The organism is Streptomyces sp. NPDC046203, from assembly GCF_040646255.1.
Classification (GTDB): domain Bacteria; phylum Actinomycetota; class Actinomycetes; order Streptomycetales; family Streptomycetaceae; genus Streptomyces.
On sequence record NZ_JBEYZX010000005.1, the window covers coordinates 1 to 230686 of the forward strand.

The window sequence follows — 230686 nt, forward strand, 5'->3', positions numbered from 1 at the left end:
GGCCCAGGCCCGGGCGGTCGCCGCGGGCGACCTCGCCGCCGTCACCGCCCTCGCCGAGCAGTGCCTGCTCGCCGGGCTGACCGGCGCCCTGCCCGCGGTCCTGCGCGCCCTCGCGGACCGCGCCGCGCTCGACGCCGACGTCTCCCATCTCGCGCAGGCCCTGCCCGCGCTCGCCCGTTCCCTGCGGTACGGGGATGTACGCGCCACCGACACGACGGCGCTCGCCGAGGTCGCGGCCGGGCTCGCCGAACGGATCTGCGTCGGCCTGCCGCCCGCCTGCGTGGGCCTCGACGCGGACGCCGCCGCCGAGATGCGCGGCCGTCTCGACGCCGTCCACGCGGCGATTGCCCTGCTCCCGCCGGAACGGGTGGGAGGAGAAGGACAGGGCTCGGCGGAGCCGGACGGCACCGACGACGGCAGCGGCACCGACGCCCCAGACACCCCCGGCACCCCCGACGGCATCGCCGGGCGGTGGGCCGGGGTGCTGGGGCGGCTGGCCGTACGGGAGCGGGTGCCCGGGACGGTGCGCGGGCGGGCCGCTCGGCTGCTGCTCGACGAGGGCCGGCTCGCCGACGACGAGGCCGCCCGGCTGATGGGCCTCGCCCTCTCGCCCGCCGCGCCGCCCGCCGACGCCGCCGCCTGGATCGAGGGCTTCGCCGGCGGCGCCTCGGGCGGTGGGCTGCTGCTCGTCCACGACGAGCGGCTGCTCGCTCTGGTCGACGGCTGGCTGAGCGGGGTGCCGGACGACGCGTTCACCGGGGTGCTGCCGTTGCTGCGGCGTACGTTCGCCTCCTTCGAGCCGGGCGTACGGCGCACCCTCGGCGAACTCGCCGCCCGCGGCCCCTCGGGATCGGGCCGGGCCACCCGCCCGGCCGCCGGCCCGCCCGGCTTCGCCACCACGCTCGACGAGCGCCGCGCCGACGCCGTACTGCCCCTGCTCCATCTCATCCTTCACCGCACCACGGCCGTCCCCGGCGCCCCCAGCACCCTCGTCACCCCCGGCACGGAGGTCTCCCCATGAGCGCGACCACGCCCGGCGACCCGCACGCCTCGCACGACGAACGCGACCCGCGCGACCCGCACGACGAGCGGCTGCGCCGCTGGCGGCTGGTTCTCGGCGGTGGCCCGGCCGACGGCACCGGCCGTGCCCTGACCGGCACCGACGCGGCCATGGACGGCGCGCTGTCCGCCCTCTACGACAGGAAGAACGACAAGGACGACAAGGCGCCGCGCGGCGGCCAGGGCCGGCACGGTGGGCTCGGCGGATCCGCGCCCTCCGTCGCCCGCTGGCTCGGCGACATCCGTACGTACTTCCCCGGCTCCGTCGTCCAGGTCATGCAGCGCGACGCGATCGACCGGCTCGGACTGGCCACGCTGCTCCTGGAGCCGGAGATGCTGGCGGCGGTCGAGCCCGACGTCCATCTCGTCGGCACCCTGCTGTCCCTCAACAAGGCCATGCCACAGACGACCAAGGAGACCGCGCGGACCGTCGTCCGCAAGGTCGTCGACGACCTGGAGGCGCGGCTCGCGACCCGGACCCGGGCCACCCTCACCGGCGCGCTCGACCGTTCGGCCCGGATCAGCCGGCCCCGGCACCGCGACATCGACTGGGACCGGACCATCCGCGCCAACCTGGCCCACTACCTCCCCGAGCACCGCACGATCGTCCCCGAGCGGCTGGTCGGCTACGGGCGGGCCTCGCGCGCGGTGAAGAAGGAGGTCGTGCTCTGCGTCGACCAGTCCGGTTCGATGGCGCCCTCCCTCGTCTACTCGGCCGTCTTCGGCGCGGTCCTCGCCTCGATGCGGGCGCTCGCCACCCGGCTCGTCGTCTTCGACACCGCCGTCGTCGACCTCACCGAGCGGCTCGACGACCCCGTCGACCTGCTCTTCGGCACCCGGCTCGGCGGCGGTACGGACATCAACCGCGCGCTCGCCTACTGCCAGTCGCGGATCACCCGCCCCGCCGACACCGTCGTCGTCCTCATCAGTGATCTGTACGAGGGCGGCATCCGGAACGAGATGCTGAAGCGGGTCGCGGCGATGAAGGCGTCGGGGGTGGAGTTCGTGGCCCTGCTCGCGCTGTCCGACGAGGGCGCGCCCGCCTACGACCGGGAGCACGCCGCCGCTCTCGCCGCGCTCGGCGTCCCCGCCTTCGCCTGTACTCCCGATCTCTTCCCCGAGGTGATGGCGGCGGCCCTGGAGAAGCGCCCGCTGCCGATACCGGAGACCTGACGACCTGAGGACCTGAAGGGCCTGAGGATCTGCGTACCCGAAGAGCTGACGGATCCGGGCGGCGGACGACGGCCGCCGTACGGATTTCGTCGCCCGAACCGCCACCCGGACGGCCGCCACCGGCCGACTGAGGTCCATATCACACCCGCCCCCACCTGGCCCGTCGTCCGCCGCCCGGCGTGCCGCGAGCCGCCCGAACCCCGTTCCCCGCCTGCCACGATGGGCTCGCGCGACCCCGTCCCCGATGCCGCGGACGACCCCGTCCCACCTACGGTCTGTGATCGTTATCACCGCTCGGCCGACAGCTGCGATTTAGGGTCGCAGGTCCTGCGGAGATAACCTGCGAGACGGGCATGCCGCGTCCACGGTCACCGTGCACGCCTCCCTAGTGACAGCGCAGTCACGTTGCCCTCCGCGGCACGCCCACGCAGACAACGAACCGCGATCATCTAGAAAAGGGACGCGCGTGGACCTGTTCGAGTACCAGGCGAGGGACCTCTTCGCCAAGCACGGTGTACCGGTGCTGGCCGGTGAAGTCATCGACACGCCTGAGGCGGCGCGCGAGGCCACCGAGCGACTGGGCGGCAAGTCGGTCGTCAAGGCGCAGGTGAAGGTCGGTGGCCGCGGCAAGGCCGGCGGCGTCAAGCTGGCCGCCACCCCGGACGAGGCCGTCGCCCGCGCGACGGACATCCTGGGCATGGACATCAAGGGCCACACGGTCCACAAGGTGATGATCGCGGAGACCGCTCCGGAGATCCTCGAGGAGTACTACGTCTCGTACCTCCTCGACCGCACCAACCGCACCTTCCTCGCCATGGCCTCCGTCGCCGGTGGCATGGACATCGAGGAGGTCGCCGCGACGACCCCCGAGAAGCTCGCGAAGGTTCCGGTCGACGCCAACAAGGGTGTCGACATCGAGACCGCCCGCGCCATCGTCGCCCAGGCCAAGTTCCCGGCCGAGGTCGCCGAGAAGGTCGCCGAGGTCATGGTGACCCTGTGGAAGACCTTCGTCGCCGAGGACGCGCTCCTCGTCGAGGTCAACCCGCTGGCGAAGGTCGCCTCCGGCGACGTCATCGCGCTCGACGGCAAGGTCTCCCTGGACGACAACGCGGACTTCCGCCACGCCGACCACGAGGCCCTGGCCGACAAGGCCGCCGCCAACCCGCTCGAGGCCGCCGCCAAGGAGAAGGGCCTCAACTACGTCAAGCTCGACGGCGAGGTCGGCATCATCGGCAACGGCGCGGGCCTGGTCATGTCGACCCTGGACGTCGTCGCGTACGCCGGTGAGAACCACAGCGGCGTGAAGCCGGCCAACTTCCTCGACATCGGTGGCGGCGCCTCCGCCGAGGTCATGGCGAACGGCCTGGAGATCATCCTGGGCGACCCGGACGTCAAGTCCGTGTTCGTCAACGTCTTCGGTGGCATCACCGCTTGTGACGAGGTCGCCAACGGCATCGTCCAGGCCCTCCAGCTCCTCGCCGACAAGGGCGAAGAGGTCACCAAGCCGCTGGTCGTGCGCCTCGACGGCAACAACGCGGAGCTGGGTCGCAAGATCCTGTCCGACGCCAACCACCCGCTCGTGCAGCGTGTGGACACCATGGACGGCGCGGCCGACAAGGCCGCCGAGCTCGCGGCTGCGAAGTAAGGGACGAGGACTAAACAGCCATGGCTATCTTCCTCAACAAGGACAGCAAGGTCATCGTCCAGGGCATGACCGGTGCCACGGGCATGAAGCACACCAAGCTCATGCTGGGTGACGGCACGAACATCGTCGGTGGCGTGAACCCGCGCAAGGCCGGCACGTCCGTCGACTTCGACGGCACCGAGATCCCGGTCTTCGGCACCGTCGCCGAGGCGATGGAGAAGACGGGCGCCAACGTCTCCGTCCTCTTCGTCCCGCCGGCCTTCTCCAAGGCCGCCGTGGTCGAGGCCATCGACGCCGAGATCCCGCTCGCCGTGGTCATCACCGAGGGCATCGCCGTCCACGACTCCGCCGCGTTCTACGCGTACGCCGTGGAGAAGGGCAACAAGACCCGCATCATCGGCCCGAACTGCCCCGGTCTCATCACCCCGGGCCAGTCCAACGCCGGCATCATCCCGGGCGACATCACGAAGCCGGGCCGCATCGGCCTGGTCTCGAAGTCCGGCACGCTGACGTACCAGATGATGTACGAGCTGCGTGACCTCGGCTTCTCCTCCTGCGTCGGCATCGGTGGCGACCCGGTCATCGGCACCACGCACATCGACGCCCTGGCGGCCTTCGAGGCCGACCCGGACACCGACCTGATCGTCATGATCGGTGAGATCGGCGGCGACGCCGAGGAGCGTGCGGCCGACTTCATCAAGGCCAACGTCACCAAGCCGGTCGTCGGTTACGTCGCGGGCTTCACCGCCCCCGAGGGCAAGACCATGGGCCACGCCGGCGCCATCGTCTCCGGCTCCTCCGGCACCGCCGCCGCGAAGCAGGAGGCCCTCGAGGCCGCCGGTGTCAAGGTCGGCAAGACCCCGACCGAGACCGCCAAGCTGGCGCGCGAGATCCTCGCCGGCTGACACGGCGGGCGTATCGCTTGACGTGAGTGGGCCCCGCCCCCTCCCGGGAAACCGGGCGGGGGCGGGGCCCTTTCGTCTGTTCATGCGTTTGTGTGACGGGTGGCTGTACGAGCCGTCCGGCGGCGCGCCCGCCCGCCTCCTCGGTGCGGCCTGCTCCGCGCGGCCTATTCGGCCCGGGGGATCAGCCGTTCGGGGCCCGGGTACGGGGCGTGGCGCAGTTTGTCGCGGAGCTGCTTGTCCTCGGGGCGCAGCTTCGGCGGGCCGCCGAGGGCCGGGACGCCGCCGACGGCCTCGCCCGGTGCGATCGCCGGGATGTAGTGGTCCGGGGCGGTCGCGGCGGTGAAGGCGGTGACGGCGATCAGCGACACGGTCACCCCGAACACCAGTCGGGTGGTCCGCCGGGCCCCCCGCTCGCTGAGGCCGCGCACGGAGCGCGCGGCGGGCAGCCCGGCGGCCGGTGCGGCCGGTGCGGCCGGTGCGTCCGGGGTCTCCGTCGCCTCGGGCGCGGCGGGGGTGCCGTCCGGTACTGCTCCGGCTTCCTCGCCTGTTGCCGTGCCCGGTCCTGTTCCAGTTGCCGATCCCGCCTCTGATCCCGTCTCCGCTCCGGCTTCCTTGTCCGGTCCCTTGTCCGGTCCCTTGTCCGGTCCCTTGTCCGAGGGGCCCTTCGCCGGCTCGTCCGGTGGTGCCGGTACGTCCGGCGCTGCCGGGACGTCCGCGACCAGGGCGGCGAGCCACTGGTGCAGGGCCTCGGGGTCGGCGAGTCCGGGGATCCGCCAGCCGATGACGGTACGGGCGTGCAGCAGCCGGTTCCCGGCGGCGGGGGTGCTCGCCTCGGTCTCGGCGGCCGCGTCCGGCAGGTCCAGGCCGAGGCCGTCGTAGAGCAGGAGGGTGCGGCGGTACGAGGGCGGCAGCGCCTGGAGCGCCACGAGGAACTCGCGCAGGGCGGGATCGGCGGGCGGGGTGTCAGGGCGCCGGTGGCGGAGCCGGAAGCGGTGCCAGGGCGACAGCGCGTGGTCGTGGGCCGCCGCGCGGACCCAGCCCACCGGGTCGCGGTCGCAGGCGACCTCGGGCCAGTACCGCCAGGCGTGCCGGAAGGCGTGCGCGACGGCCTCGCGGGCGAGCCGGCGGCGCGCGGTGAGGAGGTACGTCTGGTGGAGGAGCCCCGGGGAAGCGTGCGCGTAGAGCGCGTCGAAAGCCTCCTGCGGGGTCGGGCCGGACGGCGCCTGGGCCGAGGCGGGGACGGGTTCTTCCAGGGCGCCTGATGCCGGTGCCGGTGTCGGCTCTGGACCGGACTCCGCTTCTGATCCCGGATCAGGCTCGGGCTCGGGCTCGGGCTCCGATGCCGCTCCCGCTCCCGTTCCCGCTCCCGCATTCGTTTCCGGTTTCAGCCGCTCCTTGGGGGCCTTCGCGGCTGCGGGGTTCGCCTCCGGGGGCTCCGTGACCGAGGGCGCGACAGGTTCCTCGTACACGCCGAGCAGCCGCGCGTACGCCTCCCGCCGCTGCCGCCCCTTGGGGGACGCCCGGCCGGCCTCCCAGGCCCTGACGGTGGCCCGGGTGACGCCGAGGGTCCGGGCGACCTGCTCCTCGCTCAGCGTCAGCGCTTCGCGGAGCCGGCGCCGCTCCTTGGGGGAGGGGAGCACGACGGGCGGCGGGGTCGGGTTCATCGGCTCTACCTTCCGCGGGTGCGGCCCTGGGCAGAAAAGTACATAAGCGTATTTTGGGCGACACCCCATCCATTCGCCTGTTACGCGGGCAAAACAGCGTGTCGCTGGCAGCATGATCAGCGTGACCCACCTGACCGCCCCGCGCCCGTCCCCCGTTCCGCCCCCGGCGCCCGACGTCCCGGTCCAGGGCCGCAGGTCCCCGGCCCTGGCGACCGCGTTCGTGCGCGGCGCGGTCGCGGCCGGACTCGGCGTCGGGGCGCTCGCCGTCCTCGTGACCGTCGTCTGGATCTCGTCCCCGTACCCCGACGGCGGGGCCGACAGCGCGTTGCAGACCGCCGCCGGACTGTGGCTGCTGGCGCACGGCGCCGACCTGATCCGTACCGGCACGGTCTCCGGCGTACCCGCGCCGCTCGGCGTCACCCCGATGCTGCTCTGCGTCCTGCCGCTGTGGCTCGCGCACCGGGCCGCCCGGGACACCCTCGACCCCGCCGACACCCGGCCCGTGCCCTCGCCGGCCGGCGCCGTCTGTGCCGTCACCGGGGGATATCTGCTGGTCGCGGCGGTGGTCGTGATCTACACGGAGGCCGGGGCGTTCCCCGCCGACCTCGCGAGCGCGGGCTGCTGGACCCCCGTCACGGTCTTCGCCGCCGCCTGCGCGGGCGCCTGGACGGCGCACGGCCGTCCGCTGCCCGGGCAGGGCGCCCCGGTCGCCGCCGTACGCGCCGCCGGGTACGCTCTCGCCGCTCTGCTCGGCGCGGGCGCCCTGCTCGTCGTGGGGTCGCTGCTGTGGCACGTGGGGGACGTCCAGGTGTCCCTCGGCGGTCTCGCGGGGGAGTGGTCGGGCCGGCTGACCGTCACCCTGCTCGCGCTCACGCTGCTGCCGAACGCCGTGGTGTGGGGCGTGGCCTACGGCCTCGGCCCCGGGTTCGCCCTCGGCACCGGGGCGCTCGTCGGCCCCCTCGGCCCGCTCGGGCACACCGCCGCCCCGGCCGCGCCGGACTTCCCGCTGCTCGCCGCGGTGCCCGGCCCGGGGCCGGCCGGCTGGCCGCAGTGGGCCACCGCCGCCGTCCCGGTGTGCGCGGCCCTCGTCCTCGGCCACCGGGTGGGCCGGTCCGCGCACGACTGGCCGGCCCGCCGGGCGGCCCTCGCCGCCCTCGGCGCGGCCGGGGCCGTAGGACTGACCGTCACTCTGCTCACGGCGTTCGCGGGCGGCCCGCTCGGCTCGGGCCGGCTCGCCGCCTTCGGGCCGGTGTGGTGGCAGACCGGGCCGGCGGCCCTGGCGTGGTGCGCGCTGCTCGGGGTGCCGGCGGCGCTGGTGGTACGGGCCTGGGGCCGCTGGTCCACCCGCCGCGCGGCCCGACGGGAGTCGGAGCCCCCGGCGCAGGGCGTTGTACCGTCCGCCGAGGCGACGCCGTCGGGGGCGGAAACGGAGACGGAGACGGGGACGGAGGGGCGGGGCGTACGGGCCTGGAGGTGGGTGTCGGTACGGCTGGGGCAGGTCGGGCGTCGCGGTGCGAAGCCCGCCGGGGACGCGACCGCGCCCCCGCACGGTTCCGGATCCGCCCATGGTTCCGGCACCGCACCGGCGCCGGAACCGTCCGCCGCCGCCGATGCGCCCGGGGCCGCCAAGGCCGCCGGTGCCGGGGCTTTGGCGGGCGCCCTGGCCCGGCTCGACGCGCTCGACGCGCTGGAGGCCCTGGACGACGACGCGGACGAGGACGGCTACGGTGTCATGCCCGCCGCCTGGGAGCCCGAGCCCCCGAAGCCGCTCTGAGAACGTCCGGTCCACCTGTCCCAGGCCCTACCAGTGGCGCCAGACCTCCGCCGGGGCGATGCCCCGGGAGGTTCCCGCCACGGAGTCGCCGGCGCGCTGAGCACCCGGCTCGATCGCGAAGGTCTCGACGTACAGGTCGCCTCCCGGGCTGGACCGAAGCCCCGTGTCGTGCTCGGTCGCGTACGACTCCATGTCCTGGAGCAGCTCCGACGGAACACGGCCGATCAGGCGGATGCCCTCATGGGTGACCTGGGGCCGCGGAGTCCGTCGACCAGGACGCAGGTCGGACCGGCTCCTTCGATGAAGGAGCACTTCACCGCCGGTCGGGTCCGGCGGGGGCTCGGGCTCGGCTGGCGGAACTCGACGCGCCGCTCAGCGCGGCCCGTCGAGTGCCAGGGACCCAGGGCGCGCTGCTCCGCGGTGAAGCCGTGCTCCGCCATGACGGCGACGGCGTCGGCCAGCTCCATGCCGAAGTCCAGAGGTCCGATCTTCCGCTGCGGGGTGTATCCCCACTGATCCCGCTCGGTGTCCTGGACGATCGCCCAGTGGTCAGTGGTCAGTGGTCAGTGGTCAGTGGTCAGTGGCCAGTGGTCAGTGATCACGGCCCATGATCACTGACGCGGGCTCCGTGGTGCGGTCCGGGCCTGGGGAGCGAAGAGCGGGAAACGGGCCCCGAGCCCGCTACTCGCGCACCCCGAAGGTGTCCTGCAGCGGCTTCGGCAGCAGGTCGTTGCAGGCCAGGCGGCTCTGCTGGGTCAGGGCGTCGTCCCGGCACTGGTAGAAGTCGCGGTAGGCGATGTGCACCGCGAAGCTGCTCGCGACGATCATCAGGGCCACCGACGAGGCCACCAGACCGCTGATCGCCGCCGCCTGCTTCGAGCGGGTGGCCGCGCCCATCGCGGCGGTCTGCGCCGGCGACAGCGGGCCCTCCGGCGTCTTCGGGCGGGTGCGCAGCGCGCTGATCGCCCAGTAGGCGCCGAGCGCGCCGAGCAGCAGGGCGACCTCCTGGAAGAAGAACGAGAAGAAGAACGCCCACATGCCGGAGAGCACCGCGTAGCGGGCCCGCCGCTGCGCCGGGTCCGTCGGGTCCCAGCGGAGTCCCGGACCCTGGCCGCCCTCCGTGCCGCCGGGGCCGCCCCCCGGACCGCCGAGGCCGCCGCCGGGACCGCCGCCGGGTCCGCCCGGTCCGCCGGCCGGGCCACCGGGGCCGCTCTGCCGTTCGGGCCGGCGGCCGAAGGCGTCCGAGGACCGGCCGGGCTGACTGCTGCTCCAGCCCGGACCGGCCGGCGCACCGCCCCCGGAATCCCCAGGCGCCCCGGGCGTCCCGGATCCCCCGGACGCCGTCCCGGATCCCCCGGGCTCACCGGTCTCCGCGGAACCCCTGGCGCCCTCGGCTCCCGAAGGGACCCGGGGCTGCCACGGCTGGTCCGGCCGGCCCTCGGGCGGCGGAGCGAACGGGTTGCTGTCGTTCGTGGACTGGCGATCCGGCATCTGCTGGACGTCTTCCCTCTGTCGTCTGTCGGCGGTCGTACGCGCGCTCGCGCCGACCCGCATGTCGTGCCCGCACGGGCGCGAGAACGCTGTCGTACCCGGCCGCGGCCCTCGCGCCGAACCCTTGTGCTGCCCCGCCGCGGCCGGGCCTGGCGGCCCTTCGGACCCTGACGCTACCTCCCGGTCATCCCCCCGTCCCGTGGGGGCCGTCCCGAGTGCCGGTATCGTTGCCCGCGGTCGCGCTCTTCGTAGGGTTCCCCGTATCGGGGGATGCGATTCATTCGTACGACCGTACAAACACCATGGAAAGAGTGACCTCAGTGGCTGCCGCCCGCCTCGTCGTCCTGGTCTCCGGCTCCGGCACGAACCTCCAGGCCCTGCTCGACGCGATCGCCGCCGACCCCGAGGGCTACGGCGCGCAGATCGTCGCGGGCGGCGCCCCCCGCGACGGCATCGCCGGTCTGGAACGGGCCGAGCGGGCCGGGATCCCCACCTTCGTCCGCCGGGTCAAGGACTTCGGCACCCGCGAGGCGTGGGACCGGGCGCTCACCGAGGTCACCGCCGGATACGAGCCGGACCTGGTCGTCTCGGCCGGATTCATGAAGATCGTCGGCAAGGAGTTCCTGGCCCGCTTCGGCGGCCGGGTCGTCAACACCCACCCGGCACTCCTGCCCAGTTTTCCCGGTGCCCACGGCGTGCGCGACGCACTCGCCTACGGGGCCAAGGTCACCGGATGCACCGTCCACTTCGTCGACGACGGCGTCGACACCGGCCCGATCATCGCCCAGGGCGTGGTCGAGGTCCGGGACGAGGACGATGAGGCCGCGCTCCACGAGCGCATCAAGGACGTCGAGCGCTCGCTGCTCGTCGAGGTCGTGGGGCGTCTCGCCCGCCACGGCTACAGCATTGAGGGACGAAAGGTTCATGTCGGTGAACACGGACACCGTTAAGCCCATCCGCCGCGCGCTCGTCAGCGTCTACGACAAGACGGGGCTCGAAGAGCTGGCGCGCGGTCTGCACGAGGCCGGGGTCGAGCTGGTCTCCACCGGCTCCACCGCGTCGAGGATCGCGGCGGCCGGCGTCCCGGTCACCAAGGTCGAGGAACTCACCGGGTTCCCCGAGTGCCTCGACGGCCGCGTGAAGACGCTCCACCCGCGCGTCCACGCCGGCATCCTCGCCGACCTGCGTCTGGAGTCGCACCGCGCGCAGCTCGCCGAGCTGGGCGTCGAGCCCTTCGACCTGGTCGTCGTGAACCTCTACCCGTTCCGCGAGACCGTCGCCTCCGGCGCCACCCCGGACGAGTGCGTCGAGCAGATCGACATCGGCGGCCCGTCGATGGTGCGCGCCGCGGCGAAGAACCACCCGTCCGTGGCCATCGTCACCAGCCCGGAGCGGTACGCCGACGTGCTCGCCGCCGTCCAGGCCGGCGGCTTCGACCTGACCGCCCGCAAGCGGCTCGCGGCCGAGGCGTTCCAGCACACCGCCGCGTACGACGTGGCCGTGGCGAGTTGGTTCGCCGACGACTACGCCGCCGACGGCGAGAGCGGCTTCCCCGACTTCCTCGGCGCCACCTACAGCCGCAAGAACGTGCTGCGCTACGGCGAGAACCCGCACCAGGGCGCCGCGCTCTACGTCGACGGCACCGGCGGCCTCGCGGAGGCCGAGCAGCTGCACGGCAAGGAGATGTCGTACAACAACTACACGGACACCGACGCCGCGCGCCGGGCCGCGTACGACCACACCGAGCCGTGCGTCGCGATCATCAAGCACGCCAACCCGTGCGGCATCGCGATCGGCGCCGACGTCGCCGAGGCCCACCGCAAGGCGCACGCCTGCGACCCGCTGTCCGCGTTCGGCGGCGTCATCGCCGTCAACCGCCCGGTCTCGGTCGCGATGGCCGAGCAGGTCGCGGAGATCTTCACCGAGGTCATCGTCGCCCCCGGCTACGAGGACGGCGCCGTCGAGGTCCTGGCCAAGAAGAAGAACATCCGCGTCCTGCGCGCCGAGGGCGCTCCGGCGAACCCGGTCGAGGTCAAGCCCGTCGACGGCGGCGCCCTCCTCCAGGTCACCGACCGCCTCCAGGCCGACGGCGACGACCCGGCGCACTGGACCCTCGCCACCGGCGACGCCCTGTCCGAGGCCGAGCTGGCCGAGCTGGCGTTCGCCTGGAAGGCCTGCCGCGCGGTCAAGTCCAACGCGATCCTGCTCGCCAAGGACGGCGCCTCCGTCGGCGTCGGCATGGGCCAGGTCAACCGGGTCGACTCGGCCAAGCTGGCCGTCGAGCGGGCGGGCGAGGAGCGGGCCCGGGGCGCGTACGCGGCCTCGGACGCGTTCTTCCCGTTCCCGGACGGCCTGGAGATCCTGACCGCCGCGGGCGTGAAGGCGGTCGTCCAGCCGGGCGGGTCGGTGCGCGACGAGCTGGTGGTCGAGGCGGCGAAGAAGGCGGGCGTGACGATGTACTTCACGGGGACGCGGCACTTCTTCCACTGACACTGACGCTCACGCTGATGCTGACGCTGTCGGGAGATTGACGGACGGTGGTCGGCGGCCCTGGGGTCGTCGGCCACCTGCCGGCGTCCGGCAGGCCGGTGGGCGGGGCTTGGGTGCCCCGCGCCGCCGGGTCGGTACTGCCAGGTCCGCACCGCCGACCCCACGGGGGTGGGTCGGTGGTGCGGTGGTACGGCGGTACGGCGGGCCCGACAGCTCGAAGGCCCGGCGGCTCGGCGGTTCGCGGGTGGCGGCCGGAGCGGAACCGAGCCCCGCGCGTAGGCCCGCGCGAAGGCCGGCGAGCGGCGCCGGACGAACCCATGCCGTCGACGATTCCGCCGGTCGGGTGACCTCTGTTCTAATGGGTTGCTCTTTTCGTCGGCGGCTGGTTCCTGGGGGCGCGGTGTTGGATGTGCAGAACGGTTCCGCGGCGGAGCCCTCCGCTCCCGAGACCGAGGGGGACAGCGGACCGTCGCGGATACTCGCGCCCGCGCCGCGTCTTCCGTACGCGCTGATAGCCGGCGTTCTCGGCGGCCTTTACTTCCTCTACTCCTGGGTGCAGTACGCGCGTTTCCGTTCGCCGTCCTGGGATCTCGGGATCTTCGAGCAGTCCGTTCGGGCATATGCCGAACTGCGGGCCCCGATCGTCGACATCAAGGGACCCGGATTTCTCATACTCGGGGACCACTTCAGTCCGGTGACCGCGCTGCTGGCGCCGGCGTACTGGGTGTGGTCCTCTCCGCTCGTCCTTCTTCTCGCGCAGGCCGCGCTCTTCGCCGCCTCCGCCGCGATCGTCGGCCGCACCACCCAGCAGGTGCTCGGCAGCCGGGCCGCCGGGATCGCGCTCACCGTCGCGTACGGGCTGTCCTGGGGACTCCAGGAAGCCGTCAAGTCCGACTTCCACGAGATCGCCTTCGCCGTCCCGCTGCTCGCCCTGACCTGCCGGGCCCTGCTCCTCGGCCGCTGGAACGCCGCCGTGCTGTGGGCCGCGCCGCTCGTCCTCGTCAAGGAGGACATGGGGCTGACCGTCGCCATGGTCGGCGCGGTCCTCTTCCTCAAGGGACAGAAGCGCCTCGGCGGCATGCTCGCCGCGTTCGGCGTCACCTTCTTCGCGCTGACGGTGCTGGTCCTCATCCCGGCCGCGAGCCAGGCCGGCCAGTACGACTACTGGGCGAAGATCGACAAGACCGGCGAGGGCGCGGACCTGTCGCCGCTCGACTCCCTCCTCGGCGCGTTCGGCCACGGCGAGAAGTGGGAGATGCTCTTCTTCCTCGCCGGCATCACCGGCTTCCTGTGCCTGCGTTCGCCGCTCGCGCTGCTCGTCCTGCCGACGCTCGGCTGGCGCTTCCTCTCCCAGGACCCCAACCACTGGGGCATGCTCTGGCACTACAGCGCCCTCCTCATGCCCGTGGTCTTCCTCGCCCTGGTCGACGCGATCCGCTCGGTGCGCACCTCGCCGCGCCCGTGGCTGGTGGCGTACGGGAGGGTCGCGGTCCCCGTCGTCACGGCGGTCGCGCTGGTGCACACCCTGGACATGCCGCTGCGCGAACTGCTGCGCGCCGACACGTACCGGACGGACGCCCGCACCCTCGACGCGCGGCGCGCGGTCGCGGCGGTGCCGGAGGGCGCGAGTGTGGAGACGAACGTGACGCTCATGGCCCATCTGACCCGGGATCACACCGTCTACTGGGTCGGCGGCGCGTCGAACGTCAGCCCCGACTACCTCGCCCTCGACCTGGCCTCCGGCTGGTCCCAGCCGGTGAGCGACCCGGTGGGCCTGGCCGGGCAGCTGCACCCGGGGGCGCGATACGCGGTGTCGGCGCAGGCGGGGCAGTTCGTGGTGATGAAGCGGCAGTGAGGGCGATCGGACGGCGGTGAGGGCGTCGGGCCGGGCCCGTTCACCTGTGTACGGCCCGGCCCGACGCCCCCGTACAACGGCCGAGGGCCGCCCGGCGGTGTGCGCCGGGCGGCCCTCGATACGCTCCGCGTGAAGCGGAACGTTACTTCTTACTTCTTGATGACGACCGTGCCGGCGGCGCGGTCGTGCCAGCCCTGGGTCTTGCCCGTGCTGTCGAAGAACGGCGACAGGTAGACGAGGAGCTCGCCGATACCGCAGACGATCGCGCCGACCATGGGGATGATCCAGCGGATGAAGCCGCCGCCGAGACCCGGCTTGCCGCCCGTGGTCTCCTTGACGACCCGCAGGCCGAGCGCCATCTTGCCGAGCGTGGCGCCGACGAACGCGATCATCAGCCACTCGTAGAGCATGGTGGCGATGAACAGCAGGAAGATCACGCCGAAGAAGGCGGCGACCACGCCACCCGCGGCGGCGGCCGAGTCGTTCACGCAGGACTGGTAGGCGGCGGAGCCGTAGGTCTCGCCCGAGCAGTCGTCGATGGTCGAGCTGGCGCCCACGACACCGGCCAGGCCGATGGCCGCGAGGATGTAGTAGACGACGCCGATGGCGATGCCGTCGATCAGGCGCGCGCCGAGACGCGCTCCCATCGAGGCGACCTGGACGGTGCCGAGACCGTGCAGGGATATGTAGCCGTTGTTTGCCTGGACCGTGCCCGGGGCCTGCGGGTAGCCGTAACCGGGCTGACCCGGCTGCTGGCCGGGCTGCTGCGGGTAGCCGTAACCCGGCTGACCCGGCTGCTGACCGGGCTGCTGCGGGTAGCCGTAGCCGGGCTGCTGGCCGGGCTGACCGCCCTGAGGCTGCTGGCCGTAGGGGTTGTTCGGGTCGCCGAAGCTCATCGAGTCTCTTCCTCCGTTACGTACTGCGGGGACGACGCGGTCCGAGCACGGAGGAATATGCGCCACGTGTTTCACGAAAAATGAGTGGTTTTGCCCCCCGGCACTGCCCGCGGCACTGCGCGGATCATCGTCCTCACAGTGGCGACTTTTTGTCCAGTCGATACGCGCCGGTACGCACCGGAGTTGTATAAGTGCAACCTAAAGGTTTCCCGAACGGATCCCGGGCGGGTCTTGGGCGGATCCCGGGCGGGCCGTGGCGCGGATCTCCGGGCGGATCTCTGGGTGGATCCCGGGGAAGGCGCCGTTCCCGGACCGAATTGGAATCCGGCGGGGGTCATCCGGGAGGATGGCGGCATGAGCGCCCAGATTCTCGACGGCAAGGCCACCGCAGCCGCGATCAAGTCCGATCTGACCGCCCGAGTGGCGACCCTCAAGGAGCGGGGCGTGACGCCCGGTCTCGGCACGATCCTGGTCGGCGACGACCCCGGCAGCCGTAAGTACGTGGCCGGAAAGCACCGTGACTGCGCCGAGGTCGGCATCGCCTCGATCCAGCGGGAACTGCCGGCCACCGCCACGCAGGAGGAGATCGAGTCCGCCGTACGGGAACTCAACGAGGACCCGACCTGCACCGGTTACATCGTGCAGCTGCCGCTGCCCAAGGGCATCGACGAGAACCGCATCCTGGAGCTCATGGACCCGGCCAAGGACGCCGACGGTCTGCACCCGACCAACCTCGGCCGGCTCGTCCTCGGCGAGCCCGCCCCGCTGCCGTGCACCCCGAACGGCATCATCACGCTGCTGCGCCGCCACGGCGTGGAGATCGCCGGCGCGGAGGTCGTGGTCGTCGGCCGCGGTGTCACCATCGGGCGCCCGATGCCGCTGCTGCTGACCCGCCGTTCCGAGAACGCCACCGTGACCCAGTGCCACACCGGCACCCGGGACCTGTCGGCGCACCTGCGGCGCGCGGACATCATCGTCGCGGCGGCCGGGGTGCCGCACCTGATCAAGCCGGAGGACGTGAAGCCGGGCGCGGCCGTGCTCGATGTCGGTGTCTCGCGCAACGACGAGGGCAAGATCGTCGGCGATGTGCACCCGGGCGTCGCCGAGGTCGCCGGCTGGCTGTCCCCGAACCCGGGCGGTGTCGGTCCGATGACCCGCGCCCAGCTCCTGGTCAACGTCGTCGAGGCCGCGGAGCGCGCGGCCGGGATCCGCTGACCGTGTCCGCCGCCGACGGCCGGGCCGCCGTGCCCGGACAGCCCGAAGGTCAGCGGGCCGATCTCGACGCGACCGCTTCGGAGACGGTCGTGGAGACGGCTCCGGAGACGGCCGTGGAGGCGAGTGCCGGGACGGCTTTGGACGCACCGGCCGCTTCCGCCGCCCCGGCCGCCCCGGTCGGCCCGGTCGGCCAGGCCGACGGAGCCGACGCGAGCGATACGGGCGAGGGTGAGAGCGACACCGACGACGCCGAGTCCGGCGACGCCGACACGCCCCGCCGCCACCCCCGCGCGACGCTCACCACCGGCACCGTCCCGCCCGAGGGCGGCGGTCGCGCGGCCCCCGGCGGCGCGCCCGCGCCCGCCCGGCAGTGGCCGCTGCTCACCGTGCTCGGGATGGCCGCGCTCGGTCTGCTCGTCGTCGGGACCGACCTGTTCCCGCAGGCGTTCCGGGTCGGCGGGCTGCTCATCGGGGCCGCGCTCCTGACGGGTGCGGTGCTCCGGCGGAGTCTGCCGTCGGTCGGGATGCTCGCGGTGCGCTCGCGGTTCACCGACATGATCACGTACGGCGTGATGGGCGCCATGATCGTCTTCCTGACGCTGATGGCGCAGCCCCAGCCCTGGCTGCGGATCCCGTTCCTGGAGGACGTCCTCCATCTGACGGTGACCTGACGCCCCGACGCCCCGACGCCCCGACGCCCCGACACCCCGAGGCCCTGACGGCGACCTGACACCGTCGGCCCCGACCGTACGAAGACACGTGCGGCACGAAGACATGCGCGGCGCCCGTCCTCTCCCCCGTGGGAGGACGGGCGCCGCTGCGTTCCAGGGTCATGTACGTGCCAATGGGCGTTCAAGATCCGGCGGGCCGTTGTGGCACGGAGGTGACGGAGGTGACCATTCCGCTACGTTGCGTCAGAATCGCGGCGCGGGAGCGGTCCGGGAGGTCCACGGACTGGGTGCGGGACGGGTACGGGAGTGGCGCGGCCGGGTGCATCCGGGGCGGCAGTGAGCCGTGACACAAGGGGTTGGGGGTGCGGAAGGTTCCGGGTCCGATAGCCTGATCGCCGGATATCTCTTCACGTCGAGACATCGATCGATCACAGATCACGAGGAGACATCCAGCATCAGGGGCAGGGAAACCCCACCGCCAGCTGTCTTACGGAGATCGCCATGACCCGCACTCCCGTGAATGTCACCGTGACCGGCGCGGCCGGCCAGATCGGCTACGCGCTGCTGTTCCGCATCGCCTCCGGCCACCTGCTCGGCGCGGACGTGCCGGTCAAGCTGCGCCTCCTCGAGATCCCGCAGGGCGTCAAGGCCGCCGAGGGCACCGCCATGGAGCTCGACGACTGCGCCTTCCCGCTGCTCAAGGGCATCGACATCTTCGACGACCCGAACAAGGGCTTCGAGGGCGCCAACGTCGCGCTGCTCGTCGGCGCCCGCCCGCGCACCAAGGGTATGGAGCGCGGCGACCTGCTCGCCGCCAACGGCGGCATCTTCAAGCCGCAGGGCAAGGCCATCAACGACAACGCCGCGGACGACATCAAGGTCCTCGTCGTCGGCAACCCGGCCAACACCAACGCCCTGATCGCCCAGGCCGCCGCCCCGGACGTGCCGGCCGAGCGCTTCACCGCGATGACCCGTCTGGACCACAACCGCGCGCTGACGCAGCTGGCCCAGAAGACCGGCTCCTCCGTCGAGGACATCAAGCGCCTCACCATCTGGGGCAACCACTCCGCGACGCAGTACCCGGACATCTTCCACGCGGAGATCGCCGGCAAGAACGCCGCCGAGGCCGTGAACGACGAGGCCTGGCTCGCCGACACCTTTATCCCGACCGTCGCCAAGCGCGGCGCCGCGATCATCGAGGCCCGTGGCGCGTCCTCCGCCGCCTCCGCCGCCAACGCCGCCATCGACCACGTCCACACGTGGGTCAACGGCACGGCCGCCGGCGACTGGACCTCCATGGGTATCCCGTCGGACGGTTCCTACGGCGTCCCGGAGGGTCTCATCTCCTCCTTCCCGGTCGTCTGCAAGGACGGCTCCTACGAGATCGTCCAGGGTCTGGACATCAACGAGTTCTCCCGCGCCCGCATCGACGCCTCCGTCCAGGAGCTGTCGGAGGAGCGCGACGCGGTCCGCGAGCTCGGCCTCATCTGAGTCCGAGTCGAACCGGAGTCCGAACCTGAGTCGCGCTTCCCGCGACACATCTCCGCGCACGGCGCCCCCGGCCACTGGGCCGGGGGCGCCGTGCGTTCTATGCTGTCCCCCCGCACAGCCGACGCGTCGTCGACTCGGCCAACTCGGCTCCCCACACGGGTAGTTCACTTGTTCGGGGGAACATTGGCACAGCCGCCCTTGCCTCAGCAGTCAGGACCACCGCCCGAGCCGCCACCCGGCACACCGCCCGGCACCCCACCCTCGCCGCCACCGCCCGCACCCACGCCTGCCGCCGCGCCCACGCCGGCCGCATCCACACCCGCCGCGCCGCCACCGGCCACGCCCGCACCCGCCGCGCCCACGCCCGTCGTACCCGCGCAGGGCGCGCCGCCCCGGGGTACGCCACCGCCCGGCGTCCCGTCCGACGACCTTCCGCGCGCGGATCCCGCAGCCAGCGAGGCCACCCGGCTGCTGTGCGCTGGCACGTACCTCGACGAGGGCTTCCGCGACGCCGTCATCGACGAGCTGTACGTCCACGAGGAGCGCGTCGCCGCGCCCTCCCTCGGTTTCGACGCCGCCCGCGTCCTCGCCCACGCCCTGCGCGCCCGCCGGATCGAACTCGGCTGGTCCGCCGCGATCCTCGGGGTCTGGGTCGTCTCCTACGCCGTCACCGGCGGCCTCGTCCTGCTCCTCGTCGTCCCCGTCCTGCTGCTGGCCCTCGCGCGCAAGGTCCGCGGCAAGGCCGTCCCGGCGCCGCTGCAACGCACCATCCCCGCCTTCCTGTTGCGGCTCTACGCGATCCTGCTCTACGCCACCGCCGTCCTCGTCTACCTGGGGCTCGCCTTCGGTGTGGCGCGCCACGCGGTGGAGTTCTTCGGGAACGTGCTGCAAGCCCTCATGAGCCCCCTGGCCGCCTTCGAGGGCGTGGCCCCCGCCGCCGTGACGAGCCCGCTCTACGTGCTGTACTACGCGGGCGTGTTCCAGGCCCTGTGCTCCTTCGCCGTCCTGCCGCTGGTCGCGGCGGCGGCCGCGTTCCAGCGGGGGCAGTTCGCCCGCGCGCTCGCCGGAGAGCTGTCCCGGACCCGCTTCCCCGATCTGCGCGGCGACCCCGCCGAGCACGCGCTGGGATTCCGCTTCCGTCGGCTGCGGGACCGGATCCGGACCGAACAGCACTCCCGGCTGGTTCTCTACCGCTCCGAAAACCCGTTCTGCGGCGCCGGAACGCCCTACGAGACCTGGTCGCTCTCCGTCGAGCTGCGCCCGCGCGAGGATCTCGACGGCCGTGCGCCGGAACGCCTCGACAACACCGCGATCATGCGGCACATCGTTCCGCTTCTGGAGGCGCTGCGTGTCCCGTCGCTGCACGGCGACGTCGTCCGCGACCGGCTGCGCGAGCTGGAGATCGACGAGGTCGTCTTCCTGCCGGTGGACGGGCTGCCGAGCCGCGCGGCCGCGCCGTACACCCCCGAGGGGTTCGAGCGGCACCGCGCCGGGGCGATCGAGGAGGGCGGCGAGACCCGCCGGCACTTCCTGCGGATCAGGGTCGGCGGCTGGGGCGAGGAGATCGTCACCACCGTCTTCGTCCGCGTCCACACCCAGGGCGGCATGCTGATGCTGGAGGTGGCCCCGCACGTACTGCGCCCGGTCGCCTCGCTCTACCGGAACGCCGACCGGATCGCCCACCGTCACCGCAACAACCACCAGGGCGGCAAGGCGGTCTGGGCCATCGGGCAGACCTCGCAGTTCACCGGGCAGGCCCTGGTCACCGTCTGGCGGGCGCTGAAGAACCTGGGCACGCTCAGCGTCGGCGGATACGCGCGGGCCCTGCCCGAGGGGCCGCTCCGCTCCCTGCGGGAAATGGCCTCCGACCCGACCGCGTCCCTGTTCCAGGAGATGGACGTCAGCCGATACTTGAAGAGCATCCAGGATCGGGTGGCGAACGGCGTGACCGTGGCGCTGCGCCAAGCCGGTTACGAGACGGCCGAGTTCGAGCAGAAGATCGTACAGGTCGGCGAGGGTGGCGTGTTCATCGAAGGAACGAAGGGGAACGTCACCATCGGCGACCACAATACGGTCGGCACCACGACCGCCGACACGACGAAGCCGGCGGCGAAGACGAAGACCAGGACCAAGGGCCCCGGAGGCGACCGTGGTTGAGCGCGACACACCCGCTGCGGGGCGCATCGAGATCAGAGGGGTCACCGGCAATGTCACCGTCGGCGACCACAATCACGTCGAGTACACCGTGCACGGCCCCGGAGTCGAGCGCGACCCGGGGCAGGAGGAACTGCTCGCGGCCATCAGGGAGTTGCGCGCCGACCTGGGCCGGCTCGCCGACCCGGGACGGATGGCCGCGCTCGACGGCGAACTCGCCGGTGCCGAGGGCGAGATCGAGGAATCGGGTGCCGCGGGCCCGGGCCGGCTGACCCGGCTGCGCCAGGCGCTCGCCGACGCCGGCGCGCTGACCGCCCTGTTCGCCTCGGCGGCGGCCGTGGGCGAGTCCGTCACCGCACTGCTCGGAGGCTGAGATGGTCGAGCGCGGAGGCGGGACGGCCGGGTCGGGCAGGTCAGGCGGGTCGGGCGCCTGGTGGAACGACGAGTCGCAGAGCTGGGAGACGGGCTCGGCCGCACCCGGCTCCGGCTCCGGCACCGGTTTCGGCAGCGGTACCGGTGTCGGCGCTGGCTCCGGCTCCGGACCGCTGCCGGAGCTGCCGCCCGTCGCCGGATTCGTCCCCCGGCCCCTGCCCGGCACCGGGCAGGGCGCGGCGGAGGGGTTCGGTCCGGTGGTTCCGCTTCCGCCGCTGCCGGCGTTCCCGCCCGCGTACCCCCCGATGGATCCGGCGCCGGGGGGCGCGGGTCCGGGCGGTGCCACCGGTCCCTCGCGCCATGTACTCGTCACCGCCGTCGCGGCGGCCGTACTGGTCGCGGGCGGGCTCGGCGGCTGGCTGCTGTGGGGGAGGGACGGCGGTGACGGCGGCGGTACGGCGCAGGGGCCGCCCGCCGGGCCGGGGACGAGCACCTCGGTGTCCGACGCGCCGTCCGCTTCCGCTTCCGATTCCCCGGCCGGCCCGGCGAGCCCGTCCGACCCGGCCGCGGACCCCGCCTCCCCGTCGCCCTCGCCTGTCGAGGACGTCCCACCGAGCGGCTTCACGATGGTCGAGGACGAGTCGGGCTTCCGCCTCGCCGTCCCCGCCGGCTGGACCCGGACCGTCACCGGAGGGAGCGTCTTCTACGTCGCCCCCGGCGGCTCCTCCCTGATCCAGATCTACGACACCGGCGAGTCCGGACTGACCCCGTACGAGGCGCTGCGGAAGACTTCGCAGAGCCTCTCGGTCAACACCCGCTACGAGGAGATCAGTCTGGAGAAGAAGGGCGGTGGGGACACGGCCGAGCTGGTGTACGCGTACGACCGGGACGAGGGCCGCCGCCAGGTCGTCGCGCGCGCCTTCGCGACCGACAGCGGCAAGCCCCGCATCATGCTCGTCGCGGGGCCGAAGAGCGAGTGGCCCAGGCAGCAGGAGACCCTCATCACGGCCCTCACGTACTACCGGCCCACTCCCTGACCCCGGCCTCGTCCACGTCCGCGTTCCCCGGGGTGCCCCGCTACACCGCGTCCGTACCCGCGTCCGTACCCGCGCCCGCGTCCGCCGCCAGTTCCCGGGCCAGTTCCCCGAGGCCGGTCAGGGCGCGGTGCAGCAGGATCGGGCCGAAGGTGATCCGGGTCGCGCCCAGCCGCCCCAGCTCGGCGAACGACGGACCGCCGGGCACCGCGAGGGCGTTGAGCGGCCCCTCGACCCCCGCCGCGCGCAGCCGGGGCAGATCGCCGGCCGGGGCCTCGATCGGGTAGACGCAGTCCGCGCCCGCCGCCGTGTACAGCCGCGCGCGGGCGGCGGCGTCGGCGACGGTGCCGCCGTGGAGGTACGTGTCCACGCGCGCGTTGATCACGAGGGCCGGGCCGGCCGCCTCCCGTACCGCCGCGAGCCAGTCGGCCTGCTCGCGCGGATCGCGCAGCACCCGCCCGGGGGCGGTGTCCTCCAGGTTCACCCCGACCGCGCCGGTGCGCAGGACCCGTTCGACCAGCTCCTTCGCCGGCAGGCCGTACCCGGCCTCGACATCGGCCGAGACCGGTACGGACACAGCGCGGGCGATCCGTGCCACCGCCGCGAACATCTCGGCCGCGGGCGTCCGCCCGTCCTCGTGGCCCAGCGACGCCGCGACCCCCGCGCTCGGCGTCGCCATGGCCGGGAAGCCGGCCTCCTCGAAGACACGCGCCGAGGCCGCGTCCCATGGTCCCGGGAGGACCAGCGGGCGGTCGGCGGGCCGCCCGTGGTGCAGGGCCCGGAGCACCGCCGCCCCGGTCGCGTTGTCCGTACCGCCGGAACTGTCTGGGCCGGCCGTGCTGTTCGGGCTCACCGCTTGGCCCCGCCGGGGTGGTAGTGGCCCGGCACCATGCGGGACGTCACGGCGATCCGGTTCCACGCGTTGATGGCGGTGATCGCGCCGATGACATGCGCCAGTTCGGTGTCGTCGAAGTGCCGGGCGGCCTCCTCGTACACCGCGTCGGGCACGAATCCGTCGGTGAGGACGGTGACGGCCTCGGTCAGCGCGAGGGCGGCCAGTTCGCGTGCGGTGTAGAAGTGCCGCGACTCGCGCCAGGCGGACAACTGGACGAGGCGTTCCACGCTCTGGCCGGCCGCCAGCGCGTCCTTGGAGTGCTTGTCCACGCAGAAGGCGCAGTGGTTGATCTGTGAGGCGCGCAGTTTGATCAGGTCGTACAGGGCGGGGTCGACGTGCTCCGACGCGGCCGCTTCCAGGCTCCGCATGGCCTGGTAGAAGCCGGGGTGCAGCTTGATGAACGCGAGCCGGGCCGGCTCCTCCGGTGCGTACCCGGCCTGTTCGGCCCCCTGGGCCTCGCGGGCCTCCTGGGACTCCGGGGATCCCTGGACTCCCTGGGCCTTACGGGCTCCTTGGGCTTCGTCGGCCCCGTGGGAGGAGTGTGGTGCGGTGGTCGTCATGCCGACCACCGTAGGGTGCGGAAGGCACCCCGGTATGGTCCATTTCCATGGCAAACGAGTGGGCCACTTTCGGCGCCGACCTCCATCTCGACCTCACCGGGCGCGGCCGGCGCAAGGCGCTCATGGACGCGCTCCGGGAGGCGGTGCGCAGTGGCCGGCTGACGGCCGGCACCCGGCTGCCGTCCTCACGTTCCCTCGCCGCCGATCTGGGCATGGCCCGCAACACCGTCGCCGACTCCTACGCCGAACTCACCGCCGAGGGCTGGCTCACCGCCCGGCAGGGCTCCGGGACCCGGGTGGCCCCGCGCTCCGAACCGCGCCCGGGGCCGAGGGCGGATCCGCCTCCCCGGGCCGCCGGTTACCCCCGCCCTCGGCCGCCCCTGCGGCCCGCGCCCGGCACACCCCTCTACGACCTCCAGGCCGGCCGTCCCGACGTCGCCTCCTTCCCGCGCGCCGACTGGCTCAAGGCCGCCCGCAAGGCGCTGACCGCCGCGCCCAACGACGCTTTCGGGTACGGCGATCCGCGCGGCCGGATCGAACTGCGCACCGCGCTCGCCGAGTACCTGGCCCGGGCCCGGGGCGTGCACGCGGACCCGGACCGGATCGTCGTCTGCTCGGGGTTCGTGCACGGACTCCAGCTGGTGGGGCGGGTGTTGCGGGATCGCGGGGTACGGGCGGTGGGCGTCGAGTCGTTCGGTCTGCGCGTCCACCGGGACCTGCTGGCCCGCCAGGGCCTGCGCACCCCGGCTCTCGGTCTCGACGAACAGGGCACCCGTACCGAGGAATTGGGCCAGATGGGCGGAGTCGGCGCGGTCCTGATGACCCCGGCGCACCAATTCCCGCTCGGCGGCGCGCTCGCCCCGGCGCGGCGGGCGGCGGCGGTCGACTGGGCGCGGGCCGCAGGCGGGCTGATCCTGGAGGACGACTACGACGGGGAGTTCCGGTACGACCGGCAGACCGTCGGAGCCCTCCAGGGGCTCGACCCCGAGCGGGTCGTCTACTTCGGCACCGCCAGCAAGTCCCTCGCGCCGGGCCTGCGGCTCGCCTGGATGATGCTCCCCGGCGATCTGGCCGGCGAAGTGGCGGCGGCGAAGGGGGAGATCGACTGGGTGTCCGCCGCGACCGATCAGCTCACGTTCGCGGAGTTCCTCGCCTCGGGCGCGTATGACCGTCATGTCCGGGCCATGCGGCTGCGCTACCGGCGACCGCCGCGACCAACTGGTCGCGGCGGTCGCCGCGCACGCGCCCGCCCTGCGCGTGAGCGGCATCGCGGCCGGGCTCCATGTCGTCCTCGAACTCCCGCCGGGCACCGAGGAGTCCACCCTGCGTGCCGCCGCCGACCAGGGTCTCGCCCTGCTCGGCGTCGACCGCTTCCGGCACCCGGACGCGGCCCCGCTGCCCGACGGGATCGTCGTCGGCTACGGCACCCCGCCGGACAGCGCCTGGTCGGGCGCGCTGGAGACGCTGTGCCGGGTGCTGCCGTGAGGGCGGGGCGAGGGCGGGGTGAGGGCGGAGGCGGGGCTTCAGGGATCGGGACGGCGGGAGGCCCGGGAGGCCCGGGCGTCGGGAGCGTCAGGACGCCGTGAGCAGCCGCCCGGTCAGATAGGCCAGGATCTCGTCCCTGGCCCGCACCGTGGGGTGGCCCGCCTCGTCGACGAGGTGCGCGGTGACGACGCTGTGCGGGCTGTCGACCACCTCGGCGAAGAACGGCGACGGCGCCGGGTTCGCCGCACTGCCCGGCAGCACCCGCCCGTCGAAGGCGTCGCCGAGCAGCGCCCGGTAGGCGGCGAACCGCTGCCCCGTGCACCAGCGGTCGCCCTCGAAGCGGTACGAGAGGACGGTGAGGCCACTGCGCGCGGCCCGCTCGCGCAGGGCCCGCGCGTCCTCCGCGCCGAGTTCCAGCCCGCCGGGATCGTCCAGCGGCAGCGACGGATGGTTGACGACGGAGGCGACGACCGCCGGATCGAGGGCCATGGTGAGCGCGAAGTTGCCGGTGAAGCACAGCCCGATCGCCCCGACCCCCGGTCCGCCGCACTCGGTGTGCGCCTGCCGGGCGAGCCCGCGCAGCCAGGACGCCACGGGGCTGCTGCCGCCGCCCCCGAAGGCGCGGAACTCGGCGCTGACGCAGGCCCGTCGGATGACCTCCCTGCCGCCCTCGGCGGTGGGCCACGCGCCGTCCTTCCCGAAGAGGGACGGCACGTACACGGTGAAGCCCGCGTCCCGTACCCACCGCGCGAGGCGCAGTACGTCCGGGCTGATGCCGGGCATCTCCGGCATCACGACGACGGCCGGCCCGGCGCCCGCCACGTACACCTTCTTCACCACCCCGTCGATGTCGACGAGACGGCGGGTGAAGTCGTCGATCGGGTCGTCCAGGGGGTGGGGGCCGGGGTCTGGGCCGGGGCCGGCTCGGGAAGCGGAGGCGGGACCGGAAGGGGACGGGGAAGGAGAGGGCGGGACCGTGCGGGAAACGGGCTTCGGGTCGGTGTTCATGGGGACCAGCGTGGACCGGTGCCGCCGGGCCGCAGGAGAGGCCGGACCGCCAGGCTCAGGGGTAATCTCGCCACACCGTGGGGGCGGGCGGGGTGCGGGCCACGGGCAGGGGTACAGGGGGAGACGCCATGGAAGAGCGGCCGTGGACCGGGGCGGAGAACACCGGGGGTGCCGGGGACGCCGGAGGGGTCGACCGAGCCGACCGAGCCGACCGAACCGAGCCCGGCACGGGAACGGACGCCCTGCGGATCGGGGTCCTGGCCTATCCGGGCTGCTTCGCCTCCGAGGTCTTCGGCGTGCCCGACCTGCTCACGATGGCCGCGCACATCGCCGGCCCCGACGCCCCCGGCTACCGGGTCACGGTCCTCTCGCCCCGCCGCCGCGTTCTCGCCTCGGGGGACACGGCCCTGGACGTGACCCCGCTGCGCCCCAACATCGACATCCTCGTCGTCCCGGGCTTCGCGCTCCGGACGGGCCTAGGGCGTGTTTCGAAAGTCCCTCCTGGCCCGCGACCCCTGGCACGCCCGCTCGCTGCGTTGTCGGAGTCATCCAAGTACGCCCAGTACGAGGATGATCCTCCGCCTTGCGATCGCACGCACCAGACGCCGCAGGCCCCGCCCTCCGGGCGGACGGAGCTACTTTCGAAACACGCCCTAGACCTGGACGAACGGCTCGCCTCCCTCGCCCCCGAGACGGCCGCCATCCGGGCATATGCCGAAGCGGGCACGGCGGTGGTCGGCATATGCGTCGGCGCCTTTCTGCTCGCCGAGGCCGGACTGCTGCGCCACCGCCGTGCCACCACGGCCTGGCTGTTCGCCGACGAACTGGCCCGCCGCTGCCCGGAGGCCGACGTCCGCGCCGAGGAACTCGTCGTCACCGACGCCGGGGTGACGACGACCGCAGCCTTCAGCGCCATGTACGACTTCGCGCTCGACCTGATCCGGCGGCACAGCGGCGCCCGGGTGGCCCGTACGACCGCCCGGGTCGCGCTCGTCGACGACGCGCGCGACTCCCAGACCCCGTACGTCGATCCCGGGCTGCTGCCCCGGCCCGGCAACGCGTTCGCGCAGCGGGTCATGCGCCGGCTCGACCAGGATCTCGCCGCCCGGTACGACCTCGCGGCGCTGGCCGCCGCCTTCGGGGTGAGCACCCGGACCCTGCTCCGGCGCTTCGCGGACGAGACCGGGCACAGCCCGCTCGCCCATCTCCAGGCCGCGCGGGTCCGCCGCGCCCGTCACCTCCTGGAGACCACCGACCGCACCGTCGCGGCCGTCGCGGCGGCGGTCGGCTACCGCGACCCGGGCACCTTCGCCGCCCTCTTCGCCCGGCACACCGGCCGCCGCCCCGCCGCGTACCGTGCGGCCTTCCGGCGTACGGACCTCCCACATACGGCTCTCCGGGGGAGCATGGACCCGCGCTGAGCGCCCGTCACCCCGCCGGCGGGACCGGGACCCGGACCGTCCGCCCCGGGCATGGGCGGCGGTTCGCCCCCGGCCTACACTGTGCGCTCGCGACCACGCGACGGGGAGGGGGCGGAACATCATGCGCAGACTGAGGTCCAGCGCGGTGGTACTCGGCGGGGTGGGCATGCTCGCCGCGACACTCACGGCATGCGGCTCGGAGCCCGACCAGCGGTGCGTCGACCCCGTGACGTACAAGGAACTCCCCGACTACAAGTGCCACGACGGCAAGGGCAGCAGCTCCAGCGGCTCAAGCAGCAGCGGCCGCTACTACTACGGCGGCTCGGTCCGAGGCGGCTCGGTCAGTGGCGGCGGTTTCGACAAGTCGTCCGTATCCAGGGGCGGTTTCGGCGGTCACTCCTCCTCGTCCGGCGGCTGACCTCGCATGCGGCGCCACACCATCGAGCCCCGCCCCGACTGGCAGCGCACGGTCGAGGAGCAGGGCCTGATCTACCCCCTGACCCGCCACCCCGACGGCTCCCTGCGCCCCTACTGGGACGAGAGCGCCTACTACTCCTTCAGCCTGCCCGAGGTGGAGGCGCTGGAGGAGGTCGTCGAGGAACTGCACGCCATGTGCCTGGGCGCGGCGGCGCACATCGTCGAGCAGGACCGTTTCGCCGACCTCGGCATCACCGACCCCAGGGTTGTCGCCCGGGTCGCCGAGTCCTGGCGCCGCAGGGCCGAACTGCCCACCCTCTACGGTCGGTTCGACCTCTGTTACGACGGTACGGGCCCGGCCAAGATGCTGGAGTACAACGCCGACACCCCCACCTCCCTGGTGGAGGCCGCGAGCCCGCAGTGGTTTTGGATGGAGGAGCGGTTCCCCGGCGCCGACCAGTGGAACTCCCTCCACGAACGGCTCGTCGACGCCTGGCGCCGCCAGGCCCATCTGCTGCCGCCCGGCAGCCCCGTCCACTTCGCCCACTCCGACGCCGACGAACTCGGCGAGGACCTGATGACCGTGGCGTACCTGCGCGAGACCGCCCAGCAGGCCGGCCTCCACACCGAGGCGCTGTCGGTCGAGCGGATCGGCTGGGACCGGATCAGCGGACGGTTCGTCGACGAACGGCTCCGCTACATCCGCGCCTGCTTCAAGCTCTACCCGTGGGAATGGCTGACCACGGACACCTTCGGCCCGCACGTCCTCGACACCCTCGACAACGGCGGCGGCACCGGCAGCACCTGCTGGATCGAACCGGCGTGGAAGATGCTGCTCTCCAACAAGGCGCTCCTCGCGATCCTCTGGGAGCTGCACCCCGGCCACCCGAACCTGCTCCCCGCCTACCTCGACGGCCCGCGCGAACTCGCCACGACGACGGGATGGGCGGCGAAGCCGCTGCTCGGCCGCGAGGGCGAGGGCGTCACCCTGCACGAGCCGGAGCCGGAGCCGGAGCGGGAGCCGGAGCCGGCCCCGGGGCCGGGCGGCGTCCCGCCCGTACGCACCGAACCCTGCTGCTACCAGGCGCTGTCCCCGCTGCCCGACTTCGACGGCAACCGGGTCGTGCTCGGCGCGTGGACCGTCGGCGACGAGGCGGCGGGGCTCGGCATCCGGGAGTCGTCGGGACCGATCACGGACGGGTACGCGCGCTTCATCCCGCACGTCATCCTCTGAGCCGTACGGGGCGTACCGGCCGTACGGGGAGGGGGTGCGGGCCGCCCCCCTCCCCGTACCCCGGTCAGCCGTCCTCGGAGAGCACCGCCCGCAGCTGTTCGAGCCCCCAGTCCAGGTCCTCCTTGGAGATCACCAGCGGCGGCGCGATCCGGATCGTCGACCCGTGCGTGTCCTTCACCAGCACGCCCCGCTCCATCAGCCGCTCCGAGATCTCCCGGCCGGTGCCGTGCGACGGCGCGATGTCGATCCCCGCCCACAGCCCGCGCCCGCGCACCGCCTCCACGGTCCCGGCGCCCAGCAGCGTCGCCAGCTCCGCGTGCAGATGCTCGCCCAGCTCCGTCGCCCGCTGCTGGTACTCGCCCGTCCGCAGCATCGCGACCACCTCCAGGCCCACCGCGCAGGCCAGCGGATTGCCGCCGAACGTCGACCCGTGCTCGCCGGGCCGGAACACCCCGAGCACGTCGCGGTCCGCGACCACCGCCGACACCGGCACCACCCCGCCGCCCAGCGCCTTGCCCAGGATGTACACGTCCGGCACCACACCCTCGTGCTCGCACGCGAACGTCCGCCCCGTACGGCCCAGACCCGACTGGATCTCGTCCGCCATGAACAGCACGTTCCGCCGGGCGGTGAGCTCCCGCACCCCGCGCAGATACCCGTCCGGCGGCACCAGCACCCCGGCCTCGCCCTGGATCGGCTCGATCAGCACGGCGACCGTGTTCTCCGTGACCGCCGTCTCCATCGCGGTCAGGTCCCCGTACGGCACGATCTCGAAGCCCGGCGTGTACGGACCGTAGTGGTCACGGGCCTCGTGGTCCGTCGAGAAGCTGACGATCGTCGTCGTCCGGCCGTGGAAGTTGTTGGCCGCCACCACGATCTTCGCGTGCCCGTCCGGCACGCCCTTCACCTCGTACCCCCACTTGCGGGCGGTCTTCACGGCGGTCTCCACCGCCTCCGCGCCCGTGTTCATGGGCAGCACCATCTCCTTGCCGCACAGCTCGGCGAGCTGCCCGCAGAACTCCGCGAACCGGTCGTGCTGGAACGCGCGCGACGTCAGCGTCACCCGCTCCAGCTGCGCCTTCGCCGCGTCGAGCAGCCGGCGATTGCCGTGCCCGAAGTTGAGCGCCGAGTACCCGGCGAGCATGTCGAGGAACCGGCGCCCCTCGACATCGGTCATCCAGGCGCCCTCGGCGGAGGCGACGACCACGGGCAGGGGGTGGTAGTTGTGCGCGCTGTGCGCGTCGGCGGCGGCGAGCTCGTCTTGCGTCCTCGACACGGGGTCTCCGTTCGTCGTGAAGCCAGGGGCGGGTTGTGGCACCCCGTTCTTATCGTCGCTCGGTCGCGGGACGAAGAAACCTGGGCGTCGCGTCGCGGGGGAGATCCGGGGGCGGTGGGTACGGGGGACCCGGGTCCGTACGCTTCCGTGCGCGTCGGCCCGGGGGTCGCTTCCGGGCCCGCTCCCGCGCCCGCTCCCACCCCCGATCCCGCCCCCGCTCCCGCGTCCGGAGGCGGGGTGCGTACCTGAGACAATGAGAGGCATGGCCTCTGAACGTCTCCGTGTGCTCTCCGGAATCCAGCCCACCGCAGGCTCGTTCCACCTCGGCAACTACCTCGGTGCGGTACGTCAGTGGGTCGCGCTGCAGGAGTCCCACGACGCCTTCTACATGGTGGTGGACCTGCACGCGATCACGGTTCCGCAGGACCCCGCCGAGCTGCGCGCCAATACCCGGCTCGCCACCGCCCAGCTGCTCGCCGCCGGCGTCGACCCGGACCGCTGCACCCTCTTCGTCCAGAGCCACGTGGCCGAGCACGCCCAGCTGGCCTGGGTCATGAACTGCCTCACCGGCTTCGGCGAGGCCTCCCGCATGACCCAGTTCAAGGACAAGTCCGCCCGGCACGGCGCCGACCGCACCACCGTCGGTCTGTTCACGTACCCGGTCCTCCAGGTCGCGGACATCCTGCTCTACCAGGCGAACCAGGTCCCGGTCGGCGAGGACCAGCGCCAGCACATCGAGCTGACGCGCGACATCGCCGAGCGCTTCAACACGCGCTTCGGCGACACCTTCACGATCCCCGAGGCGTACATCCTCAAGGAGACCGCGAAGATCTACGACCTGCAGGACCCGACGATCAAGATGAGCAAGTCGGCCTCCAGCCCCAAGGGTCTGATCAACCTGCTCGACGACCCGAAGGCCACCGCGAAGAAGGTCAAGAGCGCGGTCACCGACACCGACACGGTGATCCGTTACGACCCGGTGGAGAAGGCCGGCGTCTCCAACCTGCTCACCATCATGTCCGTGCTCACCGACACGTCGATCGCCGACCTGGAGAAGAGCTACGAGGGCAAGATGTACGGCGCCCTGAAGACCGACCTGGCCGAGGTCATGGTGGACTTCGTCACGCCGTTCCGGACCCGTACCCAGGAATACCTGGACGACCCGGAGACGTTGGACAAGATCCTGGCCAAGGGCGCGGAGAAGGCGCGGACCGTCGCCGCCGAGACCCTGGCGCGGACGTACGACGAGATCGGCTTCCTGCCCGCCCGCCACTGAGCGGCGGACCGGTAACGGGCCGGGCCCCGGCGAGACGGGTCCCGGCCCGTCGGCGGTGCCCGGCGCGTCACCGGCGGCCTGGAGTCCAAGGACCCTGGCCAGGAGGGCGGTGCAGGACGCACACTGGCGACTGACCGCACCGCCCGGATCCGGACCCGCCGGATCCGATCCGATCCGATCCGTCGGCCGTGCCGCCCGATCGCCTCACCCGATCGCACCGCCCGGACCCGAACCGTCCGCAGGCGGACGAGGGACGGCGGACAATGGACGGCGGAAGGCGCGACGACGCGACGATACGGCGACGCGGCGGCGCGACGGCGGACGACGTACGACGGACTACCGAGGAGCGAGGAGAACGACGTGGGGACCGTAACGCTCGGCGTTTCGATCGCGGTCCCGGAGCCTCACGGCAGCCTGCTCCAGGAGCGGCGCGCGGGCTTCGGGGATCCCGCCGCGTACGGCATTCCCACCCACGTCACCCTGCTCCCGCCCACCGAGGTGGACACCGGCCTGCTGCCCGCGATCGAGGCGCACCTGGGCGGCGTCGCGGCGCTCAGCGACCCGTTCGGCATGCGCCTGGAGGGCACCGGCACGTTCCGTCCGGTGTCCCCGGTCGTCTATGTGCGGCTCGCGGAAGGGGCCGGCGACTGCGACCTGCTCCAGCAGCGGATCCGGGACGAGGCCGGGCCCGTGCCGCGCGAGCTGCAGTTCCCGTACCACCCGCACGTCACCGTCGCCCACGCCATCGCCGAGGAGGCGATGGACCGCGCCTTCGCGGAACTGTCCGGGTACGAGGCGGCGTGGACCTGCCGTTCCTTCGCGCTGTACGAGCAGGGCGCGGACGCGGTGTGGCGGAAGCTGTACGACTACGAGTTCGGCAGCGGGCGCGCGATCACCGCCGTCCCGGCGCAGGGCGGCAGCCCGGTCGACGCGCCCCGCACGATGTGCTGATCATGGTGCGGCCGGTCCCGTGAGTACGGCCGGCTGATCATCGGGGCATATGCCGTTCCAGGCCGTTCCTTCTCAGCTATCCCGCCGTCACACCGGCAGGCGTCGGAACAGCGGGCGTGGCATATGCCGTACCGCCGTCATCACGGCCCGCAGCGCTCCCGGCACCCACACCATCTCCGAGCGGCGCCGCAGACCCAGCTCGATCGCCGTCGCGACCGCCTCCGGGGTGGTCGCCAGCACGGTGTCCGCCGAGTCGTGCCCCGTGTCCCCAGCGCCCCCTGATTCCCCCGGCCGCCCTGCTCCGGCCGCTGCGTGCGGTGTACGGACGGCTCCAGGGCGTACGACCATCACGTGCACGCCCGTGCCGTACAGCGCGTCCCCCAGGCCCTGCGCGAAGGCGTCCAGGCCGGCCTTGGAGGAGCCGTAGATGAAGTCGGCCCGCCGGGCCCGCTCGCCGGCCACCGACGACAGCACCACCAGCGCGCCGTGCCCCTGCGCCTGGAGCGCCTGCGCGCAGACCAGGCCGGCCGAGACGGCGCCCGTGTAGTTGGTCTGCGCGACCCGGACGGCGGCGAGCGGGTCGGACTCGTCGCGCGCCTGGTCGCCGGGGATGCCGAAGGCCAGCAGCACCATGTCGATGTCACCCTCGGTGAAGACCTTGCCGAGCCGTTCCGCGTGGGACTCGGGGTCCAGGGCGTCGAAGGACACGGTGTGGACGTCGGCGCCGAGCGCGCGCAGCGAGTCGGCGGCGTCGGTGAGGGCGGGGGAGGGGCGGCCGGCCAGCCACACCGTACGGGTGCGGCGGGCGATCAGCCGGCGGGCGGTGGCCAGACCGATCGCGGAGGTGCCGCCGAGGACGAGCAGGGACTGGGGTGCGCCGAAGGCGTCCTTCATGGCGTTCACGCTCCTGGCGGATGGCCGCCGAAGAGACGGACGGCCGAAGACGGACGGGGGAGGCAGGTGGGTGGAGGTCGGAGGCAGCGGAGGTCGGAGGCAGGGGGCGGTGATCAGGGCCGGGGGCGGGCTCAGAGGCCGAGACGGCGGGCGAGGTCGGAGACGAAGACCGCGCCCGGGTCGAGCGCGGCGCGCAAGTCGCGGAAGGCGCCGAGCCCCGGATACATCGACTCCACGAGGTCGGGACGCAGCCGTGCGTCCTCCGAGAGCCGGACCCGGCCGCCGGCCGCCGCGATCTCCTCGTCCAGCGTGTCGAGGAAGCAGCCGAGACCGGGGGAGGACGCGGGGAGGTCGACGGCGAGCGTCCAGCCGGGCAGGGGGAACGACAGCAGGCCGGGCCCGGTCTCGCCGAACCGTTTCAGTACGCCCGGGGACCTCGCGCAGCCGCGCGCCGCGATCCGCCCCACCACCCGGCGCAGCGTCTCCTCCTGGCCGTACCCGACGGCGAACTCGTACCGCACGAAGCCGCCCCGCCTGACGTGCGGGAAGCCGTCGCGGGGGTGGAGGAACGCGGTGAGCGACCGGAACCGGCCCGTCGCCCCTGCCGACCCGTCCGACCCCGCGCGCGTAGCGCGAGCACGGACATCGTCGATCAGAGTGGCGACGCTCAGCCCTGGCAGCCCTGGCAGCCCTGGCAGCCCTGGCAGTCCCGGCAGTCCCAGCAGCCCTTCGGGTCCCTGCCGAAGGGTGGCGAGCGGCGTGCGGCGGGCGCGCGCGGGCAGGGCCTCGCGCGGAGTGTGGTCGGCCCGGGCGAGGACGGCGCGGCCGGTCGCCGCCCCGCGCGCGAGGAGGTCGACCCGGGCGGCGGTGTAACGGTGCCCGGGGCCGGGGGCGGTGAACCGGGCCAGCAGGTCGTCGAAGCCGCCGGCACGCTCGGTGGCCACGGTCACCAGGGCCGTCTCGACGGGCAGCAGCCGCAGCGTGACGGAGAGGATCACACCGGTCAGGCCCAGGCCACCGGCGGTGGCGTCGAAGAGCGGCATGCCGGGGACGACCGTGTGCGTCTGCCCGTCGGCGGTGAGCAGGTCGAAGGAGACGACGTGCCGGGAGAAGGTGCCGGAGTCGGGGTGGTTCGCACCGTGGACGTCGGCGGCGACGGCGCCGCCGACCGTGACATGGCGGGTGGCGGGAGCTACCGGCACACACCAGCCGAGCGGCAGCACCGCCCGCGCCAGCCGGTACAGGCCGGTGCCCGCGTCGCAGACGACGACCCCGGCGACCGCGTCGACGGCGCGGATCCGGGCGAGCCGGGTCAGATCGAGGACCGTGCCGCCGGCGTTCTGGGCGGCGTCCCCGTGGGCGCGGCCGAGACCGCGGGCGATCGCCCCGCGCGTGCCGTGGCCGTACGACAGGACGGCCGAGGCGGTCTCCTCGTACGTCCGGGGGCGGAGCACGTAGGCGAGGCTGGGGGCGGTGCGGCCCCGCCCGATGAGGATCTCGAAGTCGGCGTCGGGGCCGGGGCCGGTGCCATCCCCCGGGGCGCTGTCCGCAGCACCGTCCTGGGAGCCGTCCACGAGCGGGACCGGGACCGGAACGGGAACGGACGCGACGGGAACAGGGACGGGAACAGGGACGGACGCGGGGACGGGTGTGAGCGCGGGCGCGACGGCGGTCTCGGCTGCCATGGGGGTGACCGTATAGCCGGGAGTGTCGCTTATGCGGTGATTGGCGGGCGGTTCGTCGAAATGGGTGATGAAACGAAGGTCGGGAAAGCGGCCCGCCGCGCCCGACACCCCGCGTCCCAGCCCCCCGTCGGCCGACACGGCGTCAGAACCGGGCACGCCCCGGGCAGTCGTACGCCATCTGCGATTCTGGGAGGCCCGGATGCCGGTGCTCCGGATCCCGTCCCCGAGGAAGAGACGCGTACGCGATGGACTGGCTGACCAAGCTCCCCGTCGTCGGCCCCTGGGTCGTACGGCTGATGCGGACCCATGCGTGGCGCGCGTACGAACGCCTCGACGCCGTCCACTGGAGCCGGCTCGCCGCCGCCATCACCTTCCTCAGCTTCCTGGCCCTCTTCCCCTTGATCACGGTCGGGGCCGCCGTCGGGGCCGCGCTGCTGAGCCCGGAGGGGCTGGCCTCGATCGAGAAGAAGATCACCGATCAGGTGCCGGGCATCTCCGAACAGCTCGACATCGCCGGACTCGTCGCCAACGCGGGCGCGGTCGGCCTCGTCGCCGGTGGTGTGCTGCTTTTCATGGGCATCGGCTGGATCGGGTCCATGCGCGACTGTCTGCGGGCCGTCTGGGAACTCGACGGGGTCGACGAGGGCAATCCGTTCGTCCGCAAGGGCAAGGACGCGATCGTGCTGCTCGGCCTCGGCGGCGTGCTGCTCGGCTCGCTCGCCGCGTCCTGGCTCGGCGCCACCGCCGTCGGCTGGACCGCCGGCCGGCTCGGGATCTCGCACCGCGGCGCGGGCGGGCTGCTCCTCGAAGGGGCCGCGATCCTGGTGGCGATAATCGCCGACTTCCTGATCCTGACGTACGTCCTGACCCTGCTGCCCGGCGTCGAGCCGAGGCGCCGCGACCTGGTCGTCGCGGCGCTGATCGGCTCGGTCGGCTTCGAGCTCCTGAAGCTGCTGCTCGGCGGCTATATGAAGGGCGTCGCGGCGAAGTCCATGTACGGGGCCTTCGGCGTGCCCGTCGCCCTGCTGCTGTGGATCAACTTCATGGCGAAACTGCTGCTGTTCTGCGCCGCCTGGACGGCGACCGGGGGCGACAGGGCGGCGCGGTCCGCCGTCAGGGATTCACGTCCTCGTCGGCCGGAGGAGCCGTCCGGGAGGACTGAGACGAACGAGCGGAACGGGAAGAGCGCGAATCGGCCGGGGGACCGGCCGGGGAAGCGGCCCGGGAACGCCGGGCCTGACTCGCCGCCGGCCACCGCCGGTTGACCAGGAACGCGCCGCCCGCGATCAGCACGAGCGCACCGCCCACCACGCCCAGCGCGATGCCGGCGCCCCCGCCCGAATCCTCGGCGGCGGCCGCGGCGGCCTGCTGCGCCGCCGTGCCGCCCGTCCCGTTCGAGGACGCTCCCTTGCCCGTGCCCTCCTTCACCACGGCCGACGCCGGCGGCACCAGCTCGCCGACCGGCGTCACCTTCCCGTAGGCCGCGAAGCCCCAGTCGAGCAGCCGCGCGGCCTCCTTGTAGACGGCGTGGCTCTCCTTCGACGACGGGTTCATGACGGTGACGAGCAGCTTCCGCCCGTCGCGCTCCGCGACGCCCGTGAAGGTCGCCCCCGCGTGCGTGGTGTTGCCGTTCTTCACCCCGGCGATGCCCGGGTACGGTGCCACGTCGAGGTCACCGGTCAGCAGCCGGTTGGTGTTCTGGATCTCGAAGGTCGCGCGCTTCTTCTCGCCCTTCTTCTGCTCGCCCGGGAACTGTGTGCGGGCGGTGGCGGCGTACTTGCGGAAGTCGGGCTTCTGCATGCCGCTGCGGGCGATGAGGGTCAGGTCGTACGCGGAGGACAGCTGGCCGCTCTGGTCGTAGCCGTCCGGCGACTTGACCGTGGTGTCCAGAGCCTGGAGTTCGACGGCGTGTGCCTGCATCTGCTGGACGGTCTGGTCCACCCCGCCGTTCATGGCGGACAGCACGTGCACGGCGTCGTTCCCGGAGCGCAGGAAGACCCCCAGCCACAGGTCCTGGACGCTGTAGGTCTGGTTCTCCTTGATGCCGACCAGGCTGGAGCCCTCGCCCACGCCGGCCAGGTCGGCCAGGGTGACGGTGTGGTTCTCCGTCGGGGCGAACTTCGGCAGCAGCGTGTCCGCGAACAGCATCTTCAGGGTCGACGCGGGGGCCAGCCGCCAGTGCGCGTTGTTGGCGGCGAGCACCTGACCGCTCTCGGCGTCCGCCACGATCCACGACCGCCCGCTCACGTCCTTGGGCAGCACCGGCGCACCCGGCAGCAACTGCACCTGGGCGCCGGGGCGGGACAGCACCTCGCCGCCCACCTTCGACATCATCGCGGGGGGCTTCGGCTGCTCCGGTCCCTTGTCCTTGCCGTCCGCGTACGCGGGGGTAGCGGCGAGGAAGGGGAGGAGGGAGGCGGCGACACCGACCGTCAATGCGACCTTCGCGGTCATCTTCGATACCAGCACGATCGAGAACGTACATCTCCGGAACGCCGATCCCGACCACGCGGCCCGGTTCGTCCAGGCTCGTCCACTCGTATCCCTGGTGGCTGATGTCGCGCGCATCCCGATTCCTGCCGTCGTCGGTGAAGAAGGCGGCAGGCCGGGGCGGCCGTCCGCACATACAAGGACGACAATCAGCCCGCCCGGGATCCGGGTCGGGCGCGGTGAACGGGTGAATTCGGCCAGGCGGCCCGGGGCGGTGGTGCGGGCCGGTGCCAGGGGGCGGTGGTACGGGCCGGTGCCAGGGGGCGGCGGTACGGCCCGATGCCACGGCCCGGTGTCAGGGCAGGGGCCCGGCGTCGCGGGTGTCACTTCCAGGCGGACCCTGCCGCAAGATCGCCCCGGCCTCGTTCGATACTGGCAGGGCACGGCCACCCCACTCCGAAGGACACCTCATGAAGCTCAGCCGCCGCGTCTCCTGGTTCCTGCTCGCGTTCGGCGTCTGGTCCTGGGTGATCTGGGTGACCTTCGCGAAGAACTTGTGGAAGGACGGGAGCGGCCTCGCCTTCGACGACGCGGGCGACCCGACCGCGTACTTCTGGGTCCACCTGCTGCTCGCGATCACGTCCTTCATCCTCGGAACGGCCATCGGCGTCATCGGCCTCCGGGGCGTCCGGGCGAGCAAAAAGTAAGGTCCCCGCCTGTGTGTCACAGGACACAGGGACCCGGTACGACCTGAACTCCCCAGTGCGGGGCCGTACCGGGTCGGACCGGTCCGGTGGAGACCATCACGAAGCCACCGGACCGGGGCTCTGGTGCCCCGCCCACTCCCCGGCTCGGACAAAGCGAGGAATGGGCGGGGCGGGGCCGACTCGACAGGAGAGACCCACCTCGCGCCGAGCCGGAGTCCGGTCAGGTGTCGAGCCGGCGTACGACCGCCACGTCCGTCCACTCGCGGGCGAAGGCGGTGTGCGTGGCGTTCAGGCCCGTGTGGGTCATGATCGCGTCGCTGGCGGCGTCGAAGTCGGTGGAGGGTGCCAACGTCCATCCGCACCCGGGCGTCAGGCAGTGGGCCGCCATGGTCGCTTCGCTCTCCGAAGCCGCCGCGATCGTGTGCGCGGCGAACTGGAACACCGTCGTCATGTTCCCTCGGCCTTCCTCTCGGCTGCCGCAGCCTGTGTGACGGCGATGCGGACGCCCAGCGCGCAGATCTGCCCACTCCGACACACCGGGCACCACTCGGCGTGACATCGCTCGGCCCGCGCGAGTATCCGAAGGTCTACCGGCCGTGGGTCGTCGGACAGCTCGACAAACAGCCGCCCAGAGGCAGGGGCACTCACGAACGGGCCTCCCGCCTGGGGCACGCCACATGTCGGTAGACGTGCGCGGGTACCCCGGACTGACGCTCGATGTCGAATCGCTGCGCCCGCTGGCTGGGAGTAAAGCTCAAGCCGCAGTCGGGACAGCTGCTCCCCAGGGGCGCGACCGTTTCGTGGCTCTGTCCAGTCAAGTGCCCTGCCCTCTCTTGCGTAGTGCGTCGATGATCTGGCCGACCCGGCGAGCCAACTAGTGGCATACCTAGGGGCATTCGCTGTTCGAATCGCCCTATCTGTCGGTCAAGTGGCACCCCTGGAGGCAAGATGGCGGCATGACGATCGGGGTGCTGATCACGGATCTCCGCAAGACTCGCGGATGGAGCCAGGGCCGACTAGCGTCGGAAATCAACGCTGCCTTCGGCACCAACCTTGATCGGGAGTACGTCAGTCGTTGGGAGCGTTCCAAGGTGGTGCCGGGGCCCTTCTACCTCCGGTGCCTGTCGGCCGTCCTGGACGTGCCCCTAGCCGTTCTAGAGGGTGAAGTGAAGCGTCGTACGTTCCTGACCGATGCCGCCGGGGCAGTGATAGCGCCCGCAGTCGCCTCGGATCTGCTCAGCCTGGGGTTCGCGGCCCGGCTTCAAGGTGGCCCGTCTGTGGATGCGTGGGAGGCGAAGCTGGCCACCTACGGCACGGAGTACATGAGTCTTGGCGCTGCCGACATCCAACGGCGCGTGAGTGGCGAACTCGTTGTAGTGCAGCAGCAGTTGGAGAATCCGCGGCTCTGGTCGGCGGCCTCCCGGCTCATGACCCTGTACGCGAAGACGTTCCCGGGTTCGGACGGGGCGAAGGCCGTGCACTGGTACCGGATGGCAGCGCAGGCAGCGGACGAGTCCGGCGACGACGACGCGCGGGTCTGGGTCCGGGGTCGGGCCGCCATCGCGCTGGGGTACGAGGGGGCGTCCCTCGGCGTCGCTGACGTTCTGGCCGATCAAGCGATGGCGATCAGCGACCGGCCGTCCCTCGGGCTGTTGAACGCCATCTTCGGTAAAGCGCACGCGGCAGCCATCCGGGGCGACGCCGACACGGCGCGCAGGCTCATGGACGACGGGCGGCGGGTGTTCGACCGGGCCGGATCGTACGAGCAGACCAGTGACTACGCGGTGCCGTGGTGGCGGCTCAACGTGTTCGTCTCGCTGCTCGCCGCCAGGCTCGGGGACGAGTCCGCGGCGGTAGCCGCACAGGACGCGGCAAACAAGGAGCTACCCGCCGAACTTCCCCGCTTCGCAACGCATCTGGAGATGCACCGGGGCCTTATGCTCGCCCGTTCCGGGGACGTGCGCGGCGGAGTCGCCTACGCCCGATCGGCGCTCGATGCACTGCCGTCCGAGAAGCACTCGCTGACACTGCGGCTTCTCATGGAGGAAGTCGAGCAGGTCGGCGCGGGAGCCCTCCGGGACTAGGAAGCGGAGGAGCCCACACCACGGCCCTCCCCGGAGGCACCATGTGCCGGGAGTCCTTCGGGGTGCGCGGGACGTTCCCTGCCCGTATCGGACCGCCCCGCCGGAGCCGGGCGGCGGGGTCTCGCCCCCGCCGCCCGGCGCTGCCACGGCAGGGGGCGGCCATGGTGTCGTCGACGGAAGAACGCAGAGGGGTGGGCGGAACGTGATCGTGATGTTCCTGCTGGTACTGGTCGTGGTGCTGGGACTGCTGGGGGCGGTCCACTGGTACGTGTGGCGGCGCCTGGTGCGCGATCTGACGCGGCCCCGTACCGCCGCCCGCCGGGCGGGCACCGCCGTCCTGATCGCGCTGCCCCTGACCTCCCTCGGGGCGCTGGTCTCCGGGCGCGGCGGCGCGCCGTTCGTCGTGGAGCAGATCTTCGCCTGGCCCGGGTTCCTGTGGCTCGCGCTGCTGCTGTACGTGACACTCGCGCTGGCGGTCACCGAACCGCTGCGACCCCTGCTGCGCCGCGCCCTCGCCCGTAAGGCCGCCGGGGGAGCCGAGGGAGCCGAGGGAGCCGGAGAGGCGGTGGCCCCGGCCCTCGTCCCGGCCGCTGCCCCCGCTGCCACCGCCCCGTCCGCCACCGCCCCCACCGCCCGGACCGCCACCGGCCCGGCCGCGGAACCGGCCCCCGAGCCGCCGGCCCCTGAAGTAACGGCCCCCGAGCCGACAGCCACCACGGAACCGGCCCCCGACACCCCCGCCCTCTCCCGCCGCCTCTTCGTCAACCGGCTCGTCACCACCTCCGCCGTCGCCGTCGCCGCCGGGACCGTCGGCTACGGGACGTACGGCGTGCTGCGCGGCCCGCGCGTGAAGCGGGTGACGGTGCCGCTGGCGAAGCTGCCGCGCGCCGCGCACGGCTACCGGATCGCCGTCGTCTCGGACATCCACCTCGGCCCGATCCTGGGCCGGGCCCACACCCAGCGGATCGTCGACACGATCAACGCCACCCAGCCCGACCTCGTCGCCGTCGTCGGCGACCTGGTCGACGGCTCCGTGGCCGATCTCGGCCCCGCCGCCGAACCGCTCGCCCGGCTGACTGCCCGCGACGGCACGTACTTCGTGACCGGCAACCACGAGTACTTCTCGGGCGCCGACGCCTGGGTCGATCACGTCCGCGAACTGGGTCTGCGTCCGCTGCGCAACGCGCGCGTGGAGATCGGCGCCGGATTCGACCTCGCCGGCGTGGACGACGTCGCGGGCAAGAGCCAGGGCCAGGGGCCCGACTTCGACAAGGCGCTCGGCGACCGCGACCCGGCCCGTACGGCCGTCCTCCTCGCGCACCAGCCGATCGTCATCGACGACGCCGTCCGCCACGGCGTCGATCTCCAGCTCTCCGGCCACACCCACGGCGGCCAGCTGTGGCCCGGCAACCTGATCGCCGAACTCGCCAACCCGACCGTCGCCGGGCTCGAACGCTACGGCGACACCCAGCTGTACGTGTCGCGCGGCGCCGGGGCCTGGGGCCCGCCCGTGCGGGTCGGCGCGCCGTCGGACATCACGGTCGTCGAGCTGGCTTCCCGGCAGGCGTGAGGAAACCCCCGCAACGGGGCGTCGTACCGCGATACCCCCGTACGGGGCGGTCCCAAATGGGCCGCCCCGTACGGCTGAAGACGGAATATGCCCGCCGGATACGTGCCGCTCAGTCCGCTGAAATCCCCTATCCCTGGACATATGCGCGCCCAAAGAGAATTGACTCTTCCACTTGTGAAAACCGTGTGATGAGATGACGCCACCGCGGCAGGGGCAAGGCAGGGGCAGGGAGCCGTCGCGGCAGCGGGGTGGGTACGACAAAAGGAAACACGTCTCATGCGGTCGACGGTCCGTCTGCGCGTCTTGATCACTTGTGGAGTCCTGGTGGCCGCCGGGGTCGGCGGCTGGCAGCTGCTGCCCTCCGACGAGGTTCGGGCCGACCCGATCGCCATCGGCACGACGGACGAGGTCACCGCGCTCGACCCGGCCGGCGCCTACGACGTCGGCTCCTGGGCCATGTACAGCAACATCTACCAGTCGCTGCTGACCTTCAAGCCGGGCATCCCGACCCCGGTGCCGGACGCCGCCGAGTCCTGCCGGTTCAACGGCACGGGGCTCACCACGTACGAGTGCACGCTCCGCGACGACCTCACCTTCTCCAACGGCCGGAAGGTCACCGGCGAGGACGTCCGCTTCTCCTTCGAGCGGATCCTCGCCATCAAGTCGGACGTCGGTCCCTCGTCGCTCTTCCCGACGCTCAAGAGCGTCGTCTCCGAGGGCCGGAAGGTCACGTTCCACCTCCGGGGCCGGGACGCCACCTTCCCGCTGAAGCTCGCCACCGGCGCCGGCTCGATCGTCGACCACAGCACCTACCCGGCCAAGTCGCTGCGCACGGGCGGGACGGTGGACGGCTCAGGGCCGTACCTCCTGAAGGAGTACCACCCCGGCCGGACGGCCACGCTCGAACCGAACCCCCACTACCGGGGCGCCGTCACCCGCGCCGGCCACCCGGTCGAGGTGAAGTACTTCAAGGAGTCCGCCGAGCTCGCCGCCGCCTGGAAGGCCGGCCAAGTCGACGTGACGCACCGGCAGATGCCGCCGGACTTCCTCAACAAGCTGGGCGACGAGACGCAGTCGGGCACTCGCGTCACCGAGGCGGCCAGCGCCGAGACGCGCAATCTCTACTTCAACGTGCGCTCCGGCTCGGTCATGACGGAGAAGGCCGTACGGCAGGCCATCGCCGCGCTCGTCGACCGCCCGGCCATCGCGACCGGCCCGTACAAGGGGACCGTCGAGCCGCTGTACTCGATCATCCCGCAGGGCTTCAACGGTCACAGCACCGCGTTCTACGACACCGACCCCGAGCCCGACGTCGCCAAGGCGACCCGGCTGCTGCGCGAGGCCGGCATCACCACGCCCGTGCGCTTCACCCTCGGCCACCGCAAGGACGCCACCTACGCCGCCGAGGCCGCCGAGCTGAAGAAGCAGCTGGAGGAGAGCGGGCTGTTCGAGGTCGAGGTGAAGCCGGTGGTGTGGACGGAGTTCCAGAAGGAGTACGCGAAGGGGGCGTTCGACGCGTACACGGTCGGCTGGCTTCCCGACTTCCCCGACTCCGACAACTTCGCGGGCCCGCTCGTCGGCACCGACAACACCATGCACAACGGGTACTCCAGCGCGACGATCGACTCGCTCGTCGCCGAGACCCAGCAGTACAGCGACCGGCAGGAGGCCACAGCCCACTTCAAGGCCTTCCAGACCGAGGTCGCCAAGGACGTACCGCTGGTGCCGCTGTGGCAGAAGAAGGACTTCGTGCTGTCCACGGAGGCCGTCGCGGGCTCGCAGTACCTGACCGACGGCACGGGCATCTGGCGCCTGTGGGAACTCGGCTGGATCTAGACCCGGACGATTCCCCGGTTCCGGTTCCGGTGCCGGTGCCGGTCCCGGTGCCTCCGCCCCGTACGGCCCGCCTTCCCCGGCGGCCGTGCGGGGCGTTCTCCGTTACTCGACCCCTCCTTGGCGACTACTTGGCGATTGCTCGGCGGCTGCTCGGCGACTACTTGTCCACGGTGCTGCGGACCTTCGGAATGACGAACTCCTCCATCAGCGACACGGCGTCCCGGACCAGGGGGCGGACCACCTTGAACCGGGACAGGCGCACGACGCGGGCGACCATGGGCGTGCACTTGTGGATGAAGGCGCGGGTGCGTTCGGTGTCCTCGGAGCGGTCGAACACCCAGTACAGGACGACGCCCATGAGGAAGAGCCACAGGAGGTCCGGCAGGAGCTCGGCCAGCTCCGCGTCCAGCTTCCGGCCCACGTCCGAGCCCTTGAGCACGTCGCGGTAGATCTGGACCGCTTCGGCGCGGGCCGGGTGGGACTCGTCCGAGAACGGGTTCAGCGGGCTCTCCGGGTCCGCCGCCGTGCTGAAGAACTGGCCCGCGAACTGGTGGTACGGCCGCGCGCAGTCCACCCAGGCCGCGGTGGCGATCTCCAGGCGCTCCCCGAAGTCCTTGACCCCGTGCAGGCGTTCGCTCGACACCTGCGCGTGTACGTGGCTCATGCCGTCGTAGAAGCCGGTGATCAGGGACGCCTTCGAGTCGAAGTAGTAGTAGGCGTTCCCTACCGAGACCCCGGCATCTTTCGCGATGGCCCGCATGGTCGTCTTCTCGTAGCCGCGCTCCTGGAAGAGCCGCATGGCGGTCTCCAGGATGAGCGCCCGGGTCTGCTCGCTCTTCGGCGCCTTGGCGGCGGGCTTGGCGTCCGGCGCGGCCTCCCGCCCGGTTGCCGGTTCGGCGCCCGGCGTCGTGCCGTGCCGGTCGTCCTTCTTAGCCCTCGCGTCGTTCACGGGATGGAGCCTAGTCGGCCCGCGAGCGGCGCCCCGCACCGTCCTCCGGTCAGGGGAGTCGAGGGCGGGGCCGCGTCGCGGGGCCGGATCGCGGGGCCTCAGGCCTGGGCCGTCGGCGGGGTGAACGGGTGCGGCTGTCCCGGTCCGCCGGCGGCCGGCGGCAGGAACGGGCCCGGCATCCCGGGGAGACCGCCGGGCAGCGGTGCCTGGCCGGGCGGCGTCGTGCCCCGGCGGCGCATCTTGTTGAGGACGTAGAAGTTGCCGAGGTGCATCACGCCGAGGACGAGCAGGACGACACCGAGCTTGACCGACAGCGCCTCCAGGATCCCCCGGACGTCGAAGACGCCGTGGTCCTCGCTCAGGTAGAGGGCGACGAAGCCGAGGTTGACGAGGTAGAAGCCGACGACGAGCAGATGGTTCACGGCGTCGGCGAGCTTCTCGTTCCCGCTCAGGACGTCGGAGAGGAAGACCCGGCCGTTGCGGCTGAGGGTACGGGCGACCCAGACGGTGAGCCCGACGCTGACGAGCAGATAGGCGATGTAGGTGACGACGGTGAGGTCCATGCCCCACGCTCCCTTGAACGTGTTCAAAGCTGACGGGAGTGACTGTAGACCTCTCCTTGAACGCGTTCAAGTCGGGATGTCGGGCCATCAGGAAACCGCTGGTCGCTGGAAGTTCGGACCCATAGGGTCAGGCGCATGACACTTGCTTACGACGTGGCCGGCGACGGCCCCTCCACCGTCCTGCTGATCCACTCCGGCGTCTGTGACCGGCGCATGTGGGACGGGCAGTTCCACGCCCTCGCCGAGGCCGGGCACCGGGTGGTGCGATGCGACCTACGGGGGTTCGGCGAGACGCCGATCGACGCGCCCCACGTCCACGCCGACGACCTGCGCGAGCTGCTCGACCACCTCGGCATCGAGCGCGCCGCCCTCGTCGGCTCCTCCTTCGGCGGCAAGGTGGCCCTGGAGTTCGCCGTACGACACCCCGGCCGCACCACCGCCCTCGCGCTGCTCTGCTCCGCCGCCCACGAGCACGAACCCAGCGCGCGGCTACGGGAGTTCAACGCGCGCGAGTGGGAGCTGCTCGTCGACGGCGACATCGCCGCCGCGGCCGAGCTCAACGTCGACCTCTGGCTCGGCCCGGACGCCGATGCCGCCGCCCGTGACCTGGTGCGGCGGATGCAGACCCGCGTCTTCGAACTCACGCTGCCCGCGCCCGACGAGTTCGACTCCGTCGACGTCGAGGTCACCGACAAGGACCTTGCCGCGCTCGACCTCCCCGTCCTCGTCGCCACCGGCGCCAAGGACGTCCCCGACTTCACCGCGATCGGCGACCGTTACGCGGCCCTCATCCCCGCCGCCCGCCGCGTCACCCTCGACTGGGCCGGCCACCTGCCCGCGCTGGAGCGGCCGGAGGAGACGGCCCGCCTGCTCCGCGACTTCCTCGCCGCCTGACCCTCGCCGCCTACCCTCGTACCGGCCTCACCCCCCGGCAGCCTCGTCCGCTCCACCCGTTCGGCCCTTCGCGAGCAGGCGGGCCGGCCGGGCCACCCGGTCCGGTCCCTGGTTCGCCCCCCGGCTCGGTCACCCGGCCGCGTTGCCGAAACCCGCCGCAGACGTGACGATCGGCCCATGGCACCGATCGGGGAACCGACCGGGACACCGCGCGCGGACGCACCGGACTGGACCGACGGTCACGTCGCCCGCTGGCAGGCCGTACTGCCCGAGCTCGACCCGGTCGTCGAGGGCGCGGTCACCCGGATGAAGAAGCTGTCCGTCCACCTCCGCCGGGTGCGCGAGCAGTCCCTGCTCGACTTCGGGCTGGAACGCCACGAGTTCGACACCCTCCACAGGCTCGCCGGGCGCGGCGGCACCGCCGCCCCCTCCGACCTCGCCCAGGACCTCGATCTCGCTCCCGCCTCGGTCGCCGGCCGCCTCGACGCCCTGGAGAAACGCGGCTTCGTCCGCCGTACCCCGGCCGCCGCCGACCGCCACCGCGTGGTCGTCGAACTCACCCGGGCCGGCCGCGCGACCTGGCTCGGCGCGCGGGACGTCCTCGGCCACGAGGAGTACCGCCTGCTGGGCGTCCTCAGCCCCGAGGAACGAGCCACCCTCAACGACCTGCTCCGCCGCGTCATGGCCGCCGCCGAGAGCGGCACCGGCACCCTCGACCCCTGGCACGGCTGACGGCGCCGCTGGGCCCCCAGCCCCGCCGCCACGGTCCCCCTCACCTCCCGCCCCCGGACATGCGGAAGGCCCCGCATCCCTCCCGGGAAACGGGGCCTTCCGTCAACAGCCGAACAGCCGAACAGCGAAACCGCCGAACAGCGTGAAAGATCAGAAGCGACGCGTGATCAGCGCGCGCTTGACTTCCTGGATCGCCTTCGTGACCTCGATGCCACGCGGGCAGGCGTCCGTGCAGTTGAACGTCGTGCGGCAGCGCCACACGCCGTCCTTGTCGTTCAGGATCTCCAGGCGCTGCTCGCCCGCCTCGTCACGCGAGTCGAAGATGAAGCGGTGCGCGTTGACGATCGCGGCCGGACCGAAGTACTGGCCGTCGTTCCAGAAGACCGGGCAGGACGACGTGCACGCGGCGCACAGGATGCACTTGGTGGTGTCGTCGAAGCGCTCGCGGTCCTCGGCGGACTGCAGACGCTCGCGCGTCGGCTCGTTGCCCTTGGTGATGAGGAACGGCATGACGTCGCGGTACGCCTGGAAGAAGGGCTCCATGTCGACCACGAGGTCCTTGAGCACCGTGAGGCCCTTGATGGGCTCGACGGTGATCGGCTTCTCGGGGTTGAGGTCCTTGATCAGCGTCTTGCAGGCGAGCCTGTTCTTGCCGTTGATCCGCATCGCGTCCGAGCCGCAGATGCCGTGGGCGCAGGAGCGCCGGAAGGTGAGCGTGCCGTCCAGGTCCCACTTGATCTTGTGGAGACCGTCGAGCACGCGCTCCTTCGGGTCCAGGTCGATCTGGAAGTCCTCCCAGACCGCCGCGTCCGACACCTCGGGGTTGAAGCGGCGGATGCGGAAGGTGACCGTGATGTAGGGGGACGCGGCGGCGTCCTTCTCCACCTTGTCCAGTACGGGAGTAGCCATCAGTACTTACGCTCCATCGGCTGGTAGCGGGTCTGGACGACCGGCTTGTAGTCGAGACGGACGGTCTCGGCGCCGTCGTCGCCGACCTCGCGGTACGCCATGGTGTGGCGCATGAAGTTGACGTCGTCGCGGTTCGGGTAGTCCTCGCGGTAGTGACCGCCGCGGGACTCCTTGCGCGCCAGGGCCGAGACGGCCATGACCTCGGCCAGCTCGAGCAGGTTGCCCAGCTCGATGGCCTCCAGGAGGTCGGTGTTGAAGCGCTTGCCCTTGTCCTGGATGGACACGTTCTTGTAGCGCTCGCGCAGCTCCGCGACCTTGTCGACGGCGGCCTTGATGGTCTGCTCGGTACGGAACACCATCACGTTGGCGTCCATCGTCTCCTGCAGCTCGCGGCGCAGCTCGGCGACCCGCTCGGTGCCGGTGGAGTTGCGCAGGTTCTCGATCTGCGCGACGACCATGGACTCCGGGTTCTCCGGCAGCTCGACGTAGTCGGCCTTGTGGGAGTACTCGGCGGCGGCGATGCCCGCGCGACGGCCGAAGACGTTGATGTCGAGCAGCGAGTTGGTGCCGAGGCGGTTGGCGCCGTGCACCGACACGCAGGCCACCTCGCCGGCCGCGTACAGACCCGGGACGACGGTGGTGTTGTCCGCCAGGACCTCACCCTCGACGTTGGTCGGGATGCCGCCCATGGCGTAGTGCGCGGTGGGCTGGATCGGGATCGGGTCCGTGTACGGCTCGATGCCGAGGTACGTACGGGCGAACTCGGTGATGTCCGGGAGCTTGGCGTCGAGCTGCTCCGGCGGGAGGTGCGTCAGGTCCAGGTAGACGTGGTCGCCCTCGGGACCGCAGCCGCGGCCCTCGCGGATCTCCGTGTAGATGGAGCGGGAGACGACGTCACGGGACGCGAGGTCCTTCATGACCGGCGCGTACTTCTCCATGAAGCGCTCGCCGTCCTTGTTGCGCAGGATGCCGCCCTCACCGCGGGCGCCCTCCGTGAGCAGGATGCCCATGCGCCAGATGCCCGTCGGGTGGAACTGGAAGAACTCCATGTCCTCCAGCGGCAGACCACGGCGGTAGCAGGCGGCCTGGCCGTCACCGGTCAGGGTGTGCGCGTTGGACGTCACCTTGAAGAACTTGCCGGTGCCGCCGGACGCGTAGACCACGGACTTCGCCTGGAAGACGTGGATCTCGCCGGTGGCCAGCTCGTAGGCGACGACACCGGCCGACGTACGGACGCCGTCGACCTCGGTGATCAGCTGGTCCAGGACGTAGAACTCGTTGAAGAACTCCACGCCCTCCTTGACGCAGTTCTGGTACAGCGTCTGGAGGATCATGTGACCGGTGCGGTCGGCGGCGTAGCACGCACGGCGGACCGGGGCCTCGCCGTGGTTGCGGGAGTGACCGCCGAAGCGGCGCTGGTCGATCTCGCCCGCGGGGGTCCGGTTGAACGGCAGACCCATCTTCTCGAGGTCGAGAACGGCGTCGATGGCCTCCTTCGCGAGGATCTCGGCGGCGTCCTGGTCGACCAGGTAGTCACCACCCTTGATCGTGTCGAAGGTGTGCCACTCCCAGTTGTCCTCCTCCACGTTCGCCAGCGCGGCGGCCATGCCGCCCTGCGCGGCGCCCGTGTGGGAGCGGGTGGGGTAGAGCTTCGTCAGCACGGCGGTGCGGCTGCGCTTCGTCGCCTCGATGGCGGCGCGCATGCCGGCGCCGCCGGCGCCGACGATGACGGTGTCGTACTTGTGGAACTTCATGACGTGGATTACCTCAGCCCCGTGCCTAGCGGATGTTCGGGTCGAAGGTGAAGATCACCAGCGTGCCCAGAAGGATGGTGAACACCGTGGCGGTGTACAGCAGGCCCTTGAGCCACAGACGCGTGTTGGCACGCTCCGCGTAGTCGTTGACGACGGTACGGAGGCCGTTGGCGCCGTGCAGCATCGCCAGCCACAGCATCAGCAGGTCCCAGACCTGCCAGAACGGGGACGCCCAGCGGCCGGCCACGAAGGCGAAGCCGATCTTGGAGACGCCGCCGTCCAGGAAGAGCTGGATCAGCAGGTGGCCGAGGACGAGGACGACGAGGACCACGCCGGAGAGGCGCATGAAGAGCCACGCGGCCATCTCGAAGTTGCCGCGGGTGGCACGCGGGGTCTTGCCCGTGCGCTTGCGGGGGGCCTCGATGAACGGCGCCGGGTTGTCGACGTCGTAACGCACGCCGCCCTCGACGGGGCCGATCGCGGTGGAGGTCTCAGTGGACATGTCTGGCGTCAGCTCCCGAACAGTTCACGTGCGGCGTGGCCGAGGACGGGGTACAGCGAGCCCGCCATCAGCACGACCCAGATGCCCACGACGGTCCAGAGCATCTGCTTCTGGTAGCGCGGGCCCTTGGACCAGAAGTCCACGGCGATGACGCGAAGGCCGTTGAGCGCGTGGAAAAGGATGGCGGCGACAAGGCCGTACTCGAGGAGTGCGACGATCGGCGTCTTGTAGGTCGCCACGACGTTGTCGTAGGCCTCGGGAGAGACGCGGACGAGAGCGGTGTCCAGCACGTGGACGAACAGGAAGAAGAAGATGAGGACGCCGGTGACTCGATGAGCCACCCAGGACCACATTCCTTCCCGGCCGCGGTACAGCGTTCCAGCCGGCACGGAAAAACCCTCCGGGAGCGGGGATCGGGGCCGGCCGGCTTTCTGTCGGTCTGGCCCGGCCGGGTACGGTCCACCGGCCCCGGTCATCGTAGCGACGACTTGTCGGTTCGCTCGCGCGGGGTCCATAGGTGTGATCAAACAGGCACGTTCGGCCTATCGTCACACCCCTATTCGCCACATTCCGGGCGAACAGGGCCCGCATAAATCGAACACTTGATCCGAGCGCGGGCGAGTCGCCGCAGTTCATCGGCGGCGACGACCCGTTCCTCCTCCTTTTCGTTGCCGAGACGTGACCGGATGGCCGCCAGGATCCGGTCCAGCCGTTCGGCCGGGGCCACTGTGTCCAGGCTGATCACGAAGGCGTGGCCGAACCGGCCCTGGTACGCGGCGAGGCCGGCGTCCAGCGCGGTGCGGGCCGCGGGCGGCGCGTCCGGGGGCGCCGGGGTGGCGGTCTCGTGGGCGAGGGCCGCGTCCAGCTCGGGGCCCGACAGGTCGTATCCGGCCTCGTCAGCGGCGGCGAGGAGGGAGTCGACGGTCGGGTACGGGCGGTGCGCGCTCACTCGTTCAGCCCAGCGGTGACTGCCGCAGCAGCCGAACAGCAGGGTCGTGGCGGCGGTGGGCGGGGCCGCGTTGAAGCGGGCGAGGCCGCGCAGATGCCGCCCGGCGCCGGGCTCGGCGGACACGGCGGACACGGCGGCGGGCCCCAGGATCCGGCAGGGGGCGGAGAGGGTGGCGGAGCCGGAGGGGCCGGAGGGGCCGGAAGGGCCGGAGGATCCGGCGGTGTGGCCTGCGGTGCGGGCGGGGGTGTGGCTGGTCAGGGGGACTCCGGGAGCGAGGGCGGCTGGGGCGTGGCACCCGGGCGGGTGCGGTCACGTCCCTCACGGTCCCACCCGTACGGCGGACCCGCGGCCCTGCCTTTTCGTGGGCGCGGCCCCGTGGGCGCGTCCCCGCGCGCGTGGCGGCGGGAAGAGGGCGGGGCGGGCGCGGGTTCACGGGTACGCGCGCGTGGCGCGGGTACGAGTGCGGGCGACGAGGTGGGCCGGTGACGCGTGGACGAGGTGCGGGCCCGTACGCGCGGGAGCGCGGGACGGGCGTGCGAGGTGCGTGGCGTGCGGGACATGCGGGAAGCGCGAGAAGGGGGGATGGTGCGAAGGAAGTGAAAAGGGTGGTGGCCGAGGTGTGGGTGTGACGTCACGCTATCGGCGGGACGGGGGAGGCGTCCGACGGATGCGCGAATTTCATCAAGACGAGTGGGTTTCGCCGCCTCGGTAGACCGAAAGGCCGAGAAGATGCGGTTTCGCGCCGTGAGGGAGGATTCCGGGTGATGCGGTACTCCATACGAGAGCCCCGTCGGGGCCCCGTACTGATGGCGGCGGCGGTGGCACTGGCCACCCTGACCGCCTGTTCCAACGGCTCCTCCGCCGGGCCGCCGCCCACCGGCACCGGTGCGGCCCCCGCGACCGGGGCGCCCACCGCGACGGCCCCGGCGAACCCGAGCCCGAGCCCGACCCCCACGCCGACCCCGACCCGGACGTATCCGCTGTCCACGGCGCCCCAGGTCATCCCCGCCGTCGGCCGCCACGAGGCCGCCCGCGGCCCCGGCTGGAAACCCGGCCCCGGCACCGGTGTGGTCGTCGCCGCCAAGGACGAGGCGGCCCTGGCCGACGAGGCCCGGCTGATAGCGGGCGAACTGGCCATCCCGTACCGGGGCACCGCCGCCGCCCGCCCCGGTGACGTCAGCCTCGCGCTCGGCGGCTCCGGCGGCGCCGAGTCGTACACCCTGGCCGTCTCGGGCGGTGGCGTCCGGATCACCGGACCCGGCGAGGCCGGTGTCTTCTACGGCACCCGAACTCTCAAACAGTCCGTCAGGTCCACCGGCGCGATACCCGAGGGCACGGTCACCGACGCGCCCGCCAAGCCCCAGCGCGGACTGATGGTCGACATCGCCCGCAAGTACTTCAGCGCCGGCTGGATCGAGGCCCGGCTGCGCGAGATGGCCGACCTCAAGCTCAACCAGCTGGGTCTGCACTTCTCCGACGACCAGGGCTTCCGGATCGCCTCGGACAGCCACCCCGAGATCGTCTCCGCCCAGCACCTGAGCAAGGCGGAGGTACGGCGGATCGTCGCCCTGGCGAACAGCCTGCACATCCAGGTCGTCCCCGAGATCGACTCGCCCGGACACCTCGGCGCGGTCATCGCGGCCCACCCCGACCTCCAGCTGGTCAGCGCGGGCGGCAAGGCGCCGCGCGGGGCCGTGGACATCTCCAAGCCCGCCTCGGCGAAGATCGTCGACGAGCTGCTGCGCGAGTACATGGGGCTGTTCCCCGGCTCGTACTGGCATCTGGGCGGCGACGAGTACGTGGCCCTGATGGTGAGCAACCCCGAGGCCACCTATCCGCAGCTGGCCCGCGCCGCGGTCGCCCGCTTCGGCGCCGGCGCCCGGGTCAAGGACCTCACCACCGGCTGGCTCAACGACCGCGCGGCCACCGTCCGCCCGTCCGGCCGCGCCCTGCGCGCCTGGAACGACGGCTTCTTCACCGGGGGCGTCGTCGCGGCGGACAAGGACCTCCAGGTCGCGTACTGGACCGGCAAGGAGATCGGCGCCCGGACTCCGACGTCGTATCTGAGCGAGGGCCGGACGATGCTCAACTACAACGACGAGTACCTCTATTACGTACTCGGTCAGCCGAACACCTTTGTCTACCCCACCGGCCGCCGGATCTACGAGGAGTGGACCCCGCTCGTCCTGCGCGGCACCACCCCGGTCCCGGCCCGCTACGACCCGCAGATCCTCGGCGGCAGCTTCGCCGTCTGGTGCGACCTGGCCGGCTCGCAGACCGAGGCCCAGGTGGCGGACGGGATCCGGATGCCGGTGACGGCGACGGCGCAGAAGCTGTGGGACGCGCGGAAGCCGACGGCGAGCTGGCAGGAGTTCACGGGGCTGGCGGCGCGGGTGCGGTAGCGCCGGAGGTACGGGCGGGGGCGGCCGGGCCGGCGGGGCGGGCGGGGCGGGCGGCCGTCTGGCGGATATATGTAGACGGAAATGGTCCGTTTGGCGTACGTTCCGTCATCTGCGGCGGCCGGACGGCCGCGCCGGCGCTTCTGGGGAGGGGCGCCGTGAATCCCTGGGGGGATCCGTTTCCATGCTCATGCTTCGCGATCCGAACGGGCTTGCCCGTGCGCTCGTCGTCCTGCTCGCGGCGAACATCGCCGTGGACTTTCCGCTCGCCACGATCGACCTCTACACCCTGAGCCTCGACTACACGGTGGCCGGGGCCCCCGACGGTCCGTCCGAGGCGGCCGCCGAGATCGGCCTGATGCTTCCGGTCTACGGCCTGGCCATCCTGCTGTACCTGGCGACCATCGTCGTGTTCATCGTCTGGTTCCACCGGGCGCGGCAGAACGCCGGGGTGTGGGCCCCGGATCTGCAGAGCCGGGGCGCCGGCTGGGCGATCGGCGGCTGGTTCGTGCCGTTCGTCTGGTTCTGGATCCCGCGCGGGATCGCCGGCGACATCTGGCGTTCCAGCCGTCCGGATCCGTACGCCGCCGACCGCTCCGGTGAACTGACGGTCGTCAACGTCTGGTGGGGGCTGTGGGTCGCGGGCAACCTCGTGGCCCGGCTCTCCGGTCGGCTGGAGGACCGGGCGGAGACGGTCGACGAAGCGCTGACGGCGACGTGGTGGTCCCTCGCGGGCACCGGACTCGAGATCGGCGCCGCCGTTTTCGCGATTCTCTTCGTGCGTCGGGTGACCTCTATGCAGAACGCGAAGGCCAATGGCATGATTCCGGCCGCGTAGCGACGAAAACACGCCATCAGGCGTCGTGGGGAACGCTGCGTCCGCATCGGTGGCGAGGAGGCGTCGATGACGTCCGCGACGAGCACGGTCACGAGCACGGCGACGAGCACGAGCACGAGCATGGGTACGGCCGCGGCCGCGGGTCTGCCGGAACTGATCGGCCGGGCCGACGCGCGCGGGCTCGCCGCCGCCGGGCTCGCCTGTCTGGACCGGTGTCTGCCGCTGCTCGCGTCCGCCGACCGGGCCACCGAGGTGCTGCGGCCGGTATGGGCCGCCGTCGCGCGCGGGGACGGCGCGGCCTGGGGGACGGCCCTCGCCAAGGTGCGGGCCGAACTGGGTGACGGTACGGCTGGGACGGCCGGCGCGCTGGTGCACGGGATGCTGGCCGGGGCGCCCGCCGACTGGGCCGAGGGCCCGCTGCGGACGTGGGCCGGGGAATGCTCGGGCGCCGCGCTCGCCGTACACGAGCACTACGACGCGAAGCCGGGCATCGGCCTGCTCCGCGCGGGTGAACTCCGGCGCCAGCAGGCCGTCCTGGAGTCGGCGGCGCACGGACCGACCGGTCTGCGCCGGGCGCGCGAACTGTCCGCCGAGGGTGGCCGGGTGCTGCGCGCGGTCGTCGCGCGCCGGGCGCGCACGGCGTGAACCAGGGGGCGTGAGCGGTACGGGTACGAGGCGCGCGCCCGTACCCGTACCGCCCCCGCACACGTACCCGTCCCCGGCCCGCCGGGTCGTACGGTCGGTCAGGACTCCGCCGGCGGTTCCTCGGTCAGGAGGTCGGCGACGGCCTCGGCGATCTGCTGCTCGGCCCGCGCCTTGTCGAGGCCGAGGTCCGCGAGCGGACCCTTGCCGTCCTCGAACTCCATCAGCGCGAGCAGGAGGTGCTCGGTGCCGACGTAGTTGTGGCCGAGGCGCAGGGCCTCGCGGAAGGTGAGTTCCAGGACCTTCTTGGCGTCCGCGTCGTAGGGGATGAGCGCGGGCACCTCCTCGGCGGCGGCCGGGAGGTGCGGGGTGACCGCCTCGCGGATCCGTTCCGGGGTGACGCCCTGGGAGCCGGCCCAGTGGAGCGCGAGCCCCTCCGGCTCGGCGAGCAGGCCGAGCGCGAGGTGGGCGGGGGTCATCTTGTCGTTGCGGGCGGCGGTGGCCTCGTTCTGGGCGGCCATCACGACGTTGCGGGCGCGGGGCGTGAAGCGGCTGAACCCGGCGTTCGGATCCATCTTCGCCGCGTCGCCGGCCGTGTCGTCCTTGGGGACGAACCGCTTCTGGACGGCCTGCCGGGTGACGCCCATGCTCTTGCCGATGTCGCTCCAGGACGCCCCGGCGCGGCGGGCCTGGTCGACGAAGTGCCCGATGAGGTGGTCGGCGATCTCGCCGAGGTGGTCGGCCGCGATGACGGCGTCGGACAGCTGGTCCAGGGCGTCGCCCGGGTGCGTCTTCTTGATCGCGTCGATCAGGTCGTCCAGGCGCACGGGGCGGCTCATGCCGAGTGGATTCGTCATGAGTGCAACCCTAGGTTGACAGCCGAGAGGCGTCAACCGATGGTTGACATGTCGGGGGTGGGGCCGCAGGGCCGGCTTGAGGCCACGGGGGAGGAGACCTCAAGCCGGCCGGGGGGTGCCGCCGGGCGGCGGGGGTGACGGCCCGGCGGCACGGGTCAGGCGGTGACGGTCACCGCCGGCTGGGGGTGGCGGGCGAGTTCCGCGGCCGTCGCGCGGTCGAAGCCGCGGTGGTCGTAGAGCCGGGCGACCACGAGACCGACGAGGAACGCCACGACCGCGTAGGCGCCCATGACCAGCCACGCCCGCGAGAGGTTCGGGCCGAGTCCGTCGAAGAAGAGCAGGGAGCGGACGCCCTCCGCGACGTGCCGGGCCGGGAGGAAGTCGCCCACCGCCGCCGCGAAGCCCGGCTGGGCCTGGACGGGGATCGTTCCGCCGGAGAGCGGGATGCCGACCAGGGTCACCATCAGCAGGGCGACGATCTGGCCCGCCATGCCGAAGACCGCGAACAGCGCCAGCGTCAGCAGGGTGACCGCCGCGCAGCTCAGACCGGCGAACAGCCACAGCTGCGCGGGCCGGTCGGGCTCGACGTCCAGGCCCCACAGGGCGACGGCGATCACCGCGCTGCCGGCCGCGAAACCGGTCACCGCGCCGATGCCCGCCTTCGCCACGAACGTCGACGTACGGGCGATCCGGACGACGGGCCGCACACTGCGGCGCGGGCCCATCTCCAGCGGGGAGTACCCGAGGGAGGCGTCGACCGTCATGGTGAGGAGGACCGCGGGCAGCAGTCCGGCCAGCAGCAGGGCGATCGTCAGATACAGCGTCATCGCGCCGCCGGCCGTGGCACCGGACGTCGGCAGCCCGGGCTTGGTCGCCGTACGGACCGGGTCCTGGAGCAGGAGGAGACGGTCGGCGCCGAGCCGGGTGGCGCCGGCGCGGGCGATGAGTTGCGCGCCCAGTGCCTCGGACGCCTGGCCGGCGGTCTGGCGGGCGGCCTTCTCCGCCATCGAGGAGGCCACGCTTCCGGCGCCCTCGTTGGTGAGGACCGTCATCGTGGGCCGCTCGGGGCGGGCGCCGGGGGTGGCGAGCGACAGCGACTTCCGGGTGAAGTCCGGCGGGATGACGAGTGCGCCGGACGCCTCGCCGCGTTCGAGCAGTCCGCGGGCGGCGGGCAGCGAGTCGACGAGCGTCCAGGCGATCCGGCCGTCCTCCCGCGCGGCCGCCTGGATGCGGGCGGCGAGGTCGGTGCCGAGCCGGACGGTGGAGCCGCCCGCGCCCGCGCCCGCGCCCGTGCCCGCGCCCGCGCCCGCGCCCGTGCCCGCACCCGCGCCCGCACCGGCGCCTTCGTCCGCGTTGACGAGGACGAGGGGGAGGTCGCGCAGGTGCGCCTGCGGATCGGCCGCCGGGCCGATGTAGGCCAGGGTGATCAGCGACGCCAGCAGGCCGCCGACGATCACCGCCATCCAGGCACGGGGTTGTCTCCACAGGGTCGTTGCCCGCACGGGGGCCGCCTTTCGGTGTTCGGGAGGGGAGTGGGGCGGGGCCAGTTCAGGCCGCGACGGTCAGCCGTTCGCGCAGCCCGAGGGGGCTGAGTCGCGCGGCGGGCAGCAGCCCGCGTTCCCGCAGGAGGGGAAGGCTCTCGACGGAGAAGCGGAGGAGTGCCTCGGGTCCGTCGGGGAAGCGGAGGAACAGTCCGTCGCTACGGGTATGGGCGCGGGTACGGGCGAGCGCGGCCGCGACCTGGTCGGTGACCGTTTCGCCGGGGGCCGGGGTGCCGGGGGCCGGGGTGAGGACGTCGAGCGACAGCCCGGGGCCGGTGACGGTGTGACCGGCGGCCGAGGAGGTCAGGACGACCGGGCGCGGGCCGCGCCAGGACGGTCCGTGCCAGGACGGGCCGGCGGAGCCTTCCCGGAGGAGACAGCCCGCCCGGCCCTCGCTCATGGCGTCGAGGGACGCCAGTTCCCGGGCGGTTCCCTCCGGCAGGGGCCGGGTGGCGGGAAGCTCCGCGACGAGCCCGATGCGGTAGGTGCGCGGGGCGAGGCCCGCGAGCACGACGACGGGTTCGAGGGCCGGTTCGGAGAGCGCGGCGCGGGACTCGACGACGAGCGCGTCGATTCCGGCCCGCTCCGCGGTGCGGGCCGCTTCCACGAGGAGACGCGGCCACGGCACGCAGTCGCGGCGGGGGCGTACGGCGGGCAGGGCGGCGAAGAGCAGGGGGCCGCGGGGCGTCCTCGGCTCAGACATGGGTGGCTCCCGTGGGGATGGCGTGGGGACGCAGGCCGAGGTTCTCGCGCAGCGTCGGGTGCTCGTAGTCGTTGGGGAACAGGCCGCGCCGCCACAGCTCGGGGATCACGTGGTCGACGAAGTCGACCAGCGGGCCCGGGAGGGAGGGGAAGGAGAGGGTGAAGCCGTCGCAGGCCCGCTGTTCGAACCACTGCTCCATGTGGTCGGCGATCTGCGCGGGGGTGCCGGCGAGGACGTCGTCGGTGCGCAGTGCGGCGGCCTGGTGGGCGTCGCTCACCACGAGGGGGGTGAGTTCCGTCCAGATCAGCAGGTCCTCGGGGAGCCGGCCGTGGGTCGCGGCCCGCGTCTTGGTCTCCGCGTACCAGGACCGGGCCTGCTCCAGGGGGCGCCGGGCGGCCAGGACCACATCGGCGTGGCGGGCGGCCAGGGCGCGTTCGGCGGGGGTGCCGGCGGCGAGGAAGAGGACGGGGCGGCCCTGCGGGAGCGGCGGCGGCGCGTCGGGCGCGCCCTGGTTCCCGGCGCTCCAGAGGCGCTCGATCTCGGCGAGGAGTTCGGCCGCGCGGGCGCGGCGCGGTTCGTCGTCACTGCTCCCGGCCTCGTCGTCAGCCCCGGCCCCGTACAGCTCCGGCTGCCAGCCGCTCCGGCCCGAGGACAGCACGTCGAGGGAGGCGAGCCGGTGGGCGATCGCTCCGGCGTGGCCGCCGAGCGCGGGGGCCGTCGCGACGAGGCCGATCCCGTCGGCGGCGCCAGCGAAGCCCGCGAGCAGGGTGGCGGCCTCGAACACGGGTCCGGGTGCGATGTCCCCCGGGCCGGGCGGCGCGGCGAGCAGCCGCGGGACGAGCAGGGCGTCCAGCCGTCCCCGTTCCAGCTCCATCACCAGGAACTCGTGGAACGGATAGCCGTGCGGGTCGGGTGGCGCGGGCAGCAGTGGCAGCCCCGGGACCCGTTCCTCTCCTCCGTGCAGCCGTACTCCGAGGGACAGCCGCCTGGTGGCTCTGTTGGACATGCTTCTCTCTTCTGCCTTCTGCCTGGCTGGTTCTGTGGTCTGGCCTGGGGGTCAGCCCCGCGGGTCAGCGCGATCCGAGGAACCGGACCACGCGTTCCAGGCGGGCGATGTCCTTGGCGCCCCGGGCGTACGTCGAGACGGCGAGCGGCGCGGCGAACCGGCGGCGGGTCACGGCGTGCGCCACGGCGAACTCCTTGAGTCCGTCGGCTCCGTGGATGCGGCCGTGGCCCGAGGCGCCGACTCCGCCGAACGGCAGCGACGGCACTCCGGGGAAGGCCATCACGTCGTTGACGCTGACCATCCCGGAGCGGAGGGAGCGGGCCAGGGCGGTGGCGCCGCGGCGGGCGAAGAGGGACGCGCCGAGCCCGAACTCCGAGGCGTTGGCGCGGCGTACGCCTTCCCGGGCGTCGCGGACCCGGTTGACGATCAGGACGGGGCCGAAGGTCTCCTCGCGCAGGGCGGCGGAGTCCTCCGGGACGTCGGCGAGGACGATGGGGCCGAGTACGTACGGCGGGCTGATGGACTCGGGGCCGCCGACGAGGGCGCGGCCGCCTCGGGCGAGGGCGTCGTCGACGTGCCGGCGGATGATGTCGAGCTGCCCCGGCATGGTGATGGGGCCGAAGTCCTCGCGGGCGCGGATCTGCCCGGCCCGTTCGGTCAGCCGGGTCTCGAAGCGTTCGTGGACGGCGTCGGCGACGTAGACGCGTTCGATGCCGGTGCAGGACTGGCCCGCGTTGGCGCAGCCGCCCCACAGGGCGGCCTCGACGGCGGCGTCGACATCGGCGTCCTCGGCGACGACGAGGGCGTCCTTCCCGCCGAGTTCGAGGAGCACCGGGGTGAGCCTCGGGGCGCAGGCGGCGAGGATGCGGGAGCCGGTGGCCCGGGATCCGGTGAAGGCGATCTTGTCCACCCCGGAGTCGCACAGCGCGGCGCCGGTGGGGCCTGCCCCGGTGACGAGCTGGAGGACCGGGTGTTCGGGAACGGCCTCGGCGAAGGTGTCGACGAGCCACTTCCCGCAGGCCGGGGTGTACTCGCTGGGCTTGAAGACGACGGCGTTGCCGGCGGCCAGGGCGTAGGCGACGGAGCCCATGGGGGTGAACACCGGGTAGTTCCAGGGCCCGATGACGCCGATCACCCCGTACGGCTTGTACTCGAGGGTGCTGGCCTGGTTGAACATGAGCGGTCCGGACGGCATCGACCTGCGGCGCAGCACCCGGTGGGCGTGCCGGGCCGCCCAGTCGACGTGGGTGAGGGTGACGGAGAGCTCGATGACGGCGTCGGCCCGTACCTTGCCGTTCTCCCTGCGGAGCAGGTCGATGATCTCCGCGCGGCGGCGGGTCATGATCCGCTTCCAGGTCAGCAGCCGGGTGCGGCGGCCGTCGTGGCCGAGCCCGTCCCACCAGGCGGCGGCCTCGCGGGCGCGGGCGACCTTGGCCCGTACGGCTGCCTCGTCCTCGGCGGGGAAGGTCGCCACAGGCTCCGCGTTCACCGGGTCGAGGGACGTGAACTGTGCCTGCGCCCGGTCGGCGCGAGCGGTGGTCATGAGGTCTCCTTCACGGCGAGGCGCGACGCGGGCACGGCGGGGCGTGCCGCGGGCCGGGCCGTGGTCGCTGCTGCGGCGGTGTGGGCGAGGGAGGCGACGAGGCGGGGGACGGTGTCGTCCTGCCAGGGGAAGAAGTGGCCGCCGGGCAGGGTGCGCATTCCTTCCCAGCGTGCGGCGAACGCCGCCCAGGCGGCGACGGCGTGCGGGGGATAGCGCCCGTCGTCCTGCCCGCTCAGCGCGGTGACGGGAACGCCGGCCGGCAGGGGGTCGGCGGGGGAGGGGTCCGGGAAGGACGCGAGGAGACGGAGGTCGGCGCGCATGGTGCGCAGGACGAGTGCGCGCAGCGCGGGCGCGTCCAGGACTTCCGGCGGGGTCGCGCCCAGTTCCCGTACGTGGTGGAGAAGGGCGTCCGGGTCCTCGGCGAGGGCCCGTTGGACGGAGCGGTCGACGAGGTGCGCGGGGGACATGCCGCTGAGCACGAGCGCCGCGGGAGTGACGTCGTACGCGAGCAGGGAGCGGCACAGTTCGTGGGCGAGCAGGGCGCCCATGCTGTGTCCGAACAGGACGAGCGGGGGGCCGGGTTGTGCCGCGAGCGGGGTCAGGGCGTCGAGGATCCCGGTGAGGCCGGCGGCGGGGGATTCGGGCAACCGCCGTCCGTGGCCGGGGAGTTCGACCGCGTGGAGTTCGGCGCCGGGCGGCATCGCGGTGGCCCAGGTCCGGTAGCGGGTGGCGCCCCCGCCGGCGTAGGGCAGGCACAGCACGCGGACGGTGGCCGTGCCCTCGGGGCGGGGCGGGGTCCATTCCTGGATCCAGGCGGTCACGGCGTCTCCCGTGGCGGGGAGAAGACGTCGGGCCGGGCGTCCGACAGGAGCGCGTAGCCGCGTTCCACGATGCGGGTGAACGCGGTCGGGTCGCTGATCGACATGTCGTGCGAGCCGGGGACGTGGAACAGCCTCGCGTATCCGCCGGTGGAGCGGACGGCGTCGACGAACTTCCTTTCCTGGGAGCGGAAGAGCCGGTCGCCGCGGCCGTTGACGAACAGGACGGGCAGCCGGGTGCGGGCCGCCACGTCGAGGAAGTCGTGGCGCGTGAGGTCTTCGACGGCCTCGGCGAAGGCGTGCATCGAGAGGCCGCCGGCCATGACGGCCTCGTAACTCTCGGCGGGCAGAGCCTTCTTGAGCGCCCGTTCGTTCAGGCGGGCGGCGCGAGCCGGGCCGAGTGCCCGGATCGCCCGTGCGGCGGTGCGGTAGATCCGGCCGACGAAGCGGTCGGGCCGGGCGGTCGACCCCTGCACCAGGAGCGCGGCGGCGCGGCCCGGGTGGGCGGCGCCGTAGGCGAGGGCGACGTATCCGCCGAGGGAGGCGCCCACCACCAGGGGCGGGCGGCCGGTGGCCAGCGCCGCCTCCTCCACGGCGAGTTCGACCCTGGCGACCGCCTCCGCCAAGGAGAAGGGCCGGTCGCGCTGGGTACCGTGGCCCGGGAGGTCGGGGGCCGTGACCCGGAAGCGCGGGGTCAGCCGGCGGGCGTGCGGGTCCCACATGCGGGCGGAGACCCGGATGCCGTGCACGAGGACCAGGGGGATGCCCGTGTCCGGTCCGGCGGTCCAGATGCCCGGCCGGCCGGCGGCGGGTGCCAGCCCCGGTCTCCGGGCGCCGGGTCGCTCAGCACGCATGTAGATCCCCCTGGTCGGTGCGATGGTGGCGCCACGGAGAGGTTCCGACGGCACCGAGGGCACGGAAGGTTCCGTGGGCATGGAAGGTCCGTGGGCACGGGAAGGTGCCGAAGGTGCCGAAGTAAACGCAACGTTGCGTTGCAAATCTAGGAGGTTCGGCGCGTAAATGCAACGCTACGTTGCGTTGGACTAGGCTGAATCTCCCCTGAACAAAGGTGGTATCCCGTGACACGGAAGCAAGAAGGCGGCAGCGGCGGCCCGCGGCGCAAGGCCGAGATCTTCGAGGCCACGCTGGACATGCTGGGCAGCCTGGGCTACGACTCCCTGACCATCGAGGGGGTGGCCCAGCGCTCCGGAGTGAACAAGACGACCATCTACCGGTGGTGGGCGTCGAAGTCGGAGCTGCTGCGCGACGCCCTGCTGCATTCCCCCGTGCTGCGGTTCGAGATCGCCGACACCGGCAGTCTCCGCGGCGATCTGACCGACCTCGCCGAGCGGTTGCAGGATCTGCTGGACGACGAGCCCCGGCGGACCGTGGTGGAGGCGGCGCTGGTCGGCGCGGTGCGCCATCAGGCGATGCGCGAGCTGGTGATCTCGTTCCTCGACGACCGCTTCGGACGGCACCAGCCGGCCTTCGAACGCGCGGTGGCGCGCGGCGATCTGCCGCCCGACGCCGATCCGGCGCCGATCGTGGACGCCATGGCCGGCGCCCTGTGGATGCGTGTCCTCGTCCGCCGGGGCGACGTGGCCGACACCTACACCCGCGACCTCGTCGACATGCTGATGGACGGGGTCACGCGGGCCGCGAAGCGTTCCGCCGCACCTGCTCGGTGACCCCGCGCAGGTGTGCCAGGACCTCGATGTACGAGCGGGTCGCCGAGACCTCGTAGTACGGCAGCCCCTGCTGGGCGCAGTACGCCATGGTCAGCGGCCGGCACTTGCGCAGGTTCGCGCGCGGCATCGTCGGGAAGACGTGGTGCTCGATCTGGTAGTTGAGCCCGCCGTAGAAGAAGTCGTGGAGCAGTGAGCCGCGGATGTTGCGCGAGGTGAGGACCTGGCGGCTCAGCCAGTCGGGTTCCGCCTCGCCGTCCCGTACCGGCATCCCCTTGTGGTTCGGGGCGAAGACGCAGCCGAGGTACACCCCGAACAGACCCTGGTGCACGGCGATGAACGCCACCGCGAGGAGCGGGCCGAGCAGGGAGAAGACCACCACCGCGTAGACCACGGCGTGGACCGCGAGCAGGAACGTCTCGGTGCGCGGGTTGCGGACGACGCCGCGCCGGATGGCGATCACCGATCCGACGCGCAGGCCGATGCCCTCCAGGTTCAGCAACGGGAAGAACAGCGGCGCCTGGTGGCGGATCACGAAGGCGCGCAGCGCGGAGACGCCCTCGGCCTGCCGGGGCGCGAAGGCCACGAGGCGGCGCAGGATGTCCGGGTCGTGGTCCAGGTGGTTGGGGTGGTTGTGGTGGCGGGTGTGGTGGTTCATCCACCAGCCGTAGCTGAAGCCCAGCAGGAGGTTGCCGTGGGTGAGGCCGAGCACGGTCATCGCCCGCCGGCTGCGGGTGACCTGGCCGTGGCCCACGTCGTGCCCCAGGTAGGCGGTCTGCCCGTACGCGAAGGCGAGTAGAACGGCGGTGGCCAGCTGCCACCAGGAGTCGCCGAGCCGCCAGAAGAGAGCCCAAGCCCCCACCACCAGCGCGGTGTTGGTCAGGAACTTGACGGTGTAGTAGCCGGTGCGGGGTTTGAGCAGACCCGCCTCGCGCACCGCCGCTTGGAGGGGGGCGAAGGAGACCGGGGCCGGGGCCTGGGCCGTCGTCATGGCTGTCGCCTTTCTGGGAGGTCATCGCTCCACGGCGCGCTTGAGCCGTAGGAGGGTGGTGCGCATGCCGGCGCGGTTGAGGTCGGCGCGGCGCCGCGCGGGCGTTCCGGTGAAGAGGAGGCCGAGCAGCTCGGTGACACGGGCACCGCGGCCCGTGCGGAGGTCCGTCCAGGACTCCGTGACCCGGACTCCGCCGTCCTCGGGCGTGAACCGGTAGCTCCAGCGGGCCACCGGGAGGCCGAAAGTGCTCACATCGAACGTGAATCGTTCGGGAGCCTCGGCGCATGTGACGCGGCACCAAGTGAACCAGATGAACGGCCCCTTGCGGTTGATTCCGACGAAATTCCGGCCGGTCTCGGCGCGTCCGCGCGGGCCGAGGACCAGCCTGCACTCGGGGCTGTACTTCCCCATGGAACGCACGTCGGCAACGGCCTCGTACACCGCTGTCCGCGAGGAATTCACGAAGATGTCCACTTCGGTACTCATCTGGCGTCGCATCGTTCTCCTCGGGCGTAAGGGTGCGGAACACCCAGGAGTATGGGACCCGGAGGGGAGGTGGTGACAAGGGGTCGCCGGGGCGAAAAGTTTCGGCTGCCGGCGGGATTCTCGGCCCCTCGGACAGAAGCAAGCCCGCCTGCTGGGTTTCTCTTGACGATCACGAGCGGCAGCCCTACCTTAGAACGAGTCGAGCCGTTCTGAGTGAGGGGGGGAACCCTTGCGAGCTGCTGCTTGACACCGCAGCGCACACAACCGCCCGCCTCCCGGCCGCCCGTGCACACGCATCGGCGAACGACGGCGTGCGCGAGCATTCCAGGGGGGAAGCATGACCAAGGCCGCATCCGCGATGGCCGGTGCACTCTGCGACATCGCGTCTACTCTTCAGCTCGTCCGGTATTCCCGGGAACGCTGATGACCCTGCTCCGCGATACATTCACGGAGCCGCAACACCCGATCACCGCCACCTCCCACGACACCTCTCGCGTGTCGGACGAATGGGAGCTGACAACCATGTCCGGACTTCTCGGCATGGTCATTCGGGAAGTTGAACTCCGCATTCCACCCGCAAGCACCTTCATTTCACTTTCCCATCCATCAGAGGGATGAATGGTGGGCGCCTCCGATCCGTGCGTTTTCTTTATGAGAGCGCGTGCGGAAAAGGCCGCCGACCTTTCCCTTTAGTTTCCCGACGCCGCGAGACCCGGCTTTGCCCGGCAGAATCCCGCGTACCCCGCCGGCAAGGCCCGGATCGGGCGTACGGATGACGGCCCTCCCGCCCGTCCGTCCGTACCAGGACCGAGTTCCACCCGCGGGCCGGCACCGCTTTTGCCGCCCGCTCCCGCTCCCGCTTCCGCTGCCCCGACCGCGACTCCGCGCCGACGACGTCGTCCGCTCGGCCCCTCGCCACCTGCCCGGACCACTGTCCGCGGCGGTCCGCGTGGCGCATCGGCACACCCGACCACCGAGCGCAAGCAGCACGTACTCCCGCACGCAGCACGTACTCCCGCACGCAGCACGTACTCCGCACGCAGCAAGTACCCCAGGGGGAACCCACCATGACGGGTCCGGCGATATCACCGGCCACGACAGCCCAGCTCAAGCTCCACACCCACCAGCAGCTCTTTCCTGACGACGCCTCCTTCAACCTCAGCCGGCTGTACCGCATCACCGGCGACGTCGACCTGGAGCGGCTGCGCGCGGCGCTGGGCCGCCTCGCCCGCGGCATCCACGCCCTCAACGTGACCTTCGAGTCCACCGGCGGCACCGTGCACGCCGTGCCCCGCACCCCGGAGACGGACCTCGACGTCCTGGTGCCGCTGACCGTGCTGCCCGGCAACGCCGAGCGGACGATCGCCGGGCTGATCGCGGAGCAGAGCGACACCCCGATCCCGCCCGGTGAGCGGCAGTACGCCTTCCACCTGTACCGGGACGACGAGGCCGCCTACGCCACGGTCCTCTTCTCCCACCTGGTCAACGACGGCTACAGCTACTTCAACTTCGTCGCGGAGCTGGAGCGCCTCTACGCCGACCCCGAGGCGGACCTCCCGGCGTCCGTCGAGGACAGCCCGGCCTCCTTCGGCGCCGCCGCGCCGCCGAGCGCGGACGCACTGGAGTTCTTCCGTAGCCGTCTCGGCCACCTCACCACCCTGGGCGACGACCGCCTCCAGGGCCGCCGCACCGCCTCCGGCGCCCGGCTCGGCGAGGAGCGCAGCCTCGAACTCGACGCGGAACTGGGCGAGTCGATCCGCCGGCGGACGAAGGAGCTCGGCTGCACGCCGTTCGCGTTCTTCCTCGCCGCCTACCTCGTCACGTACGCACGGGTCACCGGCGGCCGCGAGCTGGTCACCGGCATCCCGCTGGCCAACCGCCGCGGACTGCGCCAGCGGCAGGCGTACGGCTACTTCGTCAACACGCTCCCGCTCGCGGTGGACCTCACGGAGCACGGCTCCTTTGAGGAGCTGTGCCGGGCCGTGCAGTCGACGACCGTCGGCATGCTGCGCCACCAGGGCTTCGACCTGGGCGCGCACGCCCGTGAGGTGAGCACCGGGCTCGCGGGGGGCCTGCTCTCCACCGACAACACCTTCACCTATTACAAGGAGCCGCTGTTCTTCCGGCTGGACGGCGCCACCGTCGAGTCCCTTCCGCTCCCGCGCCGCCAGGTGAAGTACCCGCTCTCGATGAACGTCGAGGACTTCGGGACCGCCTTCGTCATCAACGCCGAGTGCGGCGACGAGCAGTGGCTCACCGATCCGCTGGGGGTGATGCGGCACGTCCTGACCGTGGTGGCCGAGGACCCCAAGCGGCGGATCGAGGAGATCCCCGCGCTGTCCGCCGAGGCCGAGCGCGAGCTGTTCGCCCTGGTCAACCCGGACGCCGGCGGCGAGCCCTTCGAGGTGCCGCCGTCCCTGGCCGCCTGGTTCGAGCGGACCGCGCGGGAGCACCCGGAGCGGGTCGCCGTCCGCGACCGCGACGAGGAGCTGACGTACGCCCAACTGGCCGAGCGGGCGGCCCGGATCGCCGCCCGGCTCTCGGCCGCCACCGACAGCAGCCATGTCGGCATCGCCATGCGGCGCGGCACCGATCTGATCGCCGTCATCCTCGGCACGCTCATGGCGCGCAAGGTCTACGTCCCGCTCGACCCCAACTCCCCGGCGTCGCGCATCGATTCGATCCTGCAGAGCTTCCCGGGCGGGCTGCCGATCGCGGTGGACGCGGAGTACTGGCCCTCGTCCGGCGCGCGCTTCCTGCCGGCGGAGTCGCTGCTCGCGCCGGCCGGGCCCGACGAGACCGACGAGAACGGCGCCGGACCGGTGCCGCAGGACGACCCGGACGCCTGCGCGTACGTCATCTTCACCTCCGGTTCCACCGGCCGCCCCAAGGGCGTCCAGGTCACCCACCGCAATGTGATGCGGCTGATGCGCTCCAGCGAGGGCCACTTCGGATTCGGCCCCGAGGACACCTGGAGCCTGTTCCACTCGTACGCCTTCGACTTCTCCGTCTGGGAGATCTTCGGCGCGCTCCTGTACGGCGGCCGGCTGGCGATCGTCCCGGAGGACTGCGCCAAGTCCCCCGACCAGTTCCGGGAGTTCCTGGTCCGCGAGCAGGTCACCGTGCTCAACCAGACGCCCTCCGCGTTCGGTCAGCTGACGAAGGTGCTCGAACCGGGCGACGACGAGCGCCTCGCCGTCCGCACCGTGGTCTTCGGCGGCGAGGCCCTGCGCTTCGCCTCGCTGAACGCCTGGTACGAAGTGATGGGCGAGCGGGCCCTGTTGGTGAACATGTACGGCATCACCGAGACGACCGTCCATGTCACCCACCACGCGATCACCCCCGAAAGCGCCCGTACGGAGACCCTCTCGGCGATCGGCCGCCCGCTGCCGGACCTCACGGTCACGGTCGTCGACACCGACGGCCTCGTCTGCCCGCCGGGAGTCCCCGGCGAACTGATCGTCGGCGGCGCCGGTGTCTCGCTCGGCTACCTCGGTCAGTCGGAGCTGACGGCGGAGCGCTTCCCCGTCCTCGGCGGCAGGACCCTCTACCGCAGCGGCGACCTCGGCGTGGTGCGGCCCGACGGCACGCTCGTACACCTCGGCCGGATCGACAAGCAGGTCCAACTGCGCGGCTTCCGCATCGAGATCGGCGAGATCGAGACGGCTCTGCTCACGGTCCCCGGCGTCCGCGAGTGCACCGTCCGGCTCGACGAGCGCGACCCGGAACACCCCCGGCTCGTCGCCTTCGCGGCCGGCGCGGACCTGCCGGAGACCGGCGAGATCCGGCGGGCCCTTCGGGACCGGCTGCCCTCGTACATGGTGCCCGCGCAGTTCGTCCGCTCCGCCGCCCTCCCGCTGACCCTCAACGGGAAGATCGACGACGCGGCGCTGCCCTGGCCGGCGGTGGCCGGGGCCGCCCCGGAGCAGGGCGCGACCGGTGCGCCCGCCGAGACCGCCGAGACCGGCGAGACCGGCGAGGCCGGCGACGGCACCGAGGCGACCGTCCGCGCCGTGTGGGGCCAGGTGCTCCCCGGGATCGAGATCGGCCCCGACGACAACTTCTTCGACATCGGCGGCTCGTCCATGCACGTGGTCCAGGTCCACCGACTGCTCCAGGAACACCTGGCCGTGCCCGACCTGGAAATGATCGAGCTCTACACCCACACCACGGTGCGCCGGCTCGCCGCGCACGTCGACGCCGTACGAGGAGACAGCCGATGACCCCGACCACCACGCCCGATGCGATGGGCAATGCCGTGGCCATCGTCGGGATGGCGGGACGCTTCCCCGGCGCGGCGACGACGGACGAGCTGTGGCAGGGCCTGCTCGACGGCGTCGAGTCCGTCCGCACCTTCTCCGCCGAGGAGATGGCCGAGGCGGGCGTCTCCCCGGAGCGGATCGCCTCTCCCGGCCGGGTCCCGCGGGGCGCGGACCTCGCGGACGCGGACCTCTTCGACGCCGGCTTCTTCGGCGTCACCCAGCGCGACGCCCGGCTGATGGACCCCCAGCAGCGGGTCTTCCTGACCTGCGCCTGGCAGGCCCTGGAGGACGCGGGCCTGGCCGCGCACGCCCCGGGCGGCCCGGTGGGCGTCTTCGCCAGCACCAGCATGAGCACCTACCTGCTGGCCAATGTGCTGCGCTCGGCCGAATACGCGGACGCCGCCCTGACGTACCCGGTGCTGCTCGGCAACGACAAGGACTTCCTGGCCACCCGCGTCTCGTACAAGCTCGACCTGCGCGGCCCCAGCATGACCGTGCAGAGCGCCTGCTCCAGCTCGCTGACCGCCGTCCACCTGGCCTGCCAGGCGCTGGCGCGCGGCGAGGTGCGGGCCGCGCTCGCGGGCGGCGTCAGCATCACCTTCCCGCAGACCTCGGGGTACGAGTACCAGGAGGGCGGGATCCTCTCCCGCGACGGCCACTGCCGGGTCTTCGACGCCGCCTCCGCCGGCACGATCAAGGGCAACGGCTGCGGTGTCGTCGTCCTCAAGCGGCTCGACGACGCGCTGGCGGACGGGGACCGCGTCTACGCGGTCATCCGGGGCACGGCCGTCAACAACGACGGCTCGGACAAGATCGGCTTCACCGCGCCCGGCCCGCAGGGCCAGCGCGCGGTCGTCAAGGCGGCCGTCGAGGCCTCGGGCGTCCCCGCCGCGCACGTCGGGTACGTCGAGACCCACGGCACCGGGACCGTCGTCGGCGACCCGCTGGAGCTGCAGGCGCTCAGCGCCGCCTACCAGGAGGCCGGCGGCCCGGCCCCCGACTGCGCGATCGGCAGCCTCAAGGCCAATGTGGGGCACCTCGACGCGGCGGCCGGCGTGACCGGCCTGATCAAGGCGGCGCTCGCGCTCTTCCACCAGAAGGTGCCGCGCCAGATCAACTACGACACCCCCAACCCGCATCTGCGGCTCGCCGACCGGCCCTACACGGTGCCCACCGAGACCGTGGAGCACACGCCGGCCGCTCCGCTGCGGGCGGCGGCGGTCAGCTCCTTCGGCCTCGGCGGCACGAACGCGCACGCCGTGCTCGCGGCCCCGCCCGTACGGCCGGAGCCGCCCGCCGGGCGGCCCGGGACCCCCTACCCGGTCGTGCTCTCCGCGCGGGACGCCGAGGCGCTGGCCGAGCAGGCCCGCGCGCTGCGCGCCCTCCTGGACCAGCCCGAACCGCCGGCCGTCCGGGACCTCGCGTACACGCTGTTCACCGGCCGGACCCTGCTGCCCGTACGGCACGTGTTCACCGCGGCCACCCACGACGAGCTGCGCGCGGGACTCGACGCGCTGCTCGCCGGGGCGCCGGCGAACTCCGCGCTGCCCGAGGCTGGTTGGGCCCACGGCCCGGCCCTCAAGACCTCCTTGCCGGGTTACCCCTTCCGGCAGGAGCGCCACTGGATCGAGCCCACCCCCGGGGCCGGTACGGTGGCCGCGACCCCCGCCGACACCCCCGCGGCGGGGGCCGCGCAGACCTCCATCGGTGCCGCCGGCGCCACCGCCGCCGTAGCGCCGGACACGGCCGACGACGACGTCCTGGAGCGCGTGATCGAGCTGCTCGAACAGGGCCTGGGCATGGACCAGATCGCCCCGGACGACGACTTCTACGAGCTCGGCGGGGACTCCCTGCTCGCCGTGGAGATGGTCACCGCCCTGCGGAGCATCTTCGAAATCGAGCTGGACGTCGACGAGTTCGCCCGGCTGCGCACCCCGGACGAGATGGCCGCCCAGATCCGCGCGGCACGCTCCGGCACCGCGGCCGAGCGCAGCGGGATCACGCCGGTCCGCGACGGCGAGGGCACGCCCGTGTACCTGGTCCCGCCGGCGGGCGGCACCAACTTCCTGTACTTCCGGCTGGCCGACCAGATGGCGCCGGGCGCACCGCTGCGCGCGCTGTCCTTCCCCTCGGACCCGGCCCTGCGGCCCGGCACGCTGCGCGACCTGGCGGCGCTCTACGTCGAGTGGATCCGCCGCGAGCAGCCGCAGGGACCGTACCGCCTGGGCGGCTACTCGTTCGGCGGAAACGTGGTCTTCGAGATGGCGCTCCAGCTCCAGCGGAGCGGCGAGACGGTCGAGCAACTGGTCATGCTCGACGCCCATGTGCCCGAGACCTACGTGGCCGGACACCTGGACGAGGAGGAGTTCCAAGCGGTCTTCCCCGTCCTGTTCGAGGCGGCGGCGGTGCGCGGCGTGGACCCGAAGATGCTGCGGGAACAGGGCTTCCTCGACGTATGGCAGCACAACCACGACCTGCTCAAGGGCTACTACCCGGACCGCCGGTTCGCAGGGGACCTCGTCCTGCTGCAGGCGGAGGAGCCGGAGGGGGACGCGCTGCTCGACGCCCTGCGCATGAACCCGCGTGACAAGTCCGTGTGGGGCGCCCACATCACCGGCCACCTGCTGGTGGACAAGGTTCCGGGCGACCACTTCTCGATGTTCGACGAGGGCGACCGGATCGCCCGTCTCGGGGCCGCCCTCGGCGCGGCCCTCGCCCCATGCGACCAGGAAGGCTGACCGCGATGCTGAGTTACGGCTCCTACGTGGACGGGCAGGACCGGCCGGGCACCCAGTGGGTGTACACCGTGCGCGCCTCCGCCATGCTGCGTGACTTCTTCGGTTCCGTGCGAACCAAACGCGCTCTGGAGAGCGGGCAGCTCGCTCCCGAGGACGCTCCCGAGTACGTGATCGGACGCTCGGCCGTCGCCGATCCGCACGAGGTGGAGGCGGCGCTCCAGTCGGCCTCGCGGGCCGCCGACGAGTGGTCGGCCGCCCCGCTCGCCACCCGGCTTCGGCTGGTCGAGGTGTTCCACGAGCTGGTGCGCGAGAAGCACGACGAGATCGTCGACCTGATGATCGCGGAGGGGCACCCCTCGGCGCTCGCCCGCTGGGAGGCCTCCGGCATCCTCGCCAACACCGCACCGGAGACCCGCGAGTTCCTCGCGAGCCAGATGGCGCACCGGGTCGACACGGTGCAGCGGGAGCTGACGGTACGCCGGGTCGCCGACGGAGTGGTCTGCCTGAACCCGCCGCAGAACGCGACGATCGCCAACGTCCTGCTGGGCATCTGGGCGCTCGCGGCCGGCAACGCGCTGGTGGTCCGTGCCCCGAAGAGCGCGCCGCTCGGCGTGATGCACATCCTGCGCGAGCTGATCGCGCCGGCCCTGGAGGCCGTCGGCGCGCCCGCCGCGGCGCTCTCGGTGCTCTGCTCGGACGCGCCCGCCACCATGCGGGCCTGGCTGGAGAGCCCGCTCGTCGACGACGTCATGTACTTCGGCGGCAGCCGGCAGGGCATCGAGTTCGGCGCCCAGTGCGTGGCCGCCGGCAAGAAGCCCGTCCTCGAACTCGCCGGCAACGACATCTGCGTGGTCTGGCACGACGCGGACCTCGACCTGGCCGCCGAGGCGCTCACCGAGGCGTTCTACGGCTCCGGGCAGATCTGCATGGTGCCCAACGTCGCGGTGGTCCACCCGGACGTCGCGGACGAGCTGCTGGCGAAGGTGACCGCGCGGGCCGCGGCGATCCGGCCGGGCTACCCCGAGGAGCCGGGGACGCTGCTCTCGCCCGTACTGCGCACCGACCTGTTCAAGGCCGTGCTGGACCAGGCGCTCGAAGGCGGCGCCGAACTGGTCTGCGGCGGACGGAGGTTGGCCGTCTCGGGCGAGGTGGACGAGGTCGGCGGGCTGTTCCTGGAGCCCACCGTCGTCCGCGTCGACGGGCTCAAGCAGGCCCGGGACCTGGAGGCCGTACGCCACGAGACCTTCTTCCCGCTGCTGCCGGTCGTCGTCCCCGCGCCGGAGGAGACCGAAGGACTCCTCGAAACGGTGATCGACTTCGTCAACACCAACGAGTACGGGCTGCGCAACTCGCTGTGGACCGGCGACCGGGCGGTCGTCGACCGCTACGTGGCCCGGGTGCGCGGCGGCGGACTGCTCAAGGTGAACGACTCGCACATCGGTTTCCTCCCCGTCCTGCCCACCCACGGCGGCACCGGCCTGACCGGCGGCCCCGGCGGCGAGGGCAACTACCCCGTCCTGCGCACCTCCCACCTCCAGGGCGTCAGCGTGGCGTACGGCGTGCGCCCCACCGAGGCCGTGTTCGCGGACCTCGACAAGAAGGAGGCATCGGTCTGATGCGCGCGATGAACGACGCCCGCGAGGCGTGCGAGACGTACCTGCCGGGGCTGGCCGAGGAGCTCGGGAACGTCCCCCTGGCGACCCTCGAAGCGCCGGGCGGGCCGGGCCTCACCGCCTTCCGCAAGTGCGGCGGGCCGGGGCTGCTCATTCCGCAGGCGTACGGGGGCGGGGGCGCGAGCGCCCTGGACGCCGTACGGGTCGGGCGGGCGCTGGGGGCGATCTCCCCGTCGCTCGGAGTCGCGGCCGCGATGCACAACTTCTCGGTGGCCAGCCTGGTCGCCCTGGTCGCCTCGGAGGACGCGAGCGGCCTGGAGTGGATGCTGATCGAGGCCATCGCCCGGGACCGGCTGCTGGTCGCGTCCGGGTTCGCCGAGGGCCGTACCGGCGCCGGCATCCTGGACTCGTCCGTCACGGCCGTGCCCGCCGAGGGCGGCGGCTTCCTGGTCAACGGCGTCAAGAAGCCGTGCAGCCTGACCCACTCGATGGACCTGCTGACCGCCGGCGTGGCGCTGCCCGCCGCCGACGGCCAGGGCGGCAGCGAGCTGGGTGTGGCGCTGGTGCCGGCTCAGTCCCCGGGCATCACCCGCAAGCCGTTCTGGAGCGCCCCCTTCCTCGCCGGCGCGGAGAGCGACGAGGTCCGGCTGGAGGACGTGCACGTCCCGGACGAGCTGATGCTGCGCACGCAGACCGAGCTGGGCTCGGGCCTGGACACGCTCCAGACGGTCGGCTTCGTCTGGTTCGAGCTGCTGGTCACCGCGGCGTACACCGGCGCGGTGGGCCGGCTCGCCGAGGCGGCGGTGGCCGGCGGGCGCGGCAGCGTCACCGACCGGGCCGCCCTGGTCACCGGGATGGAGGCGGCCTCGGGGCTGGCCGAGAACGTCGCCCGGCAGGTCGACACGGGCCCGGTGGGCAACGACGAGCTGGCCGCGTCCCTCAACGCGCGCTTCGCCGTGCAGGACCTGCTGGTGGACGTCGCGGACCGGGCGGCGGAGACCCTCGGCGGGCTGGCGTTCGCCACCTCGCCCGACATCGGCGGCCTGCTGGCCGTCAGCCGGGCGCTGGCCTTCCACCCGCCGTCGCGTACGGCCTCCGCGCAGGCGCTGCTCGACCACTGCGCCGGCGAGCCCCTGCGGGTCCGGTGAACGGCGTGAGCGCGGCCCCGGACGCCCCTCCCACGGGGCAGAGCGTGGCCGCGGATGCCCACCCCACGGGGCAGAGCGTGGCCCCGCCCGCCCACCTCACCGGGCAGAGCGTGGCCGCCGGGTACAAGGCGCACCTGAGCCGGGGGCGCGGCAAGCTCGGCGAGATGTTCGGCGGCCACGTCGAGGTCTCCTCGGCCGGCTGCCGGATCCGTACGGCCGGCGGCGAGGACTTCCTCAACGCCGGCGGGTACGGCGTCTTCCTCACCGGCGCCTGCCACCCCCGGGTGGTCGCCGCGGTCGAGCGGCAGATCCGTACGCTGCCGCTGGCCACCCGGCTGCTGCTGGAGCCGTCGGCCGCGCGGGCCGCGGCAGCGCTCACCGGGGTCTGCCCGGACGGCCTGGAGCGGGTGCACTTCTCCGGCTCGGGCGCGGAGGCGGTGGAGGCGGCGCTGAAGATGGCCCGCAGCCTCGGCCACCGCCGGGTGATCGCGACCCGCGGCGGCTACCACGGCAAGACCCTCGGCGCGCTGTCGGTGACCGGGAAGCCGCTGTACCAGGACCCGTTCCGGCCGCTGCTGCCGCTGGTCTCCCACGTGCCGTTCGGCGACGTGGCCGCGCTGGCGGCGGAGCTCGGATCCGACGGCTCGGACGCCGCGGTCATCCTGGAACCGGTGCAGGGCGAGGCGGGCGTCGTCATCCCGCCGGACGGCTACCTCAAGGAGGTGGCGGACCTGTGCCGGGCGACCGGGGCCCTGTTCGTCCTCGACGAGATCCAGACCGGGATGGGCCGGCTCGGCGCCTGGTGGGGCGCGGACCGCGAGGCGGTCTCGCCCGACATCCTGCTGGCCGGCAAGTCGCTCAGCGGCGGGGTGATCCCGGTGGCGGCGACGATCGCCACGGAGAAGGCCTTCGCGCTCTTCGACCGTGACCCGTTCATCCACACCTCGACGTTCTCCGCGGCGCCGGTCGCCATGGCCGCCGCCGAGGCGGCGATCGAGGTGATCCGGGACGAGGGCCTGACCGACCGGGCGGCCCGGCTGGGCGAGGAACTCCTCGCCCGGCTGCGCGCCTCCGTCACCGAGCACTGCGCGCACCTGGTCCGCGAGGTCCGGGGCGTGGGGCTGCTCATCGGCGTGGAGTTCCACGACGCCGGCGCCGCCGGGGAGTTCCTGCTGGAACTGCTGGACCGCCACATCATCGTGAACCACTCGCTCAACGCACACACGGTCGTCCGCTTCACCCCGCCGGCGGTGCTCGGCGACGGGGAACTGGACGAGCTGTCCGAGGCGGTCCACGCGGCCGCACAGGCGCTCGGCGCGCGCTTTCCGCGGACCGGCACCGGCACCGGCGATACGAACAAGGAGCAGCTGACATGAGAGCGGTAGAGCTGGAACACCGCGGCGCGGGTGTCGACGCGCGGACGGCGTACGGGCTGGTGCGCGACTTCGGGCGCTATCCCGAACTCGTCGACATCGTGCGCAAGGTGGAGGTGCACCCGGCGGACGCCGACGGGGCGGTCGTCAGCGACTGGGAGGTGGACTTCCGCAACGGAGTCCTGTCCTGGTCCGAGGAGGACGTCTTCGACGACGGGGAGATGCTGATCTCCTTCCGCCAGACCGCGGGCGACTTCGAGGTGTTCGACGGCCAGTGGCAGGTGACCCCCGCGGGGCCGGACGGCGCCGGGTGCGTGGTGCGCTTCGAGGCCAAGTTCGACTTCGGCCTGCCGAGCCTCGCCGGGATCATCGACCCGGTGGCCGAGCGGGTGCTGCGCGAGACCATCGCGACCATCCTGAAGGCCCTGCTGGGCGGGGAGGCCGCGTAGTGGACGCCGCGAACCGCTTCGAGTCGCGTACGACGTACCGGCTGCTGCGCGCCGAGTACATGGTCGGCCTGGTCATCAGCGCCTGGCTGCTGATCGCGCACTGGGACGAGGTGCGCTGGCCGGTGGCCGTGGGCCTGTTCCTGTACATCGACCTCATCGGCTACATCCCGGGGGCGATAGCCCACCACCGGGCCCGGGACGGGCGCGTGTCGCGCGTCTACTACGTCCTGTACAACACGATGCACAGCTGGCTGACCGCGGGCGCGGTCGTGGGCCTGTGGGCGTGGGTGTTCGGCTGGGAGTGGGCGCTGCTCGCCGTGCCGATCCACCTGTGCGGGGACCGGGGCCTGCTGGGCAACTTCCTCAAGCCGTTCTCCGTGGAGTTCGAGCCGAAGCCGCACCCGGCGTTCACGAAGTTCGAGACGGCGGTGGAGTCGGCGGGGGAGTCGACGGTGGGGTCGACGGTGGGGTCGGGCGACCAGAGCACCCCGTCCCCGGAGGAGTCGGACGGCCAGGACGCCCCGGCCCCGGTCGGGGCACGCGGATGACCGCGGGTCCCGCCGCGGTCGCGGACCGGGAGGTGGCGCGGGCCGTGGAGCTGCTGCGCGCCCACGCCGACCACCCGAGCGCGGCACTGGCCCTCAACGGGGCCACCCAGCGCTACCAGGGCCGCGATGCGGACGGACTTGTCGCCTATACGCGGCGGGGACGCCGCGACGTGGTGCAGTTCGCGGCCCCCTTCGCCGCCCCGGACGAGCGGGGGAGACTGCTCGACGAGTTCCTCGGCCGGCTGTCCTTTGGCCCGGGAGCGCCGCCCCGGCTGACGGCGGCGCAGGTCGGGCGGGCCGACGTGGGGCTGTACGCGGAGCGAGGGTTCACCGTGAACCAGGTCGGCAGCACGTACGGCATCGACCTGGCCCGCTTCACCTCGCGCGGCAAGGCCCTGGCCAAGGTCCGGCAGAACGTCAACCGGGCCCGGCGGGACGGCGTGACCGTCGTGGAGACGGACCCGGGCGATCCGGGAGACCGGCGCGAGCTCGACGCCATCGACGCCGAGTGGCTCGCGGCGAAGGGCCGCCATGTGAAGGAGCTGTCCTTCCTGATCGGTGAACGGGGCGGCCCGGCGGCGCCGTTGCGCCGTACCTTCCTCGCCCGGCACGACGGCCGCACGGTCGGCTACATCACCTACTCCCCGGTGTGGGGCAGCCGGCCGGGCTGGCTGTACGACCTGACGCGCAGGTCGCCCCGGGCTCCGGTCGGGACCGTGGAGCTGGTCAACCTGACCGCCCTCACCCGCTTCCAGGAGGAGGGCGCGCCCTGGCTGCACCTCGGGCTGACCCCGTTCGCCGGTCTCGACGACCGGCACGAGCCCGAGGGCGCGAGCCGGGGGATGACCAAGGCGCTGCGGCTCGTCGCCGAGCACGGGCGGCTGGTCTATCCCGCGCGGTCGCAGGAGGCGTTCAAGCTGAAGTGGGCGCCGCACGCGATCGAGCCGGAGTACGTCGCGTTCCAGGGCGGGGTGCGTCCGGTTCCGCTCTGGCACCTGCTGCGGACCACGGGCTCCCTCTGAGGCTCGGCCGCGGCTTCCCGTACGACTCCCCGCGCCCCCCCACGTTCCCGGCACCCCCCCCCGCACCCCCACGTCCCCGGCACCCCCCCCACATGCCTGGCGCCCCCACCCCCGGCACCACCCCCTGCTCCGGCGGGACATCCGAGAAGAGAAAGAGGAATCCCCATGACCACCACCCCCGTCGAGGCCGACTGGGACCGTGCCCCGAGCGTGCTCGAAGGCGCCCGGACGCTCGAACTGACCACGGCGGACTGCAACTTGCCGTACTGGCTGCGGCATGTCGCGGGCACGATGCTGCGGCGGCTGTCCGACGGTTCGGTGCCCGACGCGGGACCGACCGCGGCGGTGTGCGAGCCGGGCCCGCTGCGCGACGCCCTCGTCGACGAGTTCACCTTCCGCCACCTGGCGGAGGAGAAGGCGACCCGCGCGCTGTCCTTCCTGGTCTTCCACGCCCCGAGCACCGACGACCTCGAATTCTTCTCGACGCAGCTGATCGACGAGGCCCGCCACGCCCGCGTCTTCCGGGAGCACCTGCTGCGCGTGGGCCTGTCCGAGGGGCAGATCGCGGACGAGGTCGCCCGTACCGCCGCGACGACCGCGGCCTCGGTGCTGGACCCGCTGGAGAAGTTCGGTCTCGAAGTCCTGCGTGACCAGGGCGACTTCCACGGTGGCGTGCTGGTGCTGACCGTCCTCGTGGAGGGCATCCTGGCGCCGGCCGCCGAGCTCAGCGAGCGCAAGTGGCGTCCGCTCGACCCGGGCGCGGCCCTGGTGGAGCGCGGCGCCAACATGGACGAGATCCGGCACCTCGCGGTCGGCAGCTCGGTCGTGCGCGACTATCTGACGAAGCACCCGGAGCAGCGCCCGCGGCTGCTCGACATCATCACGGAAGGCCGCCGCCTGTGGGAGAAGCTCCCCATGGAGGAGGTGCTGTTCCGCCGCGAGTCGCTCTTCCAGGAGGGCCTCGCCCAGCACGCCGAATTCATCGGCGACTACGAGATCTGGCCCGGCCGGCGACTGGTCGACACCGGTATCGAGGAGCGCATGGAGGCGGCCGGCCGCTGGTCGGCCGAGACCCAGGAGGCCCGCCTGGACTACATGCTCCTCACGGACTCCGCCCGATGAGCGCGACCCGCTGGGAGGTGCCGCTGCCGGCGGAGCGCGGTGACGGCCCCCAGCGGATCGTCGCCCAGGTCACCGAGCCGGCCCGGGCGCCGCGCGCGGTGGTGCTGATCTGGCCCGCCATGGCGGTCAAGGCTTCGTACTACGCCCCGTTCTGCGAGGAGTTGGCGGCTCTGGACATCGCGTCCGTCGCCGCCGACCTGCGCGGGCAGGGCGAGAGCGGGCCGAGGCCGGGCCGGGGATCGCGCCACGGCTACGACGAACTGGCCTCGCGGGACTGGCCGCGGATGGTGGCGGCGGTACGGGAACGCTTCGGCGAGGGCGTCCCCTTGTACCTGCTGGGGCACAGCATCGGCGGCCAGGTCTCCGTGCTGTACGCGGCCCGGGAGCCGAAGGGCGTCGACGGTCTGATCTTCGTGGCCGCCGGGTCGGTGGACTTTCGCGGATTCCCGGGCCTGGGCGGTCTTCGGGTGCTGCTGAGCACGCAACTGGCCGCCGTGATCGCCCGGTTGTGGGGCTACTTCCCGGGGCACCGACTCGGGTTCGCGGGGCGGCAGCCGGCCCGGCTGATCCGGGACTGGGCCAGGATCGCCCGTACCGGCCGGTTCGAACCCTCGGGCGCCGACGTCGACTACGCCGAGCGGCTGGGGGACGTACGCCTTCCGGTGCTCGCCGTCTCGGTGGCTGGGGACACCCTCGCTCCCGCGACGGCGGTGGAGCGGCTGTGCGCCACGCTGCCGTCGGCCACCGTGGAGCGATGGCGGTACGAACCCGCCGAGGGGGTCCGGGTCGACCATGTGCGCTGGGTCCGCAAGGGCGCCCCGGTGGCCCAGCGGATCCGCGCGTGGGCCGACGGCCTCTGACCGCATCCGCTCGTACGGGAGCACGCGGCGCGGCCGGAGTGGCGTGCCGGAGTGGTGCGCCGGGGTGGCACAGGCGTGTTGGAGTGGCGCGGCGAAGTGGCGTGCCGGGGTGGCGCGGCGGAGTGGTGTGCCGGCGCGTGGCCTGACGCCGCGTCGGCCCGCCCCGGGGGCCGTGCCTTCGGCTCGCGGCCGCCCGTACTTAACAGAGTTGCCGGAGTGAGCGGCGAGTCTCGGCCACACCCGCGAAGACGTCGCCGCGGTGGCCGGGACGGGTCCGGGCGGGGCCGATCCGGAGAACCGACGGTGCGTCGTTCCACCGTCTCCTGCCCGCCGTGAGGTGCCGGCGGCCGCCGGGCGGGCGGCCGCCGCCGCGGACCCCGGTCCCGACTTGGCCTTCTGCCTGCGGTGGACGTAGAAAGAACGTTTGGTAATGCACGCGGCCGCCCTCTGGGGCCAGTCGCGGGGGAGCGGGCTGCCGTGGGGCCCGTGGCGCGGCGGGGTGCCGGTGCGGGTGACCACGCGGTGTGCCGTTCCGTGTGTGGACGGCCACGGAACCGACTTCGGGACGGTATTGACTTCGGCCAATCCCGTACTTCTCGAAGGAGGGCGATCGGATACCATCCAGCAGCATGGAACGAGTCGTCTCGTTCCAGTAGCTCCAGTGGCATCCGCGCTCCGCGCCCAAAAGACGAGAGATCCATGGGACAAAACAGGAATCTGAAACAAGTATCGGACCACTCCGGCACCCATATGCGGGACTTGGACGCGCGCAACCGGATCCTCGGCGCGACGCTGCGGATCCTGGCTCAAAACGGCTACTCCAAGCTCACCATCGGCGGAGTCGCCGCGGAGGCCCGCGTCGGCAAGGCGACGATCTACCGCTCCTGGCCCAACAAGCCGGCCCTGGTGCTCGACGCCGTACGCGAGGAACTGCCCCCGATCCCGAACGAGGACACGGGCGACAGCGGGGCCGAACTGATCGCGGTGGCCTGCTCCCTGGCCGACCTGTACTGCTCGCAGAAGATCCGGGCGGCGCTGCCGGCCCTGGTGGCGGACGTCGCGGACGACTCGGGGCTGCGCAGCTTCCTCACCGAGCGCTTGATCGACGGCCGCAAGGCATCTTCGCGCGTCGTCCTGGAGCGCGCCGTCGAACGCGGCGTCCTGCCGCCGGACACCGACATCTCCCTGGTCCTCGACTCGTGGGCGGGGGCGATCCTCTTCCGCAGCCTCTTCTTCGAGGAGAACTTCGACGAACAGACCGTCCGGCGGATGGTCGCCAGCACGGTGGCGTCACCTCCACGGCTTCCCCAGGACTGAGCCCGCCTTCCTCCGCCCTCCCGGCACGACCGCGCGGACGTCCGTCGTCTTCGTCGACTCCTCCCCGGGTCGAGGAGGGTGAACGGTCGACGCCGGCGGGCCCGGTGACCGAAGTCCGTGCACGGCGCGCCCGGAGGTCAGGGCCGGGACGCGCCCTGCGGCCGCCGCGCCTTCGTCGGGCATCTCTCCCCGGATGCCCGCGATGGCGCGGCGGGGTGGTGGCGGGGTGGCGGGTTGCGGTCTCCGCGTCGGCGGACGGCGATCGGCTCGTGGTGTCCTCGGGGGCGTGCCCGAGGACCGTGTTCCGGCCGACGCTCCTCGGAGCCGGCGAGCGGCGCCCGATCCCGCTCGCCCCCACGGCACTGTTCCCTCCCGACACCCATACCGACCCTTTGGTGACAAAGTGTCGGAATCCGTGCACCCTCCACGCGCGTACGATGAAGGCCCAATAGGCCATCTCTGTCGAGGAGTTGATCCGAATGGGTGACGTGGTACGGATCGGATCGAGGGCCAGCAAGCTGGCGCGCGCCCAGGTCGCGGAGTGGCTCGCGCCGATCGCCGAGCGGTTCCCCGGGGTCACGTTCAAGCGCCAGGTCATCCTCGAAGGCGGGGACGTGGACCGCGTGACCCCGACCCTGGCCGAGGTGGCGAAGACGTCCGGCGGGTCGGCCTTCTCCACCAACCAGGAGGCGGCCCTGGTCGCGGGCGAGGTCGACGTGATCGTGCACTCGCTCAAGGACCTGCCCACCGCCGTGAGCGAGGGCACGCTCCTGCTGACCACCCCCGGCCCGCGCGAGGACGTCCGGGACGTACTGTGCGGCGCGACGCTCGCGGGCCTCCCGCGCGGAGCGAGCGTCGGTACGGGCGCCCCGCGCCGCGTGGCCCAGCTCCTCGCCCTGCGCCCCGACCTGCGGGTGGTGCCGATCCGCGGCAACGTCCCCGGGCGGCTGGCCCGGGCCACCAGGGGCGAACTGGACGCCGTCCTGCTCGCGGCGGCCGGCCTGAACCGGCTCGGCCTGCTGCCCGAGGCGCACGAGGTGCTCGACCCCGCCGTCTTCCTCCCGTCCCCCGGCCAGGGCGCGCTCGGCATCCAGGTTCGCGCCGGCTCCCTGGCCGCCGAGCTCCTGGCCGCCACCGGGGACCCGGGGGTCGACGCCTGCGTCCGCGCCGAACGCGCCCTGCTCGCCGAACTCCACGGCGGCTGCTCGGTCCCGGTCGGCGCCTGGGGCCGGATCGGCCCCGACGGAATGCTCCACCTGTCCGCCACGGTGACCTCCCTCGACGGCGCCCAGCAGGTCACGGCGGCGGGCGAGGGCCCGGTCGAGGACCCGGAGAAGGTGGGCGCGGTGGTCGCGGGCGAACTCCTCGCCCATGGGGCGTCCGGCATCCTGCGGTCGATCCGTGCGACCTGACGCCGTGGGTGCATGAGAGTGTCGCCGTTCTCGTGTTGTGTTCCGGTGAGGCACTCCTCGAGTGGATCGCAAGCGGTACGCTATGTGGTACCACTTGATTCAGGGAGGCAGTCCATGTCCATAACCGCGAGTGAAGCCCGCAAGGCCCTCTTCCCGCTGATCAAGAAGGTCAACGACGATCATGAGGCCATTGAGATCGTCTCCAAGCATGGGAATGCCGTGCTCGTCTCGGCCGAGGACTACGCCGCGCTGCGCGAAGGCTCATACCTGCTCCGCTCACCTGCGAATGCGCGGCGGCTGCTCAAGGCGTACGAGAACGCTCTGGGCAACGTTGGCGTGTCGGAGCGTGCGCTGATCGATCCGGACGCGGTGGATCCTGCCGTGGATGCCGCGTGAGGATCGTCTTCGAAGATCAGGGCTGGGAGGACTACGTGTCCTGGCTCAAGAACGACCGCAAGATACTCGCCCGGATCAATAAGCTCATCGAGGACGTCAAGCGCGACCCGTTCACGGGAATCGGCAAACCCGAGCCCCTCAAGTACCACTTGCCCGGGGCGTGGTCGAGGCGGATCGACGACGAGCATCGCCTTGTCTACCTGGTCCAAGACCAACAGGTCGTGATCCTCGCCGCTCGGTACCACTACTGATCGCCGAGTCGGCTCTCTCGCGAACGTCCCCCTCCAGCCCGAGCCCCCCGAGTACGGGGACGACTCCTACGGCGGCGGATCCCATGGTGGTGAGGCGTGCGGCAACGGTTCGGGCGGGAGCGGCTCGTACGGAGGAAGCCCGGCGGACGCCCGGCGCGCGACGCACTCGCGCCGAGCCGGCGGCGGCCGGGCACTTCCGCGATCGGGAGATCCGGTGATCCGGCCGGAAAAGGGAGACGACCGAGGCCGCCACCCCCCACAGGAGAGGCCCCGGTCGTCAACCGTGGAGTCGCCGAGGCGGCTCCGTATTCCTTACAGCGCCGTCGCCCCGATTTCTGTCACACCCCACCCCGACCCGGGCATCCGAGCGGGAAGTTGCGCGTTGTACAAAGTTCCGGACCGCGTGGACGCGGTGCCCGGAGACGACGTAGCGTTCTGCTGCGCCGGGGGGCGGCGTGGCGGTGACCACCGGCCACGATGAGCGCGACAACGGGCAGGTGTGGGGAGTGCTGGGGGACGAGGCGGAGCTGACGGCCGCAGTGCTCGCCGCGCGGAACGGCGACGAGCGGGCATTCCGCGCCGTGTACCACGCGGTGCATCCGCGGCTCCTCGGCTACGTGCGCACCCTCGTCGGCGAGGCCGACGCCGAGGACGTCACCTCCGAGAGCTGGCTCCAGATCGCCCGCGACCTCGACCGTTTCACCGGCGACGCCGACCGCTTCCGCGGCTGGGCCGCCCGGATCGCCCGCAACCGCGCCCTCGACCACATCCGGATGCGCGGCCGCCGTCCCGCCGTCGGCGGCGACGAGACCGAACTCACCGACACACCCGCGGAGTCCGACACCGCGGACGAGGCCCTGGAGGCCCTGGCCACCGGCCACACCATGCATCTCATCGCCCAACTGCCCCAGGATCAGGCCGAGGCCGTGGTGCTGCGCGTCGTCGTCGGTCTGGACGCCAAGAGCGCCGCCGACACCCTCGGCAAGCGCCCCGGCGCCGTACGCACCGCCGCCCACCGCGGACTGAGGAAACTCGCCGAACTCCTCGGCGCTTCCGGCCCGGACGGCGACGCCGGCGATACCGGTCCGCTCCGCGCCGTGCCCGCCCAGCGCGCCGTACGGGCCGGAGCCCCGCCCCCCGGACGTGTGACGCAAACACGCGCGCGGACGCAGAAGGACATGTGATGGCCGACGAGCGGTATGCATGGCTCGACCAGGAGACCTCGGAGCGGCTGCTGCGCGGTGAGCCCGTCGACCCCCCGGACGACGAGGCCCGCGACCAGGCCCGGCTCCTCGCGAGCGCCCTCGAATCGGCCCGTACGCCACCACCCCTGACCCCCGTCGGTCCCGACGGCGAACTCCCCGGCGAGGCAGCCGCCTTGGCCGCCTTCCGGGCGTCCGCAGCGGGACGGGGCGCCGGCGCCAAGCCCCTGTCGGCCGGGGCCTCCGGGCCGGGCCGGCCGACCGACCTCGGCGCAGTCCGGCTCGGGCCCGCCGCCGGGTCCCGCCGCTGGGGACGTTCGCTGCGGTACGGGCTGGCCGCCGCGTTCGCCGCCGTCACGGTCGGCGGGGTCGCCGTCGCCGCGGGTACGGGGGTCCTGCCGCTGACCTCCCACCCGGCGGGCGACTCGGTCAGCGCCGCCCAGACCGCCGGTCCGAACGCCTCCGGTACGGCCGGCGGCTTCGGCACCGAACTGCCCGCGACGTCCTCCGGCGGCTCCGGCGGGTCGTCCGCCACACCCGGTACGACCTCCGGCCCGGGCACCGGCCCGGCCCGCCCCGGCGGCACCGCCGACGCGCCCGGCACGGACGCCGGGACCGACCCGGAGGAGGACGGGGACGGGGACGAGGACGGGAACGGCACCGCCGAACGCGCCCGGGCGCTCCAGGCCTGCCGCGACTACCGCGCGGGCACGCTCGCGGCGACCGGGCGGCAGCGGCTCGGCACCCTGCTCCGCAACGGCGAGACCGTCAAGCGCTACTGCGACCGGCTGCTGTCCGGCGCTTCCGGCCCGTCGGCGACACCCTCCGCGGGACGTACGCCGACCAGTGGGCGTACGCACTCCGGGAACGGCGGCGGCTCGGGCAACGGAAACGGCAACGGGAACGGGAACAACTCCGGGAACGGCAACGGGAACGGGAACGGATCGGGTTCCAACTCGGGTTCCGGAAACTCCGGCTCCGGCAACAACTCCGGGAACGGCGGCGGCTCCGGTTCCGACGGCGGCGACGCCGACGGCGACGGCGGCAACGGGCACGGGAACAGCAACGGGCACGGCAACGGCAACGGCAACGGCAACGGCAACGGAAGCGGCAAGAACAACAGCAACAACAGCAACAGCAACAACAACGGGGGGAACCAAGGGCAGTCCGCCGGAAACAGCCAGGCCGGCCACAACAACGGCAACCAGAGCAGTAGCAACCACGGCAACGGCAACAGCAACAAGGGCAACGGCAACAACAGCCCGAACGACCGCCAGAACGACCGCCAGAACGACCAAGCCAAGCCGCGCGAACCCGCCCTCGCCCTCGCCTGACGAGTCCGCTCCGGCCCGCTCCCGGCACCTCCGCCGGGAGGCATATGCCGGAGGGTGTGACACTTTCCGGCCCCGAGACGCAGTAGAGAGTGAGCCGACTGGTCATCGGCGAGCGCACAGAGCCGGGGTTCCCCCCGTACCTCCGGCTCGGCGCACCTGGCGCGGGCGGGTCACGTTCCCCCGGACCCGCCCGCGCCCCTTCCTCTCCCGCTGCCGTTCCCCGCACTTCACGGCACGTCACCAGCGAGAACTTTGCAACCACCGCCCTTGGCAGGGAAAATGGTGAAGATGCCCCACGCGAACCACGAAATGGACGAACCGCGCACTCCACTGATCATCGTGGATGACGACCAATGGGTATACGTCCACTCCTCCGCAGAGGACCTCGCTCGTGCCGTCGAGCCGGCCTTGCTGGACGACATCGTGGATGCCTTCGACGGATCGGCGCGCCCACTGCGTATCACCTGGGCCGGGGACTCCGCGCAGGTGGTGGTCGCTGACGGAGCGCCCCAGCTGCATCGACTGCAAGAGCGCATGGACTCCTTTTTCCGCGCATGGACGAGGAACGCTCCTCCGTCACATGCGGCAACGGCAGAGAACTACGTCCCGCGCATGCTTGAGGCATACGCTCTGAGGAACGAGCCGCGCCACAAGAGCAAGCGGCCTCGAAAGACCGAATAGGCAGACCGCGCCCCTTCCTCTCCCGCTGCCGTTCCCCCACTTCACGGCACGTCACCAGTGGACGACGACCTTGTCGCCCACCTTCACCTGATCGAAGACGCGCGCGAGCTTCGTCCGGTCCCGGACGTTGACGCAGCCGTGCGACGCGCCGGCGTAGCCGCGGGCCGCGAAGTCGGGCGAGTAGTGGACGGCCTGGCCGCGGCTGAAGAACATCGAGTACGGCATCGGCGTGTGGTAGATCGTCGACGTCCAGTCCCGGGCCTTCCACTCCACCTGGAAGGTGCCCTCGCGGGTCGGGGTGTTCTCCGAGCCGAAGCGCACGTCCATCGCCGAGACGACCTTGCCGTCGATCATCCAGGCGAGCGTCCGGCTCTCCTTGCTGATGCACAGCACCCGCCCGGTCAGACAGCGCGGGTCGGGCTTGTCGAGGGCGTTGGTGGTCGGCGGGGTCAGCTCGGCGGCGGTCGGCCGGTGTGTCCCCGCGACCAGCCGGTCCCAGGTGGTCTGGTCGACCGAGCCGGTCGCCGGCAGCCCGTGCTTCTTCTGGAAGGTGCGCACCGCGGCCGTGGTGATCGAGCCGTAGAAGCCGGTGGGCGCCCGGCCGAAGACGCCGGCCTGCCGCAGCCGCGCCTGGAGTTCGCGGACCCGCGCGCTCTCGGCACCCTCGGCCATCAGGACCTTCGCGGAAGGCGACGGGGAAGGCGTGGCCGTGGCCGTGGGCTCGGCGGAGGAGGGGGAGGGTGCGGGAGCGGGGGAGGAGGGCTTGGCGTCGTCCGTCGGTGTTCCGGACGGCGCCGCTGTCGGCGCCGCCGCCGACGCGGACGTGGACGGCGCCCGGCCGGACGGGCCCCCGCCCGACCCTGCGGTGGACCCCTGCCCCGGATCGCAGCCCGCCGCCAGGGCGACGGCCGCGGCAGCCAGGACCGCCGCACGTATGACGGACGACGAACGTTTCATCGGTGTCCCCCCGGATAGCCGCGCAAGCCGTGTGCACCAAACCGTGTGCACCAAGTCGTGTGTACCCAAAGGATGCTTCCCCGCCGCGCGCGGTTGCGCACGTGACCGAACCGAGACGGGCATGCTGTGAGGAAGGTCCCAGCGGGCTGCTCTCCTCCGGCCGGTACGCCCGGCACTACAGTCCGTCGCGAGGGGTCGGTACCCACGAGTAGCGGTTGAGTTTGCCGCTGAGCAGCAGCGGTTGATCGGGAGGCACAGCACATGGCGCGCGAGTCGGAGTCCGGACTGCCCATCGAGCCGGTGTACGGGCCGGACGCCCTGGAGGGCTGGGATCCGGCCGAGAAGCTGGGCGAGCCGGGCGCGTACCCCTTCACCCGGGGTGTGTACCCGTCGATGTACACCGGACGGCCGTGGACCATGCGCCAGTACGCGGGCTTCGGCACCGCCGTGGAGTCCAACGCCCGCTACAAGCAGCTCATCGACAACGGCACCATGGGCCTGTCGGTCGCCTTCGACCTGCCGACCCAGATGGGCCACGACTCCGACGCGCCGCTGTCGCACGGCGAGGTCGGCAAGGTCGGGGTGGCGATCGACTCGGTCGACGACATGCGGGTGCTGTTCGACGGCATCCCGCTGGACAAGGTCTCCACGTCGATGACCATCAACGCGCCCGCCTCGCTGCTGCTCCTGATGTACCAGCTGGTCGCCGAGGAGCAGGGCGTCACGGCGGAGAAGCTGACCGGCACGATCCAGAACGACGTGCTGAAGGAGTACATCGCCCGCGGCACGTACATCTTCCCGCCCAAGCCGTCGCTGCGCCTGATCGCGGACATCTTCAAGTACTGCAAGGCCGAGATCCCGAAGTGGAACACCATCTCGATCTCCGGCTACCACATGGCCGAGGCCGGTGCCTCGCCCGCGCAGGAGATCGCGTTCACGCTCGCGGACGGCATCGAGTACGTCCGGACGGCCGTCGCCGCCGGCATGGACGTGGACGACTTCGCGCCGCGTCTGTCGTTCTTCTTCGTGGCGCGGACGACGATCCTGGAGGAGGTCGCCAAGTTCCGCGCGGCCCGCCGGATCTGGGCGCGGGTGATGAAGGAGGAGTTCGGGGCGAAGAACCCGAAGTCGCTGATGCTGCGCTTCCACACGCAGACCGCCGGCGTGCAGCTCACCGCCCAGCAGCCCGAGGTCAACCTGGTGCGCGTCGCGGTGCAGGGCCTCGCGGCCGTCCTCGGCGGCACGCAGTCGCTGCACACCAACTCCTTCGACGAGGCCATCGCGCTGCCGACGGACAAGTCGGCCCGGCTCGCACTGCGCACCCAGCAGGTCCTCGCGTACGAGACGGACGTCACCGCCACCGTCGACCCGTTCGCGGGCAGCTACGTGGTCGAGCGGATGACCGACGAGGTCGAGGCCGCGGCGGTCGAGCTGATGGCGAAGGTCGAGGAGCTGGGCGGCGCGGTCGACGCGATCGAGCGCGGTTTCCAGAAGAGCGAGATCGAGCGCTCGGCGTACCGCGTCGCGCAGGAGACGGACTCCGGCGAGCGGGTCGTCGTGGGCGTCAACCGCTACACGATCGACGTCGAGGAGCCGTACGAGCCGCTGCGCGTCGACCCGGCGATCGAGGCGCAGCAGGCCGAGCGCCTCGCCGCGCTGCGCGCCGGGCGCGACCAGGCGGCCGTCGACGCGGCGCTGGCGGAGCTGAAGAAGGCGGCGGAGGGGACGGACAACGTCCTGTACCCGATGAAGAAGGCGCTGAAGGCGCGGGCCACGGTCGGCGAGGTGTGCGACGCGCTGCGCGAGGTGTGGGGCACGTACGTGCCGACGGACGCCTTCTGACTGATTCTGGCCGACGTCCACGGGCACCGGCCCGCCCGCGGGTGAACGACACCTGCGGGCGGGGCCGGGCGGGTCGGGCGGGTCGGGCGGGGTCGGGCGGCCTCCGGTCCGCGCTTCCGGCCGCCTCTCCCGGCCGCCTCTTCCGCCGGCCTCTCCCGGCCGCCTCTTCCGGCGGCCTCCCCGGGCCGTTTTCCGGGCGCCATCCGGGCGTTCTCCGGGCGTCATCCGAGCGTTCTCCGGGCGCCCTGCGGCGGTCGGTTCCGCCTACTGAAACCCGAAAGCGGAACCTCGTACTGGTGTGCGACACTCCGCACCATGCTGGGTGTCACCGATCTGCCGACCTATCTCGCCGGCCTGGCCGTCATCATTCTCCTGCCGGGGCCGAACTCCCTCTACGTGCTGTCCGTCGCCGCCCGCAAGGGCACCCGGACCGGCTACAAGGCCGCCGCCGGCGTCTTCACCGGCGACACGGTCCTGATGACCCTCGCCGCCCTCGGCGCGGCCTCGCTCCTCCAGACCACGCCCGTGCTCTTCCTCGTCGTGAAGTACGCGGGCGCGGCCTATCTGACCTGGATGGCGTACGGGATGATGCGCTCGGCGATCTCCATGTGGCGCGCGCACCACCAGGAGCGGGAACCGGCCGAGCCGGCCGCGGCGGAGATCGCCCAGGCGTCGGAGGCGGCCGAGGCGGCGGAGCACCCGTACCGCAGGGCCCTGGTCATCAGCCTGTTCAACCCGAAGGCGATCCTCTTCCTGATCTCCTTCTTCGTGCAGTTCGTCGACCCGTCCTACGCCTATCCGGCGCTGTCCTTCCTGGTCCTGGGCACGCTGCTGCAGACCGGCAGCTTCCTCTACCTCACCACCCTGATCTTCAGCGGTACGCGGCTCGCCGCCGCCTTCCGCCGCCGCAAGCGGCTGTCCGCCGGGGCGACCTCGGCCGCCGGGGCGCTCTTCCTCGGCTTCGCCGTGAAGCTCTCGCTGAGCAGCGCGGCCTGATCCGGACACGTCCCCCTCACCTCCCTCGTTCCCTCACCTCCCTCGCCCCCTCGTCGCGAGTCCGCGGGTTGACCCTGACACCGTGTGAGGCGGTCCCGTAGGAGTCGTCATGTTCACCATCGGAGACTTCGCCCGGTACGGGCGGGTGTCGGTCCGCATGCTGCGCCACTACGACGCCATCGGACTGCTGCGCCCGGCCCGTGTCGACCCGCACAGCGGCTACCGCCACTACACGGCGGACCAGCTCGCCCGGCTCAACCGCGTCATCGCGCTCAAGGAACTCGGCTTCACCCTGGAACAGGTGGGGGCCATCCTCGACGACGAGATCGGCGCGGACGAGCTGCGCGGGATGCTGCGGCTGCGCCAGGCCGAACTGGAATCGGCCCTGGACGCGGCGCGGGCCCGGCTCGCCCAGGTCGGCGCGCGGCTCCGAGCCATCGAGAGCGAGGGACACATGTCCACACAGGACGTCGTCGTCAAGAAGATCCCGGCCGTCCGGATCGCGGAGCTGAGCGCCGCCGCGGCCGGCTTCGGCCCGAAGGACATCACACCGGTCATCGGCCCGCTGTACGAGGAACTGTGCGCCCGACTGGAGGCGGCGGGCGTCACCGGGTTCGGCCCGGGCATCGCGTACTACGAGGACGCGGGCCGGGGCGACGGCTCGGTCGTCGTGCACGCCGGGATGACCGTGGCGGAGGGGACGGTCGCGGAGGGCGTGCTGGTGCACATCCTGCCGGGCGTCGAGCAGGCCGCCACCATCGTCCACCGGGGTTCCATGGACGGCATCCTGCCGACCGAGCAGACCCTGGCCGCCTGGATCGGCACCAACGGCTACCGGTCGGCCGGCTACGCCCGCGAGCTCTACCTGGAGTGCCCCGAGGACCCGGCCGGCTGGATCACCGAGATCCAGGAGCCGGTCAGCCGGGTCTGACCGGTCGGGGCGAGCGCGGGCGGCTGCGGTCGGGTGCGGTCGACCCGGAGGCCGGCCGGACCGGCACCCGACGCAGGTGTCGGTCCGGCGCGACGGCCGACCTCCTCGGCCGACCTCCTCGTTCAGCCGCGCCGGACCGAAGCCGCCGCCCGCAGCGCCCGCCGCCGCAGCTTCAGGGCGCGGCGGGCCAGCCGGCGCAGACCCGGGTGTCGGGGGACCGGCAGTCCGCCGGGCAGTCCGAGCGAGGTCAGCCGGCGCAGGGTGACGTGCTCCCGGGTGACGGCCGCGTGCGGGCCGGACAGATGGCGTACGGCCGCGTCCCGCAGATCCGGCCGCAGCTTCGACTGCATTACGAACCCGACCGCCGCCACCAGGTCCGCGAGCGCGGTCCTGGTCAGGGGCGAAGGCCCGGCGTCCGCCGGATCCTCCTCCAGATCCGGTACGAGCGCGTCCGTGAGGACGAGCGGGATCCGGTTGCTGTTCGCGTACGGCGTGAGCCGGGCGAGCAGCGGCCGGGTGCCGACCTTCGCCGTCGGGATCCCGTAGAAGGCGCTCGCCGTGAACAGTGCCGTCGAGAAGCAGCCCACCACGAGCGCGGGCCGCAGCTCTCCGTACAGCACCTCGGCGAGCACCGGACGGTCCAGGACGGTCAGTTCGGCGCCGAGCGCCGCCGCCTCCCGGACCAGCGCGGCCGACCAGGCGTCGGGGGCGCTCGGGTGCGGCTTGAAGACCAGCCGGCGGTGGCCCCGGGCGATCGCGCCGCGCACCATCCGCAGATGCAGGTCGCCCTCCTCCTCGGGGGTGAGGAGGGAGAGGGCCGCCAGGTACTGGCCGAGCAGCAGCGCCGGCCCGGGCTCCGCCTCCGCCTCCGCGCCCTTCTCCTCCTCGCCCGCCTCTGCTCTCGCCCCCGCCAGCTCCTCGACGACCTTGGTGAACGCCTTCGCCGGTACGGCCTCGGCGACCGCCCCGAACTCCGCGAGCAGCAGCGGCTTCAGGCCCGGCACCAGATCCAGGTGCAGCAGTCGCCGGACCCGTTCGCCGACCAGCGGATCGATCTTGTTACGGGTGGGGCCGTAACTCATCAGCCCGTCCGCGTACACATGGATCGCCGCCTCCGGCAGCAGCCGGGCGATCGTCAGGGCGGGCGCCACCTGGAGGGATTCCACGACGAGTTCGACCCGGTGACCGGGGCCCTCGCCGAGTCCCCACAGTCGTCGCACATACCGCTGGAGCAGCGGCAGATCGTCCGCGCGGGGCGTCCAGCCGCCCGGGTGCAGCGGCTCGATCGTCGCGTTCCAGTCGAGGATCTCGTCGAAGCGGCCGCGCAGCCGCTCGAAGCCGGGCATCCGGTGGACGGGGGTGGTGGTCTCCGGCACGGCCGCGTTGGTGGAGACGAGCAGCAGCCGCCGGCCGGCCGGTGCGAAGCAGCCGCTGTCGAGGGCGGCGGCCAGCGTCGCGGCGCCGTACAGCGTGGAGACGTAAAAGATCTGCGTGGTGCCGGCACCGGCGCCGGTGCCGAGGCTGGTGGGGCGGTTCGTAGGGCTGCTCATGCGGTGCTCGTCTCCTGGTGGACCGAGGTGGCCGGGTCGACGGCCGGATCAGCGGCGGGCCCGCCCGGACCGCCCGGACCGGCGGTCGGCGCGCCGAGGACGGGACGTCGGCGCTTCAGCCGCCGCAGTGGGCCCGCGCGGTCCTCGCCCATCGCCGCCAGTGTCTCCGCGAGCACGTCCTGCGGCAGCCGGCGCAGGGCCGCCGCGCTCCGGATGCGCAATTCCCGGGCCACCCGCGGCTCGAATCGTTCGCTGTTCCCGAGATGATGGGAAATCACCGCGCAATAGGTGCGGACCGCTTTGGGAAGAAGTAGATCCGCCTCCGGATCGGCGCTGGTCTCCTCGATGACCTGATCGAAAGCGCGCAGGAAATCGAGTTGCCGGACATCGCCGATCTGGGTGAGCGAGGTGGCGACTCCGCGCCGGTAGAAGATTCCGGGTTCCCCGGTCACGGCGAAGGATTCCGCTTCCCGGTGCAGCCGCCAGATCCACGGCCGGTCCTCGGCCGTGCGCAGCCCGTCGGTGAAGTGCAGCAGCCCTCGGTCGAGCAGCCGCCGCCGGTAGATCCCGGCCCAGGCGTACGGATAGTCCACGGCCGTGCTCCGGTCCGAGGGCAGGATCACGTCGCGCGGGCTCAGCACCTCGTCGCGCCGGCCCACCGGCACCCGCCGCACCGACCGCTTGCGGCCGGTGACCTGGACGTGGTCGACGCGCAGGAAGTCGCAGTCCAGGGCGTCGAGATCGGCGACGAGCCGGGCGTAGAAGCCGGGGGAGAGCCAGTCGTCCCCGTCGAGGAAGGTCAGATACGCGCCGCGGGCGGCGTCCAGACCGGTGTTGCGGGCGGTGGCGAGACCCTTGTTGTGGGGGTGCCGGAGCAGCCGCGCGCCCGGGATCTCGTGTTCGGCACGGGCCAGGAGTTCGGTGGTCCCGTCCGTCGAACAGTCGTCGACGAGCAGGAACTCGAAGTCCTCGCGGGCGTTCGCGCGCAGGCTTCGCAGGGTGTCGGAGGCGTATGTCTGCACGTTGTGGAACGGCACGACGACGGAGAGCTTGACCACCCGGCCGACGCTAGGCGGCGCCCCGGCATTCGCCCTGACCGGAAAGGGGACGAGCGGTGAACACGAAGCGGCGGGCCTCTTAACCGCCCTTGTTCCCGCCCCCTTCCCGGCCCCTTTCTGTCCGTTTCCCGCTCGGCGGATCGATGCTGTTCACCCTTTGTTGCAGCCGTGTTGGGCCGCGAATCCCGTATCCCTCCTAGCGTCCTCGACGTGTCCTCACGTACCGAACGAGCGGTGCGCGTCGCCGTTCTCGCCGATTCCGACACGCGGTGGAAATGGGGCGTGCTCACCGCACGCAGAATCACCGCGGAATTGCCGGCGAGCGGCGAGAATGCCGGAGCCCCCGGAGCCCCCGGAGCCCCCGGAGCCCCCGGAACCGCCGAAGCCGCCCCCGGATCGGCGGAGTCCGCCGCACCGGCCGGGCCCACCGGCTTCGTGCTGCGCGGCCGCGCCACCCCCACCACCCGCCAGCTCGCCGAGACCGGGGTGTCCCCGGTGGCGCCGCGCGAGGTGACGGGAGCGGAGTTCCTGCGCGAGGTACGCGCCGCGGCCGACCGAGGCGAGGGATACGACGTGATCGTGCTCGCCCTCGTCGGCGGCACCGTGCGCGCCCTGCTCCAGGGCATCGCCGAACTCGCCCTGGAACGCCGCCCGGTGCTCGTCACCGGCTATGTCGGCGTGGTCTACGAGAAGCTCGCCGACGGTCTGCTGCTGCGCCACGGAGCCGATGTCGTGCTCGCCAACTCCCGTCACGACGCGGACCGTTTCCGCGCCGTGTACGAGGGGGTCGGCGCCGACCCGTCGGCCGTCGTCGAGGCCGCGCTGCCGTTCCTCGGCGGAGCCCCGTACCGGCGTGAAGAGGGCCGCGACACCCTGGTGTTCGCCGCCCAGCCCTCCGTACCGGTCACCCGGGCCGAGCGGACGTACGTACTGCGCCGGCTGATCGAGCACGCGCGGCAGCGTCCCGACCGAGAGGTGCTGCTGAAGCTGCGCTCCAAGCCGGGCGAACACACCACGCACCTGGAGGAGTTCCCCTACCAGCGACTCGTCCGCGATCTCGACGTGCCGCCCAACTTCCGTCTGGTGTACGGGCACATGGGCGAGGTCCTCGACCGTACCGACGTCCTGGTCACCGTCTCCTCCACGGCGGCCCTCGAAGCCCTGCACCGGCGGATCCCCACCGCGATCCTCACCGACCTCGGGGTGCGCGAGGCGCTCGGCAACCACCACTTCATCGGCTCCGGGCTGCTCACCTCCTTCGACGGGCTCGACGCCGGGAGCGCGCCCGAGCCCGACAAGGACTGGCTGGACCGGCAGGGCGTGGCCGCCGACGGTTCGTACGACCGTGCCTTCGACGCCGCCCGCGACCGGGTCGCACGGCTTCTCGCCGGACCCGCGCTGCCGCCGGTCGCCCCGTACTACACCACGTCCACCGCCGGCGGCTATCTGCCCGGCATCCTCGCCCGCCACCGCCTCGACGTCACCGCACCCGCGCCCCGCGCGAGCGGTGTGCGCCGGATCGTCCGCGAGGCGGCGCGCGGCGCCTACCGCCATGGCGTCCAGCGCGTGGCGCCCGTCATCCGACGCCTGGGAGATCTGTGATGCCCGCCCCGACGAACGATCCAGCGCCGACGAGCCAGACAGCGCCGACGCACCAGGCCACCCCGGCGGCCGTACCCGCACCGACGACCCCGGCCGCCCCGCCCGCCCCCACCGTGCTCGCCGTCGTCCCCGCCCGGGGCGGCTCCAAGGGCGTCCCCGGCAAGAACCTGGCCCCGGTCGCCGGGATCGCGCTGGTCGGCCGGGCCGTCCGCGCCTGCCTCGGCGCGCCCGCCGTCACCGATGTCGTCGTCTCCACCGACGACCAGGACATCGCGGACGCCGCCCGCGCCCACGGCGCCGAGGCCGTCCGCCGGCCCGCCGGGATCTCCGGCGACACGGCCACCAGCGAGGCCGCCGTCCTGCACGCGCTGGACACCTTCGAGGCGCTGCACGGCCGCACCCCCGATGTCGTCCTGCTCGTCCAGTGCACCAGCCCCTTCCTCACCTCGGAGGAGATCGACCAGGTCGCGTCCGAGGTGGCCGGCGGCGGCGCCGACACCGCCTTCACGGCCGCCCCCAGCCACGGTTTCCTCTGGAGGAGCGGTACGCAGGGCGCCACCGGCGTCAACCACGACAAGGCCCACCGGCCGCGCCGCCAGGACCGCGAGGCCGAGTACCTGGAGACCGGCGCCGTCTACGCGATGGCCACCGACGGCTTCCGTACCCACCGGCACCGCTTCTTCGGCCGCACCGCGCTCGTCGTCACCGACCCCGCCCGGGTCCTGGAGATCGACGACCCGCACGACCTCGCCCGCGCCCGCGCCCTCGCGCCGCTCCTGGACCGGCCGGCCGGTCCGGTCTTCGGCGACATCGACGCGGTCGTCCTCGACTTCGACGGCACCCAGACCGACGACCGCGTCCATATCGACGCCGACGGACGGGAGTTCGTCTCCGTGCACCGAGGCGACGGCCTCGGCATCGCCGCCCTGCGCCGCGCCGGAATGCCGCTGCTGATCCTGTCCACCGAAGAGAACCCCGTCGTCGCCGCCCGCGCCCGCAAGCTGCGGATCCCGGTCCTGCACGGCGTGGACCGCAAGGACCTCGCCCTCAAGGACTGGTGCGACGAGCACGGCATCGACCCCGCGCGCGTGCTCTACGCCGGCAACGACGTCAACGACCTCCCCTGCTTCCGTCTCGTCGGCTGGCCCGTCGCGGTGGGCAGCGCCCACGACTCCGTACGGGCCGCCGCCCGCGCGGTCACCAGCACCCCCGGTGGCTTCGGCGCGATCCGCGAGATCGCCGCCTGGCTCCTCGGACCCGAGCTCAACACCCCTGCATAGCCCTCCACTTCGTAAGGAACCACCATCATGGGCAACTCCCGTCTGCGCACCCTCGGCGCCAAGACCGCCGGCCCCGGCCACCCCGTCTACGTCACGGGCGAGATCGGCATCAACCACAACGGCTCCCTGGACAACGCCCTCGCGCTCATCGACGTGGCCGCCGAAGCCGGCTGCGACGCCGTCAAGTTCCAGAAGCGCACCCCGGAGATCTGCACCCCGCGCGACCAGTGGGACATCGAGCGCGACACCCCCTGGGGCCGGATGACGTACATCGACTACCGCCACCGCGTCGAGTTCGGCGAGGACGAGTACCGCGCCATCGACGAGCACTGCGCGAAGCGCGGCATCGACTGGTTCGCCTCCCCGTGGGACAACGAGGCCGTCGCCTTCCTGGAGAAGTTCGACGTGCCCGCCCACAAGGTGGCCTCCGCCTCCCTCACCGACGACGAGCTGCTGCGCGAACTGCGCGCCACCGGCCGCACGGTGATCCTCTCCACCGGCATGTCCACCCCGAAGCAGATCCGGCACGCCGTCGAGGTCCTCGGCAGCGCCAACATCCTGCTCTGCCACGCCACTTCGACCTACCCGGCCAAGGCCGAGGAGCTGAACCTGCGCGTCATCCAGACGCTCCAGGACGAGTACCCGAACGTCCCGATCGGCTACTCCGGCCACGAGACCGGCCTGTCGACCACGCTCGCCGCCGTCGCCCTCGGCGCCACCTTCGTCGAGCGCCACATCACCCTCGACCGCGCGATGTGGGGCTCCGACCAGGCCGCCTCCGTCGAGCCGCAGGGCCTGACCCGCCTCGTCCGCGACATCCGCGCGATCGAGACCGCCCTCGGCGACGGCGTGAAGAAGGTCTACGAGTCGGAGCTCGGCCCGATGAAGAAGCTCCGCCGGGTCCAGGACACCGACGCCGCATGACCGGCCGGCTGGCGTTCGTCGAGAGCCCGGTCCAGCTCCTGAACGTCCTGGAGTGGGCCCATGCCGACGCCCTCGGGCGTCCCCGCCCCCTCGCCACCGTCCCGCCGCAGCCCGCGCGCGGCGGGACGGTGGCCGACGGGCCCCGGGAAGACGGCACCCCGGCCGGCGGGGCCGCGCACCACACGGCCCCCGGCGACCGGGCCACGGCCGACGGCGCTCCCGGCGACCGGAGCCCCGCTGCCCCCGCAGCCCCCGCCGCCTGGGACTCCGACCTCGCGGACCCCGCCCCCCGCCCGCCCTCGCTCGCCCACGCCGGCCTCCATGTGGTCGTCCTCGCGCCCACCGACCCGATGTCCCGCGGCCAGCTGCGCCGGATGGCCCAGCTGGCCCGGGACGAGGGCGTCACGGTGACCTGGCAGGACGCCCGGCAGGGCAGGGGCGCGGTGGTACGGACCCTGGGGGAGCTGGCCGGGCCCCTGCGCGCCGCGGAGCGGGTGATCGTCGGGGACCCGTTCTCGCGCTACGTCCAGCTGCTGCTCACCCTCTACGGCCCCCGCCGGGTCACCGTCGTCGACGACGGCACCGCGACCATGGAGTACGCGGCCCAGCTCGCGCGCGGCGAACGCCTGGTGCGCTGGCACCGGCGGGGCAGCCTCGGCCCGCGCGAACTGGCGCTCGCCCCCGTCACCTCACTGGCCCGCCGCAAGCTCGCGCCGGGCCGCCACCGCACGGTGGAGATCTTCACCTCGCTGCCGGTCGAGGCACCGCCCGGAACCACCGTCACCGCCAACGACTTCGCCTGGACCCGGGCCGCCTTCGGCCCGCCCCGTCTCACCCGGGGCGCCGATCTGGTCGGCACCTCCCTGGTGGAGACGGGTGTGGTCGACCCCGACGAGTATCTGCGGGCCGTGACCGTCCTCGCCCGCACCCACGGCGCCACCCGCTACTTCGCGCACCGCCGCGAGAGCACCGACAAGCTGCACCGGGTCGCCACCGAGACCGGACTCGAAGTGGTCCGCCCCGACCTCCCGCTCGAACTGATCGCCCGCCGGGGCCCGATCGGCCGCACGGTGGTCAGCTTTCCGTCGACGGTCGTGCACACGCTGCCACTGGCGCTCGCCGGTACGGGCGTGAAGGTCGCCGTCTGCGAGATAGCGCCCGAGTGGATCAGACGGACCGCCTCGCCGAGGGCGCGCGGCTTCCTGGCCGGGGTGGCGGGCAGCGCCACCCTGACTGAAAGGCTCGAATTCGGGTAGGCATACCCAGTGAGGATGACAGCCAAGCTTGAAGAGAGCGATTTCTTTCCCCTATCGGGCTGAAGTTTTCGCGATCAAGCGGTAGTTGATCTTCCAAGGGGCATACCCTTCCCAAGGTGAACCAGTTGAAGTCCCATGAGCCCGACCCCGGTCCGGCGCCCGCGGCGCTGCCCGGGAAGCTGTCCGAAACCCTGCGCGCCGAACTGATCGAGTTCCGCAGGGACTTGCACATGCACCCCGAGCTCGGCAAGCAGGAGTTCCGTACCACCGCCGTGCTCAAGGCCCGACTGGAGGCCGCCGGGCTGCATCCGCGCGTACTCCCCGGCGGCACCGGGCTCGTGTGCGACATCGGTGGCTTCGTCGGTGTCGTCGGCGGCATGGACGGCGTGGACGGCATGGACGGCGACGGGGGGAGCGACGACAAGGAGCCCGGCGGAGACGGGAAGATCGGCGGGGACGGGAAGATCGGCGGGGACGGGAAGCGCGGCGGCGGGAACGACGGGGACCACCGCGAGGGGAGCACTCCGCGCGCCGGCGGCGCCGCGGGCGACGGCCTCGGCCGGGAACGGCGTCCCGTGCTGGCCATCCGCGCCGACATCGACGCGCTGCCGATCCCGGACACCAAGACCGTCCCGTACCGCTCCACCGAGCCCGGCCGCGCGCACGCCTGCGGCCACGACGTCCACACCACCGTCGCCCTGGGCGCCGGTCTGGTCCTCGCCGCGCTCGACCGCGAGGGCCGGCTGCCCGCGCCGGTCCGGCTGATCTTCCAGCCCGCCGAGGAGGTGCTGCCCGGCGGCGCCACCGACGCGGTCGAGGCGGGCGTGCTCGACGGGGTCGGCCGGATCATCGCCGTGCACTGCGATCCGAAGGTCGACGCCGGCCGGATCGGGCTGCGCCACGGCCCCATCACCTCCGCCTGCGACCGGCTCGAAGTCACCCTGTCGGGCGGCGGCGGGCACACCGCCCGCCCGCATCTGACCACCGACCTGGTGACCGCCGCCGCCCGGGTCGCGGTCGACGTGCCCGCCGTCGTCGGCCGCCGGATCGACGCCCGCTCCGGTCTCTCGGTGACCTGGGGCCGGATCGAGTCCGGTCACGCCCCGAACGTCATCCCGCAGCACGCCGAGCTGTCCGGCACCGTGCGCTGCCTCGACCTGCCGTCCTGGCGCGAGGCCCCCGACCTGGTCCACGCGGCCATCGACGAGGTCGCCGCGCTGCACCGGGCCAAGTCGACCGTCGACTACGTGCGCGGCGTCCCGCCGGTCGTCAACGATCCGGCCGTCGCCGATCTGCTGCGCGAGGCCATGACGGCCCGGCTCGGCGCGGACGCGGTCGAGGACACCGAGCAGTCGCTCGGCGGCGAGGACTTCTCCTGGTACCTGGAGCACGTCCCCGGGGCCATGGCCCGGCTCGGGGTGCGCGCCCCCGACGAGACCCGGGTGCGCGATCTGCACGCGGGCGACTTCGACGTCGACGAGTACGCCATCACGGTCGGTGTGGAATTGTTCACGGCCGCCGTTCTGCTGGACGCGACCGCCTAGCCCCGCCCGGCATCGCATATGCGGATATTTTCGGCCATGACCGCCACCGGATGGAAAGCGTCCGGTGGCTCGGCGAGGCCCCTGCGGGCTCGCCGCACCGGCCGTCACCAGGCACGATGTCGGACCGTGCCGGAATGGGTACGGTGCGTGGTGTTCTGGCTGGTTCGCGTCGATCCGATAACGACTCATGAACGGGTCTTTAACTGACATCTACGCGCGTTACGATCGCGGCGAAACCAGCGCCGGAAGAGGCGCTTTCGGTCAGTCTTGAAGGGACCCTCCTCTTGCGCCGGATCACCAGGATCGCCACCGTGGGCATCGCCTCCGCGGCGCTCGCGCTGTCCGCCACCGCGTGTGGCAAGTCGTCGTCGGACGAGAGCTCCTCGTCCTCGTCCTCGGCGTCCTCCGACTCCAAGGGCCTCAAGGCCGCCATCGCGTACGACATCGGCGGCCGCGGCGACCAGTCCTTCAACGACGCCGCCTTCGCGGGTCTGCAGAAGGCCGAGAAGGAGCTGGGCGCCAAGGGTGCCGAGGCCGAGCCCTCCGACGGCGAGAGCGACGCGGACAAGGTCCAGCGTCTGACCTCGCTGGCCCGCAAGGGCAACAACCCGGTCATCGGTGTCGGCTTCGCCTACGCCCCGGCCATCGAGAAGGTCGCCAAGCAGTTCCCGAAGACCACCTTCGGCATCATCGACGACACCTCGAAGACCGGCGCGAACATCGCCAACCTGGTGTTCAACGAGGAGCAGGGCTCCTACCTGGCCGGCGTCGCCGCCGCCAAGGTCTCCAAGTCCCACACGGTCGGCTTCATCGGCGGTGTCGAGGTTCCGCTGATCAAGAAGTTCGAGGCGGGCTTCGTCCAGGGCGTCAAGGACACCGACCCCAAGGCCAAGGTGCTCACCCAGTACCTGACCCAGCCGCCGAACTTCGACGGCTTCTCGAAGCCGGACCTCGGCAAGGCCGCCGCGCAGGGCCAGCTCGACAAGGGCGCCGACGTGATCTACTCGGCCGCCGGTCTCGCCGGTTCGGGTGCGATCGAGGCCACCGCCAAGGCCGGCAAGTGGGCCGTGGGCGTCGACTCGGACCAGTACCTGCAGAAGGGCCTGGACCAGTACAAGGACCACATCCTGACCTCGGTCACCAAGGACGTCCAGGGTTCCGTCTTCAACCTGATCAAGTCGGTCAAGGACGGCAAGCCGCAGTCCGGTGAGGTCCGTGTCGGCCTCGCCGCGAACGGTGTCGGCCTGGCCGACTCGAACCCGGCGTACAAGAAGCTGGCCGATGTCATCGCCGCCGTCGAGAAGGCGAAGGCGGACATCGTCGCCGGCAAGATCACCGTCAAGACCACTCCGTGACGCTGATCGCTCCATGATCGACCGAGGGCCCGGTGACGGGGGGAACACCCGCCGTCACCGGGCCCTCGGGTCCGCCCGCCACCGCTTTTCCGGCCGCTCCGTACGGCCCCCGCGGACCCGGCGGCCGGGCCCGGTCTCATTACCGTACGGGTTTTCCATTCTCGGCAGTGCTACGCGTGTAGATGTCCCAGCGGCACGATAACTTCGCCCCGCCCTGCCCGTCCGCTCCCACTCCTTCCGGCCAAGGAGAGTGCGCCATCAACGCGTCCAGCCCCCCTGCCGTCGAACTCCACGGCATCACCAAGCGCTTCCCCGGCGTCGTCGCCAACAAGGACATCGCGATCACCGTTCGCAAGGGCACCGTCCATGCCCTCATCGGTGAGAACGGTGCCGGCAAGTCGACCCTGATGAAGATCCTCTACGGCATGCAGAAGCCGGACGAGGGCACCATCGCCGTCGACGGCGAGCAGGTCTCGTTCAGCAGCCCCGGTGACGCCATCGCGCGCGGTATCGGCATGGTGCACCAGCACTTCATGCTCGCCGACAACCTCACCGTCCTGGAGAACGTCGTCCTCGGCGGCGAGAAGCTCCACGGCATCGGCGGCAAGGCCCGTCGCAGGATCCAGGAGATCTCCGACGCGTACGGCCTCGGGGTCCAGCCCGACGCCCTGATCGAGGACCTCGGGGTCGCCGACCGGCAGCGCGTGGAGATCCTCAAGGTCCTCTACCGGGGCGCCCGCATCCTGATCCTCGACGAGCCGACCGCCGTCCTGGTCCCGCAGGAGGTCGACGCGCTCTTCGACAACCTGCGCGAGCTCAAGTCCGAGGGTCTGACCGTCATCTTCATCTCGCACAAGCTGGGCGAGATCCTGAAGGTCGCCGACGACATCACCGTCATCCGGCGCGGCACCACGGTCGGCACCGCCGACCCGAAGACCGCCACCACCAAGCAGCTCGCCGAACTGATGGTCGGCTCCGAGCTGCCCTCGCCGGAGACCCGCGAGTCGACGGTGACGGACGTCCCGATGCTCCAGGTGGCCGGGCTGACCCTGACCGAGTCCGGCGCGGCCGCCGCGGCCCCGCTGACGTCCGCCGCTCCCGAGGACCCGGCCGCCGTGCTCGACATCCCGGAGCCCCGGGACGCCGAGCCGCAGGACGCCCTCGTGAAGACGGCGAAGACCGAGGCGCCCGCCGCGACTCCGGCCGCCCCGGCGACCGCCGCCGCCCGCAAGCTCCTCGACGACATCTCGTTCACCATCCACAAGGGCGAGATCCTCGGCATCGCCGGCGTCGAGGGCAACGGCCAGACCGAGCTGATCGAGGCCCTGATGGGCATGAACAGCCCGGACGCCGGCGTCATCACGCTCGACGGCACGGACATCACCACGACCTCGGTGCGCAAGCGCCGCGAGGGCGGCATCGGCTACATCCCCGAGGACCGCCACCGCCACGGCCTGCTCCTGGAGTCCTCGCTCTGGGAGAACCGGATCCTCGGTCATGTCACCGAGGCCCCGAACTCCCGGCGCGGCATCCTCGACCCGAAGGCCGCCCGCGCCGACACCGAGCGGATCGTGCGCGAGTACGACGTCCGGACCCCCGGCATCGACGTGACCGCGGCCTCGCTGTCCGGCGGCAACCAGCAGAAGCTGATCGTCGGCCGCGAGATGAGCCACCACCCCAAGTTCCTGATCGCCGCCCACCCCACCCGCGGTGTGGACGTCGGCGCGCAGGCGCAGATCTGGGACGCCATCCGCGACGCCCGCAGCGAGGGCCTGGCGGTGCTGCTGATCTCGGCCGACCTGGACGAGCTGATCGGCCTGTCCGACACCCTCCGGGTCATGTACCGAGGCCGGCTCGTGGCCGACGCGGACCCCGCCACCATCACGCCCGAGGAGCTGGGCTCCGCCATGACCGGTGCCGCCACCGGTCACCTGGAGGGCAACGACCAGCAGCCCGGAGACGGTGACGCCCGATGACGAAAATCGACAAGGACAAGCTGATCATCGGGGCCGCCGGCCCCGTGCTCGCGCTCGTCTCCTCGTTCGTGCTCACCGTGCTGGTGCTGCTCGTGACGGGCCTCGACCCGATCGAGCCGATCCGGCTGATGCTGGACAACGCGGCGTACTCCGACATCCAGGTGCTGATCGTCAACCAGACGGGCATCTACTACCTGGCGTCGCTGGCCGTGGCCATCGGCTTCCAGATGAACCTCTTCAACATCGGCGTCGACGGCCAGTACCGCCTCGCCGCCATGGTGTCGGCCCTCGTCGGCGCCTCCGTGAGCCTGCCCGGCCCGCTGCACATCCTGCTGATCGTGCTCGTCGCCATGCTCACCGGTGCCTTCTGGGCCGGTATCGCGGGCATCCTCAAGACCACCCGAGGGGTCTCCGAGGTCGTCTCCACGATCATGCTGAACTCGATCACCACGGCCCTGGTGGCCTGGCTGATCCTGCCGAAGAACTTCGGCGTCCAGCCCGAGGGCTCCAACAACCTGACCACCGGCGACATCGCCGAGTCCGGCTGGTTCCCCGGCATCGACATGGGCGAGGGCAACGGCGTCATCTACGGCTTCACCTTCGTCGCGCTCGCGCTCGGTGTCGTCTACTGGTTCGTCCTCAACCGCTCCCGCTTCGGCTTCGACCTGCGCGCCACCGGCGCCAGCGAGTCCGCGGCCCAGGCCAGCGGCGTCGACGCCAAGAAGATGGTCCTCACCTCGATGCTGATCTCGGGCGGCCTCGCCGGTCTGTCCGGCATGCCGACGCTGCTCGGCGAGACGCACACGTACAGCCTCGACTTCCCGGTCGGCGTCGGCTTCACCGCCATCGCGATCGCCCTGCTGGGCCGTAACCACCCGGTCGGCATCCTCTTCGCGTCGCTCCTCTTCGCGTTCCTGGAGAAGGCGTCCTCGACGCTGGACACCGAGGGCTACCCGAAGGAGATCACCGAGATCATGAAGGGCATCATCGTGATCGCCGTGGTCGTCTCCTACGAGCTGGTCCGCCGTTACGGCCTCCGCCGCCAGCAGCAGAAGGTCGGCGAGCAGCTGGCCGCCGGCGCCGCCCTCACGACCGACAAGGAGGTGGCGGCATGAGCACCGGCACCGTCGCCAAGCCCAGCGCCGCCCCCGCCAAGGGTGCGCGCCGCAAGCTGACCTGGCCCTGGATCCTGCTGATCGTCGCGGCCGGTCTCGTGCTCTTCTCGCTGGTCCGCGCCGTCTCCGGGGCCGACGACCTCACCTCGGTCGGCCAGGTCTCCGGCGCTCTCCAGCTCGCCGTGCCGATCGGCCTCGCCGGTCTGGGCGGTCTGTGGTCCGAGCGCGCGGGCGTCGTCAACATCGGTCTCGAAGGCATGATGATCCTCGGCACCTGGTTCGGTGCCTGGGCCGGCTACCAGTGGGGCCCGTGGACGGGTGTCCTCGTCGGCATCCTCGGCGGTGCGCTCGGCGGTCTGCTGCACGCGATCATCACCGTCACCTTCAACGTGAACCACATCGTCTCCGGTGTGGCGATCAACATCCTGGCGCTCGGCTTCACCAAGTACCTGTCGAACTTCACGTTCGCCGAGGCCGAGGGCGGCTCCTCCAAGCAGTCCCCGCGCATCGACCAGATCACCCAGATCACCGTCCCGGGGCTCTCGGACAAGCTGGCCGAGCTCCAGGGCAAGCACTGGTTCCTGATCTCCGACCTGGCGGGCATCCTCGGCGGACTGGTCACCAACCTGTCGCTGCTGACGATCGTCGCGATCCTGCTGATCCCGGCCACCTGGTGGGTGCTGTGGCGCACGGCCTTCGGCCTGCGGCTGCGCTCCTGCGGCGAGAACCCGGTCGCGGCCGAGTCGCTGGGCGTCAACGTCTACAAGTACAAGTACATCGCCGTGGCGATCTCCGGTGGCCTCGCGGGCCTCGGCGGCGCGTTCCTCGCGATCGTGTCCACCGGCATCTACCAGGAGGGCCAGACCGGCGGCCGAGGTTACATCGGTCTCGCCGCGATGATCTTCGGCAACTGGATGCCGGGCGGCATGGCCCTCGGCGCCGGCCTGTTCGGTTTCACCGACAGCCTCAAGCTGCGCGGCGGCGCCGAGAACGTCCACGCGCTGCTGCTGCTCGTCGCCGTCCTGCTGGTGATCGCGATGCTGTGGCAGCTGTACAAGAAGAAGTACGTGGCGGCCGTCGTCGCCGCCGTCGTCGCGGCCGGCTTCTTCTGCTGGTACGCGTTCACCGACGAGGTCCCGAGCCAGTTCGTGGACGCCGCCCCGTACATCACCACGCTGCTCGTGCTGGCCCTGTCGGCGCAGCGGCTGCGGATGCCGAAGGCGGACGGACTGCCGTACCGGAAGGGCCAGGGCAAGTGACGGCGGGGCCGATGGACCCGTCGGAGAACCGGGCCGCCGGCGAGACCGAGGCCGGGGCACCGGCCGAGTCCGGGCTCAAGGGCGGACTGTCCGGTACGGGCCTCTCCGAGGCCGGCTGGGCGTCGCTGCGCACGGCGGCCCGCGAGGCCATGGCCCGCGCGTACGCCCCGTACTCCGGTTACCCGGTCGGCGCGGCGGCCCTGGTCGACGACGGGCGGACGGTCTCCGGCTGCAACGTGGAGAACGCCTCCTTCGGGCTCGGTCTGTGCGCCGAGTGCGGACTGGTCTCGCGGCTCCAGGCGACGGGCGGCGGCCGGCTGACGCACTTCGCGTGCGTGGACGGCCGGGGCGAGCCCCTGGTGCCGTGCGGCCGGTGCCGGCAGCTCCTGTACGAGTTCGGGGGCCCCGAACTGGTCCTGGAGACGCCCGCCGGGTTCCGCACCCTGGCGGAGATGCTGCCGCAGGCGTTCGGCCCGGACCACCTGGTGGCGGGCCACCCGGCTGCGGACGACCACCCGGCTTCCCCGGCTTCGTAATTCCCTGAGGCGGCCCTTCCGGCAGGATGGAGGGGCCGCCTTCTCCTTTTGCTCCTCTATGCGCGTAGAAAGAGGCATCACCACATGGACGTCATCTCCGTCATCCGTACCAAGCGGGACAAGGGCGAGCTGAGCCCCGAGCAGATCGACTGGGTCATCGACGCCTACACCCGCGGGGAGGTCGCCGACGAGCAGATGTCCGCCCTGGCCATGGCGATCCTGCTGAACGGCATGAACCGCGACGAGATCGCCCGCTGGACCGCGGCCATGATCGCCTCCGGCGAGCGGATGGACTTCTCGTCCTCGCTGTCCCGTCCGACCGCCGACAAGCACTCCACCGGCGGCGTCGGCGACAAGATCACGCTGCCGCTCGCCCCGCTCGTCGCCGCCTGCGGCGCGGCCGTCCCGCAGCTGTCCGGCCGGGGCCTCGGCCACACCGGCGGCACCCTCGACAAGCTGGAGTCCATCCCCGGCTGGCGGGCGCTGCTGTCCAACGAGGAGATGCTGTCCGTCCTCGACGGCACCGGCGCGGTCATCTGCGCGGCCGGCGACGGCCTGGCCCCGGCCGACAAGAAGCTCTACGCGCTGCGCGACGTCACCGGCACCGTCGAGGCCATCCCGCTGATCGCCTCCTCGATCATGTCGAAGAAGATCGCCGAGGGCACCGGCTCGCTCGTCCTGGACGTCAAGGTCGGCACCGGCGCCTTCATGAAGACCATCGAGGACGCCCGCGAGCTGGCCTCCACCATGGTCGCGCTCGGCACCGACAGCGGCGTCCGCACGGCCGCGCTGCTCACCGACATGTCCACCCCGCTCGGCCTGACCGCCGGCAACGCCCTGGAGGTCCGCGAGTCCGTCGAGGTCCTCGCGGGCGGCGGCCCGGCGGACGTCGTCGAGCTGACCCTCGCGCTCGCCCGCGAGATGCTCGACGCGGCCGGCCTGAAGGACGCCGACCCGGCGAAGGCGCTGGCCGACGGCTCCGCGATGGACGTCTGGCGCCGCATGATCGCCGCGCAGGGCGGCGACCCGGACGCGGCCCTGCCGGTCGCCCGCGAGCAGCACGTGATCATGGCCCCGGCCTCCGGCGTGCTCACCCGCCTGGACGCCTACGACATCGGCGTCGCCGCCTGGCGCCTGGGCGCCGGCCGCGCGCGCAAGGAGGACCCGGTGCAGGCGGGCGCGGGCGTCGAGATGCACGCGAAGCCGGGCGACACGGTGACCGCGGGCCAGCCGCTGCTGACGCTGCACACGGACACCCCGGAGAAGTTCGGGTACGCCCTGGAGTCCCTGGGGTCGTCCTGGGACATCGCCCCGGAGGGCACCTCCTTCACGCGGACGCCGATCGTCCTGGACCGCATCGCGTAAGGACCGTCGGCCGCTCGCGTAAGGAGCGGCAGGCGCTGAACGCCCCTGGCATGTGCCAGTGACACGTATGAGTGAACGGGATCGGTGGCCCCCCCCACCGGTCCCGTTCGGCATGCTGGGATCGGTGGCGACCGATTGAGGAGCACAGCATGAGCGCACTCGCCGCCGAGGCCGGACCCGAGCAGGGAAACGGCTGGGACGACCTGGTCCGTCGCTGGGAATCGATGGACTGGCCCGAGGGCTGCAAGGTGGAGATCGTCGAGGGAATCATCACCGTGGCCCCTTTGCCCACAGTTCAGCACGGCAGCATCACAGCCAAGGTCCACCGATGGCTGATCCACGGCATCTCCGAGGAGGTGAACGTGTACCAGTCGCTCGCCCTCGCGATTCCCGAGCGGTCGAGTCTGTATGTGCCCGACCTGGTGGTCGTCCCTGAAGCCGCCGTGGACCAGGCGACCGGAAGTTCCTTCCCCGCCGAGGTGGCCGAACTCGTTGTCGAGGTCACCTCGAAGGGGAACGCGCACCACGATCGGGTTCGCAAGCTGCGTGGCTATGCCGCCGGCGGTGTGCCCCTCTATCTGCTCATCGACCGCTGGGTCGCGGGCCGGCCGACGGCCACGCTCTACGGCGAGCCGAAGAACGGCCTCTACCGGGTCCTGGAGGTCGTCGAGTTCGGCGAGAAGATCCGTCTCCCCGCCCCCTTCGATCTCACCCTCGACACCTCGGAGTTCCCCGTCGACTGAGCGCCGGCCAGGCCTTCCGGTCGGCCTCCGTGATCACGTCGTCACTGCCACTCGATGATCATGCGGTTGAGTCCGTTGTCGAAGCAGAAGCGGCCCGGCCGTTCCGCCGGGGCCGCGCCGTCCCGGGTCCGGACCTCGAAGACGACGTCTCGGCTCCGGAACTCCTTGTCCCAGGTCAGCGTCTCCGTGACGACACGCTCGACGAGCTGCTGGGCTTCGGGACCGTGGCCGATGACACCGAATTCGTACAGCGTGGCGCCGTCCGATGCCTTCTCGGCGGCGGTGCGGCGGGAGAGGTAAGTCAGTGTGCCGCCGGCGAAGGTGGCTGTGGAGCTGGGGTAGGGCGAGACGACCAGACCCTGTTCGCGGGCGTCGTTCTCGGTGGGCATACGGCTCAGACCGTTCGGCAGGGTGCAGGTGAGCCAGAGCTCCAGCCACTCCGCCGACTCGGGCCCCCGGAACGTCACGCCGGTCCATGCCTCCACGCGCGGCTGGGCGAGCACGGTGGACAGAGCCTCGATGTCCACGTCCTGATCGCTGTTGGTCACCAAGGTCACCGACCCGTCCGCGGTCAGCCGCACCAGGACGCGCGGATCGTCCGCGATACCTCGCCGCAACGGCATGAACGTATTCATCTCGGAGCCGACGCTGCGCCAGACTCCGTCCACGTCCCGCTCGAAGGCGATGGACCGGGAGACGCTGCCGCGCAGCCGGAGCGGTGCGAGCAGGCGACCGCCGGGGGCGAGCTGGTCGAGCCAGGCGTGCGGGACACCGTGGGCACCGACGGTCGCCACGAGCCGGTCGTAGGGCGCGTTCACGCGGTGACCGACCGCACCGTCTCCGAGGACGACTTCGACGTTGTCGATGCCGGCGGCGGCGAGCCCGGTACGAGCGCCCTGCACGATGTCGTCGTCCACATCGATCGTGGTGACATGGCCCGTCTCCCCGACCAGGTGGCCGAGGAGTCCTGCGTTGTACCCCGTGCCCGCGCCGATTTCGAGGACGCGATGGCCCGGCTCGACACCGAGCTGTTCGAGCATCAGGCCGACGATGGAGGGCTGCGAGGCACAGCTGATGGAGATGCCGCCCTCGTCGTACTTGGTGTTCACCGGAGCATCCTCGTACGCCTTCTCCAGCGGGGCGTCCGGGACGAAGGAATGACGCGGAACCGTCCGCATGGCGTCCTCGACGCTCCGGGTGCGGACCGCACCGGTCTTGACGAGCCGGTCGACGAGCCGGGCACGGAGGCGGTCGACGGCGGGGGCGTCGGCAGTGTCGGTGTTCACGGTGCCGACGCTAGCGGCCGACGTGGTGGTGCCGGGGGCGGACGCGGTGCTGTCGCTCGTTCGCATGATGACCTCTCGGGGTCTGCCTGCCCAGAGCGAAGCTGGTCGCGGGTGATCCAGTAGGGCCACCAGGGTCCGGCTGGCGCTGAACGCCCCTGGCACGTGTCAGTGACACGTATGGCTGAACGGGATCGGTGGACCCCCATCGGTCCCGTTCGGCATGCTGGGATCGGTGACGACCGATTGAAGTTGGGCGAGAAGATCCACCTCCCCGCCCCCTTCGATCTCACCCTCGACACCGCGAGGTTCCCACTCGACTGAGCGCCCGCCACGCCTCCCGGTCGTCCGGCAGTCCCAACGCCCCCAGAGTGAAACGGCGGTTGCCGTTCGCCGGATCCCACAGCTCGTCCCTGGCTGCCAACTCCCGTGCCAGTCCTTGCTGTTCAGGAGTCGGGTCGTCGGGCAGGCCGGACGGGAAGGCGACCCGCAGATAGGGGCCGAGGTCGGGGCAGGGGGCGGTTCGGAAGGCGTGTGGGAGGGCCGCGAGGGCCGGCTCGTACAGGCGGGAGAAGTCCGGGACGCGGCCGGTCAGCGTCGCGATCAGCACCTGGCGGGGGGAGTGGCCGCCGAAGCCGGGGATGCCCGCGAGCGGGTCGAGAGCGTCGGGGCGGACGGCCGCCAGCAGCAGCTCCTCATGGGCCGCCGGGGCGTCGGCGAGCGGCCCGGTCAGCGCCGCCGCGCACCGGACCAGCGGGTCCGGGTCCGTGAGGAAGGGCGCCGGGTCGCCGCCGAGCCGGCCGAGGTCCAGGACGAGCGAGGCGCGTTCCCGTACGGACACGGCGGCCTCGGCGGCGCCGGCGAGGCGGGGGAGGAATACGGGCAGCCGGTCCGCCGCGCCCGGGTGGGCGAGCAGTTCGGCGGTCGTGGCCCACGCGCCCGCGCGGATCCCCGGGTCCGGGTCGTCCAGGAACGCGGTGACCGGTCCGACCAGTTCCGGCAGCAGATCCCAGCAGGCCAGGGCCGCCTCGGCGAGGACCAGGTCGCCGGTCTCGTCGTCCCACATGTCGACCTGGTCGTCCTCGTCGGCCGCCACGTACGCGGCCGTCCACGCCGCCGTGTCGGCCGCCGCCACCTCGGCCCGCAGCTCCTCGGCCGCGTCTCCCATCCGTACGGCGGACGCCACGTCCCGTACGAACGCGAGCCCGAGCGCCGGTGCCTCGGCGAGGCGGTCGGCGACGGCCCGGAGGGCGGGCGGGGTGGCCGGCCAGACCGATCCCTGGTGCAGGATCGCCGACCACAGGTGGTCCTCGGCCTCCGCGAGAGGACCGGCCAGGGCCGTGCCGGTGTCGGTCGCCGTCCCGTACGCGTGGAACAGCCGCTCCCATGCCACGTCCGTGCTCACGCGCCCACCCCCAGCAGCTCCGGCAGCTCGCGCATGTGCGTGAAGAGGCGGGTGCCGGGGCCGGTCAGGCGGTCCGCGCGGGTGAGGCCGCCGGTGAAGCCGAAGGCGCGCATGCCCGCGGCGCGGGCCGCCTGGACGCCGTACGCGCTGTCCTCGACCACCGCGCAGCGCTCGGGCGGCACGCCCATCGAGCGGGCCGCGTGCAGGAAGAGGTCGGGGGCCGGCTTGCCGTGGGCGACGTCGTGGGCGCTGAAGACGCGGCCCTCGAAGCGGGGGAGGAGGCCGGTGCGGGTGAGATTGCCGCGTATCGAGCGGTGGCTACCGTTGGAGGCGAGACAGAATGGCACGTCCAAGGCGTCCAGGACCTCCGTGACGCCCTCGACCTCGGTCAGCTCCGCGTCCAGCGCCTCCTCGTACAGATGCCGGAACGGCTGGTCCCAGCCGTGCTCCAGCCGGCGGCCGAGGCGTTCCTCGATCAGGGTGGTGAGCTGCGTGCCGGAGGAGCCGACGAACAGGTCGACCATCTCCTCCTCGCTGAACTCCGCGCCGAGGCGCGCGAACACCTCCCGGTCGATACGGCAGTAGATCCGCTCGCTGTCCACCAGGACACCGTCGCAGTCGAAGATCACCAGCTCGGCGCGGGTGCGGGCGCGGTCATGAGTCATGGCGTCGAGCCTAGAGACCCACGGAACAGGTGCGGAAGACGGCCCTGGCGGGGTTCACGGGGCAGCCGGGGAACAGCCCGCGATGAGTTCCGGCCGCCCGGGCGGTCCACCCCTTGTGGACATGTCCGGAACTCTCGAACTACGCCTCGCCGGCCGGCCCGCGCCCGACGAGGTGCGGCGGCTCTGCGAGCTGCTCGCCGCCACCCCGCCGACCGTCGTCGTCTGCGACCTCGGCGGGCTCACCGGTGCCGGGCTCGCCGCCGTCGACGCGGTCGCCCGGCTCCGGCTCGCCGCCCGGCGGGGCGGACACCGGCTGCTGTTCCGGGGCGCCGGGCCCGAGCTGCGCGATGTCCTCGCGCTCGTCGGGCTCGGCGACCTGCTGTGACCCGCAGGGGCCCACTTCGGCCCGCCCCGTGCCCCGCGCCGGCCCGCCGTGCGCCCCTCGCGGAGCTCCGCCGGGCCGGCGCGAGAGTGGACCGGCTCAGCCCGCAGCGGCCTCCAGCCGCTCCGGCAGGTCGAACAGCGGGAACCACCGCTTGGTGTCCAGGAAGAAGTCCATCCCGCCGATCTTCCCGTCGCGCAGTTCGAGCACGATCAGGGCCCACGGCGCGTAGCCGCCCTCCGGGTCCGGGTGGTAGTGCGCGAACGCCGGCTGGCCGTTCGCCACGGTCGGGACCAGCTTCGAGCCCCGGCACGCGTCGCCGACGCCCAGCATCCAGCCGACGATGTCCTCGTGGCCGCGCAGCCACAGGTCGTACGGCGGCATGGACATGGTGGCGTCCTCGTGGAGGAGCGTCGTGAGCGCCTTCATGTCGTAACCCTCGAAGGCCGCCACATAGCGTTCGAGGAGCGCCTTCTGCTCCTCGTCGAGCGGATCGGCGCCGTCCGCGGCCGTCGGCGCGTTCTCCTGGATCGTCGCGCGGGCCCGCTGGAGCGCGCTGTTGACGGACGCGACGGTCAGGCCGAGCAGTTCGGCCACCTCGCTCGCCTTCCAGGCCAGCACCTCGCGCAGGATCAGTACCGCCCGCTGCTTCGGCGGGAGATGCTGGAGCGCGGCGACGAACGCGAGCCGTACGGTCTCGCGCGAGACCGCCGTCTCCGCCGGGTCGGCCACCGACGGCAGCACCCGGCCGTCCGGCACCGGCTCCAGCCAGGTGATCTCGGGGCGTTCGTTGAGCCGGGCCTGCGCCACCGGCGTCGGCTCCGACAGATCCATCGGACGGGCCCGCCGGTTGCCCGCGTTCAGGGAGTCCAGGCAGACGTTGGTGGCGATCCGGTAGAGCCAGGACCGCAGGGAGGAACGTCCCTCGAAGGAGTCGAGCGAGCGCCAGGCGCGCACCATGGTGTCCTGGACCGCGTCCTCCGCCTCGAAGGCGGAGCCGAGCATCCGGTAGCAGTAACCCGTCAGCTCCCGGCGGTACTTCTCCAGGTCTTCCGTCATCAGGTCCATCGGTCCACCCCGCGCGCTTGCCCTTCACCGGCGCCCGTCCGGCACCGATGAAGGGAAGCTATCGCAGCGCACCGACGGCCGGAGGCGCCTTTGGCCAGGTCGCGAACCGGAGCCGGCCGGAACCCGGTCCACAGTGCGGTCCGGACTACGGTCCGAGTACGCCCCGAACTACGCCCCGAACTACGCCCCGGAGTACGCCCGGACTACGCCCCGGACCGCGGTCCCGGGCGCGGCCCGCGGGCCGGTCAGGTCCCGGGCTTGCGCCCGTAGATGTAGACGTCGTCGCCGTTCTTCAGCAGATTCCAGTACGCCTTCGCGTCGCTCGGCCGCATGTTGACGCAACCGGCCGAACCCGGAGGATTCCACATGGACTTGGTCACCGAGTGGAACGCCTGGCCGCCGTCGAAGAACTGCGCGTACGGCATCGAGACGTTGTAAAGCGTCGACCAGTGATTGATGTTGCGCCAGTAGATCTTGCTGGAGCCGGTACGGGTCTCCGCTCCGTCCCGGCCCGTACGCACCGGCACCGGGCCGTACTTGAGCGTCTTGCCGTCCTGGATCCAGCTGAGCTGCCGGGTCAGGTCGACACAGGCGATCCGGCCCTTGTTCGTCGGGCACTTGCCGGCCTTGTTCGGGTTCTTGCCCGCGGCCCGCTGCGCGAGCATCGTCGACATGGTGCGCCAGGTCAGCGGACCGGCGTAGCCCATCGTCGGGGTGATCCCGTGCGTGCGCTGGAAGCTCTGGATGGCCTTGCAGTCGGCGAGCGACTGACGCCCGTCGGCCGTCCGGCCGAGGAACTTCTCCACCTGCTTCTGGTACGGGCCGGTCGTCACGTTGCAGGACGACGCCGCCTGTGCCGGGGCGGTACCCACGGCCACCGTCAGCGGTACCACCAGGGACGTGACCGCGAGGCCGAGCCCGGCTCTTTTCCTCATCGTCGCGCGCGTGTTCATGATGACGCTCAACTCCCCCTTCGCTCTTCTGTGTTATGACGCTTTCGAAGGGTTGGACAGTTGCACCGGGAAGGGAACGGGTCAAGTGCGGGCCGCATACGGCGGCGCCCGGGACCGATTCGGTCCCGGGCGCCGTGCGTGTCTTCACGCCTTCCCGTATTCACCTCTTGAAGGGTTCGCGCCCCGAAGCGTCCCCGGGCCGCGGGCTCCCCGGCCCGTGGGCCGTGGTGCCGTCGTGCCGTCGTGCCGTCGTGCCGTCGTGCGTCAGACGGTCGCCAGCCGGTGGCGCCGCTCGGCGGCACGCGCGCTGTGCGACCCGTACAGGGTGATCGACACGACGCCGAACACCGCCACCAGACCGATCGCGACCGTCCCGGACCAGCCGCCCGAGTGGAAGGCGACCGCGCCGAGCGTGCCGCCGACGCTGCTGCCCAGGTAGTACGCCGACTGGTAGAGCGCCGAGGCCTGCGCGCGGCCCGTCTTCGCCGTACGGCTCACCGAGGACGAGGCGACCGCGTGCCCGGCGAAGAAGCCGGCCGTGATCAGGACCAGGCCCGCGAGGATCAGGGGCAGCGTGTCGGCGAGCGACAGCAGCAGACCGGACGTCGTCGCCCCGACCGCGAGATAGAGCGCGCCGCGCCGGCCCATGCGGCCGACCAGCTTGCCGGCCGCCGCCGACGAGACCGTACCGACCAGGTAGATCAGGAAGATCGAGCCGACCACGCCCTGCGGGAGCGAGAACGGGGCCTCGGTGAGCCGGTAGCCGATCACCGTGTACACGGCGCCGAACACCGTCATGAACAGCGCGCCGATCGCGTACAGCCGGACGAGCAGCGGGTCGGCCAGATGACCGCGCACGGTCCGGCCCAGTGCCTTCGGGTTCAGCGAGGCGGGCGTGAAGTGCCGCGCCGGCGGGATGAGGAAGCGGAACGCGACCGCGCAGGCCACGGCCAGCAGACCGACGGCCGCCAGACCCGCGCGCCAGCCCCACAGCTGGGCCACCCAGCCGGTGAGCAGCCGGCCGCTCATGCCGCCGATCGAGTTGCCCGCCACGAACAGGCCGATCGCCGCGATCAGGGCCCTCGGCCGTACCTCCTCGGCCAGGAACGCCATCGCCGAGGCCGGCACACCGGCCAGCGCCGCGCCCTGGAGCGCGCGCAGCACGATCAGGGACTCCAGGTTGGGGGCGAGCGGCACCAGCAGGGCGAGCGCCACCGCGACCGCGAGCGAGGCCGTCATCATCTGGCGGCGGCCGAACCGCTCGGACAGCGCGCTCAGCGGCAGGACGCACAGGGCGAGCGCGCCGGTCGCGCCGGAGACCGTCCAGGAGGCGGCCGAGGCGGTGGCGCCGAACTCGGCGGAGACGGCCGGGAGCAGGGCCTGGGTGGAGTAGAGGAGGGCGAAGGTGGCCACTCCGGCGGCGAACAGCGCCAGGCTGAGGCGGCGGAAACCGGGGGCGCCGGGGGCCAGGCGGGTGTCGTCCGCCTCGCGTGCGGCGGCGGCTGCGGCCTTGCGGGCCGCGCAGACCCGGTGGGCGTCACGGGTTTCGCGGGCCTCGCGGGCCTCTGCGACCGCGTCGGCGTCGGCGTCGACACCGGTATCGGTGGAGGCGGCGACGACGGCGGCGTTCGCGTCGCGGAAACCGGGGGAATCGAGGGAATCGGTGGTGGTGCGGGAGTCGGCGACCGCGGGGTGGGCGGCCGCCTTGGTACTGGCGGAAGGCATACCCAGAACGTAGGCCGCCCGGTTTCATGCGTCCAATGCACGAACCTGCTGTAATCGTTCCTATGGTGCATGAGTACAGGTCACAGCCTCGTCTGTCATCGAACAGTAACGAAGAAGACATGGGACTGCTGCTTGCGCCGCGCCTCGCGTACTTCGCCGCCGTCGCCCGCCACGAGCACGTCACCCGGGCCGCCGCCGAGATGGGCGTCCCCCAGTCCACGCTCTCGCGGGCCATGGTCCGGCTTGAGGAGGACCTCGGCGTCACCCTCTTCGCCCGCCGCGGCCGTACGGTCGCGCTCACCCCGGCCGGTCGCCGCTTCCTCGGCGGCGCCGAACGCGCCCTCGCCGAGGTGGAGCGTGCCGCGGGCACCGTACGCGACGACGCCGACCCCACCGCCGGCCGGGTCGCCTTCGGCTTCCTGCACACCATGGGCTCCGAGACGGTGCCCGCCCTCATCCGCGCCTTCCGGGTCGACCACCCCGGCATCCGCTTCACCCTGGTCCAGAACTACGGCGAGGCCATGCTCGAACGGCTCCGGGCCGGCGAGCTGGACCTCTGCCTGACCTCGCCCGTCCCCGACGCCCCCGACCTCGTCGGCCGCCGTCTCGACGAGCAGCGGCTGCGGCTCGTCGTCCCCGAGGACCACCGGCTCGCCGGCCGCAAGCGCATCCGGCTCGCCGAGGCCGCCGACGAGTTCTTCGTGACCCTCGAACCCGGCTACGGGCTGCGCCGCATCACCGACGACCTGTGCGCCCGGGCGGGCTTCACCCCGCGCGTCGCCTTCGAGGGCGAGGAGGCCGAGACGCTGCGCGGACTCGTCGCCGCGGGTCTCGGCGTCGCGCTCCTGCCGCCCCCGGCGGTGGCGCGCCCCGGTGTCGTCGAACTCGGGGTCACCTCGCCGCGCGCCGCCCGCGAGATCGGCGTCGCCTGGCTCGACGGGCACCCGGACACCCCGCCGGTCGCCGCCTTCAAGAAGTTCCTGCTGAGCAAGCGGGGGAACCTGCTGCCGGAGTGACCGGCGCGCGGTGGAGTGACGGCGGGGCTGTGGCAGGGCGCGGGAGTGGCGTCAGGGGTTGACGTCAGCGGGCCGCGCCCGATCCGCCCGGACGGCGCAGGGAACGGCCGAAACCCGCCGCCAGCGGCATCCGCAGCCCCAGCGGCGGCGGCGCCGCCAGCGCGTCCGTCAGCGGTCGGCTGCGCGCGTGCCCGAACAGCGACGACAGGACGAAGTCGACGGCCAGCGCGTGGACTTCCGCGTGGTACTGGCGCAGGGCGTGGCCGTCCGCGTGCACCTCGAAGCGACAGGTGTCCCGGTTGGTCTTCTTCGCCCGCTCGGCGAACCGGAACGACAGCTCCGGATCCGTCCGGGCATCCCGCGTCCCGTGCACCAGGAGCACCCGCCGCCCCACCAGCTGCCGCACAGGCTCCGGCTCCGCAGCCCGGTCCTCCTCCGGCAGCCACGGCGCGAGGGCCAGCACCGCCGACACCGCGTCGTGCCCGCCCGCCCGCAGCGCCGCCCGCGCGCCCATGCCCCGGCCGGCCAGGCACACCGGGACGTCGCCGTACCGCCGTACCACCTCGGACACCGCCCATGCGGCGTCCGCCGCGAGCTGCGCGTCCGAACCGTTCCAGCCCCGGCCCCGGTAGCGGACCACATGCGCGACCAGACCGTCCGCCCGTCCCTCGCGCGCGAGCCGCCGCGCCAGCGGCAGCGCACCCGCGTGCGCCCGCGCGGACGGCCGCCGCCCCGACGCGGCCTCCCCGTCCGGCAGCAGCAGAACCACCCCGCCGGCCCCGGTGACGGGTTGCGTCGCGCCGACGGCCCGGCCGAGCCGGGGAGTCCGGGTGCCGGCCGTTCCCACGAGTGCGTTGTGCGCCATGACGGAACATTCTCAGAAGCGGAGGTGTACGTGACCCGTACGCGCGATCACTGTTGCGTATCGTCCGCTGGTGTTCGCCCGTCGAACACCTGTTTTCGGACGGGGAATTGCCCCGCCTCCGTCTGCAAGAGTTCGAAGCAGGTGATCTCCCCGATCGACTCGAAACCGCGTCGCGCGTACCACTCGATCGGCCAGTCGTCCTTCAACGCGGTCAGGAAAACGGTCGGACAGCCCTCGGCCGCCGCGATCCGCAGCGCCGTGTCCAGGACCACGCCCGCGTGCCCCTGCTTGAGATACGGCACCGCCGTGACCAGATCCTCGATCTGTGCGATACCCGACGCCGGATCCAGATACAGATCCGCCCACGACGCGACCTGACCGAACGCGTCGTGCGAGGCCAGGAACCGCACGTCGTCCGCGCCCCGCGGCCGGACCGCCCGGCGCTCCACCAGATCGCGGATCACCTCGTCCGAGGCGTTCGGCAGGAAATGACGCCAGGTCTCCGCCATCGGCTCGCGCAACGCCGGCAGCCCGACCTCTCGGGCTCCACCCTCGGCCGGGACGGGGCCGTGGTGGCGCATCACGGCCACGGTCGAACGGGTGTAACCGGCCTCCAGCAGCGGACCCGCGCAGGCGGCGGCGGTCGTGGCGTCCGGAATGGAGACGATGCGGAACGGGAGGTGGGACATCGCCTCGTCGACGAAGGCGGGGAGAGCGGTCGGGTCGGGGGAGGGGGTGCCGGTGACCAGGACGAGGTTGTTGCCGTGGGAGTGGCGGAAGGTGTCGTCGAGGGCGGCGAAGGCGCCGGGGAGGTCGAGGACGCGTTCGGCTTGGCGGCGGGTGAAGGTGGCGAGGAAGGCGTGGGCGCGTTGGAGGTCGGTCATGGGGGGAGGCTAGGCGCGGGGCGCGGGGGTGCGCTGGGGGTTTTGCGGGCGGGGCGCTGCGCTGAGCTGTGGGGGTGGCGCGGGTGCGGGGGCGCGGTCGGGGTTGCGGGGTGGTGCGCTGGGGGGTGTGGGTGGGTGCGCGTGGGCCGGTCCGGGGGTCGTGTTCTGCACTGCATGATTTACGGCGCGGAACCCTCGCTTGTGCGTGAGGCGTCCTCTTTCCGCGCCACAAATCACGCTTTACGTTTCGAACACGACCCCCTTCCCGGCCCCCCGCTCCCGTCCGCGTCGTGGCGCACCGCCCCGCACCCCTCCCGCTTGGGTGAGGGGAGGGGGTGCGCCCAGTGGGTGGGAGGGAGGTGGGTGGGTGGTGCAGGGGGTGGGCCGCCTCGGGGGAGAGGGAGAAGAAGGGATTGGGGGGCGGCTGTTGGGCCCCGGTACGGGTGCGGTGGGGGCGTACCGACTCTTTACGTGGCACGCCGGGTGTTCTACGCGCGTAGGCGCTACAGTGCGGAAATGACGAGCCAGATCCCCACCACACCCACCGCGGGCCAGATCCGCCGTGCCCCGAAGGTTCTGCTGCACGACCACCTCGACGGCGGGCTGCGGCCCGGCACCATCGTCGAGCTCGCCCGCGCGCAGGGCTACGACGCCCTCCCCGAGACCGACCCCGACAAGCTCGGCGTCTGGTTCCGGGAAGCCGCCGACTCCGGGTCGCTGGAGCGGTATCTGGAGACCTTCGCGCACACCTGCGCCGTCATGCAGACCCGTGAGGCGCTGATCCGGGTCGCCGCCGAGTGCGCGGTCGACCTGGCCGAGGACGGGGTCGTCTACGCCGAGGTCCGCTACGCCCCCGAGCAGCACCTGGAAGGCGGGCTGACGCTCGAAGAGGTCGTCGAGGCCGTCAACGAGGGCTTCCGGGAGGGGGAGCGGCAGGCGCGGGAGCTGGGGTACCGGATCCGGGTCGGGGCGCTGCTGACCGCGATGCGGCACGCCGCCCGCGCGCTGGAGATCGCCGAGCTGGCCAATAGCTACCGGGACGCGGGCGTCGTCGGCTTCGACATCGCGGGCGCCGAGGCCGGCTACCCGCCCACCCGCCACCTGGACGCCTTCGAGTACCTGAAGCGGGAGAACAACCACTTCACCATCCATGCCGGCGAGGCATTCGGCCTGCCGTCCATCTGGCAGGCGCTCCAGTGGTGCGGCGCCGACCGGCTCGGGCACGGCGTGCGGATCATCGACGACATCGAGGTCGCCGACGACGGCTCGGTCACCCTCGGCCGGCTCGCCGCGTACGTCCGCGACAAGCGGATCCCGCTGGAGCTGTGCCCCACCTCCAACCTCCAGACCGGGGCCGCCGCCTCGTACGCCGAGCACCCGATCGGGCTGCTGCGCACGCTCCACTTCCGGGCCACCGTCAACACCGATAATCGGTTGATGAGCGGCACCAGCATGAGCCGGGAATTCGAATTCCTGGTCGATGCCTTCGGGTACACGCTCGACGACATGCAGTGGTTCACTGTCAATGCGATGAAATCAGCGTTCATTCCTTTCGATGAACGACTGGGCATGATCAACGATGTCATCAAGCCCGGATATGCCGAGCTGAAGTCCGAATGGCTGTTCCAGCAGACCGCTGTCACCAGCGACTCTTCTCGCGGCAACGGCTGATCAAGGGGCAAGGGGCGGGAATCGATGCGGTCGGGCGAGCCACGCCCGGCCGCATTTCGGTGTTTGCGGGGCGGGCGTTCGATGGTTACGTTTCATAGCCACTCGCTTTTCCCGTGCATTCCCCGCTCCGCGATTCCCGAGATTACCGAGGAAGTTTTCTGATGAAGCAGTCCGCCGCCAAGAAGCTGGGTGTCGCCGTTCTGGGTGCCGCTTTCGCCGCCACCGCCGCCGGTACGGCCTCGGCCGCCCCGGTCCCGCAGCCGGCCACCCCGGACCCGCTGGCCCTGGCGTCCAAGCTCATCCCGGGCGGTCAGAGCCTGGCCCAGGCCCCGCAGCAGGCCACCCAGGCCCTCGGTCAGGCCCCGCAGCAGGCCACCGAGGCCCTCGGCCAGGGCACGAAGACCCTGCCCGGCGCGCTCGGCCAGCAGAACCTCCAGGGCGAGGTCGGCAAGCAGACGTCGAGCCTGCCGCTGGATGGCGTCAAGTCCGGTCTCGGCAAGACCCCGCTGGGCTCGGTCGGCGGTCTCCTCGGCGGTCTGCCGCTCAAGGGCCTGCCCCTCGGCGGCCTCCCGCTCTGATCCCCCGCGCGCATCCGATTCCCCGCGCGCTCCGAGATCCCGCGCGTGCTCTGAATCCCGCGCACCCCGCACGCACGAAGGGCGCCCGTCCGGTCTGACCGGACGGGCGTCCTTCTCATGGCGGGGGTGCGCCGATGGCGGGGTTCGCGAGGGGTCGGGTTACCAGGCCGAGCTCGACGTCTTCTCCTCGGGCAGCAGCACCCACAGCGCCAGGTAGAGCAGGAACTGCGGGCCCGGCAGCAGACACGAGACGAGGAAGATCAGTCGCATCGTGTTCGAGGAGATGCCGAAGCGCCGGGCCAGACCCGCGCACACTCCAGCGATCACGCGTCCGTCGCGGGGGCGGGCAAGTGTGGCCATGGTGGGCTCCTTCGTTCGGTTCCGGAGGATCGGGATGTCCGCTCTCGGATGACTCCATCCTGCCGCCCGGGGGCCGTGCGAAGCGTCGCTCTACGGGGCGATCCCGACCCTGGGAATCGTCGGGGTCGGGCCCTGAGGGGACCCGGGGCGCCCGCCCCGGGAGGAGGACGCGCCCCCGGGGTGCGCCACGGAGCGTGCGACGGTGTGTGTACGGGACGCCGGACCGGACGAGGTACGGGACCCCGGACCGTACGGCCTGCCGGGCCTGCCGGGCCTGTTCGGACGGCCCCGGGGTCCTGTGTGTGCCTCCGGGGCGGATACGCGGCGCAGCCGGGCCCGGCCGGCCGGGACCACGAGGACGTGCGCGAGCGCGACGCCCGCCGTGTTCAGGAAGACCGAGTCCACGTCCACGACCTGGCCCGGAACCGCGGTCTGGAGCAGTTCGACGGCCATGGACACCAGCGCCCCGGCCGCCGTCGTACGGGCCAGCGACGCCCACGGCGAGACCCGCAGCCGCCCGTCGGCCATCGGCAGCAGCACCCCGAGCGGGGCCATGAGCAACAGTCCGTCGCCGATCCGGCGCGCCGCCTCGGCGGGGCCGAGCGCCAGGTCGGCGCGCAGTCCGGCCAGGGGGGTCAGATTCGGCGCGGTCACCCAGGCCACGTCCCGCGGCCTCAGCGCCACCCAGGCGACGATTCCCAGATGCGCGAGGAGGAGCACGAACCCCGCCACACGTACGACCGGGGCGGTCTTGCCGCCCGCATTGCCTGCATTGCCCGAACCTTGACGCTGCACGCACCCCAAGACGCGCCCCTTGGCCGAATCGGTTCCGCACAAGGTTCCGCAGGACCGTTTCGGGGGAGAGGTCACCCCCGCCTCCGGCCCCCTCCCCGGTCCCTCCGGGGTAACCCTGAGACGCCTCTCAGGGTTGCCCCCAGGACCCCTGGGGTCCCCTCACTGGCCGGGGCCCATGGTCGGAAACCTCATGGCCGGGAAGCCCGGCCCACGTCCTCAGGGGCGCGACGACGGCACCGGGGACTCCGGTCGTTCCCTCAGCTGTTCCGTACAGCGGTAGCGGCGCGGCTCGTACGGGCCAGGACCGCCCAGCACCACCGTGTCGCCGCCCGCCCCCGCCGCGCTCTCCGCGAAGGTGCACACGAGCTGCGCGAGCGCCGCCGCCGGCAGGTCCTCGGGCTGACGGCTCAGCCGCAGCGTGGCCGCCGGGTCGCCCCGGCGCGGGCCGCTCACCGTCAGCGTCCCCTGGGCGGCCGACGAGAAGCCCGCCTGCCGCTCGCCCTCCGACGGCTCGGACGTCAGCTGGGCGAGCAGCGCCGCGGCCGTACGGACCGGGTCGTCACTCGCCTTCTCCTCGGGCAGCGACGAACCGCGCTCCACCCGCTCAAGCTGGGCCCCGCACAGCAGGTACACCCGCAACGGCACCCCGCGCGGCCCGGGCGCGACCCCCTCGGACCGCGTCCCACCGGCACCGGTGTCCGATCCCGCACCCGCGCTCCCGCCCTCGGTCAGCGTTCCGCTTTCCGTCGTCCCGCCGGCCGCCGCCTCGCACGGCACCCGTGAGGGCGCCGCGCCCGCGTCCACCGGGATGGATGTCGTCCGGATCCCGCAGCCCGCGAGCAGGGTGGCGGCGGCCAGGGCTATGAGCCCGCTCGCCGCGCCCCGTCGTCCCGTACGGCGACGCCTCAACTCTCCTCCACCTCGCCCTGGCCACCGCGCCCGGCCCGCAGTTCCCGCGCGACTCCCGAAGCGTCCCGGGGCAGCCGCAGGACGAACACCGCGCCGTCCACCCGTCCGTCCGCGTCCGTCGAGTTGGACGCGGTGATCGAGCCGCCGTGGATCAGCGCGTTCTCCATGGCGATCGACAGACCGAGACCGCTGCCGTCCGACCTCGGCCGCGACGCGCTCGCCTTGTAGAAGCGGTCGAAGACATGCGGCAGCACCTCCTCGGGGATGCCGGGCCCGTGGTCGCGCACCGCGATCACCAGGTCCTCGCACTCCCGGAAGTCCGGCCCGGAGTCCTCGTCCACCTCGTCGTCGGGCCCGTCGTGCCGACCGTTCCCGTCGTGCCGGCCGTGGCCGTCGCGTCGACCGTGCCCGTCGCGTCCCTCGTAACCCTCATATCCGTCGTGCCCGTCCGTCCGGTCGGCGCGCTCGGCCCGCTCGGCCCGCTCGGCGCGCAGCTCGGCGCACTCCGGCCGTTCGGAGTGCTCCGTCCGTACCGACACCCGCACCGGCGAGCCGCCGTGCTTCAGCGCGTTGCCGATCAGGTTGGCCAGGATCACGTCGAGCCGGCGCGGGTCGAGCCGGGACACGATCCCGCGCTCCGCGTCCAGGTCGACCGCGTCCAGCCAGGCCCGCGCGTCGATGCAGGCGGTGATCTGGTCGGCGATGTCCACGTCGTCGAGGACCAGCCGGGCGGTGCCCGCGTCGAAGCGGGTCACCTCCATCAGGTTCTCGACCAGGTCGTTCAGCCGGCGCGTCTCGCTGACCACCAGCGCCACGGCCGGTTCGATCATCGGGTCGAGCGTGTCCTGCTCGTCCTCCAGGACCTCGGTGACGGCCGTCAGCGCGGTCAGCGGGGTGCGCAGCTCGTGCGACATGTCGGCGACGAAGCGGCGGCTGGCCTCCTCGCGCGCGCTCATGTCCGCGACCCGTTTCTGCAACGACTCGGCGGCGCTGTTGAACGTACGCGACAGATCGGCGAGTTCGTCGGTGCCGGAGACCCGCAGCCGGGTGTCCAGCTTGCCCTCGCCGAGCCTGCGGGCGGCCTCGCCGAGCCGGTGCACCGGCCGCAGCACCGTGGTCGCCGCGACCTGCGCGAGCAGCACCGAACCGATCACGGCGAGACCGGTGGCGATGCCGAGCGACCAGGACAGCGAGTTGAGATCGGCCTTCTCCGCGGCGAGCGACTTGAACATGTAGCCCGTCGGCCCGCCGCCGTCGATCTTCGTGCCGCCGACCAGGTACGGCGTCGAACCGCGCTGGGTGCGCTGCCAGAAGAGGTGGTACGGGAACGCGTTGGCGTCCGTCACCGCCCGCTTGGTCCGCACCGCCGTGCGCAGCGACTGCGGTACGTCCGCCAGCGTGAACTGGTCCGGGTCGGAGGCCCCCACGATCGGCTTGCCCGCGTCCCGCTCGCCGACGAGCAGCACGCTGTAACCGGCCGTCCCGCTCGCCATCTGCTCGGCGGTGCGCCGCAGTTCCTCCTGGGTGGGCCGCAGCGGCAGGGTCGCCGCCCGGTTCTGCATCTCCTGCCGGAAGCCGTTGAGGGCCGCGTCCTGGGTGCGCTTGAGGACGGCCTCGCGATTGAGCCAGTACGCGATGCCCGACGCCGACACGGCCGCGGTGAGCGCGACCAGCGCGAAGACGACGACGAGCCGCAGCCGCAGGCTGGTGAAACGGAGCACCGACACGATCCCCTTGCTCACGCAGGGACGTCCAGCCGGTAGCCGACACCCCGGACCGTACGGATCAGGGTCGGCGACGACGGTACGTCCTCGACCTTGGCCCGCAGCCGCTGGACGCACGCGTCGACGAGCCGCGAGTCGCCCAGGTAGTCGTGTTCCCACACCAGCCGCAGCAGCTGCTGGCGCGACAGCGCCTGCCCCGGTCGGCGGCTCAGCTCCAGGAGCAGCCGCAGCTCGGTCGGCGTGAGCTGGAGGTCCTCGCCGTTCTTGGTGACCGTCATCGCCGAGCGGTCGATCACCAGCGAGCCGAAGGTGGCGGAGTCGGTGGACTCGCGCTCCCCGCGCCGCAGCACCGCGCGGATCCGGGCGTCGAGCACCCGGCCCTGCACGGGCTTGACCACATAGTCGTCGGCACCCGACTCCAGACCCACGACGACATCGATGTCGTCGCTGCGGGCCGTGAGCAGGATGATCGGCAACTGGTCCGTGCGCCGGATCCGGCGGCACACCTCGAACCCGTCGATACCGGGCAGCATCACATCCAGCACGACCAGATCGGGCCGCTGCTCCTTCAGCAGCTGCAGGCCGTCCTCACCCGTCGCCGCGGTGGCCACACGGTGGCCCTGGCGGGACAGGGAGAGTTCGAGCGCCGTGCGGATGGCGTCGTCGTCCTCGATCAGCAACAGGAAAGGCACGGACTCATTCTGTCGCATGCGGCCGTCGGAGTTCGACCGTCCGGTCATCACGGGGTACGGACGACACCCGGATCCAGGGCGCCCTGTGACACGTCTGTGACAGTCGGGGGACACCTCCATGAAGTCGGCCGGGCAGGCTGTTCGACATCGAGACGGACCGAAACGAACTCCACACGACGGGGGGCGCGAGATGAACACCCTGCACGGCAGCAGCTCGAGCGCGGTGGCCACGCGTCTGCACGACGTCGCGCGGAGCACGGAGAAGTCCGGCGGTGTGAACGGGCGGGGGTGCGTTCGCGGCGTCGGACGTCAGCGCAAGGCGCCTTACATGGTCGCCGTCGCTGACGGGGGAGCGGTGTACGGGGAGGCCACGGGGGAGCGTTCCGCCCGGGCGAAGGCGGAGGCCGCCGAGGCGGCCTTCACGGCCTACGTCCAGGAACGCCGGGCCTCCCTGTACGCCACCGCCTACCACCTGACCGGTGACCGGTTCGAGGCCGAGGACCTGCTCCAGAGCGCGCTGTTCTCCACGTACCGCGCCTGGGACCGGATCAGCGACAAGGCCGCGGTCGGCGGCTATCTGCGCCGGACGATGACCAATCTCCACATCAGCGCGTGGCGCCGGCGCAAGCTCAACGAGTATCCGACCGAGGAGCTGCCGGAGACGGTCGGCGAGACGGACGCGATGCGCGGCACCGAGCTGCGCGCCGTCCTCTGGCAGGCCCTGGCCCGGCTGCCCGAGCTGCAGCGCACGATGCTGGTGCTGCGGTACTACGAGGGCCGCACCGATCCGGAGATCGCGGACATCCTCGACATCAGTGTCGGCACGGTGAAGTCGAGCATCTGGCGGTCGCTGCGGCGGCTGCGCGAGGACGAGGTGCTCAGCTTCGGACGTGACGAGCAGGAGTCCTTCGGCGAGCTGGTCGCCTGAAGGACGTACGGGGGAAAGTAACGGGGGAAGTACGGGGGAAACGCAGGAAAACGGGTGCCGCGCGCGAGCGCGGGACACGGGGGAGCACAACGGCGAGGGCCGGACAGGCGGGGGACCTGTCCGGCCCTTCGTCGTGTGTCGTGCCGAGGTGTCCTGGCTGGTGGCCGGTGGCCCGTGGCCCGTGGCCCGTGGCCCGTGGCCGGTGGCCGGGTGCGGCGTCGTGGGGACGCCGCACCCGGGGCGGGACACGGTGCGCGGTTACCGGGCCCCGCTACTGGGGCTACTGAGGTGCCGGTACGCGGCAGCGGCCCGCGGCGGCTGCGGCGAGCCGGCCCAGGGCCTCGTCCGGACCGCACGGGTGGGCGCCGAGCGCGGACTGACGGGCGACGATGGCCCGCTCGGCCCGCATCAGTCGCCAGCCGCGGCGCAGCAGGAACGGCACCGACTTGCGGCCCTCGCGCAGATCGCGCGCCAGCCGGCGGCGGAAGGTCGTCGACGGACGGCCGCGCAGACACAGCGCGTCGGCCAGGACGCCGGCTTCCCGGCAGCGGTCCACGATGTCGGCGGCGAAGATGCCCTCCGCCACGAACAGCGCGGTGCGGCCGATGTCCAGCGACTCGTGGTCGACCCGGGAGCTGGTGGAGATGTCGTACACGGGCACGTCGGTCCGGCCCGTACGGCACAGCGCCTCGATCGCGGCGACGGCGGCGTCCGCGTCCCAGGAGGCGGGGGAGTCCCAGTCGATGTCCGAACTGCCCCCGACCAGCGGGAGCGTGGGATCGTCGCCCTCTTTGTAGAAGTCGTCGAGGCGCAGGACGGGCAGCCCGGTGCGGGCGGCGAGGGACGACTTGCCGGAGCCGGAGGGACCCGTCAGCAGAACGACCCGGGTCGGTATCGGTTGGGAACTCACGGGACACCAGTGTGAAGCATTCCCCCGTGCAGGGGACCCCCGAGGCCACCCGTTGGTATCGAGCATCACACCTCCACTACTGTCGGTGCCCGCTCGACCACTCTTCGGATCCTGGAAGGACCCCCATGGCGCGTCACGCAGCCCCCCGGACCTCTCGCCGCAGTGCCCTGCTGAAGGCCGGACTGACCGTCACGGCGGCCGGCGCGGCCGTGTTCGGCGCGGGCGCCGCCGCACAGGCCGCCCCGGCCGCCCCCGCCGACGGGGGGATGGCCGGTGTGGGCCAGACGCTCGACACGCTGACCGGTGGCGCCGGCGGTACCGGCGCCTCCCTGGCGGGCGCGGGCAAGGGCCTGGCCTCGGTGACCAACCTCCAGCTCGACCCGCTGGCCAACACCGGTGTCGACCCGCTCGACAACGGACTCGGCACCCAGGTCGCCGACTTCCAGCCGGTCGGCACCCAGTTGGTCACCGACCACCTCACGCGGGGCGGCGCGATCGCCGACCTGCCGCTGGCGGGGCCGCTGACGCAGTCGCTGCTGGCGTAAGGCGCCCGAGGGTCTGTGATCAGGCTCCGGGCGCTCCGGATATCCCGGACGCCTCCCGGGCGGCGCACCCCGCGCCGGGAGGCGTCCGGTTTTCGCGTTCCGGTGCGGGTGCGGGTGCGGGTGCGGGTGCGGGTGCGGGTGCTGGCGCGGGGCGGGCGGCGAGCCACCCGCACAGGGCCGCGAGCGGGAGTTCGGCGGCCACGGCCATGGCGGCGGCGACGGCCCGTTCCGGTCCGGGGGCGGCGGTGGCGAGGTCGACGCAGGCGTCGGCGAGCAGAAGGAGCGCCGCGGCGGCCGCGGGGGCGCGGTGACGGGGGTCGAAGCGCGACAGCAGGCTTCCGGCGGAGAACAGCGCGGCGGCCTCCAGGGCGTCGAGGGCGATCCAGGCGGCGGCCTCGGCGGGCGGCAGGGTGCCGGCGAGGTAGCCGGTCCAGGGCAGCAGGGCGAGGGCCGCGCCCATGAGGAGACGGCCCTGCCAACGGTGGCCGAGGCCGGGCCGGGACGTGTCGGTGGTGGCACGACCCGGCCTGACGGGAAGGACGTTGAAGGTGGCGATGGTCATCCGGCGGTTCCTTCCGGTGCCGTGAACCCGGCCGTCGGGCTCGTGTTCCACCCTCCGGTCCGCCGCGCGCCAAGTCGGTAACGCGGCTGTCCGACTTGGGGTGGCACTGGCACCACCCCCGGGGCGGACGGTGACTTCATGGCGGACCGCGCCGACCGGCATCTACGGTGAGGCCATGAAGATCCCGCCCCGGGCGCGGCGCGCACTCACCCGTCTGACGCGCGACGTGTCCTTCCTCGCGCTCGGGGCACCGCTCCATCTGTTCATGGGATTCCAGCTGCTCATGGAGTTCGGTCTCGGGCGGGACATCATCGAGGGCGACGACAGCGACGGACCGGTGGCGCTGGGGTTCATGCTGCTGCTGACGACGGCCTGCGTGCCGTTGCTGACGGCTGCTCAGATGTGGCGCTTCCGGCGGCTGCTGGGGATCGGCATCCGGCGCCCCGGGTGGCGGCGGCTGTGGCGCCAGTTCGGATACCACGGCCCGGCCGGGACGCTGTTCGGCTGGCTCGAACTGCTCGTGGTGGGGCTGCTGTCGGCCGGGGCGGCCGCCTTCCTCGCCCCGGTGTGGATCTACGCGCTGCCCGAGCGGTGGCAGGTCGCCGGCCTCGGCTCCACCGCGCAGGGGGTCTGTCTCTTTGTGGCGGGGCTGATCGTTCTGGCCGCTGCCCCGGTCGCGGCCGCTGCCCTCGTACGCCTGGAGGTGCGGGTGGCTCCCGGGCTGCTCGGCCGGGACGCGGAGGAGGACCTGGTACGGCGGGTCGTCGACCTCACCGAGAGCCGGGCCGGGGCGGTGGACGCCGCGGACGCCGAACGGCGGCGTATCGAGCGGGACTTGCACGACGGCGCGCAGCAGCGGCTGGTGTCGCTGGCGCTGAATCTCGGGCTGGCCAGGGCCACGCTGAAGGATCTGCCGCCCCAGGCGCGCGAGGTGATCGACGCCGCGCACCGGGAGGCCAAAGAGGCGATCGAGGAGCTGAACAGTCTGGTGCGCGGACTGCACCCCGCCGTCCTCGACGAACTCGGCCTGGACGCCGCCCTGTCCGGACTCGCGGCCCGCGCGCCGCTGCCCGTACGGCTGAGGGTGGACCTGTCGCGGCGGCCCGCGCCGGCGGTGGAGGCGGTCGCCTACTTCGTGGTGTCCGAGGCGCTGACCAACGTCGCCAAGCACGCGCGGGAGGCGACCCGGGCGGAGGTGACCGTGGCCCTGCTGGGCGGGATACTGCGGGTGGTGATCGCGGACGACGGACTGGGCGGGGCCGATGCCGTCAGGGGAAGCGGCCTGAGGGGACTCGCCCAGCGCGTGCGGTCGGTCGACGGCACCTTCCGGATGAGCAGTCCCGTGGGAGGACCGACCATGATGAACGTGGAGCTGCCGTGCCAGAACTGACAAGTGCCGCCGCTGGTAGGGGACATGAGGATCCACGAGTGCGGCGGGCGGTGATCGCCGAGGACTCCGTGCTGCTGCGGATGGGCCTGGTCAAGGTGGTGGAGATGGCCGGCTTCCAGGTGGCCGCCGAGGTGGGCGACGCCGAGGGGCTGCTCGCCGCCGTCGAGGAGCACCGGCCCGAACTGGCCCTGGTGGACGTTCGGATGCCGCCGGGCTTCACCGACGAGGGAGTGCGGGCCGCGCTGTCGATCCGCCGCGGCCGGCCGTCGACCGCCGTGCTGTTGCTCTCCCAGTACGTGGAGGAGCGCTACGCGGCCGATCTGCTCGCCTCCAACACCAGTGGCGTGGGCTATCTGCTCAAGCAACGGGTCGCGGACGTCGAGGAGTTCATCGAGGCGCTGCGACGGGTGGCGGACGGCGGCACCGCGCTCGATCCGCAGGTCGTGGCCCAGCTCCTGGTGCGGCGGGCGAGTGATCCGCTGGACCGGCTGACGGCCCGCGAGCGGGAGGTGCTCGCCCTCATGGCCGAGGGACGCTCCAACGCGGGGATCGCGGCCCGTCTCGTGGTGAGCGAGAGCGCGGTCGCCAAGCACATCAACAACATCCTGGCCAAGCTCGACCTGCCGAAGGCGGACGCCGACCACCGCCGGGTCCTGGCGGTGCTGCGCTTCCTCGGGGTGGGCGACCCCGGTCCGGCCCGGGCGTACTGACCCGGTGACCGGGTACGGGTCGGGCGTACGGACCCGGTCACCGGGTGCGCGTCGGGCGTACGGACGCGGTCACCGGGTACGCGTCGGGCGTACGGACGCGGTGGCCGTTCCGGCCATCCCCGTCCGTATGCCCGGTGTTCCGTCAGTAGGCGGAGCCGCTCGCGCCCAGCGAACCCGTCGGGTGCCAGACGGTCTTCGTCTCCAGGAACGCGGTCATGCGGTCCGTGCCCGGGGAGACGGTGAAGTCCTCCTCGGCGCGCGGGCGCAGGACGCGCTTCAGGTTGCCCGCCGCGGCGACCTGAAGTTCGCGGGCCAGCTCGGCGTCCGCGCCCGTCAGGTCGAGGGCGTTGACGTCGAGGTGGGCGGCCAGGTGCGGGCCCATCTCGGACGCCTTGCCGGACAGGATGTTGACCACGCCGCCCGGCAGGTCGGAGGTGGCCAGCACCTCGCCCAGCGAGAGCGCGGGCAGCGGGGCCCGCTCGGAGGCGACGACGACGGCCGTGTTGCCGGTCGCGATGACCGGGGCGATCACCGAGACGAGGCCGAGGAAGGACGACTCCTGCGGGGCCAGGACGGCGACGACACCGGTCGGCTCCGGCGTCGACAGGTTGAAGAACGGACCCGCCACCGGGTTCGCGCCGCCGACGACCTGGGCGATCTTGTCGGTCCAGCCCGCGTACCAGACCCAGCGGTCCACGGCCGCGTCGACGACCGAGGCGGCCTTCGACTTCGACAGGCCCTCGGCCTCGGCGACCTCGCGGACGAACTGCTCGCGGCGGCCCTCCAGCATCTCGGCGACGCGGTAGAGGATCTGGCCGCGGTTGTACGCGGTCGCGCCCGCCCAGCCGCCGAACGCCTTGCGCGCGGCGACGACGGCGTCACGGGCGTCCTTGCGGGACGACAGCGGCGCGTTGGCGAGCCAGCCGCCCTTCGAGTCGGTCACCTCGTACACCCGGCCGCTCTCCGAACGCGGGAACTTCCCGCCCACGTACAGCTTGTAGGTCTTGAAGACGCTCAGACGGTTATCGGACATCGAGGTACGCCTCCAGGCCGTGGCGACCGCCCTCGCGGCCGAAGCCCGACTCCTTGTAACCGCCGAACGGCGAGGTCGGGTCGAACTTGTTGAACGTGTTGGCCCAGACGACGCCGGCCCGGAGCTTGTTCGCCACCGCGAGGATGCGGGAGCCCTTCTCCGTCCAGATGCCGGCGGACAGGCCGTACTGGCTGTTGTTGGCCTTGGCGACGGCCTCGTCGGGGGTACGGAAGGTCAGCACCGACAGGACCGGGCCGAAGATCTCGTCGCGGGCGATGGTGTGCGCCTGGGTGACGTGGGTGAACAGCGTCGGGGCGAACCAGTAGCCGGCCGAAGGGAGTTCGCACGCGGCGCTCCAGCGCTCGGCGCCCTCCGCCTCGCCCTGCTCGACGAGCCGGGTGATCCGGGCCAGCTGCTCCGCGGAGTTGATGGCGCCGATGTCGGTGTTCTTGTCGAGCGGGTCGCCCAGGCGCAGCGTGGAGAGCCGGCGCTTGAGCGCGTCGAGCAGCTCGTCGTGGATCGACTCCTGGACCAGCAGCCGCGAGCCCGCGCAGCAGACCTGGCCCTGGTTGAAGAAGATGCCGGTGACGATGCCCTCGACGGCCTGGTCGATCGGGGCGTCGTCGAAGACGATGTTGGCGCCCTTGCCGCCCAGTTCGAGGGTGAGCCGCTTGTCGGTGCCGGCGACCGTACGGGCGATCTGCTTGCCGACGGCGGTGGAGCCGGTGAAGGCGATCTTGTTCACGTCCGGGTGCGCGACGAGGGCGGCGCCCGCGTCCCCGTAACCCGGAAGGATGTTGACGACACCCTTCGGCAGCCCGGCCTGGCGGCAGATGTCCGCGAAGAACAGGGCGGAGAGCGGCGTGGTCTCGGCGGGCTTCAGGACGACGGTGTTGCCCGCCGCGAGCGCTGGGGCGATCTTCCACGCCAGCATGAGCAGCGGGAAGTTCCACGGGATGACCTGGCCGGCCACGCCGAGCGGGCGCGGGTCGGAGCCGAAGCCCGCGTGGTCGAGCTTGTCGGCCCAGCCGGCGTAGTAGAAGAAGTGCGCGGCGACCAGCGGCAGGTCGGCGTCGCGGGTCTCCTTGATCGGCTTGCCGTTGTCCAGGGTCTCCAGGACGGCCAGCTCACGGCTGCGCTCCTGGATGATCCGGGCGATCCGGAAGAGGTACTTGGCGCGCTCGGCGCCGGGCAGCGCCGACCACTTCTCGAACGCCTTGCGGGCGGCCTTCACGGCCCGGTCCACGTCCTCGGCGCCCGCCTGGGCGACCTCGGAGAGGACTTCCTCGGTGGACGGGGAGACGGTCTTGAAGACCTTGCCGTCGGCCGCGTCGGTGAACTCGCCGTCGATGAACAGGCCGTACGAGGGCGCGATGTCGACGACCGAGCGGGACTCGGGCGCGGGCGCGTACGCGAACGGGGACGGGGACGCCGGGGTCTGGGCCGGGGCCGCCGGAGCGGAAGCGGAAGCAGGGGAGGAGGTCATGTGATCAGTCCACCGTCACGTAATCGGGGCCGGAGTAGTGGCCGGTCGCCAGCTTCTGACGCTGCATCAGCAGGTCGTTGAGCAGGCTGGAGGCGCCGAAGCGGAACCAGTGGTTGTCCAGCCAGTCCGCGCCCGCGGTCTCGTTGACCAGGACGAGGAACTTGATCGCTTCCTTGGTGTTGCGGATGCCGCCGGCCGGCTTCACGCCGACCTGGATCCCGGTCTGCGCGCGGAAGTCGCGCACGGCCTCCAGCATCAGCAGCGTGTTGGCCGGGGTGGCGTTGACCGCGACCTTGCCGGTGGACGTCTTGATGAAGTCGGCGCCCGCGAGCATGCCGATCCAGGAGGCACGGCGGATGTTGTCGTACGTGGACAGCTCGCCGGTCTCGAAGATCACCTTGAGCCGGGCGGCGTCGCCGCACTCGGCCTTGACGGCGGCGATCTGCTCGAAGACCTCCAGGTAACGGCCGGCCAGGAAGGCGCCCCGGTCGATGACCATGTCGATCTCGTCGGCGCCGGCGGCGATGGCGTCCCGGGTGTCCGCGAGCTTCACCGGGAGGGCGGCACGGCCGGCCGGGAAGGCGGTGGCGACGGAGGCGACCTTGACGTCGGAGCCCGCGAGGGCGGCCTTGGCGGTGGCCACCATGTCGGGGTAGACGCAGACGGCGGCGGTCGTCGGGGACGTACGGTCGCTCGGATCGGGGTGGACGGCCTTGGCGGCGAGCGCCCGGACCTTGCCCGGGGTGTCCGCGCCTTCGAGCGTCGTCAGGTCGATCATCGAGATGGCCAGGTCGATGGCGTACGCCTTGGCCGTGGTCTTGATCGAACGGGTACCGAGAGCGGCGGCGCGCGCCTCCAGGCCGACGGCGTCGACGCCGGGCAGCCCGTGGAGGAAGCGGCGCAGCGTGCTGTCGGACGCGGTCACGTCGGCGAAAGCATGAGCTGCGGGTGCAGTGGTGGGCATGGTCACCACTTGAGCATATCTACGCGCGTAGTAGCGCGTACAGGGCCCCTCCGTCCCGGGGGTCGGGGCCGCTGTGACGGCAGGGGTGCGGCTGCCGGGGGGACAGGGCGAGGCCCCTTCGTCCGCCCGCCCGGTGGCCTTCCCGGGGACCTTCCCGGGCCGGGCCGCGGGGCTCGTGGCGTGAGGGGGGACACAGAGGCTGGGGCGGCGGGGGAGGGCTGAGGCAGAATCGGGCGCATGACGAGCCCGACGCCTTCCGCGCAGCCCCCCGAGTCCGACTACGCGGACCGCGCCTTCCGCTCGCCGCTGGGCATCGCGGGAGGGGTCTTCCTGGTGCTCCTCGCCGTGTTCTTCGGCGTGGACGTGATGCTGAACGGCCACGGCAACTCGCCGTGGATCGCGCTTGCCGGACTGATCCTCGTGATCCCGCTGATCATCGCCTTCACCATCCGCCCGGTCGTCCAGGCCGGCGAGGAGCGGCTGCGCGTCCGCAACCCCTTCCGTACCATCACCCTGCCGTGGGGCGAGATCGCCGACGTCCGGGCCGGCTACTCCAGCGAGGTGTTCACCCAGGCCGGCCGCAAGTACCAGCTGTGGGCCGTCCCCGTCTCGCTGCGCCAGCGCAAGCGGGCCGCGCGCCGGGCCGCCCGCGCCTCCCAGGACGACCCGCACGGCCGTACCTCGGTCAGCGCCAGCGTCACCGACCGCGACAGCCGCGTCGCCCCCGCCGACCAGACGATCGCCGACCTGCGCGAGATGGCCGAGCGGCTCGGCGGCCGGCCGGAGGCCCAGGGCGAGGTGCAGGTGCGCTGGGCGTACGAGGTGATCTCGCCCGCCGTGGTGGGCCTGGTCCTCTGGGTGATCCTCGCGGCGATGAGCTGACGGGAGCCGGTGAGCCGACGGAAGCCGGTGAGCTGACGGGCCGATCGCTCGGCGGACCGAGGTGGTCGATCGGCCGGGGTGGTTGATCAGCCAAGGTGGCCGATCGGCCGAGGTGGTGGGGTAGCCCGGTCCGGTGGGAGCAGCCCGGTCCGGCGGGGCCGCCGGTCCGGCGCGAACAGGACGTGAAACGGCCACAGGGCCCGTACGGGACGAACCGTACGGGCCCTGTGGCCGTTCACCGGGTTTTCCCCGGAAATTCAGAGCCCGGCGGCCTCGGCCAGGTCCCGCTTCAGCGCGGCCAGCAGCTCCGTCGCCGTCGCCCGTGCCGGGGCCAGCGCGGTCGCGTCCGCGACCGGCACCACGACCTCCAGGTAGCACTTGATCTTGGGCTCGGTGCCCGACGGACGCACGATCACCCGGGCCTTGTAGTCGCCCTCCAGGTGGTAGCGCAGCCCGTCCGTCGGCGGCAGCGACTCCGTCCCCTTCGCCAGGTCCTCCGCCGTCGCCACCGTCAGACCCGCCAGCCGGACCGGCGGCTTCTCGCGCAGCGCCGCCATCGCGTTCGCGATGATCCCCAGATCCCGCACCCGCACCGACAGCTGGTCCGTGGCGTGCAGCCCGTGCGCGACCGCCAGGTCGTCGAGCAGGTCCGTGAGCGTACGGCCCTGCTCCTTCAGCACCGACGCCAGCTCCGTGACCAGCAGCGCCGCCGTGATGCCGTCCTTGTCGCGGACGCCCTCCGGGTCGACGCAGTAGCCCAGCGCCTCCTCGTAGCCGTACCGCAGGCCCTCGACCCGCGCGATCCACTTGAAGCCGGTCAGCGTCTCCTCGTACCCGACCCCGGCCGCCTCCGCGATCCGCCCGAGCAGCGACGACGACACGATCGACTCCGCGAAGACACCCGACGCGCCCTTCGCCACCAGGTGCGCCGCGAGCAGCGCGCCCACCTCGTCGCCGCGCAGCATCCGCCAGCCGCCCTCGACGCCCGCGTCCGGCACCGCCACCGCACAGCGGTCCGCGTCCGGGTCGTTCGCGATCACCAGATCCGGGTCCACCGCCCGCGCCGCCTCGAACGCGAGGTCCATCGCACCCGGCTCCTCCGGGTTCGGGAACGCCACCGTCGGGAACGCCGGATCCGGCTCCGCCTGCTCGGCCACCAGCGCCGGCGGCTCGAAGCCCTGCCGCGCGAACGCCGCCGTCAGGGTCTCCTTGCCGACACCGTGCATCGCCGTGTACACGGTCCGCGCCGTGCGCGGCGAACCCGGCGTCAGCACCGCGTCCGTACGCTCCAGATACGTCGCCAGGACCTCGTCGCCCAGCGTCTCCCAGCCGCCGTCCGGCCGGGGCACGTCCGCCAGCGCCCGCACCGCGTCGATCTCCGCCGCGATCTCCGCGTCCGCCGGCGGCACGATCTGCGAGCCGTCGCCCAGGTACACCTTGTAGCCGTTGTCGCGCGGCGGATTGTGGCTCGCGGTCACCTCGACACCCGCGACCGCGCCCAGATGCCTTATCGCGAACGCCAGCACCGGCGTCGGCAGCGGCCGGGGCAGCACCGCCGCGCGCAGACCGGCGCCGATCATCACCGCGGCGGTGTCCCGGGCGAAGTCCGCCGACTTGTACCGGGCGTCGTAGCCGACGACCACCAGGCCGTCCGTCTGCCCCTTCGCCTTCAGGTACGCGGCGAGGCCGGCGGCGGCGCGGATCACGACGGCGCGGTTCATCCGCATCGGGCCCGCGCCCAGCTCGCCGCGGAGACCGGCGGTGCCGAACTGGAGCGTGCCGGCGAAACGGTCCGCCAGCTCGGCGTGGTCCCCGCTGTCGAGGAGCGCGGCCAGCTCGTCACGGGTCTCCGGGTCGGGGTCCTCGGCGAGCCACGCCTGGGCCCGGGCGAGGAGGTCGTCCTGCGTCACGGTGGTGAGCCTTTCGGGAATTGCGGGCGGGTGTCGGGTGTCGGGTGTCGCGTGGGGGCGTGGGGGCGTGGGGGCGTGGGGGCGGGGGTGCGGCGGTGCGGTGGCCGGGGAGGGGGCGCGTTCCGCACGGTGTGATGTACGGCGCGGTCGAACTTACTTTGCGCGTGAGGCGTTCTGGTTCCGCGCCACAGATCACGCTTCACCTTTCGCGCGCGATCCCCGCCCCGCCTGGGGGCTCCACTGACCGCGCCCCTGCTCCCTTACGGGATCAGGGGCGAGTGCCGTGCGGAAAATCCGGGACAGGACCCGGGTCGGACCCGGGATCAGATCCGGGACAGCACCTGGGTGAGGAGCTCGCCCATGCGGGTCGCCGAGTCGCGGCCCGCCTGGAGGACCTCCTCGTGGTTCAGCGGTTCGCCCGAGAGGCCCGCCGCCAGGTTGGTGACGAGGGAGATGCCGAGCACCTCGGCGCCCGCCTCGCGGGCCGCGATGGCCTCCAGGACGGTGGACATGCCGACCAGGTCGCCGCCCATGACGCGGACCATGTTGATCTCGGCCGGGGTCTCGTAGTGCGGCCCGGGGAACTGGACGTAGACGCCCTCTTCCAGGGTCGGGTCGATCTCCTTGCACAGCGCGCGCAGCGCCGGCGAGTACAGGTGGGTGAGGTCCACGAAGTTCGCGCCGACGATCGGGGAGGTGGCCGTCAGGTTGATGTGGTCGCTGATCAGGACCGGCTGGCCCGGGCGCATGCCCTCGCGCAGACCGCCGCAGCCGTTGGTGAGGACGACCGTCTCGCAGCCCGCGGCGACGGCGGTGCGCACGCCGTGCGCGACGGAGGCGACGCCCCGGCCCTCGTAGTAGTGGGTGCGGCCCAGGAAGACCAGGGCGCGCTTGTCGCCGATCTTGTAGGAGCGGACCTTGCCGCCGTGGCCCTCCACCGCCGGCGGCGGGAAGCCGGGCAGCTCGGTGACCGGGAACTCGGTCTCCGGCTCGCCGAGCACATCGGCGGCCGGCGCCCAGCCGGAGCCCATGACCAGGGCGACGTCGTGCTTCTCGACTCCGGTCAGCTCGCGAAGGCGCGCGGCCGCGGCGTCGGCGGCCTCGTACGGGGTGGCAGTTGCGTTCACTGGCTCTCTCGCCTCGGGGAGGGGGTCCGAGGGGAGCCCCGGACGGATTCGATACGCGCAGCAGCCTAGCCCGAGAAACCCTACGCGCGTAGATGACCGTCCTGGGAAGCCTCGGTCCTTGTGTCGTTGTTTCCGTCAAGAACCGGAAAAGTACCGTGATGCCGGGGTGTTCGGGGATATCGGGGATCGTCCCGATATGTGGAACATTCGTGCCCGGTCCGTCTGAGGCCGCACCCGGTCCGTCCGAAGCAGTGCCCGGCCCACCCGAGACCGTGCCCGCCCCGCCCCCGCCCCCCTCAGCAGGGGCGCTTGCGCAGCTCCATCACATAGTCGTGCGGCGCGCCCGCCGACTCCGCCGCGTCCGCGACCTCGCCCAGATAGCGGGCCGAGGGCAGCCCGCCCTCGTACGCGTTCAGCACGTACACCCAGGCCGACTCGTCGCCGTCCAGCGTGTGGACGCGCACCCGCATCCGCCGGTAGATGTCGAGGCCGACACCCTCCCAGCGGTCCATCGACTCCTCGTCCATCGGAGCGATGTCGTACAGCGCGACGAAGACCTGGGAGCGCGGCGCCTCCACGATCGTGGCGAGCGCCCCCTCCCAGCCCATCTGCTCCCCGCCGAAGGTCAGCCGCCAGCCGTTCAGCCAGCCGGTGCCGCGCAGCGGCGAGTGCGGTGCGCGGCGGCTCATCAGCCGCGCGTCGAGGTTGCCGGCGTAGGCGGCGTAGAGCGACATGGGATCGAGAGTACGGGAGGCCGCGCGGTCCGGGGCGAAGTCCGTGGTAGAGGAGGTACGACAGGGGCGCGCGAGATGCCGGGCGGGGCCCGGAAGGGGCCGAGGGAGGGCCGAAAGGCGGCCGGAGAAGAGCCGGGGGAGTGCCGGGGGAGTGCCGGAGACGGACCGGAGAAGCGCCGGGGAGGGGGTGCGGAGGCGCCGTGGAGCGGTCCCGTAGGAATCCGGATCGCCCCCGCCGAGTCGTTCGGCCGTGCGTACGGGACAATGGGCTACGCACTGAAGCGTGCACTTGAAGCGTGCGGGACAATGGCGTACGCACTGCAGCCCAGCGGGGTGACCCCCCGGCAGAACGAGAGCGCGAGGCGTAGATCCCAGTGACCCGGATCGTGATCATCGGCGGCGGACCCGGCGGATACGAGGCGGCCCTGGTGGGCGCCCAACTCGGCGCGGAGGTGACCGTCGTCGACTCCGACGGCCTCGGCGGCGCGTCCGTCCTGACCGACTGTGTCCCGTCCAAGACCCTCATCGCCACCGCCGAGGTGATGACCACCTTCGACTCCTCGTACGAGGAGCTGGGCATCATCGTCGCGGACGACACCCCGCCCCTGGAGCAGACCGCCCGGGTCGTCGGCGTGGACCTCGGCAAGGTGAACCGACGGGTGAAGCGCCTGGCGCTCGCCCAGTCGCACGACATCACCGCCTCCGTCACCCGCGCGGGTGCCCGGGTGCTGCGCGGTCGCGGCCGGCTGGCCGGGCGGCAGGCGGTCGACGGCTCCCGTCAGGTGATCGTCACGGCCGCGGACGGCACGGAGGAGACCCTGACCGCCGACGCCGTGCTGATCGCGACGGGCGGCCACCCGCGCGAGGTGCCGGACGCCAAGCCCGACGGCGAGCGGATCCTGAACTGGACCCAGGTCTACGACCTCAAGGAGCTCCCCGAGGAGCTCATCGTGGTCGGCTCCGGTGTCACCGGTGCCGAGTTCGCCGGCGCCTACCAGGCGCTGGGCTCCCGGGTCACCCTCGTCTCCTCCCGCGACCGGGTGCTCCCGGGCGAGGACCCGGACGCGGCGGCCGTCCTGGAGGACGTGTTCCGGCGCCGCGGCATGAACGTCATGGCCCGCTCGCGCGCCGAGTCCGCCAAGCGGGTCGGCGACCGGGTCGAGGTCACCCTGTCGGACGGCCGGGTCATCTCCGGCACCCACTGCCTCATGGCGGTCGGCGCCATCCCGAACAGCACCGGGATGGGCCTGGAGGAGGCCGGGGTCCGGCTGAAGGACTCCGGGCACATCTGGACCGACCGGGTCTCGCGCACCTCCGCCCCCGGCGTGTACGCGGCCGGCGACGTCACCGGCGTCTTCGCGCTCGCCTCGGTGGCGGCGATGCAGGGACGTATCGCCATGTACCACTTCCTCGGCGACGCGGTGACCCCGCTCAACCTCAAGACGGTCTCCTCCAACGTCTTCACCGACCCGGAGATCGCCACCGTCGGCTACACCCAGGCCGACGTGGACGCGGGCAAGATCGACGCCAAGGTCGTCAAGCTGCCGCTGCTGCGCAACCCCCGCGCGAAGATGCAGGGCATCCGGGACGGCTTCGTGAAGATCTTCTGCCGCCCCGGCACCGAGATCGTCGTCGGCGGTGTGGTCGTGGCCCCGCGCGCCAGCGAGCTGATCCACCCGATCTCGATCGCGGTCGACAACAATCTGACGGTCGAGCAGATCGCAAATGCTTTCACTGTGTACCCCTCCCTGTCGGGCTCGATCGCGGAAGTGGCACGGCAGTTGCAGACCCGAAAGGCGGCCGGCGAGGCGTAGCCCCGCCATCGGCCCGCCCCCGCCCGGCTCTTGCCTGCGGGAACGGTTCACCGACCCGGACAACCCCCGGCAAGCCGGGGCATAGGACGAAGCACGGCGGGGCCCCTCATAGCACAGAGGGGTCCCGCTTGTGTGTATCTTCCGCAATTCGGTGCATAGAGCTGAAAAAACGGTGACGCGCACGTTACTGTCAGTTTCGTGTTCGCTGCAGAACGTCGCCAATTGATCCTCGAAATGGTGCGCGCCAACGGAGCCGTGTCGCTCCGTGAGCTCGCCCGCGTCGTCCAGACCTCAGAAGTGACCGTACGGCGAGACGTGCGGGCCCTTGAGGCAGAAGGACTCCTCGACCGCCGGCACGGTGGTGCGGTGCTCCCGGGTGGTTTCACGAGAGAATCGGGCTTCCCACAGAAGTCCCATCTCGCGACCGCCGAGAAGACCGCCATCGCCGATGTCGCCGCGACCCTCGTGGACGAGGGCGAGGCGATCGTCGTCGGCGCCGGTACCACCACCCAGGAGCTGGCCCGCCGGCTCGCCCGCGTGCCCGGTCTCACCGTCGTCACCAACTCGCTGCTCGTCGCCCAGGCCCTCGCCCACGCCAACCGGGTGGAGGTCGTCATGACCGGCGGCACCCTGCGCGGTTCCAACTACGCGCTGGTGGGCAGCGGGGCCGAGCAGTCCCTCCAGGGGCTGCGGGTCTCCCGGGCCTTCCTCTCCGGCAGTGGACTGACCGCCGAACGCGGCCTGTCCACCTCCAACATGCTCTCCGCGAGCGTGGACCGGGCCCTGGTGCAGGCCGCCGCCGAGGTGGTGGTCCTCGCCGACCACACCAAGCTCGGCGCCGACACCATGTTCCAGACCGTGCCGGCGGACGTCATCACCCGGCTCGTCACCGACGAACCGCCCGCCCACGACGAACGGGCCGCCACCGAACTCCAGGCCCTCGCCGACCAGGGCGTGCAGATCACCGTGGCCGGAGCCTCGGGGCACCCGGGCGAGTCGCACTCCCCGGCCGGCCGGCCGCGCCGGGACGTGCCGCTGCCCGGCCAGCGCGCCGCCCGGCTGCCGGGCGCGGGCGGGCCGTACCGCGGCGGGCCCGGCGGCCCGGGCGGTCACGGTGGTCTCGGCGGGCCGGGCGGCCCCGGGGGCCATGGGGGCCCCCTCGGTCCGTCCGGCCTCGGGGGCGACCTGCTCGGCGCGGAGCGGGCGATGCGGGTCGCGGACCTGCGCCGCCGGTGAATGCCAGGTCGAGTGCCGTGGTTGGTCGGGTGGTTGTGTAGGACACGGTGAGGGGATCGCGAACGGGGATCCCGATACATACGGAAGTGCGCGTGTACGGCCGCTGCCAACGCGGCCGTTGCGTACGGCGGGCGGGTGTGCCTGTGCGGACGCGAGGGGTGCTTCCCGTGTGCGGCCGGGTGCGGGGGCCGGACGTCGCGCGCGGGGGCGTACGTAGGAGTCCGCGCGTCCGTGGTCCGTAGCCCGTATGCCCGGACTGCGTACGCCCGAAGTCCGCGCGTCCGGAGTGCGTACGCCCGGATCTCGTACGTCCGAAGTTGGCCCGGAGCTCGTACGTTTGAAGCCCGCGTGCCTGAAGTCCGGACGTCCGGACTCCGTACGCCCGAAGCTCGTACGCCGGCCCGCCCGCTCCCGTCAGGCCCGCAGTCCCCGGACCGTCAGATCCAGCAGCCGGTCCGCCAACTCCGGGTCTTCCGGGGAGTGTTCGGCGGCCAGTGCGATCGCGTTGGTGAACTGCATCAGATCGTCGATCGCCACGTCCGCGCGCACCGCGCCGGCCGCGCGGGCCCGGGACAGCAGCACCGTGCCTGCCTCCCGCAGTGGCTCCCGGCACGAGGTCAGCGCCGAACTCCGGTCGCCGGCGGCCGACATGAGGGCCATCGACAGACCGCGGTACTCGCTCGAGTGCGCCACCAGGGCGCGCAGCCAGCGCATGAGCGCCGCGCACGGGTCGGGGTCCCCGGCCAGTTCGGCCGAGTGCCCGAGGAGCGCGTCGCGCGCGTCCTGGAAGACGGCGCCGAGCAGCGCCTCTCGGGTCGGGAAGTGCCGGTAGAGGGTGCCGATGCCGACCCCCGCGCGGCGCGCGATGTCCTCCAGGGAGGCGTCGGTGCCCTGTTCGGTGAAGGCCGCCCGGGCCTGGGCGAGCAGCCGCTCGCGATTGCGGCGCGCGTCGGCACGCATCCGTGCTCCTTCCCCCGGCGGTGGGGCCGGGTACCGCGAGAGGCCCGCGGCGTATGCCCGCGGGCCTCTCGTACGGTACCGGTGCGAAGGCCCGGGTCCGTTCCGGGAAGGAACGGACCCGGGCCCGTCGGCGCACGGCCTGGCCGGTGCTGGTGCCGGTACTGCTTCTGGTGCCGGTGCGTCAGTCCTTGATCTCGCAGATCACGCCACCGGAGGTGACGGACGCGCCGACCGCGGCGGACAGGCCCTTGACGGTGCCCGCCTTGTGCGCGTTCAGCGGCTGCTCCATCTTCATGGCCTCCAGGACGACGATCAGGTCGCCCTCCTTGACCTCGGCGCCCTCCTCGACGGCGACCTTGACGATGGTGCCCTGCATCGGGGAGGCGAGGCTGTCGCCGGACGCCTTCGGGCCGGACTTCTTCGTCGCGCGGCGCTTGGGCTTGGCGCCCGCCGCCAGGCCCGTACGCGCCAGGGACATGCCCAGCGACGACGGCAGGGAGACCTCCAGGCGCTTGCCGCCGACCTCGACGACGATGGTCTCGCGGTTGCCCTCGTCCTCGTCGGCCTCGCCAGCTGCCGGGGCGAACGGCTTGATCTCGTTGACGAACTCCGTCTCGATCCACCGGGTGTGGATGTGGAACGGCTCCGAGGTGAACGCCGGGTCGACGACGACGGCCCGGTGGAACGGGATGGCCGTGGCCATGCCCTCGACCTTGAACTCGGCGAGCGCGCGCGAGGCGCGCTGGAGCGCCTGCTCGCGGGTCGCGCCGGTGATGACGAGCTTCGCGAGCAGCGAGTCCCAGGCCGGGCCGATGACGCTGCCGGTCTCGACGCCCGCGTCGAGGCGGACACCGGGGCCGGTCGGCGGCTGGAAGAGGGAGACGGTGCCGGGCGCCGGGAGGAAGTTGCGGCCCGGGTCCTCGCCGTTGATGCGGAACTCGAAGGAGTGACCGCGGATCTCCGGGTCCCCGTAACCGAGTTCCTCGCCGTCGGCGATCCGGAACATCTCGCGGACCAGGTCGATGCCGGTGACCTCCTCGGTCACCGGGTGCTCGACCTGAAGGCGGGTGTTGACCTCCAGGAAGGAGATCGTGCCGTCGAGGCCGACCAGGAACTCCACCGTGCCGGCGCCGACATAGCCGGCCTCCTTCAGGATGGCCTTCGACGCCGCGTACAGCTGGGCGTTCTGCTCGTCCGACAGGAACGGCGCGGGCGCCTCCTCGACGAGCTTCTGGTGGCGGCGCTGGAGCGAGCAGTCACGGGTCGACACGACGACCACGTTGCCGTGGCTGTCGGCCAGGCACTGGGTCTCGACGTGTCGCGGCTTGTCCAGGTAACGCTCCACGAAGCACTCGCCGCGGCCGAACGCGGCCACCGCCTCGCGCACCGCGGAGTCGTACAGCTCCGGCACCTCGTCCAGGGTGCGGGCCACCTTCAGACCGCGGCCACCGCCACCGAAGGCGGCCTTGATCGCGATCGGCAGACCGTGCTCCTCGGCGAACGCGACGACCTCGTCGGCGCCCGAGACCGGGTCCGGTGTACCGGCCACCAGCGGGGCACCGGCGCGCTGCGCGATGTGCCGGGCGGCGACCTTGTCGCCCAGGTCGCGGATGGCGTGCGGCGGCGGGCCGATCCAGGTCAGTCCGGCGTCCAGGACGGCCTGCGCGAACTCGGCGTTCTCGGAAAGGAAGCCGTATCCGGGGTGGATCGCGTCCGCGCCCGAGTCCTTGGCGGCCTGGAGCACCTTGGCCATGTCCAGGTAACTGGTGGCCGGGGTGTCACCGCCCAGGGCGAACGCCTCGTCGGCCGCGCGGACGTGCAGAGCGTCCCGGTCCGGGTCGGCGTACACGGCTACGCTCGCGATCCCGGCGTCACGGCAAGCACGGGCGACACGGACAGCGATTTCGCCTCGGTTGGCGATGAGCACCTTGCGCACGATGGCTCCCTCCTTGAAACAAGCTGAGTTTAGGGACTGCCGACACGCCCTCTCGACCCATCCCCAGTGGTGAGCTTGCCCACACGGAGCGTGATGTGAGGCATGCCCGAGTCGTGAATTCCCTTGTCGCACCACGGTACGCAGGGTTCCTTTACGGCACAGTAGCTCTGCGGTGTGGCGCAGGTCTCTGTTCGTGCGGCCAGTCGCGAAATGGGTTTCTTTGTGGAGTCCCTACGAATGGCTCAACCATTCTTTGCTCTCGCGCCGGAGTCCCGCTCGTGCGGGTGAACCCTTGTCCGGGGTTTTACCGGCCAGTAGCCTTCGCGATGTCGTCCGTACCGCAGGTAACGGAGCGGGGGTGGGTCACGCGTCCGCCGCGCACCGTCCGTCATGTCCGTCATATGCCTGTGCGCGGGTGCGCGGGTGCGCACGGGAACGCGGCGATCAGCGATTCAGTGACTCAGCGATTCAGGGATCCAGGGATCCAGAGATTCAGGGGGTGGCCGAGGTGGCCCGCAGACCGATAGCCCTCGCCACGGCGGTGGTGCTCTTCCTCGAAGCTCCCGGCATCGTGACGATCAACGCCGTCATGGCCCGCATCGTCAAGGGCCAGTCGATGTCCCTGGGCGGCCTCGACCCGGACCTCATGTACACCGGCACCTGGGCCCTCGGCCTCGGCTCCGGCGCGCTGCTGCTGCTCTGCGGCCTGGTCCCCCTGATCGCCGCGATCCGCGACCGCCGCCCGGGCCGCGCCGGCCGCGCCCTGCTCATCGGCTGCGCCGTGGTGCACGGGCTGCTCGGCGCGGTCGCGGTCGGGCTGCTCGGCTGGCCGTCCTTCACCTTCCTGATGCTGGTGGTCGGCCTGATCGTGCTCACGCTGGTGGCGTACGGGGAGACGGCGGGGCGGCCGGGAGGCGAAGCGCGGCCGGGACCCGAGGCGCCGCCCGAGTCGGCAGGAGCGGCAGGGGCGACAGGGGCGGCCGGGGCGGATGGGGCGGCCGGGGCGCCGGCCGCTGTGTGAGGCGGGCGGGGTCCTTGTGGCGGGTGGGGGTGCGCCTCGGGCGGCGGCGGCCGGGGCCTCAGGCCCAGAGGTCGGTGATCGACACGTCCAGCTTGCCGAGCAGCCTGCGCAGCAGCGGCAGGGACAGACCGATGACATTGCCCGGGTCGCCGTCGATGCCGTCGATGAACGGCGCCGAACGCCCGTCCAGCGTGAACGCGCCCGCCACGTGCAGCGGTTCGCCGCTCGCCACGTACGCGGCGATCTCGGCGTCGGTCGGCTCGCCGAAGCGGACGAGGGTGGAGGCGGTGGCCGACTCGTAGCGCTTGGCCTCGGTGTCGTACACACAGTGGCCCGTCTGGAGGATGCCGACCCGGCCGCGCATCGCCGTCCAGCGGGCGGTGGCCTCGGCGGCGTCGGCCGGCTTGCCGAGCGCCTGCCCGTCCAGCTCCAGGACCGAGTCGCAGCCGATCACCAGCGCCCCGCTCGCCTCGGGCAGGGCGGCGACATGGGCGGCCTTGGCCTCGGCGAGCGCGAGGGCCAGCTCGGCCGGGGTCGGCGCGTGCGTCTTGCTCTCGTCGACACCGCTGACGATCACCTCCGGCGCGAGCCCGGCCTGCCGGAGCAGTCCGAGCCGGGCGGGGGAGGCGGAGGCGAGCACGAGGCGGCGGCGATCAGCAGTCATGCCGAAAGCCTAGCGATCACCGCAGCGGTACGCGCCCCGCGAGGTGCGGTGCGGCTAGTGCTGTGACCGGAAAGGTTTGCCGGGTGGCTCGCGGCGTCCGGTGCAGGGGGTCCCCCCAGGCCCGCAAGGGCCGAGGGGGCGGATCGCAAGGCGGAGGATCGCCCTCGTACTGGATGTACTTGGGTGATGCGACAACGCGGCGAGGTGCCGTGCCGGGCGTCGCGAGCCGGTGAACCTTTCCGGTCGCAGCACTAGCGCGCGGCGACCACGAACATGGCCACCACGATCGTGACCGCGATCAGCACACCGGCCCGCCGCAGCGCCGCGATCATGTCGCGGAGTTCCTTGGGCGGCTCGTTCTCGGGGTCGGACCAGAGCATGCCTTCGATCCTGGGGCCGAAGGGCCCGTGCGCGCCTGAGTACGGGTACTCAAGCGGACCCCATCCTTCGGACCGTCACCCTTAGGGGTGCGCACCGCTATCCGGACAGGAGGGGTGGGGTTCCAGGTGCGGGAAGAGTGCCTTCCACTGTTTGTCGTCCACGCTCAGCGGGTGGGTGGCGCACAGCCGGTCGTAGATCTTCGACGGGTCGCGGTCGAGGAGGTAGGTGTATGCCGCGTGGCGGGAGAAGAGACTCGTGTCCGGTGCCACGAGCAGGTACGGGATCTCCCCGGGCAGCAGCCAAGCGTCGCCTACGTCCAGCTCGGCGATCGCGGGCGTCTTCCAGGTGCCGTCCTCGGCGACGTCCCAGACGCGGTACGGGGACGAGGTCAGGACCCGCTTCGCGTCGGGATCCGGCACGACGGTGTCGATCGGGCGGTCGAACCGCATCGTGTGGAGAGGCTCCCGGGGTTTTTGGATGTCCCAGAGCTGGACGGTGCCGTCCCGGAACATGGTGGCCATGAGGCGGTCGCTGACCGGGGTGTAGCCGCCCGGCGCCGAAGGGAGCTCCCCGAGGTGGCGCGGCCGGCGTATGTCTTTCATGTCCCATATCTCGGCGTTCTGGCCGCCGAGATCCGTGAACAGCAGCCGCAGGGCGGGGAGGTAGAGCAGCTGACCATCGGCCACGTTCCGCAGGGGTGTGGGCAGGCGGTTCGGCCGTGCCGGGTCCGTGAGGTCCCACAGCCGCAGATTGACGGGCAGGCCGAAGGCGTCGTCCTCCATGGTCGCGAGCGTGGTCGGGCCCATGAAGAACAGGCTCTGGTAGTTGGAGGACGGCATGGTCGTGATCGTCGCGCGCCGCTTCGGCCGCAGCGGGTCGCGCAGGTCCCAGACCCCGGTCTCCGGGGCTGTGGAGTTTCCGGTGATCAGCAGTTTCCCGTCACGGGACACGGCGGTCCGGACGTTCTCCGGGGCTTGGACCCGGATCTCGGCGCCGGGCACCGGTGGTCCGGTGCCGCCGAGATCCCACACCCGGAAGAAGTGGTCCCGGCTGCTCTCGACCCAGCGGTGCGCGAGCAGCATCGGCCGGTCCCGGCCGGGCAGGAAGTACTTCGCCTCCCAGGGTCGGGGCACGGTGAAACGCAGGGCCGGCCCTTTCCCGCGGGCGGTGTCCACCGCGCTCAGATCCCATATACGGGCCACGGAGCCTGCTTGGGGGCTGCGGAGGGCCTCGTTGGTGAGGACGAAGCGGCCGTCGGGTGTGTACGGCTTGGCCCCTGGCTCACCGAATGCCACGAGCCCTCGCAGGCCGAACGCGGGCGGCTGCTCGGGCCACAGCCGCACGGTGCCGGCGGTGTCGCCCACCGCGAGACGGCTGCCGTCGGGGCTGTAGGCCACGGCCTGGGAGGGGTCCTGGCCCTGCACGGAGGCGCGCTCGGCGTCCTGGGACCACAGTTCCGGCCCGTCCCGCTCGGCGACCGCCCGGATCCAGGCATCCCTCCCGACGCTGCTGCGGGCCGCCGCGAGCAGCTTGCCGTCCGGGCGGAAGCTCAGGGAGGGCAGGGTGCCGCCGCTCCACCGCTTGTCGGCCGGGTCTCCCGGGACCGGGGCGAGCCGGCGGCCGTCGCGCTCGACCGTCCACCAGGCCATGGCACCCGCGCCGCCGGTCGCGATCAGCAGGTCCCGCTTCGGGTGGAACGCCAGTGCGAGGACGGAGTGGGCGGCGGCGCGGGCCAGCTCGACCGGACCGGTGGGTCCCGCCGGGTCGTGGACGTCCCACAGCCTGACCTCGGCGGTCGGCCCCGTGCCCTCGTCGTCCGGGTCGGTGCCGCTGCCCGTGGCCAGGAACCGTCCGTCGCGGTTGAACTCCACGGCCCAGAGCGTGGCGTGGCCGAGCGTACGGTCGAACAGCGGGCGTGGCCGGGACGGTTCGGACACGTCCCACAGGCGTAACCGGCCGCTTTCGCCGCCCGCCGCGAGCGTCCGTCCGTCGGGGCTGAAGGCGAGGCTGAACGACCGGTTCTCCGGGAGCGAGACGGCGGCGGCCATGCTCGGGCGGGTGGGGTCGGAGACGTTCCACAGCATCAGCTTGGCGGGGCTCAGCGCGGCGAGGAGCGGGAGGCGGGGATGGAAGGCGATCGGTGCCGAGCCTTTGAGGTCGAGCTTCGCGACGCGCTTCGGAGCGTTCGGCCGGGAGACGTCCCACAGCCGGATCGCGCCGCCTCTCTGGCTGGACGCGAGGAGTGCGCCGGCTGTTCCGTACGCGACGTTGAGCACCGGCTCGTGCATGTCGCTCGGAAGGTTCGTCGGTGTGACGGTGGTGTACGCGCTGTAGAGGCTGGAGCGGGTCCGGGTGGTGTCGGCGGTACGGTACGCGGCCAGGCTGAGCCGCAGCGCCGTCTGTGGGTCGCGCTCGCGCATGATGTCGGCCTGGGTGGCCAGTTCGTTCGCGACGGCGACCGTCTCGCGGGACTGGGCGTCCTGCCGGGCGCTGTTCGCGCGGAAGCCGAGGAGTGTGGCGAGGACCGCCAGGGCGGTGACGAGGGTGAAGGCGCCCAGGAAGACGGAACGCTTGCGGCGCTCGACGCGACGGCTCGCTTGGAGGAACTCCCGTTCCACCGGCCGGAGTCGGGTGGCCGGGGCCTCGGGGTCCAGTAACAGGGTGCGTGACGTGGCGAGTTGCTCGCCGCCGTACAGGCCGCTGTTCTGCCGGCCCGCCTCGGTCCAGGAGTCGGCCGCGTCACCCAGGCGGCGCAGGATGTGGAGCCGGACCCGGTCGTCGCGGATCCACTCGCGCAGCCGGGGCCACCCGTAGAGCAGCGAGTCGTGGCACAACTGGGCCTCGCCCCGGTCGAGGACGACCAGCCGGGCATCGGCGAGCCGACCGAGGAGCGCGCGGTCGGTGAGAGCGACGGGATCCGGTGCGGTGCGCGCGTCCGGCTCGGAGTCGGGCTCGGGGAAGGTGTCGGGAGCAGGCTCGGGCTCCGGGATCGGGAGGCGGCGGCGGGCCGCGCGGCCTTCCGTGTCCACCAACGTCACCATGCGCAGGACGAGTTCACGTAAGCGCGCCCGCCCCGGCTCGTCGAGGGCGTCGTACAGCTCGTCCGCGACCCGGGCCACCGAACCCCGGATGCCGCCGGACGCCTCGTACCCGGCGAAGGTCAGCAGGGTGCCGCGCCGCCGCGCCCAGGTCTGCTGGAGGGCGTGGGCGAGGAACGGCAGGGCCACCGTGTCCCGTTCGGCCACCGTCTCCCGGCGCAGCTCGTGCAGCAGATGGTCCGCGAGGCCGGTCTCCAGGCGCAGGCCCGCGTGGGCGGCGGGCTGTTCGATGACGGCGCGCAATTCGTCGTCGGACATCGCGGGGACGGTGAACTGACCCTCCCGTACGATCCGCGCGAGCCGGGGATCGCGCAGGCACGGGCCGTAGAAGTCGGCCCGCAGGCCAAGGACCAGGCGGGGCGCGCCGTCCGGGCGGCGGGCACCGGAGACGGCCCGGATGAAGAGTTCGCGCTCCTCGGGGTCGTCGCAGTCAGTGAAGATCTCCTCCAGCTGGTCGACGACCAGCACCTCGGGTCCCGAGCCCGTGAACCGGCCTGCCCCCAGCTCCTGTTCGACCTCCGCGAACGGCCGCCCCACCGCCCGCGCCCACAGATCGGCCAGGGCGCGGAACGGCCGCGCGCCCGGCCCCGGCAGCAGCAGGACCCGGCCCGCGCCGCGTTCTTGGAGGCCCGCCACGAGCCCGGCCCGCAACAGCGACGACTTGCCCGCGCCGGAAGCGCCGACCAGGACGACGGGCTCGTCGCCGTTCTCCACCTGGTCGAGGAGTCGGGCGGTCAGCTCTTCCCGGCCGAAGAAGAGCGGGTGCTGCTCCGGCAGGAACGGCAGCATGCCGGGGTACGGGCACGGCCCCCCGGTCGCCCCCTCCGTGCCCTCCGCCTCCTCCGCGCCCTCCGTCCCCGAGGCGGCGGTGGCGGCGAGGTACCCGGCGTTGCGGGTGAGCACCAGATCGGCCGCCAGGCCCACCCCGTCGGCGTACGGGCGCGCCGGACCGCCCTGGAAGCGCCGGTCGAGCAGCCGGTAGACGTCGAGCAGGGTGAGCCACGGCGGTCCGCTCGGATCGCCCTCCTCCAGGAGGCTGATCAACTCGCCGCCGAAGAGGGTGTACGGCTCGCCGGCGGGCGCGAAGGAGGCGGAGTAGCCCGTCGACGAGGCGAGCAGGAAGCTGCCGGGAGGTCGGGCGGTGGCGTACGGGTCGCGGTGGGCGTCGCTCGGTACGGTGGCGGCCCGGCCCGAGAAGCAGCAGTCGAGGACGACGACGGCGCTCGCCGCCGCGTCGCCCAGGAGATCGCGGACCTCGGTGTACGGGACGGCGGAGATCGTGTCGTCCGCGCGGGCGGTGCCCGCCGTGGCCAGATACAGCCGTCCGCGCGGGCCGAGCAGTCCGTGGCCGCTGAAGAAGAACAGCACCGTGCCGCCCCCGGCCCGTTCGACCGCGGCCCGTACGGCGGTCAGCACCTCCGCCGGGCCCTCGGGGTCGACGACCTCGGTCACCCGGTCCGCCATGCCGCACCGTTCGCGCAGCACCCGGGCGAGGGCGCGGGCGGTGGACGCGGCGCTGGGCAGGTCCGCGAGCCGGGAGGCCGCCTCGCCCGCGCCCTGCCGCCCGGTGCCGACCACGACGGCGTGACAGTCCGCTCCGGCGAGATCCCCCCACGGCTCGGGCACGGGTCAGCCTCCGTCCGGCCCGGCGGCGGGCTGCCCGGGGGCCGGCTCCCCGGGCGCGTTCACGTCGTGGGGTTCCCGAGATTCCTGCGGCTCCGGGGGCCCCTGCGCCTCCCGCGTCTCCTGAGGCGGCGCCTCCAAGGCCCGCGCCAGCCGTTGCGCCAGTTCCCCGCCGGCCTCGTAGGTCAGCCCGCGCACCCCTTCCGAGGCGACGGTGATCTGTGTCCCGTCCGGCCGGGTGATCGTCACGGTCTGGGTGCCCCGCCGGGTCCGCAGCCAGGCCACCACCCCGGCGGCCAGCGTCACCGTGAGCCCGCCCGGCTGGAGCAGCAGCGCCACCAGCTCGCCGAGCGCGCCCATCGCGCCCGGCTCCGGCTCGGCGGCCCGCACGGGCTCGATCCGGGGCCGCAGTTCGGGGTCGCCGCGCAGCCACTCCCGCAGATCGAGCGCGGCATCGTCGGCCGCCGCTCCCTCGGGCCCGGTGACCTCCAGGGTGACCCTCACACGACCTCCGCGGCTCGTCGGCCCGTCCGGCCGGACACGATGCTCCGGGGGGCGTGACGGCTGCCCCGGAGCCGCGAGAGTACGCCCGTAACTCCCGTGATTCCAGGGAGATTTCAGCCTCCAAGAGGGCGAGGGTCGGGAACGACGGAGGGCCGGACCCCGGGCGGGGTCCGGCCCTCCGAATCACGGATGCGGCTTCGTCAGGCGGGCCAGTAGGACCGCGCCCAGGTGCGCGGGCCCGGCCGGTGCCGTACGCCCGCGGCGATGCGTGCCGGGTCCGACCAGCCCTCGGGTCCCTTCGGGCCGCCGTCCGCGGCGGCTGCCGCCGCCGTGGCCGCGGCCCGGGCCTGGACCACCGCCAGTGCGGCGGCCAGCTCCTCCGGCGTCGGGTTGCCTCGTACCACCTTGATCATCGTGCTGTCCCTCCCGAAGGTCAGGGCTTGAGCGGGAATGGAGCGGGGTTGGAGCAGGGGTGGAGCGGAAGTCCGAGCGGGTAGGGCGCGGACTACAGCGGGATGTTGCCGTGCTTCTTCGGGGGAAGGGATTCCCGCTTCGTGCGCAGCTGACGCAGGCCCTTGACGATCTGGACGCGGGTGTCGGACGGCATGATCACCCCGTCGATGTAGCCGCGCTCGGCCGCGATGTACGGGTTGAGCAGGGCGTCCTCGTACTCCTGGATCAGCCGGGTGCGCACCGCCTCGACATCCTCGCCGTTCGTCTCCGCCTCGGCGAGCGTGCGCCGGTGCAGGATGTTGACCGCGCCCTGCGCGCCCATGACGGCGATCTGCGCGGTGGGCCAGGCCAGGTTGAGGTCGGCACCCAGGTGCTTGGAGCCCATGACGTCGTACGCGCCGCCGAAGGCCTTGCGGGTGATGACGGTGATCAGCGGGACCGTCGCCTCGGCGTACGCGTAGATCAGCTTCGCGCCGCGCCGGATGATGCCGCCGTACTCCTGGTCCACGCCCGGCAGGAAGCCGGGGACATCGACGAAGGTGAGCACCGGGATGTTGAACGCGTCGCAGGTGCGCACGAACCGCGCGGCCTTCTCGCTCGCGTCGATGTCGAGGCAACCGGCGAACTGCATCGGCTGGTTGGCGACCACGCCCACCGGGAAGCCCTCGACCCGGCCGAAGCCGGTGAGGATGTTCGGCGCGAACAGGGCCTGGGTCTCCAGGAATTCGCCGTCGTCGAGCACGTGCTCGATGACGGTGTGCATGTCGTACGGCTGGTTCGCGGAGTCCGGGATCAGCGTGTCCAGCTCGCGGTCCTCGTCCGTCGCCTCGGTCTCGGCGGTCTCGGGGAAGGCGGGCGGCTCGGAAAGGTTGTTCGAAGGCAGGTACGAGAGAAGGGATTTGACGTACTCGATCGCGTCCTTCTCGTCGCCCGCCATGTGGTGCGCCACGCCGGAGGTGGTGTTGTGCGTACGGGCGCCGCCCAGCTCCTCGAAGCCGACGTCCTCGCCGGTCACCGTCTTGATGACGTCGGGACCGGTGATGAACATGTGCGAGGTCTGGTCGACCATCACCGTGAAGTCGGTGATCGCGGGCGAGTAGACCGCGCCGCCCGCGCAGGGGCCGACGACCAGCGAGATCTGCGGGATGACCCCGGAGGCATGGGTGTTGCGGCGGAAGATCTCGCCGTACATGCCGAGGGCGCTGACGCCCTCCTGGATCCGCGCGCCGCCGGAGTCGTTGATGCCGATGACCGGGCAGCCGGTCTTCAGCGCGAAGTCCATCACCTTGATGATCTTCTGGCCGAAGACCTCGCCGAGGGCGCCGCCGAAGACCGTGAAGTCCTGGGAGAAGACGGCGACGGGACGGCCGTCGACGGTGCCGTAGCCGGTGACGACACCGTCGCCGTACGGCTGGTTCTTCTCCAGACCGAAGTTGGTCGAACGGTGCCGGGCCAGCTCGTCCAGTTCGACGAAGGAACCCTCGTCGAGAAGCAGCGCGATGCGCTCGCGCGCCGTCAGCTTCCCTTTCGCGTGCTGCTTTTCCACGGCGCGCGCGGAACCCGCGTGCGTGGCCTCGCCGGTCCGGCGCTGCAAGTCCGCGATCTTGCCCGCGGTCGTGTGAATGTCGATCTCGTGCTGCTCTGCCGGCTCGGACATCGGGATGCGGCTCCCTGCCTGGTCACGGGGGTACGTGGACTACGTGGACTGCTGCTGGAACGGAGTGGGAAAAAAGTCCGGAAACCAACGAAGAAACCCCGCGAAAACGGTGAAGTGACTTCGAATGGACTACTGCTGGGCTACTGCCCCGTAGCGTATCGGCGCCTTTACGGTTCGGCAGTGCGGCGTTTGCCACACCTACGCTGACTTGCATGACGACCTCCCACGACTCCGCCGGACGCTGGTCCGACCTCGAACGCCCCCCGCTCAACCCCACCGCCCTGCGCCGCGGCCTCGTCCTGCCCGGCGGCGGTCTGTGGACCTCGCTCGACGTGGTCGAGTCCACCGGCTCCACCAACAGCGACCTGGTCGCCCGCGCCGGCGAACTCCCCGAGGGCGCGGTGCTCGTCGCCGAGGCGCAGACCGCCGCGCGCGGCCGGCTCGACCGGGGCTGGACCGCCCCGCCCCGCTCCGGGCTCTTCGTCTCCGTCCTGCTCAAGCCCGAGGTGCCGATGCCCCGCTGGGGCTGGCTGCCACTGCTCACCGGCGTGGCCGTCGCCACCGGCCTCGGCCGCGCCGCCGGCGTCGACCTGTCCCTCAAGTGGCCCAACGACGTGCTCGTGCGCGTCGACGGCGAGGAACGCAAGACGGGCGGCATCCTCGCCGAGGGTGCCGGCGGCCACGGCGTGGTGGTCGGTTTCGGCCTCAATGTGAGCCTGCGCGCCGACGAGCTGCCCGTCCCCACCGCCGGATCCCTGCTCCTCGGCAACGCCGTCTCCACCGACCGCGACACCCTGCTGCGGTCCGTCCTGCGCTCGCTGGAGACCTGGTACGACGCGTGGCAGCGGTCCGGCGGCGACCCCGTCGCGTCCGGACTCCAGGCGGCGTACACGGAGAAGTGCGCGACCCTCGGCCGCCGGGTGCGGGTGCAGCTGCCCGGCGAGCGGATGCTGGAGGGCGACGCGGTGGCGGTCGACGCGGACGGGCGGATCGTCGTGGAGACGGAGGGCGGCGGGACGGAGGCCGTCGCGGCGGGCGACATCGTGCACCTGCGGGCGGTGGGCTGACACCTGCGGGTGGTGGACCGACCTGCCTGGCGCTGAGCTGACACCTGCGGGTGGTGGACCGGCACCTGCGGGTGGTGGGCTGAGCGAGCGGGGCGGGTGGGGCGGGTGGGCCCGGCGGGCCGGGCCCCGGACCCGGCGCGACCGCCCCGCGGACCGGGTCCGGGGAGGGCCGTGGCCAAAGCTTTCCCAGCTCCACGCGTGCGTACGGCGTACGACCGCCTGAGCGGCGGCGCACTGCGGCATATGCCAGGTTCACGTGCCCGGACGGCGTCCCCGGCGCCCACGCGTGCGTGGCGCCATACCTGCCTCTTCCGTGCGGTGCGCGACCGGTTCCCGCGTGAGCCAGCCCACACCTGTCGTATCGTGGGGTCGATTCGCGGCAGCGTGCTGCACGCGGCGCGACGCACGCGACAGAACGGCAGGACAGTGGGCAGGGAACGGGCAGGAGGCGGCCGGTGACCGTCGACGACGCGAACAACGGCGGCGGGACGGAACCAGCCGGTCCACCGGGCCCACCGGCCTACCCCACACCGCACCATGTCGTCGACCACACGGCGGAGCCGACCGACGACCCCCTCGCCATCCGCCTCGAACAGCTCATCCTCGGCGCCGACCGCCGCTACACGCCCTTCCAGGCCGCCCGTACCGCCGGCGTCTCCATGGAGCTGGCCTCCCGTTTCTGGCGCGCCATGGGCTTCGCCGACATCGGCCAGGCCAAGGCGCTCACCGAGGCCGACGTCCTCGCGCTGCGCCGGCTCGCCGGTCTGGTCGAGGCCGGGCTGCTCAGCGAGCCGATGGCCATCCAGGTCGCCCGCTCCACCGGCCAGACCACCGCCCGGCTGGCCGAATGGCAGATCGATTCCTTCCTGGAGGGGCTGACCGAGCCGCCCGAGCCCGGGATGACCCGCACCGAGGTCACGTATCCCCTGGTCGAACTGCTCCTGCCCGAGCTGGAGGAGTTCCTGATCTACGTATGGCGGCGCCAGCTCGCCGCCGCCACCGGCCGGGTCGTGCAGGCCGCCGACGACGAGGAGATGGTCGACCGCCGGCTCGCGGTCGGCTTCGCGGACCTCGTCGGCTTCACCCGGCTCACCCGCCGCCTGGAGGAGGAGGAGCTCGGCGAGCTGGTCGAGGCCTTCGAGACCACCTGCGCCGACCTGGTCGCCGCGCACGGCGGCCGGCTCATCAAGACCCTCGGCGACGAGGTCCTCTACTGCGCCGACGACGCGGGCACCGCCGCCGAGATCGGGCTGCGGCTCATCGAGACCCTCGGCCACGACGAGACGATGCCCGCGCTGCGCGTCGGCATCGCGTTCGGCACGGTCACGACCCGGATGGGCGATGTCTTCGGTACGACGGTGAACCTGGCCAGCCGGCTCACCTCGATAGCCCCGAAGGACGCCGTGCTCGTCGACAGCGCCCTCGCCGAGGAGCTGACCCGCACCGGCGACGCCCCCGTCTCCGAGACGCGGGCGGCGGAGGAGGCCGCGCGCGCCGAGAAGGAGGGCGGACCCGTTCCCTCGTACCGCTTCGCGCTCCGGCCGATGTGGCAGCGCCCCGTGCGCGGACTCGGGGTCGTGGAGCCCTGGCTGCTGAGCCGCCGCCCGACCTAAGATCTCCGGTGAAGATCCGTTAACAACCGTTAACAGGGCTGAGCTGGGCTGGGAGGGCGTGCGGTCATGGCGGAAGAGCTGGGGCAGTCGGGGCGGTCGGAGCAGTCGGAGCAGTCGGGGCGGCCGAGTGAGGTGCGCTTCGGCGAGTTCGTCGCGGTACGGCGGGACGGCGACGGCCACGTCGCCGAGCTGGTCCTGGACCGGCCGAAGGCGATGAACGCCGTCTCCTCGGAGATGGCCCGCTCCATCGGCGCCGCCTGCGCCGCGCTCGCCGCCGACCCGAACGTCCGGGTCACCGTGCTGACCTCCTCGAACGACCGGGCCTTCTGCGTCGGCGCCGACCTGAAGGAGCGCAACTCCTTCACCGACGCCGACCTGGTCCGGCAGCGGCCCGTCGCCCGCGCCGCGTACACCGGCGTCCTGGAACTGCCCATGCCGACCGTGGCCGCCGTGCACGGCTTCGCCCTCGGCGGCGGGTACGAGCTGGCGCTGTCCTGCGACGTGATCGTGGCCGACGCGAGCACCGTCGTCGGGCTGCCCGAGGTGTCGGTGGGCGTGATCCCCGGCGGCGGCGGTACGCAGCTGCTGCCGCGCCGGGTGGGCGCGGCCCGCGCCGCCGAGCTGGTCTTCACGGCCCGCCGGGTGGAGGCCGCCGAGGCGCGCGAGCTGGGCCTGGTGGACGTGCTGGCCGAGGACGCGCGCGAGGCCGCCCTGGAGCTGGCCGGGCGGATCGCGGGCAACTCGCCGGTGGGCCTGCGGGCCGCGAAGAAGGCCATGCGCCTCGGCCAGGGCCTGGACCTGCGGGCGGGCCTGGAGGTCGAGGACGCGGCCTGGCGGTCGGTGGCCTTCTCCGGGGACCGGGCGGAGGGTGTGGCGGCGTTCAACGAGAAGCGGAAGCCGCAGTGGCCCGGTGTTTGAGCGGGGTCCGATCGGCGTCCGATGGGCGTTTGATCTGTGCTTGAGCGGTCTCTGATCGGTTGATGACTGGCATATGACCGGCGCACGGCCGGCGGGTGGTGACGTTCCGGCCGTTGCCGTTGCCGCCGCCCGTCCGCCGGTCAGTACCGCACGACCCACCAGCTGCCGTTGCCGAAGACGTCCTCGCACTGGTAGTCGTGCTCCTCGTCCTGCTCGGCGTACCGCTCGGCGGCGGGCGCGCAGGTCTCCTCGTCCGGATAGCCGCTGCCGGCGCTCCCGCCGTCCCACAGACAGGTGCGGGGCTCGCCGACGTGGGTGGGCGGCGAGCCCGGGAGGCAGTCCTGGGCGGCGGCCGTGAGGTCGGTGGACGGGAACGCGAAGGCGGCGAGAGCGGCGGCGGCGGTCACCGCGAGCAGGGTCCGCTTCATGGATGCACCTCTCGGTGGGGCGGTGGGGCGGTGGGGCGGTGGGGCGTGAGTCGGCTGGCGTCGGAGGTCCGAGGGCCCGGGCCCCGGGGTCCCGGGCCCGGAGCCTGGGCGACCTGGGGGAGTCGCCTCCCTTCGGCGGGAGCGCCGGAATGGGCATCGGCGCGGGCGGGGCCCGGCTTGAGCGCCCGCCCGGGGGTGCCGTCTCCCCTCCGGTGTGACTTTTCGTGACGTCCCGGAAGGGAAAACGAATCAAACGTCCCTAAGCTGGAGGAATGGGTGAGGACGTGCGACTCCGGGCCGTCGTGGCGCTGGCACAGGGGATGTCGGCGGCGCACACTCCGCGCGAGTTCTGGCTGGCCGGCGCGCAGGGCGCGTGCGACGCGCTGGGCGGCGACTTCGCCGCGCTGTCCGTCTGGCAGCGGGACAGGGGCCGGCTGAAGGTCCTGGTGAACGCGGGGGCGCGGGCGCCGGGCGAGGAGGAGTTCCCGGACTCCGAGACGTATCCCGTGCATCACTTCCCGGAGATCACCGAGTTCCTGCACGAGCAGTGGGCGGGTGGCGGGGCGCCGGACGCCTGGGTCGAGACGGCCGACGACCGGGTGCCGACCGCCCGGGTCGCCGGCCTGCGGCGGCGCGGGCGCGGCAGTTGCGTGGTCGCGCCGGTGGTGCTGCACGGCAGGGCCTGGGGCGAGCTGTACGTGGCCAGGCCGGCCGGCGTGCCGCCCTTCGACCGGGACGACGCCGAGTTCGCGACCGTCCTCGCGGCGGTCGTCGCGGCCGGGATCGCCCAGGCCGAGCGGCTTGCGGAGGTCCGCAAGCTCGCCTTCACCGACCCGCTGACCGGCCTCGCCAACCGGCGCGCCGTCGACACCCGGCTCGACGAGGCCATCGAGCGCTACCGGGCCGACGGTTCCGTGGTGAGCCTGATGGTCTGCGATCTGAACGGCCTGAAGAGCGTCAACGACACCCACGGGCACGCGGCCGGCGACCGCCTGCTGGAACGCTTCGGCTCCGTACTCTCCCGCTGCGGCGCCATGCTGCCCGGCGCCCTCGCCGCCCGGCTCGGCGGTGACGAGTTCTGTCTGCTGACCGTCGGTCCCGGCGCGGACGAGGTGGTCGCGGTCGCCGAGGAACTGTGCGTACGGGCGGCCGAGTTGGAGCTCGGTGAGGGCGTCGCCTGCGGGGTCGCGTCCACCGGTGACCCGATCGGCCCGCTGAAGTCCGCCCGCCGTCTCTTCCGTCTCGCCGACGCGGCCCAGTACCAGGCGAAGGCCGCCCGCTCCACCAAGCCCGTGGTCGCGGGCCGCGACGGCACCGTCGTCCCGCTCGCCGACGCCCCGCCGGAGACGCGCGACCGCCGCCGCTTCCGCGACGCGCCGCCGGCGCGGCCGGAGTCGTAACGTCGTCTGGCCGTCGGGTTGCCCTGGCCACCGGGAACCCGGGGCGAAGATCAACGTCCTGTCACAGCTTCGTCATTCTTTCTACGCGACTGTCGAACGAGATCAACTTCGGCACTACGGTCTAGGGTTCGAATGCCGGGCTGAAAATCGACGGCTTCTGTCCGGAACGGTGAAGTGGCGCAACCACGGGGGAAGGGGTCCGATGGCCTGGGACGAGTGGAATCAACTCAAGGAGAATGCCGCCCAAAAGGGAAGCACGGCGATGCAGTTGAACCGTGTGCCCGACAGTGACGGCCCGAGCGGACCGCCGCCCGGCGGCGACCTGACGGTCGACCAGCAGGACCTCGCCGCCGTGGGCGACGCGGCGTTCCGTCTCTTCGACCGTCTGGGCAAGCAGGGCCGTGACGCCTGGTCCGCCAGCCAGACCGCCGCGCAGAGTCTGCGGACCCAGGGGTTCGCCCTGGGTGACGCGCTCGACCATGTGCAGGAGCGCTGGGAGGCGCAGCTCAAGACGCTGCTCGACGCGTGCGCGCACGTCTCCAACCACATGGACTTCACGCAGGGCGCGCACGCCGGCGACGAGCACTACATCTACGGCACCGTCAGCAGCATCGCGACCCTGGACGCCGGCTTCACCGAGAGGACGCAGCGCTGATGGACATCGACACGTTGCGCAACGGCGACTTCGCCCAGCTCGCCGCCGCCGTCACCGCCTGGCAGACCGTGGTGACCAACCTGGAGTCGCTGGACAAGGACGCGCGCGAGGACATGAAGGCCAAGGCCGACAAGGCCAAATGGACCGGTGTGAACGCCCAGGTCTCCCGTGAGTTCATCACCAAGACGGCGCACGAGTTCACCGACGCGCACACCGAGGCCAAGACCATCTACGACATCCTCCACGACACCCACGGCGAGTTGGTGAGCTACAAGCAGCAGCTCGACCAGGCCCTGGAGCGCGGTCGCGCGAAGAACCTCACGGTGGCCCGGATTCCCGGCGGCTTCACCGTCACGATGATGGTCCACCCGGACCGTGCCGCCGCAGGCTACGACGTACCGGACCACTCCACCCAGGACGCCGAGCAGCTCCGGGACGACGTGAAGGTCATCCTGGACCGGGCCACGGAGAGCGACTCGACGGCCGCCGCCGTCCTGCGCGCCATCGTCGACCAGGCGCAGACCGGTTTCTCGGGGGCGAAGTACGGCGACCGCGATTCCGCGGTCGAGGCGATGCGCAAGGCCGACGAAGCGGCCAAGCTCATCAAGGAGAAGGGCGACACGATGTCGCCCGAGGAGTTCCAGAAGCTGAACGGGCTGCTCGCCTCGTACAAGGACGACCCGCTGTTCCAGGAGCGGTTCGCCACCGAGGTCGGTCCGAAGAAAATGCTGGAGTTCTGGGCGGACCTGTCGAGCCCGGACACCACCAACGACCTGACCCGTACGCAGTTCGACTCGCTCGGCGACTTCCAGAAGAACCTCGGCTACGTCCTCGGCGGTGCCACCCAGTCCGACAGTCCCGCCATGCGCAAGTGGGAGGACGACATGCTGGCCGCGGCGGGGCAGCGGTACAAGACCGGCCACATGGGCGAGATCTACGGGTACCAGCTCATGAGCAGCCTGATGCGCACGGGTGACTACGACGACCAGTTCCTCGCGCGTTACGGCGACAACCTGGTGGCCGAGGAAAAGAAGATGAAGCACCCGGAGTACTTCTGGAACAACCAGGCGATGACGAACTTCGACGGCAAGGAGTTCGGGCGCGACCCCATGTCGGGCTTCATGATGGCCCTCACCAACAGCCCGGACGCGTCGACGGCGTTCTTCGGCTCGAAGGATCCGCAGGACAACGCGGAGTGGGTGCTCAAGGGCCGTGGCGGGCACGGGTACTTCGACGACTCGCCGCTGGACAAGGGCCCCAACGAGGGGCTGGACGCGACCGGCAAGGCCCTGTTCGCGGCGGTGTCGGGGGTCTCCGACCCGGAGACGAAGGGCGTGTTCCCGGAGCACTCGCCGGAGCAGCGTGAGGTCTTCAAGAACTCCCTGGGCATCCTGGCGAGCACCGGCAACGACTTCCCGTCGGAGATGCGCGACAGCATGGCGTACGCCATCGGCAACCACGGCGACTGGGCCCACGAGGTGATGAGCGACCCGGTGGGGCACCAGAAGGAAGCCGGCGAGCTCATGGAGGTCAGCAAGCAGATCTCGCGCAACAGGGAGGACTACCAGATCCTCACCGAAGGCATGCATCAGACGCTCGTGACCGACATCCTCACGGAGAAGGATCACCCCGAGGACAGCCTGGACCGCGCCGGGCGCTCGGTCGGCTTCCTGGAGGAGGCCCGCTACCAGGCCAGGAACGACGAGAAGGACGGCGACCTCACCGACGCCTCGTGGAAGAAGGCGTGGAAGTACCACGTCGTGGGTGGTGTCCTGAACGCGGCGGGCGGCCCCTGGGGCGACACCCTGCAGCGTGGGGTGGACGTGATCACCTCCGCGCAACTGGAGGACGAGCAGGGCCGGATCAACAAGGCGGCCACCGACGACCACACCAAGACGTACCAGAACCGCAGCGGGGAACTGAGGGGCCTCGCGGACCTCTGGTACAAGGAGAACACCGACTGGGCCGAGGACCCGAGGCACGAGGGCTACTCCAAGAACCACGGCGTCTACTCGCAGATCGAGGGCGCGGCCAACGACGGCAACAAGAAGGCCGAAGGGGTGTCGGGCGACCAGTGATGAACGCATCGCTTCGCCGCGCGTCGGGCGCGGCTCTCACGGTGTGCCTCGCCGTGTCTCTGGCGGGGTGCGGGATCGACCGGGGCTACGAGGTCCCCAAGGAGTTGTGCGGGGTCGGCGTCGACCAGAAGCTGTTGGACCCCTTCCTCGTCGACGGCGACAAGCTGGAGACCACCGGCGGCTCCGTGATCGCTCCCAAGGGCGCCAAGACTTGGGGGAAGTGTCAGATCAGCGTGGACGGGGAGGTGCTTCTCTATCTGTCCGTCGAGAAGGTCGACAAGCTCTACGATCCGATGGCCAAGCAGGATGAGTTCCGCTTCACCAACCGGGAAAAGATGGACGGTCTTCCGTTCAAGGGCCTTGGGGCGCTGGGGGATTCCAGTGCCATGGTCGGTACGGGTTGTGCCGCTCCCGGCGCCGCTCCCGACGCCGATCATCTCGTCGTGTTCGTGGACGCGTCCGTGAAGCCCGCGGGCGACGCCGGCGAACGCCGCGCGTACATCAAGAACTACACCCTGGACTTCGCGTCGAAGGTGAAGAAGGCGCTCGGCTGCACGGCCTGACCCGGCCGCCGCTTCCTCCGCGTACCGACTCTCGCGCGTACTGACTCCCCGTATCCCGTATCCCGTACCCCGAACACCGAACACCGCAGCGCCCGGACGGCCGACCGTCCGGGCGCTGCGGCGCTTCTACGCGGGACGTGCGGCGGTGCGCCCGGCCCTGAGGGCCGTGGACAGCGCGCGCAGCGCGGGGGTGGCCGAGGCGAGGGCGGCGCGTTGGTCCGGGGGGAGCGCGGCCAGCGAGTCGGCGAAGATCTCGGCCCACGCCTGCTCGATCAGCGCCATGCCTTGCGTCGCCCCCATGGTCGGGAAGAGCCGGACCGCGCGGCGGTCGCGCGGGTCCGGTTCGCGGCGGACGAGTCCCTGGCCCACGAGTCCGCGCACGGTGGTGCTGACGTTGCTCGCGTGCAGTCCCAGTTCCTGGGCCAGCGTGCCGACGCCGATGCCGGGGGATTCGAGTACCTGGCGGAGCACTTCGAGGTCGGACGGCGGCAGTGGCGGCAGCCCGGCCTCGGTGACCCCGAGCGACCGGAAGGCGCGCCCGAGCGCGTACAGGGCGGGTGTCAGTTCCCTCGCCTCGCGCAGGAGCGCGGGGTCTCCCGCTGCCGCGCGTCCCGCCGCTTCATCCGGTGCCTTGCTCGCGTCCATGCGGTGATCGTAGTCTCGTTCGCCATCTCCATATAGTTATATAGCTATAGGGAGTTGAGAGTGCACGCCCTCGCCCCATGCCCCATGCCCCACGCCCACACCTCAATCCACACCCCAACCTCACTCACGGGAGCAGGAGCACGAGATGTCCTTACCGTCCACCGAGGGCGCGCCCCCGCGCCCCGCCGCGCTCCCCACGGCGACGCTGGCGCTGCTGTCGTTCGTCATGCCGCTCGCCACGGACCTGTACCTCCCGGCCTTCCCCGCGATGGCCGACGACCTGGGAACCGACGCCTCCGGCGTCCAACTCACCCTCACCGCATTCCTGTTCGGTGTCGCGGCCGGCCAACTGGTGCTGGGACCGCTCTCCGACCGCCTCGGACGCCGCAAGCCGATCCTCGCCGGGGCCGCCGTGTGTGCCGTGGGTACCGCGCTGTGCGCCATGGCCCCCAGCCTCGGGGTGCTGATCGTGCTGCGCTTCGTGACCGGCTTCAGCGGCGCCGCCGGGCTGGTGGTGGGCCGGGCCGTCGTCTCGGACGTCGCGTCCGGCGCCGTGGCGGCCCGGCTCTTCGGCGTACTGACGACCCTTGGCGGCATCGCCCCGATCGCGGCCCCGCTGGCCGGCGGCGCGGTCGTGACCCATGCGGGCGGCTGGCGCGGCGCGTTCTGGGTCCTGGCGGTCGCGACGCTGCTGATGTTCCTGGCCGCGCTGTTCTTCGTACCCGAGAGCCTGCCCGAGGAGCGCCGCCGCCCCGGCGGCGGCTCCACTCTGCGAGCAGCCTGTGCGGTGCTCGGCGACCGTGCGTACGTGGGCTACACCCTCGCGTTCTCCTTCGCCTGCGGCGCGCTGTTCTGCTACATCGCGGGCTCGGCCTTCCTGCTCCAGAACGTCCTCGGTTTCACGGTGGGCCAGGCGTCCCTCGCCTTCTCGCTCGGCGCCCTGACCGCGACCCTCTCCAGCGCCGTGGGCACCCGCCTCGTCGGCCGGTACCACCCGCGCCTGCTGCTGCGCGCCGGACTGACCGTCCTGCTCGCCGCCACCACGGCGGCGCTCCTGGTCACTCTTTCGGGGCGACTCGGCCGGGCCGCCGCGCTCGGGCTCATCGGGCTCGCGTTTCTCGGCATAGGACAGGTCTTCGGTACGGCCACGGCCCTCGCCCTCGAACGCGTTCCCCAGGCGGCCGGAACCGGCTCGGCCGTCCTCGGCACCCTTCAGAGCCTCCTGGGCGGCATCGCCGCACCCCTCGTCGGCCTGGGCGGCGCGCACACGGCGGTGCCGCTGTTCGCGGGCATGGCGCTGTGCTCGCTCCTCGCCGTACTCGCGCTGCTGCTCACCCGGGGTGCGTCCGGGTCCTCGGGCGGGAACCGGGACGGGAGCGGGGGCGGGCGCGGGGTGGGAGGTGCACAGGGCACAGAGGGTCTCGTCCCCGACCGGCCGGAACAGCATCGGTTGGACATGCCGTTCGCTCGCGCACTCCCGGGTGCCCAACAGCCGGGCTGACACATGCCGTTCGGCGGGTGTGGGGGCGGGTGGGGGCTCGGGAGGGGCCGGAGGCGGGACTTCGCGCAGCAGGTAGCGGACGAGGCCGCCGGGTCGGTGTACGGGGGTGCCGTTCCTGGGCAGGCCGCGCCGTACGTGGTCGCGGACGGCGGAGGCACTGTGCCCGGCCGCAAGCCAGGCGGCGGTGAGGCGGGCGAGTTCGTTCCGCATGCCCGGCGGGATGTGCCGCAGGGCGGGGGAGAGGGCGGGCAGCGAGCGGATGAACTCGCGGGCTTCCGCAGGCACTTCGGGGTCGGGGTCGGGGTCGGGGCGGGGGTCGGGGCGGGGGTTGGGGCGGGGTGCGGGCTCCGGCCTGGGAGGCGGCTCCGGCTCCGGCTCGGGACCCGAGCCGGGTTCGGGATCCGGCTCGTACCCGGGGTCGGGCTCGTACCCGGGGTCGGGTTCGGGATCCGGCTCGTACCCGGGCTCGGGCTCGGGCTCGGGCGGATGGATGGAGGTGTCTTCACCAAGGTCTTTCTTTGGATGACCGTCGGTGAGCCGACCCGTCGGTTCACCGACGGCCGGATTTCCGGCACTCGGTGTGGACTCGGGCTGGAGGGTGAGCGCGAGCGTCTGTACGAGGAGCTCGGCCCCCGCCTCCTCGCTCAACGGTTCGTTGGTCACGAGCTGTTGGGTCTTCCACTGCCCGCGGCCCACTTGGACCCGACGCTCGTGGAGGAAGCCCTCCGCCATCAACTGCCGCTTCGCCCGCGTGAACGCGCATCCCCCGATGTGGGCCCGTTCAGCCGTTCGGGACAGGTTCTCCTGCGTGTCCGGCGGCAGGGAGAGTTGCCAGGTGAGGATCCGAACAGCGTCGGAACCGAGACGCGGATGGCGGATGATCTCGTGCGCCAACTGGGAGAAGGCGCGCTTGGGCGCGATAAAGTGCCGGTACATCACGGTGGAATGTCTCTTCCACTAGTGCTTGAGGCCCTCGCTGATGGTTGCCGCCATCGCGGGGGCCGATTTACGGGCACAGTACCGCACGCAGAGTGCCCCTAAAGACACGCTGTGTAAATAGGATTCTGCTACGAGAGCCCCCGGCCGCCCGGCCCCGGCCGCAGGCCCCTCGGGGGCGTCAGCCCTTCGGGAGGGGGCGGATGCCGGGGTCGAAGGTGGTCCGGAGGTAGATGCGGGTGCGATCGGGGGCGTACTCGTGCGCGAACAGGCGGGAGCACCTCTCGTCCGAGGTGTCGTACGGATCGGTGAGGTCCTTCGGGCCGCTGGGGCAGAGGCCGCCGTACCGTAGATCCTGCTTGAGCGACTCCGGCTGTGGCACTCCGAGGTGTGTGAAGTCCCGCTCGGGCGAGCCGACGTCCCCTGGCTCGGGGGTCAGCCACTTGCCGGACGTCGGATGCTTCTTGAGATACGCCTCGGCCTCGGCCCTTGTCAGCGTGAAGGTGAGCAGGCCGGTATCGACGCGAGAGGTGACCTGGTAGGCGGCCTTGGCGTCCCGGGCCGTGGCCGGGATCTCGAAGCCCATGTGCGCGCTCATCCACGCGGGCGTGATGCCCTCGGCCCACCGGCCGTCGTGGAGCCATCCCCGTTCCTCGTCCGACCTGCCATTCGCGGGCGAACACGCGCTGATCGCGGTGCCCGCCAGGATCAGCGCGACGGCGGCCAGGCCCGCGACGAGCCGCCCCCGCCGGCGGTTGCGACCGGTGTCGCGTCCATCGCCGGGCCTCGCGGACGCCCCGTAGAGAGAAAGGGCAGCCACCGTCGCCTCGGAGCTCTCCTGCTCGTCCCGCGCCATGAGACCCCCCCGCTTCCGGTTGATCGGAGACCGGCCCCTCGCTGACCTCTCGTCATCCAACACGCAAGAAGAGTCGGCGAGTTCGACGAAATGGTTGCATCCGGAAAGGGATTCGTCTCATCTCTTCGCAAGTCCCCCACGCCGCCAATGCCATCGGCCGCCGCGCCCGCCCCGGTGGCCGATGGGTGGCCGGAATAGGCACATGGGGCGGCGAGTTGCACCGGGACATGCGTCGCGATCACGAACCGTCGGACGGTCTCCACCCTTTGCTGGCGGACCGGTTCAGCCCCTACCGGTTCGATCCGTCGGTCACCGTCGACGACCGCACCCTCGGCCTGCTGCTGGAGGCCGCGCGATGGGCGCCGTCCGCCGGGAACTCCCAGCCGTGGGGCTTCTTCGCGTGCCGCCCCGGTGAACCGGACCACGAGCGGGTGGTCCGCCACCTCGCCCCCAGCTCGGCCCGCTGGGCGACGGGCGCTGGCCTGCTCGTCGTCACGCTCACGCGCCGCCAGGTGGACGAAAGCGGCTTGGCCTACTCGGAGTTCGCGGACTACGACCTCGGCCAGAGCGTCGCCCACATGACCGTCCAGGCCCAAGCGATGGGCCTGTCCGCCCACCAGTTCCGCGCCTTCGACCTGGAGGGCCTCACCAAGGAACTCGGCCCGGCCCCGGGCTGGTTCGTCGTCTCCATGATCGCCCTGGGAAAGGCGTCCGACTCCCCACCGGAGCACCGCCCCCGCCGCCCGATCACCGACCTCCTCACCGCCCCCTGGTCCCCCACCCCCTCCTGACGACGCCCCCAGTCGCGCCTCCGCCGGCCGGACCGGCGAAGACGCGGAGACCGCGCGGACGCGGTCAGCCGGAGGCGTCGCCCACATGCGTGCGGATCACGAGCGTGCAGCGCTCGCCTCGTACGATCGGCCGCACGCCGTGCACATGGTCACGGGTCGCGGGGAACGCGACCAGGCTGCCGCACGGAGGCTTGAACTCCCGGGGCGGGTGCTCGAAGAACAACTCGCCTCCGCCGTACGCGTCAGGTGAGTTGAGCCAGACGACCATGGTGAGGTCACCGCCCACGACGGGCTGCCCGTTCGTCCTGGCGCGCGCCCGCTCGATCTCCGTGACCTCGTCGTGGTGTGCCACGAACCCGACGCCGACTCCGTAGCGGTAGATCACGGCCGGCTGTCCGGGGATGCTCCGCGGGCGGACGCCGAAGTGGCCATGGATGGGGGCGGCGCAATGAGACAGCACCGCTTCCTCCAGGGGGACGGGAACCCGCACGTATGCACTGTCTCTCAATGAAGAGTCGACGACACCCTGGAAGCTGCGTCGCCGAGGGGTCTCGTTCGTCGCGTGGTCCATGAGGGCCGCGCAGAGGTCGAGCGGGACGACCCCCTCCTGGAGAAGAGGCGAGCGGCGATGCCACGTCATGGAGTCGTCTCCTTCCTCCAGCGGGTGCCCTCGGGCGAGTCCTCCAGGGTGACGCCCTCGTGCGTGAGCCGGTCGCGAATGGCGTCGGCTTCGGCGAACCGGCGCTCCGCGCGCAGCCGGTCGCGTTCCATGACCAGGTCGTCGATGACCGTGTCCGTCTGCGGGGAACCGGGGAAGTCGAAGGTCCCGAAGAGACCGTCGACGTCCTTGAGCAGTCGCAGGGCGGCCGGTCCGGCCGGTTCCCCGGACTTGTTCTGGTCGCGGATGTACCGGAACAGGACGGCGAGGGCACCAGGGGTGTCGAAGTCGTCGTCCAGGTGCTTCCGCATGTCCCGCCAAGTCGACTCCGAACGACCGCTGTTGGCGGCACTGTCGGCGTGGTCGGTGTCGATGGCCCGGGCGAAGTTCTCCACCCGGCGGCGCGCTCCACGCGCCTGCTCCAGCGTCGAGTCGTTCAACTCCATGGAGGAGCGGTAGTGCTGGGAGAGGAAGGCGTACCGCAGGGTGCGGAAGTCGGTGCCGGCGAGCGCCTCGCGGATGGTGAGGAAGTTGCCGGTGCTCTTCGACATCTTCTCGCCGTCGACCCGGAGCAGACCGGTGTGCATCCAGTAACGAGCCAAGGGCTCGACGCCGGACGCCGCTTCCATCTGGGCGACCTCGGCTTCGTGATGCGGGAAGATGAGATCGACCGCGCCACCGTGCAGGTCGTACGAGGGGCCGAAGAACGTCTCCGTGATCGCGGTGTCCTCGATGTGCCACCCCGGACGGCCCGGGCCCAAGTCGGTTTCCCAGAACGGCTCGCCGTCCTTGCGCCCCTTCCATAGGGCGAAGTCGCCGGGGTTGCGCTTCTTGGAGTGGTCGTCGATCCGTGACACCGAGTCCTCGGGGCGCAGGTCGGTGCGCCCGGAGAGCTTGCCGTACGCGGGGAACGAGGCGAGGTCGAAGTACCAGCCGTCGTCGAGCCGGTAGGCGTGACCGCGTTCGATGAGCCGCTTGATCTGGTCGACGATCGCGTCGATGTGGTCGTGGGCCCGGGCGTGGATGTCGACGCGGGTGTTGCCCAGGGCCGCCATGTCCTCCCGGTACTGCTTCTCGAACAGGGCCGCGATGTCCTCCGGCGGGACGTCCTCCTCCGCCGCCCGGCGGATGATCTTGTCGTCCACGTCCGTGATGTTCTGGAGGTAGGTCACCCGGAATCCGCTCGACTCCAGGTAGCGGGCGATAAAGTCGAACTGCGTGTACGTCTTCGCGTGCCCGACATGACTCGGGCCGTACACCGTGGGTCCGCAGACGAACATCCGCACCTCGGGTGCCCGCTCGGGGCGGAACTCCTCCGTGCGGCCGGTCAGAGTGTTGTGGACCTTGATCGTCATCATGCCTCCTGTGCGAGTTGATCACGCAGCGTACTGGCACGGTGACGGGGCGGGTGCGGGGTGGCGGGCGGATCATCACATCGGGTGGGGGCGAAGCGGGTGGGGACGAAGTGGGGCGCGGGGACGGCGGTGAAGACGGCCGCGCCGGAACCGAGGAGCTGACGGTCGGCCTGCTGGTACGCCCTGCGGACGGCGGCGATCGCGCCCGGGGTCAGATCCATCCCGGTCGTGCGGCAGAACTCCTCCAGGGCCTCGCACCGGCGTTCCAGATCGGCCAGGGAGAGCGGGTCGCACTGCTGCGTCTCGGTCAACAGGGTCTGCTGCACGCTGTCGATCAGGCCGAGCGCACCGAGGGAGTGCAGCTTCCACTTCCTGTTCGGCAGCAGCAGGCCCGCCCGCGCGTACATCCAGTCCACGACCTCGTCGAGCGCGGCCGACAGGACGAAGTGGCCCGTGGGCGCGCCCACGCGCCGCGCCATGCGCAACGGGATCTCGCGTACGTCCCACGTGATCCGGTTGTGCAGTCGCCGGGCCTCCTCCGGCAGCGACCGCGCCAGCCGGCGCGCCTTGTGGGTGATCAGCGCGCCGAACGCACCGTCGCGGTCGAGCAGCGGCTCCCCCTTGTTCGCGTAGGCGTCGCACTTGTCGCTGTTCCAGAGGGTGCGGGAGTCCGCCTCGTACGCGAACAGCAGCTGATGGACGTTGACTTCCATGTGCCCCCAGGGGACGGGGAGGAGGAAGCTGAACTCCGGGATCCACGCCGGAAGACGATCCCGCACGAGCGCGTAGGTGTCCGCCGGACGCGGGCGCCACTCGTCCTCCTTGAGGGGAATGTCGAGGACGAGGGCGAGATCGAAGTCGGAATCGGTGCTGAAGCGGGTGACGTTGCGGGGCGTGACGGCCGAGGAGGACAGCACATAGAGCGCCTGGACCTCGGGCCGGGCCTTCAGCGCGTTCAGGAGGTCCTTGGCCGCCGCGCGAGCCTGTGTTCTCAAGTGATCCAAACGGACTCCTTGGCAGGGGCCGAGTCGAGGACTCGGCCGGGGGCCGGGAAAGGGGAGTGGGAAGGGAAACGGGAAGGGAAACGGGAAGGGGAGCGGGGAAGGAGAGTGGGAAGGGAAGCAGTTCAGGTGAGCGGGCGATCCATCACGGAGCGGAGCTCGGGCAGCAGACGCCGGGCGACTCCGCCGTGGGTCCGCTGGATGTGCGCCAGGGAGGGACTGCTGTTGCCTTCGATGACGACCGGGCCACCAGGGGCGACCGCGATGTCCCAGCCGATGAAGGGCGTCTGCGGGAACAGCGCCGCACAGCGGGCGGCCAGCTCACGGACGGCGTCCACATGCGCGATCCGGCGCCCGGCGAACGGCACCGAAGTGACCGGGTGGTGGGAGTGGGCGGCCAGGCGGCGGTCGTAGCCGCGACGGTCCAGCCGCCCGTCGGGCAACACCCGGATCTGCAAGCCGCCATCGGCCGAGTTGTCCGTCGCGCGGCCGGCGCCGCCGAGCTTCAGGAGGGTGAACAGAACCTCCGCCGAGGTTCCCTTCAGCAGCGTGATCACACGGAAGGTGTTCAACGCGTACGGGTTCAGCACGTCCAGATCGGGGTGCTGCCGTACGTGCTCCTCCACCAGCCAGCTCCCCCAACGGCGGGCGTATGCCGCGAGGGAGAAGTCCTCCTCGCCAGGCCGCACGATCACGACCCCGGCACCGCCGCTGGAGTAGCGGGCGGGCTTGACGACCACTCTTCCTCGGCTGGAGAACAGTCGGATCACCCGGTCGATGTCCAGGGGCCGGCCATCGGCAGTGACGCCGCCCCGGCGGTTGCCGCAGGCGAGGAGTGCGGGCTGGGGAATCCCGGCACCGGCCAGGATCCGCTTGCCGATCACCTTGTCGTCCAGGGTGACGAGATCGCGGTTCACGCGGGGCAGCAGCCGGTGGAACAGGACCGTCTCGGGCAGATACGAGCCGACCTCTTCGGCGGAGATGCCGTGCCGATAGACGCCGTACCGGACGTAGTGGAAGGGCAGACAGCGCCACCGGACGGATGTCGTCAGCAGTTCCTCGGCCATCCGGGCCGCACTCTTCCGGTTCTGCGTGCGGAGCAACACGGGAAGGTGCTCATGCCGTATCTGCCGGACCTGGTGGTGGAGGAATCGCGCCGCAGCGACTCGGGGCAGGACACGGGTGCGGAACCAGTCCTCGGCCAGGGCCTGTCGATGGTTGAAACCGCGATTCGAGGATGGGGTCATGTCGCGTTTCTCCTCTCTCCTCGCCTCAGCGAGCCGTGAGTCCACTCAGGGCGAGGACGAGCACGAGGGCGATGGCTGCGACGGCATCGGCGAGCGCCGCGAGCCACCGCGTCGCTTCGCGTCGGGTCATCGGACGGCCGTGACGTTGTCCAGCGCCGTCGACCAGGCGATGCCGTCCACGGGCTGGATGTGCGCGATACGGATGAGCCGGCCGCCGTGCTGCTCCTGGACGACGGCGGCGAGGATCCCCTCGCCCCGGCTGGCGATGTCCCGTACGAGGTGGTGGAGGAGGGGGTGGTCTTGTGGGCCCTCGGCGTCGGTCCGGCTCATTCCTCGGGCCCCTCTGGCGTCTCGGTCTCCTCGGGCCCCGGTTCCTCGGTCGCCGGCTGCTCGGGCCCCGGCTCCTCGGGCCACCGGTCGAGGAAGCGCTGCCAGCCGGCCTCGGCGCGGGCGCGGAGCGCGGGGCTCGGACCGGTCGACGGGTCGGTGGGTGTGTTCGGCCGCCGATGGGCGTCGGGGATCCGGTGGAGGGGTTTTCTCATCGGGGCCTTCTTCGGGGATTGGCACAGTCCGTCACCCGCACGGGCGTCGGTGACGGTCTGCGGTTCTGGGGGCCGTCCGGAGTGAGTGGGGCAGCCTGGTGCCCCACTCACTCCGGACGGCGTGATGCCAAGTGAACGGCGGTGGAGGCGGGCGCGGAACGTTTCCATGGGGTTTCTCCCGGCAGGGAAACCCCCGTTTCTTCCTCTCGTGCTCGTTAACCTCGTGACGACCGACAGAAGGCGGAGGCGCATGTATGTCCGATCCACTGGCTCCGCACCCGCTCACCTACGTCCGTGAGCGCAATGGCTGGGGGAAAGCGGACCTGGCCCGGCGAATGTGTGAGCGCGGGGCCGAGATGGGCGTGCCGCTGGCCACCAACCGGACCACGATCTGGAAGTGGGAGCGCGGGCAGATGCCCGACGCGGATGCCCAGCGGGTCCTGGCCGATCTCCTGGACATGTCCGAGCCGGATGTGCGTGGAGCGCCGTGGCCTCAATGGCTGCCTGTCTGGGAGTCGACAACTCTGCTGGAGCCGTGGACGCCCGCGGGTACCGTGAAGGTATTCGCTGATCTGGTCAGGAGTGGGCACATGGATCGTCGTGGTTTTCTGTCCATCACCGGCGCCGGGCTGACCGGTGTCGCCGCCAGCTGGGTCGCGGCGCCGCAGGCCTTCGCCACCGCGCTCGACGGCGATCGCGTCACCACCGAGATGGTGGCCACGATCGAGCAGCGTGTGAAGACCCTCCGGACGCTCGACGACCAGATGGGTGGCGCCTTCCTGTTGGACCAGGCCGCCGGTGATCTGGCTTTGATCACTGGCCTGTTGGATCACGGGCGATACACCCAAACAGTCGAACGGCGCCTTTACGGGGTGGCGGCGCAGGCGTCCTGTCTCGCCGGCTGGATGGCCTACGACAAGGGGCTGCGCTCCCTTGGGCAGCGCTACCTTGTCGGTGCCCTCCGCAGCGCGCGTAGTGCGGGGGACGACGGATTCGGCGCCTTCGTCCTGGCCGAGATGGGTGTCCATGTGTCCGACACCGGTGACACTGCCGCTCGTGTGAGGCTGATCGACACGGCGATCGACAACGCGCCGACGGACTTGCCTCCGGCAGCAGTGTCGTTTCTCTTTCTTCACCAGGCCGAAGCCCTCTCCAGGGACGGACAGGGCGTGGCTGCCGGCAAGGCGCTCGACCGGGCCTACAGCCTTTGGGCCGCACACCAGACGGGAGATCGTCCCGAGTGGCTCGGGTGGTACGGCGAGGCGCAACTCAAGTCCACGGAAGGCAAGATCATGCTGCGCTCCGGGCATCCGGAGCGGGCGACCAGTGCTCTCGTGGCCGCGATGAGGCAAGCTGCTCCGCGTGATCGTGCCGTTCGGTCCGGCCGTCTGGCCACCGCACGGTTGGCGGCTCGTGACCTGGACGGGGCCCTGGACGCCGCGAACGTGGGGCTGGAATTGCTGGAGGGGCGTGTGCGGTCCGACCGGGCGCGCGTCCAACTGACGAAGTTCAGCGAGCGCCTGATGCCGTACTCCTCCGTTCCGGACGTCCGCGAGTTCCACGACCGGCTTCGAGCGCTTCCGGTAGTCGCCTGAACGAGCTTGCCCACGTGCCCCGAGCCCGCCGTCGGACGAACCGTGGCTCGCGGTCCCGCGTGATGCGGGTCTGTGCCACCGGGCTGACCGACGGCATCTTCCGCGTCGGCGCCATCGCCTGACGGAACACCGATTCCCCCCCGGCCGCCCCGGCGTACTCCTCCCCGCGCCGGGGCCCCTCCATGTGGTGGGGCGGACCGAGGACGGATCGAGGGTGGACCAAGGAGGTCGAGGAAGGGCCGAGGGTCAGCCGGGGGCGGACCGGGAGTGCCCGGCGCGGCGGCCGACGCAGCGGCAGGTGGGGCAGCAGGTGGGGAGGCAGGTGGAGCGGCCCGCGCGGCGGTCGGCAGACGGATCAAGTCGACTAGTGACATGGGGCTCTTCAGTCCGTAGGGTGCTGAATATGGATATGCAGACTGTCGTCCTTGGGACGTCCGGCACCACCCCGCAGGACGTCGTCGCCGTCGCCCGCCACGGTGCGCGCGTCGAGCTGTCATCCGACGCCGTCGCGGCCCTCGCCGCCGCCCGTGCCACCGTGGACGCGCTCGCCGCCAAGCCCGAGCCGGTCTACGGCGTCTCCACCGGGTTCGGCGCCCTGGCCACCCGTCACATCGGCCACGAACTGCGCGCCCAGCTGCAGCGCAACATCGTCCGCTCGCACGCCGCCGGCATGGGCCCGCGCGTCGAGCGCGAGGTCGTCCGCGCGCTGATGTTCCTGCGCCTGAAGACCGTCACCTCGGGCCACACGGGTGTACGGCCCGAGGTCGCCCAGACCATGGCCGACGTCCTCAACGCCGGGATCACCCCGGTCGTCCACGAGTACGGCTCCCTCGGCTGCTCCGGCGACCTCGCCCCGCTCTCCCACTGCGCGCTCGCGCTCATGGGCGAGGGGGACGCCGAGGGCCCGGACGGCGTGGTCGCGCCCGCCGGCGAACTCCTCGCCGCCGCCGGCATCGCGCCCGTCGCACTCAAGGAGAAGGAGGGCCTCGCCCTCCTCAACGGCACCGACGGCATGCTCGGCATGCTGATCATGGCCCTCGCCGACCTCGACACCCTCTACAAGTCGGCCGACGTCACCGCCGCCCTCTCCCTCGAAGCCCTCCTCGGCACCGACAAGGTCCTCGAACCCGAGCTGCACGCCATCCGCCCCCACCCCGGCCAGGCCGCTTCCGCCGCCAACATGCTCGCCGTGCTCAAGGGCTCCGAGCTGACCGGCCACTACCAGAGCGGCGAGGCCCCGCGCGTCCAGGACGCCTACTCGGTGCGCTGCGCCCCGCAGGTCGCCGGCGCCGGCCGCGACACCATGGCGCACGCCCGGATGATCGCCCAGTACGAGCTGGCCGCCGCCGTCGACAACCCGGTGGTGCTCGCCAACGGCGAGGTCCGCTCCAACGGCAACTTCCACGGCGCCCCCGTCGCGTACGTCCTCGACTTCCTCGCGATCGCCGCCGCCGACCTCGCCTCCATCGCCGAGCGCCGCACCGACCGGCTGCTCGACAAGAACCGTTCGCACGGTCTGCCGCCGTTCCTCGCCGACGACGCCGGCGTCGACTCCGGTCTGATGATCGCCCAGTACACGCAGGCCGCCCTGGTCAGCGAGATGAAGCGGCTCGCCGTCCCGGCCTCCGTCGACTCCATCCCGTCCTCCGCGATGCAGGAGGACCACGTCTCCATGGGCTGGTCCGCCGCCCGCAAGCTGCGCACCACGATCGACAACCTCACCCGGGTCCTCGCCGTCGAGCTGTACGCGGCCACGCGCGGCATCGAACTCCGCCACGGCCTGAGCCCGGCGCCCGCCTCCGCCGCCGCCATCGCGGCCCTGCGCGCGGCCGGCGTAGAGGGCCCCGGCCCGGACCGCTTCCTCGCGCCCGACCTGGCCGCCACCGACGCGTTCGTCCGCGCGGGCCGGCTGGTCGCGGCGGTCGAGCCGGTGACGGGGCCGCTGGCGTGACCCGCCACCCGTAAACGCGTGAGCCCGTGAGCCAGTAAACGCGTAAACCCTGACCCTGATTCGTCACCTGTGGTCCCCTGACCGCACTCCTGGGGGTGACAGGGAGGCGACAGGGGGGGGGAGTGAGGGCCGTCCCGTACGGGGCGGCCCTTCGCCGTGCTCGCGGCGTACGCGGTACGGGGCTCACGCCCGGAGCGGACCCCGCGGCGGGTCAGGTACGAGGGCCGCCGAAGCGCCGTGTCGCCAGGGTGACGGAACCGGCACCCACACCCAGCAGGATCGTTCCGGCGAGGACGTACGGCGTGATGTCGCCGCCGATGGCGCGCGAAAGCCGCTCCGAGTCCTCGGCCGTGCCCGTGCCCGTGTCCGTGTTCTCGTCATCGTCGGCGTCGGCCGCGCCAACCGTGCCGGCCGAACCCGACAGGCTCGTCAGGTCCGCCATGTCCGCCACGGACGAGCCGGTGTCGTCCACCGGGCCCTGTTCGCCCGCGGTCTTCGCGGACGGTACGAACCACAGCGCGCAGAGCAGTGTCCCCGCCGCTACGGCGGTGAGCAGCGGGCGTCGTGCGACGGACACGATTTTTCGATCCCCCTTGCGGAAACCCGGAATTGACGGGTACTTCGATGCTAATGAACGCAGCGGGTCGCGCGAAATCCGAGCCGCCCCGGCGCTCTACGCTCCGGCTATGAGTACTTCCGAGACATCACGCTATGTACGGCTTCGCGTCGATCTCGTGCTGGAGATCGAAGGCCCCGAAGCCCTGTCCGAGGCCGCCGTCGGCCGGATCGACGCCGACCCGTCGCTGCCGGCGGAGGACCGTACGCAGACCCGGGCCGCCGTCGACGAGGACGCCGCCGAGGCGCTCGCGTACCTGGTGGACCCCTTCGACCTGGTCGGGACGGTGCCCGGGGTCGAACTCGTCCAGGCGTCCTGGAGCAGCGAGGAGGTCGCGTACGACCCCGCGGAGGGGATGTGGGACCCCGACGACGAGGGCGACGAGGGCGACGAGTACGAAGCCGAGTACGAAGCCGACTACGACGAGGACGAGGCGGGCGACGGGTACGACGAGGACGAGCGCGACGAGGCTGAAGAGGAGGGTGAGGCGGCAGAGGCGGTGGACGGCGAGAGCCGGACGGGGCGGCGCGCCTGAACCCCCTCCTACGGGTCTCCCGGGGCATCAGGGCCCCGGGAGGCCCGCCCTGCCCCAGCCCTGCCCTGCCCCCTCCCCGCCCCGCGCCGGGCGCGCACCGGCCGTAGGGCGGGGCCCGACGGCCCGAGCGGGACAGGCCACGGATCGGCCACGGCCCGGCCACAGACCGGCCACACCCGTGTGAGAGGGGCCACCCGGGGAACCGAAGGCTCCGGAATTGCGTGATGATCAGTGGTGTTCCCCACAAACCCCCCGGTAATGGATCCGCGGGGGCTCGCAGGGGTGTTTCAGTAGGTAGTGGCAGGTTGAGGCGACGATGGAGAAGCGTGTGATGACGGACGGCAAGCGTCGCAAGGGCCTGGCGGCTGCGGCCGCGGTCCTCGGTGGCGTTCTGGTGCTCTCGGCGTGCAGCGACAAGGACGGCGGCTCCGACACCTCGCAGAGCGCCCAGTCGCAGGCCCAGGTCGACAAGGCCGCCGCGCAGGAGACCTCCAAGGCGCAGATCACCATCGAGCCGAAGAACGGTGCCCAGAACGCGTCGATCAACAACGACGCCAAGGTCACCGTCGCCAGCGGCAAGCTCACCGAGGTCACCATGACCTCCGCGGAGGGCACGGCCGTCGCCGGGCAGATATCCGCCGACGGGCTCAGCTGGAAGCCGAGCGCCGCCCTCCAGCGTGCCACCGTGTACAAGATCGCCGCGACCGCCAAGGACGCCGCCGGTCTGGAGGCGCACGAGAACTCCTCCTTCACCACCGTCTCGGCCGCCAACAGCTTCATCGGCAACTTCACGCCGGAGGACGGTTCGACCGTCGGCGTCGGCATGCCGGTCTCGATCAACTTCAACAAGGCGATCACCGACAAGAAGGCTGTCCAGGGCGGTATCACCGTCTCCACCAGCTCCGGCCAGGAGGTCGTCGGGCACTGGTTCAACCAGACCCGCCTCGACTTCCGCCCGGAGAAGTACTGGTCCGAGGGTTCGACCGTCACCCTCAAGCTGAGCCTCGACGGCGTCGAGGGCGCCCCGGGCGTCTTCGGTGTCCAGCAGAAGACCGTCACCTTCAAGATCGGCCGTAACCAGGTCTCCACGGTCGACGTCGCCACGCGGCAGATGACTGTCACGCAGGACGGCAAGACGGTCAAGGTCATCCCGATCTCCGCGGGCTCTCCCGAGAACACCACCTACAACGGCGAGATGGTGATCTCCGAGAAGTTCAAGGAGACCCGGATGAACGGCGCCACCGTCGGCTTCACCGACTCCGACGGCAAGGGCGAGTACGACATCAAGGACGTGCCGCACGCCATGCGCCTGTCCACCTCCGGCACCTTCATCCACGGCAACTACTGGGGTTCGCGCGCCATCTTCGGCAGCGTGAACACCAGCCACGGCTGTGTGGGTCTCGCCGACGCCAAGGGCGCGAACGACCCGAACCAGATGGGTGCCTGGTTCTTCGACCACTCGATCGTCGGCGACATCGTCATCGTGAAGAACTCCCAGGACAAGACGATCGCCCCCGACAACGGCCTCAACGGCTGGAACATGGACTGGGCGACGTGGAAGGCCGGCTCGGCCGCCTGAACCTCCTGACGGGCCGCGCGCGCCGCGCGGCCCCATGGGCCTCCTGAGCCTGAGGCCCGAGCCTCTCCAGCAGGCATATGCCGGGGCATGACTTCCGGGGTAATCGACCCCGCGGGACATGCCCCGGCATGCTTTTCACATGACCGCATACGCGATTGCCCGCCTGTATCCGACGACCGCCCCGAACGAGGACGTCCTCGACTACATCGAGGGCATCCAGGGCACCCTCGACCCCTTCGGCGGCCGGTTCCTCATCCACGGCGCGCCTCGGCGCGAGACCATCGAGGGCGAGTGGCCCGGCGATGTCGTCATGATCTCCTTCCCGGACTACGCCGCGGCCCGCGCCTGGTACGCCTCCGAGCCCTATCAGGCGCTCATTCCGCTGCGAGCCCGGCATATGCCCGGCGACATCATCTTGATCGACGGCGTTCCGGAGGGTTACGAGCCGACGGCGACGGCCGCGAAGCTGCGCGCGGCGTTGCGTTGAGCGGATCCGGGCCGGGGCGAGGCGAGGCGAGTCGGGCCGAGCCGAGCTGGGCCGAGCCGAGTTCGCGTGAGCCGGACCGCATGCGTCCGGCCTCGCTGCTGCTCGTCAGGCCGTCAGGCCGTCAGGTCGGCAGGTCGGCAGGTCGGCAGGTCGTCAGACCGTCAAGCCGTGGGCGGGACCGGGGCCGGGGTCCAGGCCGCCACCAGGGCGAGCAGTCCGGGGAACCGGGCGTTCAGGTCGGCCACGCGCACGTGGCTGCGGCGTTCGAGTCCGTACTGACGCTGCCGGGTGATTCCCGCCTCGCGCAGCGCCTTGAAGTGGTGCGTCAGCGACGACTTGGGCCGGTCGAGTCCGAACCAGCCGCAGGTGTGGTCGAAGTCCTCCGATTCCAGGAGGAGTTTACGGACGATCGTCAGCCGCAGCGGGTCGCTGAGCGCGCCGAGGACCGTCTCCAGGCGCAGCTCGTCGAGCGCGGGCTCCGGGAGCGGTTCGGGCAGGCCGGGCGGCTCGGGGAGCACCTTGACGGCGGGGGGCGTGGACATGAGTGGCTCCTCGGGTTCGTGGCGCGCGATGGGTCGCCGTGACGTGCCGCTGGGGCGGGTCGCTCGGGGCGCGACGGCCGATTCTCAGTACGAGTTCGATCGTACTGCATGCTAAGTTCGACTCCACTCGTACTGCTGTCGGTGTGTCCGGCGGCGAGTCGTCGGGAGGAGTCGTCATGTCCGGAACCAGGAGCGCGTTAGCCCGGGGAGCCCGAGAGACCCGGGAAGCCCGAGAGACCCGGGGCGTCCGAGAGGCCCGCAGGACGCAGGAGCGCCGAGGAGGGGACCCCGGCCCTGCCAGTCCCCCCGGCCCCACCGTCCCGGCGCCCCTGCGCTGGATCTGGCTGGCCGCATGGCCGGTCACGGCCGTCTTCGTCCTCTCGAACGCGGCCACTCCGCTCTACGTGCTGTGGCAGCGCGACATCGGGTTCTCCAAGGGCACCCTGACCGTGGTGTTCGCCTTCTACATCGTCGGCCTCATCGGTTCGCTGCTGGTCTCCGGCGTCGTGTCCGACCGGATCGGCCGCAAGCCCGTCCTGCTGCCCGCGCTGGGGCTCGCCCTCACCGCCTGCCTGGTCTTCGCGACCGCCGGCAGCGTGGCCGCGCTGATCGTGGCCCGGCTCTGCACCGGCATCGCGGTCGGGGCCGTCGTCTCGGCCGGCATGGCGGCGGTGACCGATGTCGCCGGGCCCGAGCGGCGGCGGATCGCGGCGCTCCTCGCCTCCTGCGCGATGGTCTTCGGGGCCGGACTCGGCCCGCTGCTCTCCGGGCTGCTCTCGGAGGTGGCACCCGCGCCGACGGTCACCGTGTTCGTCGTCGAGGCGGTGCTCCTGCTCAGCGCCGTGCTCTGCGTGCTGCGCATGCCGCTGCACCGCCCCGCGACGAGCGCGGGCGGGGGCGCGTGGGTGCGGATCCCCGGCGTACCGAAGGAAGCGCGCCGTCAGCTCGCCCTCGGCATCGCGGTCTTCGCCCCCGGGATCACGGCCACGTCCTTCGTGCTCTCGCTCGGCCCGTCCCTGCTGTCCGGGCTGCTCGGCACCACGAACCGGACCGTCGCGGGCGCCATGGCCTTCGCCATGTTCCTCACCGCGACCGGCGTCCAGTTCGCCGTCCAGCGGCTGAGCCGCCGCACCATCCTGACGGCCGGCGCGCTGAGCACCACCCTGGGCATGGCCCTGCTGATCGCCGCCGTCCACACCTCGGCGGTGACGCTGCTCGTCCTCGCCGCACTGCTGGCCGGCGCCGGCCAGGGCATGGGCCAGCTCGGCGGCCTGTCCCTGCTCAACAGCGGCGTCCCGGCGCGGCGCCTCGCCGAGGCCAATGCCGCCCTCAACGTGGGCGGGTACCTCCTCGCCGGCGTCCTGCCCGTCTCGGCGGGCTACCTCAGCGACGCGGTGGGCCTGACGAACGGCGCCACGCTCTTCGGCGCCGTCCTCGCGGGCCTCGCCGTCGCCGGCGGCTTGGTGGTGCTCACCACCCGCCGTCAGGTGACGGACCCGGCGGCCTGAGACGGCGGCCTGAGGCAGCGGTCTGAGACGGCGGCCCGGGACGGCGGCCCGGGACGGCCGGTCGACCGGGGCCGGAGTCCGGGCCCCGGGCCCCGGGGCCGGCGGTGGGATCAGCCGTCGGCCTTCGCCACACCGATCGGGCAGGACACACCCGTCCCGCCGATGCCGCAGTAGCCCGCCGGGTTCTTGTCGAGGTACTGCTGGTGGTACGCCTCGGCCGGATAGAAGGCGTGGGCGTCGGCGGGCTCGATCGCGGTGGTGATCGTGCCGTGGCCGGCGGCGGTCAGGACGTCCTGGTAGGAGTCGCGGGAGGCCTCGGCCGCGGCGGCCTGGGCGGGGGTGTGGGTGAAGACGGCTGAGCGGTACTGGGTGCCGACGTCATTGCCCTGGCGGTAGCCCTGGGTCGGGTCGTGGGACTCCCAGAACAGCTTCAGCAGGCGCTCGTACGACACCACGGACGGGTCGAAGACGACCCGGACGACCTCGGTGTGACCGGTGAGGCCCGAGCAGACCTCCTCGTACAGCGGGTACGCGGTGAAACCGCCCTGGTAGCCGGCGAGGGTCGTGTGGACGCCCTCCGTCTGCCAGAACTTCCGCTCGGCGCCCCAGAAACAACCCAGGGCGAAGTCCGCCACCTCCAGGCCTTCCGGGTACGGGCCGAGCAGCCGGGTGCCGAGAACCGTGTGGCGCTCCGGGACGGGGAACGCGAGCCCGGCGCGCCCGGGCAGGGCCTGGTCGGCGGTGGGGAGGACGGGGGTGGGGCGGGACAGGAACATAGGGCATCTCTCCTCGGCGGTGGCGGCGCGAAAGGAACAACGTGCCCCGCACCCGGAGGATTCCCCGCGACCTGCCCGGCAGCCGCCGCCGCGCCCCTGCCTCGTCACAGCCCCCAGCGCCCCGGCCCGTCGACCCCCTCGCCCCGTCAGCCGCGCAGCGCCGCCGGGCTCCCGCCGTCCGACTCGTACTCCGCGACCACCAGATTCCGGTGCGCCGTGTACGCCGCCGCCGGGTCCTCCTCCAGCGTCCACGGCAGCGCGCCCACGTACCCGTCCACCCGCACGAACAGCGCCATCGCCTCGGCCCAGCGCTCCGCGCCCATCAGGAACCGCACCAGCAGATGGCGTACGTGCGCCAGCATCGGGTCGTCCGGCCGCGCCGAGTGGACCGCGTACATCGCGCCCTCGACGGCCTTGGTGACCACGGCGGTGCGGTAGAAGTCGACGCCGACCACGATCTCCGGCCGGTTCTCGAAGACCGCGAACAGCGGCAGCGCGGCGAGCAGCGATCCGTGCGGGGCGCGCGCGGCGGCCGTGGTCGCGAACCGGTCCGCGTCGGCGCGCGAACCGTGCCACTTCTCGCACCAGTACAGCAGGGCCGCCAGATGCGCCCCCATGTGTGCCGGAGCGCGGTCGATGATCTGCGCCCACAGCCGGTCGAACTCCTCGCCGGAGTAGCCGAGTCCGCGTGCCACGGCGAGCTGCGAGACGTACGGGACGACATCCTCCGGCGTCAGCGCCGCCGCCCGCCGGCACTCGCTCCGCGCCTCGTCCAGGATGACCTGGAAGTCCTTGCTGCCGGTTGACGCCGTCCGGAACGCCTGCTGCACCAGGAACTCCGCGTACACCTGCGCGCCGCCCGGGTCCTCCGGCGCCTCGGCGTGCCACGAACGCAGCCACGCGCCGCCGACGCCCGGCCGTTCCGCCAGTTCGAGGGAGGCCGCGCCGGCGAAGGACTGGACCCGCTGCCAGCGGACCTCGCCCTCCCGCGCCGTGCCCTTGAGCAGCTGCGAGGCGGCCCGCCAGTCCTGCGTCGCCCGGACGACGTCGAGGACGTCGAGGAGATCCCGGTCCGGCCCCGGCAGCCGTACGTCCTGGTCCTCCTGGCGCAGGAATCCGTACGCCTCCGGATCCGCCGCGTCGGGCGAGCCCGGGGCCACCTGCCGGATGACGCCGCGGCCGCGCCCGCGCCCGCGACGCAGGGCGAAGGGGCCCAGAACACCGACGATCATCGCGACCGCGATCAGGAACCAGAGAATCTCCATGCGTCCATTGTTCCGTACGAAGGGTGAGACTCCCGGCGGCCCGGGGCCCCGCACGGCTACGCTCCTTCACCATGAGCGACCAGCACAGTCACCAGAGTTTCGAGACCCGCGCCATCCATGCGGGCAACACCGCCGACCCGCTGACCGGCGCGGTCGTCCCGCCCATCTATCAGGTCTCCACCTACAAGCAGGACGGCGTGGGCGGACTGCGCGGCGGCTACGAGTACAGCCGCAGCGCCAATCCGACCCGTACCGCCCTGGAGGAGAACCTCGCGGCCCTCGAAGGCGGCCACCGCGGCCTCGCCTTCGCCTCCGGCCTCGCCGCCGAGGACTGCCTCCTGCGCACCCTGCTGTCCCCGGGTGACCACGTGGTCATCCCCAACGACGCGTACGGCGGCACGTTCCGTCTCTTCGCGAAGGTCGTGCAGCGCTGGGGTGTCGACTTCTCCGTCGCCGATACCTCCGACCTCGCGTCCGTGCGCGCGGCTCTCACCGACCGCACCAAGCTGATCTGGGTCGAGACGCCCTCCAACCCGCTGCTCGGCATCACCGACATCGAGGCCGTGGCGGGCGTGGCCGCCGAGGCCGGGGTGAAGCTCGTCGTCGACAACACCTTCGCCTCCCCGTACCTCCAGCAGCCGCTCGCGCTCGGTGCGGACGTCGTCGTGCACTCCCTCACCAAGTACATGGGCGGCCACTCCGACGTCGTCGGCGGTGCCCTGGTGACGGCCGACGTGGCGCTCGGCGAGGAGCTCGCCTACCACCAGAACGCGATGGGTGCCGTGGCCGGCCCCTTCGACTCCTGGATCGTGCTGCGCGGCATCAAGACGCTCGCGGTGCGCATGGACCGGCACAGCGAGAACGCGACCAAGGTCGCCGACATGCTGACCCGGCACCCGAAGGTCACGCAGGTCCTCTACCCGGGTCTCGCCGAGCACCCCGGGCACGAGATCGCGGCCAAGCAGATGCGGTCCTTCGGCGGCATGATCTCCTTCCGCGTCGAGGGCGGCGAGGAGGCGGCGGTGCAGGTCTGCAACCGCGCCAAGCTGTTCACCCTGGGCGAGTCCCTGGGCGGCGTCGAGTCGCTGATCGAGCACCCGGGCCGGATGACGCACGCGAGCGCGGCCGGTTCGGCCCTGGAGGTCCCGGCGGACCTCGTCCGGCTGTCGGTCGGCATCGAGAACGTCGACGACCTGCTGGCGGACCTGCGCGAGGCGCTGGGCTAGTCCCGGTTCCCATCGGGGCAGTCGGTCAGCCGGTCAGCCGGCCGACAGGCAGGTCGGCCGGTCATGGTGCGGGCTCCTCGGCTTCGGCCGGGGGGCCCGCACCGTACGTACGGCTGGAACGGCCGGCGTACCGAACGGCATGTGACGGGCTTACGAGGCCGTACAGCGGTCCGGCGGCCCCGCGGACGGCCGGGGCGGTCTGTCATATGCCGTCGAGCGGAGGTGTCGTCCCCGCCGGCGGCACCTCCCAGGGGTGCGCCACCGACGCCCAGACGACGAACGCGACGACCGCCACCGCGATCAGCCCCCACCAGAGCCGCCGCACCACCCGGTCTCGCCGCAGCAGCCGGATCCCGCGGGTCACGGCCCGGCCGCCGAGGTCGCCGGGGACATGCGGGTGGGAGCCGTCCAGCATCCGGCGGACCTCGTCCTCCTTGCGTTCGTGGCGGTTCACGAGGCCGCCCGCAGCCGGCTCACCGAGCGGGCGCAGACCGCCCGGATCCGGTCCTCGGGCAGCCCGAGCAGCGCCGCCGTCTGCTCCTCGGCGACCCCCTCGTGCAGCCGCAGGACGACGACGAGACGTTCCTGCGGGGTGAGCGCGGACAGCACCCCGCCCCGGCCGCGGTGATGGCGCCAGGCGGCGCGGGCGAAACGGGTGGCGAGATCGGCGCGGGTCACGTTGTACGGGTCCTCGCCGCGCAGCCGGTCCCAGCGGGCGTACGTGTGGGCCAGCGCGGCGGTCAGGAGCTCCTGGGCCAGCGGGTTGTCCTGGGCGGGCTCGGTGGTCAGCAGGGTCGCGGCCTGCAACAGCCGGCCGGCCGCCCCGGCCACGAACCCGCTGAACTCCCGGGTGCGGGCGGCGTTCTCGGCACCAGGTTCCAGCCCGGGGGCCGGCATCGGCCCGGATCCCGGCCGGGCACCCGCGCCCGTACCCCTGTCCGTACCTCTTCCCGCACTTGAACCCGCACCCGTGCCCGCACCTGTGCCTGTACCCGTGCCCGTACCCGCGACGCTCCTGAGGACGGCCCGGGCCGAGCGCTGCCCGCCCTTGGCCCCGGCCTTGGACCCGCCTTCGTTCCGGCCCCCGTTGCCGTTCCGGTCGCCGCCGCCGCGGCTGCCGAATCGGTTCCTGTTCGACTCGCGCACATCCTCATCTGAGGACAGTGCCGAGCCTGGGTCAAGACGTCGGTACGGACTGCGTGTCGGGAGCCGGAACCAGAGCGCCCGACTGCCGTGCGGACAAAGCCGAGTTGAAGCGGGTGAGCAGGGTGCAGAACGACTCCCGCTCGTCCGCCGACCAGCCCTCCGTGACCTCCGCCATCAGCTGGCGGCGCGAGTCGCGGACCTCCTCCAGGCGGGTTTGGCCGCGCGCCGACAGTTCGAGCACCACGGCACGCCCGTCCTCGGGGTGCGAGGTCCGCTTGACCAGGCCCGTGTCGACGAGCGGGGCGACCTGGCGGGTGACCGTCGAGGAGTCGATGCCCATGCCGGCGGCGAGCGCCTTCACCCCCATCGGGCCTTCCAGGTCGAGCCGGTTGAGCAGCAGATACGCGGCGCGGTCCATCGAGGTGCGCAGCTGGCCGGTGCCCGCGAGGCGGGTCTGCTCGGCCCTCCGGGCGAAGACGGCCACCTGGTGCTGGAGGGCGTCGAGGAGGCCGGGGTCGAGCGCTGTCGTCATGTCCGGAGACGAGGGCATGGCTGTGAGGGCTCTCTCGTGCGGAGGGCTGTTGGTGGGGGACAGAGTACGCGGACCGGATCAGATGCGTACCGGGCCTGCATGAAACGGTGTGAACGGGGTAGGGCGCCCGCCCGGCCGACAGGCCGGGACGCCGCTTGACTGCGAGACTGCGGCCATGAGCTTCGGCACGTCTGACCTCCCCGGATCCGGGCGCGAGCGCTCCGGTGGCCGACCCGGGGAGCCCATCGGGGCGCGGTATCCGGACGCCGGTCCCGGGGGAGGGCAGGGTGCCGTTGCCAGGGGAGGATCGGGCGCCGTTCCCGGGGCGGGACCGGGTGCGGTTGCGGGCCGGGCTTCGGCCGCCGGGGCGGACTCCGCCGTGACAGGTTCCCCGGCGATGGGCCCCGCGGCGACAGGCCCCGTGGTGTCGGAATCCGAGGCGTCGGATTCCGCCTCCGCCGTGCCGGACTCCGTGGTCCTGGACGACGTACTCAGGGCCCGCAAGACGCTCGCCGGAGTGGCCCGCACGACCCCGATGGAAGGGGGCCGTCACCTGTCCGAGCTGGTGGCGGGGCCGGTACACCTCAAGTGCGAGAACCTTCAGCGGACCGGCTCGTTCAAGGTGCGCGGCGCGTACACGCGGATCGCGGGGCTGCGGCCCGGGCAGCGGGCGGCCGGGGTGGTGGCGGCCTCGGCCGGCAACCACGCGCAGGGGGTGGCGCTCGCCTCGCGGCTGCTCGGGGTGCCCGCGACGGTCTTCATGCCGCTGGGCGCGCCCCTGCCGAAGGTGGCCGCCACGCGCGCGTACGGGGCGGACGTACGGCTGACGGGGCACGTCGTCGACGAGGCGCTCGCCGAGGCCGAGGCGTACGCGCGCGAGACGGGGGCGGTCCTCGTCCACCCCTTCGACCATCCCGACGTCGTCGCCGGCCAGGGCACGGTCGGCCTGGAGATCCTGGAGCAGTGCCCGGAGGTGCGCACGATCGTGGTCGGCGTCGGCGGCGGCGGGCTGGTGGCCGGCATCGCGCTCGCCGTGAAGTCGCTGCGCCCGGATGTACGGGTGGTCGGCGTCCAGGCGGAGGGCGCGGCGGCCTATCCGCCCTCGCTGGCGGCCGGGCATCCGGTCGCGGTCGAGGCGCCGGTGACGATGGCCGACGGGATCAGGGTGGGGCGGCCCGGCGACGTGCCGTTCGCGCTGGTGCGGAAGTACGTGGACGAGATCCGCACCGTCTCCGAGGACGCGATCGCCTCGGCGCTGCTGCTCTGTCTGGAGCGGGCGAAGCTGGTGGTGGAGCCGGCCGGGGCGAGCCCGGTGGCGGCGCTGCTGGCCGATCCGGCGGCGTTCCGGGGGAGGGGGCCGGTGGTGGCGGTGCTGTCGGGTGGCAACGTCGATCCGTTGCTGCTGCAACGCGTGCTGCGGCACGGCATGGCCGCCGCGGGGCGCTACATGAGCCTGCGGCTGCGGGTGACGGACCGCCCGGGCGCGCTCGCGACCCTGCTCGCGGTGCTGACGGTGGCGGACGCGAACGTGCTGGACGTGAGCCACGTACGGACCGATCCGCGCCTGGGTCTGACGGAGGCCGAGGTGGAACTGCACCTGGAGACGAAGGGGCCCGAGCACTGCGAGGAGGTCACGGCGGCGCTGCGGGACGCGGGGTATCCGGTGCTGGCCTGACGGGGCCGGGCGAGGGGGCCGGCCGAGAGGGAGGGGCCGGAGGGGGTCTTGTGTATCGCGATGTATCGCGTTAGTGTGGGATCTGAAGGTCGGGTCGTGGCTCCGCCGGGTCTGTCGGAGTGGAGTGTCCGTTCGGCGTATCCGGGCTTGCGCGAAAACTTCCGTCATCAGCTGCATATGACATGTTTGTCCTGAAGATTCTTAAGATCCTGATATCCCTGAAGTCTCTGGAGCCGCGGGGAGGGTGACATGCCGGGCGCGATCCACGCCGAAGGTCTGGTGAAGACCTTCGGTGACGTACGAGCTCTGGACGGTGTGGACCTCGACGTTCCCGAGGGCACGGTGCTCGGCCTCCTCGGGCCGAACGGCGCCGGGAAGACGACGGCCGTGCGCGTGCTCACGACCCTCCTCAGGCCCGACAGCGGCAGAGCCCTCGTCGCCGGGATCGACGTGCTCGAACGCCCCGACGAGGTGCGGCGCGCGATCGGCCTGTCCGGCCAGTTTGCCGCCGTCGACGAGTATCTGACCGGTCGGGAGAACCTCCGGATGGTCGGCCGGCTCTACCAGATGGGCGCCAAGGGGGCGAAGGTCCGCGCGGACGAACTGCTCGAACAGTTCGGCCTCGCCGACGCGGCCGACCGTCCCGCCAGGACCTACTCCGGCGGCATGCGCCGCCGCCTCGACCTCGCGGCCGCGCTCGTCGTCTCCCCGCCCGTCATGTTCATGGACGAGCCCACCACCGGCCTCGACCCCCGCAACCGCCAGGCGCTGTGGGAGGTCATCGAGGAACTCGTCGCGGGCGGCACCACGCTCCTGCTCACCACCCAGTACCTGGAGGAAGCCGACCGCCTCGCCCACGACATCTGCGTCGTCGGCCACGGCCGGGTCATCGCCCGAGGCACCTCCGACCAGCTCAAGGCCCGGACGGGTGGCGAGCGCGTCGAAGTCGTCGTGCGCGGAAGCGAGATGATCGAACCGGCCCGCGAGGTCCTCACGCGTTACGCGATGCCCGGCCTCGGCCCCGGCGACATCACCGTCGAGCGGCACACCCGCAGACTCACCGTCCCTGTCTCCGGCGGCGCGGGGATCCTCGCCGAGGTCATCCGCGACCTCGACGCCGCCGGCGCGGAGATCGACGACATCGGACTGCGCCGTCCCACCCTCGACGACGTCTTCATCTCCCTGACCGGCCACGTTGCCGAGCAGGGGGAGCGGGAGGAGCGAGGAGAGAGCGGCGCGAACGGCGGCGGCGGTGATGATGGCGACGAGGCCGGCCGGGGCGGCCGAGCGGGCAAGGGCGGAAGAGGCGGCAGGGCCAGGCGCCGGAAGGGGGCCGTCAAGTGACCGCGACCACCGATGCGTTGACGAGGCCGCGCGTGCGCGGCGCCCTGGCCCGGTCGGTCGGCGACTCGCTCGTCGTCACCCGGCGCAATCTGATCCGTATGACCCGGATCCCCGAGATGTTGCTCATCAGCGTCATCCAGCCGGTCATGTTCGTGGTCCTCTTCACGTACGTCTTCGGCGGCTCGATGATGATCGGCGGCAGCACCGACCCGTCCGTCTACAAGAACTTCCTGATGGCCGGCATCTTCGCCCAGACGGTCACCTTCGGTACGGCCGGCGCGGGCGCGGGCATCGCCGACGACATGCACAAGGGCCTCATCGACCGGTTCCGTTCCCTGCCCATGGCCCGAGGCGCGGTCCTGACCGGCCGTACGCTCGCCGACCTCGTGCAGACGTCCCTCACCCTGCTCGTCCTCGCGGCCGTCGCCCTCGTCGTCGGCTGGCGCCCCGGCTCCGAGGCGCCCACCAACCTCGCGAAGATCCTCGCCGGTTTCGGCCTGTTGCTCCTCCTCGGCTACGCCTTCACCTGGATCGGCGCGCTGATCGGCCTCACCGTCCGCACCCCGGAGGCCGCGACGTCGAGCGGGATCATCTGGCTCTTCCCGGTCACCTTCGTCTCGAACGCGTTCGTGGACACCAGCCGGATGACGCCCTGGCTACAACACGTCGCCGACTGGAACCCCTTCAGCGCCACCGTCCAGGCATGCAGACAGCTCTTCGGCGACCCCGGCCTGTCTCCCTCCGACGCCTGGCCGATGCGACACCCGGTCTGGGCCTCGCTGATCTGGTCCCTGCTCATCATCGTCGTCTTCCGCACCCTGTCGGTGCGCAAATACCGCAGAGTCGAATAGATCGACCGACCGACCGACGGAAAGGCGGGGGGAGGGAGAAGGGCGGACGCCGTCCCCGGTGTGGAGGAACGCACCCGCTGACTGCCCGTATCCGGCAGGGAAGGGCCGCGCTGCCTGCCAGAGGCGCTCATGGCAGGGCAGAACCCCGGCAGAGGAGCATGTGCCGAGAGGCCGGGGTACCCGGTCTTCGAGGGGAGTTCGAGGGGGCGGGGTGGAATGACCGGGCGGAAAGAAAAGACGGCCGTCCGGGCCGGGATGACGCGGGTCGGGGGGCTGCTGCTGATCGTGGTGTCCCTGGTCCTGGCGGCAGGCTGCGCCCTCGTTTTCGCCGACCGGCTGCCCGCCGATGTCGCACGATACGAGGCGTACCGTGCGACCGAGCGCTGCGCGGCCGGCTCGGAGCCGGACGCCTGGCGGGAAGACTGCCTGCGGGAAGTCGAGTTCGGCGTCGTGGGCACGGTGGTCGAGCGCGGGGGCAAGACCGGCAAGTACCGGGCGACCGTGGACAGCGAGCGGTTCCAGGGCGAGGTGAGCTTCACCGGCCCCCGGCCGCTCCTGGACACGCTCCGGCCGGGCGACGAGGTCGTCGGCACGGTCTGGCGCGGAGACATCGTCGCGCTCGCCAAGGACGGCGTCCGGCAGACGACCGACGAGGAGCCGCGCGACGATCCCCAGATGATCGCCGCCATAGGCGCGGGCCTCGGCCTGTTCGCGGTGCTCGTCCTCGCCTTCGGCGCGATACGCCTCGTGGCGCCACGTCGCCTCGGTCCCTTCACCTGGAGCGAGTCCGGCCAGGGTCTGCTCTACATCAACACGGTCGTCACCTTGGGCGTGGGGCTGCTCGCGGTGTGGCTCGGCATTCCCTGGCAGCTCGTGGTGCCGGTGATCGCGATGGCCAGGCTGGGTGTGGGCTTCCGTCTCCTGGGCGGCCATCGATCCGCCTGGGCCGGCGCGCGATGACCATGCGATGACCGCCCGGTGCGCCACGGCCGGGCGGCCGGCCGTAACGCGCGAGGTCAGGGCAGATACCCGGAGACGACCAGGCCGTCGAAGGGCTGGAAGAGGGCGCCTCCGCTGATCACGGCCTCGGAGCGGGTCAGGGACTGCGGGTCCATGTCGTCGGGGACCGGGGCCGTACGTGACCGGACCGGATACTCCGTCTGGCCGGACACCGGAAAGGACCGCACCGACTGTTTGTCGGCGGCCAGGACGCGGTCGCCCGCGAAGAAGACCGCGTCCAGCAGCTGCATCACCCCGGTCTTCGCCCGCCGCAGTTCACGCCCGCTCGCCAGGTCGTAGGTGATCACGGTGGAGCCGTCGGGGCCGCCCGCCACCGCCACCGTGCCGTCGGCGTTCACCGCCGGGCCGGTGTGCACCGGGACGTCGGCGGCGAGGGTGCGCCTCGGCTTGAGCGTGTCGGCGTCGAGCACGGGAATGCCGCCGTCCAGCGAGTTGTGGCAGAGCACCGCGTCCCGGTGGACGACCATCGTGGCGCACGTGACATCCCGTCCGCCCCGCGCGGTCTCCTCGCCGGTCGCCGCGTCGAGCGCCACCGGCACCACGCCGCTGACCGTGACGTACAGGTGCCCCCGGGCGGCGACCACCTGCTCGGGGATCCCGCCGAGTTCCCGCCGCCACAGCTCCTTGCCGCCGCCCTTGCCGTCCAGCCGCACCGCGGTCGCCAGGCCCCGGGTCTCGTCGGCGCGGTGGAGGTAGCTGGTGTAGAGGACACCGTCCAGCAGGTCGGAGCCCTTCGGCGCCCACTCGGGGCCGGGCGCCGGGACCTTGCCGCGCTCCTTGCCGTCGTCGGCCCCGTACGCCGTCACGCCGTCCCGGCCCGTGACGTACACGGTGCCGCCGACGACCGCCGGATGGCCCGGAGCCGACGGCACCCCGTAGTCCTCGGCGGCCTTGCGGGGCGCCACCGACCACACCTTGGCGCCGTCCGACGCCCGCAGCCCGAGCGCCGCGCCGCCGCTCCCGGTACACACGAGCGTCTTCGGAGTGAGCGCGCAGGTCTGTATCCCCGCATCCGTCTTCGTCACCCACGGCGACCAGCCGGCCGGCCGCGCCGCGCGGTCCGTGCCCGCCTTCCCGAAGTCGCCGGTGTGCCCCTCCCCGCCGTACGGCAGGACCACATGGTCCAGGACCTTCGGCGCGGCGGCGGCGGTGGACCCGGACCCGGACCCCGGCCCGGGGCTCCCGGCGCCGGCCGACGGCGTCTTCGCCCCCGTACCACCCGGCTCGTCCTGCCGGCCCAGCAGCACCGCACCCGCCGTCGCGAGCACCGCCACCGCGACCACGCCCGCCGCGATCGCGCCCCACGGGCGCCGCCGCGCCACCGGCTCCGGGGCCGTCACCGGTGCCGGACGCGTGCCCACCGCCGTGGGGGAGTACGGCACCGAGGGCCCCAGCGTCGGCAGATCCGCCACGCCCGCACCCGACGCGGCCGCCTCCCCGGCGAGCCGGGCGGCCTCCCCGTACTCCGCGAGCAGCGACAGCACCCCGCCCGACCACGGGAAGACCCCGGCCCCGGCTCCGGCTCCGGCTCCGGCTCCGGAGACGGTCCCGGACCCGTTGGTCCCAACAGCCCCGGCTCCGGTCTCGTCGGCCCCGGCGCCACTCACGGCCGCGGAGTCCGACCGCTCCAGCAGCCCCACCAGCTCCGCCGCCGAGGGCCGTTCCGCCGGGTCGAGCCGCAGGCAGCGCGCCACCAGCGGACGCACCTCCTCCGGCACCCCCGACAGATCGGCCTCGGCGCGGCTGATCCGGAAGACCACCGCCGCCATCTCGTCGTCGTGGAACGGCCCCCGCCCGCTCGCCGCGAACGCGAGCACCGCACCCAGACAGAACACGTCCGACGCGGGCACCACCGCCCGGTTGCCCACCAGGTGCTCCGGCGACATGAAGCCCGGCGAGCCGACGATCAGCCCCGTCGACGTCAGCGCCGTCGCCTCGAAGGCCTGCGCGATGCCGAAGTCGATCAGCTTCGGGCCGCCCGCGCCGAGCAGGACGTTCGCCGGCTTGAGGTCCCGGTGCAGCACCTGCGCCCCGTGGACGGCGTCGAGCGCCCGCGCGAGCGCCGCCCCGAGCGCCCGTACGGCCGCGACGGGCAGCGCTCCGGCCCGGGTGACGGCCTCGGCGAGCGAGGGCCCCGGCACGTACTCCGTCGCCAGCCACGGTGCCGCCGCGTCGGCGTCCGCGTCGACGAGCCGGGCCGCGTACGGGCTGTCCACCGCCCGCGCCGCCGTGATCTCGCGCCGGAACCGGGTCCGGAAGTCGCCGTCGACCTCCAGGTCCTCGCGGACGGTCTTCACCGCGACCATGCGGTACGGATCGGCCGTGGGCGCGTCCGCCCGGCAGGCCAGATGGACCTCGCCCATGCCGCCGGCGCCGAGCCGGGCCAGGAGCCGGTAGGGGCCGACGAGCCGGGGCGGCCCGGCGGGCAGTGCTTCGAGCACGGTCAACGCGCCTTTCCAAGGAGAGGGGACCGGAGAGAGGGCCGAGGGCCGAGGGCAGAGCCGGGGCCGGGGAAGCCGAGGGCAGGAGGCCGGGAACTACCGGGGGAGTTCCATGGAGGTCACGACCCCCTGGTCGTACGCGAGATAGCCGATCCCGCCGACCGGCAGCACCTCCGGGCCGCGCAGCATCTCGGCATAGTCCAACGTGCTCGGCCCCCCGGCCCGCGCGCCCGGCGCCCCCGGGACGGGCACGGTGCGCAGTCCGGTGGGCTTCCCGTCCTTGCCGAGCCGCACCGTGTACAGCGACGAGTAGTCCGCGTACACCACCTGATCGCCCGCGAGCAGTGGCTGCGAGAAGACCTGCGCGAGCCCGCCCTGGGCGGCCGTTCCTGCGGCCGTGCCAGCGGTCGTGGCCGCGTAGGAACCCAGTTCCTTGCCGTCGCGCGCGTCGAAGACCTTCAGCGTGCCCTTCCCGTCGTCGAACCCGGCCGCCGTCCGCTCGGTGAGCACGGCCGGGCGCAGCTTCGCGACCGGCGCCGGCAGGCTCGCTTGGGTCGCGAGCGAGGAGGCGTCGAGGAGATGGGCCTTCTCCGGCGCGTCGAGCGTGTGCGAGATCTCGGCACAGTAGGCGCGCGTGCCGAGGACCTTGATCGTCTCGCAGGTCCGGGCATCCGCGTCGACCTGGCCGCGGACGGCACCGGTCTTCGCGTCGTACGCGATCAGCCCGCCGTCGCTGAGCGCGTACACCGTGCCCGCCGCGTAGGCGACGGGCTCGAAGCCCTTGTACTGCGCGCGCGAGAGATCGTCGTTGGTGAGCTGCCTCTCCCACAGCTTGCGGCCGTCGGCGAGCGCGTACGCGGTGAGGCCGGTCCGGCTCACCTTGCGCGTGCCGGGAGCCGGGGTGACGACGAAGACCGTGTCGTCGGTGACGATCGGACGGCTGGGTTCGAGCATCCGGCTCCAGCCGGGCTTCTCCCACCGGACCGCGCCGCCGCGCGCGTCCCGCACCTGGACCCGGCCGCCGGAGGCCAGGACGACGAGTCCGTCGTGGACGACCGGCCGCGCGGTGGCCCCGGCGATGAAGATGCCGCCGGTGGGCGAGATGAAGCTGCGGTTGTCCCGGTCGTCCTCGACCAGGTCGGCCTGCCACAGCGGCTTCCCGTTCGCCGGGTCCAGCGCCTCGTACCGCCCGTCCGTCGTCCGGCACACCAGCGCCTTCTCATTCGCCGAGCAGCCGAACGCCGGCGCCGACAGCTTCGCGCGCCACGGCTTCCAGCCGGCCGGCCGCTGGGCGGCGTACTGCGGGACGACCCCGGAGGCGTCCATCAGGCCCCGGTCGTCGACGCCCGGCACGCGCGGCCCGGGGGCGGCCTTGAGGGGCTTCAGCTCCGGGACCGGTCGCGGCCACAGCAGATACGCGCCGAGCCCGCCACCGACGACCGCCAGAGCCACCGCCGCCGCGAGCAGCGCCCGGCGCCGCCGCCGGGGAGGCCGCCCGGCCGCGGGAACGGCCGGCGCCCCGGTGGGCCCCATCGTCGGCGCGGCATGCGGATCGGGTGTGGCGTACGGATCGGATACGGGGACAGTGGAAGGTGCGGCGGGGGAGACCTCCAGGAGTGGGCCGCCCGCCGCGACGAGCTGCGCCAGCTCCGTCCCGTACGCGCCGATGTGCTCCCGTACGGCCTCCGGCCAGGCCGGCATCCGACCGTCGTCGCCACCGAGCAGCTCCACCAGCCGCTCGGGATCCGGGCGGTCCGCCGGATCGAGGGCCAGACAGGCGGCGACGATCCCGCGCAGTTCCTCCGGCACCCGCTCCAGATCCGCCTCGGCCTGCGAGACGCGATAGAGGACGGCCGCCAGCGGCCCGTCCCCGAAGGGGTCCTCGCCGGTGGCCGCGTAACAGAGGACGGAACCCAGACAGAACACGTCCGACGCGCCGGTCACCCGCCGCGCGCCCGCCACGTGCTCGGGCGACATGAAGGCGGGCGTGCCGACCATCATCCCGGTCGCGGTCATGGTGGTGGCACCGGCCGCCCGCGCGATGCCGAAGTCGATCAGCCGAGGCCCGTCCACGGCGAGCATCACATTGCCCGGCTTGAGGTCGCGGTGCAGCACCCCGGCCGCGTGCAGATCGGCGAGCGCGCGGGCGATCCGCGCGCCGAGCGCCCGCACCGTGGCGACCGGCATCGGGCCGCCGCGCCGGACGGCCTGGGAGAGGCTCGGGCCGGGGACGTACGCGGTGGCCAGCCAGGGCAGCCCGGTGTCGGCGTCCCCGCCGACCGGAGCCGCGGCGTACGCGCTGCGCACCAGCCGGGCGACCTGGATCTCGCGGCGGAAGCGGTCGCGGAAGGCGGGCTCGCCCGCCACGTCGCGGCGCACGGTCTTGACGGCGACGTACGTGCCGTCCGCCGCGCCCGGCCCGCCCCGGCGGCCCAGGTACACCTCGCCCATGCCGCCGGCGCCGAGCCGCGCCAGGATCTCGTACGGTCCGATCCGCCGTGGCGCACCCTCGCGCAGCGGTCCCAGCATCCGTCCGTCCCCCTGTCCCCTCGTCCGGCCGACTCCTTGATCATTGCATGAGCATGCGGAGTCCCAACGGGGCCGGGACGGGGGCCTGATGGGGACGGGAGGGGGCCGGATGGAGGCCGAGGGCCGGGGTCCGAAGCCTGCCCCTGGCTTCCGGCCCGGGATACGCGAACGGGCCGGACCCCACCCAGGGGATCCGGCCCGTCCATCCGTCCATCCGTCCGTCCGTCCATCCATCCGTCCGCCGGACGGCGGGGATCAGGCGGTGTACGGCTTGGCGCTCAGGATCTTGACCATGGCCATCTTGCCGTTCGGCAGCTCGTACTCCGCGTCGTCGCCGGCCTTCTTGCCGTTGACGCCGACGCCGAGCGGGGACTGCGGCGAGTAGGTCTCGATGGTGTCGCTCGCGTACTCGCGGGAGGCGAGCAGGAAGGTCAGCGTGTCGTCCTCGTCGCCGTCGAAGGCGATCGTGACGACCATGCCGGGCTCGACGATGCCGTCGTCCGCCGGGGCCTCGCCGACCTTGGCGTTCTGCAGGAGCTGAGTGAGCTGCCGGACCCGGAGTTCCTGCTTGCCCTGCTCTTCCTTGGCCGCGTGGTACCCGCCGTTCTCGCGCAGGTCGCCCTCCTCGCGCGCAGCGGCGATCTTGGTGGCGATCTCGGTACGCGCGGGACCAGACAGGTACTCAAGCTCACCCTTGAGCTTGTTGTACGCCTCCTGGGTGAGCCAGGTGACGTTGTCGCTGGTCTGGGTCACAGGTGCTCCTCGTAGGTACTGGGAATAAAAGGTTCGATCTGTACGGAAGGCGCGCGCCGAAGCTCCTGCTTCAAGCGTGCGCCTTTCGAACGGACGAAACCACGAGCCTAACAATGAGTGGCGAAAAGCGGGAGGACATAAACCACGAGCTTTACGTCACCCCAGGTCACCGGGGTGGCCCGGCGGGGCTCTCGCCCGCTTCCCTACCCACCGCTACCGGGCTGTACACCCCAGCAGCTCGGCGCTGGTCGCCTTCGCGGTCGTACGGACCGTGTAGATCTTGTCGAGCCGGGTTCCGGGCTCGTCGACGGGGACGTCCTTGCGGCCGACCTCGGCACCGTCCTTGGACTGCGAGCGCAGTGTGCACACGCCCGTCACGTCCTGGTCCTTGCGGATCTCCAGGTGGACCTGGACCTCGTCGTCACTGACGATCTCGAAGCGGATCAACTGCGCGCTGATCTTGCTGTCGACGACGTAGTACCAGCCGAACCAGCCCAGCAGGGCCAGCATCAGGGCTCCGAGCACGGCGCCGGTGATCTTGAGCTTGCGGTCGGCGCGCTCGTCCGCGGAGCGACCGTAACGCCCCTCGGGCAGCGACTCTCGCACCGCGCTCATGATCGTTCCTCTCGCCGTCGGTGGCCGGAATTTTCCCACCCCCGATTCCGTCACTATAGAGACCTTCCTAAGCGACGAATCACTGAGGATCGAGTCTTGACTGAGCAGTTGCGACTGATGGCCGTGCACGCCCACCCCGACGACGAGTCGAGCAAGGGCGCCGCGACCATGGCCAAGTACGTGTCCGAGGGGGTGGAGGTCATGGTGGTGACCTGCACGGGCGGTGAGCGTGGCTCCATCCTCAATCCCAAGCTCCAGGGCGACCCCTACGTGGAGGCGAACATCCGGGAGGTGCGCCGCAAGGAGATGGACGCGGCGCGCGAGATCCTGGGCGTGGGCCAGGAATGGCTCGGTTTCGTCGACTCGGGGCTGCCCGAGGGCGACCCGCTGCCGCCGCTGCCCGAGGGCTGCTTCGCGCTGGAGGACGTGGACGCGGCCGCCGGCCGGCTCGTCCGCAAGATCCGTTCCTTCCGTCCGCAGGTGGTCACCACCTACGACGAGAACGGCGGATACCCGCACCCGGACCACATCATGACCCACAAGATCTCGATGGCGGCGTTCGACGGCGCGGCCGACACCGAGAAGTACCCGGAGGACGAGTTCGGTCCGGCGTACCAGCCGCGGAAGCTCTACTACAACCAGGGCTTCAACCGTCCGCGCACCGAGGCCCTGCACACGGCGCTGCTCGACCGGGGCCTGGAGTCCCCCTACGGGGACTGGCTGAAGCGCTGGTCGGACTTCGAGCGCAAGGAGCGCACGCTCACCACCTTCGTGCCGTGCGCGGACTTCTTCGAGACCCGCGACGAGGCGCTGATCGCCCACCGCACCCAGATCGACCCGGACGGCGGATGGTTCCGGGTGCCGATGGAGATCCAGAAGGAGGTCTGGCCGACGGAGGAGTACGAGCTCAGCAAGTCGCTGGTCGACACCTCCCTCCCCGAGAGCGACCTCTTCGCGGGCATCCGCGACAATGGCTGACATGAGCGCACACCTGGTACTGACGCAGCTCGTCCCCATGGCGGCCAAGGACCTGGACCAAAGCAAGGTGACGCCCGGCGTCCTCGGGTTCGTCGTCTTCGCGGTCCTGGCCCTCGCGGTCTGGGGACTGATGAAGTCGATGAACCGCCACATGGGCAAGGTCGACTTCGCCGAGGCCCCGGACCCGGCGGCGGCCGGAGCGGCGGCCGCGGGCCCGGCCGCGGGCACGGCGGGCAAGTAGTCCGGCGGAACTCCGGGCCCCGGCACGCGCCGGGGCCCGGTTCGGCGTATACGGACCCTTTTGGATCTTGCGCGGCGGGATCGATCTCGGGCCGCACCGCTCGGTGCGCCACGGCGCACCACGGCGCATCAATGGGTGCGCCCCGCGATGCGTCGCGCGCGACGCGTGGGGGCGCACGGCTCCACCCCCGTGCGCCGGTGGTGATACGGCTCCGACCTGCGACGTTCCACTCGAACGGCCGACCGTCGAGTCTTCGTCCGGTGGCGTTCATCTGCTGAATACCGCGTCCGAGTGACGCCGCAGAACCAATCCTTCTCGGGGCAGTTGATCAGGACGCTTCGGTCCACGAAGCAGCCAGTCACGCTTCGGCCTACGAAGCAGTTCCGGGCCACCGAGCTCAAGAAGGAAGATCTCGTGATCAAGAAGGTTCTTGCAACTGCTGCTGTCGCGGCCTCCGTCGTCGGCATGTCCTCGGCCACGGCGCTGGCGGCCGGGAACGACGGTGGCTCCGCCAACCTCGTCGGCAACACGTCGCACCAGTCCATCGGTGCCAACTCCACCGGCGGCTACATGAGCCCGAACTTCGGCCTCGTGAACGGCGGCTTCCTGGACTGCTTCGACGTCCAGAAGCTGGAGGCCGACGTGCCGATCGGCGTCATCGCCATCCCGGTCGGCGTCCAGGACGTCCTCGGCAACCCGGTCTCGGGCCAGACCTGCACCCAGGACTCCGTGCAGCAGAAGGGCGACGACGCCCTGTCGCACATCCTGGGCGAGGTCCTCGCGCAGAACGGCAACGTCGGCGGCTGATCCTCACGGCCCCGCTGCAGCGGCCCCGGCCCTCGCCCCTCACGGCGACGAGCCGGGGCCGCTCGCTGTTCCCGCGCTCTGGTCCGCGCGATCCGAGTTCCGAAGGGCGAGGGCTGCCGGGTCGGGCTTCTCGACCCTGGCGGCCTCTCGCCTGGTCATACGTCCTTGACGGCGATGCGACCCTGGCAGAGCTTCGACCAGGGTCAGGGCGGAGACGATCACCCATGTTCATGCCTGTCTGGCGGCCTCAAGGCGAGCCATCACCCCGCGGTCGTCGGCCAGAAGCAGGGAGAGCGCCTGACAAACGAGGACCAGGGGGCGGGCAGGGGCTTCCTTCACGCGGTGCTCCGCTCGGCGTTCTTGTCTCCGAACAGTTCGCGCGAGCGGCTTCGATCTCCTGCTGTGTGGGTGCGCCCGGTTCTTCCTTGTGCGCCGCGACGATCTCGGCGAGGCCGGGCAGGGCTGCGGCGGATTCGCGGAGCTGGAGAGAGTGAGCTCTGTCAGCCGTGATGGCGTGCCAGCAGGGCGTCGGGGATGGCTGCCGTGATGGGGGGCTCGTGGGTTCCTCGATGGGCGAAGTGCAGATCCTCACGAGCTCGGGTGCACAGCACGAGGAAGCGGAGGCGTGCCTCGACGCCGGTCGGATCCTCGGTGTAGCTGTCCAAGTCGGGGACGAAGACGCTGTCGAACTCCAGGCCCTTCATGCTCGCTGTGCTGACGATCCTGATGGGATGGGTCGAGAAGTCCATGGTGTCGCGGTAGCGGTCGTCGAAGATGTATGCCTGGGTTTTCTTCGCGAGTCCACGGACCGCCAGCCCGCCCTGGATTTCTCGGATCATCGGGACCGAACGGCAGATGATCCCGATGCTTCGGTCCTGATGGGCGTTGAAGTACTGCGCGATTCCGGTGAGGAGACCGTCGAGGGACGGAACCCGCATGACGACGGGGAGACTGCCGGAACGAGTCGGCAACGGCCATCCGGTTCGGTTTTCCACCCGGAACTCTGCCGCGAGCATGGCGATCTCACGGCTGCTCCGATGATCCTTCCGCAATTCCAACGGGGCAGCCGGCGCACCGAGCGTTCGACAGATCTCGGACAGCATCGTCTCCTCTGGACCGATGCACTGGTTCTCGTCTGCGAAGACCGTGAGGTCGACGCCGAGGATACGGCAGAGGAGGTAGAAGCCGAGCGGCAGATTCTGGCCTTCGTCGACGACGAGGTGCTCCGTCACCCTGACACCCCGTAGCACGCAGCTCCGCTGCATCTCGACCCAGTCGTAGCGCCGCTCGTCCTCGGCGGACCGCGGCGGTTCGCAATCGAACTTCTCCCGCCACAAGGCCTTGAGCCATCGGGCGTACGTGGTCACGAGAGGCGTCCCGGTGAGCTCCGGGGCCAGTTGCGCGATGTACTGGTGCAGCAGGTTGTAGCGGGTGAGGAGCACGACCTCTCGGCCGGCCGTGGCCAATGCCCATGTGCGGTAGAGGGCCATCACGGTCTTCCCTCCGCCAGGAGGACCGGTGACGACATGGCGTCCCCGAAACGGCAGTTCGACCACCGTCCTTTGGTCGCCCCCGAGCTCGAGAAGCGAAGGGAATTTCATGACCCTTCCACTGCCTTGGCCGACTCCAGCAGGGCCGCCCGCAGTACCTCCTGGAAGAAGCCGGGGACCTCGTTGCCGCCGATCAGCAGAGTCCGATCCAGGAGAGAGTTGTCGATCTCGCAGCAGGTCTCCGGGAGCAAGGTGCAGGCGTGGCATGCCGCGCGGTTCAGGTTGGCCAACGACCGGCCCGTCGAGTCGGCGCACAGTGGGTCCTGCGAACACCACTGGGCCGACTCGAGCAGGCGGATCAGCGTCTCCCCCAGATACGGTGGTCGACCCTGACGGACGAGCCCTCCGAGGGTCCCTTCGGAATCCCCGGCGGCCGTGTAGATGAACACGCCGGCCTGCGGCGGGTATGTGCTGTCCGTGGGGTGGCTCCGCGCGTAGACGCGCTCTCGCAATGATGCCGCGTTGTAGCCGCTGTCGTAGGACAGCTGGCGGATGAAGTGGTGGGCCAGCGTGTGCAGCATGACGAAGCGCGGCAGCAGCACGGGGCCGGCCTTGTCCCTCAGCCGGTCGACCTTGAAGGAAGCGTCCAGGTCCCGCGCGATCCGGTGGGTCCAGCGGCGGACCGGTTCGAGTCGTTCCCAGGTGCTCAGGCGTTCCTCGTCCAGGGAGACGAAAATCCCTTCGCCGTAGGTCTCCACGGCGGGCAACCACTTCGCCCGCCTCGCAGTGTCGACCGAGACGAGTCGACCGCCCTCGTCACTGTCGCCGGAGCTGGGTTCGTAACGGGAGAAACCTTCGAGTGCCCGGACCTCGCGTACCTTGTCCGCCACGACGACGGAGGCGACCCTCCGATCCAGCTCCTGCATCGAGTGCGGGGCGGTGCCTGCGATGTCGAGACGCGTCCGGTGCACGGAGAACGTCTTCGACTCGGGCACGGACTCCGGATCGGAGAACGCCGCCCATTCGGCGATGCTGAGATGCTCGTCCGAACCGAACGGCGACGACGGGGTGCCCTGCGAGGAGGCGCGGCGCCCGATTGCTTCGACGAACTCCTCGGAAACTCCGCATTCGACGGCGATGATGGCCCGGAAGTTGTCGGCGATCGGACTGCCATGGTGGTCCCGGTAGTCGGGCCAGAAACGGCTGTCGACGACCGCTTGGATCGCGGGATCGCGCTCCGAAAGGTCTCTCGGGGCCGGGATGTCGATCGCGGAGTGGACGACCGGGAAGTAGACGTTGGCAGCACCACGCTGTACTGCCTGAGGGGTCTCCTCACAGGATTCCGGTTCGTCGGTCTCGTACTGCCAGGGATGGGTCCCGGGGCAGTTCATGCCCAACCTCCGCAGGACGTTCTTGTGGCTGACTCCTGAGAGATCTCGCTGGGCGCCGCAGGTCTCGCACACGATGTGCAGGGCCTCGAGACCGGACGATTCGGGAGTGGCGCGGAACCGGAGCCGACCGGACCGGCACTGTCGTTGGTCGTGTCCCTCGCCCGCCGAATGAGCCCAGCGAAACCAGTTGATGTCGGCCACGTGACCGGCCCGACAGACTTGGATGAAACGCATGGGCGCCAGTTTCGGCCGGTCTGGGCAGCGCCCGCAGGTGGGAACCCGGTCCCTCTCTTCGAGTGAGGTCTTCCAGAACGCCATCGCCCGACAGACGGGACAGAAGAGCCACTTGGGGAAACGCACGTACGTGGGCCCGTTGCGGCTGGTGTAGGCAGCCTTTCCCGACGGGACGACGGGAGCCGCACGGAAGCCGTCCACACGCAGTTTTGCCGCGAGCCGGGGGGACTCCACCCGTTCGGCGGACTTGGCCCAGCTGCGGATGTCCGCGGCCACGAACGATTCGCCCCGGAGGTCGATGATCCCGCCGACCCCGAACGGAACGATGGTCTGCGTTCTACGGACCTTGCGACGGATGTCCTTCACAGCGTTCACGCCCCCCTGACGACGACGAGGCAATCGCGGTCGACATTGCGCATGGATTGGGCCGTCTCCCACAGACCCCCATGCTTGCCGAAGTCGGTCAGGAGGGAGCCGAACATGCGGCCCTGGGGACGGTAGTACAGCCGTCTGCCTTCGCCCCGCGCGCTCTCGGCCTCGTGTTGCCACTCGTCGATCAGCTTGTCCAAGTGCTCCGCCGTGGCTTCGGCCTCGTCCGGGTCGGCACGCCGCACATGGTCGACGATGAGGTCCCGGATCCGGGCGACCTCGTCCACGTGCTCCAGGATCTCGCCGGCCTTGTTCTCGGCGGCGAGCCCGATCCCGTGGCGCACAAGGATGGTGAGCACGGCGTGCAGGGCGCGCTCGCGAGACGGGAGCGACCACGGGGTGACGCTGGTGGGTTCGACGTGCCGGTAGAGCGAACGGTGGTAGACGCCGAACGACTCGTAATGGGAGCGGTCGCGAGGCTTGGTCGATCGGAACAACGTGACGATCAGACCCGGTACGTCGCGTCGGCCCACGCGACTGGTGGCCTGGATGTACTCGGAGGTCGTCTTGGGCTGTCCGTTCATGAGCATCAGGCCGAGTCGGGGAACGTCGACACCGACCGACAGCATGTTGGTGGTGGCGAGGAAGGAGACACTGCCCTGTTCCCCGAACCGCCTCCCCAGCCGATCGAGCAGCCGCGGTTGGTCGGCTCGCGAGACGTTGCTGGTGAGCTCGACCACCGAGTCGTCGTCCAGCCGGCGGCGTCGGGATTCGTCCTTGGTCAGGTGTTCCAGCCGGGCCGGGATGTCGTCCCTGGCGATCGTGACGGTCCGACCGAGTTCCCTGAGGCTGTTGTGGTACGCCACCATGGTCCAGTAGGCGTCCCGCCGTGCCTCGTCGTCTCCCAGATCCATCGGTGCCTGGAGGCCGGCGGCGCCCACGTGGACGGTCGCTGTCGAAGCGGTGTGGCCCTGGGCCATCACACCGATGTACAGGCGCCCGGGCTTCTCGCCGTCGGGGGAGGCGAAGTAGGAGCGCCCCGCCTCGAGACCCGCAGGTGGGAACAGTTGCACGGGACGACCGTAGAGGCTTCGGATCTGGTCCTGTGAGCGCCGGATCGTCGCCGTGGACGCAATGACCTTCGGCGCCGTGCCCTGCCAGGAACAGAGTTCGAGGACGGCGGATTCGTACAGGCCGACCGTGGTCCCCAGAGGACCCGCCAGCAGGTGCAACTCGTCCTGGATCACCAGGGACGGCGCCCGCCTGCCGTCCCTGCCGAACAGATTGCCGGCCTCGGACTCCCAAGCCAGACGGGCGAACTTGTCCACGGTGCCGAGCAGGAAGGTCGGCGGTTTCCGATAGATCTGCTCGTCCACCACGGCGACTGGTAGCCGATCGTGGAAGACACACGCCTGCCGCGGACAGAAGAACCAGGTCTCGACCCCGTCCGCGTGGATGCCGAAGTCCTGTCCCTGACCACCGCGTTCAGGGACGATCTCGGTGCCGCACCAGGGGCAGCGCTCCAACAGGAAGCGGTCGTCCGGTTCGGGCGATTGCTTCAGGGCGTCGAGTTCCTGTTCGGCGGTGGAGATCCAGTTGGGCGTCGTCTCCTGGCCGACCCAGAGTCCGATACTGATGGGCTCCTGCCCGAGGTCGTGGCGCAGCTCACCGTCGTGCCCGGCTCTGATGTACTCCAGCGCGCATATCGCGGTGGCCGTTCGCTGGAACTGCTGTGTGGTCAGCAGACTGAGCGTGTACCGGCTCAGCACTGTGGTGCCGCCGCCCGCGACACCGTACTGGAGCCGGCGGCGGAGGATCTCGAAACAGGCGGTGAGCAGGTAGGTCTCGGTCTTTCCGCCGCCGGTCGGAAACCAGATGAGGTCGACCGTCCGTCGGTCCTCGTGGTCCGGGATCATCAGGCTCTCCACCACGAGCAGGAAGTAGGCGAGCTGGAACGGGTGCCAGGCGTAGTCGGTGGGAGGCTCGGTGAGCTCGACCACCTCGGTGTTCCTGCGCCTGCGACTGCCCGCCAGCTCGGGGCGGCTGTGGAGCATCTGGAGTGCCATGGCCCGGTTGGCCAGGCGGAAGGCCTCCCGAGCTCGCTCCCCGGTGGGCGTCGACGAGGTGAGTGCGGTAACCCCGGAGGCCATCCGGTCGAGCGCCGCGCCGATTCGGCCCAGCAGGCGCCCGGCAGGAGCGGAAGCCCACCGAGGCAACGACTCGGCCTCGGACTGCTGGGTCTCGAACCACTTGCGATACCCGAGGACGAACGAGTTCAGCCCGTCACGCAGATCCTCGACCGTGAGCTCGGGATTCGACAGGTGCGCGAGGTTGAGTACCGGCAGGTCCCGGGGGCCGTCGGGCTTGATGTGCGCGACGATCTGCTCCGGCATGACCTCCGTGCGCAGGGTGGTCACGGGCCCGGAGCTGTCGTCCCATACGACGGCACATCCGTGTCCCACGGCGCGGGTGATGATGTGCCGGTACTGGACGCGCAGTTCTTGCTCCTCCTCGTCCCGGCTGTTGAGGCGGGTGCTGGGATATTCGAGTATGGTGCCGCCGCTCGTGGTGGCGCGGAGCGAGACCTGGAAGAGCATCAGCTCCCGGTCCTTGTAGCGGCTTTCCTCCTCCTTGTGCGCGTTGGACAGTACGCAGGTGACGAGATGCCCGGCGCCGAAGCGGCGCCAGCGGACGTGGAGCAGGCCGTGTCCGTCCAGGCAGGAGACCGGCGAGTCGGATCCGGGCTCCACACTCTCGGTCGTAGACAGCCGAGGCCGGCGCTGCCAGCTGCGCCGCCCGCCCTCACGGAGCGTCAGGTAGCGCGAGGCCTCGCAGACGACCTCGATCCGGCGGGCGTCGGTGAAGAAGGAGAAGCCGAGCGAGGAAGGGAGCCAGGCGTTGGCCTCGGCGACGGGGTCGTCGGCGAAGCCGTCCTCCTCGCCCGACCCGGCCGCGGACTCTCCGAAGCTTTCCTCGCCCTCGACCACCGCGTGTTCGAGCATGGAGGAACCGCGCGGGTACAGCGTGCCCATCAGGTAGCGGCGGTCCGGCGGATCGACGAGGTGCTCCTCCTCCGCGGGCCCGGGGCCGACGAGTTGACGGCGAAGGTAGGAGACATAGGTGTCCCGGTGGGCGGAGAGCGACGGCTCGGCATCGGTCACTTCGGTGCTCCTCCTCGCGTGATGGTGGCCATTCCGAGATCGCCCAGTCTCTTCCTGACGCCTGGTCGACATGCGACCCAGAGCTGGGCGCGAGCCCTGGTGCAGGCGACGTAGAGCGCGTCGAGCCGGCCGTCCAGGTGCTCGGGATCGAGGTCGATCAGACAGACGACGTGGTTCTCATGACCCTTGAAGTCGGTGACGGACGACCACGTGAGCCTGCGCCCGGTACGAGCGGAGCCGACCACTTCGGTGAAGTGCTCGATCTTGGACGCGCGCCGGGACAAGCGGGCGGAGCTCGATTCCCAGTCGCCTGCGACCGACAGCAGCGTGATGTCCTGTGGCGAGACCTCCTGCTGAAGGAGGTCGGCCACGTAGGCATCGAGGAGCGCGGCCTCGTCGCGGACGTCCTGGACGTTCTGGAACAAGGGGCGCTCCCCTTCACCGGCCGAGGCGACACCCAGGTCGGCGCCCGTGTACGCCTGGACCTCCTTGACGATCTGCACGGTGTTGCGGCAGTTGCGCTTCAGCGGCCCGTACACCGTGCCCAAGCCGCGCAGGTAGTCCCATGCCTCGTGGTCGAAGGACGTCGGAGCGAGTAGCTGGTTGTTCTGATCCAGCATGAAGGTCCATCGCCCCTGCTCGAGCCCGCCTGCCGACAGACCGTCCAGGACACCGAGACCGTCGAAGGTCATCAGGTCCTGGGCCTCGTCGACGATCAGATGGTCGAAGGTCCGCCCCTGGGCCTCCGCCAACCGATCGAACGGCAGGACGGTGACCGGGTGGTCGGAGAGGATCTCGGCCAGGTGGGTGGTCAGGGTGGGGTTCACGGCGGTGAAGAGGACGCTGCCGGTGGTGGAGCTGCGTCGTGCCGCCTCGGCTGCGAGGAATGTCTTCCCGGTGCCGGCGCCTCCGGTCCAGATGAGACGGGGGTTCGACTCCAGTTCGTCGAGCCTGTCCATTTGCTCCTCGGTGAGGCGCTCGAAAGTCACGTCCAGGTCCGTCAACCGGGCACGCAGGTTCGGGACGAGGTCAAAGTCCGGGCGTATCGCCTTGAGCATCTTCTCGCGCAGAGGTGCCGGTACGGGGGTCTTTGCCCACCAGTTGCGTGCGCGCCAGAAGCGAGCGGCTCGGGCGATGCCCTCGGCCAGCCCGCGACCGCCGTCGTAGGCCTTGCTTCCAAGGTACTGTTCGGGCTCGAACTCGGTGGTCCGGCCGAGATCGACATCCGGCGTGATCACCAGGTATCCGCTCGGGACCCCCAGCGTGCGCAGGTCGCCGACCCGCTCGCCGAGCTGTCGCTCGAACGCGTGCATGCCGCCGCTGGCCTGCGTGAAGGGGCTCTCCCCGGAGCGCTCTTCGGCACCGGATGGCCCGTAGTACCACTTGCCGTCCTGCTGGCGGACCCGGCCGCCCTTGACCTCGATGAAGAGCAGCAGCTCCGGCATGATGACGACGAAGTCGATCTCACCGACGCGCTTTCGGGCGTGCCGTGGGAGGTGGACCGAGTGCAGCGCGACGCTCCGGGCGTCCGGGATCGCCTTGAGCGCCGCGAAGACGCTGCGCTCCGCCCGGCTGCGCGTGCTGCTCGAGACCTCGCTCGGGATGATCCGCATCAACTCTCCCCCACCTGCACCGACAGATCCTCAACATACCGACTTCCGGTCTTCGGGCGCGGGCCGCGGTGAGCAGCCGCTGGCAGTAGTGGCCGGTTGAGTGATGGACTACGGGCGGACACGGACGAGCGGACGAGGCGATCATGGTGGACGGTGGTGGATCAGGTGGGCGCGTGCATGACATCGATTGGGCCTTCCTCGCCGGTTTGATCGGTCGGTTCGAAGCGGAAGGGGCGGACGCCATGTCCGCGCTGGCGCAGGTGGTGAGGGCCGCGCGCCTCGACGAGGAACAGGCTGTCCATCTGTGGAGAGCAGTCGCCAGTAGTCGGATGGGCCCCGACCCCGACCCCGACGAGGGCGACCGGCCCGGGGCCGGGCCGGTCGAACCGTCCGAAACAGCGTTCGTCGAAGAGGTGGAGGACACCGCCCGTTTTGGTCTCGATGACCAGGAGGAGACTCCGGACCTCGACCAGTTCCGGGGGACGGTGCGTGTCCACGACCTGGATTCGGCACGTCGCCTGGCCCGGGCGGTGCTTCGCGCCGATCGAAGGCGCCCGGATCCCGATACGCATCTGCTGAGCGCGGAGGAGGAGGTGGGGCTCTCCCTTCTCTTTCGCGACGGTATCGCGGCGGAGGAAGAACTGCCGGAGGGTTACGTCGCTTCCCTTGCGCGCGATGGCGAGCCGTATCAGGCCTTTTCCGCGATGGTCGCCCACAATCGCCGGTTGGTCGTGAAGACTGCGTTGACGCTCGGATATCGGGCGGACCACTCCGATCACGAGGATCTCGTACAGCATGGCACGATCGGTCTGATCCGGGCTGTGGAGAAGTTCGACATCTCCGTAGGGTGCAAGTTCTCCACCTACGCCACCTGGTGGATCCGTCAACGTATCACTCGGGCAGTGGCCGATGAAGGGTCGATCATCCGTCTTCCGGTCTATATCTGGACCGAGATCGACAAGCTCCGGCGGAGAGAGCGGGAGTTCCTCGAGCGAGGAGTCCGGCCGACCGCCCTCGATCTCTCGCTCGCCTGTGACCTGCCCCTGAAGAAGGTGACCGAGTACCTGCGGCTCGGCCGACGAACGGTCTTTTCGATGGACCAGCCCGCCGGTGAGGGTGTGACGCTCGGACAGTTGATGGTCGTGGACACGGCATCGGTCCCGGGGCCGGAGCATGCGCTGTGGTCGCGGTTCCAACGCCAGGAGTTTCTCCAGTGGTTCGAGGAATGCGGACTGGGGCAGCGGGACCGCGAGGTGCTGTTTCTGAGGTTCGGATTCGCCGACGGCCGGCAGTGGACCTTGGACGAAATCGGCAAGAGGTTCAATGTCACACGCGAGCGTATTCGGCAGATCGAGAGTAGGGCGCTGAAGGACCTCGGGATCCTGCTTGGCCTGCGGCCGGACAATGCAGCCTCCGAGCGGCGGCGGTTGAAAGCGGCCGCGAAGCGGGCGGCTCTCGAACAGGCCGCACGGGATGCAACTCCGAGGCGTTGTGGCATGGTCGACAAAGCGGAAGTAAAGTGCAGTTCCGAGGGGAGAGAGGGAACGGTGACCTCGAAGCAGACCGAGTCGGGTCCGCAGGCGGCCGGGCCGGAAGGCGAACACGGTTTCGATGCCGCGGGCCCCAGGGTGCCGATGTCGCCGACCGCGGCGGAGGATTCTTCGGGCGGCTCCGGTGTGCCGCCCGTCTGGTATCACCGTCCCGGTCACAAGGACGGGGGGCGGGAGTTCGGCAACGCGGCCGCGTTCGCATTCGAGGCGGATCTGGAGGTACTGGCACGCGAAGCCACGCAGAACAGCCTGGACGAGCGTGATCGGCGGAACGACCGTCCGGTAAGGGTCCGCTACACGCTCCACGAGCTGACCGGGGACCACCTGGTTCGATTCCGCGACGCGATCCGGTGGGACGACCTCAGGCCGCACTACGAGGCTGCCGCCGCACAGGACCAGAAGGTGGGACGGGTCATCAGCGCAGGTCTGCGCGAGATGTCCGAGGGGCAACGGCTGGTCCTGCTTCGTATCGACGACTTCAATGCGAGTGGGCTGACCGGCGACGACTACGAGGACGGCCGGTTCGCCGCCGTGGTCCGACGTCAGCTCGACAGCCGGAAGACGGACGCCTCGGCCGGTGGCTCGTACGGCCTCGGAAAGGCAACCCTCTGGGCCACCAGTCGGCTCGGCCTTGTGCTCATGAACTCGACACTCTCCGAACCGCACGAGGGGCGCACCAGGCGCCGGCTGATCGGACGGCTCGACCTGCCGTGGCGAGAGGTGGCCGGTGAGAGATTCGCGGGTCCTGCCTGGCTTGGGCAGCCCGACCCCGCGGCGGAGAACACGAGTGTCGTCCGCTCCTGGTGGGCGGACGAGGAGACGACAGAACGCCTGCACCTCACCAGGGAGCACGACGATCCTGGGACGTCCTTTCTGATCGTAGGGGCGCATGACGTGGCAAGCCTCGTCGGTGCGCGACCGGACGATGACGGCGACCCGAGTGACGACGAGGACAGTCTGGAGCGCATGCATCAGCGTCTGGTCGGTGCGCTGGGGCGCAATTTCTGGGCCGCGATGGCGACGGGAGGGGATCGTCCCCCACTTCTGGAGGCGTCGGTCCGAACGCTGCGCAACGGTGTGGCGCACATGACGGAGGAGCGGGTCGATCCCCAGTTGCACCAGCCCGCTCGTACCCGTGCGCTCCAAGCATTCCTGGCCGGTACCACGGTGGACCGGCTCACCGCGGCGGGGCAGGTGGCTCTCACCACGGTGCGCTTGAACCTCCCTGAACGGGAGGGCCTCGCCGGCACTGCGGGCGAGCACCGAGCGGTGCTGTTGGTCACCGATGCCACGGACGCGGACGGCAGGATCAATCAGGTGACCGCGATGCGCGGAAACCGCATGACGGTCAAGACCAGCAGGGTGCCGGGACTCCCTGTCGGGACCAACCCGTTCCAGGCAGTGCTGCTCGCGGGCAGGGCGGCGGGGGAGAACGCGCCGTTCGCCGTCGAGGCGGAGGAACTCCTGCGCGCCTCGGAGCCGCCGGAGCACAACAAGTGGGGTCAGACCGACGAACTGAGAACGCGCTACTCGCCCTCGGCGCACCGGCGGATCGCGGCGATGACGTGGGAGATCAACAAGGCGGTGCAGCAGCTCGTGGCGGTCACCAGGAAGGACAAGCGCGACGGCGCGAGCAGGGTGAGCAAACGGCTGAAGATCTCCGGCAAGCCCGCTGTCAAGGCCAGGGGTACGGTGACGCCGCCGAGGCTCGATGATCTGGAAACCGTCATCGACCCCTCCGGTGCCTGGCAGATCACGGCTGTGGTCAAGGTGTCTCCGGGAGAGGAGGCGTGGGCCATGAGACCCGTGGCGAAGGTGGAAGTGCGTTCCGGTCCGAAACCGTTGGTTCGATGGTCCGAGCTGGTAGCCGTCAGCAACTGTGAACTGGTGGACGGTGTGCTGCATTTCGCGCCGGGTGCGCGCCGCGCGGTGTTCCGCGGCGTCACCGACGTGTCGACGCATCCGGTACGAGCCGGGCTGGCCGGACTCGTCGTCGAACTTCAGGAGAGCAAGGAGACCGAGGCATGAGGGCCTACGCCTACCCCCGGTTGACTGGCCCGGTGACGACCAGGGTCACCGCGGTCCGACTGAGTGGTCCGGGCGACAGCCGGGAACATTTGGAGTCCCGAGGGTGGTCGGTGGTCGAGCAGGTCGTCGCGCTCGGCATGGCGGAGCGGGACGACTGGCACACGGCCAGGCTCTCGCTTGCCGTGACGGTGCCTGCTCGGGAGATCGGGACGAAGAAGCACTGGTCGGACGTCGCCGTCGTCGCCGTACTGACGGAGGGGACCACCAATGCCCGGACGGTGGCCCGGCTGGCGCCCGGCATCGATGGCGGCCCGGAATGGACCGGGGAGATCGAACTCGACCGGGACAGTCACGTCGATCGGGCGTCCCTCACCGTGCACGTGGTTGCCACGGTGGGAGGTGTAGCAGGCAGAATCATCGGGTCCACCGAGCGGGAGTGGCTCGTCGATGTGAGCTCCGATGCGCCGCTGAGAGATCGCCAACTGGATGTCACCACTGTGAGTTTCGCCCGTGGCAAGGAGTGGTTGAGGCCCTTCAGGGAAGTTCCCTGGATAGTGGACGTATCCGGGCGGATGCCAGCTGTGCGTCTGAACTCCGACTTCGAGGGTTTCGCGGCACTCGTTCAGAGCCCGGGTTCGAAGATGGAGACCATGGTGGGCGAGATGCTGCTGGCGCAGATGTGCGCGGAGGTGTGGGCGGCGGTGTTCCATACGGCCATCGGAGACCTGGAGATCGAGGAGGACGGGACTCCGCTCTTTCCACCGGACTGGCGGGGTGCGGTGCTCCGCGAGATGCTCCCGGACATCGTGCCCGGGCGATCGGCTGAGGCGGCTCTGCGCGAAGTCCACAACAGGCGTGTCGGCCAGGGGAGCTGGATCGATTTGCAGCCTCGGATCCAGTATGCCGCGGCTCGTCGCGCTGATGTTCCCAAGGCCTTGATCTCTGCTGTCCGTGATATCGAACGATTCGAGCAGGAGACCCACGCATGACCTCTCGACCGGAGCACCTGCCGGAGCGGCTTGCTGTGATCTCCGATGCGCAGGCTTCCGAGTACCTGACGGCAGGAGTGCTCGAGGGGCAGGACGACGTTCGTTCCATCGCCCTGAACAAAGCGGCGGAGCCGCTGCCCGGCAATGACGTGCGGGGGGAGTTGTACCGTGTCCGGGACCTGGTCGACGACGCGATGACCATGTTCCGCTCCGAACGCCCGACGGCGGCTGACGCGTGGCTGGCGCCGAGGCTCCACGAAACCCTTCGGCTGACTCGGAGGGAAGCTGCGGAGAAGGGATTTTGGACCTACTTGGCGCTCGGTGTGGCGCCCGACTACGTCGTGTGGCGTCACCTGCCGGACCCGAAGGCCGACGGGTCACCCCGAGCCGTGGCCCGGGACAGGTTCATCGGTCCGCACTACAAGCAGGCATTCGCCAGGCTGTGGTGGACAGCCGAGCTGTTCCGTGACGGCCTGGACTATCGGCCTGTCGTCGTGGCCTGCGGTAACCAGGACATGCTCAATTCCGCGGTGCGGCTCGATGTCATCGATCACCGCCCGACCGCTCAGGCTCTGGTCCGACTCCTGGAGCGGGGAACGGTGCGGACAGGGCGAGAGGTCAATGCGTTGATGCCGGCGATCAACGCCGCAGCGGCCACCCTGATGTACGACGTAGTCGCCCCCGACGTCGATCGTGACGGAGAGGCCGTGCGTGAGTGGATCGAGGGAGCGGATTCCGCCCTGCCTGCTCCGCGGGGAGCCTTGCCGAACGGGCCAGAGGAGGAACGGGTTCCGGGCGACGCGGTGCGGTACCTGGTCGCCCACTTCGAGGAACTGTTCGCCGATGTGTCCGTCAGAGGGAAGGCTTCCGGCGAGGCCGGCTGACCTTATGGCTGTTCTCGGGGCATCGGGTCCGGTCGCCGCATCCGATGTCACGTAGCCGAGCAGTCACGTCGGGGCTCACCTCTTGCCAGGTCGCGGAGCCCGCCAACTGTGTGTCCGAAGGGGCAACGTCGTGCAGCGCATGGCTGAGTACGTGCATGCCGAGCCGGGGTGGCACGGCGTTTCCGACTTGCTGTGCCTGGTCATTTCCCGACCAGGGGAAGTTGTGTGGGAAAGTCTGAAGCACTCCGGACTCGGCGATCGTGAAGCGATCGAATTTGTTCTCTTCGTAATCCGTTTGCGTCCGGTAGATCTTGTTTCGGGACACTTTTCCGGTGACGGTGAAGGCAGGTTCGGAAGACAACCGCCGGCCGCGCTTTTTCGAGTCGCCGTTGGAGCCGTAGTTGGATACGACGAAGAACTTCGTCCGGCCCCTGGAGCGGAACCTGGACATGTCGACCGACGAACCCGGCAGTGCGTCAGCGGCATCGAGCGCCTTCGCCATGGAGACCCAGTCGTTTGCGGGACCGCGATCGATCGCGAATGCCTCTTTTTGCGCCTTCTTTCCTCTTCCGCGACGCAGGTCGAAGGGACGGTGCGTCGTACTGGGTTGTGAGACGGCACCGGAGCCCACGAGGCGCGCGACGAGCACAGCTCGAGTGCGCGTCTGCGGGACCCCGAACTGCTCAGTCTTCAACTCCCAACAATCCGCCTCGTACTTGACGCCTCCGAGTCGTCCCTCGCCGCTCCGTAGAAGTTGGGCGTAGACGTCCCACAAGGGCAGCACCGCGGGCACCTGTTCCAGGACGATCACTCGATACGGATCGCGGCCCTCGGTTTCTATCGCCTTGAGCAGCCAACGGAGGGGTTCCAGCACCAGTGCGGTACGTGGGTCCACGTTCATGGAGTGCAGGTCTTCGTCGATCCGGGCTTCTTCCTCGCCGGAGACGAGTCGGCGGATGAACTCCTTCACCGTGTCGAGTGCTGCCCTTCCGGTACCACGCCCGGCCACAGAGAAGGACTGGCACGGGGGGCCGCCGGCCAAGACGTCCACGGACTGGGGGATCTCGTCGAAGCGTGTCTGGCGCATGACGCTGACATCGGCGTGGAACGTCGGCAGACCGGCCGCATAACGGGTTTCGCAGGCGTTCCGATCCCATTCGATGCCGACACTCTTGTACCCCAGGAAATGCGCGGCCACATCAAGCCCGCCGGGACCCGCGAAGAGGTCCAGGACGCGGACTCCAGTGAGAGGGTCGATCTGTGTTCCTGGGCTGCTCATGGGGCTGAAGTCTATCCGGCCGTCGCTACGACGACGCCGGTGCGTCGATCGGCTGTACGGCTGGCTCGGCCGCCGTGCCGCGGTTGTCCTGGCGACTCATCCGGGCCGAGCACTCGGGGCTGGAGGCAAGGGAGGAGGCGATCGAGGGCAGCACCAGGATCGCGAAGACCAGCACGACACCGGCAGTGCCGCCGGAACCGTTTGCCGCCCGGCAGCCGAGAGAACCGACGGCGTCGGCGGCGGGGACGGTGAGCAGTCAGGCCGCCATCATCCGGCGGACACGACATGTCGGCGGACCTCGGTGCCCCTCTTGCCCGGGCCTGAACCAGCGGCGACGTGGGTGGCGGAGAGCGTGTGGTCGAGGTCGGTGACGGAAGGATCGTCGTTGCAGAGGTCGGCTCGCCCGGCACGCCCTGCGGCGATTCGATCTCCCACGTGCCCTTGCCAAGCGTTCTGATCCACGGCCGTCGCGACGGCCACGGTGGCGAAAGTGATCGTGCTCGTCGCGCGCCCGCCCGTGTGGCACAGACGAGGGCGGGCGCTTCACCTGACGGCCGTGGTGATGCAGAGCACGGCGAACGCTCGACCGCTGAGGGGTGGGCCCGGTCGGAGCCGCACATGTCGTGGCTTGGAAGGGTTGATCGTGTAACGATGCTTGTATGAACCGGCTGGCTGGTGTGACCTCGCCCTATCTGCTGCAGCACGCGGACAATCCGGTCGACTGGTGGCCCTGGACCCCCGAGGCGTTCGCCGAGGCGAGACGGCGGGATGTGCCCGTTCTGCTGTCGGTCGGCTACTCGGCGTGTCACTGGTGTCATGTGATGGCCGACGAGTCCTTCGCGGACGAGGCCACCGCCGCGCTGATCAACGAGAGCTTCGTCGCCGTCAAGGTCGACCGCGAGGAGCGGCCCGACATCGACGCCGTCTACATGGAGGCCGTGCAGGCCGCCACCGGGCAGGGCGGCTGGCCCATGACCGTGTTCCTCACCCCCGACGCCGAGCCCTTCTACTTCGGCACCTACTTCCCGCCCGAGGCCCGGCACGGGATGCCGTCGTTCACCGATGTCCTCGACGGGGTCGCCCGTGCCTGGACCGAGCGGCGCGACGAGGTCGGCGAGGTGGCCGGGAAGATCGTGAAGGATCTGGCGGAGCGCTCCCTCGCGTACGGTGGCGCGGGCGTTCCCGGTGACGCGGAGCTGGGGCAGGCGCTGCTCGGGCTCACCCGGGAGTACGACCCCCGCAGTGGCGGCTTCGGCGGCGCGCCCAAGTTCCCGCCGTCGATGGTGCTGGAGTTCCTGCTGCGCCATCATGCCCGCACCGGCGCCGAAGGCGCCCTCCAGATGGCCTCCGACACCTGCGAGGCGATGGCCCGCGGCGGCATCTACGACCAGCTCGGCGGCGGCTTCGCCCGCTACGCCGTGGGTCGTGACTGGACGGTGCCGCACTTCGAGAAGATGCTGTACGACAACGCGCTGCTGTGCCGCGTGTACGCGCACCTGTGGCGGACGACCGGCAGCGAACTGGCCCGCCGCGTCGCGCTGGAGACCGCCGACTTCATGGTGCGCGAACTGCGCACCCCCGAGGGCGGTTTCGCCTCCGCGCTCGACGCCGACTCGGACGACGGCACCGGCCGGCACGTCGAGGGCGCCTTCTATGTGTGGACGCCCGAGCAGCTCACGGCCGTCCTCGGCGAGGACGACGGCGCCTATGCCGCCCGCTACTTCGGCGTCACCCCCGAGGGCACCTTCGAGCAGGGCAGCTCCGTGCTCCAGCTCCCGCAGGACGCCGGCGTCGCCGACGCCGCGCGGATCGCCGGTATCCGGGAACGGCTGCTCGCCGCGCGCGACGAGCGCCCGCGGCCCGGCCGCGACGACAAGATCGTCGCCGCCTGGAACGGTCTCGCCGTCGCCGCGCTCGCCGAGACCGGCGCTCTGCTCGACCGCCCCGACCTGGTCGAACGCGCGACCGAGGCCGCCGATCTGCTGGTCCGGCTGCACCTCGGCGACGGCGCCCGGCTCACCCGTACCTCCAAGGACGGCCGCGCGGGCACCAACGCCGGGGTCCTGGAGGACTACGGCGACGTCGCCGAGGGCTTCCTGGCCCTCGCGTCCGTGACGGGCGAGGGCGTGTGGCTGGAGTTCGCCGGGCTGCTGCTCGACATCGTCCTCGACCAGTTCCGGGGCGAGGGCGGCGCGCTGTACGACACCGCCCACGACGCCGAGCGGCTGATCCGCCGCCCCCAGGACCCCACCGACAACGCCACCCCGTCCGGCTGGACCGCCGCGGCCGGCGCGCTCCTCACGTACGCGGCGCACACCGGATCCGCCCCGCACCGCGCCGCCGCCGAGGAGGCCCTGGGCGTGGTCAAGGCGCTCGGGCCGCGCGCGCCCCGGTTCATCGGCTGGGGTCTCGCCGTCGCCGAGGCGCTGCGCGACGGGCCGCGCGAGATCGCCGTCGTCGGCGACCCCGGCGACGAGGACTTCGCCGCCCTGCGCCGTACCGCCCTGCTGGCCGGTGCCCCCGGCGCGGTCCTCGCCGCGGGGCGGCCCGGCGGCGAGGAGTTCCCGCTGCTTGCGGACCGTCCGCTGGTCGACGGCCGGGCCACCGCCTACGTCTGCCGGCACTTCGTGTGCGACGCGCCGGTGACCGGCCCGGGGGAGCTGGCGCACCGGCTCGCGTAGGGCCGAGGGGTCCCAGGGGCCTCATGGGCCTCATGGACCTCATGGATCTCAGGGGTCCCCGAGGCCCATGAGATCCAGAGGGCGAGTGATACGGGGGTACGGCGCTACGCGCACACCAGCGTCCCGCCTCCGACCGGCCGGTACTCGCCGAGGCCCTGCGGGATGTTGTTGGGGGTGGCGGCCGCGAGCTTCGGGAGGGGGCGGTCGGCGCGCAGGGCCGCGAAGACCTGGGCGGCCTGCCGCTTGTCCCAGGCGAGGGTGGAGCCGACGCCCTCGATGTCGGGGTTGAAGCCGCTGATGGGCACGACCGCGAACTCGGTACGGGCCGGCGGCAGGTTCTTCAACCGGCCCGCCAGCTGGACGAGTTCGACCGCCGTGATCCCGCGTTCGCCCTGGTTCGTGCCGCCGCGCAGGGTCGTGGCGAAGGCGCGCAGCGCGTCGGGGCTGTTCAACAGCCCGCGACGCAGGGTGTGATGAAGGTTGGCGAGGAACTTCTGCTGTTTCTGGATGCGCCCGAAGTCCATCTTGCCGTCCGCGCGCCGTGACCTGACGTACTGGAGAGCCGCGCCGCCGTGCAGCGCCGTGGTGCCCGGGGCCAGATCGATGCCGGTCACCGGGTCCTTGAGGCGGTTCGGGGTGCAGACGGGGACACCCCCCTTGACGGCGTCGACCGTGTCCATGAAGCGGCGGAAGTCGACTTCGAGATAGCGGTCCACCGGCACCTTGGTCATCGCCTCGACGGTCCGGATGGTGAAGGCCGGACCGCCCTCCTTCCAGGCGTTGTTGATCTTCGCGGGGTGCGCGCCGTGCCGGTCGCCGGTGCCTCGGTCGACATGTCCGGCCGGGAAGCGGGCGAGGGAGTCGCGCGGCAGGCTCACCACGCTCACGCGGTCGCCTGCGGCGGAGACGTGCATCAGCATCATCACGTCGGTGCAGGCGCACTCGTGGTGGCCGAGGCGGTAGCGCTCCTTCTCGTCGTCGGTCAGCCCCGCGCGGGAGTCCAGGCCGACGACGAGCACGTTCAGTCCCTCTTTCGGGGACGGCAGACCGGGTGGCGCGGCGGCGATGGCGCCGCCCGTGCCGAGTACGAGGAGAGCCGTCGTGAGGAGGAGCAGACGCCTTTTCCGGGTGGGCGGACGGGGCGGCGGACAGGAATGCGAATTGGTGTGCGAATCGATCGAGGGATGCGTGTGTGGGGGGAAGGAGGGGAAGGTCATGAGCGAAACGTTAATTCGGGCACTCTCGCACGCGGATACGCCACGCGACATGCGCTGTTCGAATCACTCTCCCGTGACAGCTGTGCCATGATGCCCGAACCTCAGCGGAAGGAGCCGAAAATGGCGCCCGATCCCGGGAAATGGGAGCGGATGGCCTTCATTCCGAAGAGCCGTGATGTGGCGGACCCCTCGGCCGCCCAACGTGAGTCGTTCCCCCTCTACTCCTCCCTGGCCCGCCAGTGGGCCGACTCCGGGCGGGCGGTGCCCGGAGTCCCGGACCGGGAGTGGGAAAGGCTGAAGAATACCCCTATCTGGCCGCATTGACGGGGGAATTCGACCGGTCAAAGGGGTGAATGGGCAGGTCGCGGCGTGGCGTCTTTCCTTCGCCGTGGCAGTGTCCTGATGAATCGTGTGGTGGGAGGCGGGGCACATCGTGCGCCCGCACGTCACGAGATCCGTGCATTCACTTCCGCCGCGGAAAGGATCAGACGAAATGAAGTGCAAGAAGGCCGCCGTCGTCGTCGCCGGTCTCCTGATGGCCCTGGGCACCGCCGCTCCCGCGATGGCCGACGCGGAGGCCGAGGGCTTCGCGATCGGCTCGCCGGGCGTCCTGTCGGGCAATGTCATCCAGGTCCCGGTCGAGTTGGAGGCCAACGTCTGTGGCGACAGCATCGACATCCTCGCCCTGCTGAACCCGGCCGGGGGCACTTTCTGCTTCAACGACTGACGGCCGCGCCGGACGGAGGCCGGCCCCGGGAAGCGCTCACCGCGCTTCCCGGGGCCGGCCTCTTCCGTGTCCGTGGCCGCGTCCGCGTACGTGCCCCGCCCGGACCCCTCCCTCGCAAAGGAACCCCATGCTCCAGCGGAAGCGAAGAATTCCGGGCGGATGGCCGGGGGTGCTCACCACCGCACTCCTCGCCGTCTGTCCCCTCGCGTGGTCGCCCCCGGCCTCGGGGAGCACCACCCCCGGGCCCCCGCCCGCCCTGACTCCCGCCCCCGCCCCCGTGTCCCTCGCCCCCGTGTCCGCCGCCCCTGTGTCCGCCGCGCCCGCGCCTGTCGGGCCCGTTCCGGGGGCCGCTCCCGGCGGCGTACCCACGGCGGCGGCGCCCGGGTACGTCTCCAGGCCCGCGCTCGCACCCGCACCCGCACCCGCACCCGCGTCGGTGCTGTCCACGGTGCCTCCGATGGCCCCCGCACCCGGGACGGATCCCGCCGCGACCATGGGCGCCTTCCTGGAGTCCGGGCCGGCCGGCGTGGCCTGGCTCCGCATGCTCGGGGACTGGCTCGGCGGCCGGGAGCTGCGGGTCGCGCACACCTATCTGCCCGGCGAGGTCTGGGCCGGCATCGAGGGTCCGGTCGCCCTCCTCGCCCCGTGGGCCCGCTGGCGCGCCGAACGTGCCGACCGGCTGCTCGTCCTCAACGTCCCGATGCTGGACGGCAGCGAACTGCGCGTCCCCGACCGGGAGGTGGCCCGCCGGCTCCGGTGGGGTGCCGCCGGGGCCAACGACGAGCATTTCCGCGTTCTGGCCCGGCGGCTGGTCGCGTTGGGCGCCCCGGACGCCGAGATCGTCCTCGGCTGGGAGATGAACGGCACGACGTACACGCACCGTTGTGCCCCCGACCCGGTGGCGTGGAAGCGGTACTGGAGCCGCGTCGTGACCGTGATGCGCGGGGTGCCGGGAGCGCGGTTCCGCTTCGACTTCGCGCCGAGCCGCGGCCTGGACGCCATCCCGTGGACGGAGTGCTATCCCGGGGACGACGTCGTCGACGTCCTCGGCATGGACTCCTACGACCAGCCGGCCGGCGCGCCGTTCGACCGGCACGTGAACGAGCCGTACGGCCTCCAGGCACAGGTCGACTTCGCGGCCCTGCACCGCAAGCCGGTCGCGTACCCGGAGTGGGGCCTGTTCCGCAACGGGGACAACCCCGAGTACATGCGCCGGATGCTGGAGTGGATGACCCGGCACCGGCCCGTCTACCACACCATCACCGACTACTGCCCGCATGGCGTCTGGCAGTGCGGCGCCAACCCCCGTTCCTCGCGCGTCTTTCAGCAGATGCTGTACGCGGCCCGGCCGCAGCGACCCGCACCCACGTCCAGGCCCGCACCGGCGCCCGTTTCCAGGCCCGGACCCTCGGCCCCCAGGCCCGGACCCTCGGCCTCCAGGCCCGTTTCCAGACCCGCACCCGCTCGGACCCCCGTGCCCGTCGCCGGCTCTCTCATCCCCCAGGGGGTCCGACACCCCTAGGAATCCAGGGAGTTCAGTCCGTCCCGGCGCCCCGCAGGCCCACCCGCCGGACCGCCCGGCCCAGCCACTCCCGCTCCTGTGCCTGCCGGGCCGCCCAGCGCCGACCGAGCGCGGCGCCCGCTCGCGCCCACAGCAGCGGGGCCGCGCCGGAACCGGCAAGCAATAGACGCTGGTTGGGGACGGTCTCGGGGCGCCAGTGGTGTTTGTACGGTTCGGTGCCGCGCAGCATGCTCAGCGTGGCCCGGCCGTTCCCGTCCGCCTCCCGGGCCCCGTGGCGCAGCAGCATCGCGGCCACGTCGACCTTGCGGTCCCGCAGCGCCGGGTCGGCCCCGTACAGATAGCCGCCCGCGAAGCGCGGCGAGACCAGCGTGAGGTCCGCGCACACCACGGCGCCGTCCAGCCGGAACTCGGTCACCATCGCCTCCCCGCGCTCCACCATCGGCCGCACCGCCCGCGACAGGTGCCGGGCGAAGCGTCCGCTCGTGTGCTCGGCGGTCACCCCGCGCCCCCGCCACTGGAGTCGGTGCAGCGTCAGCAGCCGGTCGAGCGCGCCCTGGACCTCGGGCCCCGGCACGACCCGGGTGTCGATGCCGAGCGCGTCCATCTTCCGGAACTTCGCCCGCATCCGCTGCGCCTTGCCCGACGGGATGCGTCGGAGCAGGTCCTCCATCGGTACGGCCGGCAGCTCCAGGCAGTCCGAGTCGGGCAGTCGCAGGCGTGGGCCGCGCCACGCCGCGTAGATCCGCTCGGCCGCCGCCCCGGGCCGTACCTCGCGCAGATCGAGCACCGTGCCGCGCGCCGCGCCGGCCAGCGCGGCGGCCAGCGCGGGCACCGCCTCCGGGCAGTCGTCGTCGACGAGAACATCGGTGAAGTCGGTGATGGCGCCGCCCAGTTGGGTCAGCGGAGACAAGGGTCCACCCGCCCGCATCAGGGGAGCGGCGCCGACCAGGGTGCCGTCGGCGCGCCGGACCAGAACCACCCGCAGGGCACCCGGCCGGCCGTACGACAGCCACCAGGAGTACAGCCACGCGTGCGACTGGAACGGCGTCGCCGTCGCGCAACGCCCGTACAGCGCACGCCACTCGGCGCCGAGGAGGCGGAACACCTCCGGGTTCCGGCAGACTTCGGCCCGCATCCCGCCGGCCTCCCGCGCTTCACCGGCCCGCACGGTGCTTCCTCTCCCCTCGCCGCCCCTCACACCGTCTCCGGTTCCGGCTGCTGTACGGCCGAGGCGGCTGAGGCCGCCGACGGCGCCGGGACGGCGACCGGGGCCGCGCCCGGCCGCCGCCCGTCACCGGCGGCGCCCCGCCCCGCCGCCCGCTTCGGCCGGACGAGCAGCCCGAGACCGCCGAGCAGTCCGCCCGCGCAGGCCCCGACCAGCGCCGCGAGGCGGGGCGACGGCGACACCGGCGCGGTCGGCTTCGTCGCCCGCGCGAACTCCACCACGCGCACCCCGGTGTTCGCGGCGACCCGGGTGCTGTCGAGGACGAGCGCCCGGGCCACGCTGTCCGCCATCGCCACGGCCTTCGCCGGCTTCGGCGACCGCGCCGTGATCGAGACCATCGGCGCGTCCGGCGAGGTCTCCGCCCGCACGCTGGAACGCAGCGTCGCGACCGGGACGCCCGCCCAGCCCTGGGCGCCGCCGGTCACCGCGAGGTCCGTGGCCACCCGCCCGTACGCCTGGGCGAAGCCGAGCGCCGCCGCCGGATCCGCCTTCTGGTCCGGCACGACGAGGACGTAACTGGTCGCGGCGTACTGCGGGGTCTTCACGACGCCGTAGCCGCCGCCCGCCGCCGCGCCCGCCAGCACGGCGGCCGGCAGCACCATCCAGCGGGCGAGGGGGAGAAGGCGGGGCCGGGCGGTCGTTCGGGGGGTGCTGGGGGTGCCGGGGGTGCTTGGCGTGCTCGGGGTGCTCGTCATTAGGGTGGCTCTCACTTCACGGAAGGGTGCGGGCCGTGCACGGCCCGCTGGTAGAGGGACAGCAACTGCTCCGCGCCGCGCGCGATGTCGTAGGAGCGGACCGCCTCGGGCGGCGCCGCCCGGATGCCGTGGCCGACCGGCCCGACCGGACCTGTCGGCCGGGATCTCGCGAACGCGCGGATGGAGCCGATGAGTTCGGGTACGGAAGGGCCGACCCGGAGGGCCCCGGGAGCCGCGCCGGGCGGCAGGTCGTCGAGCGCCGGGCACGCCACGTAGCGCACCGGCAGCCCCGCCGCCAGCGCCTCGACGACGGCCAGGCCGAACGCCTCGTCGGGGGAGGCGGACACGAACAGGTCCATCGCGGCCAGCAGCGACGGCAGATCCGGATCCGTCCGCCGCGCCCCGCCCCGCTCCGGCGGATCGGGCACCGCACCCGTCAGGATCACCCGCCCGGCCGCCCCACACTCCTCGGCGGTCCGCAGCAGTACGGCCCGCTGCTCGCCCTCGCCGACGAGCAGCAGTCGCGCCTCCGGCACCGCCGCGACCGCCCGGACCAGCCGGTCGAACCGTTTCCCGGGCACGAGCCGCCCCACCCCGCCGACCACGAACGCGTCCACGGGCAGCCCGAGCAGCGACCGCGCCCGGGCCCGGGCGAGCGGGTCGAAGGCGAAGCGGGCCGGTTCGATGCCGTTCGGGACCACTCGGATACGGGACGGGGCGACGCCCCAGTCGGCGAGCCGCCGGGCCACGCTCGGCGAGACCGCGACGGTGGACGTGCCGAGCCGCTCCGTCGCCAGATACAGCGCGCGGGTCCCGGCGGACAGCGGCCGGCCCTCGATCTGCGCCTCGCCCAGGGAGTGTTCGGTCGCGACGACGGACCGCACCCCGGCGAGCCGGGCGGCCGGCCGGCCGTACACGCACGCCCGGTACAGATGGGTGTGCACGAGGTCGTATCGGCCCTGCCGGATCAGCCGGGTGAGCCGGGGCAACGCGCCGACGTCGCGGTTGCCGGTCATGCCGAGATGGGTGACGGGGGTGCCGTCCGCCTCGATGCCGTCGGCGACCGGACCCGGGTTGGTGAGCGTCACCACATGTCCGCGCACCGGCAAGTGTCGGAGCAGGAGCCTGAGTTGCTGCTCGGCGCCGCCGATGCCGAGCCCGGTGATGACATGCAGGACCTTCAGATCGTCGCGGTTCGTGGCTCCAGGACCCGAGGCGTCACCGTTCGCCACACCCACGCCCACACCCACACCGTCGCCGTTCACGACATCACCATCCGCGCGAACGCGCCGCTCTGGGCGGGCAGTCGGCCGCTGGGCGGGCGCCGCCGCAGGGGGTGCAGCACCCGCTTCGCGGCCAGCCGCCAGGCGGTGTCCGTCTCGCCGATGTGCACCCGGGGCAGGGTGTACAGGCCGCTCAGCGGACCCGGGTCGATCGCGCAGGCGTAGCGGTAGCCGGCCCGCCCGACCGCCCGGACGATCCGCGGATCGACCGCCCCGTACGGGTAGCAGAACCCGTCCGGCGGACGGCCGGTGATCTCCGCGACCAGCTCCCGGCTGCGCCGGGTCTCGGCGGCGAGCGTGGCGTCGTCGGCACCGGTGAGGTCGACATGGCGCAGACCGTGCGAGCCGATCTCCATGCCGGCCGCCGCCGCCCGGCGGATGCCGGCCGCGTCGAGCAGCGGCTTGCGCGGGCCGAGGGCGTCCCAGCCGTTGTCGCCGCCGAGCCGCCCGGGCAGCACGTACACGGTCGCCGTGAAGCCGTACCCGCGCAGCAACGGGACCGCCGTGTCGAGGAAGTCCGCGTACCCGTCGTCGAAGGTGAGCCCGACCAGACCGGCCGCCCGCCCGGCGGCGGTCGCCGTGAGCAGTTCCCGCACGGACACCCCGCGCAGCCCCCGCCCGGCCAGCCAGCGCAGCTGGCGGGCGAGCCGGGTGGGCGAGACGGTCACCCGGTACGGGTCATCGGAGGGGTCGGCGACGGAGTGGTACATCGCGATCCACGGGGGCGTTTGCGGCAGGAGGCGGCGCAGCGCGGCGGGCGCGGGCATGGGGGGTCCTTCGCGGGGAGATACGGGCAAGACGGGGGACGCGCGCGGTACGGGGCACCCGCGCGCCTCGGGAAGCGCCACGGGCCCCGGCACGGGTCCCGGCACGGGTACGGGATCGGTCGCCGGAACGGTCGCGGTCGCGGGCGCGGGGGAGCGGCGGGATGTCGGGGGCCGTGGCGGCGCACGCCACGAACAGCAGGAACACCCCGGTGACCACCAGACCCGCGACCGCGACCGCGAGCAGCGGCGGATCGACGAGCCGCGCGCACAGCCAGCCCGCGCCGGTCGCCCACGCCCCGGCGGTCGCCAGCCGCAACAGGCCCTCGCCGAGCCTCGGGACGTCGATCGGTACGGCCTGGCGGCGCGCCCCGCTCAGCAGCAGGACGGCGGTCACCGTGATGCCGAGCGCGTTGGCGCCCGCGATCCCGGCGGCGCCCCACAGATGCGCGCCGATCGCGCCCGCGACGGCGGTGGCGGACAGGCCGTAGCCCATCGCGGCGGCCGGGTACCAGAGCGGGCGGGCGGCGGAGAAGTAGCAGCGGACCAGGGCGCCGACCAGCGTCTGGCCGAGCAGCCCGAGGGCGTACACCCGCATGACAGCGGCCGTGGCCGCGGTGTCGGCGGCGTCGAACGCGCCGCGCTGGAAAAGGACGTTGACGATCTGCGGCGCGGCGGCGATCACCGTCGAGGCGCCGATCAGGACCACGACGGCGGCGAGCAGCAGATCCCGTTCGACCCGGCGGCGGGCCGCCTCCGGGTCGCCGGAGGCGAGAGTGCGGGCCACCACCGGGAAGCTGACCGTGCAGAGTATGAGCGACACGGTCATCGGCATCTGCGCCACTTTCTGGGCGTAGTTGAGATGCGAGATGGCTCCGGCCGGGAGTGGCGAGGCGAGGAAGCGCTCGATCAGCACCTGGGACTGGCGGGTCAGCGCGAACACGACGACCGGGGCGATCATCCCCAGGACCAGCAGCCGTCCGTCCTCTCCCGGGGAACGGTCCGCCGGGCGGGCGTCCGGTTCGGTGGCCGGTCCGCCTGCCGCTCCGTCGGCCGCTCCGCCCATCGCGCCGTCCGGGCTCGGGCGCGCGGACTTCGCGTTCGACCGGCCGCCGCGCAACTCCCGTACGAGGGAAGGTGCTTGGATCGCCACCATCAGCACCGCGCCGACCGCGACCCCGGCCGCCGCCGCCCGTACGCCGAACGGCTCGCGCAGTACCAGGGTCGTCCCGATGATGCCGACGTTGTACGCCACGTAGATCGCCGCCGGCGGCAGGAACGAGCCGTGCGCCCGCAGCGCCGCCGAGCAGTACCCGGCCAGCGCGAACGACAGCACACACGTCGCCGTCAGCCGCGTGCAGTCCACCGCGAGCGCCGGGTCGGGCAGACCGGGCGCGAGGACGTCGACCAACTGCGGCGCGCCCACCACGAGCAGCGCGGCGACGGCGGCGACCGTCAGGACGAGACGGGGCATCGTGTGCCGTACGAGGGCACGTACCGGGTCCGGGTACGGAGCGAGGCCCGGGGCCGCGCCCGGGGCCGACATCGACCGGCGGGCCAGCGCCCCGGCGAACGCGGGCACCAGGATCAGCGCCATCGCGTCCTCGATCAGCAGCGTCGAGGCGAACTCCGGCACCGTCCACGCCACCAGGAACGCGTCCGTCTCCGCCCCGGCACCGAAGTACCGGGCCAGGATCTGGTCGCGGACGAGCCCCAGGACCGCGCCGACCGCCGTGAGCACGGCCGTCACGAACGCCGCCCGCATCAGGAACGTCCCGGACGGCCCCCGGGCCCCGCCACCCCGCCCCCGGGACGCCCGCCCGCCCGCCTCGCGGGGCCCGTCCGCCTTCCGCACGCCGTCCGCCTTCCGTGCCCCGGGCCCCGGGACGCGTGGACGCTGTCCGGCGGGCACCGGGCACGGCACCTCCGCGTCGGTCGGCGCGTCCGGCCGCCACGGATCGGTACGGGGGCCGCCCGGATCGCCCGGGGTGAACGGCATCCACGCGTCCCCGGGCGACGGCAGCCCGCGCTCGGCGCCGGGATCGAAGCCGGCGGCCAGCGGGGCGATCATCCGAGGGGGCATCAGGGCACCGCTCAGGCTCGGCACGCCACTCACGCCACTCACACCCGGTACGCCAGACGACACGCCGGTCGCACCCGGCACACCAGCACCGGGACCAGCACCAGCACCAGCGGCGTCGGCGTCCGACCAGGGATCGAGCAGGGGATCAGGCACCGCGCACCTCCGTCAGCGACCACCAGGCCGCGAGCCCGAGGACGACCGACATCAGGACCGTCGAGGGCCCGCCGATGTCCGCGTAACAGAAGTCGACGAGTTGCCAGACCAGCAGCCCCGTCGCCACCAGCGCGCAGCCGGAATCGGAGCCGGAGCCGGAGCCGGAGCCGGACCGCCCCGCCCACGCCGACTGCCCCACCGGCCCCGCCAGTCCCACCGACCCCACCGACCGCACCGACCGGCCCCGCCGCGTCGGCCACCTCCGCCACCCCCGCCGTACGCCCGCGACCAGCAGCACCGCCCAGCCGCCCGCGAGAGCGAGCAGACCGATCAGCCCCTGCTCGCTGAGCACCAGCAGATACATGTTGTGCGGGGACAGCAGCGGCTGACGCGCGTACAGCGCGCCCGCGCCCGCCGTGTCGCTGCCGGAGGACAGGGCCAGCGACGCGTGCGCGTCCCGGTAGGCGGGGAACTCCTTCAGACCGACGCCGGTCAGCGGCTCCTCGCGCCAGATCCGCCCGGCCGCCGCCCACAGCGTGTACCGGTCGGTCACCGACTGGTCCGGCGCCGCCGTCACCTGGGTGATGCTCGCGACCCGCTCCTCCACCATGGCCGAGCCGACCCCGAAGCCGCCGACCAGCACGACCCCCAGCGCCGCCACGACCGCCGCCACCCGCACGGCCCGCCGCACCCCCGCGAGCAGCAGCTGGACCCCGCAGGTCAGCACCGTCGCGATCCACGCGCCCCGGCTGAACGACAGCACCAGCGGCACCCACAGCACCGCCGCGCACACCAGGGCCGCCGTCCGGGCCCGCCCGGGCCGGCCGCCGAGCGCCAGTCCCACCGCGACGACCACGCCGTACGCCACCACGGTCGCCATGCCCATCACATCGGTCGCGCCGAAGGTGCCGACCGCCCGCACGTCCTCGCCCTGGTACGAGGCGCCGGTGCCGGTCGCGTACTGCGCGACCCCCACCGCCCCCTCCGCCAGCGCGAGCGCCACCAGCGCCCACGCCAGCAGCGCGAAGTCCCGCCGGTCACGGACCGACAGCAGGACGGCCGCCGGGACGAGCACGAAGATCTGGAGGTAGCGGGCGATCCCCGGCAGGCTCGCGCCCGGGTCGGAGGAGGCGACCGCCGCCAGACACACCCCGAACACCGGCAGGCCGAGGACCACCGCGGCCGTACGGGTCAGCGGCCGCGCCCCGCTCCGGACCACCCGCACCAGGCAGACGAGGACCAGCAGCCCCGAGGCGGCGTCGGCGATCGTGCCGCTGCCGCCCGTACCGCCCCGCGTCCCCTCCCCGCCGCCGCCCGGGACGAGCAGCAGGGCGATCACGGCGAGGACCGGCGCGAGCCAGGCCGCGCGCCGCGCCCATTCCCGTACCTCCGCCGCCGACTCGGCCCCGGAGCCCGCCCCGGAGCCCGCCCCCGAGCCCGCCCCCGTCCTTGCCTCTGAAACCGAACCCGCCCCGACCCCTGCTCCGGCCACCGCCGCTGTCGTCATCGGTCAGCTTCCCGTCGGTCGCACGAGCTCGGCCGCCGTGCGCAGCAGGATGCAGACGTCCTGCCACAGCGACCAGTGGTCGATGTAGTGGTTGTCGAAGCGGCAGCGGTCCTCGATCGAGGTGTCGCCGCGCAGACCGTGCACCTGGGCGAGCCCGGTGAGCCCCACCGGCATCCGGTGCCGGGCCGCGTAGCCCGCGTGGACCCGGCTGAACTGGGCGACGAAATGCGGGCGTTCGGGCCTCGGCCCGACCAGGCTCATGTCCCCGCGCAGCACGTTCCACAGCTGCGGCAGCTCGTCCAGCGAGGTCTTGCGCAGGAACTGCCCGGCCGCGCTCATCCGGCGGTCGTGGGCCACGCTCCACCGGGTCGCCGCCTCCGCCTCGTCGGCCGGCCGCAGCGTACGGAACTTGAGCAGCGTGAACAGCCGCCCGTGCTGCCCCACCCGCTCCTGCCGGAACAGCACCCCGGGGCCGTCCGAGAGCCGCACCGCGAGCGCGCACAGCAGCAGCACCGGCAGCGCGAGCGCCAGCGCGGGCCCGGCGACGGCCAGGTCCAGGGCCCGCTTCGCGGTGAGCCCGCGCCGCTCGGCGGGCGGCAGCAGGCGGCGGCAGCCGTACCCCCACAGATGGTCGTTCATGGCCCGGTCCGCCGCCCCCACCGGCGCCGTGTCGGCGTCCACCGGGGTCCGGCCGACCCGCCAGGTGGCACAGCCGAAGCGCTGGAACAGCGTCACCAGAGCCTCGTCGTCGGCCAGGAACACGGCGTCGCGCACGGCGTTCTGGATGACCGCCCGGTGGATCTCCTCCGCCGAGGTCAGCACCGGCAGACCGCGCTCGCCGTCGTGCCGGGTGCCGACGATCCCGACCGGCCGGACGCCGTACTCCGGGTGCTGCGCGAGCGCCGCCGCGAACCGGCGGGCCGCCCCCGGCGCGCCGACGACCAGCGCCGCGCGAGGCCGCCCCCGCGCCGCCCGGCGGCGGCGCGCGTGCGCGAGCCCGCGCGCCACGGTCACGACGAGGGCATGCGTGCCGTACGCGGCGCCGAGCCGCAGCGGGCCGATCACCAGCCCGGGCGCGCACGCGGCGACCACGGCCGCCGTCCCGCACCAGGCGACCCCGGCGCGGGCCGCGAGCGCGGGCAGTTCGTCGAGGACACCGCCGCGCGCGCCCACCGGCGGCCGGTAGAGCCCGGCCGTGCCGTCGAGCAGGACGACGAGGGCGGCCACGAGCAGCGGCACCTCCCAGCGCCGGTGCGCCGCCGACAGCATGCCCACGGCGAGGAGGACGGCCGTCGCGTCGGCCGCGACCAGCGGCGCGGCGGTCGCCCGCGGGTAGGCCGGGCGGCGCGGTGCCGGTACCGTCCGCCGCCCGGCCGCGCCGCGCGGCGCGGCGAGGGCGGACCGGTACGGGACCCGGCCCGGCGCGGGCCACGACCCCGGGGCCGCACCAGGTGACGGACCCGAGGGCGATCCCGAGACCGATCCCGAGACCGATCCCGAGACCGATCCCGAGGACGAGGCCGGGGACGAGGCCGGGGAGGAAGAAGGGATGCGGGTGCTTTCCGTCGTCACTGCGCCATCGGCTCTCTGTGCTCCGTGCCCCGCACTCCGGCCAGTTCGCGGTAGAGCTCCGCGACGGCCGCGCCGGTGCGCCGCACATCGAATCTGCTGAGTACGTGCTCGCGGGCCTCTCGGCCCAGCGTGTGCCGCAGCGCGGGCCGGGCCAGCAGTCGGCCGAGCGCGGCGGCGAGCGCGGCCGGATCGCCGGGCGGGACCAGGCACGGCGCCGCGTGGCCGGGCGGCAGGCTCTCGCGCGCCCCGGCCACGTCGCCGAGCACCACGGGCCGGCCGCACGCCATCGCCTCCAGCGGCGCGAGGGCCATGCCCTCCCAGCGGGACGGCAGGACGACCAGGTCGGCGGCCCGGTACCAGGGCACGGGATCGGCGACCGCGCCGGCGAACCGCACCGAGGCGCCGGGTCCGGCGGCGGCCCGCAGCCGTTCCGCGTCCGGACCGTCCCCGACCAGTACGAGCCGCGCCCCGGGCACCGCCTCGGTCACCGCGGGCCAGGCGGCGAGCAGGACGTCCTGCCCCTTCTGCCGGCACAGCCGCCCCACGCATACGACGAGCGGCCCGGCGTCGGTGGAGTCCGCGCCGGTGGAGTCTTCTCCGGAGAGGGCCGGCAGGTGTGCCGAATCGCCCCGCGCCCCCGCGGCCCCTTGCACGTCAGGCGTGAAACGACGCGTGTCCACCCCGTTGTGGATCACCGACCAGGGGGCGCGGATCCCGGCCGCCTCGCCCGTACGGCGCTCGGCCTCGCTGACGCAGACCAGCCGCGCCGTCCAGCGGGCGGCGGCCCAGCGTTCCCAGCCGCGGGCCAGCGTGGCGGTGACGCCGGTGACCGCCTCGAAGGACCAGGCGTGCGGCTGATGGACCGTCGGAATCCGGCCGCGCACGGCCAGTCGGGCGCACAGCCCCGCCTTGGCGCTGTGCGCGTGGACCAGCGCGGGGCGGACGGTACGGATCAGCCGGCCGAGCTCGCGGGTCTCGGCGAGCAGCCGCGGGCCGGGTTCGCGGCCGGCCCGCCAGGGGTACACGACGGCGCCCGCCGCACCGGCGGCGGCGGCGAGTTCGGTGCCCGGCGGACACGCCACGGCGACCCGCAGGCCCGCCGCG

The 230686-nt window shown here is 72.1% G+C and carries 196 protein-coding genes and 4 pseudogenes (1 of these 200 cut by a window edge); 104 read left to right on the forward strand and 96 right to left on the reverse strand.

The window, feature by feature from the left end; translation table 11 throughout:
* From ABZ990_RS05660 to sucD, 4 genes are all read left to right on the forward strand, one after another.
* Positions 1-1021: DUF5682 family protein (locus ABZ990_RS05660; protein ID WP_361225775.1), on the forward strand; the 1021-nt coding region annotated here is incomplete at its 5' end.
* Positions 1018-2232 (forward strand): VWA domain-containing protein, encoded by a 1215-nt coding sequence (locus ABZ990_RS05665; protein ID WP_361225778.1) that lies wholly within the window; start codon positions 1018-1020, stop codon positions 2230-2232. The genes ABZ990_RS05660 and ABZ990_RS05665, both read left to right, overlap by 4 nt.
* A 466-nt stretch (positions 2233-2698) precedes the next feature.
* On the forward strand, positions 2699-3877 hold the full coding sequence (gene sucC / locus ABZ990_RS05670) for an ADP-forming succinate--CoA ligase subunit beta (RefSeq protein WP_361225781.1): 1179 nt from the start codon (positions 2699-2701) through the stop codon (positions 3875-3877).
* 20 nt (positions 3878-3897) lie between these two features.
* The gene (gene sucD / locus ABZ990_RS05675; protein WP_361225784.1) at positions 3898-4782 is read left to right on the forward strand and encodes a succinate--CoA ligase subunit alpha; all 885 of its coding nucleotides are present in this window, start codon (positions 3898-3900) and stop codon (positions 4780-4782) included.
* Positions 4783-4946: 164 nt separating this feature from the next.
* On the opposite strand, the gene ABZ990_RS05680 is transcribed toward sucD, so the two are convergent.
* A complete protein-coding gene (locus tag ABZ990_RS05680) occupies positions 4947-6446 on the reverse strand; it encodes a helix-turn-helix domain-containing protein (RefSeq protein ID WP_361225787.1) in 1500 nt (499 codons plus the stop codon).
* A 121-nt stretch (positions 6447-6567) separates the two neighbouring features.
* On the opposite strand from ABZ990_RS05680, the gene ABZ990_RS05685 reads away from it, so the two are divergent.
* Positions 6568-8220 carry a DUF6350 family protein gene (locus ABZ990_RS05685; protein WP_361225790.1) on the forward strand — a complete coding sequence of 551 codons (1653 nt, stop codon included), beginning with the start codon at positions 6568-6570 and terminating at the stop codon, positions 8218-8220.
* A 27-nt stretch (positions 8221-8247) separates the two neighbouring features.
* Here ABZ990_RS05685 and ABZ990_RS05690 read toward each other — a convergent pair whose 3' ends face one another.
* From ABZ990_RS05690 to ABZ990_RS05700, 3 genes are all read right to left on the reverse strand, one after another.
* Positions 8248-8412 (reverse strand): hypothetical protein, encoded by a 165-nt coding sequence (locus ABZ990_RS05690; RefSeq protein WP_361225793.1) that lies wholly within the window; start codon positions 8410-8412, stop codon positions 8248-8250.
* Positions 8413-8444: 32 nt separating this feature from the next.
* Positions 8445-8687, reverse strand: a complete 243-nt coding sequence (locus ABZ990_RS05695) for a hypothetical protein (RefSeq protein ID WP_361225795.1) — start codon at positions 8685-8687, stop codon at positions 8445-8447.
* Positions 8688-8901: 214 nt separating this feature from the next.
* Positions 8902-9711 carry a hypothetical protein gene (locus ABZ990_RS05700; RefSeq protein ID WP_361225798.1) on the reverse strand — a complete coding sequence of 270 codons (810 nt, stop codon included), beginning with the start codon at positions 9709-9711 and terminating at the stop codon, positions 8902-8904.
* Between the two features lie 320 nt (positions 9712-10031).
* Between ABZ990_RS05700 and purN the strand changes: the two genes are divergently transcribed.
* From purN to ABZ990_RS05715, 3 genes are all read left to right on the forward strand, one after another.
* Positions 10032-10661 (forward strand): phosphoribosylglycinamide formyltransferase, encoded by a 630-nt coding sequence (purN, locus tag ABZ990_RS05705; protein WP_361226367.1) that lies wholly within the window; start codon positions 10032-10034, stop codon positions 10659-10661.
* Positions 10636-12201 (forward strand): bifunctional phosphoribosylaminoimidazolecarboxamide formyltransferase/IMP cyclohydrolase, encoded by a 1566-nt coding sequence (purH, locus tag ABZ990_RS05710; RefSeq protein ID WP_361225800.1) that lies wholly within the window; start codon positions 10636-10638, stop codon positions 12199-12201. Before purN ends, purH begins: the two co-directional genes overlap by 26 nt.
* 400 nt (positions 12202-12601) lie before the next feature.
* Positions 12602-14056, forward strand: a complete 1455-nt coding sequence (locus ABZ990_RS05715) for a DUF2079 domain-containing protein (RefSeq protein ID WP_361225803.1) — start codon at positions 12602-12604, stop codon at positions 14054-14056.
* A 149-nt stretch (positions 14057-14205) separates the two neighbouring features.
* On the opposite strand, the gene ABZ990_RS05720 is transcribed toward ABZ990_RS05715, so the two are convergent.
* Positions 14206-14952 (reverse strand): RDD family protein, encoded by a 747-nt coding sequence (locus ABZ990_RS05720; protein WP_361225806.1) that lies wholly within the window; start codon positions 14950-14952, stop codon positions 14206-14208.
* A 354-nt stretch (positions 14953-15306) separates the two neighbouring features.
* On the opposite strand from ABZ990_RS05720, the gene ABZ990_RS05725 reads away from it, so the two are divergent.
* The 6 genes from ABZ990_RS05725 to ABZ990_RS05750 all read left to right on the forward strand — a co-directional run bounded on the left by ABZ990_RS05725 (position 15307) and on the right by ABZ990_RS05750 (position 21892).
* Positions 15307-16167, forward strand: a complete 861-nt coding sequence (locus tag ABZ990_RS05725; RefSeq protein ID WP_361225809.1) for a bifunctional methylenetetrahydrofolate dehydrogenase/methenyltetrahydrofolate cyclohydrolase — start codon at positions 15307-15309, stop codon at positions 16165-16167.
* A 2-nt stretch (positions 16168-16169) separates the two neighbouring features.
* The gene (locus tag ABZ990_RS05730) at positions 16170-16838 is read left to right on the forward strand and encodes a DUF3017 domain-containing protein (RefSeq protein ID WP_361225811.1); all 669 of its coding nucleotides are present in this window, start codon (positions 16170-16172) and stop codon (positions 16836-16838) included.
* Between the two features lie 501 nt (positions 16839-17339).
* A complete protein-coding gene (locus ABZ990_RS05735) occupies positions 17340-18329 on the forward strand; it encodes a malate dehydrogenase (protein WP_361225813.1) in 990 nt (329 codons plus the stop codon).
* A 198-nt stretch (positions 18330-18527) separates the two neighbouring features.
* Complete coding sequence (locus ABZ990_RS05740; RefSeq protein ID WP_361225816.1) at positions 18528-20486, forward strand: hypothetical protein; 1959 nt, start codon at positions 18528-18530, stop codon at positions 20484-20486.
* Positions 20479-20856 (forward strand): hypothetical protein, encoded by a 378-nt coding sequence (locus ABZ990_RS05745; RefSeq protein ID WP_361225819.1) that lies wholly within the window; start codon positions 20479-20481, stop codon positions 20854-20856. The genes ABZ990_RS05740 and ABZ990_RS05745 overlap by 8 nt, the downstream gene beginning before the upstream one ends.
* 1 nt (position 20857) lies before the next feature.
* Positions 20858-21892 carry a hypothetical protein gene (locus ABZ990_RS05750; RefSeq protein ID WP_361225822.1) on the forward strand — a complete coding sequence of 345 codons (1035 nt, stop codon included), beginning with the start codon at positions 20858-20860 and terminating at the stop codon, positions 21890-21892.
* 40 nt (positions 21893-21932) lie between these two features.
* Here ABZ990_RS05750 and ABZ990_RS05755 read toward each other — a convergent pair whose 3' ends face one another.
* Positions 21933-22676 (reverse strand): isocitrate lyase/phosphoenolpyruvate mutase family protein, encoded by a 744-nt coding sequence (locus tag ABZ990_RS05755; RefSeq protein WP_361226370.1) that lies wholly within the window; start codon positions 22674-22676, stop codon positions 21933-21935.
* A gap of 62 nt (positions 22677-22738) precedes the next feature.
* Complete coding sequence (locus tag ABZ990_RS05760; RefSeq protein WP_361225825.1) at positions 22739-23344, reverse strand: carboxymuconolactone decarboxylase family protein; 606 nt, start codon at positions 23342-23344, stop codon at positions 22739-22741.
* Between the two features lie 47 nt (positions 23345-23391).
* On the opposite strand from ABZ990_RS05760, the pseudogene ABZ990_RS05765 reads away from it, so the two are divergent.
* A pseudogene (locus ABZ990_RS05765) lies at positions 23392-24829 on the forward strand (PLP-dependent aminotransferase family protein).
* Between the two features lie 87 nt (positions 24830-24916).
* Here ABZ990_RS05765 and ABZ990_RS05770 read toward each other — a convergent pair.
* On the reverse strand, positions 24917-25837 hold the full coding sequence (locus ABZ990_RS05770) for a dienelactone hydrolase family protein (protein WP_361225828.1): 921 nt from the start codon (positions 25835-25837) through the stop codon (positions 24917-24919).
* A gap of 128 nt (positions 25838-25965) precedes the next feature.
* On the opposite strand from ABZ990_RS05770, the gene ABZ990_RS05775 reads away from it, so the two are divergent.
* The 3 genes from ABZ990_RS05775 to ABZ990_RS05785 all read left to right on the forward strand — a co-directional run bounded on the left by ABZ990_RS05775 (position 25966) and on the right by ABZ990_RS05785 (position 28909).
* On the forward strand, positions 25966-27258 hold the full coding sequence (locus ABZ990_RS05775) for a helix-turn-helix domain-containing protein (RefSeq protein WP_361225831.1): 1293 nt from the start codon (positions 25966-25968) through the stop codon (positions 27256-27258).
* A gap of 121 nt (positions 27259-27379) precedes the next feature.
* Positions 27380-27676, forward strand: a complete 297-nt coding sequence (locus ABZ990_RS05780) for a hypothetical protein (RefSeq protein ID WP_361225834.1) — start codon at positions 27380-27382, stop codon at positions 27674-27676.
* A gap of 6 nt (positions 27677-27682) precedes the next feature.
* Entirely contained in the window at positions 27683-28909 is a 1227-nt protein-coding gene (locus ABZ990_RS05785) for a glutathionylspermidine synthase family protein (RefSeq protein WP_361225837.1), read from the forward strand.
* Positions 28910-28973: 64 nt separating this feature from the next.
* Here ABZ990_RS05785 and rocD read toward each other — a convergent pair whose 3' ends face one another.
* The gene (gene rocD / locus ABZ990_RS05790; protein ID WP_361225840.1) at positions 28974-30185 is read right to left on the reverse strand and encodes an ornithine--oxo-acid transaminase; all 1212 of its coding nucleotides are present in this window, start codon (positions 30183-30185) and stop codon (positions 28974-28976) included.
* A gap of 262 nt (positions 30186-30447) precedes the next feature.
* Between rocD and trpS the strand changes: the two genes are divergently transcribed.
* Both trpS and ABZ990_RS05800 read left to right on the forward strand, forming a co-directional pair.
* Positions 30448-31461: a tryptophan--tRNA ligase gene (gene trpS / locus ABZ990_RS05795; RefSeq protein WP_361225843.1), complete on the forward strand. Its 1014-nt coding sequence runs from the start codon at positions 30448-30450 to the stop codon at positions 31459-31461.
* Between the two features lie 360 nt (positions 31462-31821).
* Positions 31822-32412 carry a 2'-5' RNA ligase family protein gene (locus tag ABZ990_RS05800; RefSeq protein ID WP_361225846.1) on the forward strand — a complete coding sequence of 197 codons (591 nt, stop codon included), beginning with the start codon at positions 31822-31824 and terminating at the stop codon, positions 32410-32412.
* A gap of 87 nt (positions 32413-32499) precedes the next feature.
* On the opposite strand, the gene ABZ990_RS05805 is transcribed toward ABZ990_RS05800, so the two are convergent.
* Positions 32500-33306 carry a decaprenylphospho-beta-D-erythro-pentofuranosid-2-ulose 2-reductase gene (locus ABZ990_RS05805; RefSeq protein ID WP_361226373.1) on the reverse strand — a complete coding sequence of 269 codons (807 nt, stop codon included), beginning with the start codon at positions 33304-33306 and terminating at the stop codon, positions 32500-32502.
* A 131-nt stretch (positions 33307-33437) separates the two neighbouring features.
* On the reverse strand, positions 33438-34991 hold the full coding sequence (locus ABZ990_RS05810) for an FAD-binding oxidoreductase (protein ID WP_361225849.1): 1554 nt from the start codon (positions 34989-34991) through the stop codon (positions 33438-33440).
* 245 nt (positions 34992-35236) lie between these two features.
* On the opposite strand from ABZ990_RS05810, the gene ABZ990_RS05815 reads away from it, so the two are divergent.
* Positions 35237-36256 carry a YihY/virulence factor BrkB family protein gene (locus ABZ990_RS05815; protein ID WP_361225852.1) on the forward strand — a complete coding sequence of 340 codons (1020 nt, stop codon included), beginning with the start codon at positions 35237-35239 and terminating at the stop codon, positions 36254-36256.
* On the opposite strand, the pseudogene ABZ990_RS05820 reads toward ABZ990_RS05815, so the two are convergent.
* Positions 36240-37445, reverse strand: a pseudogene (locus tag ABZ990_RS05820) (D-alanyl-D-alanine carboxypeptidase); the annotation flags it as partial. The gene ABZ990_RS05815 and the pseudogene ABZ990_RS05820 overlap by 17 nt on opposite strands.
* Positions 37446-37891: 446 nt before the next feature.
* Between ABZ990_RS05820 and ABZ990_RS05825 the strand changes: the two are divergent.
* A complete protein-coding gene (locus ABZ990_RS05825; RefSeq protein WP_361225855.1) occupies positions 37892-38128 on the forward strand; it encodes a hypothetical protein in 237 nt (78 codons plus the stop codon).
* Positions 38129-38348: 220 nt separating this feature from the next.
* On the opposite strand, the gene ABZ990_RS05830 is transcribed toward ABZ990_RS05825, so the two are convergent.
* A complete protein-coding gene (locus ABZ990_RS05830; protein WP_361225858.1) occupies positions 38349-38579 on the reverse strand; it encodes a hypothetical protein in 231 nt (76 codons plus the stop codon).
* 505 nt (positions 38580-39084) lie between these two features.
* Between ABZ990_RS05830 and ABZ990_RS05835 the strand changes: the two genes are divergently transcribed.
* From ABZ990_RS05835 to ABZ990_RS05845, 3 genes are all read left to right on the forward strand, one after another.
* The gene (locus tag ABZ990_RS05835; RefSeq protein ID WP_361225861.1) at positions 39085-40212 is read left to right on the forward strand and encodes a helix-turn-helix transcriptional regulator; all 1128 of its coding nucleotides are present in this window, start codon (positions 39085-39087) and stop codon (positions 40210-40212) included.
* A gap of 211 nt (positions 40213-40423) precedes the next feature.
* Positions 40424-41782 carry a metallophosphoesterase gene (locus tag ABZ990_RS05840; RefSeq protein WP_361226376.1) on the forward strand — a complete coding sequence of 453 codons (1359 nt, stop codon included), beginning with the start codon at positions 40424-40426 and terminating at the stop codon, positions 41780-41782.
* 276 nt (positions 41783-42058) lie between these two features.
* Positions 42059-43618 (forward strand): ABC transporter substrate-binding protein, encoded by a 1560-nt coding sequence (locus ABZ990_RS05845; RefSeq protein WP_361225864.1) that lies wholly within the window; start codon positions 42059-42061, stop codon positions 43616-43618.
* Between the two features lie 157 nt (positions 43619-43775).
* On the opposite strand, the gene ABZ990_RS05850 is transcribed toward ABZ990_RS05845, so the two are convergent.
* Positions 43776-44567, reverse strand: coding sequence for a TetR family transcriptional regulator (locus ABZ990_RS05850; RefSeq protein WP_361225866.1), 792 nt, complete (start codon positions 44565-44567; stop codon positions 43776-43778).
* 98 nt (positions 44568-44665) lie between these two features.
* Positions 44666-45130, reverse strand: a complete 465-nt coding sequence (locus ABZ990_RS05855; protein WP_361225869.1) for a hypothetical protein — start codon at positions 45128-45130, stop codon at positions 44666-44668.
* Positions 45131-45265: 135 nt separating this feature from the next.
* Between ABZ990_RS05855 and ABZ990_RS05860 the strand changes: the two genes are divergently transcribed.
* Positions 45266-46024: an alpha/beta hydrolase gene (locus tag ABZ990_RS05860; RefSeq protein WP_361225872.1), complete on the forward strand. Its 759-nt coding sequence runs from the start codon at positions 45266-45268 to the stop codon at positions 46022-46024.
* Positions 46025-46201: 177 nt separating this feature from the next.
* A complete protein-coding gene (locus ABZ990_RS05865) occupies positions 46202-46756 on the forward strand; it encodes a MarR family transcriptional regulator (RefSeq protein ID WP_361225875.1) in 555 nt (184 codons plus the stop codon).
* 150 nt (positions 46757-46906) lie between these two features.
* Here the strand turns inward: ABZ990_RS05865 and ABZ990_RS05870 are convergent, their stop codons facing one another.
* The 5 genes from ABZ990_RS05870 to ABZ990_RS05890 form a co-directional block, all read right to left on the reverse strand.
* Positions 46907-47665, reverse strand: a complete 759-nt coding sequence (locus tag ABZ990_RS05870) for a succinate dehydrogenase iron-sulfur subunit (protein WP_361225877.1) — start codon at positions 47663-47665, stop codon at positions 46907-46909.
* Entirely contained in the window at positions 47665-49419 is a 1755-nt protein-coding gene (gene sdhA / locus ABZ990_RS05875; protein WP_361225880.1) for a succinate dehydrogenase flavoprotein subunit, read from the reverse strand. Before sdhA ends, ABZ990_RS05870 begins: the two co-directional genes overlap by 1 nt.
* 25 nt (positions 49420-49444) lie before the next feature.
* A complete protein-coding gene (locus ABZ990_RS05880; RefSeq protein ID WP_361225883.1) occupies positions 49445-49921 on the reverse strand; it encodes a succinate dehydrogenase hydrophobic membrane anchor subunit in 477 nt (158 codons plus the stop codon).
* An 8-nt stretch (positions 49922-49929) separates the two neighbouring features.
* The gene (gene sdhC / locus ABZ990_RS05885; protein WP_361225886.1) at positions 49930-50310 is read right to left on the reverse strand and encodes a succinate dehydrogenase, cytochrome b556 subunit; all 381 of its coding nucleotides are present in this window, start codon (positions 50308-50310) and stop codon (positions 49930-49932) included.
* A gap of 167 nt (positions 50311-50477) precedes the next feature.
* On the reverse strand, positions 50478-51002 hold the full coding sequence (locus tag ABZ990_RS05890) for a 2-oxo-4-hydroxy-4-carboxy-5-ureidoimidazoline decarboxylase (RefSeq protein WP_361225889.1): 525 nt from the start codon (positions 51000-51002) through the stop codon (positions 50478-50480).
* A 632-nt stretch (positions 51003-51634) separates the two neighbouring features.
* On the opposite strand from ABZ990_RS05890, the gene ABZ990_RS05895 reads away from it, so the two are divergent.
* The 3 genes from ABZ990_RS05895 (at position 51635) to ABZ990_RS05905 (ending at position 54752) form a co-directional block, all read left to right on the forward strand.
* Positions 51635-53272, forward strand: coding sequence for a glycoside hydrolase family 20 protein (locus ABZ990_RS05895; protein ID WP_361225892.1), 1638 nt, complete (start codon positions 51635-51637; stop codon positions 53270-53272).
* A 181-nt stretch (positions 53273-53453) separates the two neighbouring features.
* On the forward strand, positions 53454-54107 hold the full coding sequence (locus tag ABZ990_RS05900; RefSeq protein ID WP_361225895.1) for a DUF4328 domain-containing protein: 654 nt from the start codon (positions 53454-53456) through the stop codon (positions 54105-54107).
* 120 nt (positions 54108-54227) lie between these two features.
* Complete coding sequence (locus ABZ990_RS05905; protein ID WP_361226379.1) at positions 54228-54752, forward strand: hypothetical protein; 525 nt, start codon at positions 54228-54230, stop codon at positions 54750-54752.
* Between the two features lie 98 nt (positions 54753-54850).
* Here the strand turns inward: ABZ990_RS05905 and ABZ990_RS05910 are convergent, their stop codons facing one another.
* The 7 genes from ABZ990_RS05910 to ABZ990_RS05940 form a co-directional block, all read right to left on the reverse strand.
* Positions 54851-55606 (reverse strand): Clp protease N-terminal domain-containing protein, encoded by a 756-nt coding sequence (locus ABZ990_RS05910; protein ID WP_361225897.1) that lies wholly within the window; start codon positions 55604-55606, stop codon positions 54851-54853.
* 155 nt (positions 55607-55761) lie between these two features.
* Positions 55762-57108 (reverse strand): ABC transporter permease, encoded by a 1347-nt coding sequence (locus ABZ990_RS05915; protein ID WP_361225899.1) that lies wholly within the window; start codon positions 57106-57108, stop codon positions 55762-55764.
* Positions 57109-57154: 46 nt separating this feature from the next.
* Positions 57155-57850 (reverse strand): LLM class flavin-dependent oxidoreductase, encoded by a 696-nt coding sequence (locus ABZ990_RS05920; RefSeq protein ID WP_361225902.1) that lies wholly within the window; start codon positions 57848-57850, stop codon positions 57155-57157.
* A complete protein-coding gene (locus ABZ990_RS05925) occupies positions 57843-58856 on the reverse strand; it encodes an LLM class flavin-dependent oxidoreductase (RefSeq protein WP_361225905.1) in 1014 nt (337 codons plus the stop codon). Before ABZ990_RS05925 ends, ABZ990_RS05920 begins: the two co-directional genes overlap by 8 nt.
* Before the next feature lie 64 nt (positions 58857-58920).
* The gene (locus ABZ990_RS05930) at positions 58921-60399 is read right to left on the reverse strand and encodes an aldehyde dehydrogenase family protein (RefSeq protein WP_361225908.1); all 1479 of its coding nucleotides are present in this window, start codon (positions 60397-60399) and stop codon (positions 58921-58923) included.
* Positions 60396-61220 carry an alpha/beta fold hydrolase gene (locus ABZ990_RS05935; protein WP_361225911.1) on the reverse strand — a complete coding sequence of 275 codons (825 nt, stop codon included), beginning with the start codon at positions 61218-61220 and terminating at the stop codon, positions 60396-60398. Before ABZ990_RS05935 ends, ABZ990_RS05930 begins: the two co-directional genes overlap by 4 nt.
* Positions 61217-62071, reverse strand: a complete 855-nt coding sequence (locus ABZ990_RS05940; protein WP_361225913.1) for an alpha/beta fold hydrolase — start codon at positions 62069-62071, stop codon at positions 61217-61219. The genes ABZ990_RS05935 and ABZ990_RS05940 overlap by 4 nt, the downstream gene beginning before the upstream one ends.
* A 225-nt stretch (positions 62072-62296) precedes the next feature.
* Here ABZ990_RS05940 and ABZ990_RS05945 point away from each other — a divergent pair, with 225 nt between their 5' ends.
* Entirely contained in the window at positions 62297-62905 is a 609-nt protein-coding gene (locus tag ABZ990_RS05945) for a TetR/AcrR family transcriptional regulator (RefSeq protein WP_361225916.1), read from the forward strand.
* Here the strand turns inward: ABZ990_RS05945 and ABZ990_RS05950 are convergent.
* Both ABZ990_RS05950 and ABZ990_RS05955 read right to left on the reverse strand, forming a co-directional pair.
* On the reverse strand, positions 62865-63893 hold the full coding sequence (locus ABZ990_RS05950) for an acyl-CoA desaturase (RefSeq protein ID WP_361225919.1): 1029 nt from the start codon (positions 63891-63893) through the stop codon (positions 62865-62867). The two genes, ABZ990_RS05945 and ABZ990_RS05950, sit on opposite strands and share 41 nt — an antisense overlap.
* 21 nt (positions 63894-63914) lie before the next feature.
* The gene (locus ABZ990_RS05955; RefSeq protein ID WP_361225922.1) at positions 63915-64379 is read right to left on the reverse strand and encodes an SRPBCC family protein; all 465 of its coding nucleotides are present in this window, start codon (positions 64377-64379) and stop codon (positions 63915-63917) included.
* 1067 nt (positions 64380-65446) lie between these two features.
* Between ABZ990_RS05955 and ABZ990_RS05960 the strand changes: the two genes are divergently transcribed.
* The 16 genes from ABZ990_RS05960 (at position 65447) to ABZ990_RS06035 (ending at position 85426) form a co-directional block, all read left to right on the forward strand.
* Positions 65447-68602 (forward strand): amino acid adenylation domain-containing protein, encoded by a 3156-nt coding sequence (locus tag ABZ990_RS05960; RefSeq protein WP_361225924.1) that lies wholly within the window; start codon positions 65447-65449, stop codon positions 68600-68602.
* On the forward strand, positions 68599-71379 hold the full coding sequence (locus tag ABZ990_RS05965; RefSeq protein ID WP_361225927.1) for a beta-ketoacyl synthase N-terminal-like domain-containing protein: 2781 nt from the start codon (positions 68599-68601) through the stop codon (positions 71377-71379). Before ABZ990_RS05960 ends, ABZ990_RS05965 begins: the two co-directional genes overlap by 4 nt.
* Positions 71361-72995, forward strand: a complete 1635-nt coding sequence (locus ABZ990_RS05970; protein ID WP_361225930.1) for an aldehyde dehydrogenase — start codon at positions 71361-71363, stop codon at positions 72993-72995. Before ABZ990_RS05965 ends, ABZ990_RS05970 begins: the two co-directional genes overlap by 19 nt.
* Positions 72995-74140: an acyl-CoA dehydrogenase family protein gene (locus tag ABZ990_RS05975; RefSeq protein ID WP_361225933.1), complete on the forward strand. Its 1146-nt coding sequence runs from the start codon at positions 72995-72997 to the stop codon at positions 74138-74140. The genes ABZ990_RS05970 and ABZ990_RS05975 overlap by 1 nt, the downstream gene beginning before the upstream one ends.
* Positions 74141-74145: 5 nt before the next feature.
* Positions 74146-75516: an aminotransferase class III-fold pyridoxal phosphate-dependent enzyme gene (locus ABZ990_RS05980; protein ID WP_361225935.1), complete on the forward strand. Its 1371-nt coding sequence runs from the start codon at positions 74146-74148 to the stop codon at positions 75514-75516.
* Positions 75513-75962: an SRPBCC family protein gene (locus tag ABZ990_RS05985; protein ID WP_361225938.1), complete on the forward strand. Its 450-nt coding sequence runs from the start codon at positions 75513-75515 to the stop codon at positions 75960-75962. Before ABZ990_RS05980 ends, ABZ990_RS05985 begins: the two co-directional genes overlap by 4 nt.
* On the forward strand, positions 75962-76510 hold the full coding sequence (locus tag ABZ990_RS05990) for a hypothetical protein (RefSeq protein WP_361225941.1): 549 nt from the start codon (positions 75962-75964) through the stop codon (positions 76508-76510). The genes ABZ990_RS05985 and ABZ990_RS05990 overlap by 1 nt, the downstream gene beginning before the upstream one ends.
* Positions 76507-77532: a DUF2156 domain-containing protein gene (locus ABZ990_RS05995; protein ID WP_361225943.1), complete on the forward strand. Its 1026-nt coding sequence runs from the start codon at positions 76507-76509 to the stop codon at positions 77530-77532. Before ABZ990_RS05990 ends, ABZ990_RS05995 begins: the two co-directional genes overlap by 4 nt.
* A gap of 165 nt (positions 77533-77697) precedes the next feature.
* Positions 77698-78654 carry a VlmB-like protein gene (locus tag ABZ990_RS06000; protein WP_361225945.1) on the forward strand — a complete coding sequence of 319 codons (957 nt, stop codon included), beginning with the start codon at positions 77698-77700 and terminating at the stop codon, positions 78652-78654.
* Positions 78651-79514, forward strand: coding sequence for an alpha/beta fold hydrolase (locus tag ABZ990_RS06005; RefSeq protein ID WP_361225948.1), 864 nt, complete (start codon positions 78651-78653; stop codon positions 79512-79514). Before ABZ990_RS06000 ends, ABZ990_RS06005 begins: the two co-directional genes overlap by 4 nt.
* A 699-nt stretch (positions 79515-80213) precedes the next feature.
* Entirely contained in the window at positions 80214-80831 is a 618-nt protein-coding gene (locus ABZ990_RS06010; RefSeq protein ID WP_361225951.1) for a TetR/AcrR family transcriptional regulator, read from the forward strand.
* A gap of 479 nt (positions 80832-81310) precedes the next feature.
* The gene (gene hemC / locus ABZ990_RS06015) at positions 81311-82243 is read left to right on the forward strand and encodes a hydroxymethylbilane synthase (RefSeq protein WP_361225954.1); all 933 of its coding nucleotides are present in this window, start codon (positions 81311-81313) and stop codon (positions 82241-82243) included.
* Between the two features lie 114 nt (positions 82244-82357).
* Positions 82358-82639 (forward strand): type II toxin-antitoxin system prevent-host-death family antitoxin, encoded by a 282-nt coding sequence (locus ABZ990_RS06020; protein WP_361225957.1) that lies wholly within the window; start codon positions 82358-82360, stop codon positions 82637-82639.
* Positions 82636-82890, forward strand: a complete 255-nt coding sequence (locus ABZ990_RS06025) for a Txe/YoeB family addiction module toxin (protein ID WP_361225960.1) — start codon at positions 82636-82638, stop codon at positions 82888-82890. The genes ABZ990_RS06020 and ABZ990_RS06025 overlap by 4 nt, the downstream gene beginning before the upstream one ends.
* 506 nt (positions 82891-83396) lie before the next feature.
* Positions 83397-84074, forward strand: coding sequence for an RNA polymerase sigma factor (locus ABZ990_RS06030; protein WP_361226382.1), 678 nt, complete (start codon positions 83397-83399; stop codon positions 84072-84074).
* Positions 84074-85426: a hypothetical protein gene (locus ABZ990_RS06035; RefSeq protein WP_361225963.1), complete on the forward strand. Its 1353-nt coding sequence runs from the start codon at positions 84074-84076 to the stop codon at positions 85424-85426. Before ABZ990_RS06030 ends, ABZ990_RS06035 begins: the two co-directional genes overlap by 1 nt.
* A 732-nt stretch (positions 85427-86158) precedes the next feature.
* On the opposite strand, the gene ABZ990_RS06040 is transcribed toward ABZ990_RS06035, so the two are convergent.
* On the reverse strand, positions 86159-87064 hold the full coding sequence (locus ABZ990_RS06040) for a L,D-transpeptidase family protein (RefSeq protein ID WP_361225966.1): 906 nt from the start codon (positions 87062-87064) through the stop codon (positions 86159-86161).
* Positions 87065-87325: 261 nt separating this feature from the next.
* On the opposite strand from ABZ990_RS06040, the gene ABZ990_RS06045 reads away from it, so the two are divergent.
* The 3 genes from ABZ990_RS06045 to ABZ990_RS06055 all read left to right on the forward strand — a co-directional run bounded on the left by ABZ990_RS06045 (position 87326) and on the right by ABZ990_RS06055 (position 90833).
* Positions 87326-88906: a methylmalonyl-CoA mutase family protein gene (locus ABZ990_RS06045; protein ID WP_361225969.1), complete on the forward strand. Its 1581-nt coding sequence runs from the start codon at positions 87326-87328 to the stop codon at positions 88904-88906.
* A gap of 315 nt (positions 88907-89221) precedes the next feature.
* Positions 89222-89902, forward strand: coding sequence for a leucine efflux protein LeuE (gene leuE / locus ABZ990_RS06050; protein ID WP_361225973.1), 681 nt, complete (start codon positions 89222-89224; stop codon positions 89900-89902).
* Positions 89903-90011: 109 nt separating this feature from the next.
* On the forward strand, positions 90012-90833 hold the full coding sequence (locus ABZ990_RS06055; protein WP_361225976.1) for a MerR family transcriptional regulator: 822 nt from the start codon (positions 90012-90014) through the stop codon (positions 90831-90833).
* A gap of 122 nt (positions 90834-90955) precedes the next feature.
* Here the strand turns inward: ABZ990_RS06055 and ABZ990_RS06060 are convergent, their stop codons facing one another.
* The gene (locus ABZ990_RS06060; protein WP_361225978.1) at positions 90956-92383 is read right to left on the reverse strand and encodes an alpha-2,8-polysialyltransferase family protein; all 1428 of its coding nucleotides are present in this window, start codon (positions 92381-92383) and stop codon (positions 90956-90958) included.
* A complete protein-coding gene (locus tag ABZ990_RS06065; protein ID WP_361225981.1) occupies positions 92380-93441 on the reverse strand; it encodes a glycosyltransferase family 2 protein in 1062 nt (353 codons plus the stop codon). Before ABZ990_RS06065 ends, ABZ990_RS06060 begins: the two co-directional genes overlap by 4 nt.
* A gap of 210 nt (positions 93442-93651) precedes the next feature.
* Between ABZ990_RS06065 and ABZ990_RS06070 the strand changes: the two genes are divergently transcribed.
* From ABZ990_RS06070 to ABZ990_RS06125, 12 genes are all read left to right on the forward strand, one after another.
* Positions 93652-95043 carry a DUF6716 putative glycosyltransferase gene (locus ABZ990_RS06070; protein ID WP_361225984.1) on the forward strand — a complete coding sequence of 464 codons (1392 nt, stop codon included), beginning with the start codon at positions 93652-93654 and terminating at the stop codon, positions 95041-95043.
* A complete protein-coding gene (locus ABZ990_RS06075; RefSeq protein WP_361225986.1) occupies positions 95043-96323 on the forward strand; it encodes an acylneuraminate cytidylyltransferase in 1281 nt (426 codons plus the stop codon). The genes ABZ990_RS06070 and ABZ990_RS06075 overlap by 1 nt, the downstream gene beginning before the upstream one ends.
* 27 nt (positions 96324-96350) lie before the next feature.
* On the forward strand, positions 96351-97247 hold the full coding sequence (locus tag ABZ990_RS06080; RefSeq protein WP_361225989.1) for an N-acetylneuraminate synthase family protein: 897 nt from the start codon (positions 96351-96353) through the stop codon (positions 97245-97247).
* Positions 97244-98503 (forward strand): hypothetical protein, encoded by a 1260-nt coding sequence (locus ABZ990_RS06085; protein WP_361225992.1) that lies wholly within the window; start codon positions 97244-97246, stop codon positions 98501-98503. The genes ABZ990_RS06080 and ABZ990_RS06085 overlap by 4 nt, the downstream gene beginning before the upstream one ends.
* 116 nt (positions 98504-98619) lie before the next feature.
* Positions 98620-100047 (forward strand): amidohydrolase, encoded by a 1428-nt coding sequence (locus ABZ990_RS06090; protein WP_361225995.1) that lies wholly within the window; start codon positions 98620-98622, stop codon positions 100045-100047.
* A gap of 284 nt (positions 100048-100331) precedes the next feature.
* Positions 100332-101402 (forward strand): BMP family ABC transporter substrate-binding protein, encoded by a 1071-nt coding sequence (locus ABZ990_RS06095; protein WP_361225998.1) that lies wholly within the window; start codon positions 100332-100334, stop codon positions 101400-101402.
* Between the two features lie 182 nt (positions 101403-101584).
* The gene (locus ABZ990_RS06100) at positions 101585-103378 is read left to right on the forward strand and encodes an ABC transporter ATP-binding protein (protein ID WP_361226001.1); all 1794 of its coding nucleotides are present in this window, start codon (positions 101585-101587) and stop codon (positions 103376-103378) included.
* Positions 103375-104493: an ABC transporter permease gene (locus ABZ990_RS06105; RefSeq protein ID WP_361226004.1), complete on the forward strand. Its 1119-nt coding sequence runs from the start codon at positions 103375-103377 to the stop codon at positions 104491-104493. The genes ABZ990_RS06100 and ABZ990_RS06105 overlap by 4 nt, the downstream gene beginning before the upstream one ends.
* Positions 104490-105752, forward strand: coding sequence for an ABC transporter permease (locus tag ABZ990_RS06110; RefSeq protein WP_361226007.1), 1263 nt, complete (start codon positions 104490-104492; stop codon positions 105750-105752). The genes ABZ990_RS06105 and ABZ990_RS06110 overlap by 4 nt, the downstream gene beginning before the upstream one ends.
* Before the next feature lie 86 nt (positions 105753-105838).
* Positions 105839-106288: a cytidine deaminase gene (locus ABZ990_RS06115; RefSeq protein WP_361226385.1), complete on the forward strand. Its 450-nt coding sequence runs from the start codon at positions 105839-105841 to the stop codon at positions 106286-106288.
* An 84-nt stretch (positions 106289-106372) separates the two neighbouring features.
* Complete coding sequence (locus tag ABZ990_RS06120) at positions 106373-107653, forward strand: thymidine phosphorylase (protein WP_361226010.1); 1281 nt, start codon at positions 106373-106375, stop codon at positions 107651-107653.
* Between the two features lie 149 nt (positions 107654-107802).
* Positions 107803-108396, forward strand: a complete 594-nt coding sequence (locus ABZ990_RS06125; protein WP_361226013.1) for a Uma2 family endonuclease — start codon at positions 107803-107805, stop codon at positions 108394-108396.
* A 41-nt stretch (positions 108397-108437) separates the two neighbouring features.
* Here ABZ990_RS06125 and fxlM read toward each other — a convergent pair whose 3' ends face one another.
* The 3 genes from fxlM to ABZ990_RS06140 all read right to left on the reverse strand — a co-directional run bounded on the left by fxlM (position 108438) and on the right by ABZ990_RS06140 (position 111749).
* Positions 108438-109682 carry a methyltransferase, FxLD system gene (gene fxlM / locus ABZ990_RS06130; protein WP_361226016.1) on the reverse strand — a complete coding sequence of 415 codons (1245 nt, stop codon included), beginning with the start codon at positions 109680-109682 and terminating at the stop codon, positions 108438-108440.
* Positions 109683-109968: 286 nt separating this feature from the next.
* Entirely contained in the window at positions 109969-111084 is a 1116-nt protein-coding gene (locus ABZ990_RS06135) for a hypothetical protein (RefSeq protein WP_361226019.1), read from the reverse strand.
* Positions 111081-111749, reverse strand: coding sequence for an HAD family hydrolase (locus tag ABZ990_RS06140; RefSeq protein ID WP_361226022.1), 669 nt, complete (start codon positions 111747-111749; stop codon positions 111081-111083). The genes ABZ990_RS06135 and ABZ990_RS06140 overlap by 4 nt, the downstream gene beginning before the upstream one ends.
* A 121-nt stretch (positions 111750-111870) precedes the next feature.
* Here ABZ990_RS06140 and ABZ990_RS06145 point away from each other — a divergent pair, with 121 nt between their 5' ends.
* The gene (locus ABZ990_RS06145; RefSeq protein ID WP_361226025.1) at positions 111871-112134 is read left to right on the forward strand and encodes an STAS domain-containing protein; all 264 of its coding nucleotides are present in this window, start codon (positions 111871-111873) and stop codon (positions 112132-112134) included.
* Between the two features lie 96 nt (positions 112135-112230).
* On the opposite strand, the gene ABZ990_RS06150 is transcribed toward ABZ990_RS06145, so the two are convergent.
* From ABZ990_RS06150 to ABZ990_RS06160, 3 genes are all read right to left on the reverse strand, one after another.
* A complete protein-coding gene (locus ABZ990_RS06150) occupies positions 112231-113190 on the reverse strand; it encodes a sigma-70 family RNA polymerase sigma factor (protein WP_361226387.1) in 960 nt (319 codons plus the stop codon).
* 254 nt (positions 113191-113444) lie between these two features.
* Positions 113445-114134, reverse strand: a complete 690-nt coding sequence (locus ABZ990_RS06155) for a L,D-transpeptidase (protein WP_361226389.1) — start codon at positions 114132-114134, stop codon at positions 113445-113447.
* A gap of 282 nt (positions 114135-114416) precedes the next feature.
* The gene (locus tag ABZ990_RS06160) at positions 114417-115877 is read right to left on the reverse strand and encodes an MFS transporter (protein WP_361226028.1); all 1461 of its coding nucleotides are present in this window, start codon (positions 115875-115877) and stop codon (positions 114417-114419) included.
* 62 nt (positions 115878-115939) lie between these two features.
* Here ABZ990_RS06160 and ABZ990_RS06165 point away from each other — a divergent pair, with 62 nt between their 5' ends.
* Complete coding sequence (locus tag ABZ990_RS06165) at positions 115940-116893, forward strand: LysR family transcriptional regulator (RefSeq protein ID WP_361226031.1); 954 nt, start codon at positions 115940-115942, stop codon at positions 116891-116893.
* Between the two features lie 64 nt (positions 116894-116957).
* Here the strand turns inward: ABZ990_RS06165 and ABZ990_RS06170 are convergent, their stop codons facing one another.
* Together ABZ990_RS06170 and ABZ990_RS06175 are read right to left on the reverse strand one after the other, a co-directional pair.
* Entirely contained in the window at positions 116958-117758 is an 801-nt protein-coding gene (locus tag ABZ990_RS06170; RefSeq protein WP_361226034.1) for an alpha/beta hydrolase, read from the reverse strand.
* A gap of 47 nt (positions 117759-117805) precedes the next feature.
* Positions 117806-118642 (reverse strand): GNAT family N-acetyltransferase, encoded by an 837-nt coding sequence (locus ABZ990_RS06175; protein WP_361226037.1) that lies wholly within the window; start codon positions 118640-118642, stop codon positions 117806-117808.
* Between the two features lie 516 nt (positions 118643-119158).
* Here ABZ990_RS06175 and ABZ990_RS06180 point away from each other — a divergent pair.
* Together ABZ990_RS06180 and ABZ990_RS06185 are read left to right on the forward strand one after the other, a co-directional pair.
* Positions 119159-120313, forward strand: a complete 1155-nt coding sequence (locus tag ABZ990_RS06180) for an adenosine deaminase (RefSeq protein WP_361226040.1) — start codon at positions 119159-119161, stop codon at positions 120311-120313.
* Between the two features lie 161 nt (positions 120314-120474).
* Complete coding sequence (locus ABZ990_RS06185; RefSeq protein WP_361226043.1) at positions 120475-120891, forward strand: hypothetical protein; 417 nt, start codon at positions 120475-120477, stop codon at positions 120889-120891.
* A 159-nt stretch (positions 120892-121050) separates the two neighbouring features.
* Here ABZ990_RS06185 and ABZ990_RS06190 read toward each other — a convergent pair whose 3' ends face one another.
* The 5 genes from ABZ990_RS06190 to afsQ1 all read right to left on the reverse strand — a co-directional run bounded on the left by ABZ990_RS06190 (position 121051) and on the right by afsQ1 (position 125371).
* A complete protein-coding gene (locus ABZ990_RS06190) occupies positions 121051-121251 on the reverse strand; it encodes a PspC domain-containing protein (protein WP_361226046.1) in 201 nt (66 codons plus the stop codon).
* A 90-nt stretch (positions 121252-121341) separates the two neighbouring features.
* Complete coding sequence (locus ABZ990_RS06195; RefSeq protein ID WP_361226049.1) at positions 121342-122046, reverse strand: VanZ family protein; 705 nt, start codon at positions 122044-122046, stop codon at positions 121342-121344.
* Between the two features lie 216 nt (positions 122047-122262).
* Complete coding sequence (locus ABZ990_RS06200; protein WP_361226052.1) at positions 122263-122955, reverse strand: hypothetical protein; 693 nt, start codon at positions 122953-122955, stop codon at positions 122263-122265.
* The gene (locus ABZ990_RS06205; RefSeq protein ID WP_361226055.1) at positions 122952-124697 is read right to left on the reverse strand and encodes an ATP-binding protein; all 1746 of its coding nucleotides are present in this window, start codon (positions 124695-124697) and stop codon (positions 122952-122954) included. Before ABZ990_RS06205 ends, ABZ990_RS06200 begins: the two co-directional genes overlap by 4 nt.
* Entirely contained in the window at positions 124694-125371 is a 678-nt protein-coding gene (gene afsQ1 / locus ABZ990_RS06210) for a two-component system response regulator AfsQ1 (protein WP_359880978.1), read from the reverse strand. Before afsQ1 ends, ABZ990_RS06205 begins: the two co-directional genes overlap by 4 nt.
* Before the next feature lie 190 nt (positions 125372-125561).
* On the opposite strand from afsQ1, the gene ABZ990_RS06215 reads away from it, so the two are divergent.
* A complete protein-coding gene (locus tag ABZ990_RS06215; protein WP_361226058.1) occupies positions 125562-126299 on the forward strand; it encodes a SigE family RNA polymerase sigma factor in 738 nt (245 codons plus the stop codon).
* A 280-nt stretch (positions 126300-126579) separates the two neighbouring features.
* On the opposite strand, the gene ABZ990_RS06220 is transcribed toward ABZ990_RS06215, so the two are convergent.
* Complete coding sequence (locus ABZ990_RS06220) at positions 126580-127275, reverse strand: uridine kinase (RefSeq protein ID WP_361226060.1); 696 nt, start codon at positions 127273-127275, stop codon at positions 126580-126582.
* A gap of 59 nt (positions 127276-127334) precedes the next feature.
* Between ABZ990_RS06220 and ABZ990_RS06225 the strand changes: the two genes are divergently transcribed.
* The gene (locus ABZ990_RS06225; RefSeq protein WP_361226063.1) at positions 127335-127754 is read left to right on the forward strand and encodes a hypothetical protein; all 420 of its coding nucleotides are present in this window, start codon (positions 127335-127337) and stop codon (positions 127752-127754) included.
* Positions 127755-127773: 19 nt separating this feature from the next.
* Here the strand turns inward: ABZ990_RS06225 and ABZ990_RS06230 are convergent, their stop codons facing one another.
* Complete coding sequence (locus ABZ990_RS06230; RefSeq protein ID WP_361226065.1) at positions 127774-128316, reverse strand: hypothetical protein; 543 nt, start codon at positions 128314-128316, stop codon at positions 127774-127776.
* A 175-nt stretch (positions 128317-128491) separates the two neighbouring features.
* Between ABZ990_RS06230 and ABZ990_RS06235 the strand changes: the two genes are divergently transcribed.
* Both ABZ990_RS06235 and ABZ990_RS06240 read left to right on the forward strand, forming a co-directional pair.
* Positions 128492-129706: a histidine kinase gene (locus tag ABZ990_RS06235; protein WP_361226068.1), complete on the forward strand. Its 1215-nt coding sequence runs from the start codon at positions 128492-128494 to the stop codon at positions 129704-129706.
* Between the two features lie 50 nt (positions 129707-129756).
* A complete protein-coding gene (locus ABZ990_RS06240) occupies positions 129757-130416 on the forward strand; it encodes a response regulator transcription factor (protein WP_361226391.1) in 660 nt (219 codons plus the stop codon).
* 142 nt (positions 130417-130558) lie between these two features.
* Here the strand turns inward: ABZ990_RS06240 and ABZ990_RS06245 are convergent, their stop codons facing one another.
* Genes ABZ990_RS06245 through deoC form a run of 3 tightly spaced genes read right to left on the reverse strand, consistent with a single transcriptional unit; the run spans position 130559 to position 133899 of the window.
* Entirely contained in the window at positions 130559-131449 is an 891-nt protein-coding gene (locus ABZ990_RS06245) for an aldehyde dehydrogenase family protein (RefSeq protein WP_361226071.1), read from the reverse strand.
* Entirely contained in the window at positions 131439-132935 is a 1497-nt protein-coding gene (locus ABZ990_RS06250) for an aldehyde dehydrogenase family protein (RefSeq protein WP_361226074.1), read from the reverse strand. Before ABZ990_RS06250 ends, ABZ990_RS06245 begins: the two co-directional genes overlap by 11 nt.
* Positions 132936-132939: 4 nt before the next feature.
* Complete coding sequence (gene deoC, locus ABZ990_RS06255) at positions 132940-133899, reverse strand: deoxyribose-phosphate aldolase (protein WP_361226077.1); 960 nt, start codon at positions 133897-133899, stop codon at positions 132940-132942.
* Positions 133900-134136: 237 nt separating this feature from the next.
* Here deoC and ABZ990_RS06260 point away from each other — a divergent pair, with 237 nt between their 5' ends.
* Positions 134137-134781, forward strand: coding sequence for a PH domain-containing protein (locus ABZ990_RS06260; RefSeq protein WP_361226080.1), 645 nt, complete (start codon positions 134137-134139; stop codon positions 134779-134781).
* A 257-nt stretch (positions 134782-135038) separates the two neighbouring features.
* Here ABZ990_RS06260 and ABZ990_RS06265 read toward each other — a convergent pair whose 3' ends face one another.
* From ABZ990_RS06265 to ABZ990_RS06275, 3 genes are all read right to left on the reverse strand, one after another.
* Entirely contained in the window at positions 135039-136691 is a 1653-nt protein-coding gene (locus ABZ990_RS06265) for a phospho-sugar mutase (RefSeq protein WP_361226083.1), read from the reverse strand.
* A 323-nt stretch (positions 136692-137014) separates the two neighbouring features.
* Positions 137015-137818 carry a purine-nucleoside phosphorylase gene (locus ABZ990_RS06270; RefSeq protein ID WP_361226086.1) on the reverse strand — a complete coding sequence of 268 codons (804 nt, stop codon included), beginning with the start codon at positions 137816-137818 and terminating at the stop codon, positions 137015-137017.
* Between the two features lie 296 nt (positions 137819-138114).
* Positions 138115-138552 carry a gamma-glutamylcyclotransferase gene (locus ABZ990_RS06275; protein ID WP_361226089.1) on the reverse strand — a complete coding sequence of 146 codons (438 nt, stop codon included), beginning with the start codon at positions 138550-138552 and terminating at the stop codon, positions 138115-138117.
* A gap of 374 nt (positions 138553-138926) precedes the next feature.
* Between ABZ990_RS06275 and ABZ990_RS06280 the strand changes: the two genes are divergently transcribed.
* Positions 138927-140366, forward strand: a complete 1440-nt coding sequence (locus ABZ990_RS06280) for an NAD(P)H-quinone dehydrogenase (protein WP_361226092.1) — start codon at positions 138927-138929, stop codon at positions 140364-140366.
* Between the two features lie 198 nt (positions 140367-140564).
* Positions 140565-141602, forward strand: coding sequence for a DeoR/GlpR family DNA-binding transcription regulator (locus ABZ990_RS06285; protein ID WP_361226095.1), 1038 nt, complete (start codon positions 140565-140567; stop codon positions 141600-141602).
* Positions 141603-142016: 414 nt separating this feature from the next.
* Here ABZ990_RS06285 and ABZ990_RS06290 read toward each other — a convergent pair whose 3' ends face one another.
* Both ABZ990_RS06290 and ABZ990_RS06295 read right to left on the reverse strand, forming a co-directional pair.
* Positions 142017-142562: a helix-turn-helix domain-containing protein gene (locus ABZ990_RS06290; RefSeq protein WP_361226098.1), complete on the reverse strand. Its 546-nt coding sequence runs from the start codon at positions 142560-142562 to the stop codon at positions 142017-142019.
* A 181-nt stretch (positions 142563-142743) separates the two neighbouring features.
* Positions 142744-144498, reverse strand: coding sequence for a biotin carboxylase N-terminal domain-containing protein (locus ABZ990_RS06295; RefSeq protein WP_361226101.1), 1755 nt, complete (start codon positions 144496-144498; stop codon positions 142744-142746).
* 499 nt (positions 144499-144997) lie between these two features.
* On the opposite strand from ABZ990_RS06295, the gene ABZ990_RS06300 reads away from it, so the two are divergent.
* Positions 144998-145519 (forward strand): hypothetical protein, encoded by a 522-nt coding sequence (locus ABZ990_RS06300; RefSeq protein ID WP_361226104.1) that lies wholly within the window; start codon positions 144998-145000, stop codon positions 145517-145519.
* A gap of 58 nt (positions 145520-145577) precedes the next feature.
* On the opposite strand, the gene ABZ990_RS06305 is transcribed toward ABZ990_RS06300, so the two are convergent.
* The 6 genes from ABZ990_RS06305 to ABZ990_RS06330 form a co-directional block, all read right to left on the reverse strand.
* Positions 145578-146183: a nucleoside triphosphate pyrophosphatase gene (locus tag ABZ990_RS06305; protein ID WP_361226107.1), complete on the reverse strand. Its 606-nt coding sequence runs from the start codon at positions 146181-146183 to the stop codon at positions 145578-145580.
* 251 nt (positions 146184-146434) lie between these two features.
* Positions 146435-146563, reverse strand: a complete 129-nt coding sequence (locus tag ABZ990_RS06310) for a hypothetical protein (RefSeq protein ID WP_361226110.1) — start codon at positions 146561-146563, stop codon at positions 146435-146437.
* A gap of 81 nt (positions 146564-146644) precedes the next feature.
* On the reverse strand, positions 146645-151288 hold the full coding sequence (locus tag ABZ990_RS06315) for a caspase family protein (protein ID WP_361226113.1): 4644 nt from the start codon (positions 151286-151288) through the stop codon (positions 146645-146647).
* A gap of 3 nt (positions 151289-151291) precedes the next feature.
* Positions 151292-151789 carry a hypothetical protein gene (locus ABZ990_RS06320; protein WP_361226116.1) on the reverse strand — a complete coding sequence of 166 codons (498 nt, stop codon included), beginning with the start codon at positions 151787-151789 and terminating at the stop codon, positions 151292-151294.
* A 200-nt stretch (positions 151790-151989) separates the two neighbouring features.
* Complete coding sequence (locus tag ABZ990_RS06325; protein ID WP_361226119.1) at positions 151990-152202, reverse strand: acyl-CoA carboxylase epsilon subunit; 213 nt, start codon at positions 152200-152202, stop codon at positions 151990-151992.
* Between the two features lie 92 nt (positions 152203-152294).
* On the reverse strand, positions 152295-153899 hold the full coding sequence (locus ABZ990_RS06330) for an acyl-CoA carboxylase subunit beta (RefSeq protein ID WP_361226121.1): 1605 nt from the start codon (positions 153897-153899) through the stop codon (positions 152295-152297).
* Between the two features lie 212 nt (positions 153900-154111).
* Here ABZ990_RS06330 and ABZ990_RS06335 point away from each other — a divergent pair, with 212 nt between their 5' ends.
* The 3 genes from ABZ990_RS06335 to ABZ990_RS06345 all read left to right on the forward strand — a co-directional run bounded on the left by ABZ990_RS06335 (position 154112) and on the right by ABZ990_RS06345 (position 157497).
* Positions 154112-154966 (forward strand): biotin--[acetyl-CoA-carboxylase] ligase, encoded by an 855-nt coding sequence (locus tag ABZ990_RS06335; RefSeq protein ID WP_361226124.1) that lies wholly within the window; start codon positions 154112-154114, stop codon positions 154964-154966.
* 455 nt (positions 154967-155421) lie between these two features.
* Complete coding sequence (locus ABZ990_RS06340) at positions 155422-156579, forward strand: adenylate/guanylate cyclase domain-containing protein (protein ID WP_361226127.1); 1158 nt, start codon at positions 155422-155424, stop codon at positions 156577-156579.
* A 66-nt stretch (positions 156580-156645) separates the two neighbouring features.
* Positions 156646-157497 (forward strand): enoyl-CoA hydratase-related protein, encoded by an 852-nt coding sequence (locus ABZ990_RS06345; RefSeq protein ID WP_361226130.1) that lies wholly within the window; start codon positions 156646-156648, stop codon positions 157495-157497.
* Between the two features lie 140 nt (positions 157498-157637).
* Here the strand turns inward: ABZ990_RS06345 and ABZ990_RS06350 are convergent, their stop codons facing one another.
* Entirely contained in the window at positions 157638-157925 is a 288-nt protein-coding gene (locus ABZ990_RS06350; RefSeq protein ID WP_361226132.1) for a hypothetical protein, read from the reverse strand.
* Positions 157926-158197: 272 nt separating this feature from the next.
* Between ABZ990_RS06350 and ABZ990_RS06355 the strand changes: the two genes are divergently transcribed.
* From ABZ990_RS06355 to ABZ990_RS06370, 4 genes are all read left to right on the forward strand, one after another.
* Entirely contained in the window at positions 158198-159325 is a 1128-nt protein-coding gene (locus tag ABZ990_RS06355; protein WP_361226135.1) for a sensor domain-containing diguanylate cyclase, read from the forward strand.
* A gap of 202 nt (positions 159326-159527) precedes the next feature.
* On the forward strand, positions 159528-159980 hold the full coding sequence (locus ABZ990_RS06360) for a hypothetical protein (protein ID WP_361226138.1): 453 nt from the start codon (positions 159528-159530) through the stop codon (positions 159978-159980).
* Positions 159980-162058, forward strand: coding sequence for a DUF6571 family protein (locus tag ABZ990_RS06365; RefSeq protein WP_361226141.1), 2079 nt, complete (start codon positions 159980-159982; stop codon positions 162056-162058). Before ABZ990_RS06360 ends, ABZ990_RS06365 begins: the two co-directional genes overlap by 1 nt.
* Positions 162058-162621 (forward strand): hypothetical protein, encoded by a 564-nt coding sequence (locus ABZ990_RS06370; RefSeq protein ID WP_361226144.1) that lies wholly within the window; start codon positions 162058-162060, stop codon positions 162619-162621. Before ABZ990_RS06365 ends, ABZ990_RS06370 begins: the two co-directional genes overlap by 1 nt.
* Before the next feature lie 126 nt (positions 162622-162747).
* Here the strand turns inward: ABZ990_RS06370 and ABZ990_RS06375 are convergent, their stop codons facing one another.
* Complete coding sequence (locus ABZ990_RS06375; protein ID WP_361226147.1) at positions 162748-163266, reverse strand: MarR family transcriptional regulator; 519 nt, start codon at positions 163264-163266, stop codon at positions 162748-162750.
* Positions 163267-163411: 145 nt separating this feature from the next.
* On the opposite strand from ABZ990_RS06375, the gene ABZ990_RS06380 reads away from it, so the two are divergent.
* Positions 163412-164767 (forward strand): multidrug effflux MFS transporter, encoded by a 1356-nt coding sequence (locus tag ABZ990_RS06380; RefSeq protein WP_361226150.1) that lies wholly within the window; start codon positions 163412-163414, stop codon positions 164765-164767.
* Between the two features lie 1117 nt (positions 164768-165884).
* Here the strand turns inward: ABZ990_RS06380 and ABZ990_RS06385 are convergent.
* Complete coding sequence (locus ABZ990_RS06385; protein WP_361226153.1) at positions 165885-166559, reverse strand: hypothetical protein; 675 nt, start codon at positions 166557-166559, stop codon at positions 165885-165887.
* A 227-nt stretch (positions 166560-166786) separates the two neighbouring features.
* On the opposite strand from ABZ990_RS06385, the gene ABZ990_RS06390 reads away from it, so the two are divergent.
* Positions 166787-167350 (forward strand): nitroreductase family protein, encoded by a 564-nt coding sequence (locus tag ABZ990_RS06390; protein ID WP_361226155.1) that lies wholly within the window; start codon positions 166787-166789, stop codon positions 167348-167350.
* Between the two features lie 64 nt (positions 167351-167414).
* Here the strand turns inward: ABZ990_RS06390 and ABZ990_RS06395 are convergent, their stop codons facing one another.
* The 6 genes from ABZ990_RS06395 to ABZ990_RS06420 form a co-directional block, all read right to left on the reverse strand.
* The gene (locus ABZ990_RS06395; RefSeq protein WP_361226158.1) at positions 167415-167990 is read right to left on the reverse strand and encodes a 2OG-Fe(II) oxygenase; all 576 of its coding nucleotides are present in this window, start codon (positions 167988-167990) and stop codon (positions 167415-167417) included.
* Positions 167987-169366 carry a cysteine--tRNA ligase gene (cysS, locus tag ABZ990_RS06400; RefSeq protein WP_361226161.1) on the reverse strand — a complete coding sequence of 460 codons (1380 nt, stop codon included), beginning with the start codon at positions 169364-169366 and terminating at the stop codon, positions 167987-167989. Before cysS ends, ABZ990_RS06395 begins: the two co-directional genes overlap by 4 nt.
* Complete coding sequence (locus ABZ990_RS06405) at positions 169363-170358, reverse strand: hypothetical protein (protein WP_361226164.1); 996 nt, start codon at positions 170356-170358, stop codon at positions 169363-169365. The genes cysS and ABZ990_RS06405 overlap by 4 nt, the downstream gene beginning before the upstream one ends.
* Before the next feature lie 131 nt (positions 170359-170489).
* The gene (locus tag ABZ990_RS06410; RefSeq protein ID WP_361226167.1) at positions 170490-171611 is read right to left on the reverse strand and encodes a sugar-transfer associated ATP-grasp domain-containing protein; all 1122 of its coding nucleotides are present in this window, start codon (positions 171609-171611) and stop codon (positions 170490-170492) included.
* Positions 171612-171737: 126 nt separating this feature from the next.
* Positions 171738-171941, reverse strand: a complete 204-nt coding sequence (locus ABZ990_RS06415; RefSeq protein WP_361226170.1) for a hypothetical protein — start codon at positions 171939-171941, stop codon at positions 171738-171740.
* Positions 171938-172153: a hypothetical protein gene (locus ABZ990_RS06420; RefSeq protein WP_361226173.1), complete on the reverse strand. Its 216-nt coding sequence runs from the start codon at positions 172151-172153 to the stop codon at positions 171938-171940. Before ABZ990_RS06420 ends, ABZ990_RS06415 begins: the two co-directional genes overlap by 4 nt.
* Positions 172154-172407: 254 nt before the next feature.
* On the opposite strand from ABZ990_RS06420, the gene ABZ990_RS06425 reads away from it, so the two are divergent.
* Together ABZ990_RS06425 and hutH are read left to right on the forward strand one after the other, a co-directional pair.
* Complete coding sequence (locus ABZ990_RS06425) at positions 172408-173748, forward strand: helix-turn-helix transcriptional regulator (RefSeq protein ID WP_361226176.1); 1341 nt, start codon at positions 172408-172410, stop codon at positions 173746-173748.
* A gap of 409 nt (positions 173749-174157) precedes the next feature.
* Entirely contained in the window at positions 174158-175699 is a 1542-nt protein-coding gene (gene hutH, locus ABZ990_RS06430) for a histidine ammonia-lyase (RefSeq protein WP_361226394.1), read from the forward strand.
* A gap of 211 nt (positions 175700-175910) precedes the next feature.
* Here hutH and ABZ990_RS06435 read toward each other — a convergent pair whose 3' ends face one another.
* Positions 175911-176276, reverse strand: a complete 366-nt coding sequence (locus tag ABZ990_RS06435) for a hypothetical protein (protein ID WP_361226178.1) — start codon at positions 176274-176276, stop codon at positions 175911-175913.
* 109 nt (positions 176277-176385) lie between these two features.
* Between ABZ990_RS06435 and ABZ990_RS06440 the strand changes: the two genes are divergently transcribed.
* From ABZ990_RS06440 to ABZ990_RS06450, 3 genes are all read left to right on the forward strand, one after another.
* Positions 176386-176850, forward strand: coding sequence for a hypothetical protein (locus tag ABZ990_RS06440; protein WP_361226181.1), 465 nt, complete (start codon positions 176386-176388; stop codon positions 176848-176850).
* Positions 176851-177166: 316 nt separating this feature from the next.
* Positions 177167-178429: an Ig-like domain-containing protein gene (locus ABZ990_RS06445; protein WP_361226184.1), complete on the forward strand. Its 1263-nt coding sequence runs from the start codon at positions 177167-177169 to the stop codon at positions 178427-178429.
* Positions 178430-178568: 139 nt separating this feature from the next.
* Positions 178569-178916: a DUF1330 domain-containing protein gene (locus ABZ990_RS06450; RefSeq protein ID WP_361226186.1), complete on the forward strand. Its 348-nt coding sequence runs from the start codon at positions 178569-178571 to the stop codon at positions 178914-178916.
* A 161-nt stretch (positions 178917-179077) separates the two neighbouring features.
* Here ABZ990_RS06450 and ABZ990_RS06455 read toward each other — a convergent pair whose 3' ends face one another.
* Complete coding sequence (locus ABZ990_RS06455) at positions 179078-179458, reverse strand: helix-turn-helix transcriptional regulator (RefSeq protein WP_361226189.1); 381 nt, start codon at positions 179456-179458, stop codon at positions 179078-179080.
* 329 nt (positions 179459-179787) lie between these two features.
* Here ABZ990_RS06455 and ABZ990_RS06460 point away from each other — a divergent pair, with 329 nt between their 5' ends.
* A complete protein-coding gene (locus ABZ990_RS06460) occupies positions 179788-180966 on the forward strand; it encodes an MFS transporter (protein WP_361226397.1) in 1179 nt (392 codons plus the stop codon).
* 110 nt (positions 180967-181076) lie between these two features.
* On the opposite strand, the gene msrA is transcribed toward ABZ990_RS06460, so the two are convergent.
* Positions 181077-181742, reverse strand: coding sequence for a peptide-methionine (S)-S-oxide reductase MsrA (msrA, locus tag ABZ990_RS06465; protein WP_361226192.1), 666 nt, complete (start codon positions 181740-181742; stop codon positions 181077-181079).
* A 146-nt stretch (positions 181743-181888) separates the two neighbouring features.
* Positions 181889-183007, reverse strand: a complete 1119-nt coding sequence (locus tag ABZ990_RS06470) for a hypothetical protein (RefSeq protein ID WP_361226194.1) — start codon at positions 183005-183007, stop codon at positions 181889-181891.
* Positions 183008-183078: 71 nt separating this feature from the next.
* On the opposite strand from ABZ990_RS06470, the gene ABZ990_RS06475 reads away from it, so the two are divergent.
* Positions 183079-184233, forward strand: a complete 1155-nt coding sequence (locus tag ABZ990_RS06475) for a cystathionine gamma-synthase (RefSeq protein WP_361226197.1) — start codon at positions 183079-183081, stop codon at positions 184231-184233.
* A gap of 202 nt (positions 184234-184435) precedes the next feature.
* Here ABZ990_RS06475 and ABZ990_RS06480 read toward each other — a convergent pair whose 3' ends face one another.
* From ABZ990_RS06480 to ABZ990_RS06490, 3 genes are all read right to left on the reverse strand, one after another.
* A complete protein-coding gene (locus tag ABZ990_RS06480) occupies positions 184436-184687 on the reverse strand; it encodes a hypothetical protein (protein ID WP_361226200.1) in 252 nt (83 codons plus the stop codon).
* Complete coding sequence (locus ABZ990_RS06485) at positions 184684-185130, reverse strand: sigma factor-like helix-turn-helix DNA-binding protein (protein WP_361226202.1); 447 nt, start codon at positions 185128-185130, stop codon at positions 184684-184686. The genes ABZ990_RS06480 and ABZ990_RS06485 overlap by 4 nt, the downstream gene beginning before the upstream one ends.
* Positions 185131-185410: 280 nt before the next feature.
* Positions 185411-185929: a MarR family transcriptional regulator gene (locus ABZ990_RS06490; RefSeq protein WP_361226204.1), complete on the reverse strand. Its 519-nt coding sequence runs from the start codon at positions 185927-185929 to the stop codon at positions 185411-185413.
* Between the two features lie 379 nt (positions 185930-186308).
* Between ABZ990_RS06490 and ilvA the strand changes: the two genes are divergently transcribed.
* The 4 genes from ilvA to ABZ990_RS06510 all read left to right on the forward strand — a co-directional run bounded on the left by ilvA (position 186309) and on the right by ABZ990_RS06510 (position 190741).
* On the forward strand, positions 186309-187586 hold the full coding sequence (gene ilvA, locus ABZ990_RS06495) for a threonine ammonia-lyase (RefSeq protein WP_361226400.1): 1278 nt from the start codon (positions 186309-186311) through the stop codon (positions 187584-187586).
* Between the two features lie 249 nt (positions 187587-187835).
* The gene (locus ABZ990_RS06500; protein WP_361226207.1) at positions 187836-188930 is read left to right on the forward strand and encodes an ATP-binding cassette domain-containing protein; all 1095 of its coding nucleotides are present in this window, start codon (positions 187836-187838) and stop codon (positions 188928-188930) included.
* Complete coding sequence (locus tag ABZ990_RS06505) at positions 188927-189781, forward strand: ABC transporter permease (protein WP_361226210.1); 855 nt, start codon at positions 188927-188929, stop codon at positions 189779-189781. The genes ABZ990_RS06500 and ABZ990_RS06505 overlap by 4 nt, the downstream gene beginning before the upstream one ends.
* A gap of 216 nt (positions 189782-189997) precedes the next feature.
* Entirely contained in the window at positions 189998-190741 is a 744-nt protein-coding gene (locus ABZ990_RS06510) for a hypothetical protein (RefSeq protein ID WP_361226213.1), read from the forward strand.
* Positions 190742-190797: 56 nt separating this feature from the next.
* Here the strand turns inward: ABZ990_RS06510 and ABZ990_RS06515 are convergent, their stop codons facing one another.
* From ABZ990_RS06515 to ABZ990_RS06530, 4 genes are all read right to left on the reverse strand, one after another.
* Complete coding sequence (locus tag ABZ990_RS06515) at positions 190798-193242, reverse strand: serine/threonine-protein kinase (RefSeq protein WP_361226216.1); 2445 nt, start codon at positions 193240-193242, stop codon at positions 190798-190800.
* Between the two features lie 96 nt (positions 193243-193338).
* Entirely contained in the window at positions 193339-195771 is a 2433-nt protein-coding gene (locus ABZ990_RS06520; RefSeq protein ID WP_361226218.1) for a PQQ-binding-like beta-propeller repeat protein, read from the reverse strand.
* Positions 195772-196026: 255 nt separating this feature from the next.
* Positions 196027-196524, reverse strand: coding sequence for a transcription elongation factor GreA (greA, locus tag ABZ990_RS06525; protein WP_361226220.1), 498 nt, complete (start codon positions 196522-196524; stop codon positions 196027-196029).
* Between the two features lie 213 nt (positions 196525-196737).
* Entirely contained in the window at positions 196738-197139 is a 402-nt protein-coding gene (locus ABZ990_RS06530; RefSeq protein WP_361226222.1) for a DUF4307 domain-containing protein, read from the reverse strand.
* 96 nt (positions 197140-197235) lie between these two features.
* On the opposite strand from ABZ990_RS06530, the gene mca reads away from it, so the two are divergent.
* The 3 genes from mca to ABZ990_RS06545 all read left to right on the forward strand — a co-directional run bounded on the left by mca (position 197236) and on the right by ABZ990_RS06545 (position 199165).
* Positions 197236-198117, forward strand: a complete 882-nt coding sequence (mca, locus tag ABZ990_RS06535; RefSeq protein ID WP_361226225.1) for a mycothiol conjugate amidase Mca — start codon at positions 197236-197238, stop codon at positions 198115-198117.
* Entirely contained in the window at positions 198110-198358 is a 249-nt protein-coding gene (locus tag ABZ990_RS06540) for a hypothetical protein (RefSeq protein WP_361226227.1), read from the forward strand. The genes mca and ABZ990_RS06540 overlap by 8 nt, the downstream gene beginning before the upstream one ends.
* A 414-nt stretch (positions 198359-198772) precedes the next feature.
* Entirely contained in the window at positions 198773-199165 is a 393-nt protein-coding gene (locus tag ABZ990_RS06545; protein ID WP_361226230.1) for a rodlin, read from the forward strand.
* Between the two features lie 500 nt (positions 199166-199665).
* On the opposite strand, the gene ABZ990_RS06550 is transcribed toward ABZ990_RS06545, so the two are convergent.
* The 4 genes from ABZ990_RS06550 to ABZ990_RS06565 all read right to left on the reverse strand — a co-directional run bounded on the left by ABZ990_RS06550 (position 199666) and on the right by ABZ990_RS06565 (position 207423).
* On the reverse strand, positions 199666-200655 hold the full coding sequence (locus ABZ990_RS06550; protein ID WP_361226233.1) for a hypothetical protein: 990 nt from the start codon (positions 200653-200655) through the stop codon (positions 199666-199668).
* Positions 200656-200762: 107 nt separating this feature from the next.
* Positions 200763-202655 carry a DUF1998 domain-containing protein gene (locus tag ABZ990_RS06555; RefSeq protein ID WP_361226235.1) on the reverse strand — a complete coding sequence of 631 codons (1893 nt, stop codon included), beginning with the start codon at positions 202653-202655 and terminating at the stop codon, positions 200763-200765.
* Positions 202652-205810 (reverse strand): helicase-related protein, encoded by a 3159-nt coding sequence (locus tag ABZ990_RS06560; protein ID WP_361226237.1) that lies wholly within the window; start codon positions 205808-205810, stop codon positions 202652-202654. The genes ABZ990_RS06555 and ABZ990_RS06560 overlap by 4 nt, the downstream gene beginning before the upstream one ends.
* On the reverse strand, positions 205807-207423 hold the full coding sequence (locus ABZ990_RS06565) for an NERD domain-containing protein (RefSeq protein ID WP_361226239.1): 1617 nt from the start codon (positions 207421-207423) through the stop codon (positions 205807-205809). Before ABZ990_RS06565 ends, ABZ990_RS06560 begins: the two co-directional genes overlap by 4 nt.
* A 704-nt stretch (positions 207424-208127) precedes the next feature.
* Between ABZ990_RS06565 and ABZ990_RS06570 the strand changes: the two are divergent.
* The 4 genes and pseudogenes from ABZ990_RS06570 to ABZ990_RS06585 all read left to right on the forward strand — a co-directional run.
* Positions 208128-208787 (forward strand): annotated as a pseudogene (locus ABZ990_RS06570) (sigma-70 family RNA polymerase sigma factor); the annotation flags it as partial.
* 306 nt (positions 208788-209093) lie between these two features.
* Positions 209094-211001, forward strand: a pseudogene (locus tag ABZ990_RS06575) (transcriptional regulator); the annotation flags it as partial.
* A gap of 110 nt (positions 211002-211111) precedes the next feature.
* Positions 211112-211990: a hypothetical protein gene (locus ABZ990_RS06580; RefSeq protein WP_361226242.1), complete on the forward strand. Its 879-nt coding sequence runs from the start codon at positions 211112-211114 to the stop codon at positions 211988-211990.
* On the forward strand, positions 211987-212874 hold the full coding sequence (locus tag ABZ990_RS06585) for a DUF6339 family protein (protein WP_361226245.1): 888 nt from the start codon (positions 211987-211989) through the stop codon (positions 212872-212874). The genes ABZ990_RS06580 and ABZ990_RS06585 overlap by 4 nt, the downstream gene beginning before the upstream one ends.
* On the opposite strand, the gene ABZ990_RS06590 is transcribed toward ABZ990_RS06585, so the two are convergent.
* Positions 212843-214153, reverse strand: a complete 1311-nt coding sequence (locus tag ABZ990_RS06590) for a DNA cytosine methyltransferase (RefSeq protein WP_361226247.1) — start codon at positions 214151-214153, stop codon at positions 212843-212845. The genes ABZ990_RS06585 and ABZ990_RS06590 overlap by 32 nt on opposite strands.
* Positions 214154-214178: 25 nt before the next feature.
* The gene (locus ABZ990_RS06595) at positions 214179-214328 is read right to left on the reverse strand and encodes a hypothetical protein (protein ID WP_361226250.1); all 150 of its coding nucleotides are present in this window, start codon (positions 214326-214328) and stop codon (positions 214179-214181) included.
* A gap of 484 nt (positions 214329-214812) precedes the next feature.
* On the opposite strand from ABZ990_RS06595, the gene ABZ990_RS06600 reads away from it, so the two are divergent.
* The gene (locus ABZ990_RS06600) at positions 214813-216834 is read left to right on the forward strand and encodes a thioredoxin domain-containing protein (protein ID WP_361226253.1); all 2022 of its coding nucleotides are present in this window, start codon (positions 214813-214815) and stop codon (positions 216832-216834) included.
* A 104-nt stretch (positions 216835-216938) separates the two neighbouring features.
* Here ABZ990_RS06600 and ABZ990_RS06605 read toward each other — a convergent pair whose 3' ends face one another.
* A complete protein-coding gene (locus ABZ990_RS06605) occupies positions 216939-217853 on the reverse strand; it encodes an LCP family protein (RefSeq protein ID WP_361226255.1) in 915 nt (304 codons plus the stop codon).
* A gap of 691 nt (positions 217854-218544) precedes the next feature.
* Here ABZ990_RS06605 and ABZ990_RS06610 point away from each other — a divergent pair.
* Both ABZ990_RS06610 and ABZ990_RS06615 read left to right on the forward strand, forming a co-directional pair.
* Positions 218545-218778, forward strand: coding sequence for a chaplin (locus ABZ990_RS06610; RefSeq protein WP_361226257.1), 234 nt, complete (start codon positions 218545-218547; stop codon positions 218776-218778).
* A gap of 436 nt (positions 218779-219214) precedes the next feature.
* Positions 219215-220300, forward strand: coding sequence for a hypothetical protein (locus tag ABZ990_RS06615; RefSeq protein WP_361226403.1), 1086 nt, complete (start codon positions 219215-219217; stop codon positions 220298-220300).
* A 13-nt stretch (positions 220301-220313) separates the two neighbouring features.
* On the opposite strand, the gene ABZ990_RS06620 is transcribed toward ABZ990_RS06615, so the two are convergent.
* The 8 genes from ABZ990_RS06620 to ABZ990_RS06655 all read right to left on the reverse strand — a co-directional run.
* The gene (locus tag ABZ990_RS06620; RefSeq protein WP_361226406.1) at positions 220314-221435 is read right to left on the reverse strand and encodes a GNAT family N-acetyltransferase; all 1122 of its coding nucleotides are present in this window, start codon (positions 221433-221435) and stop codon (positions 220314-220316) included.
* A 59-nt stretch (positions 221436-221494) separates the two neighbouring features.
* The gene (locus ABZ990_RS06625; RefSeq protein WP_361226258.1) at positions 221495-222220 is read right to left on the reverse strand and encodes a lipopolysaccharide biosynthesis protein; all 726 of its coding nucleotides are present in this window, start codon (positions 222218-222220) and stop codon (positions 221495-221497) included.
* An 11-nt stretch (positions 222221-222231) separates the two neighbouring features.
* The gene (locus tag ABZ990_RS06630; protein ID WP_361226409.1) at positions 222232-223404 is read right to left on the reverse strand and encodes a glycosyltransferase; all 1173 of its coding nucleotides are present in this window, start codon (positions 223402-223404) and stop codon (positions 222232-222234) included.
* 77 nt (positions 223405-223481) lie between these two features.
* On the reverse strand, positions 223482-224270 hold the full coding sequence (locus ABZ990_RS06635) for a polysaccharide deacetylase family protein (RefSeq protein WP_361226260.1): 789 nt from the start codon (positions 224268-224270) through the stop codon (positions 223482-223484).
* Positions 224182-226266: a lipid II flippase MurJ gene (locus ABZ990_RS06640; protein ID WP_361226412.1), complete on the reverse strand. Its 2085-nt coding sequence runs from the start codon at positions 226264-226266 to the stop codon at positions 224182-224184. Before ABZ990_RS06640 ends, ABZ990_RS06635 begins: the two co-directional genes overlap by 89 nt.
* A gap of 229 nt (positions 226267-226495) precedes the next feature.
* Entirely contained in the window at positions 226496-228010 is a 1515-nt protein-coding gene (locus tag ABZ990_RS06645; RefSeq protein ID WP_361226263.1) for an O-antigen ligase family protein, read from the reverse strand.
* Between the two features lie 3 nt (positions 228011-228013).
* Entirely contained in the window at positions 228014-229582 is a 1569-nt protein-coding gene (locus ABZ990_RS06650) for an exopolysaccharide biosynthesis polyprenyl glycosylphosphotransferase (protein WP_361226265.1), read from the reverse strand.
* Positions 229579-230686, reverse strand: partial view of a glycosyltransferase family 4 protein gene (locus ABZ990_RS06655; protein ID WP_361226267.1) — the 3' portion only. Its footprint extends 95 nt past the window's final position; only the last 1108 of its 1203 coding nucleotides appear in the window; the start codon falls outside the window, past its right edge; its stop codon occupies positions 229579-229581. The genes ABZ990_RS06650 and ABZ990_RS06655 overlap by 4 nt, the downstream gene beginning before the upstream one ends.

Bases quoted from the DNA above. Each gene is read 5' to 3' on its own strand.
- ABZ990_RS05665 (WP_361225778.1), top strand. From the start codon at position 1,018: ATGAGCGCGACCACGCCCGGCGACCCGCACGCCTCGCACGACGAACGC.
- sucD (WP_361225784.1), top strand. From the start codon at position 3,898: ATGGCTATCTTCCTCAACAAGGACAGCAAGGTCATCGTCCAGGGCATG.
- ABZ990_RS05680 (WP_361225787.1), bottom strand. From the start codon at position 6,446: ATGAACCCGACCCCGCCGCCCGTCGTGCTCCCCTCCCCCAAGGAGCGG.
- ABZ990_RS05690 (WP_361225793.1), bottom strand. From the start codon at position 8,412: ATGGAGTCGTACGCGACCGAGCACGACACGGGGCTTCGGTCCAGCCCG.
- ABZ990_RS05695 (WP_361225795.1), bottom strand. From the start codon at position 8,687: ATGGAGCTGGCCGACGCCGTCGCCGTCATGGCGGAGCACGGCTTCACC.
- ABZ990_RS05700 (WP_361225798.1), bottom strand. From the start codon at position 9,711: ATGCCGGATCGCCAGTCCACGAACGACAGCAACCCGTTCGCTCCGCCG.
- purH (WP_361225800.1), top strand. From the start codon at position 10,636: ATGTCGGTGAACACGGACACCGTTAAGCCCATCCGCCGCGCGCTCGTC.
- ABZ990_RS05720 (WP_361225806.1), bottom strand. From the start codon at position 14,952: ATGAGCTTCGGCGACCCGAACAACCCCTACGGCCAGCAGCCTCAGGGC.
- ABZ990_RS05725 (WP_361225809.1), top strand. From the start codon at position 15,307: ATGAGCGCCCAGATTCTCGACGGCAAGGCCACCGCAGCCGCGATCAAG.
- ABZ990_RS05735 (WP_361225813.1), top strand. From the start codon at position 17,340: ATGACCCGCACTCCCGTGAATGTCACCGTGACCGGCGCGGCCGGCCAG.
- ABZ990_RS05750 (WP_361225822.1), top strand. From the start codon at position 20,858: ATGGTCGAGCGCGGAGGCGGGACGGCCGGGTCGGGCAGGTCAGGCGGG.
- ABZ990_RS05760 (WP_361225825.1), bottom strand. From the start codon at position 23,344: ATGACGACCACCGCACCACACTCCTCCCACGGGGCCGACGAAGCCCAA.
- ABZ990_RS05770 (WP_361225828.1), bottom strand. From the start codon at position 25,837: ATGAACACCGACCCGAAGCCCGTTTCCCGCACGGTCCCGCCCTCTCCT.
- ABZ990_RS05775 (WP_361225831.1), top strand. From the start codon at position 25,966: ATGGAAGAGCGGCCGTGGACCGGGGCGGAGAACACCGGGGGTGCCGGG.
- ABZ990_RS05780 (WP_361225834.1), top strand. From the start codon at position 27,380: ATGCGCAGACTGAGGTCCAGCGCGGTGGTACTCGGCGGGGTGGGCATG.
- ABZ990_RS05785 (WP_361225837.1), top strand. From the start codon at position 27,683: ATGCGGCGCCACACCATCGAGCCCCGCCCCGACTGGCAGCGCACGGTC.
- trpS (WP_361225843.1), top strand. From the start codon at position 30,448: ATGGCCTCTGAACGTCTCCGTGTGCTCTCCGGAATCCAGCCCACCGCA.
- ABZ990_RS05805 (WP_361226373.1), bottom strand. From the start codon at position 33,306: ATGAAGGACGCCTTCGGCGCACCCCAGTCCCTGCTCGTCCTCGGCGGC.
- ABZ990_RS05810 (WP_361225849.1), bottom strand. From the start codon at position 34,991: ATGGCAGCCGAGACCGCCGTCGCGCCCGCGCTCACACCCGTCCCCGCG.
- ABZ990_RS05815 (WP_361225852.1), top strand. From the start codon at position 35,237: ATGGACTGGCTGACCAAGCTCCCCGTCGTCGGCCCCTGGGTCGTACGG.
- ABZ990_RS05825 (WP_361225855.1), top strand. From the start codon at position 37,892: ATGAAGCTCAGCCGCCGCGTCTCCTGGTTCCTGCTCGCGTTCGGCGTC.
- ABZ990_RS05830 (WP_361225858.1), bottom strand. From the start codon at position 38,579: ATGACGACGGTGTTCCAGTTCGCCGCGCACACGATCGCGGCGGCTTCG.
- ABZ990_RS05835 (WP_361225861.1), top strand. From the start codon at position 39,085: ATGACGATCGGGGTGCTGATCACGGATCTCCGCAAGACTCGCGGATGG.
- ABZ990_RS05840 (WP_361226376.1), top strand. From the start codon at position 40,424: ATGTTCCTGCTGGTACTGGTCGTGGTGCTGGGACTGCTGGGGGCGGTC.
- ABZ990_RS05845 (WP_361225864.1), top strand. From the start codon at position 42,059: ATGCGGTCGACGGTCCGTCTGCGCGTCTTGATCACTTGTGGAGTCCTG.
- ABZ990_RS05855 (WP_361225869.1), bottom strand. From the start codon at position 45,130: ATGGACCTCACCGTCGTCACCTACATCGCCTATCTGCTCGTCAGCGTC.
- ABZ990_RS05860 (WP_361225872.1), top strand. From the start codon at position 45,266: ATGACACTTGCTTACGACGTGGCCGGCGACGGCCCCTCCACCGTCCTG.
- ABZ990_RS05865 (WP_361225875.1), top strand. From the start codon at position 46,202: ATGGCACCGATCGGGGAACCGACCGGGACACCGCGCGCGGACGCACCG.
- ABZ990_RS05870 (WP_361225877.1), bottom strand. From the start codon at position 47,665: ATGGCTACTCCCGTACTGGACAAGGTGGAGAAGGACGCCGCCGCGTCC.
- sdhA (WP_361225880.1), bottom strand. From the start codon at position 49,419: ATGAAGTTCCACAAGTACGACACCGTCATCGTCGGCGCCGGCGGCGCC.
- ABZ990_RS05880 (WP_361225883.1), bottom strand. From the start codon at position 49,921: ATGTCCACTGAGACCTCCACCGCGATCGGCCCCGTCGAGGGCGGCGTG.
- ABZ990_RS05895 (WP_361225892.1), top strand. From the start codon at position 51,635: ATGCGGTACTCCATACGAGAGCCCCGTCGGGGCCCCGTACTGATGGCG.
- ABZ990_RS05900 (WP_361225895.1), top strand. From the start codon at position 53,454: ATGCTCATGCTTCGCGATCCGAACGGGCTTGCCCGTGCGCTCGTCGTC.
- ABZ990_RS05905 (WP_361226379.1), top strand. From the start codon at position 54,228: ATGGGTACGGCCGCGGCCGCGGGTCTGCCGGAACTGATCGGCCGGGCC.
- ABZ990_RS05910 (WP_361225897.1), bottom strand. From the start codon at position 55,606: ATGACGAATCCACTCGGCATGAGCCGCCCCGTGCGCCTGGACGACCTG.
- ABZ990_RS05920 (WP_361225902.1), bottom strand. From the start codon at position 57,850: ATGTCTGAGCCGAGGACGCCCCGCGGCCCCCTGCTCTTCGCCGCCCTG.
- ABZ990_RS05925 (WP_361225905.1), bottom strand. From the start codon at position 58,856: ATGTCCAACAGAGCCACCAGGCGGCTGTCCCTCGGAGTACGGCTGCAC.
- ABZ990_RS05930 (WP_361225908.1), bottom strand. From the start codon at position 60,399: ATGACCACCGCTCGCGCCGACCGGGCGCAGGCACAGTTCACGTCCCTC.
- ABZ990_RS05940 (WP_361225913.1), bottom strand. From the start codon at position 62,071: ATGCGTGCTGAGCGACCCGGCGCCCGGAGACCGGGGCTGGCACCCGCC.
- ABZ990_RS05950 (WP_361225919.1), bottom strand. From the start codon at position 63,893: ATGACGACGGCCCAGGCCCCGGCCCCGGTCTCCTTCGCCCCCCTCCAA.
- ABZ990_RS05955 (WP_361225922.1), bottom strand. From the start codon at position 64,379: ATGAGTACCGAAGTGGACATCTTCGTGAATTCCTCGCGGACAGCGGTG.
- ABZ990_RS05960 (WP_361225924.1), top strand. From the start codon at position 65,447: ATGACGGGTCCGGCGATATCACCGGCCACGACAGCCCAGCTCAAGCTC.
- ABZ990_RS05965 (WP_361225927.1), top strand. From the start codon at position 68,599: ATGACCCCGACCACCACGCCCGATGCGATGGGCAATGCCGTGGCCATC.
- ABZ990_RS05970 (WP_361225930.1), top strand. From the start codon at position 71,361: ATGCGACCAGGAAGGCTGACCGCGATGCTGAGTTACGGCTCCTACGTG.
- ABZ990_RS05975 (WP_361225933.1), top strand. From the start codon at position 72,995: ATGCGCGCGATGAACGACGCCCGCGAGGCGTGCGAGACGTACCTGCCG.
- ABZ990_RS05985 (WP_361225938.1), top strand. From the start codon at position 75,513: ATGAGAGCGGTAGAGCTGGAACACCGCGGCGCGGGTGTCGACGCGCGG.
- ABZ990_RS05995 (WP_361225943.1), top strand. From the start codon at position 76,507: ATGACCGCGGGTCCCGCCGCGGTCGCGGACCGGGAGGTGGCGCGGGCC.
- ABZ990_RS06000 (WP_361225945.1), top strand. From the start codon at position 77,698: ATGACCACCACCCCCGTCGAGGCCGACTGGGACCGTGCCCCGAGCGTG.
- ABZ990_RS06005 (WP_361225948.1), top strand. From the start codon at position 78,651: ATGAGCGCGACCCGCTGGGAGGTGCCGCTGCCGGCGGAGCGCGGTGAC.
- ABZ990_RS06010 (WP_361225951.1), top strand. From the start codon at position 80,214: ATGGGACAAAACAGGAATCTGAAACAAGTATCGGACCACTCCGGCACC.
- hemC (WP_361225954.1), top strand. From the start codon at position 81,311: ATGGGTGACGTGGTACGGATCGGATCGAGGGCCAGCAAGCTGGCGCGC.
- ABZ990_RS06020 (WP_361225957.1), top strand. From the start codon at position 82,358: ATGTCCATAACCGCGAGTGAAGCCCGCAAGGCCCTCTTCCCGCTGATC.
- ABZ990_RS06035 (WP_361225963.1), top strand. From the start codon at position 84,074: ATGGCCGACGAGCGGTATGCATGGCTCGACCAGGAGACCTCGGAGCGG.
- ABZ990_RS06040 (WP_361225966.1), bottom strand. From the start codon at position 87,064: ATGAAACGTTCGTCGTCCGTCATACGTGCGGCGGTCCTGGCTGCCGCG.
- ABZ990_RS06045 (WP_361225969.1), top strand. From the start codon at position 87,326: ATGGCGCGCGAGTCGGAGTCCGGACTGCCCATCGAGCCGGTGTACGGG.
- leuE (WP_361225973.1), top strand. From the start codon at position 89,222: ATGCTGGGTGTCACCGATCTGCCGACCTATCTCGCCGGCCTGGCCGTC.
- ABZ990_RS06055 (WP_361225976.1), top strand. From the start codon at position 90,012: ATGTTCACCATCGGAGACTTCGCCCGGTACGGGCGGGTGTCGGTCCGC.
- ABZ990_RS06060 (WP_361225978.1), bottom strand. From the start codon at position 92,383: ATGAGCAGCCCTACGAACCGCCCCACCAGCCTCGGCACCGGCGCCGGT.
- ABZ990_RS06075 (WP_361225986.1), top strand. From the start codon at position 95,043: ATGCCCGCCCCGACGAACGATCCAGCGCCGACGAGCCAGACAGCGCCG.
- ABZ990_RS06080 (WP_361225989.1), top strand. From the start codon at position 96,351: ATGGGCAACTCCCGTCTGCGCACCCTCGGCGCCAAGACCGCCGGCCCC.
- ABZ990_RS06085 (WP_361225992.1), top strand. From the start codon at position 97,244: ATGACCGGCCGGCTGGCGTTCGTCGAGAGCCCGGTCCAGCTCCTGAAC.
- ABZ990_RS06100 (WP_361226001.1), top strand. From the start codon at position 101,585: ATGTCCCAGCGGCACGATAACTTCGCCCCGCCCTGCCCGTCCGCTCCC.
- ABZ990_RS06105 (WP_361226004.1), top strand. From the start codon at position 103,375: ATGACGAAAATCGACAAGGACAAGCTGATCATCGGGGCCGCCGGCCCC.
- ABZ990_RS06110 (WP_361226007.1), top strand. From the start codon at position 104,490: ATGAGCACCGGCACCGTCGCCAAGCCCAGCGCCGCCCCCGCCAAGGGT.
- ABZ990_RS06120 (WP_361226010.1), top strand. From the start codon at position 106,373: ATGGACGTCATCTCCGTCATCCGTACCAAGCGGGACAAGGGCGAGCTG.
- ABZ990_RS06125 (WP_361226013.1), top strand. From the start codon at position 107,803: ATGAGCGCACTCGCCGCCGAGGCCGGACCCGAGCAGGGAAACGGCTGG.
- ABZ990_RS06140 (WP_361226022.1), bottom strand. From the start codon at position 111,749: ATGACTCATGACCGCGCCCGCACCCGCGCCGAGCTGGTGATCTTCGAC.
- ABZ990_RS06145 (WP_361226025.1), top strand. From the start codon at position 111,871: ATGTCCGGAACTCTCGAACTACGCCTCGCCGGCCGGCCCGCGCCCGAC.
- ABZ990_RS06150 (WP_361226387.1), bottom strand. From the start codon at position 113,190: ATGACGGAAGACCTGGAGAAGTACCGCCGGGAGCTGACGGGTTACTGC.
- ABZ990_RS06155 (WP_361226389.1), bottom strand. From the start codon at position 114,134: ATGAGGAAAAGAGCCGGGCTCGGCCTCGCGGTCACGTCCCTGGTGGTA.
- ABZ990_RS06160 (WP_361226028.1), bottom strand. From the start codon at position 115,877: ATGCCTTCCGCCAGTACCAAGGCGGCCGCCCACCCCGCGGTCGCCGAC.
- ABZ990_RS06165 (WP_361226031.1), top strand. From the start codon at position 115,940: ATGGTGCATGAGTACAGGTCACAGCCTCGTCTGTCATCGAACAGTAAC.
- ABZ990_RS06170 (WP_361226034.1), bottom strand. From the start codon at position 117,758: ATGGCGCACAACGCACTCGTGGGAACGGCCGGCACCCGGACTCCCCGG.
- ABZ990_RS06175 (WP_361226037.1), bottom strand. From the start codon at position 118,642: ATGACCGACCTCCAACGCGCCCACGCCTTCCTCGCCACCTTCACCCGC.
- ABZ990_RS06180 (WP_361226040.1), top strand. From the start codon at position 119,159: ATGACGAGCCAGATCCCCACCACACCCACCGCGGGCCAGATCCGCCGT.
- ABZ990_RS06185 (WP_361226043.1), top strand. From the start codon at position 120,475: ATGAAGCAGTCCGCCGCCAAGAAGCTGGGTGTCGCCGTTCTGGGTGCC.
- ABZ990_RS06190 (WP_361226046.1), bottom strand. From the start codon at position 121,251: ATGGCCACACTTGCCCGCCCCCGCGACGGACGCGTGATCGCTGGAGTG.
- ABZ990_RS06215 (WP_361226058.1), top strand. From the start codon at position 125,562: ATGAACACCCTGCACGGCAGCAGCTCGAGCGCGGTGGCCACGCGTCTG.
- ABZ990_RS06220 (WP_361226060.1), bottom strand. From the start codon at position 127,275: ATGCTCGATACCAACGGGTGGCCTCGGGGGTCCCCTGCACGGGGGAAT.
- ABZ990_RS06225 (WP_361226063.1), top strand. From the start codon at position 127,335: ATGGCGCGTCACGCAGCCCCCCGGACCTCTCGCCGCAGTGCCCTGCTG.
- ABZ990_RS06230 (WP_361226065.1), bottom strand. From the start codon at position 128,316: ATGACCATCGCCACCTTCAACGTCCTTCCCGTCAGGCCGGGTCGTGCC.
- ABZ990_RS06235 (WP_361226068.1), top strand. From the start codon at position 128,492: ATGAAGATCCCGCCCCGGGCGCGGCGCGCACTCACCCGTCTGACGCGC.
- ABZ990_RS06245 (WP_361226071.1), bottom strand. From the start codon at position 131,449: ATGTCCGATAACCGTCTGAGCGTCTTCAAGACCTACAAGCTGTACGTG.
- ABZ990_RS06250 (WP_361226074.1), bottom strand. From the start codon at position 132,935: ATGACCTCCTCCCCTGCTTCCGCTTCCGCTCCGGCGGCCCCGGCCCAG.
- deoC (WP_361226077.1), bottom strand. From the start codon at position 133,899: ATGCCCACCACTGCACCCGCAGCTCATGCTTTCGCCGACGTGACCGCG.
- ABZ990_RS06260 (WP_361226080.1), top strand. From the start codon at position 134,137: ATGACGAGCCCGACGCCTTCCGCGCAGCCCCCCGAGTCCGACTACGCG.
- ABZ990_RS06275 (WP_361226089.1), bottom strand. From the start codon at position 138,552: ATGTCGCTCTACGCCGCCTACGCCGGCAACCTCGACGCGCGGCTGATG.
- ABZ990_RS06290 (WP_361226098.1), bottom strand. From the start codon at position 142,562: ATGCGTGCCGACGCGCGCCGCAATCGCGAGCGGCTGCTCGCCCAGGCC.
- ABZ990_RS06305 (WP_361226107.1), bottom strand. From the start codon at position 146,183: ATGACTGCTGATCGCCGCCGCCTCGTGCTCGCCTCCGCCTCCCCCGCC.
- ABZ990_RS06310 (WP_361226110.1), bottom strand. From the start codon at position 146,563: ATGCTCTGGTCCGACCCCGAGAACGAGCCGCCCAAGGAACTCCGCGAC.
- ABZ990_RS06325 (WP_361226119.1), bottom strand. From the start codon at position 152,202: ATGATCAAGGTGGTACGAGGCAACCCGACGCCGGAGGAGCTGGCCGCC.
- ABZ990_RS06330 (WP_361226121.1), bottom strand. From the start codon at position 153,899: ATGTCCGAGCCGGCAGAGCAGCACGAGATCGACATTCACACGACCGCG.
- ABZ990_RS06335 (WP_361226124.1), top strand. From the start codon at position 154,112: ATGACGACCTCCCACGACTCCGCCGGACGCTGGTCCGACCTCGAACGC.
- ABZ990_RS06345 (WP_361226130.1), top strand. From the start codon at position 156,646: ATGGCGGAAGAGCTGGGGCAGTCGGGGCGGTCGGAGCAGTCGGAGCAG.
- ABZ990_RS06350 (WP_361226132.1), bottom strand. From the start codon at position 157,925: ATGAAGCGGACCCTGCTCGCGGTGACCGCCGCCGCCGCTCTCGCCGCC.
- ABZ990_RS06355 (WP_361226135.1), top strand. From the start codon at position 158,198: ATGGGTGAGGACGTGCGACTCCGGGCCGTCGTGGCGCTGGCACAGGGG.
- ABZ990_RS06360 (WP_361226138.1), top strand. From the start codon at position 159,528: ATGGCCTGGGACGAGTGGAATCAACTCAAGGAGAATGCCGCCCAAAAG.
- ABZ990_RS06365 (WP_361226141.1), top strand. From the start codon at position 159,980: ATGGACATCGACACGTTGCGCAACGGCGACTTCGCCCAGCTCGCCGCC.
- ABZ990_RS06370 (WP_361226144.1), top strand. From the start codon at position 162,058: ATGAACGCATCGCTTCGCCGCGCGTCGGGCGCGGCTCTCACGGTGTGC.
- ABZ990_RS06375 (WP_361226147.1), bottom strand. From the start codon at position 163,266: ATGGACGCGAGCAAGGCACCGGATGAAGCGGCGGGACGCGCGGCAGCG.
- ABZ990_RS06380 (WP_361226150.1), top strand. From the start codon at position 163,412: ATGTCCTTACCGTCCACCGAGGGCGCGCCCCCGCGCCCCGCCGCGCTC.
- ABZ990_RS06385 (WP_361226153.1), bottom strand. From the start codon at position 166,559: ATGGCGCGGGACGAGCAGGAGAGCTCCGAGGCGACGGTGGCTGCCCTT.
- ABZ990_RS06390 (WP_361226155.1), top strand. From the start codon at position 166,787: ATGCGTCGCGATCACGAACCGTCGGACGGTCTCCACCCTTTGCTGGCG.
- ABZ990_RS06395 (WP_361226158.1), bottom strand. From the start codon at position 167,990: ATGACGTGGCATCGCCGCTCGCCTCTTCTCCAGGAGGGGGTCGTCCCG.
- cysS (WP_361226161.1), bottom strand. From the start codon at position 169,366: ATGATGACGATCAAGGTCCACAACACTCTGACCGGCCGCACGGAGGAG.
- ABZ990_RS06410 (WP_361226167.1), bottom strand. From the start codon at position 171,611: ATGACCCCATCCTCGAATCGCGGTTTCAACCATCGACAGGCCCTGGCC.
- ABZ990_RS06415 (WP_361226170.1), bottom strand. From the start codon at position 171,941: ATGAGCCGGACCGACGCCGAGGGCCCACAAGACCACCCCCTCCTCCAC.
- ABZ990_RS06420 (WP_361226173.1), bottom strand. From the start codon at position 172,153: ATGAGAAAACCCCTCCACCGGATCCCCGACGCCCATCGGCGGCCGAAC.
- ABZ990_RS06425 (WP_361226176.1), top strand. From the start codon at position 172,408: ATGTCCGATCCACTGGCTCCGCACCCGCTCACCTACGTCCGTGAGCGC.
- hutH (WP_361226394.1), top strand. From the start codon at position 174,158: ATGCAGACTGTCGTCCTTGGGACGTCCGGCACCACCCCGCAGGACGTC.
- ABZ990_RS06440 (WP_361226181.1), top strand. From the start codon at position 176,386: ATGAGTACTTCCGAGACATCACGCTATGTACGGCTTCGCGTCGATCTC.
- ABZ990_RS06445 (WP_361226184.1), top strand. From the start codon at position 177,167: ATGGAGAAGCGTGTGATGACGGACGGCAAGCGTCGCAAGGGCCTGGCG.
- ABZ990_RS06450 (WP_361226186.1), top strand. From the start codon at position 178,569: ATGACCGCATACGCGATTGCCCGCCTGTATCCGACGACCGCCCCGAAC.
- ABZ990_RS06455 (WP_361226189.1), bottom strand. From the start codon at position 179,458: ATGTCCACGCCCCCCGCCGTCAAGGTGCTCCCCGAGCCGCCCGGCCTG.
- msrA (WP_361226192.1), bottom strand. From the start codon at position 181,742: ATGTTCCTGTCCCGCCCCACCCCCGTCCTCCCCACCGCCGACCAGGCC.
- ABZ990_RS06470 (WP_361226194.1), bottom strand. From the start codon at position 183,007: ATGGAGATTCTCTGGTTCCTGATCGCGGTCGCGATGATCGTCGGTGTT.
- ABZ990_RS06475 (WP_361226197.1), top strand. From the start codon at position 183,079: ATGAGCGACCAGCACAGTCACCAGAGTTTCGAGACCCGCGCCATCCAT.
- ABZ990_RS06485 (WP_361226202.1), bottom strand. From the start codon at position 185,130: ATGCCGGCCCCCGGGCTGGAACCTGGTGCCGAGAACGCCGCCCGCACC.
- ABZ990_RS06490 (WP_361226204.1), bottom strand. From the start codon at position 185,929: ATGCCCTCGTCTCCGGACATGACGACAGCGCTCGACCCCGGCCTCCTC.
- ilvA (WP_361226400.1), top strand. From the start codon at position 186,309: ATGGGCCCCGCGGCGACAGGCCCCGTGGTGTCGGAATCCGAGGCGTCG.
- ABZ990_RS06500 (WP_361226207.1), top strand. From the start codon at position 187,836: ATGCCGGGCGCGATCCACGCCGAAGGTCTGGTGAAGACCTTCGGTGAC.
- ABZ990_RS06510 (WP_361226213.1), top strand. From the start codon at position 189,998: ATGACCGGGCGGAAAGAAAAGACGGCCGTCCGGGCCGGGATGACGCGG.
- ABZ990_RS06520 (WP_361226218.1), bottom strand. From the start codon at position 195,771: ATGCTGGGACCGCTGCGCGAGGGTGCGCCACGGCGGATCGGACCGTAC.
- ABZ990_RS06530 (WP_361226222.1), bottom strand. From the start codon at position 197,139: ATGAGCGCGGTGCGAGAGTCGCTGCCCGAGGGGCGTTACGGTCGCTCC.
- ABZ990_RS06540 (WP_361226227.1), top strand. From the start codon at position 198,110: ATGGCTGACATGAGCGCACACCTGGTACTGACGCAGCTCGTCCCCATG.
- ABZ990_RS06550 (WP_361226233.1), bottom strand. From the start codon at position 200,655: ATGGCCCTCTACCGCACATGGGCATTGGCCACGGCCGGCCGAGAGGTC.
- ABZ990_RS06565 (WP_361226239.1), bottom strand. From the start codon at position 207,423: ATGCGGATCATCCCGAGCGAGGTCTCGAGCAGCACGCGCAGCCGGGCG.
- ABZ990_RS06585 (WP_361226245.1), top strand. From the start codon at position 211,987: ATGACCTCTCGACCGGAGCACCTGCCGGAGCGGCTTGCTGTGATCTCC.
- ABZ990_RS06590 (WP_361226247.1), bottom strand. From the start codon at position 214,153: ATGAGCAGCCCAGGAACACAGATCGACCCTCTCACTGGAGTCCGCGTC.
- ABZ990_RS06600 (WP_361226253.1), top strand. From the start codon at position 214,813: ATGAACCGGCTGGCTGGTGTGACCTCGCCCTATCTGCTGCAGCACGCG.
- ABZ990_RS06610 (WP_361226257.1), top strand. From the start codon at position 218,545: ATGAAGTGCAAGAAGGCCGCCGTCGTCGTCGCCGGTCTCCTGATGGCC.
- ABZ990_RS06620 (WP_361226406.1), bottom strand. From the start codon at position 221,435: ATGCGGGCCGAAGTCTGCCGGAACCCGGAGGTGTTCCGCCTCCTCGGC.
- ABZ990_RS06625 (WP_361226258.1), bottom strand. From the start codon at position 222,220: ATGACGAGCACCCCGAGCACGCCAAGCACCCCCGGCACCCCCAGCACC.
- ABZ990_RS06635 (WP_361226260.1), bottom strand. From the start codon at position 224,270: ATGCCCGCGCCCGCCGCGCTGCGCCGCCTCCTGCCGCAAACGCCCCCG.
- ABZ990_RS06640 (WP_361226412.1), bottom strand. From the start codon at position 226,266: ATGCCGTTCACCCCGGGCGATCCGGGCGGCCCCCGTACCGATCCGTGG.
- ABZ990_RS06645 (WP_361226263.1), bottom strand. From the start codon at position 228,010: ATGACGACAGCGGCGGTGGCCGGAGCAGGGGTCGGGGCGGGTTCGGTT.